Origin of the sequence: Brevibacillus sp. FIR094, from assembly GCF_050477165.1 — a bacterium.
Classification (GTDB): domain Bacteria; phylum Bacillota; class Bacilli; order Brevibacillales; family Brevibacillaceae; genus Brevibacillus.
The window spans coordinates 1-230,686 of sequence record NZ_JBEAES010000003.1 but is presented as its reverse complement, the minus strand read 5'-3'; the positions used below and the strand labels follow the sequence as shown (position 1 = coordinate 230,686).

Here is a 230,686-nt window from a genome sequence, read left to right as displayed (position 1 = left end):
AGAATCTTCTTTCCCAAACAAAACCGTCATGTTGACAGGGAGTTGCTGAGGAAGCTCGTTATTCATTTCGTAAGTTTGCACAGCTTGGAAATCAGCGCGAATCGTAGGCAAAAATAGCTCCAAGAGCTCCTGATTATCCAAAACTTCATTGGGCGTGCCCCCAACTGTACGTAGTGATTCGATGAACTCGTTATGCGGCAAGTTGTATGTTTTCGCCAGCTTGTTATACGCATGTGGCACGCGGGATGCAGACAAAAACAAGTGCTGGGGCAGTGGCTTTCCATCCTGCAACAGCTTTCGTGTCAGTTCAAACGCGATTAATCCGCCCATGCTGTGGCCAAAAAAGGCAAAAGGTTCTTCCCCTAGCTCTGGTGTGATCCGTTTGTATACATCCTCTAAGACCTCATAAAACGAGGTGGGAAGAACCATGCTACCGCTCTGAAATGAAGGTCTCACCTCGAATGGATCAATTTCCAATAACGCTGGCGACAATCCCCGTCTCCAACCGTAATAGATGCTGGGAAGTCCACCTGCGTACGGAAAGCAGAACAATTTCATCTCTTTTCCCGCCCTTTCTTCATTACGTAATTACCTCGATATCTTTCTATGAAAAATGGCCTGATACAAATCTTGTAAATCCTTCATGACGACTTGAGCAGCAAACTGATTGGTAGTCGCGCATACTGACAATTTGTAGCCTGGATCGATCTCATACTGATGAAATGACCAAGCATCGCGCGAATCATTTTGCGATATCGTAATCGATTGGTTTAGGTTTTTTCTAATGGCGAATGATTGTAGCGGGATAGACAGCCCCATGCCTCTCGCTTTTATATAGCTCTCTTTCAAAGTCCAAAGGTCGAAGAAATACGGAAGCTGTTCATCCGGATGTTTTACCAAGAGATCATCTACTTCGGCTGGTGCAAAGTAATGAGTGGCAATATCCAAATCAATCGGAGATATTTGCTCCACATCTATCCCCACTTGCGAATCATGCGTGGCGCAGACCACCCATTCTCCGGAATGCGAGACGTTAAAGCAGAAGTTGGGAAATGATTTCAAAAAAGGTTTTCCGTATGCATTGAAGTCATACTCGATTTCGTCATTGGAAATCTCGTAGGCTTCACAGATGAGAGAGCGTACGAGCACGTCCGCGAGCAACGCCCGATAGGAATCAGCCGGATTTCTGAAACGGTTGACCCGTTCCCGCTTTTCTACAGGTAGTGCTTGCAAAAATCGGTTGAACAACTCTTTCTCCATGACAGCAGGACATTTCAAAGCGTAAATGGCAATCACGTAGCACTCACTCTTCTTTCTGTCAATTCAAGACTACTGACTTGTTCTGCTCGATCCTTTCGCTGCTGCACTTCATACAATTTGGCATACGTTCCATTGCGCTCTATTAACTCTACATGGTGACCTTGCTCGATGACTTTTCCTTGATCCATCACGTAAATCACATCGGCATCCTCTACAGTCGACAAGCGATGAGCGATGACGAGTACCGTTTTATCTTTCATGAGTGCGGTTAATGCTTGCTGCACCCAATATTCCGATTCTGCATCCAAAGCGGAGGTTGCCTCATCCAGTAGAAGAATCGGTGCATTTTTCAGGATGGATCTGGCAATGGCAATTCGCTGACGCTGTCCGCCAGATAGCTTGGCACCGCGTTCTCCTGTTTTTGTCTGGTAGCCATCTGAAAGTTCCATAATAAAATCATGCGCATACGCTGCTTTGCTTGCGTTGATGACATCCGATTCCGAAGCATCCAGGCATCCGTAACGGATATTGTCTTCGATGGTTCCTTCGAACAAAAAGGCATCCTGAGGCACGTACGAGATCAAGCTTCTAATTTCTGCAAGAGAATACGCTCCCATGGGCTTGCCCAGTAAATAAAGAGAGCCGCTCGCAGGTGGGTAATACCCCAACAGAAGTTTCATGACGGTGCTTTTTCCACTTCCACTCGTTCCGACTAGCCCAGCCATTTGGCCTTGCTCGACTCGCAACGAAACACCATCCAGCACGTTTGTAGCTTCGTTATATCCGAAAACGACCTTCTCCAACTTCAGCATGCTTTCGCATGGCTGGTGTTTGGCGGAGCTCTTCTGATACTCTTCTGGTTCGAGAGGTTCATTCAGAAAATCGACGACCCGAGTAGCGCCTGCTAGCGAGCTCTGCAACGCTGTGATGACTTGGCCAAGCTGGAGAAATGCCAGTGTCACAAGCATCTGTTGCTGAACCAAAGCGACCAGCACGCCCAACCCGATCATTTCTTTGGATACCATCATGATTCCAAAAACAAGCATTCCCCCGAAGCTTAAGAATTGGATGAAAAAATTGGTCCCTTCCAATAGTCCGTGTTTATGCCCTTGCTTGATGGCAGACGAAGCTACTTCTTCATTTGCTTCCGTGTAACGTGCGGTCACAACGTTATGTAAATGGAACATTTTAATGATGGGCAACCCAGACAAAAAATCGTTTAATCTTTCTGTCCCTATCCCCATCTGTTGCTGCATTCGGTCTCCAATGCGCCGGACTGACTTGGCAAACAGCGTATTCACATAAAGAGTCAATGTGCTTACGATCAACAGGACGACTGCAATTTTCCAATTCATAGCAAACATCCCTATGATCGAGCCGATCAGTGACAGCAGAATGATGCTTAACGTTTTTAATTGCTCAGCATACGCGTTTTCCATGAGGACAACATCGTTACCCAGTCTCGACATCGTGTCTCCCGAATGGTGCTGCTCATAATAATCGAAAGGCAGCTTACTCAAGCGTTGATAGACTTGAAGCCGAATGTTGGCAATGAGCTCGCGGACGCACCGTCGATAGATATAGCTAAAAAATGGAGACAAGATACTTAGTAAGAGGAACATCACAGCCATGGTGGCAATCGCTCTGGTTAATAAAGCAGGGTCTTTTGTGCTCGCAAAATCCGTCAGATCCTTGAACACGAAAGGTAAAGATACCAATACAGCTGCTTGACCGATTCCGTCACCCACGAGTCCCAAAATATACGCTCGCTTTTTCGCTTTCATAAACGACAGCAGTTGAAGTAGTTCCCGCATCAAATTCTGGATGAACATGCCTATACCCCCCCTGCAGCCAGCGAGCTGTGCATCTCTGTGGCAAACTGTTTTTGATAAAGTCTAGTGTAAACGCCGCCTTTGGCAAGTAAATCGTAGTGTGTACCTCGTTCAACAATTTGTCCTTGCTCCAAAACAAGCACTTCATCCGCATCTTTTATCGTAGACAGTCGATGAGCAATGACGAGAACAGTCCGATTTTTCATCACATTTTCCAACGCTTCCTGGACCAAAGCTTCCGATTCTGTATCTAAGGCAGACGTTGGTTCATCCAGCAGCAGAATCGGGGCGTCCTTCAAAATAGCTCGGGCAATCGCGATACGCTGTTTCTGTCCTCCAGATAAACGAGAGCCTCGTTCCCCCACTTTTGTTTGATATCCTTGCGGCAGCTCCATGATGAAATCATGTGCATTGGCTGCTTTTGCCGCTGCGATGATCTCGTCTTGTGTCGCATGAATGCGTCCATACGAGATATTTTCCGCAATAGACACGGGGAATAGCGTCGTATCCTGAGAAACCATGGAAAGATAGCTTCGCATGTCCGTCATATTCCAATCAGTCATCGAATGCCCGAAAACATTCAGTCTTCCGTTGCCCGGCTCCATCAGATAAAATCCGCACAGCAATTTCATGATGGTACTCTTTCCACTCCCGCTGGCGCCTACTAACGCAACGGTCTTGTTCGGATGTAACGTAAAGTTAACGTTATCAAGAATCCTTGCCTGTTCGTAGGCAAACGTAACGTTCTCAAACTGCACAGGAATCGCCTTTGAATCAACAGGAATCGCAGGCTGATCATTTTGTTCGACTGGCTGTGTGAAAATTTCTTGCAGTCGCTTTGCCGCACCTGATGTCTCTTGTACCTGGGCAAACAACACGGGGGCGAGTGAAAGTGGTTCGATAATAAAGTGAAGCAAATAGCTGAAGATGACCAAGCTGCCCAGATCCAATTCTCCCGCCTGAATCAAGTACCCACCATAAGCGACAAAAAACAGGATGGGGGAAGAAAACAATAATATCCCTGGTGCTGTCATCCACGCGCGTTTCTTCTCTGCTTGGAACGCATTTTTCAATACCTGCTTCATACCCGCATGGTATTTACGATACAGGACGTCTTCCAATTGAAAAGCTTTGACCATGTGAATCCCGGAAAGAGTATCCTGGGCGATGGCGTTCGTTTGACCCAGATGGTCCTGCATTTGCTCCGAATATTTTTGAAGCGGTCTGCTCATCCACCCTGTGATAGCGATGGCGACGGGAAGGATCGCGACGCTGAAGATGATTAGCTTCCAATTGATCGTCAACAACAGTCCAAGAGCTCCGACAAAAACAACTGGCAGATAAAAAAGCTGAAAAAAATGCTTTTGCAAAAAGCTTTGCAAGATTTGGGCATCTGTTGTTAAGCGAGAAACAAGATCGCCGGAATGATATTTATCCATGGTGGACATGGGGACTTTTTCGAGATGAGCAGCCATGCTGTTTTTCAGATCTCTCATGGCTCTTGAACTGAATCTAGCTGCCGAATACGTGATGAAATATTTCGAGAGGAAACCGACGATGGTCAGACAAAAAATGATGAGAGCAATACTGACCAGCTTGTCGAAGTTGTTCGTATGTTCGACCATGGTTTTGATCAGGATTCCCATCCAAATGTCTGCCACAGCCACAAGAAGCGAGGCAATGATACAGATCATGACCCAACCTCGATAAGGCTTTATATATGAGAGTACCCAGCGAAACACGGGCTCTTTCTTTCTGTGCTGAGCTTGCTTGGTAAAAATCATTTGCTGCTCCTCCCCAAGGATGTAATGGATGACCTCCCCTTGGAAAACGTGTTCCCAAGGGGAATCATCACAAAGCTGCGATCTTATTTCAGAATGAACAGTTCTTGCAAAATGTCTCGGAGGATGGAGGCATTCATCGACACGTAATTTCCGCCCAACATTCTGGAGTGGATTCCGTATCCTTCGTACGTCATCAGTCGTTTTGTAGCCTGTGCCCAAGCGGCTTCATTCCATTTGACTGCGACTAGATCATCCTCGCCCGATTCCAGCTCTGATTGAATGAGATGGATCGCTGCGTTTGTTGCACCCGAATTGATCAGTTGATTGTGGTGCATGACGTAGCTGACCGTTTTTCGAATGAAGCTCTGCTTGACGAATTCATTGGCAGCGTACAAATTGAAGTCTTCTTGTGTCATGTTGAACATCTCGATGTTTTCTCCAATTTCGGCAAATAACTGGGCAATGTCACTCTCTGTTTCCGCCAGAGTCCTCTCCATCACCTTGTCTTTCCAGTACGAATCGAACAAGATGAGGTCGGTCACGACATATCCTTGATTCTCCAGTTCTTTTGCAACATCAAACGCCAGATTGCCTCCTGATGAATATCCCATGAGCGTATACGGACCTTTTGGATCAATCGCCACGATGGCTTCGATGTACTGCTCAAGTCGATTTTCTTCTTCGATGAAATCAAAGCTATACAGGGAAACGCCCTTGATTTCATCAGCAAGCTTCTGGTAGTAGACACTTTGGGCACCAATTGGTGTAAAGCTGAATACCTTTCTCGCCGTCTCTTCATTTAAGAGAATGGCACTTCCGTAGTTGCCCTCAAAGTTCTTGTGCGTGATGAAATCCGCTACCTTCTCAATGGTTGGATGCTGGAAGATGAGGTTCAACGGCAGTTCAATCTGCATGTGCTCATACATCTTTGCAACCAGCAGCGTTGCTTTCAAAGAATGTCCGCCTAGTTCAAAGAAATGGTCAGTGATGCCGATCGGTTCGATCCCCAAAACTTCCTGCCAAATGGATGCCAATTGATGCTCGATCACAGTTCTTGGTGCCACGAACTCACGTGTGGTCGCATCTGAGGACTGTGGCTTCGGCAACGCTTTGCGATCCACTTTTCCATTGGCCGAAAGTGGCAGTTGATCCAATTGGACAAAATAGCTTGGGACCATGTAAGCAGGCAGTTCCTTCGCCAAATGCCTTCTCAGCTCAGAAATGGATACCTCTGCTGCTGTGACCAGATAGGCGCAAAGATACTGTCCGGCCGTTACGTCATCCTCTTGCACAACCACCACTGCTTGATCGATGCCATCGTAAGCGAGTATGGTACTCTCGATTTCCCCTATCTCGATGCGATACCCTCTCACCTTCACCTGTTCGTCAGCCCGACCGATGTAATCGATCGTGCCATCTGTCCGCCATTTCACCAAGTCACCCGTTTTATACATGAGCTCTCCTGGTACAAACGGATTCAAAACGAACTTCTCTTGTGTGAGCTCTGGTTTATTCAAATAACCTCTAGCAAGTCCGGGTCCTCCGATGCATAGCTCTCCCACTACGCCGATCGGCTGCAAGTGATGTTGTGTATCTACGATATAAACCTGGACATTGGCAAGCGGTCGTCCAATTGTGATGTCTTGCCCTACTTCGATCGAACGAGAAATGGTGGTGACGACGCTGTTTTCGGTCGGACCGTACTCATTGTTGATCTCGATTGCTGGATGCTTTTCTTTCGTTTTTTGCACAAGCTGCGCAGGTAGCTTCTCGCCTCCCAATGTTACGCAACGCAGAGGAGTGAAATCTGCAGCAGTTGAGCAATCCAGAATCGCTTGGAATAGACTCGGTACACCGTAATAATGTGTGACTCCCGATGAGGCAATCAGCTTTTTCAACGCTACCGGATCTTTGGCTTCTTCCTCTCTCGGCAAGACGCATGTAGCACCACCGAGAAGCGGAGCGAACAAGCTGGCTACAAACCCATCGAAGGCAAAAGAGAATACCTGCAACGCCTTGTCTCCCTGTCCAAATCCATACTCATCTCTTCTCCACTGCAAGCAATTGACGATTCCCCGATGTGGAATCATGACGCCCTTCGGCTTACCAGTCGTCCCCGATGTATAGATCACATACGCGAGATCAGTCGGTTGATTGAGTGATGCGAGATTGGCGCCATCCATCTCGACGTCATGCTCTGCGTTCAGATCAAGCCAGTCAAGCCCGCTCGACACACGAGACAATAGTTCTGACAGATCAGATTGGCAGAGGAGCAGTGCTGCTTTGCTATCCTCCAGCAAGTACTGAATGCGTTCTTGCGGATACGCCGGGTCGATCGGAACATAGGCACCGCCTGCCTTTAAAATACCGAGGATGCCAATGATCATCTCTGGTGAACGCTCCGCCATGACTGCTACAAGACGATCAGGTCCAATTCCTTTGGTGCGTAGAACTCTTGCCAGTCTGTTGGCCCGCTCATTGAGCTCGCTGTACGTCAGTGACTGACCGTTAAAAAGAATAGCTTCCTGATCTGGCGTCTTCGCGACTTGTACTTCGAATAATTGATGCAGCGTTTTGTCTTGTACATAGCTGACAGCTGTATCATTGAACTGCTCGAAAATTTGCTGCTTCTCCTCCGTCCTGAGCATGTCGATCTCACTCAAGCGGATATGCGGATTTTGCACAACGATTTGGGCAATAGCCATGAAGTGGTTGCTTAAACGTTCAATCGTCTCTCGCGTAAACAAGCTTGTGCTGTACTCCACACCAATACTGATCTCTTCACGCTCTTCAGTGGCAATCAACGTCAAATCAAATTTGGAATGGTTGCCAGCCTGATCAGTCATGAAAGGAGCAAGTGTCAACCCGGGCAGGTCGATGGACTCATCCGTGTTGTTCTGTACAGTAAACATCGTGTCGAAGAGTGGGTTTCTGCTTAAGTCTCGTGGAATGTCGAGTTTTTCCACCAGCTCTTCAAACGGATAATCCTGATGAGCGTAAGCGTCCAGTGCATTCTGCTTGACTTCCAGCAACAGCTCGGTGAATGTTTTCCCAGCATGCGGCTTGTTTCTCATCGCCAATGTGTTTACAAACATACCGACGATTGATTCTAATTCAGCATGGGATCTGCCTGTAATCGGTGTGCCGACGATGATGTCCTCCTGCCCAGAGTACTTGGAAAGCAGTACGTTGTACGTCGCGAGGAGAACCATGTACAGCGTCGTTCCCGTTTCTCGAGCCAGCTGGTTCAAGCCTTCCATGAGTTGTTTACCAGTTCCGATTGAATACTGATCCCCTGCGAAATTTTGAATGCTTGGTCGGGTGAAATCCGTTTGCAGGTTTAGCACGGGAATTTCGTCTGCAAACACTTGAGCCCAGTACTCTTCTTGCTTGTTGAAGGCCTCGGATTGGAAAAGCTCCTGTTGCCATACAGAGAAGTCCTTGTACTGGATTCGCAGCTCTGGCAAAACTTCCCCTTGGTACAGCTGCACTAAATCAGTCAGAAGAATACCAGAAGATACACCGTCGGAAATGCTATGATGCATGTCGGTAAAGAGCACATGACGATCTTCTCCGATATGCAGAAGACGGACGCGAAGCAACGGCGCTACCCCCAGATCGAATGGCTGAACGAGGGAAGAAAGGACCTCTTGTGCCTGATCTTCTGTGATCGTTGTATACGAAAGTTCAAAAGAAACTTCCTCGTGAATCTTCTGAACAGGTTCTCCATTTACAACGGCAAAAGATGTACGAAGACTTTCATGTCGCTCAATCAGCTGCTTGAACGCTGTCTCTAATCGTTCCGGTTCCAGCTTCCCTTCAATCAACATGGTCGAAGGCATATTGTAGCTGATGCCGACTCCCTCAAATTGATGGAGGATATACATGCGCTTTTGAGCCGATGAAACAGGATAATACTCTTGCGCAGGTGCTGATTGAATCGAAATGACATACCCTCTAGCTGTCTCTTCGATGTGTGCAGCCAATCGCTGAATCGTCGGTTTTTCGAACAAAACACGAAGCGGAATATCGACTTGATATTCGTTATGCATGCTCGAAATCACACTCATCGCACGCAGGGAGTGGCCGCCAATTTCAAAGAAATCATCCAGAATCCCTACTTGCTCCACATTCAGCACTTGTTCCCAAACGCGGGCCAATTGTGATTCCAATTCCGTACGAGGTGCTACGTACTCCGTCGTTCTAAGCATGGATACATCCGGCACTGGCAAGGAACGTCTGTCGATCTTCCCATTTGCGGTAAGCGGCAGCGCTTCAAGCGTTACGAAATACGATGGAATCATCGCTTGAGGCAATTCCTTTAGCAATTCCTGACGTAATTGTGCTGCGTCGATCTCGTGGTCTGCCACCATGTACGCGCATAAATACTTTTCTTGTCTGTGATCCTCTCTTGCGATGACGACTGCTTCCAAGATTCCGTCCAGCTTGCGTAACTGTGTCTCGATTTCGCCCAGCTCGATACGGACACCCCTGATTTTCACTTGATGATCGTTACGACCCAGGAATTCCATATTTCCATCCGCGCGCCACTTCGCCAAATCACCCGAACGATACAGCAGCTCACCTGGCGCGAATGGATTCGGTACGAACTTCTCCAGTGTCAGCTCAGGTCTGTTCAAATAACCCCGAGCGACCCCTGCTCCACCGATGCACAACTCACCCACGACTCCAACAGGCTGAAGATTCAATTGTTGATCCATTACATACATCTGCATATTCGGCAACGGTTTTCCGATCGGTACCGTTCCCGAGCGAATGGATGAGGCATCCGTTTCTTCGTAATAGCTGGAATCGATGCACGCCTCTGTTACCCCATAACTGTTAACAATGCGTAACGAATGGCTAAATCTCTCGAGTAAGGTCTTGAAGTCTTCTGCTGGACAACTGTCCGCTCCGAGAATCAGGAGCTTCAACTGACTGATGTCGAGCTTGTTTTCGTAAATGTAATGCATCAATGGCATGATCAAAGCTGGTGTCGCTTCGAAAATAGTGATTTCATACCGCTTGATGATTTCGTACAAGGAAGCAGGGTCCATTTTGACCTCATTCGGGCAAATGACCAGCTGCCCTCCTGTGAGCAATGCTCTGGCAAAATCGCCAGTCGATACGTCGAAGGCGAAACTCGCCATTTGCAGCAAGCGAACTGGGAAAGTGTCCAAGTGATACTCATCCTGCCAGGCAAACGCGACATTCGCATAGCTCCGGTGCTCGATCACGACCCCTTTTGGCTTGCCAGTCGTACCGGAAGTATAAATGATGTAAGCGGCGTGTTCCGGCAGTGCCACAGGCTCCAGATTGCTCGCTTCTCCCTGAGACAGCCCCTCTGCATCCAGATAGAGTGTTTCGTGAGGGAATGCAAGCTGCGTATTCAACTTTTTCAAAGTAAGGAACAGCTTCGCATTGCTATCTTCCAAAATGAATGCTTGACGTTCCAATGGATAGTCTGGATCAATCGGAACGTAGGCGCCGCCGGCTTTCAAAATACCGAGTGTCCCTACTACCATGTGCAAGGAGCGGTCTACCATGATACCGACCGTGCTCTCTGGCTTGACTCCCTTTTGGCGCAATACACGTGCGAGTTGGTTTGCTTTTTCATTTAATTCCCGATACGTTAGCTGTTCATCCTCGAAGATGACCGCTACCTGGTTCGGTGTTTTTTCGACCTGCTCTTCGAATAGATCTTGGAACGTTTTATTCGTTGGATAAGTGGCTTTTGTTGCATTGAAATCATGCAGCATCTGCTCCATCTCATCTTTTGACAAGACACTCATCTCTGCTAGCTTGCTATCTGGATTAGTAATGATCGACTTTAGAAGATTGACGTAATGATTTGCCATGCGATCGATCGATTCTTTTGCAAACAACTTCGTGCAATAGCTGAACTGTACGAGAAGCTCATCTTGTTGTTCCATCGCATCCAGAGCGATATCGAATTTCGCGATCTTGCCATCTACCGGGTAAGGGGACATGTTTAGTCCTGCAATTTCTAATGCAGATGAGTCCGCAAGCCCCAGACTGAACATCGTATCGAACAGCGGATTTCGGCTTAGATCGCGCCGCACTTGCAGCTTATCTACGAGATGTTCAAACGGATAATCCTGATATTCAAACGCATGTAGCGCATTTTGTCTCACGTCAGCCAATAACTCGCGGAAGGTCAGGTTGCCTCCTACCACATTTTTCAAAGCAAGCGTGTTGACGAACATACCGACGATTCGTTCCACATCTGCGTGGGATCGACCTGCAATCGGTGTGCCGACTACGATTTCTTCCTGTCCTGCGTATTTGGACAGCAGCACATTGTAGGCTGCCAAAAGCACCATGAACAGTGTTGAGCCCGTATTTGCAGCGAGCTTCCGCAACTCCACAAGCAATTCATTTCCTGTACTGATCGCTACTGTGTCGCCTTCGAAGCTTTGAACAGTAGGTCTAGGGAAGTCATTTGGCAGGTTGAGTAACGGGATCTCTCCTGCAAAGACATTCGTCCAATAATCCTCCTGTTTTTGGAAACGCTCAGACTGGGACAGCTTCGTTTGCCAAGCAGCAAAATCTTTATACTGGATGCGCATGTCAGGGAGCTGCTTTTCTTCGTACAAGCTCGCAAACTCTTTGGCGATGACTGCAAGCGATACGCCATCCGAGATGATGTGGTGCATATCCATGAAGAACAAATGTCGTTCTGCTCCCAGTTTGATCAAGTCAACTCGGAACAGTGGAGCCACTTCCAGATCAAACGGCTGTACTAACTCCTGAATGCGTTGCTCTACTTGGTCTTCTGTCGCCTCGGAAATACCGATGAGCAGCGTGACATCCTCATGGACTCGTTGTACGGGTTCCCCGTTTATCGAATGGAAGGATGTTCGCAAGGATTCATGTCGTTTTACCAGTGTTCGGATCGCATGTTCAAAGCGTTCGTAATCCAGATGGCCATCTATTATCAGCACATTTGGCACGTTGTAGCTGATCCCGCTTCCTTCAAACTCATGCAGGATGTACATTCTTTTTTGAGCGAACGAGACTGGATAAAAGTCTGCTTGCTCTACTGGTTGAATCGTCTCGAACTGTTCCATCTCACTCGCGATGATATAGGCAGCCAGTTCGTGGATCGTAGGAGATTCAAACAGTGCTTTTAACGGAAGCTCTACCTGAAATGCTTTGTGCACCTGCGTGATCACATTCATGGCCTTCAGGGAATGTCCGCCTAGTTCAAAGAAGTTGTCGTGAATGCCTATCGCATGAATACCCAGTACCTCTTGCCAAATTTCAGCCAGCTTCGTCTCAGTCGCGTTTTGTGGAGCGACATATGTGGAGCTTTGAACCCGATCACCAGTTGGTTCAGGCAATGCTCTGCGATCGAGCTTTCCGTTTGCAGTCAAAGGCAGTTTATCCATTTGGACATAGAAGGCTGGCACCATGTAGCTAGGCAATTCTTTGGAAATCGCTTCTCTCAACTCTGCTGCGTCGAGTTCCGTTTCTGGAACAAAATAGGCGCAAAGAGCTTTTTGGCCGTTCGTATCATCCATCACCGTGACGACAGCTTCTTTTACCTTTGCCAGATTGGTGAGAACAGTCTCGATTTCCCCAAGCTCGATCCGATAGCCTCTGATCTTTACCTGTTGGTCGATACGTCCCAAATACTCAATCGTTCCATCCGCCTTCCATCTCGCCAAATCCCCTGTGCGGTACATGGTTTCACCAGAAACAAACGGATTCGGGACAAACTTCTCGGCAGCCAATTCTGGCTTGTTCAAATAGCCTCTGGCTACCCCGTCTCCACCTACGCACAATTCACCAGGCACCCCAATTGGCTGCGGCTGATTGTAGCGATCCACGATATAAGCAGTGGAGTTCGTGATCGGCTTCCCAATCGGAATATTGTCTTCGAATTCCTTCTCAATCAAATAGCATGTAGAGAAAGTTGTGTTCTCTGTCGGGCCATATCCGTTCCAAATTTCCAAAGCCGGATGGGCACTGTTAACTTTGTTGATGTGTCTCGGTGACAGTGCTTCGCCACCGACGATTAACGCACGCAAGCCATCAAACATCGCCGGGTTGTCTTGCGAAAGCTGGTTAAACAGTGGTGAAGTTAACCACATCGTTGTAATCCGATTCTCTCGTAGGAAGCTGCCCAGCTTCTCCGCATCCAACAGGACATCCTTGCTCACGAGGAACAAGCTAGCACCATGCAACAGAGCTCCGAAAATCTCAAACGTCATAGCGTCAAATCCAATAGCGCCCGTTTGAATCATGCGATCTTCTTCGCGTACTTGAACGTAATTCGTATTTATCACCAATCGGGTGACATTACGATGCTCGACCATGACTCCTTTTGGTTTGCCCGTTGAACCCGACGTGTACATCACATAGGCCAAGTCTTTGGCGTCATTGAAATTGGTCAGGTTGCTGGCATCTTCTTGCTCCAGGCTCTCGTCTTCTAAAATGATTGGAATGAGACCTTCTTCAACGAGATGCAACAGATGTCTTTGCACAAGGACAACCTTCACGCCACCATCTTCGAGCATGTAAGAAATGCGCTCGGATGGATGCTCTGGATCAATCCCCAGGTAGGCACCTCCCGCTTTGATGATCCCCATGATACCTGTGATCATCTCGAGAGAACGATCTGCAATCAGTCCGACCACGGAATCTTTCCCGATTTCCTCGCGGCGAAGAGCACTTGCGATCTGATTCGCTTTTTGGTTCAGCTCCCGATACGTCAGCATCTGTTCGTTCATCACAACTGCCGTATGCTCGGGCGTTCTTTCCACTTGCTCCTCGAACAGCTCTTGAATCGTGCTTTCGTGTGGATACGCGGCAACCGTGTTGTTAAATGCAACAGTTACAAGGTGTTTTTCTTCCTCACCGAGCAAGTTAATTTCACGCAACGCCGCTGTTTGGTCTGCAATGACTCCTCGAAGCACCTCGAGGAAATGACCCGCCATTCTTTCCATCGTGTCTCTCTCGAACAATTTCGTGGAGTACACGAGACCAAAATGAATTCCTGTCTCATCTTCATGCGCTTCCAGTGTGAGATCGAATTTGGCGTTGCCTTGCTGCCCATCTCCGGAGTAGGCTTCAAATTTCAGCCCATCCAGCTCATAAGCTTTTTTGTCCAGGTTTTGCAAAATAAACATGGTGTCAAACAGCGGGTTTCTGCTGAGATCCCTCTGGATTTCCAGTTTTTCGACCAGTGCTTCAAACGGATAATCCTGGTGGGCGTATGCTTGCAGCGTATTCTGTTTGACATCTTCCAGAAATGCCTGGAACGATTTCGTGCCGTCAGGGTAGTTACGCAAAGCCATTGTATTGACAAACATCCCCAAGACTTTTTCTACATCCACATGAGATCTGCCAGCGATCGGCGTTCCCACTACGATGTCTTCTTGTCCGCTGTATTTGGAAAGGAGCACATTGTAAGCCGCTAGCAAGACCATAAACAGCGTGGTTTGGTTCTCATGAGCGAGCTTGTATAAATCGTCCATCAACGTTTTGTCTGTTTGGAACGAAATGCAATCTCCTTCAAAGCTTTGAACCAGCGGGCGAGAATAATCGGCGGGCAGATTCAGTACCGGAATGTCACCCGCAAATGACTTCAACCAGTAGTTCTCGTGCTTTGTATAGATGTCTGTTTGGAATAGCTCAGACTGCCAGACAGCAAAATCTTTGTATTGAACAGCCAGCTCTGGCAATTTTTCGTTTCGATACAGCTTCGAGAATTCTTCCATGATGATTCCGACAGAGACTCCATCCGAAATGATGTGATGCATATCCATCAGGAAGAGATGTCGCTTCTCTCCCAAGCTGAAGAGTCCGACCCTCAACAACGGAGCCTGTTGTAGATCAAATGGTTGCACAAATGATTCGATGGTCTGTTCGACTTGGTCTTCCGTCAATTCCTCATAACGCACATCCAGTTCGACTGCCTCATGTACACGCTGAACAGGCTCGCCATTCACTGTGTAGAAGGATGTCCGCAACGATTCATGTCGCTTGATTAGCCCATGTATCGCAGTTTCAAAGCGTGCACGATCTAGATCGCCTTCGATAAACATGACGCTTGGCATGTTATAGACTGTGCCGGTGCCTTCAAACTGGCGTAGGACAAACATCCTTTTTTGTGCAGAGGAAACAGGATAATACGCTTGCCACGGTACAGGCTGAATCGGTACATGTGTGTCTTTTCCACTTGTCTCGATATACTGTGCCAATGCCTGGATGGTAGGTGTCGCAAAGAGTACTCTGAGTGGAAGCTCGACCTGATACTCTCGATGGATCTGTGCGGCGAGCGACATGGCTTTCAAGGAATGCCCGCCTAGCTGGAAGAAGTTGTCGAGAACACCGATGTCGTTTACCCCAAGCACACGTTCCCAAATCTCTACCAGACTGCTTTCCACAGGACTTGCTGGCGCCACATATTCTGCTCCCGTTACAGGTCTGCCTTCTGGTTTTGGCAAGGCTTTCCTGTCGATCTTTCCATTAGGCGTAAGCGGAAGAAGATCGAGCTGGACCAAGTACGTAGGAATCATGTAAGATGGCAAGCTTTGCGACAGATACGACCACAGATTCGAGACTTCAAGCTTTTCTTCCGCCGTGTAATAAGCAGCAAGCGCCGCTTGGCCCTGTTGGTCCTCATGGACAATCACGACAGCCGAAGTCAGCTTTTCAAAGGAGAGCATAACCGACTCAATCTCGCCGATTTCAATCCGATATCCCCTTACTTTTACCTGTTCATCCAAGCGACCGACAAAATCAATCGTTCCGTCAGGGAGCCACTTTCCTAGATCGCCAGTCTTGTACATGCGCTCGCCTTCCAAATAAGGATGGGAAACGAACTTCTCTGCTGTGAGTTCCGGCTTGTTCCAATATCCGCGTGCCAAACCGTGGCCACCAATGCAAATTTCCCCGACGACGCCGATTGGCTGTAGCTGATGGGATTTGTCCACGATATAGATGCTGGTATTGGCAATGGGACGTCCGATCGTTATCGCATAATCCAGTTGCGAAATTCGCTGCCAGGTGGCGACGACACTGCTTTCTGTCGGACCATATTCATTGACGATGACCAATTGCGGATTCTGCTGATTGCTCTTCTCAACGAGCTGAGCAGATACTTTTTCGCCTCCAAGTGTGACAGTTTGCAGGGAGCTGATATCCGCAGCAGAACCGCATTCCAATATAGCTTGGAACAAACTTGGCACGCATGTCATTTGGGTGCATCTCGTAGCTGCAATGAGGTTTCTGAGCGATACAGGGTCTTTGGCTTCTTCATCCTCCGCCAAGACGACGGTTGAACCGGAAAGGATCGGTGTAAAGAAGGAAAGAACAAAGGCATCAAACGCAAAGGATAGGGGTACCAGACTTCTATCATCGACACTAAACTGATACTCCTCTTTCTTCCACAGCACGCTGTTGACGATGCCACGATGCTCGATCATTACTCCTTTTGGCTTGCCTGTTGTCCCTGATGTGTAGATGACATAAGCCAAATCGGAAGCGGTTTGAATCGGCTCGAGATTCGAACGGTTGGGAGAATAGTTCTTCTCCTCCTCCAGATACAGGCATTCCACGCTCACACTAGAAGCCAGCTTAGCTCCAAGATGTTTTTGGGTAAGCACCAGACGGGCTTCGCAATCCTCCAGCATGTAGGCCACACGATCTTCCGGATATTCGGGATCGATAGGCACGTAGGCTCCACCTGCTTTCAAAATGGCCATGATTCCCACAACCATTTCCACCGAACGGTTTGCCATGATTCCTACGAATTGGTTAGCCTTTACTCCCCGTTCACGCAAGGTAACTGCAAGCTGGTTTGCTCGCTCATTCAGTTCGTGATAGGACATCAGCTTATCGCCGATTTCAACCGCAGCAACCTGTGGTGTTTTTTCCACCTGCTCCTCAAATAGCTCATGGAGTGTCTTGTTCTGTGGATATTCCTTCTGTGTATGGTTGAATTCTACTAACAAGCGATGCTTTTCTTCATCGGACAGCATCGTGATTTCGGACAAAGTAATAGCTTGTTGCTCAATAACGGCATGAAGGATTCGAATGAAATGTGCCGCTATTTTTTCAATCGTTTTTCGTGTAAACAATTTGGTGCAGTAATCAAGGCTAAAGATGATTTCCTCTTCTTCTTCGTACGCCTCTAATGACAGATCAAACTTGGCCTGATTCACGTCTGCCATATAGGGTGTAAACGACAGTTGCTCCATTTCGAACGGCTTCTGATCCATATTTTGCAAGATAAATACGGTGTCAAACAAAGGATTGCGGCTCAGATCCCGTTGAATGTTCAGCTTATCGATCAGCTCATCCAGTGGATAATCCTGATTCTCAAAGGCTTTCAGCGTATTGTTCTTCACTTCTGCCAAAAAGCTAAGGAAGGTCTTATCCCCCATAGGCTCATTTCGCAATGCCAGTGTATTGACAAACATACCTATAATCGAATCCGTTTCTGCATGGGACCTGCCAGCAGTAGGTGCACCAACGATAATGTCCTCTTGTCCAGCGTATTTGGAGAGAAGTACATTGTAGGCAGCCAACAGAACCATGTAGAGCGTAGCTCCTGTACCATGGGCAAGTCGATTCAATTCTTTTTTCAAAAGGGCACCGGAGCTGAAAACAAATCGCTCACCCTCGAAGCTTTTCACAGAAGGTCTCGGATAATCCGTTGCAAGATTCAATACAGGAATTTCTCCCGTAAAGCTATCGATCCAATAGGCTTCCTGCGAAGCAAACTCTTCCGTCTCGATCCATTGATTCTGCCAATGGGCAAAGTCCTTGTACTGAATGCTCAGTTCTGGCAGGTCTTCCCCGTGGTAAAGCTGAGCCAGCTCTTGAACCAGAATGCCAATAGATACACCATCCACCACAATATGGTGCAAATCCAGCATGAAAAGATGGCGTTCTGGAGCCAGTTTGACCAGTCCAGCGCGAATCAGTGGCGCTTTTTCCAAATCAAACGGTTGAATAAATTGCTCGACGATTTGTTTGAGCTCTCCCTCTGTTGACTCCATCAGCGAGATTTCCAGTTCGACATCTTCATGTACGCGCTGAACAGTCTCTCCTTTCATGGAGTGGAACGAAGTACGCAGAGATTCATGACGTCTCACCAGACTTTTGAGCGCTTGCTGCAAACGCTCTGTATCCAGATTGCCATCGATGTACAGGATGCCCGGCATGTTGTAGCTGATGCCTGCACCTTCCATTTGTCGGAGAATAAACATTCTCTTTTGTGCAGAAGACACCGAGTAATACTCCTGCTTTTGGATAGGTTCAATCGTCGTATACTTGCCTTTGCTAGCAGTCGCGATGTATGTCGACAAGTCAGCGATCGTAGGCGATTCAAACAATGTTTTCAACGGCACATCTACATGCAGGGTGCGATGGATCAAAGAGATGACGTTCATCGCCTTCAAGGAGTGTCCGCCCAACTCGAAGAAATGATCGTGTACCCCGATTTGGTTCACGCCAAGTACACTTTGCCAAATTTCTGCGAGCGTGGCTTCCACTTCATTGCGCGGCGCTATATACTCTGCTTCGGATGAGGATGCTCCCTCCGGTTGAGGCAATGCTTTGCGATCTACTTTGCCATTTGCCGTGAGCGGCAGCTTCTCCAAATAAACAAAATAAGAAGGAACCATATAAGATGGCAAATGGGAAGCCATGTAAGCTCTCAGATCGGCTGTCTTGATTTCCTGATCAGAAACGATGTAGGCGTACAAGTTGTTTTGCCCATTTTCATCTGGACGGGCGATGACAATGGCCGTTTTTATCCATTCATGTTGCAAAAGCCTTGCTTCGATCTCACCCAGTTCGATCCGGTGGCCTCTGATTTTGACCTGATGGTCGATGCGTCCGAGATACTCCACGTTGCCGTCGGCTAGGTATCTTACCATGTCGCCAGTACGGTACATCCTGCTACCTGGCTCAAACGGATTGTCAATGAAGCTGGCTGTTGTCAGTTCTTCACGCTTCCAGTAGCCACGTGCCAAACCATCGCCAGCAATGCACAATTCTCCTGCAACCCCTACAGGCTGGAGCTGATTGCTCGCATTTACGACGTACAAACGGACGTTATCAATCGGTTTGCCAATAGGAATCACGCCATACTCCGGCAACCGAGGGCAAATCCAGAATGTCGCATCAATTGTGGATTCTGTAGGGCCATAGAGATTAATTAACTGTGCCGTTTGCGTCTGGTAAAAGCGCGAAACAAGTGCAGGTGCCAATGCTTCTCCACCGCAGAAAACGCGTTGCAAGCTCGTGCAAGAGCTCCATCCCGGGTCGGTCATGATCAGGTCCAGCAAGGAAGGAACCATCTGTAAAGTCGTGATCTTCTCCTCGCTGATCATGCGAGTCATATACTCGATGTCACGATGTCCGTCTGGCTTTGCAAGGACCAGGCGTCCCCCCGTGATTAGTGGTAAATAAAATTCCCATACGGAAGCATCGAAGGAAACGGCGTTTTTTGCAAGACTGCATCCTCTGTAGTCAGTGGGAAGGCATTCTTCATCCAAAGCATGTGATTGCAAATGGCTTGATGTTCGATCATAACCCCTTTGGGATTTCCGGTCGAACCAGATGTATAGATGACATAGGCCAAGTCATCCCTGCCAGAGATATGGTCAAGATTGGTGTCGTCACCTGCATAAATCGCTTCATCGTCTACGTCGATGATTTCACCTGCATACTCTACTGTCTCTTTCAGATGACGCTGCGTCAGAAGAATCGGAGCTTTGCTGTCGCTGAGCATGTATTGGATTCTTTCTGGCGGGTAGGTAGGGTCAATTGGCGTATACGCCCCACCTGCTTTTAACACGGCCAACATGCTCACGACCATCTCAATGGAACGGTCTACCATAATTCCGATCAACGTGTCTGGTTGCGTTCCTTTGCTCCGCAGCAAACGAGCTACTTGATTGGCTCGGGCGTTCAACTGTCGATAGGTCAAAGTGTATCCGTCATAGACTACAGCAACTTGATCTGGCGTAAGCAATACTTGCTCTTCAAACAATTGGTGCAAAACCTGATCAGCGGATCGTTCGACAAAAGTATCGTTGACGTTCAGAATGAGAGCACGTTTTTCTGCTTCTGTCATCATGTCGATTTCTGCTAACTTGGCATTCGGTTGTGCACTAAGGGTACGCAGGATTTCCAGATAATGATGGGCCATTCTTTGAATGGTTTCTTTCTTGAACAGCTTCGTTCCAAATGCGAATTGGAATTGAATGTCAGACTGTGATTCACTCGCATTCAAAGCAAGATCGAACTTCGAAATTTTGTTAAATATCTCATACGGAGCTGCTGTCAGCTGCTCGATTTCCAGCGACTGCTGATTCGCATTTTCCAAAGAAAACATGGTGTCAAACAAAGGATTTCGGCTAATGTCACGTTGAATTGCCAGCTTTTCTACCAGCTCTTCAAATGGATAATCCTGATTGTCATAAGCCGCCAGCGCATTTTGTTTCACTTCTTGCAAGAAGTGGGTAAAGGTTTTGTCGCTCGCAGGATGATTTCTCATCGCCAACGTATTCACAAAGATCCCCATGATGTTTTCCACATCGGCATGAGAACGACCAGCGACAGGCGTACCCACAATGATATCCTCTTGCCCGGAATACTTGGACAGCAGTACATGGTAAGCCGCGAGCAAGACCATATACAGAGTTGTCCCCGTATCTGCTGCTACCTTGCGCAAACGCTCAGTCAATTCTTTTCCTGTGTCAAAAAGAACAAGATCCCCTTCAAAGCTTTGGATGGTTGGACGCGAATAATCAGTCGGCAGATTAAGCAAAGGAATTTCATCAGCAAACGTATTAAGCCAGTGGAGCTCCTGCTTCTTGTACACGTCCGTCTGGAACAGCTCATTTTGCCAGGCAGCGAAATCCTTGTATTGGAGAGAAAGAGGCTGCAAGGCTTCCCCTTGATACGATTTAGCAAATTCACTCAGCAAAATTTGGGACGAAACACCGTCCGAGATAATATGGTGCATGTCTAGCAGGAACAAATGACGGTCTTTGCCCAACTTGACCAAGCCTGTTCGAATCAACGGAGCGATTCCGAGGTCAAATGGACGGACAAAATCGCGCATGATCTGCTCCGCCTTGTCTTCCGTAGACTTCAGCATCAGGATTGGTACTTCTACCTCTTCATGCACTTTCTGTACAGGCTCACCATCGATACGGTGGAAGGAGGTGCGCAAGGCTTCATGGCGCTCCGCCAGTCGTTGGACCGTGCTAGCAAAACGATTGTAATCTAGCTTTCCTTCCAGCAACATTGCTCCCGAAATGTTATAGCTGATGCCACTTCCTTCAAATTGCTGAAGGATGTACATTCTTTTTTGAGCAGAAGATACGGGATAAAATTCTTTTACCGCAACCGGTTGAATAGCTGTGTACTTGCTTTTCCCCGATTTCGAGATAAAAGTAGCGAGTTGGGATACGGTCGGATTCTCGAACAGTGCCTTTACTGGCAAATCCACTTCCAACGCTTTAGAGACTTGAAAGATGACTGTCATAGCCTTCAGTGAATGTCCGCCCAAATCAAAGAAATGATCGTGAACACCTACACGGCTAACCCCCAGGGCCTGCTGCCAAATCTCAGCCAATTTTGTTTCCGTTTCATTCTGAGGTGCGACGTACGCTGTTCCCGTTACAACTGCACCGTCAGGCTTCGGCAATTTCTTCCGCTCTACTTTTCCATTGGCTGTCAGCGGAATTTCCTCCAAACGGACAAAGAAGGACGGGATCATGTAGGAAGGAAGCGTACTTCCGAGATGCTCTCTCAATTCCGATACGGTCAACTCCTGCTCGGAAACAATGTAGGCAAAGAGCACATTTTGACTACTGTCATCCTTGTCAGCGATGACGACGGCTTCCTTGATCCATTCATGCTGCGTCAAACGCGTCTCAATTTCGCCCATCTCAATCCGATGCCCACGAATTTTGACTTGATGGTCGATTCTTCCCAAGTATTCCATATTGCCATCCGGCAGCCATTTCGCCAGGTCGCCTGTTCGATACATTTTAGTCCCCGGACGGAACGGATTATCGATGAACTTTTCCTCGGTCAGCTCTGGTCTATTGAAATATCCTTTGGCTACGCCATCTCCAGATATATACATCTCGCCAATGGAACCAACAGGTATCGGCTGCATAGAGGAATCGAGCAAATAAAGCTGGACGTTGTCTGCAGGGACTCCGATTGGTACCGATTCTTGGATGGTTTTTTTAGGGTCATACAAATAAATCATGCAACCTACAACCGTTTCGGTAGGTCCATACTCATTGAAAATCTTGACATTCTGTCCAAAGTTCTCATAGATTCTCTTCGCCAATTGGGTTGGCAAGTTCTCACCACCGACAATAAAGCGTCGGATGCTGCTGTTTGTTCCATCTATTTCTTCAATTAGCTTCAAATGTGTTGGCGTTAGCTTGATGATTCCCACTTGATTATCTTGGATGATGTCTAAAATGACCTGTACTTTATCTGTTCCTCTGTAGACATAGATCGTATTGCCTGACAGAAGCGGCGTGAAGATCGAGGTGACCGTCAAATCAAACGAAATGGAAGAGTATAGTGGAAAGTCTACAGCTTCCCCTTGGACATACTCCTTGTTAGCCCACCAAATGTAATTGACTAGACCTTGGTGAGTAATCATCGCACCTTTTGGATTCCCCGTGGACCCGGAAGTATAGATCATGTACGCCAAATCGTCCGATGTGCATGCTGCTGTGTCAAGATCCGTACTGTCTCCTTCAAACAAGGAAGGATTGTCTAGGTAGAGGATATCACCTTCAAACTCGACTTTTTCCTGAAGATGAGACTGCGTCATGAGAATCGTCGTCTGACTGTCATCCAGTAAATACTGAATTCTCTCTATCGGATACTCGGGATCAATCGGCAAATAGGCGCCACCTGATTTTAGAACTGCCATAATAGCCACGATCAACTCGAGTGAATGCTCCGCCATAATGGAGACGATACTTCCTTGGGTAATTCCTTTCCCACGCAGAGCTCTGGCCAACTGGTTGGAACGCTCCTGAAGCTCTTGGTAAGTAAGGCGATCTTCACCGCAAACAACCGCAACTTTTGAAGGCGTCTGTCTTGCTTGCTCCGCGATCAGCTCGAAAATCATTTTGTCGCGTGGATAATCGGCGGTCGTGTCGTTATAAGCTACCAACAATTGCTGTTTTTCCTCATCCGTGATGATTCCGATATTTTCAAGCAGTACATTCGGATTGTGAATGACCTGCTCTATGATCGTTTTCAAGTGCCCTTCTATTCGGTTCATGAATGACTCTTCATAAACCGCTGCATTATAGCTCAACTTCACATACATCTCATTCGAAGGTGCGACCGCTACTACAACGTTAAAATCATAGGAGGTCTGTTCTTCCCCATTTTCCACGTTGAATTGAAAGCCTAGGGAATCCTCCAGATCATTCAAGCCACTATCCGGGTAGTTTTCATACGTTACCAAATGATCGATTAACTCCTGTTTCAGTACCGTCTTGCTCTGAATTTCGTACAGCGGAGCGAAATCATAAGAAGCAGAAGCCAAGGCTTGCTTCTGAACTGTTTTTAGCAGACCACTGAAGGTTTGTTTTCTGTTCGTTTGCACGCGGGTTGGAATCGTATTAATGAACAATCCAACCATACTCTCAATCCCCTGAATCCCTGGCGGACGACCTGATACAACCGAACCGAATACCACATCGTCTGAATTTTTGTACTTGCTCGCCAAAATACCCCAGAGAGATTGAAACACACTGCTCATCGTAGCCTGATTCTGATTAGCAATCTGCATCAGCTGCTGAGTCTTCTCAGGCGCGACGGTGAAAAGATTCTCCACATGTATATAAATGCCATCCTCTGCTACATTCTTCTTTTTAGGGAAATCAGCCTGATGGTCATAGCCTTCCAGGTAGTTCTGCCAGTAAGTAAGTGCTTCTTCTTTGTTTTGCTTATCCAGCCATTTGATATATTCGCTGTATGGTTTGGTCGCTTCCCGCGGAACAGCCTCACCCTTACGAATTGCGGCATAGTACCCGAGCAACTTATGAAGCAATACGCCCAAAGACCAACCGTCGACGATGATATGGTGGAATGCCCAAACAAACTGATACTGGCTCTCCCCCGATTGGAAAATGGCTGCTTTCATCAAGACATCTTTCGTCAGCTCAAACGTATGATGCTGGCTGGTATACGCTTTTATGTATTCGTTCTGATCATCTATTGGCAAATGCGCAATATTTTCGAAATGAACGGTAACTTTTCTCTCTTTAAAAACAACCTGTCGAGGTCGCTGCAGGTTTTGATAAACAAACACAGTGCGCAAAACTTCATTGTTCTCTACTAGCTTATTCATGCTCTCTTCAAAAATGGGCAGGTGAAAATCACCTTGTAGCTTTGCGGACATCTGGAGGCAGTAGGCGCTGCTGTCTGTATCTTTGACAGCATGAAACAACATACCCTCTTGCAATGGGGTTAACGGATAAATTTTTGCAATATTCTCCTGCTTATTCATTCTGCACCTCAACTCTGTGATTTATCGATATAAAGAGGGTTCCTCCAACAAAAGCGAAATGTCCTAGCTTTTATTGGAGGAATGCATTTCTCATGTCGCCTGATTAAATTAATTCCAGGATGTTCTCCAGTTCTTCCATGGAGAGATCATCATCACCCAGATCACTCGGGGTCAATTCTCCATTTTCTTTTGACATGCAATGCTCAATAATGCTGAGCAAGTGATTCCGATAGCTGTCTGCCAATTTCGCAATGGTTTCTTCCTTATACTGGAGGCTGCTGTAACCAAAACTGATTTGGAGCTTTCCATCCTCAATCATCCCGGAAATATCCAACAAAAATGCTCTCTCCGATTCTGGACTGAAAAGCTGACCCGTACCAATTGGTGAGAAAGTAAATCCACCAGATTTTACATCCGAATCAAATTGCCCGAGGTAGTTAAAGCTAATTTCCGGTTGCAGGCTAAATTCCAGAGATGGACGCAGTGTATCCGCCGTCATCGTGCGTAAAATCTCGTAGCCAATTCCTTTTTTCGGAATATGGCGCAAGCTTTCTTTGATTTGCTTGATTTGGTATGACAAGTCCTTTGATTTTTCCATATCAAGCACGACAGGGAACTGGGATGTGAACCATCCAATCGTTCTGGTCACATTCATTTCATTCTGAATATCTTCGCGACCGTGACCTTCCAGGTTGATGACAGCGTAGTTGGTATTCGCCCACTCTTTCACGGTTAATCCCAATGCAGTCAGCAACAGGTCATTCATTTCTGTGTGGTAGGCATGATGAACGTGACGTAACAGGTTTTCTGTCTCTTGAGCAGTCAACTCGACCTTCGCTGTACGGGTGTGCTTTTGCTTACGATCAGCTGTAACAAAATCGGTTGGCAACTTTTCTGCCGTGGTCGTGCTCTCGAGGTTGTGCCAGTACGCAGCTTCACGTAAAAGCTCGTCACTCTCCGCATAGTTTTGCAATTGAGCCGACCAATCCTTGAATGAATCTGTCTTTTTCGGGAAGACAATCTCTTGATCGTGTAGAGCCTGCGAATAGGCAGATGAAAAATCTTCAAACAAGATGCGCCATGAGACTCCATCCACGACCAGATGATGAATGGCAATCAGTAAATGGTCCCCTTCCTTTGTGGAGAAGAGTGCCAAGTGGACGAGTGGTCCCTGTTCCAAATCGATACTGCTTTGGATATGATCAGACAACTCTAGAACATGAGCTGCGCTATTTGCATGGTCTTTCAAGTCATACGAATGGAAACGGAATCGCTCACCTGTCAGCGCTCGATTGATTTGCGTGATTGTCTCATTCTCCTGTTTGTATATCATTCGCAACGCATCGTGGTGCTCGATGATTTTGTAGAATGCCTGCTGAACAAGTCCCGGATCGAAGCCATCCTCTCGGAACAGCATGACAGCCTGATTCCAGTGGTGACGGTCCGTCAAATTGCATTCGAAGAACCACTTCTGGATGGGCGTCAAGCTAATCTCGCCTTCTACTACTCCCTGATCGCTCTCTCTGTTGTTCGGTATGACATGGGGAGCAACTTGTTCAATGGTCGGATATTGGAACAGTTCCTTCATCGCCAGCGTCCAGCCTGATGCGTGCAAACGCGTGGATACCTGAATGGCTTTGATGGAATCTCCACCCAATTCAAAGAAGTTGTCTTTCATTCCCACTTGCTGAATTCCCAATACCTCTGCCCAAGTCGTTGCAAGTAAGTGTTCCAGTTCGTTTTGCGGTGCTTCGTATTCTCTGCCCGATTTCTCTTCGTGGCTTGGCTTCGGCAATGCTTTGCGGTCAATTTTATCATTCGGTGTCAACGGCATCTTCTCCAACTGAACAAAGAAGGAGGGAACCATATAATTTGGCAATTCTTTTCCCATGAATTCACGCAGTTGAGCCGTACTCGCTTCCCCATCGGCTACATAGTATGCGCACAGGTAAGGTTGCCCCTGGTCATCTAAATGTGTAATGGCTGCTGCCTCAATAATCGTCTCAAATCGCAACAGAACACTCTCGACTTCGCCCAGCTCTACCCGATGACCGCGCACCTTCACTTGATGATCGATTCTGCCGAGATACTCGATATTTCCGTCCGGAAGCCATTTGGCAAGATCTCCGGTGCGATACATCTTCTCTCCTGGCACAAACGGATTGTCGACGAATTTTTCAACCGTCAATTCTGGTCGATTCCAATATCCTCTGGCGAGCGACACCCCGCTGATGCACAATTCACCTATTTGACCGACTGTCTTCAATTGCATTTGTTCATCCACGATGAACAGCTTCGTATTTTGAATAGGTTTGCCAATCGTAATGCTCTGACCAACTGGTTCATGGGACAAAGCTTTCCAGAGTGTCGCGCAAACCGTACTCTCTGTAGGGCCGTAGCCATTGATATAGGTCACTTTCTCTTTCCATTGCTCTACCAACGCGGTAGATGCTGCCGATCCAGCAGTAATCAGGATACGCAATGACGGCATACGTTCAGGCTCAAGATAAATGGCATACGTCGGCGGCAACGTGAGAATGGTAATACCGTTTTTGTGGACGTATTCCTCAAATTTGCGGAAATCGTTGATCGTATCGCGGGAGATGATATACAAGGTCGCTCCTGTCAAAAGAGCTATAAACATATCCCACACCGATGCGTCAAAAGAGATACTCGCAAAATGTCCTGGGCGATCTTGTGGCGTTACGCCAAGTTGATTCCTGAACACCGCTTGCAGATTGGCTGCTCCTTTGTGCTCCAGCATGACGCCCTTTGGATTGCCAGTGGTACCGGACGTGTAAATGATATAGGCAAGATCAGACGGCTTATTGATGCAAAGCAGATTGTCTGTATGCGACGAATAGCTACCTGCGTCGTCCAAATCAATAATTTCTGCCTGACTGGACACCTTGTGGCTCAAGTGATTATGCGTTAGCACGAGCTTCGCTTGACTGTCCTCGATCATGTAACGGACTCTTTCTTCGGGATAATCCGGATCGACTGGCAAAAAGGCACCGCCAGCTTTTAAAATGGCAAGTGTGGCAATCGCCATTTCCAAGGAGCGTTCTACCATCATGACGACGATTTGCGATGGCCCTACTCCTCTTTCTCGCAATACGGTAGCTAGCTGGTTCGCTCTTTCATTGAGCTCTTGGTACGTCATCTGATTCTCTTCAAATACAACGGCCGTTTGATCAGGCGTGTTCGCTGCTAGTTCCTCAAAGAGCTGTTGTATAGTCTGGTCTTCCGCGTACTCTCTGTCTGTATGATTGAACTCCACCAGCAACAACTGTTTTTCTTCTGCCGTCAGCATCTCAATGGCTTGAAGCTGCCTATCAGGTTCTGCCGTAACATTGCGTAGAATTTGCATGAAATGACGCGACATTCTGTCTACGGTATCTCTTCTAAACAGCTTGGTGCTGTACTCCAGTCGCAGCAACAGGTCTGTTTCCCTTTCAGTCAGGTGAAAAGACAGATCGAACTTTGAAATAGCAAGCGCGCTCGTCGATTCATAAGGATGATAGGTCAGTTGACCCAGTGTTTTTTGGTACAGTTCGTCGGTTTGCAGAATGAACATGGTATCAAAAAGTGGATTGCGTCCCGGATCACGTTGAATGCCAAGCTTTTCAACCAGACTTTCCAACGGATAATCCTGATGACCATAGGCATCCAGGGCATTCTGCTTGACTTCCATCAGAAACTCCTTGAAGGTCTTCTCTGCTGTCGGTTTGTTTCTGATTGCTAGCGTGTTGACGAACATACCGACAATTGGTTCGAGCTCAGCGCGCGTCTTGCCGGAGATTGGCGTTCCGACAACGATATCATCCTGCCCCGTATACTTCGAGAGCAGCAAATTGTAGGCGGCTAGCAAGACCATAAACAAGGTCGTTTTCGTTTCTGCAGCCAGCGCGTGTAAAGCTTCCAGCAGAGGTCTATCGGTAGCAAGTACGATTTGATCACCCTCAAAGCTTTTCACAGCTGGGCGTGGAAAATCTGTCGGAATCTCCAAGACCGTGTAATGCCCCTCAAAAGCATGGCGCCAATACTCTTCCTGCTTCTTGAAGTCATCTGACTCGTTAAAGCGTTTTTGCCAGACAGAAAAATCTTTGTATTGGATACGCAGCTCCGGTAATTGTCTGCCTTGGTACAATTCCGCTAGTTCATTGAAGATAATCGTGACGGACGAGGCATCCGAAGCAATATGATGCATGTCATACAAGAGCAGATGACGTTCATCCGAGATTTGCACGAGACCCATGCGCAGCAGTGGCGGAACAGCCAGATCAAATGGACGGACAAACGCATGGAAAATTTCATCGATCTGATGTTCTTCCGCACTCCGATACTCCATTTCCACTTCCACGTGGTCATGAATTTTTTGGACCAGCTGATCTCCTACCATCTCAAAGGAGGTTCTCCAGATTTCGTGACGATCTACCAATGCTTGCAGCGCATGCACCAATTGATCGCGATCCAGTTGACCCTCTAGCATGATCATCCCAGGCGTATTGTAGCTGATACCCGAGCCTTCCAACTGATGGAGCACATACATCCGCTGCTGGGCAGATGATACTGGGTAGTAATCTTGTGCTTCTGCTGGCTGAATCGATGCATCTGGCGTATTCTCACTGTTTGCTATCAGCCTGGACAAGGCTCGAACGGTGGGATGTTCAAACAAATGCTTCAAAGGAAGATCGGTTTGAAACTCCCGATGCACATGCGCCACTATCGTCATCGCCTTCAAGGAATGTCCACCCAGCTCAAAAAAGTTATCCATTACTCCGATACCGGAGATGCCAAGGACGTTTTCCCAAATCTTGGCCAGTGTTGCCTCTACTTCATTAGCAGGCGCGACATACTCCACACCTGTTGTAGGCTTTCCTTCAGGCTTCGGCAGTGCTTTGCGATCGATCTTGCCATTTGGCGTGAGCGGGAAAGCATCCAGTTGAACCAGATAGGTTGGTACCATATACGCTGGCAGTTCTTGAGATAGATGTGTTCGAAGCGCCGCTTCCGAGATGCTGTCTTTCCCGGTGAAATAGGCCGTCAGATACGCGTCCCCGCTTCCATCCTGATAAGCAACAACAATCGCTTCATTTGTCGTTTCATAGCTGAGAAGAACCGATTCTATCTCCCCGATCTCAATCCGGTATCCTCTCACTTTGACTTGTTCATCCAGGCGTCCTGCGAATTCAATCGTACCGTCAGGGAGCCATCTGCCAAGGTCGCCCGTCTTGTACATGCGTTCACCTGGCTCAAATGGATTGGAAACAAACTTCTCCTCGGTAAGCTCTGGTTTGTTCCAATATCCACGTGCCAATCCGAGTCCGCCTATGCATATCTCTCCGACTACACCGATCGGTAGCAGTTGGTGCGAATGGTCCACGATGTATATGCTTGTGTTTGCGATTGGCCGTCCAATCGTGATCGGAGCATCCGGGAGCGTATCGCACAGATAGGTGGCGATAACGCTGCTTTCTGTCGGACCGTACGCATTGACAGCAATCATCTGCGGATTCATCTCTTTGCACATATCAACTAACTTCGGCGAGAGCTTTTCTCCCCCGAGCACGGCCATTTTCATCGGACTGATCTCGTCTGTGGTGCTGCATTCCAAAATCGCCTGGAACAAACTTGGCACGCATAACGTGTAGCTGCAACTCCATGTTGAGATCAGGTTTTTGAGCGCTATCGGATCTTTGGCTTCTTCATCCTTCGTCAAGATAACAGTTGAACCGGATAGAATTAACGCAAAGAAGGTAAGGACAAAACCATCAAAGGCAAAGGATAGAGCCAACAAACCTCTGTCATGGACAGATAAGGCAAACTCTTCTTTGTTCCACGTCACACTGTTGACAATACCGCGGTGCTCCACCATGACCCCTTTTGGCCTGCCTGTCGTACCCGATGTATAAATGATATAAGCCAAATTGGTAGCCGTATGAATCGGGTCAAGGTTTGTGGTGATACGAGAATAGTTACTCTTATCCTCCAGATACAGGCATTCCACTCCTGCAACAACCTTTGTTCCAAGATGCTCTTGGGTAAGCACCAAACGAGCTTCGCAATCTTCGAGCATGTAAGCAATGCGATCATTCGGATATTCTGGATCGATAGGCACGTATGCTCCGCCAGCTTTGAGAATGGCAAGGATTCCAATCACCATCTCCAAGGAACGATTTGTCATTATCCCAACTCGTTCGTCAGCCTTTACTCCTTTTTTCCGTAATGTACGAGCAAGCTGATTGGCTTTCTTATTGAGCTCCAAATATGTCAACTGTTTGTCCCCGCAAACCAACGCGATTTGATCAGGGGTTTTCAGTACTTGTTCTTCAAATAGCTGTGGAAGTGTGCTTTCCAACTCAACAAGCTTGAATGTGTCATTGAAATGGACCAGCAATTCCTGCTTTTCTTGCTCGGTGAGCATCTCCATCTGATAGAGAGCCAAGTCCGTGTTCGTGATGACTTGTTGCAAGATTTGGATGTAATGACGCGACATACGTTCGATGGTCTCCTGCTTGAACAATTTGGTGCAAAATTCGAAGCAGAACATGAGACCTGCATGGTTTTGGGTTGCTTCGAGCGACAAATCGAATTTCGCCATTTTGCCCTCTGGCACGTAAGGCGTCACTGTCATGCCTTCAATCTTGATTGGATCGGCATCCATGTTTTGCAAAATGAACAAGGTGTCAAACAATGGATTGCGGCTTCGATTTCGATTGACCGCCAGCTTTTCAACCAGTTCCTCAAACGGGTACTCCCCATGCTCAAATGCAGCGAGTGTATTATCCTTCACTTCTCGTAAAAATTGCTTGAAGCTTTTGGTTGCCACCGGCTGATTTCTCATTGCCAGCGTGTTGACGAACATACCCGTGATGCTTTCGGTGTCAGGGTGTGTTCTTCCAGCTGTCACGGTTCCGACCACCATGTCTTCTTGCCCGGAGTATTTTGCGAGTAAAACATGATAGGCTGCCATGAGCACCATGTAGAGCGTAGTACCAGTATCGGCCGCCACTCGTTGCAAGTCATCCAGCAGCTGTTTTTCTGTGCGGAATGAATAACGTACGCCCTCAAAGCTTTGAACAGACGGTCGAGAGTAGTCCAAAGGCAGATTCAAAACAGGAATTTCACCAGCGAATCGCTCGGTCCAATACGCTTCCTGTTTTCTGAATTCGTCTGACTGTGCAAGATCTTTTTCCCAAACCGCGAAGTCTTTATATTGAATGCGTTGCTCTGGCAAGGATTTGTCTTGATAGAGCTGTGCAAGATCATTCAGGATGATTTGCGAAGACACTCCATCTGAGATGATATGGTGCATATCGATGATCATGACATGGCGCCGCTCTCCCAGTTTGACCAATCCAACCCGACTTAATGGAGCCTTTTCCAAATCAAACGGACGCATGAAATCCGTGATGACGTGATTCAAACGTTCTTCTGTCGCTTCCATGTAGGTGATTGGCAGTTTGCTTTCCTGATGGATGCGTTGAACCAGCTCACCGTTGATGGTATGGAAGGAGGTTCGCAGCGATTCATGACGACGCACCAGATTGGAAATGGCATTCTCCAGCTGTTGCACATCCAATTCTCCATCGAGTACCGTCACAACCGGCAGATTGTACACCGTACTATCCGGATCGAGCTGGTTTAAAATGAGCATGCGTTTTTGCGCAGAGGATACAGGATAGTGCTCTTGCGTGACAACCTGCGGAATAGCGAGATACGTTCCTTCCTCTTCACCTTCCACATACTTGGCGATTTCTTGAATGGTTGGTCTATCAAACAACACGCGAAGCGGAACATCTGCTTGGCAGTCTTTTTGCATCCGGGAAATAAGATGAATCGCCTTTAGCGAATGACCCCCCAGTGTGAAAAAATTATCCTGAATGCCAATCGGAGACACGCCGAGTACGTTTTCCCATATCGCCGCCATTTTCTGTTCCAGTTCGGTTGTCGGAGCGAGGTAATCCGCTCCCGTAAAAGCATTCCCCTCAGGTATGGGCAAAGCTCTTCTGTCTGTTTTTCCATTAGGTGTGACCGGAATCCGCTCCAAGTTCATAAAGAAGGAAGGGATCATATACTCTGGCAGCGTTCTTGATAAGTACGCACGCAGCTCCTCGTTACTGACCTCGTCTGTCAAAACGACATAGGCGCACAAATACTTACCGCCAGTCTCATCCGTTCTGTCAATGACCACGGCTTCCTTAATCAAGGCGTGATTGAGCAAGTGCGATTCAATCTCTCCCAGCTCGATACGATGACCCCTAATTTTTACCTGATGGTCGATTCGCCCTAAAAACTCGATATTGCCATCTGGCATCCAACGAGCGAGGTCACCCGTTCGATACATTCTTTCGCCTGATTGGTACGGGTTCTCGAGAAACTTCTCCGCAGTCAGCTCTGGATTGTGCAAATACCCTCTTCCTACGTTCGCACCAGAGATATACAGCTCCCCAACAATGCCCTCTGGTTTCATCTGCAGCTTTTCATCCAAAATATAAATGCCTGTGTTGCTGATCGGTTTTCCGATTGGAGGCAGCTCTGGTATATCCATGCTTGGGTCCATCGTGTAGGTGGTTACCACATGTGTCTCCGACGGCCCGTAATGATTGTGTAAAAATACGTGCTGGCTCCGCAGATATTTCTGTAGCTCATGAGTGACGACGAGCTGTTCCCCTGCTGTGATAATGTGCTTGACGCAACGTGGGAAGCTTTGCGCATAATCTTTTTCGTTAAAGATAAATTTCAAGAAGGATACAGGGAGGGACAAAATGCTGATCTGTTTTTCCTGGATAAGGGCAAACAGTTTTTCTACATGGCGTCTCATCTCATTTGTGATGAGATAGAGCTGTCCCCCGGAAAGCAGTGTAGAGAAAATCTCCTGGTAGCAAACATCAAAGCTGCATGTGGTATACTGCAATACTTTTTCATGAAAATCGATGTTGGTCTTCGCAAACGTAAAGTGCATCAGATTGGCCATGTTTTTATGCTCAAGCATGACGCCTTTTGGTTTCCCTGTCGTTCCTGAAGTGTAGATAATATAAAACAAGTCATCTGGATGATTGATCGTTTCGACAGACGCACTGCTCTCTTCCCAGATGGCTGGAGCGCTGATATCTATTTTTTCAGTAGAAGTAGTGACTTTCTCTAGTAGATGATGCTGAGTCACTACCAATCGAATCCCGCTATGCTCGAGCATGTAGGCAATTCGTTCTTCTGGTAGCTCTGGATCAATCGGTACAAACGCACCACCGGCTTTCAAAACCCCAAGAATTCCTACAATCATCTCGATGGAACGATCCATCATCGTACCAACCAGACTATCTGCTGCAATCCCTTTTCCTCTCAAAAATCTGGCGAGCTGATTGGACTTTTCATCTAGCTCCCGATACGTCAACTGCTGTTCTCCGAATACGACAGCAACCTGATCGGGTGTCCTTTCCACCTGTTCCATAAAGAGCTCGTGCATGGTTTTTGTTGGATAGGCAGCGGAAGTATCAAGGTTTCTGGCCATTAGCTGTTGCTTTTCAGTTTCTGTCAGCAAGGTAACCTGTTGAAGGGTGACCTTCGGATTGTTTGTCACGCAAGTCGCAATCTGCTTGAGGTGTCCAGCCATTTTTTGGATAAAGGCTTCGTCATAAACAGCGGCATTATAATCAAACCGCATCGCAATCTCTTCTTTGGGCATTACCATGACGGTCATGTCATAATTGGTAGGCTCAAACATCTCGACATCAGAAATGGCAAAACCTACTTGCTGTGTCGAGGCCTTTTTCTGCAAGGCCTCAACTAATGGATAGTTTTCGATGACCATCAGGTGATCGATCAAATCTTGCTTCAATACGGAATCGTTTTGAATATCGTACAAAGGCACATGCTCATATGACTGGGATTGCAGTGTTCTTTGGTGCACATCCTGTATCAAGTCGGCAAAGGTTTGATCGTTTTTCGCTTGAATGCGGAATGGGATGGTATTGATGAACAACCCAACCATCTTGTCGATTCCGACGATTTCAGTTGGTCGCCCGGATACAACTGAGCCGAATAACACATCATTCGTAGCGTTATAGGATTGGAGGAGAATCCCCCATAAGGTTTGAATCACAGTCGGCAATGTCACTTGATTTTGACTTGCGATCGCAGAAAGCTGCTGCGTCAGCATGCCGTCCAGCACAAAACGATATTGTGCTGGTAGAAAGGCTTTGCTAGAAGACTTCCCAAATTTCGGCAAGGAGGTTTGCTGTTCAAATTGCGCCAGATAGTCTCTCCAATATGTGAGGGCAGCCTCTTTATCTTGCTTTTCCAGCCAACGAATAAATTGGCTGTATGGCTGCACCGGATCAAGGGAAATCGGAGCCCCGTTCTTTAAGGATAAATAGACGGAAAGCAAGTCATCAAAAATAATGCTAAAGCACCAACCGTCCATGAGTATGTGATGAAAACTCCAAATGATTTGGTATTCGCTCTCCGTCATTTGGAAAATAGCCACTCTCATCAACGAATCTTTCGCTAGTTGAAAGGTTTTCTCTTGGTCATTCCTTTTGTACTGTGTGTAGCGCTGCTGCTTTTCTTGCTCGTCGTATGCAGTTAAATCGCAAAATAGGATGGGAATGGGCCGTTCCTTCAAGACAACCTGCAAAGGCTGCTTTAATTTTTCATAGAGAAATAGCGTGCGGAACACATCATATCTCTCTACCAGCACATGCAAGCTATTGGTAAACAAACCAACATCAAGATCGCCCTGAATCGAAATGGACATCTGTACAAGATGAGAGTTATGTTCTTCATCTAGCAAGGCGTGAAATAGCATTCCCTCTTGCATGGGCGTCAATAAATACATATCTTGTACTTGTTCTTTGCTAAAAACACTCATTCCCGGCACCTCGATATCAACATTATTTTTCATATTTGCATAAAAATGTAAGTCGAAAGCATGTTTATCCCCACAAAATATTAGCAAGTGCTTATTTAGTTAAGCGTATTGGCAAGTAATTCAAAGATGTCGTCCATTTCTTCCATTTGAAGTCCTTTCAGACTAAAGTCACTAGGAGTCCGTTCGACTTCTTTTTTCTGCGAGCAATGAGTGATGATCGCCCGGAGATGTTTTTGATAGTTCTCACTGAGTTGATGAATGGACTCTTCTCTAAACTGCTCGTCGCTGTAAGTAAACGTGACGAGAAGCTCTCCACCTTCGATTCTTCCAGTAATATTCAAGGGCGTATAAATCTCGGAGTCGGGACTCAGATTGTTCTTTCCATCCGCACCGAGCGTGTTACCTGAACTATACGGAGAACGGGTAAACAATTCGTTGTTCAGCCCTGAGTCAAATTGACCCAAGTAGTTAAACGTCAATTCAGGACGCAAGGAAAAGGATAAGGAACGTCGTTTTTCCGGTTCTGTCATATATTTTAAAATTTCATAGCCAATGCCTTTATTGGGGATCTTCCTCAGGTTTTCTTTCGTGCATTTGATATGGTCAGGCAAGTGATTCAATTGACTCAAATCTAGTAAAACTGGATATTGGGACGTAAACCATCCGATTGTTCTTGTCACATTAGCGTGTTCGATCACATCCTCGCGCCCGTGCCCTTCCAAATTAATCACGATTTGGTCAAGCCTGCTCCACTCTGCAACGGCCAACCCCAACGCTGCCAGTAACAAATCATTGATTTCTGTTTGATAAGCAGAATTTGCCTGCTTCAACAATTGTTCGGTTTCCTCTGCTAGCAATCCGACCTGGATGTTGCGGATACTCTTCTGTTTACTGCCCACCGTTTCATAGTCTTTTGGGAGGGAAGCATGCCTAGCTCCAGATTCAAGATTCTCCCAATACGGGACTTCTCTCACCAATTCATCACTATTCGCATAATCGTTCAGCCATACTGCCCAATTTTTAAAAGAATCCGTTTTTTCTGGGAGAACGATTTCTTTTCCGGCTAAGGCCTGACTGTAGGCAGTTGCTAGATCCTCAAACAGAATGCGCCAAGAGATTCCATCCACGACTAAATGATGGATGGCCAAAAACAAATGATCGCCTTGGCGTGTATGAAACAGAGCTGCCTTTACCAACTGTCCCTCTTGTAAATTCATACTGCTATGCAATCGTTTCGTCTCTTCTTCGATTGCTAGCTGGACATCCGAATGCGAGGTCAGATCATATTGAAGGAAATCGTATAATTCGCTACCCCATCCACGATTCTGTTGAACGATTCTTCCATTCTCGTTCCGATAGACCATCCGTAGTGCGTCATGATGCGAAAGGATTTTATCCAAGGCCTTTCGGATGGCTGCAGGGTCAAATCCCTGTTCGCGATACAACACATACGATTGATTCCAATGGAACATATTTGTAAAGTTCTTTTCAAAGAACCATTGTTGAATGGGCGTTAAGGTAACAGGGCCTTCGATGATTCCCTGCTCGCTTCTCCTCGTCGTACTTTTAACATAGAGAGCAACCTGTGAAATTGTCGGGTAATTCAGTAAATCTTTCGTGTCTAGCTTTAGTTGATAGGCATGAAGACGAGCAGCGACCTGGATCGCTTGAATGGAATCCCCACCAAGTGAGTAAAAATTATCGCGAATTCCAATTTTCTCGATTCCCAATACCTCTTGCCACACGGTTGCGAGAATCGATTCTGTCTGATTTCTGGGAGGTTCGTAAGCTGGATTTGTCTCAGCAGTTACATCAGGTTCTGGCAATGCTTTGCGATCAATTTTGTCATTCGGCGTGAGCGGCATTTTATCCAGCTTCACGAAATAAGAAGGAAGCATGTACGCAGGAAGCTTTTGAGCGGCATATTCTCTGAGCTGCGAAGGAGTTACTTCCAATTGCGAAATATAGTAAGCGCACAAATAGGGTTGAGCGTGTTGGTCTTCTCTAGCGATTACCACTGCCTCTTTTATTTGTTCATGTTTCAGCAAAACGGACTCGATTTCTCCCAACTCAATCCGATGACCCCTGATTTTTACCTGATGGTCGATTCTACCAAGAAATTCGATATCTCCATTCGGTAACCATTTGGCCAAGTCTCCTGTCCTGTACATCTTCTCTCCTGGTACGAACGGATTATCCACAAATTTTTCGGCGGTCAAATCTGGACGATTCCAGTATCCTCTGGCTAAGCCTACTCCACCTATGCATAATTCGCCTTCACTGCCAATTGGCTGCAATTGTAGCTCTTCATTGACAATATAAGTGTGCGTATTTTGAATCGGTTTGCCGATTGGGATCGTTTGGTTGAGGAGCACATTGGAAGGTGCCTCCCAAATGGTCGCGCAAATGCTTGTTTCCGTAGGTCCGTATGCATTCACGTACCTGACTTTATTTTTCCATCTATTTACTAAAGGGAAGTTGGCAGCCGAACCTGCCGTAATCATGATGCGAAGTGAAGTAAAATGCTCTGGGTTGAGGTGAGTTAAATAAGTGGGTGGCAACGTGATGATGGTCAATTCATTTTCATTCAAATAGTTTTCAAAAATGATGAAATCATGAATCGTCTGTTTGGAAAGGATGTAGAGGCTGGCACCGGTTAGTAAAGCCATGAACATTTCCCATACCGATGCGTCAAAAGACATGCTGGCAAACTGTCCAATCCTGTCTGCAGGTGTTACACCAAACGAATTTTGAAAGAATGATTGCAAATTAGCGATTCCTTTATGCTCCAGCATGGTTCCTTTCGGCTTGCCGGTTGTGCCTGAAGTATAGATGACATACGCCATGTCAGTAGGTTTGCTTGGCAAGTGAAGATTGGAATCCGAGCGAGAATCCAGCTGTTCTTCCTCGAGTACGACTACAGGACCACGGTATCCGACGTCATAAACAAGGTTACTGATGTTTTTCTGGGTGATGACGATTTTGGTTTGACTGTCTTGCAGGATATATTGAATCCGATCTCGCGGATATTCGATATCGATAGGAACATACGCTCCGCCAGCCTTGAGGATGGCCAGAATAGCTATAACATTTTCAATGGATTTCTCCATCATCACACCGACGATGCTGTCTGTTGTAATCCCTTTTTCGATCAGTGCTCTTGCTAATTGGTTAGCCTTCCTGTTGAGCTCCTGGTAAGTTAATCGCTCATTTTCATAAACGATGGCAACTCGGTGTGGCACAGCTTCTGCCTGTTCCTCGAACAACTGATGAATCGACTTATCCTGTGGATATTCAGCCTTTGTGTCATTAAACAAGGCTACCTGTACTTTTTCCCGCTCCAAGTCGATGAGATTGGTATTATTTACCAACATGTGTCCCCTCCGATAATTGGCAAACTTTTGTCTATCATGAAGTGTGACGATACAATGTGATGGCCAAACAAGTGAACGAAATGCAAGGAAATGGTCCGCTAAATCTGAAGATGAAGACTCAGTGACGAATGGATCACATGGGAAACTCCCTCATCAACACCATTTAATATAATGGCCAAATGTAACAAAATATGTGGGATTTTGTATCTTTTTTGTAAGTATTACCCATATTCATATTACTATGGTCATGAACCAATTTTCACCTACAAATTCTCCTCGATTTTACATTTTTTCACAATGGGGATAATTCCCTGTTTGCTCAAACCCGTTTTCAGGACAAAAGTCACTTTCCATTTTTTGGTCGAAACATGTGCGCTGGTACTCTAGCCGAATAGATTAGGACATGAATCCTGACCATTTCGAACGGGAAAAATACATTACCTGAAAACAAATGTGCTGGCCTGCACACCTCCTTACATTCCAGCAGAATAACGTATTCATATGCACCTGTTTGAGAAACTGTTATTCATTATAACAGAGACTGTTTTGGAAATCAGTTAAAAATTAGGTAATTTTTGTTAATTGTGCTACTTTTTACCCAAACCACTCTTTAATCCGTACAAAAAAGGCTCACACTTTCTGGTTTCATTCGAAAGTGTGAGCCTTTAGATTTACAATATCATTGAGGAATCGAAACAGTAGACACCTATTCTTTCAGGATAATTTTCTTGTCCTTCAGTCGCTTGTTCGTCGTGCTTCTGACAAGGGTATATACGACGGCAAAAGCAGGGATTCCAAGCAGCATTCCCATCAACCCGAACAATGCTCCCCCAACCAATAAGGCTACTATCACCCATAAGCCATCCAAGCCAATTGAATTACCTACCACTCTCGGATAAATAAAATTACCTTCGATTTGCTGCAAGACAAGAATAAAGACAATAAACCAAAATGCCTTCACTGGATCGATCATTAAAATAATAAAGGCACTCGGAATCGTCCCGATATAAGCACCAAAAATCGGAATAATGCTCGTTACACCAATGATCACACTCACAAGCAATGCATACGGCATGTGAAACGCCCACATTCCTACAAAACAAAGCCCGCCAAGAATGAGAGCCTCTGTTAGCTGGCCTGAGATAAAGCCACTAAATGCTCGATTGGTGATTTGTCCAATTTCTACAGCCCGGTCCGCCTTTGCTTTTGATGAATAGGCATAAACGAGTTTTTTCGCAATGAGCATCAACTTTTCCTTATAAAGGAGTAAATAGATGGACAACATCAGCCCCATGATGACATCGATAAAGCTAACGGTAAACATTTTCGTGTAAGTCAGTAATACAGGGATGGAAGTCAGAAAAAAATGGCCAAACTTATTTACAATTTCATTCCACTTCTCCATAAGTGTATTCCATAAATCGCCGGACAAGTTAAACCTCTCTGCAAAACCATCGACGAAAGCCTTCAATGATTGCATGTCATTCGGAATGCTTGCCGCAAGCATGGAAATACTCGTGAGAAGCTGAGGGACAATAAACCACATGAGAAATGTAAAAAATACCAAGACAGTCGCCAGGGTTAACAGGATCGAAAAAGGACGTCTCACTCTTAACCAGATTCGATTGTTACCACGGTTAAGGGGTGAGAAAAGTCTTTCTTCATAAAATCTCATTAAAATGTTCAAGATGTAAGCAATGGCAATCCCATAAATCACAGGATCTAATAAGTCAAATATTTCATAGATAAATGACTTTACAGAAGGAAAATTCCAGACCACAGCAAACAGCAATACGGTGTAAGTCGCGATCATTATGTATTTCTTTATTTCTCGCCAGTGTACTTTCTCCATCATTTTCTAGTTGACTCCTAACCTTTGTGAGTTCTAAGTTGATCTGTTTGTTCATAAACTTTTCCATTAATATGTCCACCCAAAAGTATACTATGTTTTTCAACCGTTCGTTATCATTTTTCTACTTTCACTAAAACTTCCCTCGAACTTTCCACAATCATGCGTATTAAAAAAACTACTGGAAAAGATAACAGGCTACCGACTAAGGGCAGCCTGCATATTTTTACTATGAGTCCTAACTCCCCATTTCTATCCTGGATGAGTTAAGCTGCACGCATCAATTCTCGATCTCGTTTGCCGTGTAGCCAGTGATAAAGCGGGATACTGAAAAGAATGAAGGCAACCATCCCGACGAAAATCGTACGATATCCTGTATGCGGTACGATAAATCCGAGCAGATAGGGCCCGATTCCTAATCCTAGATCATACAAAATGTAGTAAGTAGAGGTTGCTAATCCAAAGCGATGCGGATCTGTCACCTTCACAGCTACCGTTTGGGCAATGGAGTTAAAGTTACCGTAGCCTACTCCAATCAATGCAGCAGATAGCAGTAGCATCCAGGAAGTTGAGGCTTGACTGAATAGTAGCATCCCGAGCGCAAATATGACTAGGCTGGGGTATGTCACGATGTTCGCCCCTCTTGCGTCCATTAGCTTTCCTGAGAATGGACGTGAGAGGATAATGACAATGGCATACACCAAGAAGAAATAGCTGGAAGCTGAGGAGAGATTAATTTCTTCCGCATAAAACGATAGAAATGACAAGACACCCGAATAGCTGAAGCCGATCAATAAGGCGATGAATGAAATCGGCAAAGCTTTCGGCTCGATGAATTTCGAAAGCAGAGAACCTTTTGCTTCCTCTTTCACACTTGCGGAAGGAAGCGGAACATTGATTTTTGCCATGGCATAAAACATCAAACAAATCAGGGAAAACACAACATTCATCGTAAAGATCCAAGTGAAACCATTTTCAAGCCGCAATAAGATCATGCCGAGAAAAGGACCAATGGCAGTGGCTAAAATCGCACTTAAACTGTAATAGCCAATCCCCTCACCCTTGCGAGACGCTGGCAAGATTTGAGCAATAATGGTACCTGTTGCTGTACTGGCAATCCCAACAGCAATCCCTTGTAACAATCGATTGACCAGTAAAAAGCTGATATGGACAGCAAAAAAGTAAAGCAACGAGGTGACAGCAAAAAATCCTAACCCAATCCAAAGCGTTTTTTTCGTACCAATATGACTAATGGCTCTACCAGTGAGTAATCGGCCAATCAAAGCACCAATGATAAAGATACTGGAAACCAATCCTGCTGAACTAGTTGAAGCGTGAAATTCTGTCTTGGCATATGAAGCAATCGTAACCATTAGTAAGAAAAACATAAGTGTCAAAAGAAAATTGATGAAAGAAACAATAACGAACTCTTTCGTCCAAAGCCTATCCTTCTTCACTGCTTACCCTCTTCTCTTTAGGTTCATGATTATTTTTTCGAGTACTGTTGCTGCTGCGTCTCTTTCTTCTGGTGAAATGCCCTCCAATATTTCTTCCAAGAACGGATCAGTCGCTTCCATAATCGTCTTATGTAGCGCTTCACCTTTCTCTGACAAATACATAATTTTTTGCCGTTTGTCTAATCCAGATGAAATCGAAATGATTTCACGCGCGGCTAGTTTTTGCGCAATCGGTGTAATGGCTGGCTTCTCTACTTGCCAATAATCGGCAACGTCGCTAAAAGTAGCAGAACCGTTATTTTTCAGATAACGAATCAACGCCCATTGCGTGACAGATATACCAAATGGAAGTAACTCCTCTTGCAATTGATTATTGTACATACGATGTGTGAATGCGACTTTTGAAAAGAACGGGTACATGTTAGCTCCTTTTTATTAGTTAATTAATTTAATTAATTATATATCTTTTCTTGCTGTTTGAGAAGGTCTAAATCATGCTGGGTTACCTTGTGGCTTTTTCGGTGCACATTCGTCTAACCTATATCATCGTACACAAGGAGAAAATCATGCTGGCAAAAAGGTTTTCCGCCATTCCCTTCATATTATTGCTTTTCTTAGTACTTTCTTTTCCAATACCTACCCTTGCGAAGGAATCCTCCTTTCAAAATCCGTATTATGTGTTTAGCTGGGATGAGGCAGGAAATGTCCGCATTACCGATTTGGCGAAAAATGAAATCCTCTCTTCCATTCAGTACCAGGCTGAATATGGCGCGATCTACAATGCAATGACTCCTTCCCTTCCGAAAGGAGCCAATCAAATAACGTTGGATCAACGTCCAGCATTTCAACCAGGAGCAGCCATCGAAATTCGCTCCGAATCGTTTGGCGGCAGAATGAATGCTCCACTTGTCCATCAAGCTAAAGTAACTGCCGTCCGTGGAAATGACGTGTTCTTCTCTCCTGCTACGTCGAAAGTTATCGACCGGAACATTTTTATCAAACGGGGCAACCACTGGGTTCGCAAATGGGATGACGTAAAGGTGGAACAACAGGAGACTGCTACTGGTAACACAGTCATCGTCACAGGTCATACTCCACTTTCAGTGGTTACAACAAAATATGAATTGCAAAAAAATAGCCCTGCCATCGATGTCTCCGTAAAAACCAGCTACAAGCAAGTGGCAAAGGTTTTTCGAGAGGCGTTCGCCCTGCAATTCAAGCCAAATGTAACAGAGGTATACCGCAAGAACCGGAAAGTAGACACACAAAAATTCCAAGCTTCTTACTGGCTGGATCGCCAAGGTGCGAAATTCGGTCAAGGGAAGCAATCAGCTTTTTTGTACCATGCTCCCAACGTGTCGTCACTTGAATTGAATGCAACGCAAAAACAGCTCATCGTCAATCTGGATCACATGAACGATCACAGATACGTACAGCAAGGCTCAACGAATCAAGTTGGAAAAGTCCGCCACGCTTCCGAATATCGTGCAAACGATGAACGAACAAATTCATTCTCATTGGTAGTTGGGTATCAACCGAAGCTCATGCCGCGATTTATGAGTCAGCCTTTTGGTTTTTTGGCGACACACGTATGGACAGAGCATGCTGACGAGCAAACGCTACAAACGAATCGGGCTGTTTATTTCGGCTCCGAGAAGATTACATCATCGGCACAAGCGACAGGCGGTTTTGTCAAGCATCAAATACCGGTTACGAAAAGCGTGTTTTACTCAAATCCGTATTTTCAAGCGAAATCGCCTGTCAATGTCGCCATTGTGCAATGCCCTGAATTTTTGCAGTTTCTAGATGATCTGAATCGGAACGATAATGATATTGGTCTACATACCATCTATCCATACGAAATCAGGCACTATCAAAAGACTACGGAAGATGCGTTGCAAGTAATGAAAGATCACTTCCAAAGCAATACATGGATTGACCATGGATATTTGAAGTCCGGCTTTGCGTTTAACGCGCTCGACAACCAAACTGCGAATTACTTGGCGCATCAGTGGAAAAAATACGGCACATCGTATTTTTGGCACTACAGCTCAGAAGATATCGCCAATCCCAATCATGGTCTTGATCTGTACCAATCCCAAAGAGGCGACGCTCTGCGCACCCCTCTCTATTGGTCGCATCCGACAGTCACTGGCCCGTTTTATTCATGGTCGGCTGCCACCATTCCGGAAGATACACTGCATCTGTATCTGGAACAAAATCTCCAGCAGCTCATTCAAAATCGTGGGATTTTTATCAATCATACCTACTTGGCAAGAATTCCCGCCAAAAAGCAAGGCGGGAAATTTATCATTCGGGATATCAAAGGTAACTGGATCATACATCCCGATTTTGACCGCTTATTGAAACGAATGGACACCCTGCGCGATCAAGGCAAGTTGCATTTGACGACCGTACGTGAAATCATGGATTATTGGCTTGCCCTCTCACAAGTCAGAATGGAATATGCTCCAAACGGCTCTATTGTTCTGCACAATGATGGCATGCGCAAGATTTCTGGTCTTTCGATGGCGACAAAAGCTTCGGAAGTCTATGTGAACGGGATGAAGCCGTCGCAGAAGAAAGCGGATGGCGATCTTATTTTTTGGTTCGATCTGGAGCCGAATGCAGTTGCTGTTATTGCTATGAACAAAGTGGCTAGTATTGCCCTTCGGAAATAAAATAAAGATCGATCAAAACCGGTGGAATCGAAACCCACCGGTTTTTTCATTGCCCATTCCCCTTCCCATGCCGCTTGACTCTCCCCTTAACTGGAAAGTTATACTCGGTACAGAAAAGACGTAAGTATGGAGGTTGTACCATGTTTAAAATCAGTGAATTTGCAAAGATTAGTCAAGTCTCCGTCAAAACACTTCGTTACTATGACCAAGTTCATTTGCTCAAACCAGCTCATACTGATAAATTTTCAGGCTATCGGTATTATTCGGCTGACCAAATGTTTCAGCTTAATCGGATTTTGGCCTATAAAGAATTGGGATTTTCCTTGGATCAAATTCGTCAGATGATGAGCGAGCAAATCCCACTCGAACAAATCAGGGGGATGTTTCGAATCAAGCAAAGCGAAATTCAGTCCATTCTCGATAAGGAGCAAGCAAGACTGAATCTCATCAAGGATCGTTTGTATGCCATTGAAAATGAAGAGAAAAGCTTGCCTTCGCATGATGTCATTCTAAAAAAAGTAGAGCCCCAACTCGTTCTATCCTATCGTCAAAGAACTCCGTTCAATAATATTCCGGAGCTATTTCAAAAGTTGGACGATTATATGGGGCGTTCAGGTCAATCTTCTCTCTCCAGAATGGTTCTTTGGCATGGGTGCGAGGAGTGCGATGACAACATGGATGTGGAAGTGGCGCGTCTGCTTACTCACGATTTGCAGACCGAACCACCGTTTACCGTTAAGCGATTGCCGGAAATTCCGTTGATGGCTACGCTCATCCATCATTGCCGGACGACGTGCCGTTGCAATGCGAGTGTCGAATTGGCGATGTGGATTGAACGAAATGGATATCGGATCAAAGAGAATGAACCTCGTCGTGAAATTTGTATTCGTCGTGAAAATCCCGAAGACCCAGACTCTTATGTTGCCGAGCTCCAGATTGCCTTAGAAAAAGCTTAACAATCGAACATGTGGAGAGGAGATTCAGCTTTTGAACAGACAGCAACAGTTCCTGACTTTTACCTTATTTCTATTAACTTTCGTTCTGGGTACGAGTGAATTTGTCATCATCTCGCTGCTTAGTGATGTGGCATCAGAGTTGGGCATATCGATTTCAACAGTAGGATCTCTCGTGTCAGCCTTTGCCATTTCATTTGCCATCGGTACACCGATCTTAACCGCTATTTTTAGTCGATTTGCCAAGTATCCACTCATGCTCACATTGATCGGCATCTTTATTACAGGGAATATACTTACTGCCCTATCCGAGACGTATATGTTGCTTCTTGTTTCCAGAATCTTGACTGCTGTTGTGACCGGGGTTTTGATTGCACTTGCCATGGCGGTTGCCAGTGAAACGATGCCTGCTGAGAAAAGGGGAACCGCTATTTCTATCATTTTTGCAGGCTTCACGATCGCCAGCGTTATTGGGGTGCCACTTGGTACATTTATTGGGCAATGGGGAGGTTGGCAAATGGCCTTTTGGTTTGCGGCTCTACTAGGCGTCATTTCACTCCTTGCAAGTGCAACGACCATCCCGAAAGGATTGAAGGGATCGAGGAGTTCCTTGCAAAAACAAATCGGGTTACTGACCCATAGACGTATCATCATCGCGTTTTTTATCCCGGCATTAAGTATCGCAGCAACCTACACAGTATATACGTATTTAACTCCTTTGCTGCAAGAAGTGCTCTTCGTACCGAACCAATCTATTAGTCTCGTATTTTTACTCTACGGGGTCATTTCGATCTTTAGCACGTTGATTGGTGGAAAACTGGCCGCTCACAACGGGATTGGAAAGCTCCGGTATGTGTATCTGATGCAAGCCGTTATTCTCGCATCTCTTTATTTTTCGTCCCATACCCTTCTCGGTGGATTCATCAGCTTATCCTTTATGGCCTTGGTCGTTTATATCATGAATTCCACGATGCAATTGTACTTTATTGATTTGGCCGATAAACATTTCCCGGCTGCCAGAGATTTGGCTTCCTCATTAACTCCTGTGTCAGTCAATGTTGGGATCGCTCTCGGATCAGCTTTGGGTGGATTTATTACGACAAACCGTGAACTCATTGATGTTTCCTGGGCTGGTGCGATTGTCGCGATCGTGGCATCGTTGCTGACTTTTATCAGCTACAGTCTAGATCGCAATGCGATGTCCTTCCACAATCATACGGTGGAGGACTGTCAAACACGAAAGTAATGCAAATATAAGAAGAAGCTTCCCTTCATGTTTCTAGGGAAGCTTCTTATTCCTTCATCTATTGAGACAATTTTACCAAGCTGTAGTTTTTCTTGCCTTTGCGGATAATGATGAAGCGTCCGCCGATAGCGAGACTTGGCGTTACTTCCAGTTCGAGATCGGTAACGCGCTCGCCATTCATGGAGATAGCGCCTTTTGTAATATCCTCACGTGCTTGACGCTTGGATGGCTCAATGCCAATCTCAACGAGCCAGTCGACAATGTTCTTCGTTTCGAGGGTAGATTCGTACGTCGGCATTTCTTTGAAGCCTTGCTCGATCTCGTCTGCCGATAGCGATTTAATATCACCAGTAAACAGAGCTGCTGTAATGCGCTTCGCCTGCTCCAGCAATTCCTCGCTATGCACAAATCTCGTCATTTCCTCAGCTAGCGCTTTTTGCGCCTCGCGTTTATGTGGCTCGGTCTGTACTTTTTCAGCCAACTCTTCAATTTCCTCTTTGGAGAGGAATGTGAAGTATTTCAAGTATTTCACAACATCGCGGTCATCGGTATTCGCCCAGAATTGGTAGAATTCGAATGGTGTTGTTTTGTTTGGATCAAGCCAGATGGCTCCTCCCGCTGTCTTCCCGAATTTCGTACCATCTGCCTTCAGCATCAGAGGAATGGTGAGACCGAATGCTTTTGATTCTGATCCTTCTTTTTTGCGGATCAGATCGAGACCGCTAGTGATGTTGCCCCATTGGTCGGAACCGCCGATTTGCAGCTGAACATCTTCATGTTTGTACAGATGCAGGTAATCCAGCGACTGCAGAATTTGGTAGGAAAACTCCGTAAATGAAATTCCGCTATCCAGTCTGCTCGACACAACATCCTTGGCAAGCATCGTATTGATGCTGAAGTTTTTACCGTAATCCCGCAAAAATTCAATGACATTGATTTTATGCGTCCAGTCGTAGTTGTTCACCAAACGGATTTGGTTGTCGCCTTCTGTAATGAACAGCTTTTTCATCTGCGCGGTGAGTTTGTCGACGTTCTCCTGAATTTGCTCCAGTGTTTGCAAAGAGCGCTCGGATTGACGGCCGCTCGGATCGCCAATCGTACCTGTTGCACCACCGATCAAAATGACCGGACGATGACCAGCGAGCTGGAAGCGTTTCAGTACCATGAAAGGAATCAAGTGACCGATATGCATACTGTCACCTGTTGGATCTACACCACAATATAACGAGACTGCTTTTTCATTCGTTAATTCTCGCAGCCCTTCTGCATCTGTTTGCTGATTGATGGCTTCGCGCCATTCGAGTTCGTCGATAATATTCACTGCCATACACTCCTTCAATCTCCTATGGTAAAAATAAAAAATCGTCCCTTGTCTATTGTAGACATAGGGACGATTGAATAACCGTGTTACCACCCAACTTGCACCAATGGACACATGCGTTAACGCAGGCCATTCATGCCACTCGTAGCGATTTATCGTTCGCGATTCCGCTCGGCATTACCCGAGATACTCCAGAGTGTAATTCGCTCGCTTATTGTGTACCGGGTTCCATCAACCCCCGGCTTTCTAGAACAGGGAATAAGCTGCTACTGAGCTCTTTCAACGTAAGTTTCATATGAAATTAAAGTCAGTATATTGAATTCAAATAGCAATGTCAACCATGTAGCAATGATTCCGCCACTATCCCTTATTTTATTTTCGTGAGACCATCGGAAGTTAGTTCATAAACAGTTGTTGCGACCTCATGCAAATACCGTCGATCATGCGAAATACTGATAATCACACCGTCAAAAGCCGTTAAGGCGCGGCACATAACAGGAGTCGTCAAAGGACTGAAGTTTCGGGTTGGTTCATCCAGTATTAATATTTCGCACTGATCCAAAATCATTTTTACCAGGAGCAATTTCGCTTTCTGTCCCCCAGATAAGTTTTTAATGGGTTGATGCATCTCCTCTTTTGTAAATTTCATACTGCCTAAATGAGTATACGCTTTTGTCATCGCATCTTTATTCCCGGTTCTTTCCAAGTATTCAATCGGTGTTTTCGTTGAATCCAGTCGGTCTTCATAGTTTTGGGGCATATAACCGATCTTTAATGACGAGTGCTGGACTAGCTCATCCATGATCTTTTTCAACAATGTCGTTTTTCCGATCCCATTTTCCCCAATAATCGCGACTTTTTCTGGGCCCTTGATCGATAGATGAATCTGTTTCGTTAGCTGTTTGTTCGCTATTTGCAGTACTTCCAAGGAAAATTCGAGGATTTGCTTACTACCGGGCACATGTACAGCAGAATCAAATCGGAATTCGCTAGCTTCTTCTACACTTGGTGCCTCTAGAAACGTTTCCGACGCTTTCTCCATGCGCTCTTTTTGATTTTTCAGAGACTTGATTTTCTTTTGCAGTCGCGGGTCTGACCGGGCTACATTCCGATGTTGATGTTCTGCCTTATTCCAAACGTCATGCCATTTCTCCATTTGCTTTCGATGATCAGAAGCTTGTTTTCTGGCCATCTGCTCTTGTTTGTTCAAGTGACTCTCGCGATTCGCGAAGTAATTTTCATAGGGTTCTCTTGAAAACGTATATTTGGGTACTTGCTTGCGCTTCGTCAGTTCCATATGAAGAATACCGTTTGCTGTATTCGCAATAAATGTTTCGTCATGCGATACATATATGACAGGAATAGCCGTTTGTTGGATAAATTCTTCCAGCCATTCCATCGTTTGAATATCCAAATCATTCGTAGGTTCGTCCAGTAATAGAACATCAGGATTCTTTGCCAACAGACTTAAAAAGCGGTATTTGAAACGCTCACCACCGGACAGAACACCCATCTTTTTATCTGAATCCAATGCATGAATGCCGAGATCATCCATCGCTCTCACCAGTTCTTTGCTCCATTGATTTTCGGAAAAGAAGTCAGCAATGGTCATTTGTTTTTCTTCGTCCGATAGCTCCTGTGAAAGAAAACCCATGGAACATTCGTTTCTCAACACTTTTCCTTCAAATGTGCAATACTCGGCAATCATTTGTTCCGCGTAAATCAATTTTAACAAACTGCTTTTTCCATTTCCCTCTTCCCCGATGATGGCAATCTTGTCTCCGAGTTGCAGGGTCAGTTGCAAATTTTGAATGAGAGGCCTGCCGTCTTTTTTGGTAGTAATCGTGATATTATGCAGTTCAACCATTTGGATTCCCCATTTCGTTTTTACGTTTCTCATCCTTTACTCTTTGTTCATCTGTACCACCCCCTTTTTTTGACAACAAAAAAAGATGCTTCTGTCCAATAAACAGAAGCATCTTGCTCTCATACTAGAAATCGCTATATGGAAAATAGACCATACAGGAATTCAAGATATAAATTTGCGGGTGAATTTGGCTTCTTGTTTATTTATTATAGGATTGGCTTTTCCAATAAATAAACAATTGCGCAAATGATTCACCCTCCGTTCCATGTAGTTGACTTCAATATAGCATGGCCTTCTAAATATTGTCAATGAAGCTATTCGACCAAGGCTAGCAGTTGTGCAAGCTTATCTTTGATGGGGGAAGACTCCTTTTTTACCGCCTGTGCGAGCTTCTTATTCCCGCCGAAAAGGCGATAAATAACAGTTTCCCGCAGGTAATCTTCCATCGCTGCAAGCGCCCCTATGAGTGCGTCCACCAGTTCTGCACGATCGATGTTGATATTTTTCAAAGGCTTCGCCGAGTCGCTACTACCAAGCACCAGAGAGACGAGTACTGGCATATTCTCTACGGTTACACCATGCGCCTCGATAAAAGCAATCGCAAAATCGTCCTGGGCAGACTGATGCTCCGTGTCGACCAGCTCCATATAGCGACGAAAAAGTGGAAAATAATCGTTGCTAGACAAGCCGAGAGCCAATACCGCATAGGTGCCAGGCATGACGGATTTCTCACTAGGCTCTACATCCCCGTACCACGCAAACTCCTCCATCGCAAGCTCGGCATATTCCGCGATTATCGGGTATAAGACAGGATAACGGGACGCATTCGCAAAAAACTGGTGGAGACCTGACTTCGCCAGCTTTTTTACTGGTAGGTAGTGCTTTTCGCTGCTCTTCAGCTTGAGCTTGTACCCTTTTGGAAAGCCTTCACGCAAAAGGCCGTTGATAAAATCTATGGCTTCACCGTAGGCTGCTTCTTCCTCAGATACGATACGAATGTCGATCGCTTGCAAAACGTCATTGGCGCTTGCTTGAATCAGAGTGCTATTATACTCGTTTTCAAAGCGACCGCTGCCCCGTTTTACATAGTCCGCAGCCTGCTTGGAGCCGAGCTGAACAGCGAGGTGCAGGAACTTCTTGCGGGTGTCAGGTTCCTTGTTACCAATTGCGAGAGCGATGTACAAGAAAAAGTCCAGCTCCTCAGTTTTTGGTTCTTGACGTTCCTGCTCAAGTTTCAAAGCCCAATCCATTCCATAATGCCCGGTACGATCAAAAAATTTGACCAAAAAACGCTCATCCGCCCAGCCCTTTAAAGCCATCGTTGAGTAGTATGTCCACGAATCACTGCGTTCTTTATTGGAGCGCAGCTTTTCGCTAAGACGCTGGATGAGCGGTTCGATAACCTCCTGCTTTTGTTCCATCAGATCGGGATTGACGAGACAATGAGCGAAGAAAAAATCGTCTTTTTCATTCGGACGTACGGGAAGCTCCGGCTTAATTTTTGACTCGATAAATTGATCCAATGCTTGTTTTAGACTCTCGCGTTTGCGTTCGTTTACGAAATGGTGAGAATGGCACTGCATCGATTGTTCCCACTCGAATTCGAAGACGAGATCGAAGTGGTAATTAAAAAAGTGAGAATCATAGTCAGTGGAATGGAAAAGGGATTCCATTCGTTCACACAGTGCGGGAAAAAACTCTTGCATGAGAATTTCCTCTGTAAGCTCCTCTATGTAAGGACCCGCCTCGTATTTGTACGAGTCGTCACTCCAACTGTAAGGTTCATGGACATCCACGTGGATTTTGCCATTGGCCCAGTTGCGTTCTCCTTTTCTCCATGCCACTCTCAGGTAGTCTTTGATCCCTACCTGCAGTCGACTCCAGTCTTTGATCTCGTTGATCCGCTGGTTCTCTTTTTTGTAAATTTCTTGGATGGAAGTCCATACTTCGTTTAGAAATGCTTCTGCTGCTTGATTCATTGGCTGACTCTCCTCCTCGCCAAAACAATGCTACCGTCTTAACCGATGACCTTGACGACATTGCCCTCGCTATCGGTAATATTGGTTTTCACAATGTTTATGGCAATTCCTTTCAAGGAAGGGATCTCAAAGCTGCTTTCCTTGGGAAGCAACTGCTTAGTAAGCGCAATCGTTGTCGCATCATCGAGGACAAATCGAATGACGTCCTCTCCAGGAATACATTCAGGCTTTTCTCCTGCCTCAAATACAACTCGGACATCAGGTCCCACTAGGCTCAGACTTTCCCCTTTTCGCATACGTCCGCGGAGAATTTTTCCGATAACTTCTGCTTGCTTCGCTCCCAGCCTCAGGGTCGAGGGCGTTTTTTTCAAAAAGCCTTTTTTACCTGACTCCCATCCTAGCTGGCTGACGAACAAGTAGGCAGTGTTGGAGCCTTCTTGTTCCATTCCTTTTTGAACAGCATCAGAAACTGTCGAGTTGCGAAGAAGAGATTCTCGCTCAAGATCGGTTATGTAGGAAGGCATGTACGGCAAGCCAGATTGGAGTACGCCACGTGTATTCCAAGCCATCATCGCATCGAGTTCATCACCTGTGATCCCGACCATTTGCAAAAATTGCACCCGACCGTTCGGCGTATCGATTTCGGCAAGCTGTGGGTCCGTGACAAAAGCGAGCGCAGTCAGTTGGGTATCGGCGCCCAAGCATATCGGACCGTTTGCATCCAAATGATCACCCGCGTGAAAAACATTACCCGTGTTGAATACGTAACGTCCCATATTTTGAAGCAGATTCAGCGCCCAGGCAGGCGGTTCTTCCTCGTCGTCCTTTCGTGCCAATCGAAACGTCAATTCAAAACCAAAACCGCTTTCCGCTTCATTCTCGGATTCCTTTTCATACAACTCGGTAAATCCATAGGTCACAAAATGCCAATGCGGGTAAGGCTCGTCTGATTTGTAGGCGCTTATTCCATCCAATGGATCGTGACCACCCAGCGCATACGAGATGAGCGTCCCGTAATGCTTAGGCTCCTGCTCTCCATAAATCTTTCTCATCTCCTGATCAATGGCATCCCAGCCCGCCGACATCATTTCCTCATTCATTTCTTCGTTCATTTCTTCGTTCATCTCGCTCGCCTCCTATGTAATGACTGTCTTAACAATAGCCAAAGTGAAATTTGGATACTCTATTAGACGGTCAATACCACTTAGCAAATTACATCGTTCTCATTCCCTTCTCTATCAAAAGTCTTTAATTGGTTTGTGTTATCCCATTTGGAACCACTGGCTTCGATAACCAGTGCTGGTCGGTTTGCACATGATTTTTGCGCACAAACTTGGCGGCAGATTGTTTAAATTCTTCGTACGGAAACCTCTCCGTTACTCGTACCACGTACCCCTCTTGTTCCCCGCCGTAGATAGATTGTTTGGTGTAGCAACTTTTTACGGTCTCTTCCTTCCAAATCCCTCTGTATAGGACAGGCGCTGTTTCTAAGCCAAGCAAACTTGCCCACTCGACTGTCTCGTCCCACGACAAGCATTCATTATTTTCATTCCAAATAGAGAAAACGTAGAAATAGCTCGTTAGGTGTTCGTAATAGATGGAGTGCAGCGCATATACATTTTCTCCGCAAACTCTCCAGCCTTCCGGGATATGAAACGAAATCGTCCCGTGCAGCATCTTGACCCAATGTCTAGATGCGTGGTCTTTGCTATCTAGTGACCTTGCGTGGATATGATTTCGGTAAAGAGTTGTATTTTCGCCATCCAGCTTCTCTGTCACGACTACTTCTTTTCCCTCGAAGTGACAAACCGTTCGCAAGATTTTATCATCGTCGGTTCTACTTCTTGACCAGGGTAAATGAAAGGTTCTTGGGTATTTTTTCAACATCTCTATTCACCTCCTTATTTCGCATAGGCATCACCTTCCTTAAAGAAGTACAGCTTCCATAGGTACTCATCGCCCAATAGATGATAAATCTCGGAAATATCTTGCTGCGTTCCGTAGTTAATCTTCATGTGCATTTGAATCAGGTTGACGACTTCGAAGATAAACTCATCTTCGAATCCTAATTCTTTTAAGAAATGGCAAGCAATTTGCGCAGAAACATGCTCATGTCCGTAGTAGGAGTAATGGCCTTTCATCGGTTTGTAGGTTTTGCAAAATGGTTTTCCTGTATCGTGAAACAAGGCGACCACTTGCATGAGAAATTTGTCTTCTTCCGTGTAAAAGGCGTTTACATAATCGAAAACATGATAGGTATGCTTGCACAAAGGGTACTGATGATAAGGGTTTTCCTGATTAAACTGATACATCTCTTGGAAGATCGGAATGGCATTCAACTTGGCAAACAGCTCTTCATAGGAGGGTTCATTTTGAAGCAATTGAACAAACTCTTCTTTTCCAATGGCATAAGGAGCTGGTTCGTGCAAGAGATGAATGTGGTCCCAGCCCTCATTCTTAATAGGAAAATGGAAGTTCTTCCGCATCTTCGCCAAGATGTATTCATCTACGGTTCTCTTTCGGGATCGATTGCGCTCTAGGCAAACAGAATAGGGAGCATCGACGTAATAGCATTCCTTTTGGACATCTGGAAATTTGGCAAGGACCTTCATTCTTTTCTCTCTGTCAATATTGGTTGCGTCTAAGATGACATTCTTTCCATTCGCCAGCTCTGTTGCGATTTTCGAATAAACCTCAAAAAATACTTGTGCTGACTTTTTTTGCTTTTGCTCATCACCGAATAAGTTTTGGCGAATTTCATCCGTAGACACGATGGTTGCCCGTTCCTTTTTGGCAATTTCTTGTGCCCACTTGCTTTTTCCACTGCCCGCAATGCCTGACAGAACGATTAATTTCTTTTTCACTTATATCTCACCTCCTTTCAATAGAAACTAACTTTTCGACTTACTTTTCCAATATTATACACACTTCGCGAATAGATGGCACCCTTCTTTGTTCCTAGATTTTCCGTTCTTTACAGCCACGGACCAAAGAAGTTCTGGACAGCTTGCTCGGAATAGCTATCTTCCCCCCGCCAATTCACGACAGCGAAAAAGTCGTTCTTCCCACCACGCCCTGGTCTGTCCTTGCTTGGAGCCAAGATTCCAGCGGATGCAAGAATTTCCATGAAGACATCTCGTTCATTCTTGCTGGACGGAAAGACTCCAGTAAGACGCTTCTCCAGTTGACGGGCGGCATCGGTTGGTTCACTGCTCGCGATGATGTCTAGCACCTGACGGAAGATGGCTATATCTTCTACCAGTACCGTAAGATTTTCTTCCTTGCTTAACAGCTCCAGATCAAGCATGAGGTACGGTAGATAGTTCAGACGGATACCTCCCCATTTGATTCTTTCAAAATTCAGGACATTCAAATCTTCATCGGTATATAGCTCTCGTCCAGCGATATAGTAACGGTCGCATTTATGACAGTCTCCGTACATGGCGAAGTAGGTGCCGTTTTCTGGATTCGTATACTTGCCGGCGTTACTTTCGAACGTATGGGCTGTCAAAGCCTCTGTCAAAGCCCAACTAGACAAGGCGCTGCGCAGGTACACCTTTCGCGTCGAGAGACTGTGCAAAAATGCTGTGGCGACTTGCTCTTTCGTCACTTTTTCATGCAGAGCAATGATTCTCTCTAAGCACTCCTCGTGACTGATCGTTAGCGGGTCAAACATGAGGCCTTTGCTTTTGGCGTATTCAAAATCTGCTCCCGAAAAATCATATGGGCGACTCTTCCATCCGTTGCTGCTCCAAAATGTTTTCATCAAGATTTGCTTTGCTTTTTTATCCATAAAACGATTGCTCCTTTTTTCTTTGCTTTCCATATTTTAGCGCGGATCGGACGTATGAAAAAAGAGTCCAACGTGTGAAAGATCGTTGGACTCTAATTAAGTTGCTACTACGTTCCGCAAAACGTTTGGTAAGGACGAGCTGATTCCGCTGGTAACGTCGAGTATTCTACCTGTTCAGGCGTGTACGCATATGGATCAGAAAGGACTGCTAGTAGCCGTTCCATCACAGTGTAGTCGCCCTCTTTCCATGCTGCTTCCAATGCTTCTTCTACACGATGGTTCCGAGGGATGACTGCCGGATTACTCTTTTTCATTAACTGTTGTATCGCTTCGGTGTCTTCTGGCTGTCTTGTTAGTCGTGCTTTCCACTGCTCATGCCATTCCGTGAATTCGCTCGTACCAAACAGCACGGTATCTTCTGGTTGATTCATCGTGAAAGCACAAAATGTATTCGTATAGTCTGCACGGTGCTCCTTCATCATGTTGAGCAGACCTTCGATCAACGCTTCGTCTTGTTCCTCTTCGTTAAACATTCCGAGCTTTGCCCGCATTCCTCTGAGCCAATTGCTGTGATACAGCTTGCTAAATTCGCCAAGGGCATCTTCGGCAATTTTCACAGCCTGCGCTTCGTTGTCATGCAGCAACGGCAATAAGGTTTCCGCAAAACGAGAAAGATTCCACACGGCAATGTACGGCTGATTTCCGTAAGCGTAGCGGCCTTGAACGTCAATGGAGCTAAATACAGTTGCTGGATCATACGAGTCCATGAAAGCGCAAGGACCGTAATCGATGGTTTCGCCGCTGATCGCCATGTTGTCGGTGTTCATGACCCCATGAATGAAGCCCACGAGTTGCCACTTGGCAATCAACCCCGCTTGACGCTTGATAACTCCCTTCAATAGAAGGAGATAACGATTTTCTTCTGCTTCTATCTCTGGAAAATGTCTTTGCAAGGTGTATTCAGCTAACGCGCGAAGATCTTCAATCGAGCACCATCTTGCCGCGAATTGGAACGTGCCCACTCGGATATGACTGGCAGCCACGCGTGTCAAAATGGCACCAGGCAACTCGGATTCACGATAGATAGGCTCTCCCGTTGTCACAACTGCGAGGCTGCGAGTCGTAGGAATACCGAGTCCATGCATGGCCTCGCTTATGATGTATTCGCGCAGCATCGGACCAAGTGCTGCCCTACCATCGCCGCCGCGTGAATAAGGTGTTCTGCCTGAGCCTTTCAGTTGGATATCAAAGCGCTCTCCTAGGGGTGTAATCTGTTCGCCAAGCAGGAGGGCCCGCCCGTCGCCCAGCATGGTAAAGTGACCAAATTGATGTCCAGCATATGCTTGCGCGAGAGGCATAGCGCCTTCTGGTGCCTCGTTTCCCGCGAGCATGGCTACAGCTTCGGCGCTTTGGAGGACTTCGGCGTTCAGCCCGAGCGACTTTGCCAAAGACTCGTTAAGAATGGCGAGCTTCGGTGAATGCACAGGAGGTGGACTCAGCCGAGAATAAAATGATTTCGGCAGCGTTGTATAGCTGTTGTCGAAGTTCCATCCCGGTTCGAGCGTTGTTTTTTTGTCTGTCATTGTATCTCCTTTTATCGATTGGTGTATTTGAATGGAAGTAACTGTGCACTTGATACATTTTGCCAATTTATTATACCCTTTTCACGCAAGATGGGAGCACATTGGTCAGGTGAAAAATCAAAAAACGCCGGATTTCCCTTAGGAGAATCGAATCAAATAATGAATAGGAAGCGCCATTTGGAGGAAAATTACCATTTACATGATACCAAAAGGTGTTATATCATCATGAAGTGAAACCAAAAGGTGTTATAATTACAAAAACACGAAATGGAGAGATTTTTGTGGAGCAAGTGCAAGATATTAAACAAACGATCGTTTTGAGGCGCCTATCGAAAAAGTATGGGAAAAAGTATCGACTGCTGAAGCGATTTCTGCATGGTTTATGCCCAACGATTTCCAGCCAGTGGTAGGTCATGAGTTTCATATCCAATCCCCTTTTGGACCATCTCCATGCAAAGTATTGGAGGTAGAAGCTCCTCATCGCCTTTCTTTTGCTTGGGATACCGATGGTTGGGTAGTCTATTTCCTGTTAAAAGATCTTGGCGATAAAACGGAGTTTACGCTCATTCATGGCGGTTGGGGAGCAGCTGAGGAAATCATCGGAAAAGCAAACGAGAAGAGCTCTGTGATCCGCGACAGAATGAATCAAGGTTGGGTTGGTATTGTTCACGAGCGTCTGAAAAAGGTTGTGGAAGGCTAAATGTCTGCTTCAGCAGAAAAAGTTGATGTATTTCAAGCGATCGCTGACCCTACTCGTCGAGAAGTACTTCGCTTGCTAGCTGAAAAAGAATTGCCGATCTCAGCGATTACCTCTCATTTCCTAATAAGCCGAACCGCTGTTGTCAAGCATCTTCATATTCTAGCTGATGCTGACTTGGTTACAGGACATAAGGTAGGTCGCGAGAAAATCTATCGCTTGCATCCTGGCCCCTTGACCGAAGTAAAACAGTGGCTTTCCTTTTACGAACAGTTCTGGAACAACAAGCTTTCTATGTTGAAGCACTTAGTGGAGACGGATGGTGACATGGGGCTTACTGTTGTTCAAACGGAGCCAGATAAACAAGGGAAATAGCTTGTCCTGTCCCCCCCTCTTGACTGATTGATCCGGGTCAAGGGGGTTTTCTCATAGCAAAAAGGCTGCCGATTGTCTCGACAGCCTGCGGGAAAGAAGCTTACTTATTCAAGAGCTCAGTCAGTTCAGTGGATTCGGTCAGTTGCAACGGTGCAGTACCATATGTTTTGCCATCTACTGAATCAAACATATGATCCTTGTTATCTCCGGACAATACGAGGAACAGTGTCTTAGCTTTTACTTCCGCTTTATTGTTTTCTCCAACAAGTGCAGGCAATGTATTTGTCGTTACTTCCGCGTAGTTGAATTCAACAGCCAACGCTTCTTTTTTGTCCTTCTCTACAGCCTGGGTGCTTTCATCAAAACGCAATAAGGCTGCAGGTGTTTCAAAACGCTTATTCATAAGAGCAAGAATTTCCTTAAACTTGTCATCTTCTGGCTTCAGAGAAGTTTTCTCCCCTTGCTTGTACACCACGATTTCTTGCGGAGCCACGATCACTTGTTGCTCTTCTTTCTTCGCTTCTTCAGGCTTTTGTGCTGTTGCTTCACCAGCTGGCTGTTGCGTGCCCGTTGCCGCTTGATTCTGAGTATTTGGTTGCTCTGCCGTTTGCGTATTGCCACATGCAGTTAGGACTACTAGCAGGAGTGCTGCTGGGATCAATGTAGACTTTTTCATGTTGAGGACCACCTTTTAAGTTTTACTCTCCACCGTTCTACTCGCTAATAGAAATAAGGGCGATCGCGAACCATTTCGCGAATGCGCCCATGCGGTTGAACTGATACACAGAGTGATTTAACCCATGCATTATATTACAAATGGATGAAAATAGCAATTCCTCTCTGTCTGTTATTAGTTAGAAAGCTCACCTAATCGGTGAATCACATGGCATGCTGAACTCGCGGGGATATATTGTGAAAAGCCGTGGGCGCTTTGGTACGAGATTAACCGAGGCTGGATTGAGGGTTTTGAATTAAAGAAGGTCTATCTATCCCATTCAAGGGAAAAATAATCATGGGAGTGTTATTCCCATGACGGACTCGTTTCGTAAGGAGATGTCGAATGAATCATACAAAAATTGTTCATTTCAGTGATAAGGACTTGGATGGAGAGTCGTGTGCGATCCTGAGCCAGATTGCTTTTTCCAATCAAGAAGTCGATTCCCGCGGGGTGACTCCGTACACGGTCAATCAAGAAGTACAAAAGTTTATAGAAGAAGAGCTTACGCGTGATATGTATGTCGTGATTACCGATGTGAGTGTCAGTGATGAGGTGGGTTCGCTGATACAGAAAAAAGTCGATGACGGGCATGCTTTTGTCTTGATCGATCATCACTCTACCGCATTGCCATTGGCTTCCAAGTACGAATGGGCAAACGTTATCACGGAAGAATCGGGAAAAAAGACCTCGGCAACCAGCCTTTATTATGATTACCTGATAAACCAAGGGCATCTGACCCCTACAGGCGTTCTCACTGATTATGTGGAGCTGGTTCGTTCCTTTGATACATGGGACTGGGATGCGACCGGTCTTGTCCAAGCAAACCAGCTCAACATTTTATTCTATATGGTCGAACGGGATACGTTTGTGCAAGACGTGCTCAAACGCTTGCGTGGTGATGGTGTACATACGGATCAGTTCGTTTTTAACGAAATAGAATCGATTCTCATCTATACAGAAGAAAAGAGAATTGATGAATTTGAGCAAAAAAAGCTGAAGCAATTGAAGGTGATCCCCGTAGAAATCGATTTAGAAAAGCCAAAAACGTATCAAGTGGGCGTTGTGTTCCTCGAACAATATCACTCCACGACAGGAAATTTCCTATGTAAGAATGCGGAGATGATCGATTTCGTCGCGATGCTCGATCCCGGAAAAGGCAGAATCAGCTTTCGCACTATTCGAGATGACGTGGATCTGTCCGTAATCGCACAGCATTATGGGGGCGGCGGTCATCCAAAAGCTTCCGGGTGTTCCTTTACGGGCGTTACGTTAAAAGCCTTCGTGTACCCTGCTCTACGAACGAATTAGAGCAAATAACAAAAAGCCCAATTTCTCCATCCACGAAATTGAGAAATTGGACTTTTTTTGTTACTCCAGAAAGCGCCCTATTGTTAAAAACCCTATTCTACTTGTGCCTTTCCAATCTCATATCGTAGTTGTATAGACCCGCTTTTTCCGTAAAGCTTCGTTTCTAGCAACTTCAGATCATGACGTGTTTTGATGTTGTCAAAGTAATATTTGCCGCTGCCCAATAAAACAGGATGAATGATCACTCGGAGTTCATCTAGCAAATCGGCATTTATCAAACTTTGAACAAGACCCGCACTTGCAGGAACAATGATATCACCCTTGATTTGTTTTTTTAGCTCCTTTACTTTCGTCATGACATCAGAATGAAGGAGTGTAATCGTATCCGTGTAGTCCCCCCAATGAACTTCCGAAAGCTCACTATTATTGGTTACAACGAACTTTTGAGTCTTATTCATAGCAGCGGCCCACTCTCCCTCTTGGAACGGCCAATAGCCTGCAAAGCCTTCATAGGTTACTCGTCCCATCAAGATTACGTCAACCTTCTGAAAGAACGCAAGACCATCATCTGTAGCGTCCATGATTCCAGGCAAAGCCCAGCTTACCATATTGTCCTCTTCTCCTGTCGGCCCAGTATAGATACCATTCAATGTGCTGCTTACATTTGCAATTATTTTCCCCATCGGATCTCCGCCATTCTTTCATATGTATTATCTTAAAATTACCACATGTCACTACTCAGCATTTCTTCTCGATTGCTCAAAATTCCCTTCCGATATGATTTCAAAAAAGAAGGTGAGGAAAACGAAACGGTTTCCCCCACCTTCTTACTTTTTCAGGCACATTTCACCCTATGACAGTTCAACAATCTTCGTAGCAATGTTATTGCAAAACTCCCTGTCATGCTCCACAAAAAGGATCGTTGGCGAGTGTTCGAGGAGCAGCTCTTCAATTTGCATGCGCGAAATGACGTCAATAAAGTTTAGCGGCTCATCCCAAATATGGAGATGGGCTTTCTCGCAAAGACTTTTCGCAATCAATACTTTCTTCTTCTGACCGCCACTAAAAGCGGAAATGTCCTTCTCAAATTGCACACGGGAGAAGTCCAGTTTGCGCAAAATTGATTTAAACAGGCTTTCATCAATACCGTTGTCTTGGGCAAAATCCGTTAGATTGCCCTTTAGATGGGAAGTGTCTTGGGATACATACGAGATTTTCAGCTGACTCCCTTTTCGGAAGGTGCCCGTATGGTCGATGTTCTCCCCGCAAATGAGCTTCAAAATGCTGGATTTTCCAGAGCCATTCTTTCCTGCCAGCGCGATACGCTCCCCCTGCTCAATCGTAAAGCTAATATCTGAGCAAACCAACTTCTCTCCATAATGAATCGAAACCTTTTCCAGTTCAGCGAGTTGGTTCTTATGATAAGAAAGCTGTGCAATCTTTAAGCTGTCATGGCTTTCAATGTTTTTCAGGAGCTTCGACTTATCTTCCATCGCAGATTGCTGTCTTTGCTCAATTGATTTGGAGCGTTTCATCATTTTCGCAGCTTTGTGACCAACATACCCTTTGTCGAGCTTAGAGCCTGAATTTAAGGTACCATTTTTCGTTTTTTCCACGGCGTCCGACCAGTTGCTTGTACGTTTGGCTGCGTCCGACAAGCGTTTAATGTCTTTTTTGAGCTTCTCATTTTCAGCGAGTTCATAGTTATCCTGTCGCTGTTTATTTTCCCACCAATCAGAGAAATTCCCTTTTTGTACCTCGATATTCGTCTTGTTGATGGACAGGATGTGATCGACACAGTTGTCTAGAAATGCTCGGTCGTGGGACACCAGAATATAACCGCTTTTGGAATGGAGATAATCACTGACGAGCTCCCTTGCATGCATGTCGAGGTGATTGGTTGGCTCATCAATTAACAAAAAACTGTTTTCCTTTAGAAATAAGGCGGCTAACATCACTTTCGTTTGCTCCCCGTTAGACAATGATTCAAAAGGACGATATAGAACATCCTCTGAAACCTTTAAGAGGGAGAACTCGCGCATTAGTTCCCATAACTGATAGTCCGGGACAATGTCTTGAACGATATCAATGGTAAGATATTCTTTGTTCTCGACTTGAAAAGGAAAATATTCAAAGCTGACATGCGCCGTGATCTTTCCGCTGTAATCATATTTTCCCAGCAACAGATTGAGGAAAGTCGTCTTCCCTCTTCCGTTTCTTCCCGTAAAGCCCAATTTCCAATCTGTATCGAGTTGGAAGCTCACGTTTTCAAAAATGTTATCGAAGCTGCCATCATAGGCAAACGTTAGGTTATTCACATTAATTGATGACATACAATCATCCTCCTGTATAAAAAATCAAAAAGCTACAAGAAAGTTACCTTCTCTTGTAGCTCAAATAAATACAGCAAACCCAACTCAAAAAGGAGTTAGATAAGGATTGATTGAGTGAAAAGATAATGTAACTTTCTTGCGCAGAAAGAATAAAACATGCGATGGGTATCGCTTTTCTGTTTTATTTTTTAGGCAAGAAAAGAATCCATTATACCTTTCAGCTCCTGTCATTAATTTAACTGCAGTGTAACACAACCATTTTTTCATTTCAATACATATCATGGAAAAACGCGTCATGACGACGCGATTTCCTCAGACTCCGACCCCAGGTACAGATTCTCATACTGCTTCACAATGTCTTTCTTATTAAACTTACCCACACTCGTTTTCGGGATCTCGCTTACGATCAGAATCTGATCTGGGAACTTCCATTTCGCAAAATGTTCGTACAAGAGATGCTCTAGCTGTTCCCCTGGAATGGTTTTGTTATCCTTGGTACGAATTAGTGCGAGAGGGCGTTCCAGCCATTTTGGATGCGGAATACCGACGACGACTGCCTCTAGGGAACATCCCGTCTGCTTCCCACTTGCTGTAGGAAGGTTCGATTTCTTTTTTCGCAAAGGCCTCAATCGATTTTTTGAATAGCTTTACTTCTTCTCCGCACTCACATTGGCTTCATCCAGTACACTATGATAGGACAGCCCCTCCATATTCGAATCCCCTACAATCACACTTGTTTGAAACATTTTTTTGTATGGAGACTCTGTTACATTGGAAACGGAACTGCTTTTTCCTCAGGGTATTACTTCCTCTCAAGTGTTTTCAGTTTTTTCCAGATAGTCTTGTATACCCTCTATCACTGAAGTGGCAATACGATATTGAAAATCTTCATCCATCAATTTTTGTTCATCCGACGGATTGGTTAGATAACCAACCTCAAGAAGTACTGCTGGCATGTTTGTATCCTTGACGACAAAAAAATCCTCCTTTTTTACCCCCCTATCCTGAAAGCCGGTCGCATCCCTCACATACTTTTGGATGCTCTTCGCAAGCGGAAGGGATTCCGGATGATAATAATACGTCTCTGTTCCCGAAACAGTAGGATCTGTATAGGTATTTCCGTGGAGCGAGATAAACAAGTCTGCTCCCAACTGATTTGCAAATTGCGGTCTTTCTCGCTCTACTGAAGATAAAAAGCGATCATCACTTCTAGTCAAATACACCTGCATACGCAAATCCTGCTCCGCTAACTCCTTTACCTTTCGTGCAAGCTGCAAAGTAAAATCCTTTTCGACGTGACCACTAACTCCCTCTGCGCCGTGATCTTTGCCGCCGTGTCCTGGATCGATAACAATCTTGTATACGGGCGAATTGACAGAGTCAGCATTGCTGTTGTCAGGAAGGCTGTACAAAACAGGAAGGTTGTACCCAAAAACAAACATAACGATGGCAACGGCTAATGCTATAAAGACAAATGTCTTGTCGCGGATCATTTTATGCTCCCACCTCTCTTTCTTTCATCAGCAAGTGTTTTGTTTTCTTGCTTACTGAGAGGATACTAGGGGGAGATAAAGATAAAGTGCAGAATAAATCGAAATGGATTAAAGAATCACGAAAACAAAAAGAAAACAAAAAAGCACAGAAACGAGTTCTGCACTTGAAAAGGATAATGACTATGCTTCCTTTTTTAGATAAAAGTAAAACATGACACCTTCTTCCGTATTGTAAGAGCCGTATGGTACGTCATGCATCTCCAAAATCTTTTTGGATATCGCAAGACCAAGCCCGGTTCCTCCTGTTGAGCGGTGGCGGGAAGATTCCGCTCGATAGAATCGATCCCATATTTTCTTGAGGTGTTCTTCCTGGATATGGGCCCCTTTGCTGGAGTCACCTCATAGACAAATCCATGCGCTTTCTGCGCCATTTACAAAATGTTGTAAATGATGCTTTACAGGTTGTAAACAGGTATTGCTTTACGCGGCATCCTTACTTGAATGTCTCTTACGTAGAAGGGATCTGAAATTTTTTCCAGCGAAAGAAGGAATTTACAAAAATATTCCGAATTTATCCAATTGTAATTGAATTCATTTTATTTCTTGCATACATATGGAGGAGAAAAGCTATGAAAAAATTGGCAAAAGGTTTGGGTATTCTCGTTTTGGCATCATCATTCTTGATCGTCCCGACTCAAGTAGCAGATGCGGGAGCAAAGGGAAAAGACGCTATCGTCCGTCCACAAAAATATATCTTTGAAGGAAACTGGCGATACGGTGATACGTTAGTAGTGGCATACGATACTTTCTTACCGAATGGATGGATTTCGATTGAAAAAGAACCACATCGTGGAACACAGCTTGGATATGAAGTAGTGAAATATATTAATGGCGCTAATTATGGGCAAGTGGAAAGAAGCCTAAGCTTTAACATCCCTCCTGGTTGGGTAGAAATCGGTCGAGGTTATAACAGCAAGAGACAGGCTTATTATGATATCAGAAATGAAAATAAAAAACGGTACCAACCGCAAGAGCTGGAGAATAAATGGGTCGGGACCAGCCAGCCTATACCATATGGCTGGGTCGTGGTAAATATTAGTCTTTATGAAAAACATATCGTAAATATCACCAGTATCCCTACTGAATCCAGCATTGAAGCGATCAAGCATCCTTCGCCATCCTTTGCTTATGAAATCCCAAGAGGCTGGGAAATCACTGTAGACGGGGAGCATTCTCGAATCCTCACGAGAAAGTACTAATCATAACGATACAATCTGTTACGAAATGAGATATTGAAACGACCTGTAGGTAGCACGATGGAAAACCATTCGTGCAACCCACAGGTCGTTTTCGTTAGTCAAAAGGAAAGCTTTCCTGCATCTTCCAATCAAATGTGCAGTTGAATCCGATTGCCAGAAGGATCCTCTGTTACAAAATGACCGCTCTCCTCCTGAACAGATGCACCGATTTCTCTCAACTGAGTGATTACACGATTTCTCGCTTCCTCATTCGGGAGCACCATGACAAACGATTCGAGTCCTGGACTCTTAGGATGTGGTGGTGGAGCACCGACACCCGCCCATGTATTCAACCCGATATGATGATGATACTTTCCAGTGGAAATGAACAGTGCCTGTGCACCATATCGATTCACTACCTCAAAGCCAAGTCCCTTGGTATAAAAATATTCAGCTTCATTTAACTTCGATACATGCAGATGAATATGTCCCATGATGGTACCAGCAGGCAGCCCCCTCCACGCGGCTTGTTCCCCACTGGACAGCAAATCTGTAAAATTCAATGGTTCTGTTGCCATGTCTACGATCCCTTCATGCCAATTCCAATGAGCAGGATCACGATCGACATAAATCTCAATCCCATTCCCATCCGGGTCCGATAAGTATAACGCTTCACTAACGAGATGATCCGAAGACCCGATACGCAAATTCAACGCAGAGAAGTGTCGCACAACGCTAGCCAAATCAAAGCGTTTTGGCAACAATAGCGCAAAATGATACAAGCCTGTCGTATGATTTTGTTTCGGTAATGCGTCATGGAGTTGTTCGATGGATAGCAGCACTGTTTTTCCGTCAGCAGTCAGTTCCGCCTTTGTGGCAGATTGGTTCAAGATTTTGAATCCGATCACTTCCTGATAATAAGCCAGGGAGCGATCCAGATTTTGCACCTTGAGATTGACTTGTCGGACAAATGTATTGGGACTTTGATGAAAATTCATGGGAGTATTCCTCCTCGTTAATTAATAATCGTGTTCTTCGTACTACTCAAAAGCTTTTAACTTACGATTTGTAATAAAGTTACTATAATACATTGAATGCGGATTGTCACGTAAAATCCTTACCGCACCACGCATAATAGGCCTCCTCCTAGGTACAGGGGAAGCCTTGGTACTCCTTTTTGATCACTTTACAGGCGATAGCTCATCTTCCGTCACCCATTTGTAGTTCTTCACTTCTCCTCCCCCTGTCGTGGGAGTGTAATCAATCATATAGACCGTCGTTGTATTTGCCGTATCAAGCTTGCCTGATGCATCGAGCATCCCTTTCACATGATCCGCCTTCAACACGACTTCCGTTCCCGGATTATACGGTTGCTTCATATGATTCTTGATTTCTTCTTGAATGATCCATTTATAACCCTTCACAGGGGGCTCACCCGTTGTAGGCGTATAGGTCACTGAATAGGCCGTTGTGTCGTAAGCCCCCACAATTTTTGCTTTCGCCCCTTGCATCCCCGGTTGGTGACTTGCTTTCAAGATGACTTCACTCCCTACTGTAAACGTAGGTTTCGGTACAATCTCTACTTGCTCCAGTACATCCGGTGCAGTAGGACCGCCACATGCACTTAACCCCATCGCGGTAATCAGCATGAGCGATAACAGTTTCCATTTTTTCATTCTAAACACCCCGAATTCTTTGTTGTCTGTCAAAGGTATTATGGGTACACAAGACCTTCCTTATCCACTTGCATCCTGTTCGTTGCTTTACTTGAATGCATCCTTGGACGGGACTGACTTTTCCGGCTTCTGAAACGATAGAAAGCAAACGTAGCCTTGGCCCAGAGATATGGTATGGAATATCAAGCGCAGCCAATTTGGTCTCGAATTCTCGCTAAATAGAATAAGTGGCACGAATCAGATCATTATGGGAGTTTGGATGCTGTATCGCCTGCAATTCCATGCCAGCAAAACTCTTGTCCATAAAGACGAACCGTTCAAGTAAAATGTTTCATGTAAAAAGAAACCAGTTCTAAGGACCTGCTCGTGTCCTGAACTGGTTTTCGTTCTATTCCGCTGCAAGTATGTACTTTCTGAATAAAGCAAGCGGCCGCAAAGAATGGTCGTACAGCTCACTGCTAAATACAACAATCATCTTTTTCGAAGGAACGATCAGTATATACTGCCCCCCAAAGCCAAGGGCAAAATAATAGAAGTTGTCCTCTTTCCAATCCTGGCTTGGATCGATCCTGTCACTCCACCAATGCAAGCCGTAAGACCCAATCCTCTCGTATGTCCGAAATTTTGGCTGAATCGATTTTTGAACCCATGCTTCCGGAACGATCTGCTTTTCTTGCCATTGACCGCCTTGGAGATAGAGTAATCCTAGCTTTGCCATATCACGCGAAATAAGGCGTAGTCCGTCTCCCCCGTTATGAATCCCCTGTCCGTCTGCATACCAGTACGAATCTTGAATATTCAAGGGCTGGAAAAGATGCTTTTTGGCAAAATCATAGGTACTCATCCCGCTTGCCTTTTGCAGGATGGCAGACAATAAATGAGAGCAGCCGGAATTGTAGTTCATCTTCTCTCCTGGCTCATCGATTAATGGGCGCTCGAGCACAAAACGCACCCAGTCTGAACTGTATAGCATCCGGGGAAATGATTGCCACTCACCGAACTCTGGCCAATCAAAGCCAGGGGTCATCGACAGCAAGTGAAACAGTGTAATGGTGCGTTTTACGGGATCGACCGTTTTTTGCTCTAAATAGGGAAAATAGGTAGAGATAGGAGTATCTAAATCAGCAATCAGTTCTTGTTCCAATGCAATCCCGATAAGCGCCGAAATAAAGCTTTTGGTGCAAGAATTGATTTTTTGAAGTTTTTGCGCTTGCTTCTTGTTTTTATGATATTCGTATGCGAGATAACCGTCTTTAATGATGAGGCAACTGACGACCTTTTCTTTTCTGATCTTTCTGTCAAATTCTTCGAAAAGCTCTGGCTCTGCAATTGGAAACAAGGGTGAATGCACGTGACTGTTCCTCCTTTCACCGATTGGTAATTAAGACTCTTTCCCTGGTATTTCCCCCCGAAGGTAACGTTCGCCCCATTCACACATGAGATCCATGATTGGTTTGAGCGTTTCACCCAATTCACTCAATTCATATTCGACCTTTGGCGGTACTTGGCTGTACACGGTCCTGATGACAATTCCGTCCTCTTCTAGCTCGCGAAGCTGCTGTGTCAGGATTTTTTGGCTAATGTCCGGCATTTGTTTTTTCAATTCGCTCGTTCTTTTTGGGCCGTAGTATAACTGACATAAAATCAAGGTTTTCCATTTGCCACCTAAAACATCTAGCGTTGCTTCAGAAGGAATCTGGTATGTATGTTTGAGCTTTGGCCTCATGGATTGGCTATCCTCCCTTTTTCCGTACGATTTTAACAGGAACCTTTTTGTTCCTGTGTTACTTTTTGGTATCAAAAGCACAAAAAAGTGCGTACTTTTCACATTCCATTATATGGTGCATGATTCGGATATACCAGCACCTTACTTGTAAAACTGGAGGGAAGGCACATGGCGAATCGCCTACTGATCGCGGAAGGCTTTGGCGTACAAATTACTACCGAAATAGAGGGTGTATGAAAATGAAAGTACTGACAGTTGTTACCCATCCACGAACCAATTCCTTAACTTTTGCCGTTGCAGAACGTTTCGTTCAGGGCCTAAAAGATGCAGGACATGAGGTTGAAGTTTTGGATTTGCATCGCATTGGGTTTAATCCTGTTTTATGGGAGGGAGATGAGCCAGATTGGAACAATGGCGATAAGAAATATTCCGAAGAGGTCGAAATTGAAATGGAGCGCATGAATAAACACGACGCGTTAGCCTTCATTTTTCCGATCTGGTGGTTCAGTATTCCAGCCATGTTAAAAGGATATATCGATCGCGTTTGGAATAATGGGTTTGCCTATGGTTCAAGCAAGCTGCATCATAAACACATATTATGGATCGGCCTTGCAGCAGCAACGAAAGAGCAATTTGCTAAGAGAAATTATGACGAAATGATGCGTCATCACCTTAATGTCGGAATTGCCGATTATGTCGGACTCCACGATTCAAAAGTCGAGTTCTTGTATGATACCTTGGCAATTGATCCTGCGCATATTGATTGGCTATTCAACCACGCTTACGAACTGGGCTTCCATTATGGGAAATCAAAAAGTGAATAAGTTTCTGATAGGAAATAAGAAAGCCTCCTTTCTCTTATAGAAAAGGAAGGCTTTCTACCACTCTACATCTTATTAAGCTAAAACCTCAACGGTAAAGCCACCTGGGGCTTTTACATAAAACGTCCAGCCATGTGACCTTACCGGTGGAGCAACGTTGTAGCCATCTTCTTTCAGGCGTTGATTGATTTCATTTACTTTCTCTTCGCTCTCCTGGATGAAACCGATATGAAATGTCTTCGGATATTGGACTTCGGCACCCTTCATCAAGGTAAAAACCAGGCCGTTATCGTCAAATAAGATCCCAAAATTATCGCCACGGGCATCTGCCGACGTATCTAACTTTTTCAGGCCAAAATATTTCTCCAAGAAATCAGAAGCAGCTGGAACATCCGTAACGGTAAGATTGACGTGATTCAATTTCATAATGATCACACATCCTTTGCACGAGATTAATTCAAGCGTAGCACATTCATGCAAGTGCTAATCTTGACAAACTCCGAGGCTGATCATTGTCATGAGTATCCGTCATTAGTCTTTAAGGTTTCACGATAAACCTATTTGTTCACAGCTTCTTTTGATTTGTTTACGATATGAATGGCATGACCTAACACCGCTTCGGCAGCCTCCAGCCATACCTCGCTTAAAGTGGGATGCGGATGCATGGTTAACGCCACATCTTCTACTCGAGCAGCAAGCTCAAGTGCCAGCACACCCTCCCCGATCAGGTTCGATGCATCAGCACCTACAACGTGCATTCCCAGCAATAAATGACTTTCTTGATCCACGATCACTTCTGCAAAACCTTCTCCTTCATCCATGGCGAGTGCTCTGCCATTCGCTCGATAAGGGAAGGCTGCTACTTTGACTTTGTACCCTTGAAGCTCTGCCTCTTCTCGCGTCATCCCCACACCCGCTATTTGCGGCTCGGTAAAAATCACATAAGGGACATAAGGGGAATCTACGCTGCTAGGCAGCCCTGCGATTACTTCGGCTGCCACAATCCCTTGCTTTGTTGCACGATGGGCTAACGCAGGGCCAGGTGTTACATCGCCGATAGCATAAATATGCGCCTTGTTCGTACTACCAGTCGATTTCACGGGAATATAGCCGCGCTCGTCCATTTCTACTCCCGCCTGCGCAAGGCCAAGTTCACCTGTGTTAGGCACTCGCCCTATAGTGACGAGCGTTTTATGTGCGCTGATACTTTCGGAACCGTTCTTTACCGAAGCGAGTGCGAGCGTGACTCTTCCACCCACTAACTCAGTCTTCTCTACTTTTGTCGCGACCTTTACGGTCATCCCGAGCTGTTTCGCCTGCTTGAGCACTTCTTGAGAGAGATGAGAAGCTGTATGTGGCAAAATGCGCTCGGCTGCCTCAATGACGGTCACCTGCGATCCAAGCTTGGCAAACGCCATCCCGAGCTCCATTCCAATATAGCCCCCGCCGATAATGGCTAGTGTTTCCGGTACTTCATCCAATTCCAACATATCAGTAGAATCCAAAATATATTCTCCATCTGTTTTCAAAAACGGTGGAATGAATGGACGCGATCCTGTCGCGATAATCGCTTGTTTGAATTTGTACGTTTCAAAATCGCCACCCGTCTCTACGCCAATCCGATCACTCGAGAGAAATGTCGCTGTCCCCTTCACGACTGTAACCCCATTGGCCTGACAGAGATAATCGACCCCTTTGTTCAGTTGAGCAACGACAGAGGCCTTCCACGTCTGCCAGCTCGGCATATGGAAGGTCGCTTTTCCTGTCGGCAGTTGGATTCCAAGCTTATTCAGGCTACTTAGCTTGTGGTATTCGCCTGCTGTATGAATCAATGCTTTCGACGGAATGCATCCGCGATTCAAGCAGACCCCACCCAGTACTTCTCTTTCAATCAGAACGACTGATTTCCCCAGCTGCCCGAGACGAATAGCGGCTGCATAACCTCCTGGCCCACCACCGATGACAACCACATCTGTTTCGACTGCTACTTCGCCGACTACCATCTATACCATCTCCGCAAACAATAGATTCGGATCTTCCAGCAGCTCCTTGATCCGGTTGGTAAAACGTACCGCCGTCACACCATCGATCAGGCGGTGATCAAACGAAAGTGACAGGTTCATCATCCAGCGAATGACCCCTTCATCCTCACGTACGACCCAGCGCTTCTCCATTTTGTGCAAACTGATAATGGCTACTTCGGGGTGATTAATGATGGGAGTTGCTTGCAGTCCCCCGATTGGACCTACATTGCTGATCGTGAAGGTGCCGCCTGTTATGTGTTCCATGGTCAATTTGCCTTCGCGTGCCAAGCGTGCCAGTTGTTCGATTTCTTCTGCGAGTTGAAAAATCGATTTGTGGTCTGCATCCTTGATGACTGGTACGATCAAACCCTCAGGCGTATCTGTGGCAATGCCGATATTGTAAAAGCGCTTGAGCAAGATTTCATTCGTATGTTCGTCAATCGATGCGTTAAGCGTGGGGAATTCCTTCAGTGCAATGACCAGCGCCTTGATAAAGAACGGCAAGAAGGTCAATTTGATATTTCGCTTATCGGCATGTGGCTTTAACTTTTCGCGCAAAGCACGCAGCTGATCCATCTCCAGCTCATCGACAGAAGTAACATGCGGAATAATGGTGACTGATTTCACCATATGCTCGGCAATCTTTTTCCGGATGCCTTTTAATGGTAGCCGTTCGATTTCCCCTTGCGACGAAGTGGCTACACGAGGAGCGATCCCTGTTTTCGGCTGAACAACCGCTTCAGTCTCAACCGCCACTGTACTCGCCTCCAACAGACGCTCATTGCCAGTAGCCGTCGTCGGAAACTTAGCTGGTGCTGCTTTTTGCAGGCGATTGGCGAATTGGCGTAAATCTTCTTCCGTCACACGCCCCGCTGCTCCTGTACCCGTGACCAACTCGATGTCTAGTTTCATCTCCCGTGCCAGTTGCCGAACGTATGGCGTGGCCAATGAGCGTCGGTGATCAGCACGAGCTGGTGCAAAATTGACTGTCTTATCCGGGTTTACGACCTTTTCTGGAAGCTTTGTCTCTTCCTTCTTTGCTACCGTTCCTGCATCGATCACGAGAAGGGTAGTTCCGACCTCTACTGTTTCCCCTTCCGATATGAAAATTTCACGAATGATCCCAGTCACTGGCGCAGACAACTCCGCATTCACCTTGTCTGTCTGCACCTCAAGCAGTGGCTGATCCTGTTGAACGGATTCACCTGTTCGTACCAGTACTTTTACGATTTCTCCTTCATGCATACCTTCTCCCACATCAGGAAGCTTGAACTCAACCATATGACTCGCTCCTTCTCTTAAAACGTAGCCGTTTCCATAATTCCGTCCTTCACGCGTTCAGCCGTTGGCAAATAGTCATCCTCGATGCTAAATTGCGGGACGGGAACATCATATCCGGTAATCCGTTTCACGGGAGCCTTCATGTAGATCAATGCTTCATCATTGATTATGGAGATGATCTCTGCACCCAAGCCAGCAGTCTTATGCGCTTCGTGTACGACAACTGCACGTCCAGTCTTTTTGACCGAGGCTATGATCGTATCCCGATCCAATGGATAAAGCGTGCGCAGATCAATGACTTCACAACTCAAGCCGTTTTCGCGCTCGATCTGTTTCGCAGCATCCTCTGCGACACGAAGCATCGCTCCCCAAGCAAAAATGGATGCATCCGAGCCTTCCTGGACGACCTTCGCTTTTCCGATGGGCACGCGGTACATTTCTTCTGGAACCTCTTGTTTAAATGCGCGATACAGCTTGGTCGGCTCCAAAAAAATGACCGGATCGGGATCTTCCATTGCTGCAATCAGCAGGCCTTTCGCATCATAAGGTGTGCTTGGTGCCACAACCTTTAAGCCAGGGACATGGGCAAAAAACGTTTCGACACTCTCCGAATGAAGCTCAGGACCGCGAATCCCTGCCCCGTACGGCGTGCGTATGACCATCGGTACATGGTACTGTCCGCGAGTCCGATAGCGCATGCGTGCAGCATGAGAAACAATTTGTTCAAAGCCCGGATAAATAAAGGCAAGGAATTGAATCTCGACCACAGGAATTTTCCCGTTCATGGCAAGACCGATCGCCGCCCCGATTATTCCCGCCTCAGCTAGTGGCGTGTCCACTACACGATCCGGACCATATTTGTGAACCAAATCTTCGGTCGCACGGAACACGCCACCATTTACGCCAATATCCTCGCCGAGCAGCATGATGCGTGAATCATCTGCCAATTTTTGATCCATGGCTTCCGTGATGGCTTGAATCATCGTCAGTTTGCGTTTCATGCTGGGATTCCCTCCTGCTTCGATGGCTGCTTGACGAGCTCGCTCTCCTGTTCCGTTGCCATCCACGATGGTTCAGCGTAGACGTGCTTGAACATGTCTTCTGGTTTGGACTTTGGATAGCTCTCTGCTTCGACAAGAGCTGCGTCGATCTGTTCATTCACCCGTGCAATCAGCTCTGCTTCCTTCGTCTCATTCCACAGCCCTTGATTCTCCAGATATACACGCAGCCGTTGGAGTGGGTCGCGTTCTTGACGCCATTCCTCGGACAAGCTCTCTTGATCCCGGTATTTCTTCGGATCATCTGCGGTTGTGTGCGCGCCATAGCGGAATGTCACCGCTTCGATCAACGTCGGTCCTTTGCCGTCTAACGCACGTTTCATGGCTTCTTTCATGGTCAGCCAAACAGCAAAGATATCATTGCCGTCTATCCGAACCCCAGGGATGTCATAAGCTGCCGAGCGTTGTGCAATCGTTTTCGATGCAGACTGCTGTGAAAACGGAACACTGATTGCGAAGCCGTTGTTTTGACAGAAGAAGATGGTCGGCGTTTGAAACACACCTGCAAAATTCAATGCCTCATGAAAATCGCCTTCTGAGCTTGCCCCGTCACCAAAGTAGGCGATACTGACATGCTTTTCGTTTTGTAGCTTGCTCGCCCAAGCAGTCCCTACCGCATGAACCATTTGAGTCGCGATCGGTACACATGGCGGCATGATGTGCAAATGTTTCGGGCTAATACTCCCTTCCATGTGGCCCATCCAATAGAGAAACACCCGTGCCATGGATTGACCATGGACGATCGCTGCCGCATGGTCTCGGTAGGTTGGGAAAAGCCAATCTCCAGGTGTCAATGCCATCGCGCTGCCTACTTGTGAAGCTTCCTGCCCTTCAAAAGGAGCATACGTGCCCATTCTGCCTTGTCGTTGCAGATTAATCGACTTGCGGTCAAACTGGCGAACCAGAACCATATTTTCATACATCTTGATCATCGTCGCCTCGTCTAATTGCCCCTTGAGATCGCCTACCAGCTCACCCGCTGGACTCAATACCTGATATAATGAAGACATGGAAACATCCCTCTCTTTTTCGTTGAAAAACACCGCGGTGTCTTTCCATAATGTGATTCTGCTCGTCATGCTTTTGCTTTCCTCCCTATATAAGAGCAAGTAGCATGCCAAACATTTGGAAGCGATTTCACAACAAAACGAATCGATAATGATCATTTTTGCATATGCATAATTGCGCACGGATGATTAATTCTGATTATTCCGTTTACAAGCCCTACTTAGGAGGACTTCGATGTATCAAACCAAGTATTTCCAGGCCAGTGACAATCATGAGCTTGCAAAATTGCTGACGACCATCTTCAGTACGTCCCACGATGGATTGGCGATTTGTGACCGTAACGGCTACGTCCTGCTCTACAATGAGGCGTACTTGAACATCACGGGAGTTCCCGCCGACATCTTGAATAATTTTAGCTTTATGGAGCAAAAAGAAATGCATCTTGTTCCTGACTCTTCAGCTGTACGTACGATTTTGACAAAACAAACCCATAGTGTCGTGATCGATTATGCAAACGGTCGGCAAGCGATTAACACGGCTACCCCGCTACTCGATCTAAATAAGGAATTATTGTTTGTGGTGGGAAATGTGCGTGACGTCACAGAGCTGAATCAGCTTCAGAAGGAGCTGGAGGAAACACGTCAAATCAGTTCCGCGTATCAAAGGGCGCTGGAGCATATCCAAACCGATGGCGACTTTGACGAGCAGATCATTTATCGTAGTGGGCTCATGCATCGAATAGCTTCACTCGCCAAACGTTTTGCGACCAACGACTCCCCCGTCCTTTTGCTAGGCGAGTCTGGTGTCGGTAAGGATGTCATGGCGAACTACATTCACGCCCAAAGCGGACGAACTGGCGAATTCATTAAGATAAACTGTGGGGCCATTCCCGAGCATTTGCTCGAGTCTGAATTGTTTGGCTATGAAAAAGGGGCATTTACGGGGGCAAGTCAATCGAAGGAGGGATTGTTTGAGCTAGCGGATCGAGGAACCATTTTTCTCGATGAGATTGGAGACCTCCCTTTTCCTTTACAAGTGAAGCTCTTGAATGTTTTGCAAGATGGGCGAATACGCAGACTCGGGGGAAAAACATCGCGTCAGGTTAACATGCGAATCATCGCTGCCACTAATAGCGACTTGGAAGCAATGGTCGAACAAAAACGGTTTCGGCAGGATTTGTTCTACCGGCTAAATGTACTTGCCCTCACCATTCCACCCTTGCGTGAGCGCCGCGAGGATATTCCGGCTCTCATTTTCTACTATTTGAAAAAGCTCGAATGGAAGTACCAGCAAGAAATGCGCATTGAAACAGATGCGTTAGAGGCACTGATGGATTATGATTGGCCAGGGAATACACGCGAGCTGAAAAATGTGGTGGAACGTTCCTTCCACATGTGTGAAAATGGGCGAATTACATTTGATCAGTTGCCGGCGTCCATTCGCAATACCCAACAGACAGCCCTACCGCTCCATCTCGCCAAAATGGATGAGCTGTTGCCGCTAAAAGAAGCGGTTGAACGGTTTGAACGTGCGTATATCCAACGCCTTTTAAAAGAGACAGACACCATGCAGCAATGTGCGGATAAGCTCCAAGTGAACATATCCACGCTCGTGCGAAAAAAACGCGGCCTCGGAATTAAATAGCGCAAAAGGAAAAGCCCGATACACATAGGTTCGGGCTTTCTCGTTATTTCAGAGCATGTTCATGCCAAACGTCTGGGCGCTATTTTACAAGCCCTTCTCTTAATGTGTGGATCCCATGCTCCAGATACCCCTTCAAACAGCTTAAGACGTACACCCAGCCTTCTTTATTGTCGACTATTTTTTGAAGGAGCGCAGGATCTTCTTCTTGAAAGCCCTCTTCGTTCACTTCAATGATCGTCGTGGCTTCATCCAATGCGTTTAACGTAATCGTTACGGTATTTTCTTCTCCAGCCCACTGGAAAAAGATGCGTTTATTCACTTCGATCGCGTGAACGGTAATCCCTACTTCTGCGTTGTAAATATCGTAGAATAACGCAATGTTCCTCCCTTCCTCCCACCTTGCCGAGCTGGAAGAGAACCAGAAGTTGCCGATCTTCGCCGGGTCTACGAAAGCTTCGAACACTTCATGGGCAGGCCTGTTAATCTGAAATTTTGTAAGATTATTCATGCGTTCGTCAACTCGCTTTCTGAATGCTGCTTCCACCCTATCATAATCACATTTGCGAGACAAACGATAGAATGACTCCCTTTTATTCTTTTACTGCCCCAGAAGTCAATCCAGATATAATCCGCTTCTGAAAAATCAATACCATCACTACGAGTGGGATCGTCACGATGATAGAGGCAGCAGATATTTCTCCCCACGGAATTGTAAACATTCCCTGAAACATGACGATTCCCACAGGCACTGTCTTCATCGCTTCCTGTGTATTCAACGTCAGGGCGAACAAAAATTCGTTCCACGCTGCTATAAAAACGAGGATGGCCGTCGTAAAAACCCCTGGCATGGCGAGTGGGAAGAACACTTTGGTCATCGTCTGCCAAATGCTCGCTCCGTCTACTTTGGCTGCTTCGCCCAAATCACTCGGTATTTTGCGGAAAAAGATGGTTAAGTTCCAGATCGCAAGCGGCAGCGCGAAAGTTGTATAAGGAATGATCAGACCTATGTAGCTGTTCGTTAAGCCCATGGATTGCATGAACATAAAAATAGGTGAAATGGTAGCAATCTGCGGAAACATGGACACAGCCAGTACGACACCCAATATAATCGCCTTTCCCCGAAAGGACAGCCATGCAATCGCATATGCAGCAAAAGAAGCGATCGTAATGGAGTAGAGTGTGGTTAACGTCGCCACGACAGTCGAATTCCACAAGTAACGAGCAAACGGTCTCTCCGTGAAGACGCGGACAAAGTTGTCAAACGAAGGATTTTGGATGATAAAATGAAAGGCTCGCTCTCCAAACAGCTCCGCTGGTGGCTTCAATGCTGCGAGGAGAATCCATAAAAACGGGAACATTACAAGAAAAACGAATAGCAGTAGACCCACGTAAAACAAAGGACCCGTATGTTTGCGCATCCAATCACCTCCTTATTTGCCACTGCCATCACTCAGCAGATCAGCTCCCAGTATTTTCACATAGCCGATGGAGATCAACGCCACACATAAAAAGACAATGACAGCGAGAGCAGAGCCTTCCCCGAAGCTCATTTGCGCAAACATCGTTTTGTACGCATAAATGGAAATGGTCTCGGTCGAGTTCCCGGGTGCCCCACCTGTCAGCGTATAAATCAAATCAAATACACGGAATGCATCCAATGTACGGAACAATAACGCCACCAGAATGGTTGATTTCAGCATCGGAAGCGTAATACGAAAAAACTGCTGGGTGCGGGTTGCACCGTCCACAGAAGCTGCTTCATACAAGCTTTGCGGAATCGTTTGCAAGCCTGCGAATAAGAGCAAGGCCATGAATGGCGTCGTTTTCCACACATCTGCCAATATAACAGAAAACATGGCCCCAGCCTTGGTCGTCAGGAGCATCCCCATGTCTGAGATCAGCCCTGTCTGCTCAAAAAGATAGGCGACAATGCCATTTTGCCCGTCGTACAAAAACTTCCACATCATCGCGGAGATGACAGTCGGAATCGCCCACGGTATTAACACGGTTGCTCGAACAAGACTCCTTCCACGAAAAGGTCGATTGATCAACAGTGCAATCAAAATGCCGAGCACCAATTCTATGGTAACGGAGATAACAGTAAAAAACGCCGTATTGTACAGAGCCCCCCACATCCGAGCGTCCGTTAAAAACTTCTTGTAGTAGGCGAAACCAACAAAGTTGGGCTCGATAATCGAAGCTTCAATGCCTTGGATCACGCCAAGAGCACCCTCTGGCTTTGCAAGCAGCTTTTGTTCACTCATTTGTAAAAGGTCTTCTCGGACTTCCGCCAAGCTGGTTCTGATTGCGTCTGTTTGTTCGTTCGAGAGGCTCACATATTTGAATTCTGTGGGAACTGGTTTAAAGTCCAGCAATAGCTGGTCAATCATTTGGTATCGGCTCGCGATCTCGCCTGTTTGGTTGAGGGAAGTGTTCATTTGTTCGATTTGCGCTTGGAGCGCGTTCAGTTTTTGCTTTGATGACCCTTCTGCAGAGCCCGCCTCCCTCTTCACATACCGGAGCAGATTGGGTAACGTACTGACGTAGCGCTCCATATCTAGTCCGTATGAAGAGTGAATCTCTGATTTCGTCGGGTCGTTCAACCGGATGTCGTGCAGACTGATCCAAAAGGATCTCATGACAGGCCAAATCGCGATAACAAGTATGATGAGCAGTGCAGGAAAAATCAGTAAATACCCCATCTGTTTTTCTGAGAGAGACATTTTGGTTGATCGATTCATCCGTTCACCACCTTCCTTCCCGCTAGAAGCTTGCTTGTACTTGCCAGATCGTTGTGCAACGTCCAAGGAAGCCGGTTAGACTCCCTTGGAAGCCCCACATGTTGCCGCTTATTTTTTCATCAAGTCGTTCATCTGCGTTTCCATGTTTTGCACCGCTTGCTCGGCTGTTTGCTGCCCTGCGAGCGCTTTGGACACTTCGATCTGGATCACTTCCGAAATTTTTGGATAGTTCGGAGTCGTTGGACGAGATACAGCAGCGCTTACGCCATTGACGAAATCTTTGTTGGCAAACAACGGACTGGCTTTTTGAACATCGGCATCATCGTAGGCTGGCAGGTAGGTTGGTGCGAGCCCACCTTCGACTGCGGATATTTTCTGACCCTCTGGACCTGTCATAAATTTGAGGAATGCCCACGCTTCTTTCGGATGTTTCGAGAACTTGTTGATTCCGCCCACCCAACCGCCGAGTGCTGCTGCGGAGCCTGCATCGCCAGCTGGCAGTGGAGCGATCGCGACTTGATCGACGATTTTGGACTGAGCCTTATCCTGCGCCAACGCGAACTGATACGGCCAGTTGCGGATAAAAGGTGCTTGCCCCTCGAGGAATGCGGTATGTGATTCTGGCTCCATGAATGTGGTGATATTGGTTGGGACGAAATCGGATTTGACTACCTCGATCATTTTCTTCAACCCTTTGATCGTAGCTGGATTGTTGACCGCTACTTTACCTTGTTCATCCAAAATTTTTCCACCGTACGATGCATTGAACTCGACAAAGTTACAAACCAAACCTTCATATTGCTTGGCTTGCATCAGGTAGCCGAACTTCGTGCCGCCCTTGCCCTTCGTTGCTTTTGCTTGGGCAATCAAGTCATCCCATGTCTTTGGAGCTTCGATTACGAGATCTTTGCGGTAGAATAAGAGACCCGCGTCGATAAACTTGGGCATAGTCCATTGCTGGCCGCCAAAGTTCCCGGCATCCATGGCTCCTTTGATATATTTTCCGGTTTCGATTCCATCTTGCTCCATCAGGCGATCGAGTGGCAGGAGATAACCCGCTTGTGCGAATTCAGCCGGCCAAATAACATCGAGGTCAAACACGTCGATCTCGGACGATTGTGCACTGAACATCGTGACGTACTGGTCATGGCTTTGCCCTGTATCCGCAGGCATTTCGCGAATCTCTATCTCGATGTTCGGATTTGCTTTTTGGAACGCCTCCACGAGCTTTACAGTGGAATCCGTTGAGTCTTTGCCCCGTGCGTAGACGAGCTTGATTTTTTCTGCTGGTTGCTGTGCTGGCTCTGTTTTGGGTGCGGTTGGTGTTGCAGGCTGTGATGGGGTTGTATCTTTAGAAGCTTGCTGAGGTGTGGAGGAACATGCTGCCAATGAGAAGGCCATTAATAAGGTAAGTCCAACGGATGTAAGTCTCTTCGCAACTTTCATCTAAGTAACCCCCTATACTATGTTTAAAAGCGCACTGCTTCACCTTTTTGTGCGGATGCGTAGATAGCTTCGATTAATCTGTTAATGTATAAAGCTTGTTCCGGAGTGCAGAGAACCTCTGCCTCCCCTTCGATGGCGTCGATGAAATTACGGAATAAGAGTACGCGTTCTTTTTGAGGCTTTGGTTTTAATTCTGTCGAGGCAGTTACACCGTTCCACTCGTGGTAAAGCGTGAACTGGTTATCCAATAAACGCAGGGATGCCCCGCCCTCTTGTCCATATAGTTGAAGGAAAACGTTTTCCTCTTTGATGTGAGAAGCCCAACTTGCATCGAGCGTAAGCGACAATCCGTTTTCAAAGGTGATCATCGCTACAGCCATATCTTCTACGTCAAACTTCCCATTATCATCGATCCTGCCCCACTCTGACAAACCGCGTTTGTGAGGCCCGAATTGCGAGTACGTTTGCCCGAGGACGGATACAGGCTTTGGATGATCCAAGAGCCATAAGGTCAAATCGAGCATATGTACGCCGATATCAATCAACGGACCGCCGCCTGCCCATTCTTTTTGCGTAAACCAGCTTCCCCATCCTGGAATCCCATTTCGTCTGACCCAACCGGTTTTGGCGTGATAAATGTTCCCCAGCTTTCCTTCCTTCAGCCATGTTTTGACTTGCAGCGAATCGCTTCGGAATCGGTTGTTTTGTGCTACCATGAGGATTTTGTCTGCTTTCTTCGCGGTTTCGATCATTTCTTCTGCTTCCTGGGCATTCATCGCCATCGGCTTTTCGCACAGCAAGTGTTTACCTGCTGCAAGCGCACTTTTGGTTGCTTCCGCATGCAAGTAGTTCGGGACACAAACAATGATCGCGTCTGTATCAGACTCTTGTAGCATCGTCTCGTATTCCGTGAAAACCTGTGGAATTTCATGTCGCTTCGCACGATAGGAAGCCATTTCAGCAGAAATATCTGCAATGGCAACTACCTCTGCACGCGGCTCTTCCTTGATCGCCTCCAAGTGTGCTTCTGTAATCCCCCCTGCACCGATGATTCCGATTTTCCATTTGCGTTGATTCGCCATTTTCTCCCCTCCTACACCCACCATAGATTCTGGACTGGTTCTCGCATGATGACTTGCTGCAGATTTTGAACAGCGCGCTGAAAGCCCTCCTCAATCGACATGATGGCATCCTCGTGCTCGATGCTCACGACATAATCGTATCCATTCATACGCAGAGCACTCATCATATCCGCCCACGTCTGCTGTGAATGCCCATAGCCTACGGTTCGGAAATACCAAGCACGTTCATGTAGATTGGCGTAGGAATTCATATCCGTCAGCCCGTACATGTTCACTTTTTCCTGGTCAATATACGTGTCTTTGGCATGGAAATGATAGATGGCTTTTTCTTTGCCCAAGATTTTGATCGCAGCTACCGGATCAATCCCTTGCCACCACATGTGACTTGGATCGAAGTTTGCCCCAATCCCCTCGCCTACCTGTTCCCGCAGCTTCAACAGTGTCCCTGGAGTGTGGACGAGAAAGCCGCCATGCAGTTCCAACGCAACCTTGACATGATGCTCAGTCGCATAAGCGGTCCATTCACGCCAGTATGGGATGAGCTTCTCGTTCCATTGCCATTGGAGCACGTCTCGATACTCATTGGGCCAAGGAGCAACGGGCCAGCTCGGGTACTTCGCTCCTTCGTGGTCGCCTGCCGTGCCAGAAAAGCAATTGACCACAGGCACCTCCAGCATCTCGGCTAGCTGTACCGTTTTGACAAACGTATCATGGGATTGCTGCGCAAAGCTTTTATCTGGTGTCAACGGGTTGCCGTGACAACTGAGCGCGCTGATTATCAACCCTCGATCCTCTACTGCTTTTTTGTACGCTCGTCTTTTTTCCGGACTTTCCAACAGCTCATCTAGATTGCAGTGTGCATTTCCCGGATAGCAGCCTGTGCCGATTTCCACCGCCTCTAAACCTGCTGCCTTCACATGATCCAGCATTTCTGCGAACGACTTCTCGCTAAAAAGAACGGTAAATACGCCGAGCTTCATATCTCTTCCCCCCTTTTGAATGCGTAAACTCTCTTCACTCATCTATTGGGTAAGTCTTGTTGCCTCACTCCAGTAAAGCGCTTACAGTTTGGCGAATCACGAGTTGGTGTGGGACGGTGCTCATTCTCTCTACGGGTTCATTGCGGATTTGTCTGAGTAACTGCTCTGCTGCGGCTTTTCCATACATGAACGGGTCATTGTGCACGGTGGTGAGCATGGGGCGGGAAAGTGAGGCGAGCTCCAAATTGTCGAAGCCCATGACGGAGATGTCTTCTGGTACACGAATGCCATGATCGTACAAGTAATTGAGGACACCAACCGCCATCAGGTCTGTGGCGACAAAAACGGCTGTTGGACGAATTTTTTCCTCACAAATGCGGCGCATGGCTTCGTAACCGCTCTTGGCTGTGAATTCTCCTTCCACGACGAATCCTTCATGGATGGGCAATTCATGGGCCCGCATGGCTTTTCGGTAACCGCCCATGCGATCCAGACCGCACGGCGGGTCCCACAATGGACCAGATATACACGCGATTTTTGTATGGCCTTGCGAGATGAGATAGGCAGTAGCATCATAGGAGGCTTGCACATTGTTGACGTTGACAGTGGGAATCTGATAGCCGGGCAAATCGTGACCGGTAACGACAAGGGGAACCTGAATCTCTTGCAGCGTCTGGATATTGCCCTCCAGGAAATGAATACTCGCGATAATGACACCATCGATTTGTTTTTCTTTGAACAGTCGCAAGTACTTCAGCTCTTTGTCCACCACTTCATCAGATATCGCCAAAAACATGCTGTAGTCGTACTCGCTAATGACGCTGTCAATTCCGTAAATGAGGTTGGAATAAAAATTGTTGGAGATATCGGGAATCATCACCCCGATGATGCGGGTTTCCTTGCTAACCAAGCTCCTGGCAATTGCATTCGGCTGAAAGCCCGTCTCTTGCACGATTTTCAAGACTCTTTCTCGCAGCTCTGGACGGACTGGCTTGGAATTGTTCAGCACGCGCGAAACAGTCGCAATGGAAACGTTGGCGAGCTGTGCGATGTCTTTAATGGTTACAGTAATGGGTCTTCACTCACTTTCTATGTAACGGGTAAACGTTTTCCTAATCTGAAAATAACACCCAACTTTTGTTTTGTCAACATTCAGTTAATTATAAATACCGTTGACAACGCGAGAACGTTACTAAATAATGTACCATATAATTTAGTTACTAAATTAAATATATATGAAGGAGGTTTTGTCATGAATGTTTTTCTTACAGGAATCACAGGTTATGTTGGATCTGTAGTCGCCGAGCATTTGCAGTCTCTGGGGTATCAGGTTGCTGGACTTGTTCGATCAGAAGAGAAAGCGGAGCTACTGCTCTCACAAGGGTTCACCCCCATTGTTGGCGATCTTGTGGATACCACACTGCTAACAGCAAGTGTTAAAAAATTCGATGGTGTCATTCATATGGCGATCTCGCACACATCTGATATGGAAAAACTCGATGTAGCAGCGGTTCATGCAATGCTGAAAGGTTTGGAAGGCACAGGGAAGCCATTTATTTATACGAGCGGTACGCTGATCTATAACGATACGTACGAGAATGTCGTGAACGAGGACTCTCCTCTTGATCCCTTACCTTTTCTCCAATGGAAAGCGAACCAGGAGCAGGAAGTTTTAGGAGCAGCCGAGCGTACTATTCGTACGATCGTCATACGTCCAACTCTTGTCTATGGTCGTGGCGGTGGACTCGTCCAAGCAACGATTCAAAGGACGAAGCTCTCCCAATCAGCCAACTATATCGATGACGGGCAAACGGCATGGTCTACTATCGATGTTGATGATTTGGCGAGACTTTACGAATGTGCTTATTTACGAGCACAACCAGGATCATTATTCAATGCGACTTCCAAGGAAATGATCACGACGAAAGAGCTCATGACTTCGATTGCGAAAATAGCTGGGATAGACAAAGTGGAATCATGGAGCTATGAGGATGCAGCCAAAGCATTAGGACCAGCCGCTTGGGGGGCAAGCATCAACCAGAGAGTATCTGGATTGCGCGCGGAACAACAGCTGCATTGGAGTCCCTCTGCCAACTCGATCCGCAAAGAGCTGGAGCAAGGTTCTTATCAAAACAAGAAAAAACCATAGTTCATCATCGAACTATGGTCGTGCTTCATCGGTATCCTGATAGGTATGCAGGAATCTGATTGATTTCGTTAATATGCGGATGAGTGCCTGCGCATCATCCGTACCAAGATGCTCATGCAATTGCTGAAAACGATTAAACAGCTCTTGCTCTCTCGCTGCCACAAAATCAAAGCCCTCTTTCGTAGGGGCTACGAGAATGGAGCGTCGATCCTTGGGTCCCACGGTACGGGTGATAAACCCAAGCTGTTCGAGTGATTGAATGACATGCGTCACAGCTGCCGACGTTATTTTCAACTGCTTGCCTAGCTCGGAAACTCTGATGCCGTTCGTGCCTGGGGGACTTACGTAGGTCAAGTGAACAAGCAAATTCAATTCGCTCTGACGGAGGTCTTTCGAAGGACTGAAAACATGTCCGATCCGCTTTAACTGACCAAATACGAGAGCCAGCTCTTTCGTCGTATGGTCAATAGTAACATCCGAGTTTGTATGGTCTGTACTCATCCGTTTAGACTCCCATTCTTTGATGGTATCAATCGATTATTTACGAAATGAAATGACATTGTCAAGGATGAGAGTCCACTTACGACTCGAAAAAGCACCGTATGCCAAGGTCTGAACTCCGGCATACGGTGTTTATCCTACCTACTCTATTCTGGGAAGCAGAACTGCATCTTGCTAAACGATCTACGCAATTCGATTATCTTAGACTGGACAACCTCGGGCTTTTCCCTGCCTGACAACACACTTACAATCAGCTCTGCAATCGTGTCCATCTCTTGTTCCTTCATGCCAAAGCGAGTGACTTCTGTCGTCCCGATACGCAGACCGCTTGGGAAGTCCCAATCCTCTGGTCCGTCGCCTGGAATCAAATTTTTGTTCGTGATGATGTTTGCTTCTGCCAACCGCTTGCCCACCTCGTAACCACCGCCAAACTCTTTTACGTCCAAAATGACTTGGTGTGTACGTGTATAGCCTTTGTGCGCGCAAAGCACCCTAATTCCCCGTTCATCGAATGCTTTTCCCAGTGCTTGTGCGTTCATCACAATTTGCGCCATATATTGCTTGCCAAACGCCAAAAACTCTGCCGCCGCTGCAGCCAATGCCGCTACCCGGTTGACTTGATGTGTCGCGGCAAGAGCTGGGAAGATGGTATCTGTAATCGGTACCGATAGTTCCGGGTCATTCCAGACGATAATGCCGCTTTGTGGGCCGCTAAACGTTTTCCCAGCAGAGCCGGTCATCACACATGCCCCTTCTCGCAACGGGTCCTGAAATTGACCACCACCGATCAACCCCAGCTGGTGTGCGCCATCAAAATAAATGCGACCGCCCCATTCTTTCACGATCTCAGCCATCTCCTTCAGTGGAAATGGAAATAAGGTCATGGACGCGCCTAGGGTGACGAGCTTTGGCCTAACTTGTCGTGCGACTTTGGCGAACTCGTCCAGATCAACGGTAAGCTCAACGGGGTCCATTGGCACATCGACAATTTGCAAACCGCGAATGCCAGCAGGCCCGTCTACCCGATTGCTGGAATGCCCCCCAAACGGTTGCGAGATCGTCATAATCGTATCGCCTGGTTGTGTTAATGCCGCGTAGACCGTCATGTTCCCGATCATGCTCGCTACCAATCGATGGTCAGCAAAATTGGCTTGGAATACTTTTTTCAATAGCTCAACACATAACGCTTCGATTTCATCAATATATTTCGTGCCAGCGAACCATCTCTGCGTGCTACCGATATGTCCTTCCGCAGCGCGAGTACCAACCTCAGATGCGAGCAGTTGACGTACGATGGGCGTGGTGGGTGCTTCTGGTGCGAGCAAATTCAGGCATTCCTCGCCTCGCCAAATCGCATTGCGGTTGACAGCATTCACGATCTCTTGCTGAATCAGACGGTGTGACGGACTCTCTTCGATAATAGAACGTGCCCATTGCAAAACACGCGAATCATGTACTTCCCCCTTCATTTCAACCGTACTCATGCCATTACCCCCTATTCATCATTGGAATGGTGTGTAAGCAATCTGCCAAGGTTGATCCAGTTTTCTTCCATCAAAGAAGAGGCAAGCTGACTGTTGTTGTCTCGAATCGCTTCGATGATTCTGCGGTGCTGTTCTACTGATTCCACCCCTTCTAAGGAACCGAATCGAGCAAATTCTAAACGCCGAATTTTCGGTACAACTCGCTCAAGTGCCAGGTAGATTTCACGATTCCCCGCAGCCTCGAGGATCACGTCGTGAAATCCATCATCTGCCTCGATCGCTTTGATCACTTCTTGCTGTTCAAGTGCGACCTGCAGCTTTTCATTCCATTGCTCTAGACTACGGATGACCTCCGATTCAAATGGCATCGCCAATCGTGCTGCCAACCCGTGCAAGGCCGCAACAACAGGAAAAGCGTTCTTCGCCTCCTTTTCAAGTAAGGGTGTCACCCGTGTTAGAGAGCCCGGAACGGATTCAATAAGCCCTTCGTCCTCCAACCGTTTGAGCGCTTCTCTCACAGGTGTTCGACTCACGCCAAATAAAGCCGCCAGCTCGTTGTCGTTGACGCGTTGTCCTGGCTTTAGCTCCAGCATGACGATCGCTTTCTTCAAGCCTTGGTATACTTGTTCGCGTAATGTGGGGCGTTCGATTTGTTTGATTAGGTTTGTGTCCATAAAACCAATATATTGGTTTTGTTTATTTCTGTCAATTTTAAATATTTAGATAAAAACAAAAGGACAGAAATAGAGGCTGCCCCACCAGTATCATTTACGAATGGGAGAGCCTCTTCATTATTGAACGTCACTCTATGATTCTGCCGATCCGCTACAATACTCCCGAACAATCTGCTCCTTCATCTCTTCAACCGGAAAACCTTCCGGATAAGTCGTCATCATCAGCATTGCGCCTTGGAGCGCAGAAGAAAAATAGAGCGATCTCAATCTGGGCTGCTTTACGCCTAACTGCTTGAATATCTGGCACTGGACTTCAAACTGCCTGCGTGACTCCTCATTTAATTGCTCTCTGTAAGAAGCAAGTACCCGATCATCTTCGGGCTGCGTCTGCAAATTCAAGTAAAAACGATAAACATCCGGTCGTTTATAGACGTTATCAAGTGCACCGTCAACAATATGGCACAGCTGTTCATGAGGCGTTGCGAGCTTCGTAGCAGCCTCCATCACTTCTTTTACTTCTCCGATCCGGATCTGAACCATCGCGGCGAGTAGGTCTTCTTTGCCTTTGTAATAATTGTAAAGCAGTCCCTTCGATATCAGGGCCTGTTTGGCTACATCGTCGATTGAGGTCGCGTGGTAGCCTTTTTTTATGAAGAGCGTCATCGCGGCTGCATGGATTTTGTCTTTTGCGGCTTGGCGAATTCGCTCATTTTCAGCTGGGGTACGAGGCACGGTTTAGTCAATCCTCCAAAAATTCAGTGATAGCGCGAGCGATTTCTTCAGGATGCGTCAACGTCGGTTTATGATCGGCACCCGTAATCTCGATAAACCTTCCCTCTGGTAATACTTCTTTAAAATATTCAGCAATCCGCTGCGCATCTAGGGCATCTTCCTTCCCGATTATGAAGCATGCTTGATTGGCCAATTCTTCAAGCCGCTCAATGGCAGGGGGCTGCGGCCATACGGACTCCCATGTCGCCCACTCGAACATTTTCGCTAGGTTATGCTTCGCCATCTCTACCAGTAGGTCCTTCTGCGGACTTGCCATCACGAAGCGGTACGGGCAGGCGGATAAGGACAGCTCTACCATTCGGTCAACATCCGGTGCTGCTTGGAGTTTCTGCATCCATTCCGTAAACGGCTGACTCGGTGTATACCCTGTCACATCAGGAGCAATCAGCACGAGCTTGCTCACTCGCTGCGGATAAGTCAATGTAAAATCCGTTGCAATTCGACCGCCTATCGAGTGCCCTACGAGTATGGCTTCGTCCAGTTGGAAATGGTCCAAGACGGCAAGCAAATCATCGACGTAGTTCGCTGTCTCTGTTGGAGACGGTGATTTCCCGCATCCGCGTCCGTCGAAAGCAATGACCTGATATTGTTTCGCTAGAATCGGCGCGACGAACGTCCAATCTCGCAAATCAGCACCGCCACTGTGCAATAGAATGAGTGGTTTTCCTTCCCCTGAAACCTCATAGTACAAATCCATCGGTGATCCCTCCGTGAATTGTAGTTTTGGTATATGATCCCAGTTTATTATTGAATGAACGTTTAGTAAATAATAAACAATTGCATTCCCATACAAAACAAAAAGCCCTAATCAACATGATCAGGACTTCCTTCTCCACGTCAGATACGGAACAATCACGCTTCCGACTGAATACGTTTCGCCTCTGCATACAGCACTTGAATGAACTTTTTCATATTAATCCGAATATCTGAACTCGGCGATGCGGCATTGCTCTTTAACTCCGCCATCTTCTTCCACACATACGTAAAGTCAAAAAACTGTGAAGCGTAATTTTCGAACTTCCAATTCGAGAGGTCAGCAAGCCCCAGAGACGCCAAATGATTCAGTGACTGATAGATCGCTCGACGGACTCTCTGCTCAGAAGCTTTGACAACCTTGGCGACTTGTGGATCGTCCACAGCTACTCCGAGCCTGTCCTGTGCTACTGCCACAAAGATCTCTTTCAGGGCTGGAAATCCATTTTTAAACGTATGCGTCTGTTCGTATCCATGCAAGAAGTCCAAAATATCTAGCAAATCGTTGCTTCCATTGTCCCCCGCGATACCCAACTCCGTTAACAGAAACTGACCCGCCTCGCGAAGTGGTTTGCCCTGTGACGGACGGGGTTGTCCGGAAGGCTGCTGGTCCACTTGCATGACGGCATTCAGCGATTTGTGAATGTCCCGTATCGAACGTTCGAGGCGAATTTTCTCGATCACTTTTTGGAGGATGGTCACGACTTCGATCTTGTTTACGGGCTTGATAATGTAGTATTCACTTCCAAGGGCGTAAGCTTGGGCAATCAAATCTTTCGTTTCTGCCTGAGAAATCATGACGATCTTTCCTGTGAATGTCGGCTTCACTTGACGAATCGTCTCAATCCCATCCCGGTTGGGCATGAACAAATCGATCAGCAAAATATCTACGTTGCGTGCAGTTAACGTATGACCGTCTACCATCGAGCCGTCAGATGCTTCCCCCACGACTTCGCCCAGATTCTCGTCTTCTATGATTTCCGTCAACATGAGCCGTACAGCATCATCGTCATCAACTAAATAAAACAGCATCTTCTCACTCTTTCTTCGTTATCGGATCAATTGGTAATCGCATGAGAAATGTTGTCCCCTTCCCATCTACTCCATCCTGTAAGGAGATTTCCCCTTGCCATTGTTCCACCAATTGTTGTACATAAGACAGTCCGATCCCTGTAGAGGGGTTGCCGGTTCGATCGTATTTCGTAGTAAATCCAGGCTTGAACAGCAAAGCCTTTCGCCGTGGAGGTACCCCCGGTCCGTCATCATTGATTCTGATTTCCACAAGATCGCCTACCCGATCAATTTCAATGGAAATAGCTCCTGTATGCTGGATGGCTTCCACTGCATTCGCCACCAGATTATTGATCAGGGAAAGCATCATGAAAACGTGGTAGAGCGGATGTGTCCCCGAAATGGAAGCTGTGATTTGTATGTCCTTCTCCAACAAGGTTGCATACTTCATATTGCTTCGATTGATAATGTCCACGAGCTGATGGATATCCATGTAATCTGAAATGCTTTCATCGGATATCAGCTTGTGAAGCCCAGCAAAAATGCGTTGGTTGTCCTTTTTAATCTCGTGAACCTCTCCTGCGACAATCAATGCTCGCTTGGCAAAGCTCTCTACATTCGCTGATACTACCTGTTCCTTATGAAGCTCATGTAAGCCCTGGTATAACTCGAAAGACTTCATACTAATACTCTCGGCATTTTGTAGTGTTTTCTTCAGATGAATCGATTCCTCATACAGGTTTGAAATCAACATCAGCATATGCTCGTTCTGTTTTCTTGTCTGTTGCTCCCGCGACTGTGCTTCGTACAGCTTCATCATATTGAGAAAACTTATCACGATAAAGCTGTGGGATAGCGCGATGACGAGCATCTCTTGCACGGCTCCCCAAGTGAGGACCGTATCCAGCAGCACATATTGGGATAGAACCTCCACCAGATCAGCCAATACCTCAATGCACATTCCCATCAATCCAACCAGTATCGTCCTGTTGTGAAAACGGCGCATTCCAGTTAGATAAAACAGAACAGAATAAGCGAAATAAAAGAAAAAGCTAGAATAATGCGCTTGGAGGGAAGCCTCCCATGCTGGATGATTCCCGGCGATGAGGTCGATCACAATCCGAAAGCATACGACCGTCATCCCCGTCAAAAAGCCAGCGAGCACAGATGGAATTCTTTGAAACAGTAATAAAAAGAAGAAAAAGGTAGGAGCTCCAAAGCTAATTCGAAATGTCTCATTGACGGGATAAAATTTCAACTCTCCTGCCAATGGGACCGTAATAAGCATGAGCGCCAATATATACCAATCTCGTTTTACTTGTGTCTGAACAGGCATGCCTCTCACTTCCCATGTTGTTTCTTGATGCCCCTATCTATTTTTATCGAGAATGCGTAAAAAGCACAAGTCTAAAAAAAATGTGAAACTTACATGAAACAATCTGTGAGTTTTTGTTTTATTTTGTAGGGTGGTTGTAAAGTGTTCATTATATGTATTTCGCGAAGCATGGAAGCGCTTTCTATATCCTTCGCGTAAGAGCAATGTATTCGATTTTTGGGGGGAAAGGCGTTGATTCAACAGGTTTTACTCGTGGATGAATTACAACAATGGGTGGAACAATATCGTTCCAAGGCATCTGAAGGAAAATGTGCCAGTTATATTCCTGCTTTGTACAGAACAGATCCGAATCAGTTAGGCATTTGTATCATCGAGCCTACAGGAAAAATGCTCACCGCGGGTGACTGGGAAGTTCCTTTCACGATGCAAAGTATTTCCAAAGTAATCAGTTTTATTGCTGTTTGCTGCTACCATGGTATCCCTTACGTGTTGGATCGGGTAGATGTAGAACCGACTGGAGATGCATTCAACTCCATTATCCGTCTGGAAATGAACAAACCAGGTAAGCCTTTTAATCCGATGATCAATGCGGGAGCGATTACGACCGCTTCACTCCTCCCTGGTCAAACACCGGATCATAAGCTGCGCTACTTGTATGCATTTTTCAGTAAAATTACCGGTGTTACGCCAACGGTGAACGAGGAAGTGTTTCTTTCCGAATGGGAAAACTCTCACAGAAACCGGGCACTCGCCCACTATTTAAAGGATACCGGCTATTTGGCATGCGAAGTGGAAGACGCTTTGGAGGTCTATCTCACCCAATGCTCGATTGAAGTAACCACCGAGCAAATTGCCTTGATCGGTCTCCTTTTGGCACTCGATGGCTACCATCCGATGCGCAACGAACAAGTTCTCCCGAAAGATGTCGTCCGTCTAGCCAAAGCACTGATGCTCACCTGTGGCATGTACGATGCATCGGGCAAATTCGCCGCGAATGTTGGCTTGCCAGCAAAAAGTGGCGTCTCAGGCGGTATCATGACACTGGTTCCTCCTAACCGCAAACCACATTCACCGTTTCAAGATGGTTGTGGAATCGGTATTTTTGGACCTTCCATTGACGGTTGCGGAAACAGTGTAGCGGGCGTTTCTTTGTTAAAACATATGGCTCAGGAATGGGATGTAACGATTTTTTAGAGAATACTAAGGAAAAATTCATAACTAAATTCGAGGTGACACGATGCAACAATTCCTACTCGATGTAACAGCTTCCATAAACGATTTTTTGTGGTCCTATATTATCATTGTCATGCTAATCGCGTTAGGCTTGTTCTTTACCTACCGGGGCAATTTTTTGCAAATACGTATGTTGCCGGACATGCTCCGTTCCATTAAAGAAGGAAGAGCAAAAGACGATGGCGGCATCTCCCCTTTTCAAGCTTTCGCTATTAGTATGGCCGCGCGTGTCGGCACAGGGAATATTACAGGAATTGCCATTGCGATCGCATTAGGTGGTCCTGGCGCCGTATTCTGGATGTGGGTCATTGCGATTATTGGTTCTGCATCCAGCTTTGTTGAGAGTACGCTCGCTCAGATTTATAAAATCAAGGATAAAAACGGTTTTCGTGGCGGTCCGGCTTATTACATGGAAAAAGGGTTGAATAAACGTTGGATGGGCGCCCTGTTTGCTGTCCTCATCACCCTTTCGTTTGGTCTCGTATTTAACGCCGTGCAATCCAACACCATCACGATTGCCTTTGAAAATTCTTTTGGGACAGATAGACTGGTACTCGGTATCATCATGACGATTGTATTTGCGGCAATCATCTTCGGCGGTGTCAAACGAATCGCGAAAATGTCGGAGTACATCGTAATTGTATTGGCTGTATTGTACATTGGGATGGCCCTGTTTATTATGATGATGAACATCTCTCAGATGCCTGCACTGATCGCATTGATCGTGAAAAACGCTTTTGGCATCGAACAAATCGCTGGTGGAACCCTGGGTGCAGCACTGATGCACGGAATCAAGCGTGGTTTGTTCTCAAATGAAGCTGGTATGGGTAGCGCGCCGAACGCTGCGGCAACGGCAACGACAAGCCATCCAGTGAAGCAAGGTCTGATTCAAGCATTCGGTGTTCTATTCGATACCCTCGTGATTTGTACAAGCACAGCTTTCATCATTTTGCTGTCGGGCGCGTACACACAACAAGGATTGAGTGGCATTGAGCTGTCCCAAGCAGCACTGAGCATTCATATCGGTTCTTGGGCTTCTGGCTTCCTTGCCATTATGGTGTTCCTGTTCGCCTTTAGTACTTTGATCGGGAACTACTATTACGGCGAGACCAATATCGAGTTTTTAAAGACAAGCAAAGCATGGCTATTGCTGTATCGTCTAAGTGTACTCGCCATGGTGTTGTTCGGCTCTGTGGCAAAGGTACAACTCGTATGGGATTTGGCCGATTTGTTCATGGGCCTCATGGTCATTGTCAACCTGATTGCGATCGCCATGTTATCGAAAATCGCCTATGCTGCGCTGCATGATTACATGAAACAGAAAAAGGCAGGAAAAGATCCTGTGTTCTACAAGGACAGCATTGAAGGCCTTGAAAATATCGAAGCATGGGATGCTGCCCCATCGTCCAACAAATAGCTCTTCAAATCAAAACGAGAAGCTTGCTCAGTCAGCAGCTTCTCGTTTTTCATTTACAATCGCGGATCGATCTCTTTTTCCTTCGCCACTTCAAAGAGCATCGTTGCGACTACTTTTTGATATTCCGTATTTTCTGGTGTAATGTCGTTGAATTTGAACCCAAGCATCCGCTCACCCAGCCTGTGTTCCTTCATCGAAGTCTTGAGCTTTTGCGTACTATTTTTCTGATTGAACAGCTTTCGGTACTTGTGTGGAAAACGGTAGTCGTAGCCATAAATAATCGCCAAGTACTCCGGATTGCGAACCTTCATGGCAGGAACTACCTTCTGATCGATGACCTCTGGCTTGATCACGATGCCTTCCATCTTGTTTTCCAGTGTAATCGTGGAAAAGTAACGTGCCGCTTGTTCATACGCATTCGGCTCAGATAAATCGATGGCGAGAAAATGATCGTCATTTACGAAGCGATACATATCGGATGTTTTCCAATCGGGCAATTGCTCGTCCCCATTCAAATAGACGGTCTTGAGAATAGTAAAAGGCTTGTAGGCAAGCTCCCCTTCTCCTGCGTAAAGCTCCATCTGTTTTTGGTAAATGTGATAGGCCTCCAAATGCTTATCGACAGGAACGTAGCTTTCTTTGATTTCTCGCATATACTTGTAGTTTTGATACAAGCTCGATCCGAATTTTTCCGTGAGCGCACTCTTGGAAAGGTGGAACTGGTCTTTTTCGAATCCGCTCTCGTCATAGGTGTGAATGAGTTGGTGAAGCGCGTCTTCAAAACCGTTTTCCTGCAAAAATGCAAATTCACTGCGCAACGCGGATTCGATTGGTTTGAACTGCTTTTCGATCAAGCCCTTCCCTATTGCACTCCACGGCAACAATTCGCCATCCAAGATAAGCATCGCCATTTCATTTTGCTCCATGTATTCACGGAACCTTGCATGTAGCTGGTCATAAATCGGTGTCAAATCAACCTGATTGATGGCATAACCGTTCCTGCTGATCGCAAAGCATTTGTCGCGATCATAATGGAGATAAAGATTGCATCTCGAACCCATGTATTTCGGCTGCAACACAACTTGATGAATACCTCGATTCGCAAAATAGTCCAGCCCCGCCTTCAACGACTCCAATTCCTGAGTCGACTGATCCTTATCCGCCGGAGGCATCGTTCCGGAAATAAAATTGACCTTATTTTGCGAGCAGTAACGGAGTCGACGGAGTTCTTCCTCTTCCAAATCTCCCATGGATACTTGTCTTTCTGCATGGAACAAGATCGGCAGCTCATCAGTCATCACCTGATGCTCAGACTGAAACGATTTGAAAAACGGCTTGTGTGCGATCACGACGGAGGTCAAAGCATTTCCGTGCACACATCCGGTATCGAGATGGAGCTTGTTCTTCAGGCGAAACGTTTTTTGTGCAGCGATATGTCCAAAAATGTGATACGGATGGTTACTGACCGCTTCAACCGTCAAGAATGCGAGTTGCTCCTCCAATGAAGCTGTTCGGTCTATCCGAAAATTACGTTGGCGACGCATCGAATTCGCATCAAGCTTTCCAATATACTTCTTTTTGCAGGGAGCGTGTGTTACATAATAGGACGGGCCAGTCAGTGCGTTCGATCGATAAAACGGCTGAGCGAGCGTATATAGGTGATTGAACATCTCTGTTAATTCAGCGTCTTTTTCCAGGACGTTTGTGGAATCAAAGTAATTCTCCAATAGCAGTGGGTCTACCCCTTTTAGTTCCTTTCGCAAGTACTTGTAGACAAAATTTTCGTGGTTCCCGAGCACAAACAAGAAATGCTGTTGATTTTCGTATAGAAACTCGATGATCTCCTTGGTTTGCGCTCCTTTGTCGATCCAGTCCCCTGCTACGATGATTTTGGTATGCTGCACCTTGTCCGTCGAGATGAGACGATTGTCCTCAAGCTTGAATCCGTAGTTTTGCAGGAGACCTTTTAATTCGTGGACGCATTCGTGAATGTCTCCGATGATGATGTATGTTTGGTCTTTGGGAAGGATCGTAGCCAGATAAGCATCCTTATTTTCGATTACGACCTCATAACGAGGATTAGCTACCCCAACTGCTAGTGCGTAAAAATCTTTGTGCCGTATCCTGTGAATGTTGTGGTACCCTTCCTTGGATAATGCCCGGAGCACTTCTTGCTTCAACCGGAGAATATGGTTCGTAATCAGTTTTTTTGACCGCTCGGATGCGTAGTAATCTTCCCGATTGCGATAATCAAAGAGGATCACTTCCAAGCGGTAATTGTTCTCTACTGCAATTTCGCGGACTTTCGAGCGGAAGTCTTCTGCTAGCCCTGTTGTATCGACAACCACGAATTCGGCGTTGATTGGGAACGAAGTCACCAAGCGCAGCTTTTCAAACAGGAGCTGAAATGCCTGCTCACTGGCTTCCAGCATCACCTGATCATACTTGTCGTAATCATAGCCCAGCAGTTCCTGGCGAATGCTGTCCGAAGAAATGTATTGGACATTTGCTTTTACGTTTTTTTGTTCATCTTCAAAAGAAAGCTTCGGTATAAGTACTTCCTTAGCAAAAGTCGTTTTCCCACATTCGGTGGGACCGACGAGCATAAAAATCGTGTGAACCTGCGTCTGTAACAGCATCGTTACGCCCCCTTTCTCTGGACAATGACGCCTTGAGTGGTGTGTATGTCATTCACGCCGTCACCAATGGATACAAATTGCCCCTGCACCCCGGCTTCTTCCATGATCTCGGTCATCCAAGTCTGGAACTCTACTTGTCCCATTTCCCATTTATGATCGTCGTGGCGATAGCCTTCCAGCTCATAGAACGGATTAAAATCCGAGTTCGGTGTCGTAATGATCAAATGGTCAAAATCTAAAGTCCTGCAGATTTGCTTGATGAGGGCTCTCGCTTCTTCTTTACTCATATGCTCAATGACCTCAGTCAAAATGACATCTACCTGCTCACCGTTATAATCCTGTAAAAACTGATCAAGCGAACGGAACAAAATCAGGTTCGATATCTCTTTCTCCTCGGCCCTGCGTCTGACTAAATCCAGTGGTTGTTCATCGATATCGATGGCATAGTAATACTGCGGCAGCTTGGTAGCGAACGGAATCGCATAAAATCCTTCTCCGCATCCGATATCTACAATGGATTTGGTAAAAGGAAGCTTACTCGCGATGTAGTTCCTTCTCTGCAAACCGGTGCTGCCGTACTCCAATTGAATGGGGTAGCGGCTCGTCTTCTCGATCTCGGTCTTATACTTTCGATAGCGCTCTCTCGTTGTCAGGAAGTTGCGAGCGAACAGGCTTCGTATGTAAAAAGGTGCGTCGATGACATGGATACTTTTGATGTATTTATCCAGGATGTTATCAGATATATCGATGTACTCTTTTCCAAACATACTCAAGAATAGACAGAGCACGCTCACGACATGGAGAAGCTGATGCAGACTCGTTTTCGTTGTGATGGTCAGAGCGTAGCTTTTATCGGCGTGGTGCTTGAGTTCAAAGGTGAAATCTTTGAGGTGCTTCTCAAAAAATGTCAGATACAGCAATCGTTCGATGTGAATCATGTTAATGAAAAAAACATGCTCATACCCTTCAGTATCTCGCTCGTCGTGTTGCTTCATCGGAGCGGAAAAAAACTCATTGATCGCATTTAACGGAAACAAGGGTGTATTGTACCGGGAGACATTCAAATATTCAAAATGTTCCTGTTCGGATTGTTTATAGGAGACCTCATTTTCTGCATCTTTAAAGTAAACGTTATATGTATCCGCATTGGAAAACCATCCGTATGCGATGCCTTTTCGAATGGATCGTAAACTCAGTCCGGAATTCGGATTTTTCTTGATCATGTACGAGAAGTCCGGGTTCTCTGATCGTAGCTGAACAATGGCCATACGTTGTCTCACCTCTGGAAAAGAAGAATGAATATCTACTGACAATCTTCGCTTTTTCCTCCCATGCTGAACAGGGTAAAAGTATTACGACTTTCCAATTAACAGAAGCAATTGATTCAACATGTTGTTCTTGGTATAGTGAAATCCGCGATAACAAACCAACGGGAGGTGCGTCAGATGCCTTATTACAAGCCGATTGAGATCGCTCGAGAGCTACATATTAGTACGAGTGCTTTGCGTCATTATGAATCATGGGGAGTCGTTCCTGCTCCTGATCGGGCAGACAATGGTTATCGACTTTATACAGAAATCCATCTTGCCTATTTTCGTTGCCTTCGCGCCATGTTTCCCGGCTTTGGGGTTGCTGTCACCTGTGAAGTCCTTCGATCGCTTCAAAAAGCGGATATGGATGCTGCCTTTTGGCTCGTGAATAAAGAACAGGCGAACCTCCAACAAGAAAAGGTCGCAGCCGACCAAACACTCGAACTTTTAGAAAATCTCGATCTCCCCTTGCCTCCAAACAAAAAGTGGCGAAACCGCATGACGATTGGTGAAGTCGCTGCTTACACAGGAGTCACAACGTCTGCGATTCGCCATTGGGAAAAAGAAGGCTTGCTAGTACTGCCACGAGATCCTGAGAATGGCTACCGCCAATTCACTCCCATGGATATACGGAAGATTTTGCTTATCCGCACCTTGCGCAATACAGTGTATTTTTTAACGAACATGAAAGAAATTGTACAAGCAGTAGAAAATCAAAGTATTGAGCAGGCCAAAAAAGTGACGGCGGATGCGATCAGTAGCATTCACGATCGCAATCGCCATCAGATGTACGGAGTTAGGCGGTTGGTTGAATTGTGTGAGGTATTGAAGCTCGTGTGATTATCTCCCTGTAAAACGCGGTGGAGTCTTGTCTAAGAATGCTTTGGTTCCTTCCCGGAAGTCTTCGGTGGATGCCACGAGTCCGAAGTAGTCTGCGCCTAGAAGTGCGGACTCCTCTACTGTCAGGTTACTCCCTCGATGAATCGCGTCCCACGTTAGTTTCACTGCCAGCGGAGACTGAGACAAAATTTCTTGGAGAACCTCCTCTGTTTCTGCTAGGAGCCTCTCACGCGAAACGACCCGATTTACCAGTCCCATTCGGTTTGCTTCATCCGCATCTATCGCTGATCCTGTCAGAAGCAACTCCGCGGCACGGCCTTTTCCGATTAGCCTAGGGAGTCTGGTTGTTCCACCAAAGCCTGCCACGGCTCCAATTCGCACCTCTGGATGTCCCATTTTGGCCTGGTGAACCGCAATACGCAGCGTGCACGATTCAGCGATCTCAAGGCCCCCGCCTAACGCATAGCCATTAATCGCAGCAACGACTACTTTTCCCAACGATTCGATTTGACTGGTCACTGAAACGGCCAACTGAGCAAAATCCCTTACTTCCAACGGTGTCGCCTGATGCAGATACGAGATGTCGGCGCCGGCCGAAAAAGCTTTTCTCCCGCCCCTGTAAGGATGACCGCTTTCACACTGGGATCGGTTTTGATCCTGTCCAAGATGGTCGAAAGCTGATTAAGGACATCTCGGTTCAATGCATTCAATGCCTCTGGTCTGTTTAGCGTAAGGGTCACGATTCCTTTCTCATTCTTGTACAAAACAACCTCTTCAACGCTCATCTTTCCATCCTCCCATCGTTTTAGAAGCTACTGAATAAAAAAGCACTTTTCGACCAGACAAACTTTTGGGCGATACCTGCATACTTTGCTATATGAATGGAAATTCCTTCTTCTTCCATATACAAAACAAAAAAGGATGACCCCGGAGCTTCAACCATAGAAGCACCTTTACGGTCATCCCATTTCTTATTTCTTTTCTACGGCATGTCCACCAAATTCATTGCGCAAGGCTGCGACCACTTTTCCGTGGAACGTATCCTCGTCCAACGAACGGTAACGCATCAGTAAGGACATCGCAATCACGGGTGTGGCTGCCTGTAGATCCAGCGCGGTTTCCAGCGTCCATTTTCCTTCCCCGGAAGAATGCATGACCCCACGGATTTCATCGAGATTAGCGTCTTTCCGAAAAGCTCGCTCTGTTAAGTCCATCAGCCAGCCTCGAATGACGGAACCATTTGCCCACACGCGTGCGACCTCGGCAAAATCGTAGTTATACTGGCTTTTCGCAAGTACCTCAAAGCCTTCCCCAATTGCCTGCATCATGCCGTATTCGATCCCGTTATGAATCATTTTCAAGAAGTGACCGCTGCCCGCTTCCCCAGCGTACAAATATCCGTTTGTAACGTTAATGTCGCGAATCATCGGCTCAATATGAGTGAATGCTTCCCGATCTCCACCAATCATCATACATGCTCCGTGGCGTGCTCCCTCCATGCCTCCGCTCGTACCTGCATCCATGAAGTGAATGCCCTTTTCTTTTAAGCGAGCATAGCGATCTAATGATTGCTTGTAATGAGAGTTGCCACCGTCAATGACGATATCCCCTGCAGCAAGCAAGGTAGAGAGTTGATCAACCAATTGATCCACAATCTCTCCTGCCGGTACCATCAGCCATATTACGCGAGGTGTCGGCAGCTTGGCCACAGAGTCTTCCACCGAAAATGCTGGAATCGCGCCTTCATGACTCAACTCTTCTGCACGCGTAGAATCTACATCATAGGCTACGACCTCATGTTGGTGCGAGAGCAAATTAAGCGTGAGATTGTACCCCATTTTTCCTAATCCGAGGATCGCAAGTTTCATATCGTGTACGTCACTCCTTTTGGAACATATCCGTTACCACGTATTATAAGATAAAAATTTTCATCTTTCATCAAAAATGAAGAAAATTTTTTCGAACCTATGAAAAGGAGTCTGATTTTCCTTATACTATCAGTACAGATCCACAATGGAACGTTAGGAGGTACCTATTGATGAACGCTTCCACCTCGCATGCTCCTCGTGTGCTCACGCAATTACGCGCCATCTATACGCAATTAAGCGGGAAAGAGCAACAGATCGCCGACTATATTTTGGAGCATGCCAGTGAAATTATTCACTTCTCGATCACGGAGCTAGCCGACCAATGCCAGTGTGCAGATGCTACCGTATTTCGTCTGTGTCGCAGGCTTGGCTTTCGCGGCTACCAAGCATTCAAGATCGCCTTGGCAAGTGAAGTCACGAACCCAAAGCAAACCATTCACCAAGAAATCAACCTCGACGACGATGACGTCAGTGCGATTGCTGAAAAAATTTTCACAGCAAATATCGAGACGATTCGGGATACACAGCAGATAATCAATAAAGAGGAGTTAATGAAAATCGTCTCCTGTTTGGAAAACGCAAGCCGGATCGAGTTTTATGGCTCGGGAGGCTCAGCCGTCATCGCGCAGGATGCGTACCACAAATTTATGCGGACAGGCATCCCTTGTCTCTATCATTCTGATGCTCACTACCAAGTGATGTCCGCCTCCCTGCTTCCCGCGGGTGCTGTCGTCGTTGGCATCTCCCATTCTGGCTCCAATAAAGATATTCTAGAAGCGTTGCGGGTTGCCAAGGAAGCCGGCGCAAAGACAATCGGCATTACGAGCTATGGGAAATCTCCCCTCGTACGTCTGGCAGATATGTGCTTGTACACGACTTCACGCGAAACCGTATTTCGTACGGAAGCACTATCGTCCCGGCTTGCTCAGCTAAGTCTGATCGATCTCCTCTATGTAGCCGTATCCTTACGGCGGCAGGATGATACGATCGCCAATATCCAGCACATTCGCGAAGCTATCTCACTCAAACGCCTGTAAATCAGGCGTTTTTTCTTTTGCTTGCCCTCCTCTTGCAATTTGCAGGAGAAAAATGCAAAACATACAAGCATCGTGTAAAGTGTTTAATTATAAAATAATTTTTTTCTTAATGCTTAACAAATGAAAAAAATTTCGATATAATCGCGTTATCTCCATGACAACACGTTGAAAGCGCATTCAATTAGGGGTGACTTCTATGACACAAACCTATTTTATCGGGCTTGATATCGGGACAACCAGTACCAAAGCAATTGTATTCACTCCTTCCGGCGCCATCCGCGGTACGGGTAATATCGATTATCAGCTACTCGTTCCCCAGCCGTCTTGGGCTGAGCAAGAACCGGAGACGATTTTTGCTGCTGTCATCCAGGCATTGAAGCAAGCACTAGAGCATTCAGGCATTGCCAAAAGCGAGATCGGTGGTATTGGCTTCTCTACTGCCATGCACAGTCTGATCGCTGTCGACCCGAGTGGCAATCCCCTGACGAACAGTATCATCTGGGCTGACAATCGGAGCGTGGCACAAGCAGATCGACTAAAAGCAGACGGTGTCGGTCATCAGATTTACTTAGCGACGGGCACGCCCATCCATCCCATGTCCCCACTGCCCAAAATCATGTGGCTACGGGAGAATCTGCCTGATACGTTTCGGCGGGCAGCCAAGTTTATTTCGATCAAGGAGTATGTCATTTATCGGCTTTTTGGTGAGTATATCGTCGATTACTCCATTGCTTCAGCTACGGGGCTGTTCAATCTGAGAAAGCTCGACTGGGATGCGGAGGCGCTCCAAGTTGCAGGCATTTCCAAGCAACATCTCAGTGAGCCTGTACCGACTACTCATATCCTGCGAGGAATGAAGATTCGTTATGCGGAAGAGATCGGGATCGATCCAGATACGCCCTTTGTTGTCGGTGCTAGCGATGGGGTTTTGGCAAACCTCGGCATCGGAGCCATTGATCATGGACAAGTAGCCATCACGATTGGCACGAGTGGCGCTGTAAGAACCGTAGTTCCAGAGCCGATCACCGATCCAAAAGGACGGACTTTCTGCTACGTGCTGACGGAAAACCATTGGGTGATTGGCGGTCCCTCGAACAACGGTGGGATCATGCTTCGCTGGTTCCGTGACGAATTCAGTTGGCCCGAAGTGGAAAAAGCCAAACAGCTCGGCGTTGATCCCTATGAAGTCATGATCCAAGCTGCTGAGCATGTTCGAGCTGGTGCAGACGGGTTGCTCTTTCTCCCCTTCCTATCCGGAGAACGAGCTCCATACTGGAACGCACAAGCAAGAGGCTCCTTCTTCGGTATCGGCCTCCATCACAAGCGCGAGCATTTTATCCGTGCTGTTCTCGAAGGAATCTTGTTTAGCGTCTACAGCATCGGTATCGCCCTGCGGGACCTGGCAGGTGGAGCCAAGGAAATTCGTGCATCGGGTGGATTCGCCCGCTCGCGGGAATGGCGCCAGATTATGTCCGATATGTTCGGCTATGAAGTGCTGATTCCAGAGAGTCATGAAAGCTCGAGCTTTGGTGCCGCTCTCTTGGCGATGCATGCATTGGGGGCAATGGATCATTTGCAAGATGTGAAAAAGATGATTCATATTTCGCATCGCCATGAGCCTGATTTGGAACGATCCAGTGTCTATTTGGAGCTTTTCTATATATACGAGCGTGTTTATTACAACCTGCTGGAAGAGTACAAGCTGATAGCCGAATTCCAAAAGCGGTTGAACAACTAGAGACAACAACTAGGGAGGGTTCGTCATGCCACTCGTCATTACACTGCTGTCCATCATCTTTCTGCTCGTTCTCATTACTCGCTTCAAACTGAACCCATTTATTGCGTTGTTATTGGCCGCTGGATTTGTGGGAATCGCATCCGGCATGCCGCTTGTAAAAGTTGTGGATTCGATCAAGGATGGAATGGGTGGCACTCTCGGCTTTATCGCGATCGTGCTTGCCTTGGGAACTATGCTTGGCAAAATGATGGCAGAATCTGGCGGTGCCGAACGCATTGCCCGTACTCTCATCAATCGCTTCGGTGAGAAGAACGTACACTGGGCTATGATGTTCGTGGCGTTTATCGTAGGGATTCCGGTATTTTTCCAGGTTGGTTTTGTTCTCTTGATTCCACTCGTGTTTACGATTGCCAGACAAACAGGTGTCTCCCTTGTCAAAATCGGAATTCCGCTCGTAGCCGGCCTTTCCATCGTCCACGGGATCGTGCCGCCGCACCCTGCTGCTATGGCCGCTGTCGATCTGTTCCAGGCAGACGTCGGAAAAACGATTTTGCTCTCGATCATTGTGGCTCTGCCTTCCGCGATCATTGCAGGACCGATCTACGGCAGTTGGATTAGTAAACGAGTCAAGACCAGTATCTCTCCAGAGCTTGCTTCCCAGTTGGCGGAACCAATATCCGAGCATGATTTACCTAGCTTTGGGATCACCGTCTTCACCGTCTTACTCCCTGTGCTGTTGATGCTGTCTGCTACGGTTGCAGATGTGACTCTACCAAAAGATAATACCATTCGCCAATGGGCTGATTTTATCGGAAGCCCGATTACGTCTCTGTTGATTGCCGTGATTGTTTCCTTCTGGACGCTCGGGTTCAACCGCGGTTTTACAAAAGACGATATTCTCAAATTCACAAATGATTGCTTGGCCCCAACCGCGACAATCTTGCTCGTTATCGGTGCAGGTGGCGCATTTAACAAAGTACTGCTGAACAGCGGTGTAGGTGACTACATTGCTGAGCTCGCTACTGCATCTGCGATCTCCCCTATTTTCTTAGGCTGGCTGATCGCGGCCTTGATCCGTGTGGCAACTGGCTCTGCAACCGTCTCCATGATGACAGCAGCCGGTATCGTAGGTCCGATCGCGATGCAAGTCCCTGGAACAAGCCCAGAGCTTTTGGTACTGGCAACAGGTTCTGGCTCCCTGATCCTGTCTCACGTAAATGATTCCGGATTCTGGCTGATCAAAGAATACTTCAATATGTCTGTGCAAGATACTCTGAAAACGTGGACAGTGATGGAGACCATTCTTTCTGTTGTGGCAATTATTTTGATCATGGGACTGTCCTATATCGTGTAATAAAAAATGAAAAACAGGTCTTTCCATCCACATCACTGGAGGTAAGACCTGTTTTTTCTGGCTGGGTAACTCGCTACTTCATTCGTTTGGCAATCGGATGATCTTCATTCAGCTGTAGCAAATCCCACAGGTTGCCATATAAATCCTGAAAGACCGCCACCATTCCATACGGCTGTTCGCTTGGCTCTCTCACAAATTGGATTCCTCTCGCGACCATCTCCTGATAATCTCTCCAAAAATCATCTGTGTTTAAAAAGAGAAAAACTCTTCCGCCAGCCTGATTCCCGATAAATAGTTCTTGCTCAGGTTTGGATGCTTTTGCAAGCAAGATCGTAGTACCAACAGAACCAGGTGGAGATACGACAACCCACCGCTTATCCTGCTCTGGCTGATACGTATCTTCCACTAAGGTAAAATGGAGCTTCTTGGTATAAAACTCAATGGCTTCATCATAATCTTTGACCACTAGTGCGATATGGATGATGGATTGAATCATGATCTCGTTGCCTCCAGTTTCACGTTTTTTTGGAATAAAATGATTGGTTTGGGGCACCCTATGCCTTGGGGCTGCACGTTCAATATAGCAGAACTTCCCAACACTAATCGAGGGAGTGACAATCTTGACTACTAACAACGAACGTAATCACAACGATGCTGTTGACAACGTTGACAACAACGAAGCGAACATGTCAGGCAGTGGAGCTTCTGAAGCAGTAGGAACGGTTGGCGGTGCGGCAGTAGGTGCTGCCGTAGGTTCTATTTTAGGGCCGCTTGGTACCATTGCAGGTGCAGTTGCCGGGGGTGCACTTGGCAACGAAATGGGAGAGAATGTAGCGGCTGACGGCAATGACACGTGGGATGTTGCGAATAATGATGCCGATAGAGACCGAGCAGAATAAAGCAAGCTTCTACCATGTTTGACAAAACGAGGTGCAGGGCGAAACCTGCACCTCGTTCCCATTTTCACTAGTGGACACCGACCACGGCAAAGCCAGCAGGAGAAAACTTTCTCACCCAAGCAAACTGCGGTTTAATGACCCATGTTCCTTTTTTGTTGATAAAGCCCCATTTTCCGTTCAACAAGGCCCGTGCCAAGCCATTTGATTGAAAGTCGCCTGCGCTCGTATTCATTCCGTAATCAGGTTCAAAGGTAGGCTTAATCACTAGCTTTCCCTTGGTGTCTATATAACCAACCTTCCCCTCCACCACTACCCATGCGAACCCTTGATGGAAGTCGCCCGCATCGGTATAGCTGGTTTTGAACAGTACCTTGCCTTTTTCGTTGATATAAGCCACCTTACCATTGATCATCACCTTGGCTATCCCGTTGACGAATTTATTAGCTTGCTCAAATTGGGGTTTGATCACCCAACTTCCTTTCCCGTCAATATAGCCTAATTTCCCATTCTGATCCGCCACTGCCAAGCCGTCTGCACCGAACGAACTCGCATAGGTAAACTGCGGTTTGATCGCCCATTGGCCTTTCGTATTGATAAAGCCGACTTTTCCCTCCTTGTATGTCCAGGCTAACCCATTCCCGGAAAAGGAACGGTCCACTACCATTTCTTTCTCTTGCTCAATGGGATGAAACTGCGGCTTGATGACCCATTCTCCCTTTTTATTGATGTAACCGTATTTCAGGTTTTGTGCAGCGGGGGCAAGTCCGTTTGCAGCAAAGGAACCCACATACGAGAATTGAGGCTTAATTACCCACTTTCCTCTTTGATCAATGAAACCCCAGGATTGGTTGGCTGGACTGTCTCCCAGTGTTGCAGCGTAGAGTCCACCCGAGTCCTTCACTTCCTCGAATGTAGGTGCCACGCTCCATTCTCCCTTGCTGTTGATCACGCCTTCCTTAGCGGAGGCGATAACTGGCGAGAATAGCAGAGCAGCGATGGATACAGCCATGATGGTGAATCGTTTCATCCATGATCCCTTCTTTCGCTGGCTTATTAGCAAAATCTTACACCTAAACCTATGACGTCATGGACAATTGATTGGTTACCAAAAGAAAAAGCCGACGACTCACAAAATAAGTCATCGGCGATCCTCTTTATTTGCCCACAGAGACAAAGGTTTGCTCGGGCGCTTTCTTTTTCGGTGCTTTGGCATCGCCTTTCTTTTGGCTCATTTCAAAAGCGGCCAAAATCGCCTCTTGGCGCTTCATACCGGATTTCTCCAACGCCTCCATCGTGGCGACGATTTGCTTGTAATCTTTTGGAATGACTTTGACAAACTGTTGGACAGTACGTCCCCACTCATCGAGCAAAGCTTGTGCATGACGACTGCCTGTGAGGCTGACGTGGTTTTCCAGCAAGCGTTTGACTCGAGCGATTTCCCGTTGATCTTCCAGTGTCTCCAGAAGTACCATCTCCTGGTTGCACATCGCAGCAAACTTCTCTTTATCCTCTGCCAGAACGTAGGCAGTACCGCCTGACATGCCTGCTGCAAAGTTTTTGCCGACGGGGCCGAGAACGACGACGCGTCCTCCTGTCATGTACTCGCAGCCATGATCGCCTACGCCTTCAACGACAGCAGTCACTCCACTGTTGCGAACGCAGAATCTCTCACCAGCCATCCCGTTTATATACGCCTCCCCAGAGGTCGCTCCGTAGAACGCAACGTTTCCGATAATCATGTTGTGCTCAGGAGCGAATTTGCTTTTTTTCGACGGTGCGACCGAAATTTTGCCGCCCGACAATCCTTTCCCTACGTAGTCATTCGCATCTCCTCGAGATGAAGCGTGATCCCTCGTGGAACAAATGCCCCGAAGCTTTGTCCTGCCGAGCCAGTAAAATGCAAGCGGATTGTATCCTCTGGCAGACCGTGCTCGCCAAAACGTTTGGTTACCTCGCTGCCTAAGAGCGTACCGACTACGCGATTCGTATTGGTGATGGCGAGCTTTGCCTCTACCTGCTGCTGTTTATTCAATGCTGGCTTGCACAGCTTGAGCAGTTTTTGACGATCCAGCGTTTCTTCTAGCTTGTGATCCTGGTTGCGTTGATGATAGCGGCCCACTTCCTCGGAAACGTCCGGTAGGAACAAGAGCGCAGACAAATCAACGTGCTTGGCTTTCCAATGTTCTTTTGCCTTGTCGCTCATTTTCAGCACATAGCTCTGACCGACCATCGACTCGATGGAGCGATAGCCCAGCTCCGCCATAATCTCACGAACTTCACGGGCAACGAGACGCATGAAATTCACGGCGTGCTGCGGATCGCCTTTAAACCGTTTGCGCAGCTCGGGATTTTGTGTCGCCACACCCACTGGGCATGTATCGAGGTGGCATACGCGAGCCATGACACACCCTATGGAAACAAGTGGTGCCGTAGCGAAACCGAATTCCTCAGCACCGAGCAAAGCTGCAATGACGACATCGCGGCCTGTCATCAGTTTGCCGTCCGTTTCCAGAACCACACGGTCGCGCAACTGGTTCAGCAAGAGTGTCTGATGTGTTTCAGCAAGTCCGAGTTCCCATGGCAATCCTGCGTGCTTGATGCTTGATTTTGGGGAAGCGCCTGTGCCGCCATCGTGTCCACTGACCACAATGACATCTGCAAGACCTTTCGCTACACCAGCCGCAATCGTTCCGACGCCAGCCTTGGATACGAGCTTCACGCTGATTCGCGCACGTGGATTCGCATTTTTCAAGTCAAAAATCAGCTGTGCCAAATCCTCGATTGAATAAATATCGTGATGAGGCGGCGGCGAAATGAGTCCAACTCCTGGTGTCGATCCGCGTACTTCGGCAATCCATGGGTAGACTTTGCTTCCTGGCAATTGACCGCCTTCGCCCGGCTTTGCTCCTTGTGCCATCTTAATTTGGATCTCAGAGGCATTGACCAAGTAATGACTAGATACTCCAAAGCGTCCCGATGCGACTTGCTTGATGGCACTGCGTCGCAAATCTCCGTTTTCATCCATGATGTAACGTGCCGAATCTTCGCCGCCTTCTCCACTATTGCTTTTCGCACCCAAACGGTTCATGGCGATCGCTAAGGTCTCATGTGCTTCCTTGCTGAGAGAACCGTATGACATTGCCCCCGTTTTAAAACGATGAACAATGGAGTCAACAGATTCTACCTCGTTCAGTGGAATCGGCTGTCGATTGGACTTGAAATCAAGCAAATGCCGCAGGGCTACGAATTGCTGTGCTGTCGCTTGCTCCACATAGATTTTGTACTGCTCATAGCTACCTTCCCGACAAGCTTTTTGCAGAGCATGAACTGTCTTGGGATTGAACAGGTGAAACTCACCGTCACGGCGGAACTGAAAATCGCTGCCTGCCTCCAATGCTTCCTCGGAATGCTCTGGCAAAAATGCTTTTGCATGGCGAAGCAAAGTCTCTTGTGCAATCACATCAAGTCCGATCCCCGATATCTGAGAAGGCGTACGGCTAAAATAGCGATCGATGACGGCAGAATGGATGCCCACCGCTTCAAAAATTTGTGCGCCGCGGTAGCTCTGAATAGTCGAAATGCCCATCTTGGACATGACTTTCACGACACCTTCTACAGCTGTTTGCAGGTATACTTCGACTGCTTCGTCGCTTGTAAGATCCTTCAGCTTAGCCGATTCAATCAGATTATTTACAGTTGAGATGGCGACGTAAGGATTAATCGCGTCGGCACCGTAACCAATCAGCATAGCGAACTGGTGTACATCACGTGGTTCTCCGGATTCGATGATGATGCTCGCTTTGGTACGTGTTCCTGCGCGGACGAGATGATGGTGAAGTCCACTTCCAGCCAGCAAAGCAGGGATCGCAGCCAAGTCTTGATTCATTCCGCGATCAGATAGAATCAGCAAGGTGTAGCCAGCAGCAATCGCTTCATCCACCGCAGCGAACAATTGATCAAGTGCCAGCTCTAGCCCCTGTTCGCCATCTTGCGCCGGGAAGAGTATCGGCAATGTTTTCGCCTTGAACTCTTGGTATGGGTTCGCCTGAAGCTTCGCTAGCTCTTGATTGGAGATCAAAGGATTAGCCAAACGAATTCTGCGGCAATTGCTCGCATCTGGTGCCAATAGGTTTCCTTCCGCTCCAAGCACAGTATGGGTCGATGTTACGCAAGCCTCCCGTAGCGCATCAATTGGCGGATTCGTGACTTGGGCAAATGACTGTTTGAAATAGTGGTACAAAAGCTGTGCGCGATCAGACAGTACCGCGAGTGGTGTATCTACGCCCATCGAACCAATGGGGTCTTTCTGCTCAGCCACCATTGGGGCTAGTACCTTGTCGACTTCCTCCTGTGTATAGCCAAACGCTTTTTGGTGCGCAAGCAGGCTATCTCCTTGCAGCTCCTCCGTGCGACCCTCTGCCGGCAAATCCTCGATCGCATGCAGGTTGTTTTTCACCCACTCCTGATATGGCTGTTCACTTGCGATTTTTTGCTTGATTTCCTCGTCAGATACGATTCTGCCTTCTTCGAGATCGACGAGCAGCATCCGTCCAGGGCTGAGCCGACCTTTTTGTACGATGGTTTCATCTGGTACTTCGAGAACTCCAACCTCCGATGAGAAAATGATGGTATCATCAGACGTTACATAGTACCTCGCTGGTCGCAATCCGTTTCGATCGAGAATCGCGCCGATATGTCTGCCATCCGTGAAAGAAATAGCTGTTGGACCGTCCCACGGCTCCATGAGGCAGCTATGATACTCGTAAAAAGCTTTCTTATTTTCGTCGATTCGCTCATCCTGATCCCACGGTTCTGGAATCATCATCATCGCGACATGCGGCAAGGAGCGACCTGCCAGCGAGAAGAACTCCACGCAGTTATCCAAAATCGCTGAATCACTACCCGCCATATCAATGACTGGCACCACTTTTGCCAAATCAGTACCAAACGCCTCAGACTGGAACATTTTTTCACGAGCCATCATCCAGTTAATGTTTCCTTGCAAGGTGTTGATTTCCCCGTTGTGAATCAAGTAACGATTCGGGTGTGCCCTCTCCCATGTAGGGAATGTATTCGTGCTGAAACGCGAGTGAACGACCGAGAAAACAGAAGTGTAAGAATTGTCTTGCAAATCAAGGTAAAAAGCATCCAGTTGTCCTGGTGTGAGCAAACCTTTATAGACAATCGTACGCGAAGACATGGAAGCGGCGTAAAAATCAGCACCTGCTGCCTGTTCCACTTGCTTGCGAATGACGTACAGCTTCCGTTCAAATGCCAGTTGGTCCTGTATATTCGAGCTGGCTCCGATGAATACTTGGCGGACATAAGGCTGACTCGCTACAGCCGTTTTGCCAATTTTCGTCGCATCGACAGGAACTGTTCTCCAGCCGAGCAGCTTTTGTCCCTCAGCTGCGACGATCGCCTCCAGCTGATCTTCATACTTTTGTCGCTTCGTCTCATCCATCGGTAGAAATAGCATACCTACACCGTATTTGCCTGGCGCTGGCAGCGTGATATTCAGCTCTTTACAGGTCTTTTTGAAAAAGGCGTGTGGAATTTGCGTTAAAATCCCTGCACCGTCTCCCGTTTCCGGATCACTACCTTGACCGCCGCGGTGTTCCAATTGGCACAGAATTTTCAGACCCTTTCGGACCATATCATGCGTCGACTTCGATTTCAAATTTGCAATAAAACCAATTCCGCAAGCGTCATGTTCGAAAATCGGATCGTACAGACCTTGCTTAGCAGGCATTCCTTGTGTCGTCATGTATCTCCACTCTCCTTGCTCTCTCTGGTATGTTAATTTTAGATTGAGTGAAACGATACAAACAATATATAATTTATGCAAAATCTATCTCAAATCGAGATAAATGGGTAAGGTGGGGGTATTCATGGAGCTACGACAGATTCAATACTTCATCGAGGTTGCCAAACGAGAGCACTTCACCGAAGCCTCACATCATTTGCACGTCGCCCAGTCTGCCCTCAGTCGGCAAATCGCCAATCTGGAGGAGGAGCTCGGTGTGTCGCTGTTCCTCCGCGAAGGTCGCAATATCAAGCTGACGGCAGTTGGAAAAATCTTTTTGCAGCATGTCGAAATGGCGATGAACGAAATCGAGAAGGCAAAAGAGAAGATTGAGGAGTTCCTCGACCCGTCACGTGGCACGATTCGTGTTGGTTTTACGAGCAGCCTCGCCGCCAATCCCCTGCCAACAGTCATCTCCGGTTTTCGAGCCCGGTATCCGGACATCGGGTTTCAATTAAAGCAAGGCTCTTATCAGGGATTGATCGATTCGGTCATCAACGGTGAAATCGACTTGGCTTTTCTTGGACCTGTACCCACTCAGGAAAAAAATGTGCGCAGCCACATCTTCTTCGCTGAAAATATCGTGGCACTACTGCCCGCGAAGCACCCGCTATCCAAGCAACCGAGCTTGCGTCTCAGTCAGTTGCAGGAAGATACTTTTGTGTTGTTTCCACCCGGTTTCATCCTCCGCACTATCGCTGTCAATGCGTGCTCGCAAATGGGCTTTTCTCCTCAAGTTGCTTTTGAAGGGGAAGACATCGATGCCATTAAAGGTTTGGTGGCGGCAGGCTTGGGCGTCACTTTGTTGCCAGAGCTTACATTAACGGATAACGTTCCCCGTGAGACAGTGAAAATCCCGATCAGTGAGCCATTGGTGACGCGAACAGTGGGCATTATCATCCCCAACAACCGTGAGCTTCCCCCTTCTGAAAAGCTTTTTTATCATTTTCTGAAAGAGTTTTTTGATGTGCTGAGTAAGTACAGTTAAGGGGAAATAATTTCAAACTACTGACAAACAGTTGTCAGTAGTTGGTCCTTATAATCGGAAGTACTATCCATTTAAAGGAGGAACTTCGATGATGAGTCACAACCAAACCTTGCGGGGCTTTGCTACGATCAGTTATTGGGCGGATGATGTACAGACGGCAAAAAAGTGGTACACCGAACTACTGGGCAATGCGCCGTACTTCGAGCGGTCAGGACCGGATGGACAGCTCGCCTATGTCGAGTTTCGCATTGGAGACTACAAGCACGAACTAGGCCTTATTGATCGCCGTTTCGCACCTGCTGCTGCGGTACCTGGTCCGGGTGGCGCTGTGATGTACTGGCACGTCGACGATATCGAATCCGTTCTGGATAAGTTGTTATCCATGGGAGCAAGAGAGTACGAACCCATAATCCAGCGTGGTGACGGATTCAAAACGGCTTCTGTCCTTGATCCATTTGGGAATGTACTCGGCATCATGTACAATGCACATTACCTGGAGATTTTCGGTTCGTTCCAAACAGAGTAAGCAAAGAAAAAGCCCTGATGAACAGATGCATCAGGACTTTTGTGTATCTTCCTTACAGTTGCAGCCAGTAGCTTTTCACAAGTGTCTCCCGTTTGAAAAGTTTTTCTCTATCGCTCGCGTAAATCCCAAGCGTTCATACAGCTTGTGAGGATATAACGGTTCCAACCTGTTAAAAAATAGTTGGCACCATGCCCCCGTCTATACGGATTGGTGAACCTTTAAATGCGGTTGCATAAGGGCTGGATACGAATGCTACCAGTCTGCCTATTTCAAAAGGCTTGATAAACCGCTGTAATTCGGATTGGGGCAGGTTTGCATCCATAAATTGCTTCTCTTTTTCCGAAAATGCCCTATCATCAGGAAACAAGCTATCGATGATTTGATAGACATTTTCGGAAAGCGTTGGTCCAGGCATGATTGTATTGGAGGTGACTTCAGTTCCTACCGTTAGTTTAGATAGACTTTTTGACAGTGATAATAGCATCGATTTCGTCATGCAATACTGAGGCATTTGCCCTGAAGGCATGATCGCTTCTTCACTTGCTATAAAGATAATTCGTCCAAAATTGTTCTTCAACATGGTAGGCAAGTAAAATTTCGATAATCCATTAGCGGCAAGGACATTTGTTCGGAAGTATTTTTCCCATACTTCATCGTCAACTTCTTCATAGGACATGATTTCATAAATACCCATATTATTAACGAGAATATCCACGTGGGGATATTTCTCAAATACAGCGTCTCTTTGCTGCCTATCCACAATATCGGCTGTAGCATTCTGAGGAGAAGTATCCGGGAATTGCGACTTCAATTCATGTACGATTCGTTCTACCTCATCATTATTTCGTCCATTTACGAGGACATTGACTCCTTCTCTGGCAAGCTCCGTGGCAATTGCTTTCCCAATCCCTTTCGTCGATCCAGTTACGAAAGCTGTTTTGTTCCTTAATCCCATATCCATAACACTTGTCTCCTTTGTAGTCATTCGCAGCAAGCTGACTAGAAGTTAATCTTGGAACATCCTTGTGCTCCGGATAGAGATTATCGTACTTTGTGTGGATCGTTCGGTAACTAGCGTACAACGCCAAATCTCTTGCTTAACCCGCCAAATAGTGAAACTGAAAAAATGGTAGCCCTGCTTGGAATGGATTAGCTTGGGAATTCTTTGACGGCGGGATTAACCCTAAAGTATTCGGAACGCCAATTGGAAGGTGTATCGCCTTCCCAAAGGCGAAAGGCCCGGTAAAAAGAGTTCTGATCTTCATAGCCAATTAAGAAGGCCACTTCTTTTATATCGAGCTTGGGGTCGGCCAAGTATTCTCGAGCCTGTTCATGTCGAGCCTGTGTCAACAGTTGCTTGAACGTTGTGCATTCATCCGTAAGGCGGCGCTGCAAGGTACGATCACTCATGCCCAGCTCGCTGGCAACAGCTCGAATATAAGGGCGGCCTCCGGTTAGACTTCGCTTCAAGATCCACTTGACCATCTCAGCAATCGAATGACTGCCCTGCTCATCCAATGATCGATCCAATACAGGTGTCAATATCTCCAACAATTCTTTGTTATACGAAAGAAAGAGGCGGTCCAGATCGCGTCGATGGATTGTTAATCGGTTAGCGGTGGCACCAATCCGTATCGGGCAGCCAAAGTAAGCTTCAAGAGCAGTGACATCCCCCATCGAGTGAGAAAATTCCACGGACTGTGCAGTTAAACGCTTGCCCGTGCCCCGGCGACCAAGTTCTAGAAGAAAGGCTAGCGTGGTTCCAACTAGGACTGGTGGTCCGGGTTGCTCGCTGTGCATCCACTCCAATTCGATTGTACAGCGCTCGCCCTCCTCTGTTATACGCAACCTTTCAGGAGGGCACAGCTGTTTGTACCGGGCCATTCGATGAAGCGCGTCGCGATAGTCACGAGCATGGTAGGTCGCTAAAACAGTCGGTGGGTATTGTGCCGCTTCAAAGGTGGTGGAAAGCTTGATGATTCCCATAGCTGTGTCACCAACTAGATCGGCGTACGCTTGCCAGATTCTGAAATATTGGGCAGTGGTGACTACAGCTGGTTCTGTAAGAATGGTAAGCGGCAGGCGTGCTCTGCGAACTAGGGCGAGGGGGGCAATCCCTAGTCGTTGTAATCCCGCCCAAAACCCCGCTGGGAAATTTATTCGGTCTGATTTCATGACGTATGGATCTCCTTTAGTTGCTTACCGAGTCGTTCCGATTATGTGATTAAGTATACAGGAAGGTGACCGTACCCGTTATTTTTGCTTACCCATCGCTTTCATGATTTCTTCAATCCCGTCTATTTTCGCTAGTGCCATCGGTCCAGGTAACGAAGGGTCTGCCAATTCATAGACCCGGTGGTTTTTGACAGCGTTCAAGCTATTCCAGACGTTGCTTCCTTTCAAGGCCTCTTTCACTCCACCTTGAATCGGCGCTTGCCAATTATTAATGACGAACAGATGGTCTGGATTTAATTGAGCGAGGCTCTCCAATGAAAGCTGTCCATTTTCATTGGCCCCTTCCGTTTGCTTCAAGCCAAGTCCATCATAAAATGGATCGAACCGTCCATCGTTCCAAGTAATGAACTGCTCTTTCCCTCTGTACATGACGAACATGACTGACTCCTGACTGCGAAAGGCGAGCTGTTCTTTGTATGCCGCGGATTTTCGATCAAACTCGGCTAGCACATTCGTAGCCTTCTCCTCTTTTCCAATAATGGCTGCCATTTGTTGAAGGGTTTCACGCCAATCCCCAGCCTGTCGCAAGATGACAGTTGGTGCAATTTGCGATAATTTTTCGTATTGGTCGCGCATGTCATCAGCGGCAATGATGACATCAGGCTGAACGGCCAGCAGCTTCTCCAGATCAACCTCCATCCCCAGATCGATAATATTTTTATCCGCCACTCGTTTACTGAGACTGGGAAAATTCGCTGTAATGGTCGATACACCTTGGGCAGCAACCGGATACTCATCCAAGACGGCCAAATAGTCAACAAAAGCAATGTACGGTGTCGCGATTTTTATCGGTTTTTCCTGAATGACCGTTTCACCGGATAGATGCGAGATCGTCCTTGGAAAAGCACTCTCGCTCTTTGCAGGCGTTGAGCCTTGGTGTCCCGCTTGTTTGTTCGTAATTGGTGCAGTTGTGTTTGCCGCTCCTCCATCGCATCCTGTTATCATCAGAACGAAAATGATAGCAAGGGCGATAAAAACAGTACCTTGTAGCTGCATACTCCGTCTTCTCTCCTTTTTGAGGGTCTCCTACATAAAACATTATGTAAATGAGATTCGTTATCAACGCCCCCAAATGATACTACTGGTCGGTCATCCATACTACCTGTAGACGGAATAGTTTGCTGGTTATCGGGATACTGAGCCTACCTGTTAGAGGAACGTCTCACGAATTCGCTTGGGTTGACTCCATATTTCTCCCGGAATGCTTCCGCAAAGTAGCTCGAATTCGTATATCCGATGGCACTCGAGGTTTCGGTCACATTCATTTCCCCTTGTTGAAGTAAAAATAAGGCTTTTTCCAACCTCATTTCTCGCAAGTAGCCAAAAACGGTCGTGCCAAACATTGCTTTAAAACCTGTCTTCAGCTTGTAGTCGTTTAAACCAATCATTCGGGACAGCTCAGGTAATGAAGGCGGGTCTGCCATGCATTCCAACATGATCACCCTTGCCTGCGCGATCTTTTCTTTGTCTCTTTTTGATAAGGGAACAGACGCCCTTTCGCTACCAAGCAAGAAGGATTGAAACGCCATCGAAAGCAGTCCCAAAACGCCAGTTTCCATCTCAACCTTTTTCGTTCCCGGTTTGGTGCCGTACTTCATTACACGCTGGAGTGCAACGGAAGCGGCAGGAGACAACTTTTCCTGAAAGATACGAAACGATTGTTTTCCAAGAACTTGTCCGAATTCAATGGAACGCTCTCCATTCGCCTCCTCCATAAAATGATGAAAGGTCGACACAGGAATACCGATGCCAAGCATGTAGAACGGCTCATTTCCAACATATTCAAACCTTGCTTCCACTTCTGCCATGAATTGAAGCGAGCAAAGTCCTGGCAGCAACTGGTGCTCTTTGCCTTCCACGCTTATGCCTCTTTCCCCTTTTAAACAAAAATTAAGCTCTACCATAGGGCTTTTCGTAGATAGAGAGATGCTCTGTGATCGGTAAAATGTATAGTCGGATACAACAACTTCCATATCATACCGAGGAAGAAACCGACGAACATACCCCTCACCCATCTCAGGATGAAGGGTCAGATTTGTTTTCTGATCCACATTTTGTGATTCCAGATTCATTTTGTCGAAAAAAAGATGAATGTTTTCTTGAATATCTGTAGAACTCAACTCTGTCCACCCCATCCGATGCGAAAAATGCATATGATAATCATTCTCAAATTATAGCAGAATGAGGAAAATTTTACTATGATAATGGGAATAGTGGATCATTTCAGCAAGAGAGGGGATGTTCTGATGCTAGATTTAGCAAGTCCAGTATGGGGTAAGCTACAAGGTCCTTATGGTTTGTCTGATCGCGTCCCTGCGCTCATCCAGCATGTTCAGCACGACTATTTTTCCGAGGAAAAAGAAGAGTTGTATTGGGAGCTTCTGTATCATCAAAATACGATTTATCCATGTACATATGCTTCTGTCCCCTATTTAGTAGAGATCGCTTTAAAAACTGAGAGCACTGATATTCTGCTGGACATCTTCATAACCTGCGGCATGTTCGAAGCCAGTAGCGATAATGAGCCTCATATGGATATACCATCGGAGTTTTTACGAGATCACATACCAATATTGGATCAAGAGACTATCAGAGAGATCTATCGTGAATACCGCCATGCCATTCTATCACTGACCGAGCAAACAGAATCAATCCTTCATCTAGCACGGATGGGAGAGCATGATGCAGACAAGCGCTACATACTGGCTGCGGACGCTGCGCTTCGTGGGGACAAAGACATTGCTAACATGCTTCTCACCTTTTCGGCGGGAGACGAATATGTAACGGTTTGTCCGACTTGTGATCAATCTATCTACATATGGCCCGATGAAGAGGAGAAGATCTTGTTTGCTTACGAAGACGATCCCGTTTCTCACGGTACAGCGAAACGATTTTCAATCATCGCCAAAAGACCGGACATGACAAATGACAGCGGACTTCAGGGATTATACCGACGTGCTCTTGAGATTGAGGATAAAGAGCTGCTTGCCCATCTTCCTTATCTTGCTGGTGAAGTAAACTGCTGCTCATGCGACACCCCTATCCAAGTTTGGACGGGACTCTTTCTATAAATAGCAAAAAGGCCACAGCTAATGCCGTGGCCTTTTTACTTTAGATTGCAGATACATCTGCTAAGGAGCCTTTCGTTGCTTGTAACAAGCCCTCTACTGCCATCTCGATCTGGACGCCAATGTTTCCGCCACTGACAATGATCGTCTCTAGCGATTGTGCTCGTTGATCGATCACCGTCGGAAACAACCTCTTCATCCCCACTGGCGAACATCCACCACGAATATAGCCAGATACTTTGGTGATCTCCTTCACGGGAATCATCTCGATCTTTTTCTCTCCGACTGCTTTGGCCGCTTTTTTGAGATCAAGCTCAGCTTCAACGGGAATGACAAACACATAATACGATTTGCTCGTCCCTTGCGAAATCAATGTTTTATAGACAACATTCTCTTCGCGACCGATCTTTTGGGCGACAGCGATTCCGTCGATTTTTCCATCATCCGTCGCATATGTCAGCATGGTGTATGTGATTTTTTCTTTATCCAATATCCGCATTGCATTCGTTTTTCCTTGCTTCACGTCATTCCACCTCCGCTACACGCTGGTCAACAAAATATAATCTATCTTAGGCGATGGCGTTCTACTTTTCAACCAAAATACGCCACTGACATAATCATGTCAGCGGCGCCTCGTATTATTGAATCGTTACTTCGTCAATCTCGATATGGCCTGCAGGGCTAATCCATACACCCTGTACATTCTTTTGAATCGCGGCCAAGTTCTCGGAGAATCGGAACGGGATAAGCGGAGCTTCGTTCATTTCGATTTGTTGTGCTTTTTCATAGATTTGTTTGCGTTTTTCTGCGTCAGGTTCTCTGCGTCCTTCGTCAATCAGCTTGTCCACTTCTGGATTGTTGTAGAAAGAATGATTACCAGGTGCGCCATGTGCTTTCGAGTGATACAGGTTCGCTTGGTTGTAATCGGGATCGCCCGTAGCATTCCCCCAACCACTCATGAACAGGTCTGTCTCCCCTTTGGATGCTGCTTCGATATAAGCCCCGAATTCCATGACATCCAGTTGCAGGTCAATACCGATTGGCTTCAGCTGTTGCTGCAAAACCTCGGCTACGCTAATCCGTGCTTTGTTGTCATTCAACGCGATTTTTGCTTTGAAGCCGTTCGGATATCCAGCCTCTGCGAGCAATTGTGTGGCTTTCTCGACGTCATACGGAATGTCTTTTACATTCGGGCTGTACCCAACCATCGCTGGTGTAATCGAGGAGTGAGCTGGCGTTCCCACACTGTTGTAAACGCCTTCAATTATGGTCTTCTTGTCGATTGCGTGGGCAATGGCTTGACGGACACGCACATCATCAAAAGGTTTTTTCTTTGTATTCAATCCGATGTGATCGACAGAGAACCCAGGGTATCGACCCAACTGCATCGATGGAGAATTTTGCACGCGATCGATGTCTGTCACAGGCAGGTTTTCTGCCACTTGAACTTCTCCTGTCTCAACCATCGCTAGGCGAGTCGTGTCTTCTGGCACAGTTTTGAAAACGACTTTATCCAGGTTTGGTGTACCACCATAATAGCTATCGTTTCTTACGAGAACTACTTCTTGGCCCGGCGTCCATTTTTCGAATTTGTACGGGCCCGTACCGGTTGGATGCTTGCTCAAATCTTTTCCATATTGTTCAATGGCTTTCGGGCTGATGATGCTTCCCTCCGCACTCGCCAAAACTGACAAGAGCGGTGCGTACGGGTAATTAAGAAGAAACTGTACGGTATACTCATCTACTACTTTCACTTCTTTAATTGCTTCAAACATATTAATCCGACTGGAGCCAACGGCAGGGTCCTGAACGCGAGCGATTGTTGCCTTTACCGCTTCCGCATTGAATGGTGCGCCATCATGGAACGTCACGCCTTGGCGCAGCTTGAACTCCCACGTCAAGTCATCGAGCTGCTTCCACTCACTTGCGAGAGATGGGACGTATTTGCTTTCTTTATCCATGCGGACAAGCCCTTCGTATACTTTGTGATGAACGATTGCTGCTGAAGGGATTTGGGACAGGAAATGCGGATCGAGGTTGTTCGCATCGGACAGACGAGCGATGACGAGAGTTCCTCCTGTTTTTCCAGCTTCCGCAGTACCCCCTGCTTGTCCAGCGCTAGTGGACGCATCCTGCCCCGACGAACACCCTGCCAAAGCCGCAGATACTGCGATTGTCATGGCAATTAGCGTGTGATAAAAGCTCTTCTTTTTCATCTGTGTTCCCCCAATTCTAGTTGCAAATATTTTACCATTCAAACATATTTTATTTTAGACAATATTCTGTCATTATATTTTCATTTTGTTTACCTTTATTTTCAGTTTCTTTACAACTTTATTTATAAACAAAAAACTCTCCCCTATGGCAGCGAGAGAGTTGTTCAAAGATTAACTGAAAAATTCACTTTTTAACAGCCCATATTGAAAATTCTCCAGAAAAAGGATAGCACAGGTTGAAGGAGGACGACCATCCATTGATCGAAATGTCTAAGCGAAAGCCCCTTGTGAGCAACTGACAGGAAGCAAAAGAAAAAAGAGAGACTCTTCAAGAATCTCCCTTTCTTCACTAGCTCCTATTATAATGATCGAGTCATAGGCTTTTTCATCATATTGACGTACTGCACCACATACAAATACTGCTGCGTTAACAATTCCGCATCCGCTTTTACTTCCTGCAAATAGCGATTGCCCTCCACTTGTAGGTCTTCGATCAATGAGGCGAGGAAGCTCATATCGTATTCGGCCGCGAGCTCTTGCAGCTTTTTCAGCTCCTGTAAATCTTGCCTGTCAAGCTTATGGATTCCTTTGAGTAACAAGCGTTCCTGCCAATCAGTCAGCTTTTCGGTAAAGGAATATAACTCCTCCATGATTGTATGTCCACTCCCTCACCGTTATAGGTCTAACTTAAAGCTCGTCAGCGATTTGCCCTGCATGATGCTGATCGGATAAAGCCCATCTGCTATTTTTTGCACAAGCAAATACACATCGCGCAACTCTAGCAGCCGTTTGTTTTGTTCGAGATGACGTATATTGCGGGCGAATTCCCCCTGATAGGAGATGCTCAATTGGAGGGAATGACTTTGCTCGTCTTCGATCGTCAAAATCAACTGCTGCGCCTTCTGATCGAATTCGACTTGATTGAACTTGTTCGCTTTCAATATAAAAATCGAGTCCAACGCAGTCTCAAACATATCGCCTGCCGGGTCCTTCCAGTCACTTGACCAGTCGCCAACGAGCACCTTGCCGAGATCCAGCTCTTCGATATTATCCCTGGGAACGATGGTTAGCCGCGTCTCTTCACTGGAAGACAAGCGCTGCTCCCGATTCGTCTTCGCCTGTGTCAGGATGACCTGTGAATGAGAGAGCTCCTCCATGGAAATCAACTCGCCCCAGGGTACCTTGCCTTTATAGCTGTCCTTGAAGGAAAAGGATATGCCTTCATAATACACGGGGCGCGCCTCTGTATACGTGTAGATGCGCTGATCAGAGAGCGAATAAAAGTAATACGTAATCCCCTTGTACCCTGACCGCGTCTCCCATGGATTTGCTCCCAAAGCATACAGACTTAACTGCGGAACCATATGGTACTTACTTTTAAAGCTGCCAAGTAGCTGCTTTTTCGCTTCGGTGTGATCGGTCTTCTCTAGGGCAAGCAAACTCAGATACACCCGGGAAAGTCGATCGAGCAGCGCTTCCGTTGAAAACTTGACATGACGCTGAAAAAATAAGTTCAGCTCCCCATGAATGCCGCGAATATCCTTTTCCACGCGGGGTAGATTGCCGTTATGCGCAGCAATAGCAAGCAGCTCCAGCCGTGAACAAATCGTCTGGGATAGCTTCGCCAAGCCAATGCCAATAATCTCTGCGATCAGCGATTTGGCTTCCGCTACGACATCTGTTTCGTAGCTGACATCAGTTACGGATGCTTGTAACTGCTCACGATCCTGTAGCTGATGCATGGCCCGATAGCGTAAAATGACCTCCAGCTTGTGCAGACAATTGCCTTTCGCCTTGCAGCTACACATGCTCTTCCCGATCTCCGATTCACTGTCAAAAGATACGGATATATCTTGGGTGCGCAATGTCATGGTTAGAAAGGATGTTTCAACGACCTCCATCTCCTCGAAATAGTCGAGGCGAAACAGCACTTCTTCCAGCTGAGCTGGGGTAAAAGCCTTACTAATGTGAGTCGGCTGCAATTGCAAGAGCCAGCTAAAGTCAGGCTTGTAGGTCGCAAGCTCTTCCGCGGTCTCTGCTCCTGCTTGCAAATGGTTTTGAGCATAGTAGACGATGGAGATGATGACATGCTTGCATATCTTGTCAGATGGACATGAGCAGGAAAAGCGATTAATATCTGCATGAAGTCGGCATACGCTGTCATCTGACAGCGCACACTCGACGTAATCGTCCCCAAACTCGTAAGAAATGGTCATTCCTTTTTCCATTTCCTTGATGGAACGATTGTAAATTCCTTTGTTCGCGTATTTGATTAGATACTCTTCGTTGCACAGCGCGATAAACCGATGAAATTCTGATGTGAAATCCGCCATCGTTATTTTCCTGCTGCTCGCATGACATCATAAACGGTTTCGCTGAAAATGCGTGTTGGAATATCGGTGAGCTTCAGCCGATCCACTGGTTTGAAGTAAAAATGCTTGTACTCGGCATCTTTATTTGGATAGAAAGCCAACGCTTCCAGCTTCACATCCTCCATGCCCTCCCAATACGAAATGCTCGCCCCGCTGATTTTCAACTCAGCCACCATTCCATCATACAGCTTGTAAAACTCATAATAATAACCGGCATCGAGCGGCGTTCCTTTGACCCAGCCGAATTTCTCCATCATTTTCGCAAAAGCGGTAGGTGAATACGATTCAACAGGTAGGCGGAGCAATTCATTGGCTTTTATTTCTTCTTCCGTTGGCAGGAACGCTTCACGATTCAACTGCTCGAATGGCTGAGTAATTTCGTAATCTTCTAGCTGAGTACGCCAGCCGTTCAACTCCTCTTCATCCAGCTCCAGTGGGTGAATCAAACCAATGAGCTGCTCATCTGCCAACTCATATTCATCCTCGTCGACGGTGTTAAATGTTCCATCGTCCATATAGCGGAATGTATCTACGAGTTTTCCGTCCTCGTATACACCCCAGATGAGTCCAATTGCGAATTTTTGCATCAACACGTTCTCCACAAATAGACGTTTCCACGCTGCCGTTGACCAATAGCGTGATTTGGACAGGGACTCCTCCAGACGAAGAGATTGTACTTTCACCATATTTTTCAGGTCTTTTTTCAATTGAGCAAAAGTCAATCTCGCTTGTTCTGCCTTCTCCTGATCGTCTTTTGCGGACGGTGCAGGTAGATTTTTGACCGCTTTTCCTGTGCTGTCGTTCGTGACTTCCAGCTCTAGCTCGTTGCTGACTTTGACCGTGAAGGTGCGGTCGCCGTAGTCAAACACTTGCTTGCCAGACGCATCGAAACCAAGCGTGGTAACCAGTCGGTCTTCCAGTTCCATCGCGGAAATGTTCTGATTCGCAGCCGCCATGGACAGCGCCTCTTCTGCTGCTGATTTGACTTGCCTGTTTTTGATCGTACGCTTGATCTGGTCGATTAGACGCAGCGCAGTCAAATCATTCGAGAACGACAGAGAACGCACGCCCTCAGCAGCCAAAGCACCGCGAGAATGATCTGTCCAATCCTTAATCAACTGACCAATCGTATCGACTATACGTCGATCTCCGAAAGCGACGCAGAGCGGCATGATCCATTTTTCTTTGGCCACTGCTCCATTATCGAGCCATGTGCGCAAGACTTCTACGGTAAAGTCAGCAACAGATGCCGCCTGCAGAGATGGTTTCAAGTCAAGTACCAGCTGGTTTGGCGCTGTCGGGAAATCAATCGAAGCGGTTAGCATGTACTCCATTACTTCCTGACCTAGCTCGTTGCCGTCTTGGTCGCGAAGGACTGGCATGCGCTCCAGTGGCATCCATTTAATTCGTGTGAGCTTGCGCTTGTCGGTCAGATTGCCCAAATGGGTCAAGCTCGCATCTGGCCCTTGCTCCTCGGCATCGATAAATGTTTGCAGCAGCGTTTTAAATTTGCTGCTCTTTTCTGTTGTCAACAGCTCTTGGAAAATCTCCTTGTTATTGTCCAGGGAGCGAATCGCATCAAGCGCCATTTCCTTGACCTTTGCTTTTTTCTCGGTTTGATAGACGTGCAAATAAAGCTCCTTGTCTTTGGCTTGAAGAAACGCTGCACCAGCGAGGCCGCTCACTTTCTTCGAGCTGTCACCCAATCCGAGCAATATCGCTTGGTTGCGCAATTCCTCTGACAGCGTCTCCTTTGCTGCTAATAGGGTTTGCATCACAAACACGCGAAGCTCTGTATCCAGCTTGTCAAATTGAGCCAGACTCATTTCCGGATTCGCTACGACCAACGAACGATACACCTCTTCATTGACGTCTGTGTAATAATAGTGCATTTCCTTGATCGACAAAATCTGAAAGAAAAGTGTCTGAATATCTACAGCTTCGTCCTTCTGATATTGATCGATGATGGCGGCCAATCGATCCTGGAACGCATGAGCGAAGCACATATGGCCTACTCTGCGATTGGACTTGTCTTTGTATTGGCACATGAACGGAATCAGACGCGCAATAAACGGATGGTCCACAGGCAAGAAGCTCAGCAGGATCATCTGCTGCCTTACGAGTTGTAAGTCCTCCAGATGCACATGCTCGAGCACATCCTCTAGGACAGCTTTTTCATCCAAATAGCTCGCCAGCTTTATCGAGCCCTTCGCACGTCGCAGTGCGTCTTGAATAATCCCTTCCAAAGAAGGCTGGAAATCGGAGAGATCTACGCCTTCTGCCGCCAGTGTTTTGTGTAAGAATCCTTTTACCATCGGAATCGAAGCAAGCTCAAGCGCACGTCTTGATTTCGCTACGTCTTCCAGCACCAGTAGCTTCACTTGCTCCCAATTTGTCGGCGGGGATAGCAAATGCTCGCGCAGTCCCAGCAGTAGATCGTAAGGCTCCTCCATGTGCACGAGTCCAAACAGTCTCTTATCTTCGGACAAAATATCAAGCGGGAACATGTCAAAAAGGATTTGCAAGGTATTGTGTAGCTCCCGATCCATCTCCTCTTCCTTCTTCAGGAATGCACTGATCCCGCCTTTGACGTGAATGCGGAAGTACAGCAAGCTGATGACTAGCTCCATATAACGCTTCAAATGCTTCTGGTTCAAAAGGGAGCCTTCCTTGACCTGCTCTCCTGGATAATATTTATCTCGCAGCGCAGCCTTTTTCTCTTTGACGTATAAAGGGTACAACGACTCGTTGGTCAGCAAATTATTGCTCGAAAACTGCATGGTCACCACTTCTTTTGAAATGGTATGCAGCTCTTTTATATATTCGCGCGTATCACCTGTAACTAGGTAATAATAGATCGGCATCAGCTTTTCTTTTGCTTCCTCCAAAATACTCGGAGAAATCGTGTACGCATACGAAATGAAGAGCAAAAAATTTGCTCGATCAAATGTTGAGGAGTAATCACGGCTGATACTTGCACGATAATCATCCGCGGCTTTTAACAAAAATTCGCCAAACAAGGCAGGACCAAAATGCTCAGCCGTTTTTCTCACGGCCTCCAATGCTTTCTGATCTCTTGCACGGATATCTGCATCACTAATTTCCTTCATACTCTGCAATTCAATCTGGTCTAGGAAGCACTCATCCATCACGTTTTTCTTATCATAAAAACGGTTGCTAGCCTTGTAGATCAGCACAGCTGCTCGATAGAAGGCCAGCTCCTCGCCGCGTTTTTTCAGCTTGTCAAATTCAGATCGAACCGTATAGCTGTAAAACCGCGGGTCCTCTGCAATTGCCGGGCATTCGTCCGTGTCACCTGCAACGTAATCAGCGATTTCATCGTACAAATGTTTGTTTCGATCACTTGCACTGATAAACTCCTCCACAAATTTCTTGGTAACCGGATTCAGATCTGTCTTTCGTAAAACCATTCCTTACTCCTCCTTCTCTCTATTTGATAACCTTTCCAATCCATTGCGCGAGCTCATCAGGCGTGATCGCGGCGACATTTGCTCCCATATCGCTCAATACCCTTGCTGCATGCTGGTTGTACGTAGCGTTGCCCTCGAAATCTAAAGCCGTCAGCACTAAAAACTTGCAGCCTGCGTCTATAATTTCCTTGCTCTGGCGATACATTTCCTTGATCGGATAGCCCTCCTCCAAATCGCTGACGAGGATAAATATCGTCTTCGATGGATTTTCGAGCAGTGTTCTTCCGTATTTGAGCGCTTGGGCAATATGAGTCCCCCCACCAAGTTGCACACTCATCAGCACATCGACCGGATCATCCAGTCTAGCGCTCAAATCAACGACCTTCGTATCAAAAATAACCAAATGCGTCTTCAAGGCAGCGAGCTTGTAAAAAATACTTGCCATAACGGAGCTGTAAATCACAGAGTCCATCATACTGCCGCTCTCATCCACGACAATGACGATGTTCCATTTGTTGTGATGCTGGATATTACTGTGGAAATACAGCTCATCGATGATAAAACGGCTTTTTTTGCGATCGTAGTTTTTCAAATTTTTGCGAATCGTTTTATGCACATCCAGATTTTTCATCGACTTTGTATAGCCGCGTTTGTGGCGATTGCGTTTGCCGACAATGCTGGTCTGCACCTCATTTTCCAGCTGACGCCGCAGATCGTCTACGACCTTGCGTACAATTTCCTTTGCACTTTTCACGACCTCTCCTTTCATCCTGCCTTTAAATTGAAGGATGTTTTTCAAGAGGGTCATGTTGGGCTCCATGCTTTCCAACACTTTTTTGTCTGTCAACAGCTCTGTCATGTTATAGCGATCAAGAGCTTGCCGCTCGAGGATTTCTACCGTCTTTTTGGGAAACAGCTTGCGGATTTTATTTAGCCAGACGGGAACCGTCAATGCCGAATCTCCCCGGCCACCTTCTTTTCGATAGCCTTGCTCTTCCCCGTATTCACGGTTGTATAAAAACTCAAGAATCGAGTCTAGTTCCTGATAGGAAAACTCGGATGATTGATAGACTCCGCTGCCTTCCAATGATTCCTCGGCATGAGAGCCCAATAACAACCGCCAGCGGTTCAAGGCTTCGCGGCTCAAATCAGGTTCCATTTGGCAAACTCCTCCTTGATCGCTTGATCGAGCATGCGGGCATCACGCAAGGTACGCTCATCGATGACTGGATTCGTGACTTGTTCCACCGTCGTTTGGAAGAGAGCTGCCACTTTTTCCGAGAGCATACTAATTTCCATTGGACTAAAATATGTAAACGCCAATCGCAGTTCAGGCACTACCTGCAAAAAGTCGTCGTAGGCCAAGGTTGTAATCATCTGATGCAAATCGCGCAAGATTTCTTCTTGATGAAAGAGGTAGTCACGAGCCACGATAAAAACGCCATGTAAATACGCGGCGGTATGCAGCATTTGCTCAGGCGAGCCGAACATATAAGCACGCGCACGTCTGGAAATTTCTGCGCGTTCTATCACTTCGAGATTGCACAAGATGGCAACCACTACCCCCTCCAGTTTCGCGGGGAGCTTGTCGTTACGCAGCAATTCCAATAGTTGATCACTGAAAACCTCTCGGGAATCATCCGCCTGTCTCTTCTCACTCAGCATGTACAGGAATTTGAGCTGATCGGCCAACTCATCCAGTTCGTTGGGGTTCGGGTTTCCTTGCTCGACGATTTTGGTCACAGCTTGGTAATATACTTCTTCCACCAAGTTCTCCAGCCGTTCTGTCTCGATAAGACCGAACAACCGTTTTTGCTCCAAAAGAATCGTGAGTGTCTTCAAGGTTTTGCAAAGGGAGAGAAAATGTCCATCCTGCCTAACGGACTCTTCTACAGATTCAAAGAGCCTTTCCGACAACTCTTCCAATCCCATCACAACCGCCATCATAAGCCATTTTGCCAGCTCATGGCTCTGGTGCTGTGGCAATTCTTTTACCATATCGGCTAGCTTTTGAGCAGCTGCCTCCTTCACCGTCCCACCGTAGACCGAGCTCTCGATCAGACGGGCTTCGACGAAGGAGGAATAGCTGTAACGCCATGTTTCTCGGACAAGATTGACATTTCGGTTGTTCATCCAGTCTGGTCCGGTATCTTTCGTGCAAAATTCTGTGCCTAAGAACTGCATGCAGTGAAAAAACTGACTGGCTTCGCGATGTGACTTCTTGGCATACAGCTCTAGCACCTTCTGATTGCGCCCTGTTGTCGTGATCGCGAGCTTTAGCGATTTACATTTGTCTTTGCAATCGCGAACAATGGGCACATCCAGTGAATTTGGAGCAACCTCACCGATTCCGTCTCCTGTCAACAGCTCTCGTAATGTCTCGATCGGCTGTGAGGTTGCAATCGAACGCTCGCCTTTCGTAAAAGCAGAGAGAACAGAATCGATCAACTCATAGGCACCGCCCTCGGCCTTTTCCCGCATGACCGCCAAGCCGTTCATGAGGCTGTACGCTTCGATCGCATCCGCAGTCGATGTCGTTTCTCCTTTGTCACGCAGCCTTTTAAGCAGTTGCGGGAGGTACACCAAGGCGCTTTTCGAGAAGGGAGCACGCTCCTTTTTCTCTAGTGCCTTCCACACACTCTCGTAGTAATGAACGTACGGCATCCCGCTTGCGTATCCATTCAACTGATCTGCTTCCTGGTACGTGTAAACCATCGGGTATATCTTTTCTTCCTGCACCTTTTGTATCTTGTAGGAAGTCTTGCGTTCTTCGATGAGTCCGTATGTATGAAATCCCCCGGTAACCACGAGAATTCTCGCATGTTTTTGCTTTGCTTCTGCAATTTTTTGACGCATGTGCGCCTCGCGAATCAAATCGCCTTCTGCTTCCAAAGTGGCGTCATCATAGCATTTTCGAGACAGGTAGCAGTAGGCAAAGACATCCTTGACGAAATCCTGCGTCTGTTTGCGGATACCATCAATCTCAAAAACCTTTTCCCACAGCTCATCGAAGTTCCGGCATTTCATCGTCTGGCATAATCGCAGAATAAACTGCGAGCCTGCCAGCAGGCGCTCATCATGATAGGACAGCTTTTCATTCTTCTTTTTCAAATCATGGCCGTCTTCCAAGCTTTCCAGGCGACTTCCGTAGCTTAGATCAATGAAAGCAGCAGGTATCTGCCGGCGTTTTGCTTCGACTAAGGCCACATATTCCGGCGAATACAGAAGAAACGGAAAGTAACAGACGTATTTCTGCTCCCCTGAGGCGTACGCGTAATAAATGCTCACAGGAGGCTTCGTCCGTTCATCCGTCAAGATCGGAATGATATGATTGCTATGGTCCGGTCCTTCGATCAGAATGATTTCTGGTTGATACGCTTCAATCGTTTTTTTCAAATGAAACGCGCAGGCAGGACTATGATGACGAACTGGGAAATAGACGACCTGTTTGCTGAGGTTGTATACCTCTTCTTCGACGAATGATTTGATGAAGCGGTCTTGACCGTTTATTTGATCCATTTCTTCTCGTTGTAATATGTTCCCCATAGACCCTCTTCCTTTGCCCGTTCTTTGACCACTTTGGTAAAGTAGGTTTTCAGGATATTTGCGTCCTTTTGGTTTTCCTTGACGACCGCTCCCAGCATGTTCTGTACCAGTCGATCCATGGAAATTGGCCTGCCATCATAGTAATGGGACGTCATTGCACTTTGGACATAGACGGATACCGCTTCGGCTGTACTCATCACGGATTGAGGGGAATCGATTTTGAATCCTTCCTTAGTCTCACCCATACGCAGTTCCATGAAGGTCGTCGCCAATATCTCAACCACATCACGATCGATTTCGATGTTTACGCCACTTTGCTCCAGAATCACTTTTGCTTGGGATTCGATAATTTGTGCTTCCATTTTCACATGGTTAATCGGCGCGATTGTCTCGAAGTTAAAACGTCGTTTGAGCGCGCTGCTCATTTCATTGACGCCTTTGTCCCGCAAGTTCGCTGTTGCAATGATATTAAAACCGGGCTTGGCAAACAGGATGCCGTCTGACAGCTCGGGAATGTTCATCACCTTGTCGCTCAAAATACTAATCAACACGTCTTGAACCTCAAAAGGACAACGGGTAATTTCTTCGAATCGCGTAATAATCCCCTTGCTCATACCGGTGTATAGCGGCGAAGGAACCAGCGCTTGCAGCGAAGGACCTTTGTCCAGCAGCATCGCGTAGTTCCAAGAGTATTTGATCATATCCTCAGTCGTGCCAGCGGTGCCTTGGATCGTATTCGTGCTCGTACCGGAGATGGCCGCAGACAGCAGCTCAGACAACATCGTCTTAGCCGTTCCTGGTTCACCGACGAGCATCAAGCCGCGATTGCCTGCCAACGTGACGATCGCGCGCTCAATAAGCACATCGTCTCCATAGAACTTCTTCGTAATCGGTATACTTTCGCCCTCATAAGAGAGGGGTTCATCCGTTCCTAAAATAAAATCGCGCACAGCTCTCGGCGACATCAGCCAATTGGGAGGTTTTGTCCCTGTATCATGGGATCGCAGCGCATTCAGCTGTTTAGCATATAACACTTCCATAGGTGGCTTCATTGTTTCCATCCAAATGCCCACTCCATTTCTGGTTGTTCTTGAAAAATATGTATACCACTAAAAATGAAAACATATGTTTGTCAGGAAAAGAAGGGTATTTGTACCCAATATTAGGTAAGATATGTGAAAAGATGTGAAAAGAGTACTACATGCGAAAAAGCGCCCTGGGTCCCCAAGACGCTTTTCTTGCTTTTTTTGAAGAGTTTTTTTACAACAGCGTCCGCAAGCTCCAAAGCTCCGGGAAGAAACGGTGATCGAGCGCTCTGCGTAAGTACATGACGCCTGATGAGCCTCCTGTTCCCGGCTTTTGGCCTATGATGCGTTCGACTGTCGTCATATGATTAAAACGCCATTGTTGTTGTTGGCTAGCGATATCCACCAGCTTTTCTGCCAACTCGTACAGATCCCAATACTGGTGCACATTTCGATACACGGTCAGCCAGGCTTGCTCTACACTCTGATTTGGTTGATACGGCTGTGACCAGTCGCGATTCAAACATTCCGGGTCAATCGGCAAGCCACGAGCAGCCATCTCCCTGATCGCCGCATCGTAAATGCTGGGCTGCTGCAAGGCAGCACTCATTTGGGCGTGAAGCTCTGGTTGATGCGCATAAACCGCTAGGACATGCTGGTTCTTATACCCTAGCGTAAATTCGATGAATCGGTTTTGATAGGATTGAAATCCGGACGAATGACCCAGCTTGTCACGGAACTGGAGGTAATCCGCTGGCGTCAATGTAGAAAGGACATCCCACGATTTAATCAATTGCTGCTGGATACGCGAGACACGCGCGAACATTTTGAAAGCAGGCTCCAGATCGTGATTGCAGATGCATTCATTTGCTGCTGACAGTTCGTGCAAAATTTGTTTCATCCATAGCTCACTCACCTGATGAATGATAATAAACAGCATTTCATCATGATGCGTGGATTGACATTGTTGACTCGACAAGATTTGGTCGAGCTGCAAATAATCTCCGTACGTCATTTCTTTTTGGAAATCAGTGTGAATCTGTGTCTCCAATGAGGTGTCGTTCGGTTGATTACTTCCTTGTTCATGTGGTCTCATCGCGGCATGACCTCCTTTCCCATCTAATTCCTTTCCACCCCTCGTTCCTCCTGCTGAATCTCGCTCTTTCTCACCCAATATTATTTCGCCACTTCCAAATATTTCAAATCGATCAAGCCGTCGATTTTATTACTGGAAATATAGCCGGCTTCCTGGCTGATATCTGCCATTTCCTGAATCACTTTTTCATTAACCTCCGTTGTTACTTCCAAACGAGAAAAGGCTGCCTGCACCTCTTTTTGGCTCAGCTCTTTGCCAGTCAGATTTTTCAAATGCTGGATGATCAGGTCTTGGCTTTCTTCGGGATTTTCCTGAATGAATTTGACTGCCTTTTTATGTGCTTGTAGGTAGGCAGTTGCCAATCCTTCTCTTTTCAAAAACTCATCGCTGGCTGCTACCACGGTATTGGTTGATTCTTTCCCCCAAGCGAATTGATCCCAGTCCAGAAGCAATTTTCCTTCTGCCTGATTTTCCAGTACATATCCCCACGGCTCCTGAGTTGCTGCACCATCAATGGATTTTTGCACGAATAATGCTGCCGTATCTGCTGGAGCCGCAGCATACAGTTCCACATCTCCACCATTCGTCGTCGGTTTCAGACCAACCTCATTCAGTGCTTTTCTGAGCATGACATCCTGTGTGCTGCCGATTACCGGAATCGCTATTTTTTTGCCTTTTAAATCTTTTAGTTCCGAAATATTGGTTGAACCATTCATGACGAGCACAGCTCCGCCATTAACGGCACCTGAAATCAAACGATACCCGGGATGCTTGACATAAAAGTTCAATAGCGGCCCTGGCCCGACTGTCCCTACATCAATTGCTTTGGTAGCCATTGCTTCCATAAACAATCCGCCATTGGCGACCGTTTTTGTTTGAATCTTCATATCAGCACCGAAGGCTTCCTTAAAATAACCTTTCTCCAGCGCGATGATCGTTGCACTATGGGTCAGATTTGGGAAATATCCGATCCTTACTTCCTTCTCAGAGGATGCTGCTCCGCCAGTAGAGCACCCGCTCGCAATCCCCATCAATAATAGGGATGCGACAACGGTACTGAACACTTTTTTAAGCATGTGACGACACACTCCTTAGCCATTTTTCTTTTATGAATGGACTCCCCACTTCATCTGAACGTTGCGTTCGATGCGTGAAAAGACAACATTATCGACAATGGTACCGATGATCGCAATAATGATCATGACTGATATCACCAAATCCATTTGTCCAAGTGAACGTCCCATCTCGAGCAGTTGCCCAAGACCACCTCCACCCCCGAGCAATTCACCTGCCATGAGCGCCCGCCAGGAAAATGCCCAAGCGATTCGAAGTCCAGAGATGATCTGCGGTACAGATGCAGGAAGAATGACTGTTCGTACAAAGTGAAAGCCAGACGAACCGTAAGTCTTGGCTACCCGCTGATATAACGGTGGGACATTTTTGAAACCGCTGGTCGCGTTGACCGTCATCGTCCAAGTCGCACCGATCGTCACGATGAACAGAATAGAGAAGTCATTTAAGCCAAACCAGATAATCGCAAGCGGGAACCAGACAATGCTCGGGATAGATTGAAGCGCAGTCACCACAAAGCCAAGCGTATCTTCTACGAGTTTGTACCTCCAAATGAAGTAACCCAATATCAGTCCGACGATAATGGCAATGAGAAAGCCCACCAGGATTCGTCCCATGCTTTTTCCAATCGCAGCGGTAATTTGCCCGCTTAGCAATCCATTTACGAGTGTTTCGAAAACCTGGGTCAAGCTGGGAAACATGAACGATGGCAGCCCAGATAATTTAGATGTGACTTCCCATATCGCCGCTATCATAGCGATGAAGATGACCCGTCTTAAAGCTGTAGTCATTGCCCATTTCCTCCTTCAGCACCTTTTCTATCTCTTCTTGCAGGATCGACAGCACTTTTTGCTCCGTGTTTAATGTCACACTGTCCGGCATGACTCCATCGCGCATGGCAGGAACCGCAATAATCTCCTTAATTTTTCCGGGGCGGGTGGCAAAAACGACGATCCTCTCCGCAAGCTGAACGGCCTCCCGGATATTATGGGTAACGAAAAAAATCGTGACCTTGGTCGTCCGCCAAATCTCAAGCAACTCCTTATGAAGGACCATCCGCGTCTGTTCATCCAGCGCCGAGAACGGTTCATCCATTAGCAAAATGTCGGGTTCCATGACAAGTGCACGAGCGATGGCTACGCGTTGCTTCATCCCGCCTGAGAGCTGATGGGGATAGGAATGAACATACTTGCTTAAATGGACCATTTTGAGCACTTCCAGTGCCTTTTCGTTGGCTTTCGCTGCAGACAATTTCTTCAACTTGAGCCCGTATGTAACATTTTCCAAAACCGTCAACCATGGAAATAATCCCGCTTCTTGAAAAACAACGACTCTGTCGGGACCGGGCTTATTCACTTTGTTGCCAGCAACGTGTATGTCACCACTGTCGGGTTGATCCAATCCAGCTATTAAGTAGAGCAGCGTCGATTTTCCACAGCCAGAGGGACCGACAATGGAAACGAAGCTGCCCTTTTCCACTTCCAGATTGATATCATCCAGCACCTTTACTTTTTGTTTTTGCTCATTCACGAAATGTTTCGTAACATTATCAATAGTCAGATACATGGCTGCACCTCTTTTTATTCCTACTTTGTCGATAGGGATTATTAATAAATAATGATTAATCCTATCGTTTTTGTCAACTATAATCCAATAAAAAAGGGAAGGCGGCGGGCACCTTCTCCTATTCAATGCGATATCCAAGTTTTATGTGCAGCATTAATGTCGTCTTCTTTCACTACTCTTTTTCCCCTACAACTTCGTCGGATCAAATCTTCTCTCATCCAAATAAGCTCGCGCATGCCCCCAGAAATACTTGCTTGGCTGCATGTAGATTTCCAGACCTGCCCGCTCGATCGTCCGATTCGCCTCTTCATTCGCTTCTTTGAGGATCTGCTTTTCATCCACAGTCAAAACACGGCGCTCGTCCATAATCAGCTCACCATCGACAATGACATGGTTGACATCTCCACCGACGGCCTGATAGACGACACGATGAACGTGCATGTTCTCTGGATTCAAGTGGGCCTTATTCATATTTACAGTAATGACGTCAGCTTTTTTACCAGCCGCAAGCGAACCCAGCTCGTCATCCCAGCCGACACAACGAGCCGCATCAATCGTTACCATTTCCAGCAGCTTGCCCGGCGGGAGGTAATAATAATCACGTAGCGCTGCTTGTTGCAGCAGCTGCATTCTGCGCATAGCCTGGAACATGTCAAATGGAGTCATCGGCGAGGTGCCGTCAGTCGTAATCGCAACAGTCGCTCCCATCTCCAGCAATTCCGTAATAGGGGTGCGAGCATTGATTTGACCAAAACCAGGAGAAGCACTCACATTCGTTCCTGTTTCGGCCAAAATTTTCGCCTCGTCAAAAGAAATTCCCCGACAATGCTGCAAGTGTACGTCTGGACCGAGTAGCGCGTACTCTTTGTCTTGAATCGCGAGGTGAATCATCCCTCCAAAAGCATCGGAATGGATGCGCGTGTCGTACTTTTTCGCAATCTCCCTGATTTTCCGTGCTTGGTAACGGTCGAAATCAGTTAACCCAAACAATTGGTCCGCTGGTGTCGGATAGGATGGATTGACAGAGGTCACAATGACAAATGGAGTTATGTATGCTCTGGTTTTATCATTATTCGCGTGATTCAGCGCTTCGATCACAGCTTCTGCTCCAGCAAGAACCTGCTCATAGGTGACTTCCTTTGTTACTTTTTGTCCATCGACCCAGCGGCTGAAGGGATGCGGCCACGGTGGATTACATGGACCTGTCGCCACGATTTCGCGAACGCCGACCTCGTTGTACGCTTTTGCGTGATTCAAGGCAAAGATCGGATCATCTGAGCGCGGCATCGAGCCCAGGACGCTAACACCTGTCGTAATCCCTGCTTTAAGCCGCTCCAGTGCTGACAGCTTGCCCTCGTAGTACCAGAAATCGTCTGTCACGTAGTGCTTGTATGTGTTAGTCATGATTGGCATCCAGTCGTTGATATTGTCCGTAGCAATCGTTTTGAACAACGAATGTCCGCCATGACCATGTGCGTCAATGAAGCCTGGCAGTATACAATGATGCGCGCAGTCGACTACCCTTTGCGCGGGATACTTGTCTTTTAGAAGTGGAGTGTCCCCCACTTCCAAAATTCTTCCTTTATCGATGGCGACTGCCCCGTCCTGTAATACTCGACGGTCTTTGTCCATCGTAATGACTACGCCGTTTACGAGTAACAAATCGATCAAGATGCATCTCCCCCAGCCTCAAGAATAAGGGCGGTACCCATCACCTACTCCCCCTCCCTACACCTTACCGCAATTTCAACACCTTGTATTTGCAAGAAAATTACAACTTTTTATAATATGTTTACCTGTTCGTTCTGAATGGAAAAACCACCTTTCCTTAAAGGAAAGATGGTCTGAAGGTTTTAGGCATCCGCTTTTCGTTTGCGGAGGAAAAGAATGAGAAAGGCTATCCCCGCAAATGCGAGTACAACATAAACGACATTGGAATATAGATCGAAATAGTACAGAATGTCTTCCCACGATTCCCCCAATAAATGACCAGCCATCACCAGGACGATGTTCCAAATAAGCGTACCGAGTGTTGTAAACAACAAAAACAGCGGGAAATTCATTTTGGTCATACCAGCAGGAACGGAAATCAGACTTCTGATTAATGGGATCATGCGGCAAAAAAAGATCGTCCAGTACCCGTATCGGTCGAACCATTCATTCGCTTTATGGATATCTTCCGTTTTAATGCGCAGAATATGCCCCCATCTCTCTACGATCTTCTCTATTTTTTTGACGTCTAGGTAATAACCGATTCCATAAAGCATGATTGCCCCGATCACCGAACCGATTGTAGCTGACAAAATTACGCCAAAAACCGTTAACGATGATTGCGTCGTCATAAATCCACCGAAGGTCAATATCACCTCAGAAGGTATGGGTGGAAAGATGTTTTCCAGTGCCATCATGAGTAAGATACCGAAGTAACTATATTGTTCAATAATTTGGGTCATCCAGTTCTGCATGCTATCCCTCACAATTATTTACCAATGCTTATCTCTCCAGTATAGAGACACGCGTTGCATAGTTCAATGAAAAGCAATAATCTTTTCTTTTATTTCAATACGAAACAAGGAGGTCTTGGGTTACCCTTCCGTTGAAAATTTTCATGCAGACTATTTTTTAAATAATATTGCAATTCAAGGGAATATGTGGAATATTGAGAGGATACCAACCACATCACATAACTCAAAGTTGAACTCTTTAGGAGGTGAAAACGGCATGTTTCGCAAGTTTGTCTATTCCTTTGTATGTGTATTACTGTTTATGACTGCTGGTGCCGTTGATGTAAACGCAGCCCCACCAAAAGTGACTGGCACACTATTCATTGAGAAACCATTCAAGAAAGAAGGACTTCGGTTTCAAGCGACCGTTACTGAAATCGACAATCCAAAATACGACTCACCAGTGTACCATGTAAATACGATTGTCACGAATATTTCGCGGAAACCGATCACATACACGACTGGTCATTGTTACGGTGTGACAACACGACTAGAAGCGTATGCCTCTGGAGACTCTTGGGAACTTCCGTACCCTGAAGACGAACCTGCCTGTACCCCGGACATCAAGGAAAAAACCTTAAAACCTGGGAGAACGGTGGAGCAAGATGAATATTTTCGAACAGACGAACTCCCGGGTGATCTCACGCCAGACCATTTTCAGTTAAACTCCTCCGTAAATATCCTCGTTGGACCTGAAGATAAGGAACGCAAAGAGGAAATCGTAAAGATGCAGACGAAATTTCTTCCAGGGCTAGCCCTCAATCCAGACGAGATTGAGATCCAGTCTGAATCGAGCGAGCTTCCTAAATCGTATTACGAAATCAATGCGACAGGAAAAGTCTCTAATAAGGAAATCAAGCGCGTAACGCTTCAGGTCTTTAATACGCTCCTTACGTTGCGAATTGACTCGAAGTCAGGAGAGTTTTCCACGAAGAAAAAAGTAAAAGCAAAAGGCCCGTCCCTTCAAGCAGGTGTACTCGAAGTGACGTATAAAGACGGAACGAAACACATATACAACATTCCTATAAAGAATACCAGCAACTAATGTTTTCCACGAAAAAAAGGACTGCCATGTGTGCGCCCTTTTTTCGTGTTCATCTCTGTTTCTGTTCTAGCTCGCTATTCCTTCTGCTTAGACCAGTAAATCATGGTATCGTCTCTCTTTATTTCTGTAAAGCCCATTTTGACTAATATTTTTGCGGAATCTATGTTATCTAGCAAGCACTTCGCCATAATCTTTTTCACATCTGGCTGCAACAACGCCCAATTCGCGAGACCTTCAGCCGACTCGTACGCGTAGCCTTTTTTTCGCTCCGCTTCAATAATTCCATAGCCGATGTCCACTTCTCCCTCTGTATTCGGTCCACCCTTGAATCCTACATCACCGATGATCTTCATGCCATCTTTTGTAATGATCATCCACGATTCAAAGCCTGTCGGTTCCCCTGTGAGTTCGAGTGCTTTGATGATTTTGGGTATCGTTTCCAACGCATCCTCGTCAGGCCAGCCTTTGCCTAATGTAAGATCCATATCCAATAACTCTTCGTAATTTTCTTGCAAAATATTCGTCGCAATTCTATGTGTAAATGGAATCAATATGAGCCGTTGTGTATGAATGCTTTTTTCATTCATGGATAGGTCCCCCTTCCTTTTTCCTTCATTGTCAGTGACATATTCGTTGGACATATGGTTTTTCAGAAAGGGTCTATTCCTACACCTCAGCTACTCTATCAATACTCCGATAGGAAGAATCACTCGGGCACCATCATTATAGCATGGCTTTCCATCCCTTTTCTCAGAACGAATTGAAGATTGATTAATTCGAATTTTTTCCGAATAATGAGAGATAACGAATGATGATGGACACCACGGAAAACTAGTTGGTAAGGAGTGAGAAAATGTCCACAACGCTAAACACTGAGCTTGTCCGCATTCAGCCCTGGAGCGATCACGATCTTCCCTTGCTGCGTCTTTTGAATGCACCAGCCATGATGGAGCATCTTGGAGGCCCGGAGACGGAAGAGCAGCTCCATGCTCGACATGAACGATATGTCAATAAGGACGGACAACTAACGAGCAAGATGTTCAGCATCGTACTGCTGCCAGATCACACCCCTGTAGGAAGCATTGGCTATTGGGACCGCATCTGGCAAGGAGAACACGTATACGAAGTAGGCTGGAGTGTCCTGCCCTCCTTTCAAGGAAAAGGAATCGCCTCTGCGGCTTTAGCTTCACTCATCACACGCATCAACCAAGAACGAAGACACAAGTTTATTCATGCCTATCCCTCTGTCGACAACCCTGCCTCCAATGCCATTTGCCGTAAGCTCGGGTTCACTCTCCAGTCAGAATGCGTCTTTGAATACCCTCCTGGAAGTTTTATGCGCGCCAATGATTGGCGATTAGAAGTTGCATCGGAACATTTCCCCATTGAAAAAGTTCGGGAGCAATTCCCCGCACTTCAACGAACTTACAAAGGCAAACCTGTTGTTTATCTGGATGGCCCAGGCGGCTCGCAAGTCGTAAAATCCTCCATGGACGCGATCTATCGCTATATGGAGAACGGTGGAGCGAATTTACACGGCTCCTTTCCAACGAGTAAGGAGACAGAAGCTATCCTTGCAGATGCCAAGCAATCCATAGCAGACCTTTTCCACGTGAAGCCGCTGGAGGTAGCCTTCGGTGCGAATATGACCACCTTGACCTTTGCGATTGCGCGTGCATTAGGTCGACATTGGAAAGAAGAGGATGAGATCATCGTCTCCGAGATGGATCACCGCGCCAATGTAGACCCGTGGCTGACTGTTGCCGCTGATTGCGGAATGACCGTTCGGTGGTTAAAGGTGAATAAAGAGACATTTACATTACAACTGGATGAGCTCGATACCCTACTTACTTCCAGGACCAGACTTGTGGCAATCGGGCTTGCTTCCAATGCTGTCGGAACGATCCATGATCTCGCTGCCATTTCCCAAAAAGCACGTGCAAAAGGAGCCATTGTCGCTGTCGACGCCGTACATGCGGTCCCTCACTTCTCTATCCATCGGGACGAGATAGGAGCCGATATCCTGCTTTGTTCTGCTTACAAGTTTTTTGGCCCTCACGTGGGAATCGCTATCATCCGCAAAGAAATTTTTGAAGCACTCGATGTTTACAAATTGGTTCCTGCCTCCTCTTCTTATCCAGATAAACTGGAGACCGGAACACAAAATCATGAAGGAATCGCTGGAATCAGACCCGCTATCGAATTTGTTGCGTCGCTTGGTTTCGGTGATAGCTTCGCTGAAAAAATCCACTCTGGTTACGAGTGGATCGAATCCTATGAAAATCAGCTGGCAAAAAAGCTGCGAAAGGAACTAGGCGCTATGAATGGTGTCACCATCTATCAGGCGTGTGAAGACGTACCGAAAACACCAACGATCGCGTTTCGAATCGAAGGGTTTTCTCCCCAAAAAATATGTGAGCGATTGTGTGAGGAGCATAGCATATTCGTTGCGGACGGGGACTTCTATGCGACAACACTCGCCAATTGTTTGGGAATCAATGAAAGTGGTGGCTGGATACGAGCAGGGCTGGCACCGTACAATACTCACGAGGAAATTGACCGTTTCATTCAAGGTATCAAAGCCATCATAAGGGCATAATTCAAGACCCGGGTCAACGCGACTCGGGTCTTCCACGTTTTTATCCATGAAGCCCGCCCTGAAATCTGGCGCGGGGGCGATAGTGTCCGACCGGAATTTGAATCAAGCAGGTTTTCTCTTCGATCTCTAGGTTGTAAAGGTCATCGCAATTCTCCACGTCAAATCCGAGTAGCGGATGACCGCCCATACCACAAGTGAACGCTGCCAAAAGCAAGTGATGCACGACGATTCCCGCCTCCATCTGCTGTATGCGATACCCTCGATAACCTAGTTGATTGATCAGATGATCGCGTGTACCCACCACATGAAAGCAGAGCGGCACTTGATACAAATTCACGTTGTCCAGCGTCATTCCGTCTTGAAGACGTGCTCGGAAATCTCCATAGACAATCGGATAAAGAGCGTGCTCCAGCGGTTCGTACGCGTATGCGCCATCTTGTATCCCTTCTACCTGATGAATGCTGACAAAGAGAGAAAGCCTACTCTGCGCAACCTCCTGATTTTTCCCCAAATCATTGCCATACGATAGAGCACTCATCGTCATTTCCATGATACGCGCTACCTGATTCTGATCTGTTTTCCTCCTGATAAAGTCCACTTCCGGCGAAAAACGCTCCCGGCAATATTGCGCCAGATCAATGCTTGGTTTCTGCGTACGTGGGAGAAGGATGCGCTCATCGGAACGACGGGGCCACTTGCTTTCCAACTGATCCGAATAACGTGTAAACGAATGGGTAGTTTCCTGCATGGCAGCCTCATTCATTTGTAGGAGCGTAGGATATTGTCTCATTCTTTTTGAGCGCATCACTTGCACATGCTTTGGCTCAGACAGCTCTTTGATTAGCTGGCTTGCCGTCTCCTCTCCTCGCTCTGTCCATTGTGCCAATGAGTGCGAATGCCTCTCCCCTTCTGTTTGAATCGATAAGGGAACTACCGCGTATACACTCTCCTGATCGGCAGACAAACCTAGCAGTGCATTCATCGCTCTGTCTAGGAACTGGTAATGTACCGCTGTCGTTACACCGAGCTGATTTCCTATTTCTTGCAATTGTCCTAGCAGTACACCAGCATCGAGGCCCTGCAATCGATAGGAAAACTCATCATACTTAAAAAAGTTCTTCCAAAAATAGATGGATACGAACGCAACTCCAAAGCATGCATGTACCGGACAACTGCCACCAAGCGCTCGGCTAAGGACGTGATCAAAATTCCCTTCGCGCAATTGTACGAGTCTGTGATGAGCCACATCATAGTGGTATAGACCTGAAGGAATACTCGACAGCTTCAAATACACGTACAGCTCACTCGGATAGAGCCCTCCCCCAGACGGGACCGCTCTTCGATTCGTTACAAGCGGCAAAAACGACTCAGATCCTGCATCTGCCGAAGTCGTGGTTAAGAACGATTGGCTGATTTGGATGAGTCCGTAGCTATACCATAACCAAGCGCCCAATTGAGGAAGAAACATCTCTTGTGAAACCGTTTGATCAATGAGCGATAGAGGCACGTCTTCTGGCAGTGGAATGACAGGTAGCCCCCTGTACAGCTTGTATGTCAGTGGCGCATCCCCCCAATCCACTTCGAGATCACTTGGTCGGGAGTTTTCTGTATCAAAATGAAGGCGGTACAAGAAATTTTCGAGACTCATCCGGCTCACTCCCAGATGCATGTTATGGAAACGGATGCGGAAAAGGATTCAACTCGTCTACACGTAGTGGTTGTTTCGTGTAACCCAGCTTCACTGGGACCTCCAATACTCTTTTCAATCCTGTTACTCGCGTGTGATGATGGCCAAAAGTCATCGGGAGCATGCCAGGAATCAATACGCGTACGCAAGATAAGCCGTGGCGCCCTACTTCTGGTGTCGTTTGATCCACCACAATGACATCAAGATCTAACTGTTGGAACACGCCGAGCAACTCCCGCAAATCGTCTGTTAAGTCACGATGTTGGCTTCTTCTAGGAAATTGTTCAGCGAAAGAGACCATCGGACGTGAATCATCCATTAGAAAAGATAAGCGCTCCGCTGCTTCCGGCAAGCTGTAAAGCATCGCATGATCGTCCATCTTTTTCACCATGGACGATTCACGGAGCATGCGCAAATATTTGTCTCGGTTCGCTTCGTACTTGTCTGTCAAAGGCAGGAGCATGGCAGCTGTCTCGTAAATAGAGCTTTTTACAGCACGGATGGGATCTGGGTGCGCACCTGCTGCACAAACAAGGTGTATTCCTTCCTTGCTGCGGTTTTTCGCAATCGTCCATACACTCGGGATGCCATTTTCCATCGTCGCATCGAACAAGTACAAATCGTAATTCGCGACCGTCTGCATTCGATCAATCAACAAAAGCAATTCGCGATCATGAATAGTAGCCGGATCGAGGCGTGGCAATGGCAATCTAGCATACCAGGTCAACAAGAATGCATCGCGCTCCACTACTTCCAGGATGCCGTAAAAGATCGCCTCCTCCAAACTGCCACCTAATGCACAGCCATTGGAGGTCTCAAATACAACCCCCTCCCCGAATCCCATACTGTAGTAGGCCATGAGCTCAGGTACAAGAATGGGTCGCTCTTCTTTAAAAGAATAACCCCATACCCAGTTCATCTCTCGCTTAGGATCAAATGGCTGAAACGGAAAATCTGGAAGGGCATACTGCTCTTCTGAATGGGTTCCCGCCGTAGTCGGATCAAGGGCATGCGGCGCAAGATTTGCATAACAATCGCGAACCGTCGTCCTCTTACCACGCGGCATTACACCACAATATCTTTCCATTCCCTCCAGAATCGCCGTTAACTCGCTATCCGCGTACGAAACGGATCTGCCTGCTGTGCCCTCATTATGCGAAAATAAAGGCAAATTGACACTTACATCTGCAAAAACAGAGACGAGATCACGGACTTTCCCGTTCAAAAATCCGGTTCGGGAATCCAAATACTCGGAGGTAAGTGCTTGCTGCATCTCAGCTATGGATTTTGTGCGGTAACTATCAGGACTTCGCTTTATGTTGGGCTTCAAGCGTATTCTTGCCCGATCCTCTGAATCCTCAGGCAACCGATTACATACCGAACATAATGGATTTGGCAGAAAGAAATGGCGGGTACTTGTCAATGTTTGTAAATCAATGAATTGGATATGCTCCGATAAGTGGGCTTGCCTGCCCTCTACGAAACGTAACACCTCCGCAATTACGTGGTGTGCCACCTGTAGTAAGCCAGAGCGGGATGACCACGGATCCCGATGTATTTCGCTTTTTTCGCTTAGCATTTTTTGTACCTTCCACATCTCTTGCCGATCGCGTCCCGCCATCAAACGACGCATATCTGCGCACTGGGAGCACCCTGTTTGACCTGGTCGTACCAACGGTCCTACAATAGCTTCTCCGAACGAAACAAAACTGCGCAGCCATGGAATATTAGCTTGTTGGAAATGTTTTTCTGCATGCAGATACAAGGAAGGATGATAGGTATCGTGTAACAGAAGTGCCAAGTCTGCTCCCCTTGTCGCCGATTCCATTTTTTCACTCCGCCACACGCGGTAATCCGTCATGAGACGTTCTGAAATCAGCTCTGCTAAGACACCATCTCCGATAACAAGAATGTCAGCACTCATTGACGCACCTCCTGAGAGAGCAGCAAAGCGAATACCCCGCCAAGATCTTCCTCCAAGAAAGGCTCTATCGCCGCATTTATGATCAGAGGTTTTTTGTGATGAAGCGCTAAAACTTCGACAGCGTGCTGCCAGACTTCATTTTCAGATTCTTCTTTGTTAGGGATGAATGCCAAATCCATTGTTTCACCCGTCAATGCTACAGATTGCGCTGTAAGTACAAACTTAGACAATGGTGTTGATTGATTCTGGATACGATGCAAGGCATGCATCAACGCTTTTTGCAACGCGTCTAGCTCCTGTAAGCCGACACTCCCAAACCAACCAGAGCGCGTTCCCACCCAAATAACCGGAAAACCGCACACATCATGGCCCTTGGCAATCTTCGGTTCTTCGCCCAATGTAGCGAATGACCGCAAATAATACTGAGACTGCTCATCCGCAATCTTTCCTCCGTACGCAGGTCTAGCTGTTGGTTGTCGTCCTTTCATTTCTGACACATACGTGAGTGTTAAACAATGTAGTAACGCCCGCCTTAACCCTTCTGCTGCCGTTTCTCCTGCTCCAATTCCGATACTTCCATCTATCCCCATTTGAAAAGCCGTGTTTTGGGTAGCGAGATGGTTCACTATTCTTCCGACATACATTTCTGCCCCAAGTAATCCTGCTTCTCTTCTCGCCTCATCATGGTTGTAACCCGCGCATACGACGGATGGCAACAGCTCTGCGGGACCATCTGCGACTGGATCGACTGCCGTAACGATACACTGAGTGAGCGGCAATTGCGTTAGCTCACCCTCATCCCAACTGTCAAAAATTCCGGTCCCAGATGAGGTCCATGATGGAAACTGAGACAATAGACTTTCCTTTTGTTCTGCCTCTTTTGATAGCTGCGATTGGAGACCTCGTTCATCCAATACCGCCATGCTCATCTCTTCACTCAGCATCGGATGCCGCATGAATGACTGCCAGCTTCCTTCTAATGTCTCTAGATTTAGCAAATAAACCTTGTTGGGGACCTCTGTTTCTATGGCCCCTGTAACGTATTTGAACCATTCAAATACAGCTATGTTCGCCAACATGGCTGCTGCGGTCATAGAAAATGCATGATGATCGGGGTCCGCACTCAAAGCCTGTCGATGCAACCGACGCCAAGCCGATTCAAAGCAAGCCTCTGATTGCGGATGAACCAGCGGCCCTACCATTCCTTTTTGGAGTACAAAAAGCGCCGGAATAAACACCTTCTCTCGCTCTCTGCACACAGAATGAATGACACTTATTTCATCCTTGTTTGTATGTGCCGATGTGTACAAAACAGCAGTGAATGGCTCGATTGCCTCCGACCACTCTACCTTCCCCCACGACGCTGGTTCTAGCTCTTCCAGCTTTACCTGAGGGTCTTTCCTACGTGAATTCTCGATGATCGTCTCTAGCCGCTCACGATCAGTCGGCGTCTCGCCCGTCAATGCATAATGGAATTGAACGCATCCCGATTCTAACAATGCATGGATAACCGAAAGGAGAAATGGGCCCGCACCGATTACCAAAACGTTTTCTGCTCGATATTTTTGAAACCGATACCCTCCCGAACCGCCAAATTGGTCCAAAAATTCAATCTGCGCTGCATACGTTGTCATCATTTCTCGGGATAAATCATGTGGTTTATCCTGACTCACGTCTTGGAGAAATCCATTTTGTAAAAGAGCATCCGCTACCTGGTATATTTGCTGTTGGTATTCATCCGGCAAATCGTCGGTCAATTGTTCAAGTGTATGCTCACCATTAAACATGGGCATTAATTGGTCTACCCATCGTTCGATCATGTCACCCTTCATGCGGAAGGTCCCTATGTTATTGCGAAAATATACACTTCCATCTGCATCGGGTATATAAACGGTATCCCGCTTCACTTTTATACGCATCGCAGGATTCAACCTATCCATTCTCCTCCCCCTCCCATTGCGAAATCAGACTATTTGTGACGAGACATGTCACTCTCATTTTATGTAGGACTATTTGTCTCACATTCCTGTTCGAAAAAAACAAAGCTCCTGCCAAAACAATCCTGTTGGCAGGAGCATATTGCGGGGTGTGATCATTAATCGTTATCAAATACGACAAAGCATGGGAAGAAGCAAGAGCAACTGCAAGAGCAAGAGCAACTGCATGAACAGCTACAGACGCAAGAACAGGAGCAAGAGCAACTGCAACGACTACAGCGACCACAACTGCATCTACTGCAGCCACCACCGCATCTTCCACATCCGCCACACCGTCCGCGAACGAGCGTAGCTTCATTCATTTTTTCTTTGTCCCAACGGTGTACTTTATCCGATTTTATTTCAGATGCCTTAAGTTTTTTTAGCTCTTTTTTGAAATCATCCATTCATTTTCACCTCCGTCACATCATGGGAGCTACTCTAGATTTATGAAGTGACATTGGGTATTTGTTCCATGATTATGCGCCCATTTTTAGTTGAACATGAGAAGAATCCGCTATACTGCAAGGTTCCCAAACAAAAAAAGAAGCCGCCCTCAAAGTGAAGGCAGCTTGTATGATCACTGATTTACAGTTTGAAAATAATCCCCATCAGCGAGTAAATAATCACCGTCGAGAACAGTACCGTCATATGAATCAGTGAATAAATAAACATCGTTTTTGACCATTTCTGCGAATCCATTTTCCGGTATCCAAAAACACTCAGAACCAACCACAAAACATTCAGGAGCAGGGCCATCAACGTAAGACCAGCGCTTAAAGACCAGAATAGAAAACTGCTAGCAATTAATACAACCAAATAAACATTTGTTTGAATGTAGGTACGTCTCGCACCTTTAACCACGGGCAACATAGGAACCCCAGCCGCTTTGTACTCATCATGCTTGCGAATCGCGATCGCATAGAAGTGAGGCATTTGCCAAATGACCATGATGATAAACAGGCCAAGGATAGCAGGATGCGTGATATCTGGATGAATGGCAGCCCATCCGATGAGCGGCGGCATTGCGCCAGAAATACTCCCTACCTCCGTATTGTAAACCGTTCTTCTTTTGGTCCACATCGTATAAGGCACGACATAAAAAAACAGTCCGAGAAATCCCATAATGGCAGCCAACGGTGATGCCAAGACGAGCGCCACCAAGCCAAAAATCGTCATCAGGGATGCTAGCCATAAAACGGTCTTCGTTGATATATCTCCTGTCACCGTAGGTCTGTTCTTCGTCCTCTCCATGACAGAATCGATATCGCGATCATACACGTTATTAAATGCACCCGCTGCGCCCATGATTAATATAGAGCCGATCGTAGCAAATAAGATTTCTGGCAGCTTATCAATTAGACTGAAGTGATACGTATATAAAGCCAATGTTAATCCGGCAAACATCGGAATCAGATTCGATTTGATAATCCCCGTCTTAACCGTTTGCGCCAAAATATTGGACATAGGCCGATTCCGCGTTGCTACGCTTTCTTCCCTCTGCATTCGTACACTGTCCCCTCTTACTAGATGATCTATATCTATCGTACTCCAAAATAGCATGACATAGTAGACGGTTAAATCCTACAAAACTGCCATTTGTATCTTACATACCAACAAGGATTTAAATACTAAATGGAATGTTAATTCTATATGGTATGATTGTCAAGAGAAGGAGGCGGACGAATGAACAGACGCAGATTAACCCAAGCAGAGCGTAAAAAGGAAACACGGCAATTGCTCATTAACTCAGCCATCGAAACCTTTGCTCAGTTAGGCTTCCACGGGGCTTCCGTTGATAAAATCGCAGACCATGCTGGATTTACCAAAGGAGCTGTCTATGCTCATTTTCAGTCCAAAGAAGATCTCTTTCTCGCTATTTTGGAAGGTCAGATGCAATTACATGTGTCCAATATCCATCACGTAATTGATCACCAGCCATCATTATCGCATTTTATAGAAGCCATGGACGCCTATTTTATGTCCGTTCAGCAACAAAATCGCACGTGGAGCATGCTGAACCTGGAATTTTTACTTTATGCCATGCGCGAAGAGTCTGTTCGAAAGCGATGGTCGAACATGATCATAGAGTCGGTACAGCATCTTTCCAAGGCCATACAAACATTGATGCCAACAGAAAGTGACTCTACTCTATCTGCCGATGAAATGGCATGGACGATTCTTGCTTTAGAGAATGGCATGACCATCTTTTATTACATTAGCGGCGACCAGGCACCCCTGTCTTTATACGGAAAAGCTTTGCAAAACATGCTATCGTCAAAATAGCGAGTGCTTTATACTAGATCGATTCTGACTGGGTGGCCCGTCGCTTCATGATTCGATTGACTCTCTCAGAACCGTAAAGCATGAACGCAATGTAGAAAGCGATAAAAAACGGTAAAATTGAAACTGTCGTCAGTGCAGCAAGCCATCCTAGCAACGGAGGCAAAAGTGTGGCACCCGTGTACGCAACCGCCATCTGATAGCCCATCAGCTTTTGTGTTTGTTCTTTCCCAAAGCGTTCAGGGGTATCATGCAGCATACAGGGATAAATCGGAGCGAAGCCTAACCCGAGTAATAGAAAACCGATTAACGAACAGTAGGTTGGTACTGGCAAAATCAACAGCAATGCCCCAGCCAATGATACGAGAATTCCACTGCGGATCAGAACGCGGTTGCTCACTTTGAAGGTTACAAAGCCAGTGATTAATCGCCCCACGGTAATGCCACCGTAATACATGGCTACCCACTCCGCCGCTACAGCCGCAGGTAGCTCTTTCACATTTACCAAAAAGCTGCTCCCCCATAATCCCACCGACGCTTCAGCCCCACAATAGAAGAGAAAGGTCAGCAAAGTCAGCTTGACGCCTTTTGTCCGTAACGGTTGTTCGCTTTGCCCACGAAACGGCTCACCCTGTGACTCTTTGACAGCATGGCTCTGCATGTTCTCCATTCGTTTCCACAAAGGAAGTGTAAACGCTAGAAGTACGACTAACGCAAATTGAATGAGCGAAATGGTCAAGTATCCATTCCGCCATAAATCATGATCACGTATAAAGCCAGACATAATAATGGGGCCAAGCGTAGCACCCACACCCCAGAAGCAATGCAGCCAGCTCATATGATGGGCTTGATAATGCGTGGCGACATAATGATTCAGGGCAGCATCCACAGAGCCAGCTCCTAGTCCCAGCGGCAATGCCAAAACCATCAACCATAAAATCGAAGGAGCAAAAGAAAACCCGAGCAAGGCTGCCGCCGTCATCAAGCAGCTGATCAGCGTGATCCGTCCTGTTCCCAATCGTTTTAATAATGCACCGCTCATCAAGCTAGATACGATCGTTCCAGACGCAATTACGATGTTGATCACGCCTGCCATACCGAATGCCGCTCCATATTCTGCCTGCATGACCGGCCAAGCTACCCCCAGTAACGAATCAGGAAGGCCCAAGCTGATAAACGACAAATAAATCATGATCAAAAAGAATGTTGCCACTATCCCCCGCCCCCTGTTCGTTTTTACATTCTTACCGTGAGTCTATTCAGCAATTTCTCTCCCTCTGTTTTGAACCGCTTGTTCTTTTCGAGAAATTCGTTCACTTCATTTAATTGGGCTGGTCGGTATCCTGGTCCATCACAGCCACAGGAATGATAGGCAAACCCATGCTGATAGAGGATTTCAACCTTTTTCCACTGCTTTACATCCGCTTGTTTCGGAGCCTTGAAATCATGCCCCATCTTCTTCATTCCCTCACCACATTGCGGACAGCTATGCTTGATCTTGTTCCATTCTTCCTCCGTCAACTCATTCTTGGAGGTTTGCTTGAACACTTTCCGGCAAGGGAAACAGGCGTATATTTGTTTATACGGACCATACATCCCGTATCGACACATGATGATCAACCCCTATCCGATTCTTCTAACTAGACAACTCCCGTTTCGGTATTGCTATGTATCCCCTTTTTTGACGAGCGTACTACCTATGAAGTCAAAGCTTAAAGGCCCCCCCTTTTTGTCAGGCTGCCATCCCAGCTTAATCGCCTCTTCAATGATGGCCGCGACGTCAGCTGGCTTTATTGCTCTCATGTCCAAATGCTGCACATGTGGAAACTCCGCCCAAAAATCATTCACATCTGATTTTACATACACGCGAATCAATTGACCTATACCTTCATTGTGCTGGATCGTCAACGCAAGCAGACCCTTCGCTGCTGGGCTAATAACCCAACGATATCGCTGCTCTCCTACCGTTATACCTCGCGTTCCTTTTTTGGGTAATGCCATAGCTACCTCCTCATTTTCGCGTAAATGTTTATCAGTTCTGCCAAATACATTTTTATCCCGTCCACGATTTCCGGTGAATGCTGCACAGTCATTTCCTTCCAACCAATCACTTCCACCCTGCCGCACATGCAGCATGGATGCAAGCCAAAATTCAGCCTTACAAGCCTGCACACCTTCAGTTGCTCAGTCTATTTTCCAAGTGAATGTCACGGAGAGCTGCTCATTTACATGGCTCCTTTTCGTGGTTCCCTCATTTTATTATAAAGAAAAACAAGCCACGATGATCCCGCAGCTTGTTCCCTCTTATCTTTCTTTTACAATTCCAGCGTATGTTTCTCCAAGAAGTTCGTAGCAAAATTCCCTGAGACAAAGTCAGGGTGCTCCAGCAGCTTCTCATGGAAAGGAACCGTCGTATGCACGCCCTCGATGACAAACTCACCCAGCGCACGCTTCATACGAGCCAATGCTTCGTTGCGATCTGTTCCCCAAACGATCAGCTTGGCGACCATTGAGTCATAGAAGGGAGAGATTTCGTAGCCGGGATAAACCGCACTGTCCACGCGCACACCGTAACCGCCGGGCGGCAAGTAATTGATGACCTTACCTGGTGATGGCATAAAGTTTTTCGCTGGATTCTCCGCATTGATTCGGCACTCGATCGCCCATCCGTTAATTTTCACGTCTTCTTGTGAAAAGGATAACGGGTTACCTGCCGCAACAGCTATTTGTTCTTTGATCAAGTCGATCCCTGTGATCATCTCTGTCACGGGATGCTCTACCTGAATCCGTGTGTTCATTTCCATGAAGTAAAATTGACCGTGCTTGTCGAGCAAAAATTCAACTGTACCCGCTCCGTGGTACGAAACCGCTTTGGCAGCCGCCACCGCAGCTTGGCCCATTTGCTCGCGCAGCGTTTGGTCTAGAGCTGGAGATGGCGCTTCTTCTACCAGCTTTTGATGACGACGCTGAATGGAGCAATCCCGCTCTCCCAAGAACACAGCGTTGCCGTGCTTGTCGCCCATGATTTGAATCTCCACATGACGTGGCTCTTCCACGTATTTTTCCAAGTACACCCCAGCGTTACCGAATGCCGTCTCCGCTTCTTTCTGGGCTTGCCGAATCGCTTTGGACAACTCATCGGCATCAAACGCGACACGCATGCCTCTGCCGCCACCACCAGCCGTTGCTTTTACGATGACAGGATAGCCGATTTTCTCCGCCACCAACAATGCCTCATCGATGTCATCAATCAAGCCGTCTGTGCCCGGGACTAATGGAACATTCGCTTGACTCATCGTTGCTTTTGCTACGGCTTTGTCACCCATTTTTGTGATCGCTTCAGGATCGGGACCGATAAAGGTAATCGAGCAATCTTGGCACAGCTGGGCAAACGAAGCGTTTTCCGCCAAGAAGCCATAGCCCGGATGGATAGCGTCTGCCTTCGTGTAAAGAGCGACCGTCATAATCCGTGCCATGTTCAAATAGCTGTCCTTGGACGCCGTGGGTCCGATGCAATACGCTTCATCCGCTAATTCTACGTGCAATGCTTCCCGGTCCGCCTCAGAAAAGACAGCGACTGTACGTATCCCTAGTTCCTGACATGCGCGAATAATGCGGACAGCGATTTCGCCGCGATTGGCAATCAATACTTTCGTAAACATAGGCGCACTCCTTCCTACTGAATTTTGACAACGAGCAATGCTTTTCCGTAATCGACAAATTGACCATCCACGACGAGAATTTCCGTGATGATTCCGCTAACGGGGGTTGTAATGTCGGCAGAAAGCTGAAGAGCATCGGCCGTGCAGCGTCCAACCTTTTCGCCTACTTGAACAGTCTGCCCTACAGTCACTTCCGCATAGAACAATCCTACTCCCGGAGACATGACGTGCTGTGTCACTTCCTTGGGTGCCTCAGCAACGATATCGACGGACTCAGCAGTGGCGGCTGCCTCCTGATAGCCATGCTCCACTTCGCCCACCTGTACAGGCGCATGGACAGCCACGACTTCGACTGGTGTGCTTTTCTTGATCACGATGCGGGTCTTGCCCTTCTCCCATTCCAGCTCCTCAATGGAAGACTGATTCACCAGTTTGATGAATTCACGCAGCTCATGCAGCTTCATAGCACGATCAGAGCTCCTTTCTAAAGTGGGATATTCCCGTGCTTTTTGTATGGACGATCTTCCTGCTTGTTTCTGAGCATCTCCAAGGCTTGCGCCACCTTTTGGCGGGTTTCTCGCGGATCGATGACATCATCCACCATCCCTAGACTTGCCGCGACATATGGATTGGCAAACTTTTCTCGGTAGAGGGCAATTTTCTCAGCACGAGTCGCAGCCGGATCCTCACTTTGTTCGATTTCCTTTGCAAAAATGACGTTAGCTGCCCCCTCGGGACCCATGACCGCAATTTCTGCATTCGGCCAAGCATACACGATATCTGCACCAATGGATTTGGAGTTGAGCGCCACATAAGCGCCTCCGTAAGCTTTGCGCAGAATCACGGTGATTTTGGGAACCGTTGCTTCTGAATAGGCATATAAGATTTTCGCCCCATGACGGATAATCCCTCCGTGCTCCTGATTGATCCCCGGGAAAAAGCCAGAGACATCTTCAAAGGTCAACAGCGGAATGTTGAAGCAGTCGCAGAAACGGATGAACCGTGCCAGCTTATCCGATGAATGAATGTCCAGTCCGCCTGCCATGACTTTTGGCTGGTTGGCGATAATGCCGACACTGTGTCCATCGATATGCGCCAGACCGATAACGATATTGCGAGCAAAGTTCGGCTGTACTTCCATGAAATCACCGTGATCCACGATTTTTTCGATAACCTTGCGCACATCGTATACTTTGGTGCTCTCAGCAGGTACTAGCTCCAGGAGATCTTCTTGCCAACCATTATTCTCCTCTGCTTTTATCACAGGTGCGCGATCGCGATTGTTTTGTGGCAGGAAGCTGAGCAGCCTGCGTACTCCTTCCAATACTTCTTGTTCGGTCTCTGCCGTAAAATGTGCATTGCCGCTCACCGTCGAATGGACTTTGGCTCCGCCTAGATCCTCCGCGGATATTTTTTCACCGGTAACGGTTTCGATGACTTTTGGACCTGTGATGAACATTTGACTCGTCTTCTCAACCATGAACACGAAATCCGTAATCGCTGGAGAGTAAACCGCTCCTCCCGCACACGGTCCGAGAATGACAGAGATTTGCGGAATCACACCGGAGTAAATGGCATTGCGGTAAAAAATCGTGCCATAGCCATCCAGCGAGCTTACCCCTTCTTGAATGCGTGCGCCGCCAGAGTCGTTCAGACCAATAAAGGGAGCGCCGTTTTTCGCTGCCAAGTCCATCACCTTGGCAATTTTCATCGCGTGCATCTCACCCAGAGCACCACCAAACATCGTGAAATCCTGCGCGAACAAATAGACAGGACGTCCGTTGATTTTACCGTAGCCCGTCACAACACCTTCGCCTGGTGCCTCCATCTGGTCGAGACCAAAATGTGTAGCACGATGCTCAACAAACGGGTTCAGCTCCATAAAGGTGTCTGGGTCAAGCAGTAGCTCGATCCGCTCGCGTGCAGTCAACTTGCCACGGTTATGCTGGGCATCGATACGAGCATCTCCGCCGCCAAGCTGGATTTTATATTTTCGTTCCATCAATTCGTCAATTTTTTCGTACATATTGCTGCTCATAAGGGCCACCATCTCTCTATTCCTTTTTCATGATCGCATTCTCATAGATCGCCACTAATTGCTGTACGGCGCTCGTCGGTGAAATCTCGCCACTTGCAACGGCTCCTTCAATGGAAGGAAGCAGCTCGGCTACTTGCTGGTTGCCGAAAAAGGTCGCGCGCAAGTAGTCCTGAGCCATACTGTGCATCCAATCGAGTAGCTGCGCCTTGCGTCTTGCCTCGAAGCTGCCTGATTGGATGGTGGTTTCACGAAATTGACCGATGACCTCCCAAATATCTTCAATGCCTTCCCCTGTCAGCGAAGAACACATATATGCCTTCGTCTCCCAGCCAGTGGTTGCCGGCTGCAAGTAATGAAGAACACGATTGTATTCACCTTTGGCGATCAAGGCACGCGTGCGGTTTTCCCCATCGGCTTTATTGATCAGAAGTGCATCCGCGATTTCCATGATGCCTTTTTTGATTCCTTGCAGTTCATCGCCCGCCCCTGTCAGCATCAGCAGTAAAAAGAAATCGACCATGGACCTGACTGTCGTTTCACTCTGTCCAACCCCGACCGTCTCGACCAAAATCACATCATAGCCTGCTGCCTCACAGATCAGCATCGTTTCCCGCGTCTTCCGATTGACACCGCCTAGCGTGCCACCCGTGGCAGAAGGTCGGATGAACGCCTTTGGATTGCGTGACAAGAGCTCCATCCGCGTCTTGTCGCCCAGAATGCTCCCGCGTGTAACCGTACTGCTCGGATCAACGGCCAATACTGCGACACGATGACCTTTTTCACAAAGCATACTGCCAAATGCTTCAATGAACGTGCTCTTGCCTGCACCTGGCACACCGGATATACCTATGCGTATGGATTGACCTGTATGAGGAAGCAGCCGTTTAATCACCTCTTGAGCCATATCCATATGAGCGGGAGCGTTGCTCTCGACCAGCGTGATTGCCTGCGCCAAAACCGTTCGGTTACTATCTCGTACGCCTGTGACGTATTGATCCACAGATAAGCGTGGGAGACGTGCCTTGGAGGAAACGTTCAAGAAATTCTTGTCAGCCTTGCCCCCGGTCATTGTCCAGCAGCCTCCAGGCGATACACGATCTCTTGCAGAACGTGCTGGGCTGCAACAGGAATGACTGTTCCTGGCCCAAAGATAGCTGCGGCACCATTCTCTCGCAAAAAGGCGTAATCCTGCGCCGGTATAACACCACCTATGACGACAACAATATCCTCGCGTCCCAGCTTCTTGAGCTCTTCCACCAGTTGTGGCAGCAATGTTTTATGTCCTGCCGCAAGCGAGCTGAAGCCGATCACGTGCACGTCATTTTCTATTGCCTGCTTCGCTGTTTCATCAGGTGTCTGGAACAACGGGCCGATATCGACGTCAAAGCCTAAATCCGCAAAAGCAGTAGCAATTACTTTCGCGCCCCTGTCATGTCCGTCTTGACCCATTTTCGCGATCATAATACGGGGACGTCTGCCTTCCCACTGCTCGAATTCGTCTGCCATCTTGCGTACAGCCGCTACCTCATCGGTATCTGCGTATTCGGAACTGTAGACGCCGCTAATGGAGCGAATGACCGCCTTGTGTCTACCCACGACCTTTTCATAGGCATCCGATATTTCGCCCAAAGAAGCTCTTGCTCGTGCCGCTTCAATGGCCAGCTCCAACAGATTGCCTGCGCCCGTTTTCGCACATTCTGTAATGGCCTGAAGAGTAGCTTGCACTCTCGCCTCATCCCGGTTACTGCGCAGCTCCTGCAAACGTTTGATTTGCGCTTCGCGGACAGCTGTGTTGTCGACTTCGAGAATTTCCAGCGGATCTTCCTTGTCCAGACGGTATTTGTTCACGCCAATAATAGCTTCCTTCGCCGAATCAATATGTGCCTGACGGCGTGCAGCCGCTTCCTCGATCTTCATTTTCGGCAATCCTGTCTCAATTGCTTTTGCCATACCGCCAAGTGCTTCGACCTCTTCGATGTGCGCCCACGCTTTTTCCACAAGCTGCGCAGTCAAGGACTCGACGTAATAAGAGCCTGCCCACGGATCGACGACCTTGGTTATCTCGGTTTCGTCCTGCAAAAATAACTGCGTATTTCGCGCGATCCGAGCGGAGAAGTCTGTCGGCAACGCAATCGCTTCATCCAGTGCGTTTGTATGCAGAGATTGGGTATGCCCCAGAGCCGCTGCCATGGCCTCGATACACGTCCGCACCACGTTGTTATACGGGTCCTGCTCCGTCAAACTCCATCCGGACGTTTGCGAATGCGTCCGCAGTGCCATCGACTTTTCGTTTTTCGGGTGGAATTGTTTGATCAGGTTGGCCCAAATCAAGCGGCCTGCACGCATTTTCGCCACTTCCATGAAGTAGTTCATGCCAATCGCCCAGAAAAATGACAGTCGTGGCGCAAACGCATCGATGTCGATGCCTGCTGCCAGGCCAGTACGAACGTATTCCAAACCATCTGCCAACGTGTAGGCCAATTCAATATCCGCGGTCGCACCCGCTTCCTGCAGGTGGTAGCCTGAAATACTGATGCTGTTGAATTTGGGCATGTGCTTGGAGGTGTAGGCAAAAATATCGGAAATGATCTTCATCGACGCTTCTGGCGGATAAATGTAAGTATTCCGAACCATGTATTCCTTCAAAATATCATTTTGAATCGTTCCGGTAAGCTCCGCCTGCGATACCCCTTGCTCTTCTGCTGCCACGATATAGAACGCCATAATAGGCAAAACGGCTCCGTTCATCGTCATGGAAACGGACATTTTATCGAGTGGGATACCGTCGAACAAAATTTTCATATCAAGAATGGAGTCAACTGCCACGCCTGCTTTCCCGACATCACCGACTACCCGGGGATGATCGGAGTCATAGCCGCGATGTGTCGCGAGGTCGAAGGCAATCGACAGCCCTTTTTGTCCCGCAGCCAAATTCCGTCGGTAAAAAGCGTTACTCTCTTCCGCCGTAGAAAATCCGGCATATTGGCGAACCGTCCATGGCTGAGTCACGTACATCGTCGGATACGGTCCGCGCGTATATGGGGGCAAACCAGGCATGTAGCCGAGGTGATCCATGCCCTCCACATCTTCCATGGTGTAAAGAGGTTTTACAGGGATCTGCTCCAGCGTCTGCCACATTTGCTCCTTGCCTTGTGGGTTTGCACCCAGTTGGGGAAACAAGTCAGACACATCTCGTTTGGACTGATAAGCCATTTTTGAAAAATCAGGTCGCTTCATTATGAGCTCACTCCTATCCGCTCCTGAAGTTCTCGCAGCATCTCGTAGCAATTGGAACGCATGTGGATGCAATCATCTACACCGGCCGTCCTATAAGTAGCCAACTGCTCTGCGTCAGGCAAGCCAGCCAACAGAACCGTCATCTGAGGTACACGTTGCTTGATTGCTTGAGCTAAAGGTGGAACCTGCTCCGGATAACTCGCATCGTCCGAACAAATGACCGTGATCAACGCACCCGATGCCACCGCAGCTTCAGCCGCCTCTACAGTGGTAGAGAAAGCTTGCTGAAGCAAGACGTCAAAGCCGCCTACAGCAAAAAACTCTGATGCGAAATCTGCTCGGGCCTTATGCTTTGCCACTGGCCCCATCGTCGCCAAGAACACGGTCGGTCTCTTGCCTGTTGTTTTCAAGAAATCATCTGCCTGCATCCGCAAGGCTTCAAAACGTTCAGATGCCCGGTGAATACGGAGTGGCTGGATGATTGTCTCCACTGAATCTGCACCTTTCATGGCTTTGGCGATATCTCCCACAGTCGCTCCATGAAGCACTGCTTTTACTGCACGTCCTACGAACTCATCCGTATGTTTCGCCAACTCATCGAGCGCTTCTGAGACGAGAGTCGCGTTTTGTTTCAGCCGAAGGGATCGTGCTTCCGCTGCTCGCTCTTCGTGAATGCTCGGAAGACTCTCAGCCTGTAGTGGCTGCTCAGCCGTATTGGCATACATGTTGGTTCCAACCAAACGCTTTTTACGCGTATCGATGCTCGCTGCTTTTTGATCCGCGATTTGAGCGATCAAGCCTTGTGGGAAACCTGCTTCTAATGCGCCCATCATGCCACCGTGCGCTTCGACCTGCTGGAACAGCTCCCATGCTTTTTTCGCTAATGCATCTGTGAGCCATTCTACGTACCAAGAACCTCCCGTAGGGTCGATCACTTTTGCCAAATGCGCTTCTTCTTGCAAAATGATTTGCGTATTTCTGGCGATTCTTCTTGAAAACTCATGGGAAGGGCGTATCGCTTCGTCAAAAGCGGATACATGAAGACTGTCTGCTCCACCAATGACGGCTGAGAACGCTTCTGTCGTGGAACGCAGCATATTGACATACGGATCGTAAATCGTCTTCGTCCAGGCCGAAGTTCTGGCGTGAATCGTCATCTTTTGAGCTTCCGTTGAACCACCGTAGGTTGCCACGATGTTTGACCAGAGCATTCTTACTGCACGCAGCTTCGCGATTTCCATGAAGACGTCTGAACCGATCGAGTATGAGAACTGCATCCGTGGAGCTACTTCCTCTATGGACAGCCCCCGCTCAAGCATCGCTTGCAAATAATCGACACCTGTGGCCAGTGAAAAAGCCAGTTCGGTTACTGCGTTTCCGCCGCCGTCCTGATAAGGATTGCTTTGAACCAGGATCGTTTTCAGTGCAGACGAATGATCTTTTGCCCATTTCATCATGGTTGCCATGGCGTGATAAGCTGTCTGCAAGGAACAAGGGAGCTTGCCCTCTGTGAGCAGAACCGCTACAGGGTCTTGCCCGATGCAACCGCGAATCTCGGAGACTTGCTGACCTGTCGCTTCAACATGTGCCAGGATGAGTGAGAGAATGGGTAAGCCAAGCGCTCCCGTGTTCACGTACAGAGGGACTTCTGAAAGCTTCACCCCTTGAAGTGCCTGCTCTACATCCTCTCGGCAAAAAACAGATACGCCTCTGTGACCAATCGTATCTGGTAATGCTTCGTCCGGATCAAGTCCAGCCATTGTCGCTTGATCCACCAGCAGATGCAGCATCGTTTGCCCGCGTTCTAAATCGTCTACGGCTGCCTGATTGAACGCCTGCGCACTCGTTGCCATGATTTCCTGACAGACATGCCATTTGTGTTCCTTTTGCTCGCTAGGCTGCTGATTCCCTCTATGAAAAGGCGCCTCTCCTGGTAGCGCTTCCAGATGAGGCAATGTTTTGACATCTTCGTACCGATAGATGGGCTGGCGTACAATCCCCTCGTACGAATGTGTCAGTAGCTTGGCTTCAAAAGATGCACCCTTTAGCGATTTTTCTGCCACTTCCCGCCATTGCTCGTACGTGGGAACGGAGAATTCCTTGAACCATGTATGTTTGCTCACTCTTCCTGTCCTCCCCTTAAAAGCTGCTCCATTACGCTTGCTTCACCAGGAATAACGGCTGCCCATGCTCGACCAACTGACCGTTTTCCACTAAGACTTGGACAATCTCTCCTTTTACTTCTGCTTCTATCTCGTTAAACAGCTTCATGGCCTCGACAATACAGACAATGGTCGTTGGCTCTACCCGATCATTTACGGATACGTATGGTGCTGCGTCAACGGCAGGTGCTGCATAGAAGGTTCCAACCATGGGTGAAGCGATTTTGTACAAGTTTTCTGTCACTTCCGCCGATTTCTTAGGCGCTTCCACAGGGACTTTTTCGACCGGACGCTCAATCATTTCTTTTTTAGGCAAAGGGACAACGGGGGCCGCCGTCACAATTGGCGCGCTTTTGGTTTGTACAGGGATCTGATGTATGGCTGTGACTTGATTCCCATTTCTTCGCTTGATTCGTAAAGAAGAATCTTCATCATTTACCTCAAAAGATTCTATGTCCGTCTGCTCCAATAGCTTCACAAGTTCTCGTAATTCGTAAATGGTTAGCACGACTAATCCTCCCCTATTCCCGAATCTGACTGGCACAACCTCACGAACCGACTAGTTGGTCTCTTGTGATTGTGCAAGACCGACCAGTTGGTCTTTTCGATATTATAACAAATGTCAGAATACTAGTACAGACCAACTAGTTGGTCTGATCGAGGTATTTTATCAGGGACCATCAAGCGACTATGCCCCTGTCTCCTATCGAAAAGCTTGAGTGTAGCCGCATGATCCTTGTTTGCACCCCTACAATGACTTGAAGGGATTTTCTTCTGATTGCAGGAAAAAACGTTGAAATGCCGGGTTTTCCATCGATTCTGATTTCAAAACGGAATGAAGAACCATATCTGCATAAATATCCGCGATTTGCTCGATCGAGTACGTCCCTGACTTTTGATACCATTTGTAAATCCAGTTCACCATGCCAAAGATAGCCATGGACACAATCGGCACAGGCAGCTCCGGGCGGAACTCACCCGATTCGATCCCGTCCGAAATGACGGTGAACATGATTTTTTTATAACGATCCCGTTTTGTTTCAATATCCGTGTAGTACTCCGGAGCTAAAAACAAGCTTTCCTGATAAAAGATCGTAACCTGCGAGCGGTACAGATCTATCATCATGACGAAGGATTTTACGATTGCTTGGAGTCGCTCCGTCGGGGTATCCCACTTCTCATAAGCTTCCTCTGCTTTCTCCAACACATACGTAATAAATTGATCATGAATGATATAGAGGAGTTCATCTTTTGATTTGAAGTTGTGATAAAATCCTCCCTTCGACGTTCCGCTTTCTTTCACAATTTGATCCACAGTCACTTTGTGGTAGCCATTCGCTTCAAACAAGCGCATGGATGTTTCAATAATACGTTCTCTGATTGATTTTTCGGCCATTATCTTCACCCGTGAACATTATAGCATATCTACATAGCAAAAACGCCGATTCTCTTCGGTGAGAGATCGGCGTTTCTTTCTTAATTCGTTGGTGTGGAAACAGGTACAGCACCTGAATATTCTTCGAGCGTAATCCCTTTTTCTCCGATTTCTTGGGCAATCTCGACACCTACATAACGCAAATGCCACGGCTCATAAATATAGCCAGTAATCGCGTCTTTTCCCTCTGGGTATCGAATGATAAATCCAAACTTCTCGACGTTTTCATCCAGCCACTTCGCTTCTTTGGTTCCGGCAAAGCAACTCGTTGCAGCGCATTTGCCATCCTTACCGGAGACATCAATCGCGAGTCCCGTCTCATGCTCACTCGTCCCTGGAACGGCACTGTAAGTCCTCGCCTTCTCTACGCCGTCTTTTTTTACATAGCGATTAAACAGCGCTTTCTGGTAGGCGTGGGAGCGATAGGCAGATACGCCAGCCAACTGGACACCGTCAGCCTGGGCTGCCGCAAATAACTGTTCAAGCGCACCACCTGCTTCTTTACGCATTTTGCGTTTCTCGCTCTTTTCCGGGAGCAGGTACGGAACGTTTGGAAACACTAAATCATTTGGCTGATAGTTCTCTGGAAGCTTACGTTGTTTGTTCACCAGTACAGCAACACTCTCAGGCTCACCCACGACTTCGATGTCCGGGAACGACAGCTCAGGTGGCTGACCCGCTGGTGGCTTTTCTGCTGGCTTCGCTTCCGTTGGCTTCGCTTTCTGGGGTTGCTCCGGTTGTTCTTGCTTTGGTGTTTCAGCCGGTGGAGGCGTGGTCTCCTCCTTTGGCTTCTCTTCTTCTTTCTTTGGAGGAGCTGGTGTCTCCACGGATGGTGGTGTCTGCGGTTCTTGTGGAGCAGCCGCACTGTTACATCCAGTCAACACAAATGTCATTGCCGTTACGAGTACGAGCGGATGCAAAAGTCGGTGTCGAAAACTTCTCATTGTAACGTTCCTTTCGTTTTGGAGCTGATCCAATTATATAGGTATAAAAGTACGTACCTATTATGACATAATTGACCGACGTTTCGTTACATCATTTATCGAGAAATCACGACCTGATCGATATTCAGGTAACCCGCTGGACTGATGGAGAAGCCCTGAATATGATTGCTAATCACAGCCAAATTCTCCAGATTGCGAATCGGCACGACCAAAGCATCTTGCAGCTCCACTTCTTGTGCTTTTTCGTAGATGGCAAGTCTTTTGGCAGGATCTGTTTCGATACGACCAGCCTCGATGAGTCGATCTAGCTCGGGATTGCTGTATTGAAAACTGTTGCCAGCCCCGCCGCCCGATGTATGGAATAAATTGTACTGATTGTAGTCGGCATCCCCGGTTGCATTTGCCCAGCCACTGACAAAAATCTCATGATCCTTCGTTTTCTCAATGGTTCGGACAAACTCATCGTAGCTGACGACTTTTAGCTCCGCGTCGATGCCGATCCCTTTTAATTGCGACCGTATCACTTGGGCAACCAAGATTCGATCCCGTCTGTTGTAGGTAATCATTTGAATAGGAAAACCATCTGGATAGCCCGCCTCTGTGAGCAAACGGCGTGCTTGGTTGATGTCGTACGGGTAGCTTTTCACAGTCGGACTGTAGCCGAACACATGCGGTCCAATCGGTGAGCTCGCCTTTGTTCCCACATTGTTATACACCCCTTTAATGATCGCTCCCGTCTCGATCGCCATACTGATGGCTTTTCTCACACGGATATCATTCAGTGGTGGACGTGCTACATTGAACCCGATAAACTCCGTCCCAAGCGCATCACTGCGGTACACAAGCATCTGGTTGGACGCTTGAATCCGATCCAGCTCCATGACAGGGATGGACTCTGCAATATGTGCTTCTCTATTCTCAACCATCGCAATTCGAGCAGCATCATCGGGAACAACCTTGAAGATGACTTGATCAAGCGTAGCAGCCTCGCCCCAATAGAACTGGTTTTTGCTCAACGTAATTTGACTGCCAGGCTCCCATGATTGGAACTGATAAGGGCCAGTACCAACCGGGTGATGCGATAACTCCCGTCCGTATTTATCGATCGCAGTATGGCTGATGATGCTCCCCTCGTGACTGGCCAAAATAGAAAGTAACGGAGCAAATGGCTTATGTAGGATGAATTGAACTCTGTACGGATCGATGACCCTTACCTGCTTTACTTTTTCGAACATGGCTGCCCGAGGAGAAGCCACCGCTGGATCTAATACACGATCAAATGTTTTCTTGACCGCCTGGGCATGAAAGGGAGTCCCATCGTGAAAAACAACACCTTGTCGGAGAGTAAACTCCCAAGTAAGATCGTCGATTTGTTCCCATGCTGTTGCCAACTGTGGCTGAATGTTCATGTTCCGATCTCGTTTGACGAGTCCTTCATACACTTTTCCTTGGACGACACTCGCCTCATTAATCGTCAAAATAAAATGGGGATCGAGATTTGCCGCATCCGACATACGTGCAATGATTAGCGTCCCACCCTCAGCAACGTTATGAGGTGTCGGTACGATTTGATTGTTGTGAGGTGGCTCCTGACCGAAAGAACAGCCTGCTATAGCCATGATTGCTGCGAGTAACAGTCCAATTAGTCTGTGAAAGGCTGTCTGCGTGTACATTGGACCCTCCATGCATGCTCTGATGTTCACCTAGTTGTATGTTTAGCAAAAAGACCGCCCTTCTCCCATGTTCCCAGAGAGTAGCGGTCCACACTCTATTCTTTTTCAAATAATCGTTGAAACTCCCCGAAGCCTTCTTCCTCCAAACGATCCTTCGGAATGAAGCGCAATGCGGCTGAATTGATGCAGTAGCGCAATCCATTTTCTCCAGGACCGTCCTCGAAAACGTGGCCGAGATGAGAATCTGCATCTTTGCTGCGAACCTCTGTACGAATCATATTATGTGTCAAATCCACGTGCTCGGTTACGTTTTCCTCTTGCAATGGCTTGGTAAAGGATGGCCACCCGCAACCGGAATCGAACTTGTCCAAGGAGCTGAACAAAGGCTCGTTGGAGACGATGTCTACGAAGATGCCCTCTTCCTTGTGATCCCAGAATTCGTTCGTAAATGGGCGTTCTGTCCCGTTATTTTGCGTTACCTCGTACTGGAGCGGGGTCAAGATTTTTTTCAAGTCTTCTTGCTTCGCACGGTCGCGCCATGCTTCCTTGGTGAATTTCGCTCTTCCTGATGCCGCACGGTAGTATTGGTAGCGAACCGAATTTTTCTTATAGTAGTCCTGATGATATTCCTCCGCCAGATAAAACGGCTTGGCTGGCAAAATCAGCGTTGCGATGGGCTTTTGGAAACGACCGCTCGCATCCAGCTCTTGCTTGGATTTCAACGCAAGTCTTTCTTGTTCTTCATTATGATAGAAGATCGCTGGCGCATACGATTGACCGCGATCACCGAATTGACCACCAGCGTCAGTCGGATCGATTTGTCTCCAAAACATTTGCAGCAATTCCTCGTATGAGATGAGCGACGGATCATATGTGATTTGGACCGCTTCATAGTGTCCTGTCGTATCAGAGCATACCTGTTCATAGGTTGGGTTTTCGACATGACCGCCTGTATAGCCGGAGACGACTTTTTCAATGCCTGGCATCTTGTCAAATGGACTGACCATGCACCAGAAGCACCCGCCTGCAAAGGTTGCGATTTCGAATGGATGTGTATCGCTGTTCACGCATTTCGCCTCCTGTAAATGTATGTACATTATCATTTACGATTGTACATGGTTAGCGAAAGCAAAGTCCACTCCGGAAGTGCTGCGAGAGGGTTCCAAATAGGAAAGGAGACCTTTTTACATGAAAGGTCCCCTTTTCGCTATAGAATTACATGATTCTTCACTCGTATGTCGCTACTCTGACAGCGCTTTGGCAAAACCAGAGAGCATGACAACCATATGGGCAATCCCTTCCTCGAAGTCTTTCAAACGGATGGATTCGTTCGGCGCATGTACTTTGCAACCAACCCAGCCTACCCCTGTACTGACAACAGGAAGCTTCAGCTGTTCACCAAAAATATACATCGGACCCGTGCCTGCCGCGTTTGGAGAAAGCACTGGTTCATGTTCGTAAATGACGCGAGCCGAATCCAGTACGTGAGCAACAAACGGATGATGGAAATCGGAACGGTACGCTTTTTGTCCGTTGATCATGGTGACGGTAATATCCGTAAAACCATGCTTCTCCAAATGGTTCTCGATGCAATTCATGATGTGCTGTGGATCTTGTCCTGGGACAAGGCGGCAATCCAACTTGGCCTTCGCGCTTTTCGGCAGTACCGTCTTCGCGCCCTCTCCTGTATAGCCGCTGTCCAGACCACAAATGGTCATGGTCGGGTGGAAAACCATGGCTTCTCGTGGGTCCACGTTGCTTGCTGCGGTAATCAATGGGCGTTTCAAACCATATAGCGCTGCTGTCGCCTCTTCACTGAACGGCAATTCGGAAACGACTTTCTTTTCATCCGCTGTTGGTTCCTCGATCCCATCGAAGAAGCCTTCGACCAAAATCTCGTTTTGTTGATTTTTCATCGTCGCCAATGCCTGTACCAAGCGCCATGCTGCATTGTCTACATACGCACCGACAGAGGAGTGCATGTCGATCTCTGCCCCAACGCATGTCAGCTCAAGGTACGCCATTCCTTTAATTCCGGCAACCATGCTGATTCGCTCATTTTCGTCCTTTCCACCGAATTCCCAAATGCAGGCATCCGCCTGGAAAAGATCCTTGTACTCTCGAAGATATGGCTCCAGATTCGGGCTGCCGATCTCTTCTTCTCCTTCGATCAGGAACTTGATGTTGCAAGGCAAACCGCCCGCTTGCTGCTGCAAAATGTGAATCGCCGTCAGACGCGCAACGAGATCACCTTTATTGTCGGCAGCACCACGCGCATACAGCTTTCCATCGATGATCGTAGGGTCAAACGGCTCCGTGTTCCACTCATGAAACGGCTCTGGTGGTTGAACATCATAGTGATCGTAAAACAGGATCGTTTTACTGGCGTCTCCCTCGGTGCCAGCTGCAAAAAACGCATACACAACTGGATTGCCGCTAAGGTTGTCGAGCACCTTTGTCTCTCCGCCCACCTCATGAATCATCTTGACCATGTATTCAACCGTCTCTGGGATGGCCTTATGCTGTGCAGATACGGTAGGAAAACGCAAATATTGCTTCAGCTTCTCGATTGCATGCGGCAAGTTTTCTTGCACGATACCAATAACTTGTTCTTTGTTCAAGACCGGGCACCTCCTATTGGCATTTACATGGCTTATTCGACTTTCTCTTTTTGGTGTGCAACCAAATAGCTGTCAAACCAATCCGTCGTATATTGCAGTCTCAACACGCGTTGCTCAGGATCACCACTGCGGGATAGTTCATGACTGGCGCCCGGAAAACGGACAAATGACACCGGGGCCTTACCTTGATGCTTCAATGTTACAAAAAGCTGCTCGGCCTGTTCGATTGGGCAACGGTAGTCATGTTCCCCATGCATGATCAGGAGTGGCGTCTCGATGTTCTCTACCAAGCGAATCGGTGAATGCTGCCACATTTTTTCCGGATTCGAGAATGGATTTGCCTGAATCTCTTCGGCAGTGAAGAAGTAACCGATATCGCTGACACCGTAAAAGCTCACCCAGTTGCAAATACTCCGATCGGTTACACCTGCTTTAAAACGATTAGTTTTACCGACGATCCAGTTCGTCATGAAGCCACCGTAGCTGCCGCCTGCGACACCCAAGCGATCCTCATCGACAAAATCGAAATGATCGCATGCATATTGCACGGCCGTCATCAAATCGCGGTAATCGTTCCCTCCATAGTCTCCGCAGCACGCCTGAACAAAACGCTCTCCGTAGCCAAAGCTCCCTCTCGGATTCGTATAGAGTACGGCGTAGCCTTTTGCAGCGAGCAGCTGGAACTCGTGGAAAAACGTATTTCCGTACATGGAGTGAGGCCCGCCATGAATTTGCAGAACCATCGGATATTTTTTTCCTTCTTCAAAACCGACAGGCTTGAGCATCCAACCGTGCAGCTTCCAGCCATCCTTCGCAACAAACTCCATTTCTTCAGGAACAGGTAGCTCAATGCCCGCAAATAACTCTTCGTTCACAGCTGTTACACGTTTTTCTTCGCCGTCTTTCAGACCTATTTGATACAAGTCGCCCGGCGTAAACGGATCACTGATGGCAGCAACCACCGTTTGTTCGTTTTCATGCAGCGAAAAGCCGTAAATATTCCGGTTGCCCGCTACAACACTCGTGACTTGTCCGTCCAGCGTTACGTGATAAATGCCAGAATTTCCTCGTTCGCTGGCGATGAAATACATGCCTCTTCCATCCGCTGTCCATACAGCCCCTGGATTCGGGTGACCTGGCGAGCGCATATCTCCGATGGTGGAATCGCCAACCTGTACGTCCCAATCCGCTGTGATGCAAGTATAGTCGCCCTTTTCCAAATCATATACCCAGATGCGCTTCTGTGCTGCATACAAATGTGTGTCCAATTCACTCCCGATATACGCTAGCTTCTTCCCATCATGTGACCAGGTTGGATAGGAAAAAATCCCCTTGCTGTTAGTCAACTTTTTCCATCCTCCCCCTTCAGAAGGGATGAGAAAAACGTCAACGCTATGCTGAAAATCAGGGTCTTCTGCTCGGTTCGCCGTAACGGCGAGCCATTTTCCATCTGGCGACCATGCCCCAATCGTATGATTGTACGGGCCATCGCTGAGTGGAGTAACCTCGCCTGTTTCTACATGAACAATGGCCAGCTGCTTGTTTTTCTCGTAAATGAACCCGAGATCATCGGATTTGTACTTCATTCTTCCGACATGAATGGCTTTGGTATTTTCTTTTCCCTCGGTTCCCTCGAGATCTGCGAATGTTTCACCCTCATCCAGGATCGACGAGAAGACAATGTATGTGCCGTCAGGTGACCAAGTCGGATTGCTGACGCCATTTTTGCAACGCGTGAGCTGCCTTGCTTCTCCTCCGTTTGCATCGATCAGCCAAATCTGTGGCTTTCCAGATCGATTCGAGACAAAGCTAATCTTTGATCCATCCGGCGACCAGCGCGGAAAAGTGTCGCGGGAGCCAGACATCAATGGCTGTGGATCATCTGCATCTAATTTGCGTAAAATCAAGTGATTTTGGTAAGCGTGGGACTCATCGATGAGATTTTCCACATAGGCAAGCGTTTTTCCGTCTGGTGATAGCTGCGGATCGCTCGCGTACCGCATTTGATACAAATCTTCAGCCGTTATGCCTCTTTTTACTTGCGTCATGCTAATCACTCCTCGATTTTATTGGTGAATGCAAGTTGCTCCAAAAAGAACTGGGAAATTTTTTGATTCATCGTGATGTGATTGTCCAGCTTTTCGGTAAAGTGGCCTTCATCTTCAAAAATGTGCAAATCGACTTCTTGTTCCCTGCCTCTCATGTCTGCTACGAGCTGTTCTGCTTCGCTGACAGGAACACGGGTATCATTGCGCCCGTGGAATACGAGAAGCGGAGCCGTGATCTTATGGGAATGATTCAAAGGAGCAATTTCTTCAAAAAAGTCATCGTCTTCGCCAAGGAAGCCGTACTCCACCTCACGCAATCTCCGTCTCCATGCCCCAGTGTTCTCCAGAAAGGTTTTGAAGTGGGAAATCCCCACAATATCAACACCTGCGGCCCACAGATCAGGGTAATGCGTGAGTGCCGCCAGTGTCATGAAGCCTCCGTAACTGCGACCCATGATGCCGATCGCATTCGGGTCTACACTTGAGCGGTTGCCTAAATCTTTGACCAGCCAAGCTAAATCTGCTACAGAATCCATCCGCTTGCGGCGATCATCGAGCTGGACATATTCCCGACCGTAGCCCATACTGCCGCGAACATTCGGTGCTACCACCGTAAAGCCTTCGTTCGCCAAAAACTGAAAAACAGGATGATATTCCGGTCGAATTTGGCTCTCTGGCCCACCATGGACGTAGACGACGACTGGTTTTTTCGCTCCATGTTCAGATGTATCTTTGGCATAGAGGAAATACGGTACTTCCAAGCCATCAAATGAGTGAAAGGTGCACAATTCCGGCTCGATGAGTTTGTCTTCCAGAGCATCGGATTGACCAATGTTCGTCACACGTCTGCTGATTTGCTCCGAAATGGTATACGTCCAAATGTCGCCTGGAAGTGTAGGACTTTTCAGTGTATAGGCAAGTTGATCATCACTCACCCACGCCAAGGAAGAGATCACTCCATGTGGTGCTTCCTCGACCCGCTCCCAGCGTTGCTCTGTCAAAGAATAAAGAGCCAGAACGGAGTAGCCTCCTTCATTGATTGTGAAGGCAAGTCGCTTCTCATCCGGAGATAATTTGGCCTCCTCGATGTCCCATTTCGCATCGTGCACCAGTTTGTTCAGCTCTCCTGTATGCAGTGAAAAGCGGCACAAGGCTTTCGTGTTTTCATCGCGGTCGGTTACGAGATATCCCGTCTGGCCGTCATTAGACAGTACCAAGGAATGGTAGCGCGCATGTTTGCTGCAAATGGCGAGCTTTTGTGCTTCCTTCGTTTGCAGATTCAACACATACAGGCAATTGTCAATGTTGGTCTCCTGTACGCTGAAAATGAGTCCTGTCCCGTCTGGCAGCCAGCCGATTGGATCTGTGCGCCCATCATAGCGGAAGACTTCCTCATACGCACCGCTCTCGATATCCTGTACAAAAATATCAAAGCTGCGCGGATTGCGACGATTGCTGGACCACGCGATCTTTTGCCCACACAAAGACCAGCCTCCCAAATAGTGAAAGTAATCGGGAGCATCTGTCAGCGGCTTCACAACCGCACCATTTTCCGTTAGCAAAAAGAACTGTTGCCGCTCGTCTCCCTTGTTGTCCATCCCCACAATCGTTTTCGTTCCGCACGGGGAGTGGTCAACTGCTACCACACGATCAGGCAAAAAGGTCACTTGCTCCGAGCGATTGGAATCTTCATTCCAGCGCCACAACTGCGCAATACCTGTCTGTTTCGTTAAAAAGGTAATCTCTCTACGCTGCGGTACCACCTTCAATTGATACGCGGATTTCACTTGCAGATAGTCCAAAATCACGAGAAATCATCCTTTCCTCTTTTGCTAGATGTACCTTGGAGTATGTAAAGAGAAAAAAGAGGAGAATCTCCTCTTTTTTTCTATTTCTTTGTTGCCCAGCGAGCACTTGGGAACGCGTTGACTGGGAAAGTGAGACCTTCTAAATTCGGTTTCACCAAATAGTTTTGCTGGTAGTGGTAGACTGGCATGAACGGCATTTCATCCATCAAAACGGCTTCTGCCTGATGAAGCAATTCCATACGCTTGTTCGGATCTTGCTCAACTTTTGCCGCCATATTCAACTGATCATACTCTTTGTTTACCCAACCAGTACGGTTGTTCGGGCTTTCACCCAAATAGTAGTCCAGATTAAACGCAGGGTCGTTGATTTGACCTACCCAGCCCATACGGCCCATTTGATAGTTCTTTTGTTTCGTTGTATCCAAATACACTTTCCACTCTTGGTTTGTCATTTTCACTTCTACGCCCAAGTTTTTCTTGAGCATTTCTTGGATCGCTTGCGCTATTTTTTTGTGGCTTTCATCGGTGTTGTACATCAGAGTAACTTCTGGAAGTGTGGACCAGCCTTCTTCTTGCATACCTTCAGCCAGCAACTTCTTCGCTGCTTCGTAATCTTCTTTGAAGTAGTCGCCGCCCTCTTCGCGGAAGTCTTTTCCGTTTGGTTGCATCGCTCCACGCGGAACCATGGAGTAAGCTGGTGTCTCTCCACCTTGGCTTACCATTTCGGACAGGGCTTTACGGTCGAGCGACATGGCGAAAGCTTTGCGGACCTTTTTATTCGTAAACGGTTCTTTCGTTACGTTAAACATGTACATGTACGTACCGTAGTAAGGAACGGATTTGAAATCTGGGCTCGATTTTTCTTGCGCGAGGATGTCAGACGGCATCTCTTTGTTGAAGTCGAGCTCACCGCTCTTGTACATCTGATAAGCAGTCGTGGCGTCATTCACCATTTTCCAGGTGATCTTCTCCATTTTTACGTCCGCTTTGTTCCAATAATGCTCGTTCTTTTCTACCACGAGCTCGGAGTCATGCTTCCACGAGACAAGCTTGTAAGCACCGTTGGAGATGTAGGTATCCGCATTTGCTGCCCATTTTGGATTGGCTTCCGCCTGCTTTTTGTTGATCGGGTGCCAGTAACGGGTAGCCAGCATTTTGTCAAAGTATGATGTAGGTGCAACCAGCTCGATTTCGAGCGTTTTTGCATCCACAGCCTTGATCCCTACATCTTCTGCTTTTCCTGTGCCCTTGTTGTATGCCTCTGCTCCTTTAATGTAATAGAGCAGGTAAGCCGTAGTCGAAGCAGTTGCCGGATCAATGTGTTTCATGTACGTAAAGGCATAATCCTCGGCTGTCACTGGCTCGCCGTTGGTCCATTTCACATCATCGCGCAAAATGAATGTATACTTCAGCTTGTCATCCGACAGCTTCACTTCCTTGGCTTGTCCCAGGATCGGATTGCCGTCCTTATCCTTGGTGTACAAGCCTTCGCCCAAATGATCCATGATCCAGAAGGACGTGGTATCAGTCGAGGTGAGCGGGTTCAAGTCTGGTGGCTCAGACTTGGCATTGAACACAACTTCTTGTTTGGCAGCAGCTCCTGGGGTAGTGGTACCTCCATTCGATGTTGACTCGCCACTACCGCCGCAACCAGCCAGAGCCGGAATAACGAGCGAGAGCGACAGGACAAAGGCAGCTAATTTCTTCACGTTGTTTCCCCCTATATTTTAAGATAGAAAATCGAACTACTGATAGAGATGACAAGCGACCCAATGGTTCGGTGCGGCTTCCTGCCATTCAGGAATTTGTGCCGCGCATTGCTCCATGGCCTTTGGGCATCTTGTTCGGAAAACACAACCGCTTGGAGCGTTGGCAGGACTCGGCAAATCGCCCTGCAAAATGATGCGCTCCCGCTTAATCGTCGGATCAGGAATCGGAATCGAGGACAGCAATGCTTGTGTATATGGATGAAGTGGCTTTGCATACAGCTCGAAGCTGTTTGCCATTTCTACCATTTTGCCGAGGTACATTACTCCGATTCGAGTGGAAATGTGCTTCACCATGGACAGATCGTGGGCGATAAACAAGTAAGTCAGCCCCCTGTCCTGCTGCAAGTCTTCTAATAGATTCACGACCTGTGCTTGAATCGACACATCAAGCGCCGAAATCGGTTCATCCGCGATGATAAATTCTGGTTCAACCGCAAGTGCTCGGGCAATCCCGATCCGTTGTCTTTGACCTCCGCTGAATTCATGAGGAAATCGGTTCGCATGCTCCTTAGACAAACCAACCAGCTCCAGCAATTCTTTGACCCGATCCGCTCTTGCACCACGGGACAAGCCGTGAATATCCAAACCCTCCGCAATAATGTCCATGACGGTCATACGCGGATTCAGACTTGCTTGCGGGTCTTGAAAAATCATTTGGACGTCGCGGTGGAACTGCTCTGCATCTTTCCCTTTTAGACGATGTGCATTTTTACCTTTGAACAAAACTTCTCCATCTGTATTTTCATAGAGGCGAATCATCGTTCTGCCCAAGGTCGACTTACCACAGCCACTCTCTCCGACAAGCCCGAGCGTCTCGCCGCGATTAATGGTGAAGGTCACGCCGTCGACTGCCTTTAGCGTAATCCCATTGCCGATCTCAAAATGCTTTTTTAAATTTTTGACTTCAACCAACGCTTGGCTCATCTACGTCTGCCTCCCTGCTGCCACCAATTCTTCCAGCTTCGGTGCCCGTGGATCATGTAGCCAACATGCTGCTTCGTGAGCCTCGGTGAATGTGGAAGCGTCTGGCATTTGCTGCTCGCATATTTCCATCGCAAACTGACAACGCGGAGCGAACGGACAACCTTTTGGCGGGTGGAATAAATCTGGCGGCGTTCCCTCAATCGGTACCAGTCGTTCCTTTTCCACACCATCGATCCGCGGCAGAGAGCGCATCAAGCCCCATGTGTACGGATGCTTCGGATTTGCGAAAATATCCTCTACCTTGCCTGATTCCACAACAATTCCTGCATACATAACCACAGCCCGGTGCGCGATTTCGGCTACGACACCCAAGTCATGTGTAATCATCACGATGGAGAGCTGCTGACGCTCCTGCAATTCTCGGAGCAAGTCCAAGATTTGTGCTTGAATCGTTACATCCAGTGCTGTCGTCGGTTCATCTGCAATGACGAGCTTTGGATTATTGGCGAGTGCAATCGCGATGACGACACGTTGCCGCATTCCCCCGGAAAATTCATGCGGGTATTGATCCACCCGTTTTTCCGGATCGGGGATACCGACCAGTCGAAGCATCTCCATCGCTTTTTTACGCGCCTCTTCTTTGCTGACCTGATGGGTACGAACAAATCCCTCGACGATCTGGGCGCCGACCTTCATCGTCGGGTTCAGTGCTGTCATCGGGTCCTGGAAGACCATCCCAATCTCAGCTCCACGAACCGAAAGCAATTCCTTCTTGCTCATCCCCGTGATGACTTTACCGTCAAAACGAATCTGACCATCCACGATTCTTCCCGGCGGGTTCGGGATCAAGCCCATGATCGCTTGGGCGGTTACACTCTTCCCACAGCCGCTCTCTCCTACTACCGCAAGCGTCTCGCCACGATCAACATGAAAGGTAACTCCCCGTACAGCCTGTACCTCTCCACCGTACGTTTTAAAATGTACGCGGAGGTTTTCTACTTGTAGCAAATGATCCGCCATGTCTGATCCTCCTATCTTCGTGGCGAGGTTACTCGCGAATTCTTGGGTCTAATGCGTCCTGCAAGCCATCACCGAAGACGTTGAAGGCAAACATCGTCAAGGAAATCATCAGGGCCGGGAAGAAGAGTCTCCACCAATCCCCTGTCAAAATAACGCCGAGTGCATCGTTAGTCATCGTGCCCCAGCTAGCGATTGGCGCTTGCACACCCAATCCCAAAAAGCTGAGGAAAGATTCTGCAAATATCGCCGAAGGAATGGTAAACGTCAAGTTCACAATGATGACTCCGATCGTGTTCGGAATCAGGTGGCGCAACAGAATGCGAGGAAATTTGGCACCCAGCACTTGCGCAGCCATAATGAACTCCTGGTTCTTCAATTGCAGGATTTGTCCCCGAACGAGACGAGCCATCCCTACCCAACCGGTTGCGGACAACGCGATGATGATCGTAACAATTCCAGGCTCCATGACAACCATCAGCATGATCACCACGAGCAGGTACGGCAGTCCGTACAATACCTCGATCAATCGCATGATAATTGTATCGATTCGGTCTCCCTTTTTGCCTCGACCGGCCATGTATCCAGCAATACCGCCGACAGTCACTCCGATGACCAAGTCAATTAACGCTGCGGATATTCCGATAATCAGTGAAATCCGCGCTCCGTACCATGTTCGTGAAAACATGTCGCGACCCAGCTCATCTGTTCCGAACCAATGCTCACCCGAAATTTCCTGATTCGCATTCAAGAGACTCTGGTCGGAATAGCTGTACGGAACGAGATGGGGGCCAATTATTGCCATGGCAATCAGCAAAACAATCAGGGTCAAACCCACCATTGCCAGCTTGTTTCTGACAATCTTTCTCGTTACTTGTTGAAAATGAGTCAGGCTCGGTCGCATCTGGGCGATCTGTCCATCTGCTTTTTGAGCTCTAGGTCGAAATAACTCATTTACTGATTGATCTACCGCCATTGGCTACCTCCCCCTACTCGATAGTTTGATTCGTGGATCGATGAACATATAGGCCAGATCAATCAAGAAGATAATGAGCACCAAGATGGCACTGTAGAATACTGTCGTTCCTAGAATAACGGGATAATCCCGATTGAAAATGCCATCGACGAAGTACTTGCCGATCCCCGGTACCGCAAAAATCTTTTCGACGACGAACGTTCCCGTTAACAAACTCGCGATAAGCGGTCCCATAAACGTGACGATCGGCAAAATCGCGTTACGGATTCCATGCTTGATCACTATCAGAAAAGTCGGAATTCCTTTTGCCTCAGCGGTCCGTATGTAATTCTGGTTCATCACGTCAATCATGCTCGTCCGCATATAGCGTGTAATGATAGCTAATGGTCCAAAAGCAAGTGCGAGTGAAGGCAGAACCGAGTGTTTCCAGCTGGTGAGCGTCGCTACTGGGAATAACGGCCATTTGATTGCCAAGTAATTAATGAGCAATGGCGCCATGATAAAGCTCGGTACAGCAATGCCTAATACGGCCATGACCATTGCCGTATAATCAATCCATGTATTTCGGTTTAATGCCGCAATTGTTCCGAATATAAGTCCGAAAAAAAGGGCAACCGCTATCGCTTGCAAACCGATCAGTGCAGATGCTCCGAAGCCATCTTTGATCATATCATTGACACCGCGTGTCTCCGACTTAATAGAAGGTCCTAAATCGAGCATGACCAAGCTTTTTAGATAAAGTAAATACTGCATCGGCAGCGGTTCATCCAAATTGTATTTCGCACGCAGATTCAACAAAATTTGCTCGGGCAACTGATCTGACTCCGACGCGAATGGATCACCAGGGATCATGTGCATCAGGCTAAAAGTCAGCGTTACAATAATCCACAAGGTGAGTACCATCATCAGAATTCTTTTAAGTAAATAACGCGACATCTATACGAGCCCCCCTAGTCCAGACTTGCAAAAAGATTAAGAAAATTCAACGCACCCTCCTTTTGAGATACCTTTAACGGAAATTGACCTAAAACATTCCTTAATTCAACAATATAGTGCCGTATTTATTTAATGTCAATTCTGATTTTTTTATTTTTTGCATCGATTCGAAAAGGAATTTGCCGAAAGTTGTCAAATATACAAACATTAATACGGAATTTTTCCCTAAAACATCCCTATTTAAAACTTCGTGGTCGCTACAGCTCGCTTGCCCATCCGATGGGTTATATTCTATATATATAAGAAAGACTGGCATACTAAAATGCCGAAAAAAGGATGGCTTTGGAGGACATTTTGATGATAAAAGTTGGCATAGTCGGTCCAAAAGATTCAGTAGATGCAATGGTAGCTGTAGGACGTGAGTTTTCCGATCACATCCTGCTCACCTCCTTTATTTATCAAGGAGTGGAACAAGTACCTACCTATGTAGCCGAAAATGATATGGAAACAGACCTCTGGTTCTTCTCTGGAGTCGCCCCCTACTCGATGGCAAAAGCGCATATTGGCAAGAAAAAAGCCTTTTATCCGCAAGTCAATTCAAGTGTCCTGACCAAAGTATTGCTCGAATTGGTATACCGCGATGGTTTTTCTTTAGATCGCGTGAGCTTCGATACCATTTCGGAAGCGCATTTTCTTGAGACTTTAGAGGAATTGGGCCTGCACTGTGAGAATCCATACCTAAAGCCGTATAAAGAATTTAGAATGAGATCTGAATTGGTAGCTTATCACACCCGCCTTATCCAGGAAGGCAAGGTAGACGCTTGTGTCACGGGAACGCTATTCGTCACCGAAGAATTAAAACGACAAGGAATCAGAGTATACCGAATGGGCTTCACGCGCTTCATATTTCGAGAGATTTTCAAGCAGATTTTGCAAGAGGGAGAGACCCTCCACTTCAAGCGGTCCCAAATTGCTGTTCAATTGATTGAAGTAACCGACGTAGAAAGGCTTGTGAACGAACCTGCAAACGCCTACGAACTACGCCGCCTCGACCTGAAGCTACAAGAGCTAGTGCTGGATTACACGGAGTCGATATCAGGCAGCTTCGTCGCCGTTGGCAATTCCAAGTTCATCATTTTTTCCACCCGGGGGTCATTCGAAGAAAATCCAGAATTTCACCCCACGATCCTTTTGGAAAAAATCAGGCTACTCACCAATTCACATGCCAATATGGGAATCGGCTTTGGTGTAACAGCATTGTCTGCTGAGCGCAATGCACAGCTCGCTCTCGGCCATGCCAAAAACCATAGAGATGCCGCCATTCTTGTCGACCATGACGGTTCGATTGAAGGACCACTGCGTCAAACGAACAGCATCAGCTACGAATATTGGACACAGGACAAAGAAATCAGCGAAAATCTGAAAAAAGCCGGTGTCAGCATTACGACGTTTAACAAAATCATTTCCGTCCAAAAAGCGCTGGGGCAAAAATATATCAGCGCTTCGATGATCGCAGAATGGATGGGCATGACCCCTCGCAATGCGCGAAGAATACTAAGTGATTTAGCAGAGCACAACATCATCGAGCTCATTGGGGAAGAAACGCCGACGAACCGAGGGCGCCCACGGAAGATTTATCGTATACTCCCCTCCCCACAAACCACTTAATTGTTTCTCCATGAAAAAGGCGTAAGCTAGTAATTTCCAGAAAATTTCTTTTGTGGAATCTTGCTTGCGCTTTTTTCTTGAGCTGTTTCTGTAAGCGATCCAAATATCATTCGAATTGGGGGTCATACACATGCCAGTTCATCCACAGATTCAACAGATATTAGACGTTTTAAACCGCTCACGCAATGATGTTGATTTCAACCAATTGACACCACAGATGATGCGAATGGCGACTGATCAAAATCGAGATTCAGGCGTGGAACGTGAACAGGTAAAAAAGGTAGAGAATCTTTCGCTTCCCTTAGAAGAACGTTCTATTCCGATTCGCATATACACACCAGAAGGTCATGCCCCCTTCCCTGCACTCGTGTACTATCATGGAGGCGGATTCGTGATCGGCAATCTTGAAACGGTAGACTCGGTATGTCGCAACATCGCAAATAACGCAAAATGTGTGGTCATTTCTATCGATTATCGGCTCGCCCCTGAACATCCTTTTCCTGAAGGATTGGAAGATGCCTATGGCTCTCTCCTCTATATTTCAAACCATGCTGATCAGTTTGGCATTGACCCATCGCGGATAGCAGTAGGCGGAGATAGCGCCGGGGCTAATTTTGCAGCAGTAGTGAGTCTCATGGCGAAAGAACGACAGGCCCCGTCTATCGTTTTTCAATTATTAATAAATCCAGCCGTAGGAATTGTGGACACCGATCTCTATCCATCCATGCAGGAGAATGCGAGTGGCTATTTGCTGGATGTGAAATTGTTGGATTGGTTCCTCGGTCACTATATACCTCCGACTACCGATCGACAAAATCCATATCTTGATCCGATCAACGGAGCCGACCTCTCTGGTTTGCCCCCTGCCATGGTGATTACAGCCGAATACGACCCTTTGCGGGATGGCGGAAAAGCGTATGCAGACAAGCTACGTGAGAGCGGTGTAGATGTCATCTATCGCAATGAACAAGGCATGATCCATTCCTACACTGGATTCCATACGTTTATCAAGCAAGCTCAGGAATCGCTGGATGAAATGTCGGCACAATTACGAAAAGCTTTCGAAATGTAGGCTGTATTGGATAAAAAAGCGTAAGCATTGATTCGGGCAATTCTTACTCCCGAATCGAAGCCTACGCTTTCCTTTTGACCTTTTACAAGCAGCATGCCTTATACCGTCTTCGATGGCTGAACAGATTGTTTCTTTTGAACACTGGCAACAATCACACCCACGACAATCAACAAGGAGCCTCCCACTTGAATCGATGTCACCTGGGAACCAAGCAGTAAGAACCCGACCAGCATCGCTACAAAGGGCTGCAAGTTAAGAAAAATAGCTGCTTTGCCCGTCCCTACCACTTTTAATTGTTGATTCCAGACGATTCCACATATTCCTTGCATGAGGATCGCAGTCAAAATGAGCATCGCCCATGCCCACACTTCATGGCTGATCTGCGCCCCAGGCTCGATCGTCAACAGCGCCGCTGGAGTCAAAAACAAAGTGCCAACCGTTGTCGAGTAAACGGTGGCAATAAACGGCTGCATGGTTTGCGTCAGTTTGCGAATGATGATCATGGAAGACGAGAATGTGACCATGGCAATCACAATGAGAAAGACGCCCTTGGAAATGGAGAGTCCTGCTCCAATACCGACTACGAAGAATGTTCCCAAGAGAGCCAAGCCAGATCCAATCTTCATACGTAAGGTAAACTGTTCCTTCAAAAACAAAGAGGCCAGCACTGCGGTAACAATCGGCGACATGGAAAGAATCAACGCTGCCGTTGTAGCGTCTGTCGTCAAGAGCCCGTTGAAATACGCCGTTTGATTCGCAAGCGTCCCGATCAATCCGAGTAAGACAAGAAGTCCTAGCTCACGAGCAGTGATTTTTACGAATTTTTTGGTCAGCCACGCGTAAATGATCAGAAACATAGATGTGAAAAGCAAGCGTACATCTGCTAAAAACAGCGGCGGAAACTCTTTAACTAGCATACTTCCGAATACAAAATTACTGCCCCACAGCGTTACACAAAAAAGCAACAGCAAGTACGACCGAATCATGATTGTTCCTTCTTTCACCCGATGCATTATTCTTCCGTTAGCTATCGTACAGGAGAGTGCGAAAAAAGTCCATGAGCTGATCTGCTATAGTTTGATGGAAATTATGTTTGGTTGTACACACTGTCACATAAAAAGACCAGCGAACGACTTGGTTCACTGGTCTTTCCTTGCTTTGTTTCAGTCAACGATTGTTCTGGTATTATTGTACCATTTCTTCCATAGGGGTTTCCTCAGTTGCCTCTAATGCCCCTTCCATCTGCCCTACCTCTTCTGCTGCTGACTCTGCCGCTTTCTCTTCCTCTTTCACTTCCGGCTTCTTCTCTGGCTCCGTTGGCGCGATTGCACTCGCCACGAGTGCCGCGTATTTTTGCGAGCCTTCCTTATTCGGGTGAACACCGTCTTCGTAAAAGTAAGAGCTTTGCCCTTCACTTGCCGCATACCAATCCACAAGAACGACATGCGGATGGGCTGTAGCAGTTTCCGCCAGCATCTTATTCACGACACTTTCCCACGGTTTAGGTACGCGAGAGTTGACGAGAATGATTTGTTCTACGCCATCCAGCGATTGCAGTAGCTTATCGAGCTGGCCTTTACTAAATGCGCCGTTCGAGCCTAGTTCAATCACGACGCGATTTCCCAATTGGCCTTTTGCCTTGAGCTGTGCAATTACTTCAGGAGCCTTCGACATTTGCCTTCCGATTTTGGCATCCACCACGATTCCTGGCAATAGCTTCTCCAGATAAGGAGCCACATCGAGCATGACAGAGTCACCAATCACAGTGATCCCTTTACCGGAGCCTATCGCTTTGATCGGTTCCTGTTTTGGGTCAGGCTGTTTGGAAGCATTCGAATCTTTCTGCTTCTCCACTGGCTTCTGCTTTTGTGCGTTGTTATTTGGTTTCTGCTCGTTTTTCGGCTTTGTTGGTGGAGTAGCTGGTTTTTGAGCCGTTTCCGGTTTCTTCTCTACGATTGGCACCTCAGGACCATGTGGCTTGTCGGGGACCTTTGTCTCGGTGATCGTTTGTGTTGGCTGCGTCACATTTCCAGCGGTCGCATCTGAAGTGAGCGAAGCGACCCCATAATACGTGACACATAGAGCGATCGCGCACCCAGTTGCCAATACACGGTTTAACCGTTTTGTTTTCTGCCCAGCCTTATTGGAACGATGCCAGATTCTGCCTAATGCACCGTAGCGAATAGGCTCTTCGAGGTATTTAAATGACAAGGATGCCAGCAAAATGCTTGCGAGGAGCTGTAAAACCGCTCCAGGTACCGCCATCCACTCCCTTTCTGCTAAAAACGGATTCGTCCAAACGATAACAGGGTAGTGCCACAAATAAATACCGTAGGATCGAACCCCGATCCAACGCAATGGCTTGCAGCCCATCCATTTCGCCAAGCTGCTTGCCGGATGTGCGAGAACTGCGACCAGCACGGCACTGACAACAGACAAGAGGACTAGCCCGCCCTCGTACAAATAATCATCATACTGATTCGTGTTCCAAATGCTGTACAAAAGAATTCCTAAGCTCAAGAGACCGCTTAGATCAAGTGTCATTCGTGCTTTTTGTGAAATGTTCGTCGTAAGCAAGCGACTCGGCCACATCATGGCGAGTGCGGCACCGATCAGCAACCCGAATACCCGTGTGTCCGTTCCGTAATAAACACGACTCGGATCAAGACCTGGCTCATACATAACGGCCATGGAGATGGCGGATAGTCCAGCCAGCACCAAAGTAATGATCATGATTGGCCCCCTCCGCTTCAGGAAACGAAGTCCCAGAGCGAGTACCAGCGGCCAAATGACATAAAACTGTTCTTCTACTGCCAATGACCACAGATGGCCTAGTGGTGAAGGCGGACCGAATTTTTCAAAATAAGATACGTCATGAAAGACCAGCCACCAGTTGCTCACGTACAGAACTGCTGCTCCAACATCTCCGCGGATGGTTTCCAATTGGGCTGGCGAAAAGAAAGCCACCCCTGCCATCACCACAAACAGCATGAGGAAAAGCGCTGGGAGCAGTCTTCTGGCACGGCGCAACCAAAAGTCTTTCATGTCAAGTCTGCCATTTCGATTCCATTCTGCAATTAATAAATCTGTAATTAAATATCCCGATAAAACGAAGAAAATACCGACACCCAACAATCCCCCGGGTGCCCAGTCGTAATTCAAGTGATAAATAATGACTGCGAGTACCGCCAGCGCACGAAGCCCGTCGATCCCAGCCATGTATCGGCTGCTTACAGCTTTGATCGGTTCAGGCATGCTGGTGGCCTCCTATCGTTGCATGTTGGCGAGTGATTAATTCGTTCTGATTATTAATTCTTTTCGTACCCATCGTCCTTTTCGTTTTTTTATGGTGATTCTTCGTGCTCGCCATGCAAAACATCTGCATTCTCCCCTTTTACTTCCGTTCTGTTTTCATCATTTGTTGTTGGGGGCAGTCATTACACATCGGGAATTGCGTGCTCTATGAATGCAAAACCCCTGTTTCTGGAATCGTGAGAAAACGGGGTTTGGTCTCGTTCATTATCTTTATGGAAAATGAATTCTTCCCATCATCGTTGCCCGTATTCAGGATGTGATGAACTACTCACTATCTCGTTGTTTTTTGTTCACTTACTCCCTTATATATGCATCACACCTTCCTTATAGTGGATGGTCTCACAAGGAAATTACCCGGTCCTTGTCTTACGTTAGACTCTTGCTGAATAGTTGTTTGTAACCTGATTATATGACGATTTCGGGGGATAACTCGTTACAAACTGTTTACATTCTGACCATGTTTTTTCCCGGTAGAAACGCGGAACAAAAAAAGAAGCTGCTGGTATACTTTCCCCCCATCAGCTTCACGATTGTAGATCATCGCAGACCACCACTGTCAGATGCAAAATGCAACGTGTTTACTTGTCACAAAAGATTTACTGATCAACAGCCTGCATCAGTTCGTAATTTTTTGCGAGTTGTATTGACATTCCTGATTGTCATTTGTTGATTAACCTTTGAGCCAATAAGTTTCTGCTTGATGTAATGCCAAATCCAAAAGCTTGTATGTATACTGTCTTCCAATTTGTGAGGAATCGTTGCTTTGGAATCGGTATCCCCCGAAGGAAAGCGACATCAATCCGATTATTCCCCTATCACTACCATTTTCGCCAATCGAAACGGGAAACACAAGACAAAAATAAAATCCCCATCGATTACCAGCACCGACGAGGATTTCCGCTTGATTATCCAAATTTAAATGTGATGAGTAAACAAATAATTCAAGAAGAAACCACCGCTGACTACCGCAATCACCATGCATACGATGCCACTTTTCACCCGTTCGGAAAGCAATCGCATAAATCCAAGACAGAAAAAGACTCCTGTGACCAAAAAATAAGCGACTCCAACCCAAAAAACATTCCAAGGCAAGCTCGCAAAATCTACGTTACCCAAACGTGAACACCATCCCTGTCCGATTCTACTGATTACTTATATGTACGATACTCCATTATAGCATTTGTCCACACTGACTTCCCATTTTTGCACAATGCGTAACAGAAGTGTCATACATCCCGTCTTCATGTTTTCTACACAATCGTTTGGTACGCTTTCTCCAACAGCTCAAAGGAGGAAAAAGTGCACATGAACAAACGGAAAATACGCCCATGGGCTTATCCCTTGATTCTAGGTGGCGTTTTGCTGTTATCCGCCTGCTCCACTGGCAATACCACAATGGATCATAATGGACACAACATGAATTCTTCCCCCCAAACACCAGCAGAAACGCAATCGCAGCAGATTTCTGCTTACAGCGACTCGTCGATGGAGGTGCTTACAGGCAATACATTTACCCTCACGGCAAAAGAAAATAGGCTCCACCTCGATGACAAGACCATGAAAAACGCATGGACGTACAATGGAACCGTTCCAGGTCCACAGCTTCGTGTCAAACAAGGGGAAACCATCAGTGTGACGTTGAAAAACGAATTGCCCGAGCCAGTCACCATTCACTGGCATGGCTTACCCGTCCCGAATAACATGGACGGAATTCCTGGTGTGACCCAAAATGCCGTAAGACCAAACGAAAGCTTCACCTACAAATTCAAGGTGGATGTTGCCGGGACATACTGGTACCACTCGCATCAAAACAGCGCCAAGCAGGTAGACAAAGGCTTGTATGGTTCACTTGTGGTAGAACCGGCTACACCAGAGCCAGCTGATAAGGACTTTACCCTCGTTCTGGATGAATGGATGCAGGACGATAGCATGGCGGAAATGCACGGAAGTGGCATGAACCATGGCATGAGTGCCCCTTCTTCCAATAGCTCGTCCTCTGGCGGTCACAACATGGCCAGTATGGAGATGCCCATGAGTGACGCTGAGATGATGCCGTTGATGTATACGATTTTTTCGGTGAACGGAAAAACAGGCCCGGCAATCCAGCCGCTATCTGTTAAACAAGGTGAGAAAGTCAGAATCCGCCTGATCAATGCCGGATACTTGAACCACAAGCTGAACCTGCAAGGTCATGAATTTAAAATCGTAGCAACAGACGGGCAGCCTATCAATAATCCGCCCCTTGTAGGAGGCCAGCTCCTCAATATCGGGCCAGGAGAACGATATGATCTCGAATTTGTCGCAAATAATCCTGGCAAATGGTTATTAGAGGAGCGCAGCACAAATCCAGGCGCCAAGTCCCTTGTCGTGCCTATCATCTACGAAGGCTCAGAAACAAAAGCAGCCAAATCCGAAGCTGGCGATATGCCAACGATAGACATCACGAAATACGGCGAAGCTGCAAAAAGCAACTTTACGCTGGAGCAGAAGTATGACATCACGTATCAAATGGATTTGAACACGGAAACGGCAGATGGAAAAATGGCCTTTACCATCAATGGCAAAACGTTCCCGGATGTCCCTCCGCTCAACGTCAAAAAAGGCAATCTCGTCAAAGTCACGATGGTGAACAAATCACCAAAAGATATCCACCCGATGCATTTGCACGGACATTTCTTCCAAGTATTAAGCAAAAACGGACAGCCTATCTCAGGCTCCCCTCTGGTCAAAGATACGCTGAACATTTTGCCGGGTGAATCTTATGAAGTCGCCTTCGAGGCTGACAATCCTGGTGATTGGATGTTCCACTGCCACGATTTGGGCCATGCCGCGCAAGGGATGGTATCCGAAGTAAAATATGAAGGCTTCAAGCCGGATTTCGTCGTCGACCCTACTGTCGGCAACATGCCGGAATAACCATAGAAAAAGCAGGAAGCCACGTAGGCTCCTGCTTTTTCATTACGCCAATACACCGTCCAAAGACGTTTTCCACTCTACCCCATCTGGGAAAACATCCTGTACTTGTTGTCTCAGCTGGTTACTTTGGCTCAATTGCGGACTCAAGATCGATACCAAACCACTATCCTCTCTCGAACGGATCAAACGCCCGATGCCTTGACGCAGTCTCAGCAGCATGTAAGGCATATCTACCTCGTCGAAAGGATTCGCTGCACTTTTTCGTTTTGCTGTAAACACCGGATCATTCGGCGGGAATGGCAGTGACCAAATGATCACATTGGACAACGAAGGCCCCGGAACATCTAACCCTTCCCACAAACTCACCGCACAGAGGCTGCTTTTCTCGTCGTTTTGGAACTGAGAGATCAGATGGCTGATTTCCGCATCTCCTTCAAACAAGAAGCGCAGAGCCGTACAGGCAGGCTCGTTTTTGATGGCGGCCTTGAATTGCTGTAATTCCTCCATGGAGGAAAATAACAGAAGCGCACTACCCGCTGATTTTTGCAGCAATTGGGTAGCCTGTCTCATTTTTTCCGCAAATGAGTCAGTCACAGAAAGTGTCGGTACGTAAACCTCCATTTGCTTGTCGTACTCGTACGGGGAAACCACCGAGAAAGACAGATATTGCTCAATGCCCAAGCTGTCCGCCACATACCTAAACGTTCCATCAACAGATAGAGTCGCTGACGAAAAGACAATCGGCATCTTTTGTGAGAATACGCGCTCTTCCAGTACTTCCTGCACCTTTTTTGGCATGACGACCAAGGTTGGCCCTGTAATCTCTTCACTCATCCAGGAAATGACGTGATCCGGATCTTGGAAAAGTCCCAGTGCTAGCTGCATCATTTCCAAATGCTCTTCGACAATTCGCAGCTGGAACTCGTCCAACGTATAAAGACCACCCTCTAACGCCAGCTCTTCTTCAATCCAACTGACGAGACTCGTAAAACGGTGGATGACTGCAATGAGTTCCGGATGGAAGTGAATTTCCTTGCGGTTGGAGCCCATCACAGCCTTGCTCTCTTCGTTCAATCGGGAGAACATCTCCTCGCTCTGAGCAATCGCTTCTTCAATGGCAATGGCGAGTTCTTCCCTGATCTCACCCTTCAAGACACGCGTAATCGTTTCTTCGAACACGGAGTGATTCAGCTTGTACGTCAATGCTTTTTGGGCAGCAGGCTCCAACAGATGACCCTCGTCAAAAATGACCGAGCTATGCGGTGGCAGCAACGGCAGCTGACCTCCGCGCTTGCGGATCTCATAGGTCCACACATGCTCCATATAAAAGTCATGGGAGCAAATGATCAAATCGGCTGACTGACGGTAATGATTTCTCGATAGGGTCTGCCCACAGCGGTGCTGTCTGTCACACACAAAGCAATCCTGAAAAGTATCCCAATTCATCTGCGCCCATTCTTGATCATCCAGGTCAGGATATGTGCTGCGATCGCCATACTGATAAAACGACTGCAAGGCCTCATGTGTATGAACAAAGGAAGGCAGCTCTTGATAAATATGCTGGAAGGCTTCCCCTGTCTCAGGCTGGAATCTCGCCTCATCCAGCTTGCGTAAACAGAGATATTGGTCCGGAGATTTTCCGAGTCTCGCGTCAATCGTCAGGTTGAGATGACGAGCGAGTTTGGCAATATCGCCTTCGGGTTTTACGAGCTGCTCAATTAACGACTCATTCGCACAGGCAATGATGGCGGGCTTTCTGGTATATCGTGCATAGCAGATGGCGTACAGCAAGTAAGCCAATGTTTTTCCCGTGCCTACTCCCGCCTCTGCAAAAATCGTTTGCTTTTCTATAAAAGCCCGTTCAAGCTGAAAGGCCATGTAGATTTGCTCATCACGCACCTCGAATCCAGCCTCAGGCAATACTTCATAAAAAACGTCCGCTACCCAATCACTCACCTGAGAGATGAACGGCTGGGACGGATCGTAGGCAAAAGGATAACGTTCCAATTGTGACCTGCCTCCAATAATGAAAAGAATCGTCAAGCATAGATACCAACATGTTATGATGACATGTCTTGACGATAAACACAATACAGATGAGAGAAAAAACCATTCCTTTTCGTGGTAAGATAAGATGGTAGAAAAGTAGAATGAAACAGGAGTGAACAAGCCAATGGAAAAAGTAATGTTTATTGAAATAGGAATGGGAATCGACATGCATGGACAAAACGTCACCAAAGCCTCAGTCCGCGCTGTTCAAAATGCCATCCATCATAATTCGATGCCTGGACTGCGTTCTGTCCTGCCAGGAAACGATATCCATAACATGAAAGTAAATGTGAGACTTGCCGTTCCTGCTGACAAGGACAAGCTCGACTTGGAAACGGTTCGTAAAGCATTGCCTTACGGGGAAGTCTCCTTCGAAATCGTCGATGGCGGCATGCTGACGAGCAGTGGAGTCGTGATCGCTGAAAAAGAGGACAAGAACGACCTTGCCTATATCGTCATTGCTTCGGTAGAGGTCGGATACTAGAATACCGGCTCATCCACTACATGTGGGTGAATCTGATATCGCTCCAACTCTATTTCTCCTGCTGCTGACACGACTATCCCTTCGCTTTCCAACGCCATTTTTTGCAGCGTGAACGAATCCAAATCTTGCAATCCGATCTTTCCTTGGGCGTTGATGACCCGATGCCAAGGAAGCTTGTGCTTTTTAGACATGGAATGAAGGATGCGAACGATTTGTCTGGCAGCCCTTGGACTCCCGGCCAACGCAGCAATTTGCCCGTACGTCATGACATGGCCCGATGGAATCCCGGCAATAATGTTTAGTGCGCGCTGCGTAAATTCGGTCATGATGACTACTCCTTCTTCCTTGATCAAATCAAAAGGCTTGTGACTCCTTGCGATCACAAGCCTTTTCTTCTTTTATCAGGTTAGAACAGTCTTTCCAGCTCGTCAACCAGACTGCCCACGTATGCGACAGCCTCGCGGATTGGCTGCGGATCTGACATATCCACGCCAGCTTTTTTCATCAGTTCCAGCGGCGTTAGTGTTCCCCCAGCCTTGAGCACCTCGATCCAACGATCAACAGCAGGCTGTCCCTCTTGCTTGATGCTCGCTGCCATTGCTGTAGAAGCGGTCAAACCAGCTGCGTATGTGTACGGATACAGCCCCATGTAATAGTGTGGTTGGCGCATCCATGTAAGACTCGCTGCCGCATCCAGATCAACGTCATCACCCCAGAAGTCTGCGAGCACTTGCCCTTTCCATTCGGAGAGCTGTTTGGCAGTCAAAGGTACGTCTTTTTGCGCTGCCTCGTACACTTTTCGTTGCATTCTCGCTTCTAACAGATGCGTGACAAAGTTGTGGTAATACGTATTCATCAATTGCAAAATGATCCAACGCTTCAGACGAGGATCGTCGGATTGCTCCACGATGTGCTGCGCGAGCAAAAGCTCATTGAGTGTGGAAGGCGCTTCGATAAAGTATAGCGATGGACGAGAGTTCGTAAAGCTTTGCTCTCTTGTCGCCAGCATAAAGTGTCCGCAATGCCCCAGCTCATGCGCCAGCGTGAAAGCACTGCGCATATTTCCCGACCACGTAATGAGAATGTAAGAGTGCTTGCTGTATGTCGTTGAGCAGAACGCACCTGTCGATTTGCCCACGTTGTCTACGTAGTCGATCCAGCGTTCATTCAGCGCTTTTTCCATAATGGCTGTATATTCAGGACCCATCACTTGCAAGGAAGCCAGAATCTTTTGCCCAGCTTCTTCAATCGTAATCGGCGGACTGAATTCTGGATCAAGCGGCGCCTTCAAATCACAAAAAGCCAACTTCTTAAGGCCAAGCTCTCTCGCTTTGAGCTTCGCATAGCGACGCATGTGCGGAGCGAGTTCATTCCCGATAATATCCAGGATGTTGTGGTACATTTCCAGTGTAACTTGCTGTGGTTTAAGCAGCATGTCCGTTACGGTTTCATAGCCACGTAGACGCGACATGACTGTTTGTCTTTTCACCTCTGTCGCGTATACTGCAGCGAAAGAGTTTTGGTAAGAAGCGAGTGTCTTCGAAAAGGATTCGTACGAAGCACGGCGCAGCGTCGTATCGGAAGACATCTCATAATCGGTCTCAAACAGCGCGAAAGATACTGGACGCTCATTTCCTTCGCTATCATGGACGGGTCCAAATGACATGTCCGACAGTTTTCCGCGCGCGTATATGTTGTATGGCGCAGAGAAAACCTCGCCCATCGCCGCAAATGCTTCTTCGGTCTCAGCCGACAGTCGGTACGGCTTTGTTTCCAGCAAATCATTCAGGCTTTTGCGGAATACTTCGAGTCCTGGTTCTTCCGCCAAGAAGCTCTCGATTTTTCCTTCAGGCAAAGCCAAAATCTCGGAAGGTATAAAAGAAAGCGCAGCGTTCAGCTGGGACACGACATCCCCTACCCGTGCAGAGTTCGCTTGGTTTTGTGGATTCGTCCCGTCTTCAGACGACCGCAGTCTAGCATACGTCGCTGCAATACTCGCCCGAACATTGATCGCCTCGTTTGCCTCCAAGCATGCCAATAACGTCTCTCCACTCGTCTGCAACTGACCTTTGAATGCAGTGACGACAGGCAGATGCTGTACAATTTCTGCTAATTCTTGCTCCCACGCTTCCTGGCTCTCAAACAGATCGTTCAGGTTCCACGTATACTCGACAGCGACTTGATCACGTGTCTGTCTTGTCTTCACTCTGACTCGCCTTCCTTTAGTTCATGCAATAAAAATTTTTATGTAATAAATTTGCCTTTTCATTTGAATTTTCCTACAATTAACCAAATAAACAAGTGGATAACTTGCTCGAATTAGGCCGTAATCTGTCTTTTTCTGCGCTTTCCTAGGAAATTCTTTCAAATCATAAGCAGGTGATTTCGGAGGGGAAGGTAAAATAGATAGAAAGCAAGTAAGCCTTTTGTTCTTAAAAGGAGGAAATGAACCATGTCTTTTGAAACCTTGTTTGACCGTTATGCTGATCTCGCTGTAAAAGTCGGCGTGAATGTACAGCCTATGCAAACGTTAGTCGTAACAGCTCCGCTATCTACTGCTCCTTTTGTGAGAAAGGTAGCCCAAAAAGCGTACGAAGCGGGTGCCAAGCACGTACATATTGATTGGACCGACGATGAACTCACACGGATGAAATATGATTTGGCTCCTGAGGAAGCGTTTCGTGAATACCCGCAATGGAAGGTACAAGGATTAGAGGAAATGGCGGAAAATGGCGCGGCTTTTCTCTACATTTCTGCAGCGAATCCCGATTTGCTGAAAGGGGTTAAGCTTGACCGCATCTCTACTGCCAACAAAACAGCTGGTCAAGCTCTCCATAAATTCCGCAGCTATACCATGTCCGATAAAGTGAGCTGGTGCGTGCTTGCTGTTCCATCACCTGCATGGGCAGCCATGGTCTTCCCGCATTTGCCACAAGAGGAACAGGAACCTGCCCTGTGGAATGCAATTTTCCGCGCGACTCGCGCAGATATGGATGACCCTGTCCAAGCTTGGCATGACCATCATGCGACACTGAACAGCAAGGTGGATCAGCTGAATGCAAAACAATACCGCTACCTTCATTACGAAGCTCCCGGTACTAGCCTGACGATTGAGCTGCCTTCCAACCACATTTGGATTGGCGGCGGTAGCGTAAATAAAGACGGTGCCTCCTTCATGGCCAATATGCCAACAGAAGAAGTATTCACCGCACCATTAAAAGAAGGCGTCAATGGAACCGTTCGCAGCACCAAGCCTTTGAGCTATCACGGGAATTTGATCGAGAATTTTACGCTTACTTTTGAAAAAGGAAGAATAGTCTCGACAACTGCTGAAAAGGGAGAAGAATCCCTAAAGCAATTAATTGAAACAGATGAAGGCTCGCATTATTTGGGGGAAGTGGCTTTGGTTCCTCATTTGTCCCCCATTTCGCAATCAGATATCATTTTCTATAACACGCTCTTTGATGAGAATGCGTCCAACCACTTGGCAATCGGGAACGCTTATAGTGTGAATATTGAAGGTGGCGCTGACATGAGCAATGAGGAACTGGCTAGCCGCGGTATCAATATCAGCCTCACTCACGTTGATTTCATGATCGGCTCCGCCGAAATGAACATTGATGGAGAAACAGCTGACGGCAAGCGTGAACCACTATTCCGCAACGGAAATTGGGCTTGAATCTAACCTGAGAATAACATAGCGAGAGGCTGGATTTGTGTCATCACCATGACAAATCCAGCCTCGTTCTTTTCTCGGATACACTCGCTTTTCGCGGAGCGCTTTCATGAAGGGGAAATAATCGGATACAAGTGTCCCTGCATGGCAAAGGACGCTTTCCCCGTTTCCTCGGAAACAACAACGATCAGTGCATCGCTTTTTTCACTCAACCCCAAAGCAGCACGATGTCTCGTTCCCAACTTTTTTTCCCCTACGACAACTTGTGATAATGGCAGCACATTGGCTGCGGAAATGATATGATTTTCCCGAATCAGAACTGCCCCATCATGCAAAGGGCTGCCAGGATAAAAGATCGACTCCAGCAAGGAATGGCTCATCGTTGCTCCAATCGGTATGCCAGCTTGCAGCAGTAAATCAAGTGGGTCTTCGCGCTCAACAACGATCAATGCTCCTTGACGCCTTTTGGCCAAGTGCTGCACAGCCATGGACAAATCCAAGTATCTTTCCGTATAGGGAGAGAGATAGCATTGCAAATAAAACGAGGCTGCTACGGTTTCGAGTCGGCTAAACTTGGTGCGTATATGATCAAATGTCTCGAGCAGGCAGTCGTTTTCATTTCTCAAAGCATGTATGCTCTCATCTAACGTAACGGATATTCCCCTCAGCTCTTGCAGCAATTCAGCCTTTAGCGATGATGTATCACAGTTAACTTCCAGCATATGAACCCCTCAATTTCCATTTCTCTTCACGCCTCGTTCTTTGTTTGATTGTTCCCCTCCCCATAGGAAATCATTCTATTTCCTAGATGATAATTCCACTACAAACCGGACATAGTAAAACTCAAATGATGAACAGCTTATGGAGCGGAAGCGACATGATCACGAAATGGAATGAGTTTCTTTCCATCGCACAAGACTCGAATGATTTTAAGCATTACCCCCTGCTGAACGAGGAAAGTCCTTTTGTTATTTCGTACTATCAAACCTTAATAAAAACAGAGCTGTTGCAAAAAAATCTCTTGCGCCCCCTTCAAAAGCGTATGGAAGCAAATGAATCGACCACGGACCTACACCACTTTTCCCGCTTTATCCATGTGGAGGATATCATTTATACAGACGACATACAGACCGTCGTCTCCAAAATCATGACGGGCTATGCTGCCATCCAATCGAAAGACCAGCTACAGTCCTTCGCCCTCATCAATCTGTCCAATCCGACTGAAGGACTGCGAACTGACAACGACACGGAAAACGAGTTTAGTGTCGTTGGACCAAAGGTAGGCTTTGTTGAAAACATCGATATTAACCTACATCTCATCCGTCAACAAATCAGCACACCCAAATTAATCATTCGAGAGTTAACCTTAGGTACGCTCTCTCATACGCGCATAGCCGTTGTCTATTTGGCTGGTATTACGAATCCTCAGCACATTGAAACCGTTGAGCAAAGACTACAGTCGATCGACTTCGATATTATTTTTGATTCATCACAGCTCGATCAAATCATGAGTGACAATTCGAATACCCCTTTCCCCTTGTTTCTGTCTACAGAAAGGATTGACCGGGTCATCTATGCGTTAACTCTCGGGCAAATCGTGATTATTTCCGATGCATCTCCGTATGTCATTACCGGTCCAACCACTATTTTTGATTTCTTCATTTCTCCCGAGGATTATTATTTACCGTGGATCTTATCGTCCTTGTTTCGGTTGATTCGCATTTTTGGTGTGCTCTTTTCTATATTAATGACACCTGCCTATACGGCGGTTCTCACTTTCCATTTGGAAATGATTCCGCAAGACATGCTGGCTCCGATTATTTTATCGAGGAAATACGTCCCGTTTCCCCCCGTTTTAGAGGTGCTTTTCTTGGAGCTGACGATCGAGTTCTTGCGAGAAGCAGGTGCCCGTCTCCCGACAAAGGTCGGACAGACTCTTGGAATCGTAGGTGGAATCGTCATTGGTCAAGCATCTGTAGAAGCTGCGTTGACCAGTAATATATTGCTGATCATCGTTGCTCTGTCTGCGCTTGCCTCTTTCACTACCCCCATCTACAAAATGTCCAATACGATTCGTTTCCTGCGCTTCCCGCTCATTATTTTATCTGGAATTTGGGGTGGGCTTGGGATTGCTATCGGTCTCATGTTCATGCTGACTCATCTTCTGCAGCTGAAATCATTAGGAACACCTTACCTGGCTCCGCTTTACCCTTTTCGCAGGCGTAACTTCGCGGACAGCTTCATTCGCTCTTCCTACAGCAATACGGCCAGAAGGTCTGCTGTTATGCGCGTCATCTCACAATGGAGATACGATCCTGACAAGGCCACTCAGAAAAGAGACATTGATGAATAGATGAAGGAGCCATCGAGGAAACCATGGTTGCAAAGAGGAAATGGATACTGGTGTTATTTATATGGATCGTAGCTGGCTGCTCTTCGACTCGAATCGTCAGCGAAGTACAGCTGATTCATTCACTGGGGCTCGATATCGAAGATCAAAAGATGAAAGGCGCGGCTATCACCCACGTGTATGGAAAGGAAAAGACCTCGATAGAGCTGTTGGAAACAAAAAGTACGAATTTATAAACGATCCTCCCTGATTTTAACGCCATCACCCCTTCACAAGTGGGCAGTTGCGCTCCGTCATTGTCGGGAGGAAATATGCTGAAAACGGAATGGAATCCCTGGTGCATACGCTTTGCCGCGATCCCTCTATCGGTTTTCGCCTTCAACTCGCTGTGGCGGAGCCAAAGGCATTGACGATTTTGAAAGGCGTCCGTCATATGCAAATTCCTTTTTTTATCTCCGATAGCGTCGCTCAAAATATCAAAACGTTGAATGTGCCCAAGACCAACCTGCATATTTTCTTGTTTCATTTATATGGCGAGGGACGCGATCCTTACCTCCCCTATTTCGTGATGCATAATGACAGAGTAAAGCTGGATGGTCTCGCGCTTTTTCGAGATGACAAATTCGTGCATCGCATCAATTCGAAAGAGAGCTTTTTGTTAAAAATCATGGTCGAAAAAGCCAAGAGTGGTCAAATTCCATTTGAAGTGACGATAAACAATCGAAAAGAATCCGGACTGTTGAAAAATCTTCATTCCCATGCCGCATTCGATGTCAATACGACAGAGCCTGTTCCCCGTATCATGGTTAAGCTCACGGTAAATGGGCAAATCAGAGATTATTCGAAGTGGCTGCAATTATCTAATCCACAAGTCCTACAACAAATGGAAAAAGAGCTTTCCTCGTACCTACAAAAGGAGGCGACGAGCTTTGTGAAGCATTTACAGAAGCTTGAAGTTGATCCGGTTGGATTCGGTGACTTGGTTCGCAGTCGAAGCACGTCATGGAACTACTCGCACTACAAAAAGATTTATCCACAGATAAAAATCACAGTGACGGCCTCGATTAAGCTGGAGCAAACGGGTGAGTAATGAATAACCAGGAGGGATCAGGTGAGTACTTCCATTCGGGAAAGCGCTATGGTTTCACCTTTTTTTGTATTCTTTCTTGTGCATGCCAATATTGTGGGGGTCGGGATACTAGGATTTCAACGGACAATCGTAGCCCATGCCGGATACGATGCCTGGATTTCCCTACTATTTGCTGGTGCAAGCATCCATCTCATTATTTGGATGCTCTATTTCATGTTGAATGCGGGTAGCCAAGATCTGTTCTCCCTTCACGATCTTTGCTTTGGAAAATGGCTAGGCAAGTTGATGAGCTTTGCCGTATTAATCTACGTATGGATGGCTGCTTTTCTCATCTTGCGTTCTTACGTCAGTATTGTGAAGCAGTTTATTTTCCCGCTAATGCATACCTGGAGTACGACGCTGATTATCTTGCTCCTCATTCTGTATATTGTCGCTGGTGGCTTTCGTACAGTTACGGGCGTCTGCTTTTTCGGTGTGGTGATTCCGGCGATTTTGATGCTTCCTTTGTTTCTATTCCCTTTCGAGTACGCTCATCCGAATAACTTGTTCCCAATGTTTTCCCATAACTTCACCGCCGTATTCGCGTCTGCCAAAGACGCTGTCATCAATTATATGGGCTTTGAATTACTGTTCTTCTACTACCCGTTTATCAAGCGAGCAGCTGACTCGCAAAAATGGGCACACGCTGGCGTCCTTTTCAGCACGCTCCTGTATGTAGCCGTCGCTCTCGTAACATTCCTCATGTTTAGCCAAGGTGAACTGGATAAGATTATTTGGCCGACCTTGACCATGCTCAAAATCGTTGAAATTCCGATTTTGCAGCGATTGGAGTTCATTGTGATATCACTATGGCTCTTTGTGATTTTGCCAAATATCTGCCTCAATTTATGGGGGGTTACCCGCGGAATGAAACAGATATTTGGCATCAGTCAGATCCGTGCCCTTCTGCTTCTCCTAGCGTCTCTGGCAATGGGTTCCTATCTGCTAGAAGGTACGACTCCTTTGCTCATGGCACTCGATTTTTATGGGAAAGTGAGCATCGTTTTCATTTATGGCTATATCCCGCTGTTGTTCTTGCTCTTCCTCCTCTGGGGGAAAAAGCGAAGTACCGCACGATACCTGACTCCCCCCGGAGCGGAAACAGAAAAAGCCCGATAGATGTCTATCGAGCAAATCGTGCTGCGATTGTAATGCCAGCTCCCGCCAAAGCTTCTCGGATGCTTTTCGCGAATTCCAACGCATGGGCACCGTCGCCATGAATACAAATGGAATCCGCCTGAATCGGGATATCCGCGCCTTGCTGGGTCAGGACAAGCCCCTCGTTTACCATACGAATGACTTGCTGGAGGGATTGCTGTTGGTCCGTAATCATCGCATTCGGCTGACTGCGCGGTGTCAGTGTGCCATCCTGCTGATACGTTCGGTCGGCAAACACTTCGTGCGCCGTAGCAAGACCGATTTTTTCCCCAGCATGCGTCAACTCACTTCCCGCCAAGCCATACAACATCAGTTCCGGATTTACTTTGTAAATGGCCAACGCGATTGACTCAGCCAGAGCGGGTCTTGTGGCTGCCATGTTGTACAAGGCCCCGTGCGGCTTCACATGATGCATGGCGCCTCCTTCTGCCCTTACAAACGCTTGCAGAGCGCCGATTTGGTACACGACTAGATCGTACGCCTCTTCGGGGGAAATCTCCATGTTGCGGCGACCGAAGCCGACCAGATCGGCAAAGCCCGGATGCGCACCGATTGCGACGCCTGCCTCTACTGCCATTCTTACTGTTTTTCTCATTGTCGCAGGATCGCCAGCATGGAAACCACATGCCACATTTGCAGAGGTGATATAGGGCAAAATTTCTTGATCGTTGCCCAACTGATAGGCGCCAAAGCTCTCTCCCATATCACAGTTTAGATCTACTGTTTTCATCTATTCACCTCCATCCCACGGTTACTTCTATACCAAGCTTGATCGCCTTCATCAATGAATCCCTCTCGATAAGCGCCTTTTGAGCATCACGCAGAGAAATCTCTTGAAAGTGAATCTTCTCGCCTGGCCGCAACTGGGCGACGATCGGCAAATCTATAGTGGGCACATAGCCTATCTTCGGATAACCGCCAATGGTTTGTCTGTCTGCCATCAGGATAATAGGTTGACCGTTTGGCGGAACCTGTATCGTACCCATGGTAACCGCAGCCGAGATCAGTTCCATTGACTGCGTAAGTTCGAGCGCCGGTCCTGTTAAACGATACCCCATCCTGTCTGATTGAGTAGACACTTGAAAGGCTTGTTCGAAAAAGCTTTGACGACTCTCTTCTGAAAAATCTGCGAATTGCTCGCCTTGTATCACCCGTACAACCGCTTCTCCATTTTTTACAAGCGTACTAGAAGGGATAAACCAATTCGCTTGGTAGAAAGGAGCTGCTCCTGCCTTTTTTTCCAATTGGTTAGCGAGAAATTGGCTGAATGAACCTGGAGAGCATTGAACTAGCTTATCTCCTGCCGCAAGCATTCTACCCGCAAAGCCTCCGAAGTTTGCACGAAGATTCGTACTACGACTTCCCATCACAAGTGGCACATCCCATCCGCCTGCGACTGCGAGATAGGCGCGACAGCCTTCCTTGGCCAGGCCAACCTTCAAGATGCTTCCACTCCTGATCCAGACTGCTCGATTGGGCAAGACGGATCTATCATTGATCGTGACTTTGAAGTCACCACCACAAATGGCTATTAGCATGTCCTTATGAAACAATAAGCTTGGACCTCTCATCGTCAGCTCCAGAACAGCATCCGTTTGTTGATTACCAACTAACATGTTCGCAATCTGTACAGCTTGCTTGTCCATCACCCCACTGACGCTGACCCCAACCTGCTGAAAGCCAAATCTACCTGTATCTTGAACGGTCGTGCAAAGTCCTGGCGTAATCACCTCTATACTCACTTAGTACACCTTCTCCCCGTTATATTCCCGCTCGGAGATAGGACGGAAGCGAACTTTATCACCAGCGCACAAGAGACTCGGAGAACTTTCACCTGCCTGAAATAAGCGCAGTGGTGTTCTTCCGATAATTTGCCACCCACCTGGGCTCTCTATCGAATAAATCCCCGTTTGCAATCCTCCAATCCCTACACTACCCATCGGAATAGATAGTCGTGGCGAGGAACGTCGCGGCGTGGCCAATCGCTCATCCATTCCACCGAGATACGGAAAACCGGGAGCAAATCCGATCATGTACACCAGGTACTCTGTTGTCGAATGGATCGAAATCACATCCTCTATACTAAGGCCATTTTGTTTGGCGACTACCTCCAGATCTGGACCAAAGCTCCCGCCATAACAAACCGGGATTTCTACCAATCTGTACTCAGTAGAGTGAGTATTGGAGATTTGCTGTGACATTTGCTCAAGAATAGCAACGGCACGATCGTATGGCAAAATACCATCAAGTGGATCGAAAAGAGTTATCGGATCGTAATAGACGGTAACAGTCGTAAAGCCAGGTACAGATTCGATCATCCCGGGGAAAGGATGCTCCTGTAGGTATTCAGAGAATAGGATGACCTTCTCATGGGTCTGTTGATCGATAACCTCTCCTATTTTGACCATGACACCCGAGTCCCCAAGAGGAGAGAATTCATATCTAGGCAACGTTTTTCCCTCCATTTTCGATTATCGGCACTACCGCATGAATTGAAGTGAGGAAGGTTTCTCCTCCTGCTCAGCTAATTTGTCCGCCTTCCATGACAATATCCCGATCATTAGATATGGTCGTCTCGATTGCCAATCGCAAGCCTTTTACAATTGTTTCTAACGCCATACTTGGCTGCCCTGCTTGCCTTGCTGCCTGTTCAGGCAAATATGGGATATGGATGAACCCTCCGCGTGCGGAAGCTTTTTTCTCAGCAAGGTAATGCATCAATCCATAAAAAAGATGATTGCACACATATGTACCCGCCGTCTGCGATATGGAAGCCGGAATTCCTTGTTGCTTTAACTCATGTACAATCGCTTTGATTGGCAATGTAGACCAGTAGCCAGTAGGACCGTTTTCCCTGATCGGTGTATCAATCGGCTGATTTCCTTCATTATCCGGGATTCGAGCATCATTGACGTTAATCGCTACACGCTCAACCGCAATATCTCCTCGTCCACCTGCTTGACCGATACATAACACGATGTCCGGATTCGTTTCTTCTATCGCTGCGTACAGATGTTCGATAGATTTTTCAAAAACCGTAGGAATTTGGCGCAGCTCTACTTTATACAAATCGGACTCGATTTTTCCCAGCTCTTTTACCGATTCCCAAGCAGGGTTAACCGTTTCTCCACCAAAAGGATCAAACCCTGTTACTAAAATGGTCTTCATGATTGTCTCCTCCTATCCGCATCGGTCTCATTCGTGAGAGTCGAATACGGTCTTGTCCATACTGTCGCGAAACACGCCGTGGGCTGGATGCCACACACTCCATGACGGCACGATTGAAAACCTTATGTGTTTCTATGCAATCTCGCAATGCTCCTCCCGCGACCGTCTCATCAGCCGCTTCCGTTATTAAATCAAGCGTCACCCATTCAGGAAAACGAGAGAGTAAGGAAGGAGAGGTTTTGTTCGGCTTTGTCGACCAGCGATAAAACAAGAAATCTTGATCAGTAGGCAATGGGAAATCAGCGGGCTCCCAGTTATGTCCATACCGAATATAGCGGTCGATAAAGTGTTTATTTTTGTTCCACAGGCGCGGATGATGTCTCAGCCCATCCTCGACTGCCTTTTGAATCGTATCAAGAGCGACAGCATGATGAGGATAGTCAGATCGCTCCATCTCGCGGCCAATTCCGTAAAAGAGCGAGATCGGTATCCAATAAGATACAGGGAATCTCGGCGGACTATTGTACCCTGCGAATGGTTGTGTCCATTCGTGCGAAGGGATTCCGTGATCATCGATGATCACATCCGGCAACCAACGATAAAACAGTTGGGGAACTACCCGCGATTCGCCAAAAACACTCGGCTGAAAACGGTGATTGGTATATTCTAATCCAACGGCATTATAACGGGCAGCATGATGCTTCCAAAATGGATTATCTTTGACGAGCTCTTGATGAAGTGCGACCCCATCCGGATTGGCAAATGGAATCACGACCAGATTGAAACGAGTAAGCCAATCCATTTTTTCGGTTATGAGCTCTGCCACCAGCTCACGTGCAGCAGGCATACTGGAAACCTCGTTTGGATGATGTCCGGTTTCGAGCAAAATGGTTGGTTTATACAGAGAGAGCTTATGTGTTGATACGTATTTGGAAATCTGGGGTGCTGTTACCTCCACTGCAAAAATCGGCCGTCCTTCAAACGATTTCTCTACTTCCCACATATGTACAGACGGATGTGTAGCCAGCTCTGCCCACTCGCCCAGATCTGGATGATGGTTTCGATGTAGATAAGAAAGCTTCCGTTCTTCGATGCTGGTACTCTTTTCATTCGTTCTCAGGATGCGTGCTTTTACAGGAGCAGATTGCTCTGCCTCGAAGTATAAATGAGTCGTTTTGATAGAGAAAGCTTGTTCTTCTTTATATTCCTTTACGCGAATGGTTGCCACTGGAGAGCTTGCTGGTTTGACCTTTACAAATGGACGCACCGCCCCAGGAGAATTCCACGCCACTCCCGTTTTTCTTTCACCCAAATACGCATAGTAGTCCAGCGTATAAAAATAAATATCTTCATGCAACGCTTCTAAAGACGAAATGGTTTCTTCGTCTATGTCTAGCCGTTCTTCCTGTTCACTCATAGTGACGGTTACCTCTATCGAATGAAAGAGCGGAATGTTTCCTTGATACGGCTCATTTTGTTTACATAACAATTCTTCCGTCAACTCGGGTAAAAATTGCTGCGTATAGAATTGCCAAAACCTTTCTCTGTCTGTAGGAACCAAGAATTGTTCTTTTGTTGTTCCATAAGAGAAGAAGAGTCCTGACGTAGTTGGATAAGCTCGACTTTGCTCGTCGGCATACGGCACTGTGGATACAGGTACATCCAAATTCCATGTACCTAAGTGCTCCAGCCCGACTCCCCATACCTCGACTTGGTAAGTAGTCGGCAGGTTCTCATCCATCACGAATGATACTTGCGACAAGGACAAGCCCAATTCTATTTCCAACAACTGATCAACCGGGTATAATTCTTGAAGCCATCGATGAGACAGCTCCATTCCGCCTTCCCTGTCTTCTCGTTGGAAAGAAATCAAAATTCGTTCTACTTGTTCCCCTGTACGTACGAGAGAAGGTAAAATCGTTTCTTTTATCCAGCACAAACCTGGTTTAAAAGCAGAGTGAATCTGTACCGTACTATCGTTATCTGGAAGCAGCTCCGCGATTGCGCTCCTCCAGCATCGCTCCAACGCACGTCGAATCTCTTTTGGTTCTGACATAAACGCTGTGACCGCCAGCGGAGAAGATAAGCACCCGGCCGTCTCCATTCGACTAGCAATCGCGATCAACTGCTCATGAAACAACTGTTCTATCTCATTTCGTTCGCCCTGGTCTTTCCATGCTTTCTCTAAAAATAGCGGGAATTCCTGCTCTTTTGGCTCGTCCGATTCTTCCCATGCACCAAAAGTCCCCCCGAGTCGGTGCGAAGTAGCAGTCCCGAAATAATCAAGCGTCGCAACAATCGCTTGTCCTCCGCCTGAAAGCTGGATGACTCTTGTTGTCTTTTCTCTAGGGTCTGGGATTACTTCGACTACTCCACTTGCTAGAGGTGCTTCACCATTCATGTGTAAGGAAAAGGTGAGCTCCGCAATCCGATTTGCTTCTCCTGTGAGCGGGAAATGTATCCCGGTCGAGGCTAGACCAATCCGAGCTGCAAAGCGGGCGGCAGACATAACCGCCTCTGCAGTATGGATCCCGGTAAAGAATACATCTGTCTGACTCGTTAAATCCGCACGCCCCGCTTGATAGAACCCTGCCGTTGACCAAAGTTCTGTCAGACTATCAAGTGGAGTTGGTCTCTCTACGATAGGACTTCCCTCATGGGAGCTCATCCGTGCATACTGGGGTATCGCAATCTGACAAACAGGTGAGGCATCCGCACAAACATATAGTTGAACTTCATGTAAAGAACAGCTAATCCTTTCTATGTCGCCGAGTGAAGTCGTTGCAGGTGCTGCATCTGTCCAATATGCCGCCATCCAGCGCAGTAATCGGCTAAGACTCTCCTCGCTTCCACCAACGAAAGCAATTCGATTGTTCCCTCGATCGAGCGTGCATGACGCATCATCCAGCTCGCAGGATGACTCGATACATACTGTGCAAAGCCACTCACCGCTGTTCGTGCTGCTAGCATCCATCGGTGAATCTTCCGTACGAATGGAAGGCAGATCCAGCTCACTTGTTTCAAGGCCTACTCGGGCACAAAAATCAATGAATCCTTCTACGACGATTCCCGTTTGAAAACAGAAGGAAACAGACAATGAATCAGCTACACCGTCATTGTTTCGGTCCGCAACTAACCCTTTCGTTGTAAAAATATCACCTAGCCCTCTCATCGGTTAGCCCCCTTACACGCGCAGATTTGGATCTAGCTCATCACGCAGCCAATCGCCCAGCAGGTTAATTCCAAACACCGTAATCATAATGGCGATGCCCGGGAAAGTAGCAACCCACCATGCCGTCTCCAGATAGTTGCGACCGTCTGCCAGCATGCCGCCCCATGTAGGAATCGAAGGGTCTACACCCAATCCAATAAACGTCAACGATGCTTCCAACAAAATGTTTGTGGCTACATTTAACGTTGCCAAAACGATGATCGAAGAAGAAACGTTTGGCAGGACATGTTTTCTGATGATCCGCAAATTCGTAGCCCCGATTGCTTTGGCAGCCTGTACGTATTCCATTTCTTTTACACTCATGACCTGTCCTCGAACCAGTCGCGCAAAGCCTACCCAGTTACTGATCCCCAGAACAAGTATGAGCTTCCATAGACCTGCCCCAAAGACCGTCATGACGATAATCGCAAACAAAATGAAAGGGAATGCCAGCTGTACATCTGCCAAGCGCATTAACAGATCATCTACCCAGCGCCCGTAAAAGCCTGCGATGAGGCCCAGAATCACCCCGATAACCAAGGAAATCAGTACGGATACGACACCAACCAATAACGATATTCGCGCTCCGTAAATGATTCGGCTCAGTAAGTCACGTCCTACCTGATCCGTACCTAGCAAATACTCGGATTTCCCCGTATCGTCCATCCACGAGGGAGCAACCAATCGTGCACGCAAATCAGCTTTATCAGGAGTGGATGGCGCAATTACCGGTGCAAAAAGTGCGGATACGACGGCAAGCATAAGCAAGAACATCCCCGCCATCGCCCACCGATTTCGAACGAATCTTCTGCCCATCTTGCTCCATTTTCCACGTTTTTTGATGGGTGGATTGGGCTGATTGTTTGTAACTGTCGCTGTCGTCATTCGCTTTTTCCTCCTTCCTGCCTAATACGTGGATCAATAAAGCCATAGCTGATATCAACCAACAGGTTCACGAAGATCATCAAAAAAGACAAAATAATCACAGAGCCTTGAATCACTGGAAAGTCACGTTGCGATATCGCATCAATCAGCATACGCCCGATACCTGGCCATGAAAAAACTTGCTCAATAATCACGGTACCGCCCAACAACGTTCCAAATTGCAATCCAATAAAGGTTACCGTTGGGATTAATGCGTTTCGTAAGCCATGCTTGATGATGACAAGCCATTCCTTGATCCCTTTGGAGCGAGCCGTATTGATATATTGCTGATTCATTACCTCCAGCATGGAAGAGCGAACTAATCGAGCCAAAATCCCTGACAAGATGAGTCCGAGAGCAACGGAAGGCAGAACCAAATATTCCAGACCTTCATAGCCAGAAGCAGGAAACCAGCCCAGCTTAACGGCAAATATGATGATTAACATAATTCCTAACCAAAAGTTAGGAAAAGAGATTCCTAGCAATGAAAAAATGCGTCCGAAAAAGTCAGCTACGCTGCCTCTGTAAACAGCGGAAATGATACCTACTGGAATCGCAATCAACAGGGCGACAAACATTCCCCCGAAGGCAAGCAGCAAAGTTGCTCCCATCTTCTCCTTCATCATGTCGATCACGCTCTCACCCGTTCGGAAAGAGGTGCCAAAGTTACCGGTAAACATATCTTTTAAATAAAGCCCGAACTGTACATAAACAGGCTCGTCCAGACCGAGATTTTTCCGAAGCTCAGTGATCGCCTCTTTGGTAGGCTCACCTGCTTGAAACATGATCGATACTGGGTCACCAGTCATTCGCACCAGGACAAAAATGACAAGAGTAATAGCAAGAACGACAAAAACACTATGTAGTAGACGTCTAATTAAAAAGGCTGCCATCCCGCTCCTCCTTTATCAAAAGTGAAGGGAATAGAAGAGACATCTTCTACTCCCCTGTTCAAAACATTCCTTATTCAACCGATACTTCGCGCAAATCGATGCGTTCATCTGCCGGAGGTTGGAAGCCTTTTACTCGTTTGTTCGCAGCCCACAGGTTGATCGTTTGATAGAGCGGTACATCTGGGACTAGCTCATATAGACGTTGATTCAGCTCTTTAAATGCTGCCAGACGCTTTTCTTGGTCAAACGTGGAGCGTTCAGCTTTCAAGAGCTCCTCTACTTTCTCGTCATGGAAATCAGGGTTCCAGAACTCGCCTTTGTGATACATCAAATAGGCAGTATTATCAAAGTCGAGCGTCCATCCACCCCAGCCATTCCGGTACATATGTCCTGCTTTTCCCTTCGGAATGAGGTCAGAAGTAAATGTGGAGCTGTCCACCAGATTCAGCTTCACCTTGAGACCGACTTGGCCTAATTGCATTTCGATCGCTTGTGCTACCTCTTTAAACGTAGCATCTGTACCAGGAAGGAAGAGATCAAGCTCAGTTCCTTCCTTCACACCTGCTTCTGCGAGCAATTGTTTTGCTTTTTCTGGATCATAATTGCGTAATGGCAGATTAGGATCATAGCCGAAAGACATATCGCTTTGGAATGAATTGACGCGCTTACCATATCCGCCGAGCAGCGTTTCGATGATCAAGTCTGCATCAATCGCGTAAGCAATCGCTTCACGGACTTTTACATTGTCGACTGGCTTCATAGATGTATTGAACCGAATCGAATAAACGGTTGGCGACCCGACTTGCATCAGTTCAAGATCAGACATGCCCTTGATGGATTCTGTTTGGCTGATCTCGACTTTTTTCATAATGTCGATGGCACCTGTTTGCATTTCAGCTAGACGTGTAGTCGCTTCTGGAATAAAACGGAACGTTACTTTCTCCAGCTTCGGTTGACCTTGCTTCCAATAGGTTTCATTTTTCACCAATACAACCTTGTTATCTTTTTCATAGCTATCCATTTTGAAAGGACCCGTACCTACTGGATGCGTGTTAAAGTACTCGTCCCCTTTTTCCTTGTAATACTTAGGCGGAACGATCACAGCGCCATAACCTGCCAGCTTTGTAATGAGTACAGGATCTTTTTCCTTGAGAATCATGTTGACTGTAAACTCGTCTACCACTTCTACACGGTCAATCGAAGCATAGTTCGCTTGCTGTGGTCCTTTTTTCCCTTCTTCACCAAGCAGGCGATCAAATGTAAATTTCACTGCTTCCGCGTTGAATGGCTCGCCGTTGTGGAAGGTAACTCCCTGACGAAGTTTAAATTGAAGTGTCTTGTCATCCTTGAACTCCCACGATTCAGCGAGTCCTGGCTGGATTTTCAAGTCAGTGGTACGCTCGACTAAGCCTTCAAATACAGATGTTGCTACAGTACTCCAATCAAGCAAAAACGTATCAATCGGATCCCAAGAATGCGGATCTCCATTCACACCAAGTGTGAGTTCATTTTTTGCCTGTGCTTGCGCTTCTGTCTTCGGTTGCGGATTTGCCTGTGTGCTAGTGTCAGCCGGCTTACTCGAACATCCGCCCAAAGCAGCAGCTAGCACGAGTAATGCGGAGCAAGCGGTGATACCTACCTTCTTTTTCAAAACAAGTCCCCCTTTTCTTTTCTTTCTGGAATTCATGTTGAAAAAAATATGAAAGCCGTCATTTGTTCCTATTGGTTATACAAATGACAGGCAACATATCGACCATCGCCCATCGATTGAAATTCGGGCTTGTCCGTTTTGCAAATTTCCATACAATCCGGACACCGCGTATGAAACGTACAGCCACTTGGAGGATTCGCAGGACTCGGTACATCTCCAGTCAAGATGATGCGCTCACGCTTCATTTTTGGCTTGGCAATCGGAACTGCGGACAGTAATGAGCGCGTATAAGGATGCAGCGGCTCTTCATATAGCGCATTTTTGGGTGCCAGCTCAACCATCCGTCCCAAATACATCACGCCGATCCTGTCGCAAAAATGCTTCACGACGCTCAAGTTGTGAGAGATGAATATGTAAGTGAGTCCGTATTGCTTTTGCAAATCTCTCATCAGATTCAATACCTGGGATTGAATCGATACATCGAGCGCAGATACTGGCTCATCTGCCACAATCAGCTTGGGGTTAAGCGCTAGCGCACGGGCAATGCCGATCCGCTGTCGCTGACCACCACTAAACTCATGAGGGAAACGTTCCGAATTTTCCGGTTTCAGACCGACAACTTGCATCAATTCCGCTACTTTTTCCTTGCGTTCTTTTGACGTTTCATACAGTTCGAATATGATCATCGGCTCTTCAATGATCTCCCCGACTGTCATTCGCGGATTGAGGGATGCGAACGGGTCTTGGAAAATGATTTGCAAATCCTTTCGCTTCATCCTCATCTCATTTGGAGAAAGTGCCGCTAAATTCTCTCCTTGAAAAATCACTTCGCCACCCGTAGGCTCGAGCAATCGCAGAATGGCTCTGCCTGTGGTTGACTTCCCGCAACCAGATTCACCTACAATTCCGAGCGTCTCCCCCGTTGCAACGGTAAAAGAGAGATCGTCAACCGCTTTGACGTGATTCGTTACCTTCTTCAATAATCCACTGCGAATCGGAAAGTATTTTTTTAACCCTCTCACCTCAAGTAAGGGTTTACATTCTGATTTTTCCAAAAAACCCACGTCCCCTCCGCTTACTCATACAGCCAGCATCTGCTTTTTGTACCATCATTCAGATCGAATAACGGTGGAGCTTGCTCGTAGCATTTGTCAAAAGCCTTCTGGCATCGTTCAGCAAAACGGCATCCTGCGGGCATCTGACCTGGACTCGGAACGGTCCCGCCAATCGTAAACAAGTACTCCTGCTCAGTGTCCATATCCGGGATCGAGCCCAACAAACCAACCGTGTACGGATGCTTTGGAGTAGCAAATAGCTTTTCTACCTCGGCTTCCTCAACGACTTGCCCTGCATACATGACGACCACCCGATCACACATCTCTGCTACCACACCAAGATCATGTGTGATCAGCATGATGGTCATCTCGCTCTTCTGCTGTAGCTCTCTCATCAGGTCAAGAATCTGCGCCTGAATGGTCACGTCTAGTGCGGTCGTAGGCTCATCTGCAACCAATAGAGATGGACTACAGGACATCGCCATCGCGATCATCACACGCTGCCTCATCCCACCAGATAGCTGATGCGGATACTCATCAACGATTTCTTCCGCTCTCGGAATCCCGACCAGCTTCAGCATTTGGATCGCATGATCTTTGGCTTGCTTTTTGTTCATACTTGTATGATTCAAGACGAGCTCCATGATCTGCGCCCCGATTGTATAAACCGGATTGAGTGAGGTCATCGGTTCTTGAAAAATCATCGCGATCTCCTTACCTCGCACCTTCCTCATCTGATCCTTGGAAAAGGCAACCAGATTTTCACCGTTGTACAGGATCTCTCCTCCGGTGATTCGCGCGGTTCTCGGCAGAAGCCCCATGATGGATAGAGAGGTGACACTTTTACCGCAACCCGACTCCCCTACTACGCCAATCGTCTCACCTTTGTTGATTTGAAAACTAACGCCATCCAAAACGGTAATTTCTCCATTATCGGTTCGGAATCTCGTCTGAAGATTTTTGATTTCCAGCATCAAAGTCCCGCCTTTGCATCTGAATATCCCAGCTTGCTCATGATTTGATTCGCTACTGCTTTTGTCTCCTGTACCAAATACTCCAATCGATCTTGCTGGAAACGTGATGTCGCTCCAGCCAAGCTCAATCCAGCTATGACTTGTCCCGTAAAATCTCGAATAGGTACAGCAATCGCTGCTGAATCCGGCTCCAATTCACCGTAGCTGACTGTATAGCCCTTTTCACGTGCATCGTGAATCCATTGCCATAGCAGATCTTTGTCTGTATTGGTGTCTGGTGAGATTTTCTTCATGTCTACCCGGTTCAACAATTCTTCGATCTCATGATCCGGCAGAAAAGATAGTAAAATGCGCGGGCATGCACCTGCGTACAACGGTGATTTTCTACCTACCTGCGTATAGACACGAACATACTGGCGGGTATCGACTTTTTCGATGTAAACCCCTTCGTCTTGATCACGAATAATCAAGTTGACTGCCTCATCCACCGTATCTCGCAACTGCTGCATATACGGGAGCGCGATTTTCCTGATCTCCAGCCGTTGCGCAACAATGTTCCCAAACTCCAGCAGCTTCAATCCCAATTGGTATTTAGGCGGATTATGAGTGGTCGTTTTGGAGACAAAGCCGCGCATTTCGAGGGTCTGAAGAATTCGAAACACCGTACTCTTCGGCATATCTGACAACTCGACAAGCTCAGCCAGGCTTAATTCACTGTTTTGGATAAAATATTCTAGAAACTCTAGCGTTTTTAACACACTTCGGTTTGCCGTTTTTTCTGTTTTGTCCATTTTCATCACCATTCAATTGTCCCAAAATACGGAACGTTATTTTGTATTTTGGCATGCCACAATATTAAATGAATTCAGTTATTTCCGTCAATATATTTTTACCCCTTAGCAATCAGGTCGTTCAACCTACTGGCTCAGGGGTAATTTGTACGTAAAGCTTTAGTGAATATTCTTTTTCTTAAACCGTCCACCAGAAACATCATGAATATGCCCGATTGCCAAAAATGCAGCGGAATCAATTTCCTCTACGATGGATTTCAACTTCGCTTCTTCCAAACGGGTGATGACACAGAAGATGACTTTTTTGACATCTCCGGAGTAGCCACCTTCTCCATTCAAATAGGTAATTCCCCGCCCCAGTCTCGCCGTTAGTGCATCGCCAATTTCGTCTGGATAATCACTGATGATCCAGACTGATCTTGATTGTTCGAGCCCGACCATGGTGATATCGATCATTTTATAAGCAATGTAGTAAGCAATTAACGAGTACATGGCCCGGTCCCACCCAAAAATGAAGCCGGCACTACCTAAAATAAAAATGTTAAAAAACATGACCATTTCGCCGACCGAAAACGGACTTTTCCTCGTCATCAGGATCGCAACAATTTCGGTTCCATCCAAGGAGCCTCCCGCGCGGATGACAAGTCCCACACCAATACCGATGATGATTCCACCAAAAACGGCAGAGAGAAGTAAATCGTCCGTCAAGCTAGGAACATGATGGAGGTAGCTCGTCCCCAATGACATCACGACGACACCGAACAGTGTAGAGATGGCAAATGTCTTGCCAATTTGCTTGTAGCCGATAAGTAAAAAGGGAAGGTTCAGCAGGAATAAAAATAATCCGAGTGGGCCACCTGTCAGCTTTGAGACCATAATGGATACACCAGTTACACCACCGTCAATGATGTTGTTTGGAACAAGGAATATTTCCAGTCCGACTGCCACCAACAAAGCTCCAATGATGATTCCGAGAGCTCTCAGTACGATCCTTCTTTTTTTCGTCCGCTTATGAGTGATCGGAGCAACTGCTTTTGCATCCATTTTGATCATCCTTAGCCGTTTTTTTCTTACCACTTCATCTTTCCCTGGTAACAAAAAAAATAGCCAGCCAGGATTTCTCCCAGCCGACTCTTTATCATCCTTTAGCCCCAAACGGCAATGGAAATAATACCAATCGTGATCATCAAAGACATGGACAGACGCCATACGCGTTGTCGCTCCTTTAGCAAGAAGACCCCGAGCAGCGTACCAAAAACCGTACTTACCTCACGGATGGGCGCAATAGCTGCCAGTGGCGCCAAGGTCATGGCAAACAAAAACAACAAATACGAGCCTGGTGACAAGACGGCACCGAGTATAATGGTTCGCCAATTTTTTTGCCACTCACGGCGGATGAGTCCCTTTTTCCAAACGAAGCCCCCGGCGACAATCAGACAGGCAAAGTTCGTTATTTCCAATAAAGCGAATGGAGATAATTGTTGTACGATTTGTTTGTCGGTTAACGTGTACCCTGTAATGCATAGTCCAACAGCAAATGCGTATCGCAGAGCGAGCGGATTCACTGGTTGAGCCTGACGATCTATGCCAATCATTCCACTAATGGCGAAGACTCCGATTACGATGCAAATGACACCCAGCCATCCCGGTACAGATAAATACTCTTGAAAGAGAATTGCGCTAAAAAACGGAATGAGAAGCGTCCCTGTCCCCCTCATGATGGGGTACACCTGTGAGATATCTCCGTATGTATACGCCTTTGAAATCAGTAAGGTATAGCATCCTTGAAAGAAAAAGGACATAAACAGAAAAAGAACCAAAGACCATGTCAATTGTACGCGCATCAATTCCCAAATGAGAACAGGTAAGAGGATCACGGTTGTTGGCAATGTAATCAACCAAAGAAACGCCATTTTATTCTCACTTTTTTTCGTGAACAGGTTCCAGACTGCGTGCGCAAGGCCAGACGATAGTACGAGCAGAATCGAAATCGATAGCATGTGTGCCCCTTCTCTCTCATGTTGTACAAATACAACTAAAGACAACAAAACACATTGCGATTAGTTGCTTTTCATTCGACGTGTACAGTATACACCCAGTCCCCGCAAAAATTAAGTATTGTTTCTGCTTATCGCCCAAACCATTTTATTGATGCTCTCGAACACACGCATCTTTTTCCATTCTCCGCATTTTGGGTTATAATGGAGGGATGACACTTCGTTCGGAGGATCTGACTACATGTTACAAAGAGAGTTGACTCGGGAACAAGCGATACAGCTAGGCGAGCAAATCCTAATTGCCGTCGAAGGACACATCGTAGAACGGGGCTATACGTACTTTTCAGATGGCGTCGTCTTCAATACACGCGTAGACCAAGGCCAATATTTGACGAGTGATGTTCAAGGTTCCGCGGTGTATCATGTGCGCCTCGATATGGAAACGGTTCAAAACAGTACCTGTACCTGCCCTTATTCACGTATTTGCAAGCATATTGCTGCTACTTTTTTTCAGATGTACAGTGTGTTCGAGAATCCTCGTACATTTTTGAACCGCTCCCAACAACCAAGACGAGCTACTTTTTCTCCTCACCTGCTGATTCCTACTTATAAATACAGTCATACGGCTCCTGCTCAGCAGGATATAGCGTCTGTTTCCTCTCCGCTTACCGCGAACAGCTCCGTCAAAGAATGGTGGGCATTTTTTGAGAGCTGGACACGCAACTTGTTTGCGGCCATGGAATCGTATCGAGCTTCCTCTGAGTTATTATCGAGCTATCAAAATGTGCTGAGTGTTGCTGCCGCGTGGCCGAAGGATCGGGCACAACTCTTTGTCATTCATGCCAATCTGTTTCATCTCATCAAGCTTACACAATATGTAAAAACGTACCGCCAATCCTACTGGTTTCTGGATTTGGTTCAGACAGCCGAGCGGCTATTGGATCAATTAGAAGGGACATTGTACTTCGCAGACATCCCTACTCTTTTGACGGACCATCAAGATGCCATCGTAGATACTCTTCAACTGACAAAGCAGTTGAAAGAAACCGAAGCCACTTCCCTCTACTGGATATTCGCCTATCAAATGTTATGGTGGATGCTATTGAAGAAGCCAGAGTGGATGCAAGAAGAGATCCATGTACTGGATCAGCTTATCAACGATGAAGACAGTTCTGCCGCCGAAAAGGAGAAAGGGCTGCTGCTCCGTGCCCACTTTCATGTGATGGAAAAGGAGGACGAAGCTGCTCTACAAATCTGGAAAAGAATGAGCCGTTTGAACCTCTCCTTCTACTTGTCCTATATGAAATCATTCGCTCGCAATGGGGAATGGCAGCGATTTCTCGATTGGACTGCTTCTTTGACATCCTTAATCGGTCAAGCCGAGACACAGCAATACCGACTCGTTATCGCCATTTGGCAGGAAGCGATGGAGCAAGTGGGACGATCAGCCGAGTGCGGCACCAAGCTGAAGCAGTTCTTACCGAGCAGTTATCACGAATATGCCGCCTATTTATATGAAGAACGACAGTTTCAGCAATGGATTGATTTGCAAATGTCGTTTCAAGTGCCCATGGCAGATATTTCGGTCGTGCAGGTGAAAGAAATCGAGGAAGCCGAGCCGACTCTGCTCTTCCCTTTTTATTTGCGTGAGGTGAACCGACTTATCGCCGAACGGAATCGAACGGCCTACAAAGAAGCGATCAAGCTCATGAAAAAGGTAAGGACGATTTACAACAGAGCAAACCAAGATCCGCGCTGGGAACGATACGTTGAACAATTATCTGCCAAACATAATCGGTTACGTGCTTTTCAAGAAGAGCTAAGGAGAGGAAATTTCAACTTATGAATACCGTCACTACATTGGTTCTAGACGGAGAGCTTTTGGCAGACGGACAATTCTTGATTACTGGCAAAGACACCCAAGGAGCAGTGATCGATCCAGAAGAATTGGCAGGAACACTGTTTGCGTGGGATGAGTCATCCTATTACGGAACCTTTCTGGACAAAAACGAGCATGGCGTATTGCTCAGCCCTGCCAAGGCCCTCTCCTTTTTCGTCTCTCCCCAGTGGCTTTTGCATCGGACCTATTCATCCAGCACGCCATTTGAGCAATTTACGCATGTAGCGGGAATGATCCGTGAGACGCTCGCACAAGGCTCCATTGCCCCTGATTTTTCATTTTGGAAAAAAGGACAAATAGGCTGGAGAGCTCTGCAAACTCCCGGCGATTTTCCGGAGTACGGGCACAGGTGGCTTTCGCTCGTCGTGGAGGAATCCTTGCAAGGCACTGGTGACATTGGACGAAAGTGGGAGGAGCTATTGACGCAATACCCGGCTCTGTACGTCATGGGCGCCGAGCTTTCTCCACACCTTCAGGAACAGGAATGGTTGCAATCGATAGGCTGGCTGCCAGATACGACACCGTTTCGCACATGCTTGCAAATCGTCGAAGCCGAGGAGCACCCCAATGACTGGCAACTCCAAGTGTATTTGCAGAATCGTGAAGAGCCAGATCAGTTATTTCTCATTGAGCCACACCAGTTGACGGCTGAGGGAGTAGCCACCGCTCGCATCCCTACTGACTGGCGTGAACATTGGAATCGTTTTCTCACGGACCTATCCAAATGCAAAGAGATTCTCCCGTGGCAAAAAGACACCCAGGAGAATCAAGGCCGTTTTCTCACCCGACTGACGAACGAGCAAGCATGGATCTTTTTGACGTCTAGCAGTTTGCAGCTGGTGCAAGCCGGTATTCACGTCTTTCTGCCAGCTTGGTGGGAGCAAGTACGCCGGGTAAAACCAAAGCTAAAAGCCAAGATTACCTCCTCTGTCGGGGCTAGCAGACAGTCCTTTCTGGGTGTCTCCCAGCTCATGGATTTTGAATGGAAGCTCGCCTTGGGATCTGTGGAGCTCAGCGAAGAGGAATTTGAGGAACTTATTAAACAAAAGCAGCGCCTACTGAAAATTCGAGGGCATTGGGTACAATTGACTCCCGATCTATTCTTGCAGCTACAGGAAGCGCTCAAGAAAAACCAAGCGAAAAACGGCATGACCCTGCGTGATGTCATGAGAATGCACCTCGCCCCTACAGCGGAAGTTGAGGAGCTACCCGATGATGAGTTCGATTTCGACACTTCCCTAACGGTTGAAGTTCAGTTAAACCAGCATTTACGGGAGCTGTTGAATCAATTGCAAGAAACAAAGCGCGTCCCGATCATGGAGCAGCCCTCTACTTTTCACGGGACGTTGCGAAATTATCAGCTAGAGGGTAGTTCGTGGTTGTTCTTTTTACGCCGTTTTGGATTGGGAGCTTGTTTGGCCGATGACATGGGATTGGGAAAAACGGTCCAATTTATTACGTATTTGCTACATGTCAAACAACATGGCCCGGCCAGTACTCCTTCTCTCTTAATCTGCCCGACCTCCGTCATAGGCAACTGGCAAAAAGAGCTGAAGCGCTTCGCCCCCTCTCTTCAAGTAATGATTCACTATGGCAATGATCGCCAAAAGAAGGAGGCGTTTTTGCCAGCGATCAAAAGAGCAGATCTGGTGATTACCTCCTACGCCCTGTCCCATTTGGATGAGCAGGAGCTGGGAATGGTTACATGGGATACGATTTGTCTCGACGAGGCGCAAAATATTAAAAACGCCTATACAAAGCAAGCGTCCGCTGTGCGCGATTTGAAAGCATGGTACCGGATCGCTCTCACAGGTACTCCGATCGAAAATCGTCTGAGTGAGCTCTGGTCCATTTTTGATTTCTTGAATCCTGGCTACTTGGGAAGTCTCGGGGAATTTACCCAGCGCTTTGTTCACCCCATCGAACGCGACCAAGACCAGCAGCTTATCAATCAAGTGCAACGACTCATTCAGCCTTTCCTGCTCCGTCGTGTGAAAACCGATCCAAACATTCAGCTCGATTTGCCGGACAAGAATGAGAGCAAGGAATATGTACCGCTGACTACCGAGCAAGGCGCACTTTATGAGACAGCGATTCAAGATATGTTTGATCGAATGGAAAAAGCCTCTCCTATGGAGCGGCGTGGTCTGATTCTGACGACACTGACACGTCTCAAACAATTGTGTGACCATCCCGCTCTCATTTTGAAGGAAATCTCAACCACAAATGAAGCCAGTCGCTCGCACAAATTGGAAAGACTGCTGGAATTGGTGGAGGATATTCGCCAAAAGAAAGAGCGTTGCCTGATTTTTACCCAATACATCGAAATGGGCAATTTGCTCCAACGAGTGCTGACACGAGAAGGCTATGGACCTGTCTACTTCCTAAATGGGGCCACGAAGAAAGAAAAACGCGATGAGATGATCGCTCGTTTTCAAGACTCGACACTGCCAGACCATGAACGCGGAGCCATCTTCATTCTTTCCTTGCGCGCGGGTGGAACCGGCTTGAACTTGACGGAAGCCAACCACGTCATTCACGTAGATCGCTGGTGGAATCCTGCGGTAGAAAATCAGGCCACTGACCGTGCTCATCGCATAGGACAGCTGCGCAATGTTCACGTCTACAAATTCATCTCGCTCGGGACGATTGAGGAACGCATTGATGAGATGATGGAGAGAAAGCTATCGTTGAGCCAGCAAATTGTCGGGACCGGCGAAAGCTGGATCACCGAGCTATCAACGGAGGAGCTGCGGGACTTGTTCACGCTGCGTCATGATTGGCTAGACACGAAAGGATAGGTGGAGAATGGAGCGAGTGCAACAAAACGACAGTAATACCACTATGAGCCGCCCTACAGAAGAGCCCAAGCTGCCCGAAGTATGGCTGCGTTTTTTAGAAGCTGTTCAAGAACAATTTTCCGATAACCAATCAAAGAAAGAATAAATGCGAAAAACCCAAGGCCTGATCACGTTATGGATCGAGCCTTGGGTTTGATTTTCTTAGCGGAAAGGAAACCTCCACTGTCGTCCCTTTATTCGGGGTACTCGAAAAATGGATATACCCGTCGTGTGCTTGCATGATTTTATAACAAATCATAAGTCCTAGCCCAGTCCCTTTTTCCTTTGTGCTATAAAAAGGCTCCCCTAATCGTTTCAGCCGTTCTTCCGCCATACCGCAGCCTTGATCAATGATTCTAATCATCAGTTGCTCGCTTTCCTTACGCCTTGCCACGATGCGAATCGTCCCACCATCTTGCATGGACTCAACGGAGTTTGACAGAAGATTCATGAAAAGCTGCTGAATTTGATTCTGATCGCACCAAATCATGCTCCCTTCTACTTCCTGGACATCCAGCACCAGATGATGACACTCTAGCTTCGTTTGCACCAATCGTGTAACCTGTCGCAGCAAATTCGCTAGATTTTTTGGTTCGTACGATTCTGTGCACTCTCTTGATAAAAAGACGTATTCTCGCAGGACACTCTCTAATTGGTGAAATTCAGCTTGCATAATATCAAAATATTCCCGTTTCCATTGATCTCGACGGAGCAATTGTACGAAGCCTTTGATGGAAGTTACCGGATTTCGGATTTCGTGTGCAACCCCGGCAGCCATTTGCCCAATGACGGATAGCTTATCTATCTTTTGTAAAAACTCTTCCGTTTGCACGTGCTTCGTGTGATTTCGAATGATAAATATGACTTGGTTCGTCTCATGTTCTTCCTGAATCACCGGGGTGCCTTTTGCCTCCAGTGTGATCTTTTTGCCATTCCTGTCCGGACATGTAAATGTAATGAGACGAGGCTCCTTCTCCACCATGATCTGACGAATCGTTTGCATAACAAGCCTGCCCGTTTCCAGTGGCAGTACAGCTAACAGGTGTCGATTCACTACTTCATCTGGAGCCATCTCCAGAACGGATTGCACGGATGGTGAAATATACGTAATGATCCCCTGACTATTGATGATCACGATAATGTCAGACAAGTTTTCTGCAATCAATCGATAGGGCGATTCGCTCATTCGTTCTGCTTCTTGTGCTTTTTTCAGCTCAGTAATGTCGACACACGAAGCAATTACTTCCTTCACTCGACCATCGAAAAAGATCGGACGAAAAGCAGCCAGATAGCGAATTCCGTTGACACTGCCTTCGTAAAACACGTTTTGCTCGCCGCTCCACGCTCGCTCATACGATTCCATTTTGCGTGGAATCTCTTCAGTCGGGATCATATTTAGTAAATCTTGTCCAATCACTTGTTCCGGTGTCATTCCCATGCGAAAAAGCATCTCTCCTTCGCACAGCGTATGAATGAACGCATCTCCCTGTTTCCGAAAAGCAAATGTCATGCCTTGTTGCTTGCGAAGAACGTCTCTTCGCTCGCTCTGATCCACTTCGTATGTATCAAAAGCTCGGTGTTGTCCACCATTGAGTAGTAGAAATGCACTGTTCCTAAACCTTTCCTCACGCTTCAACACTCGAGCCAAGTCTTCGGCAGGCATGGGCTCACTAAACCAAAATCCTTGAGCAGAATCACAGCCAAGCTGCCAAAGAAAATCCAGTTGCTCTTGTGTCTCTACACCTTCTGCCGTTACTTGCACGTCCAGACTTCGTGCCATCGCCATGACGGTTTTGATAACAGTCGCCTGCGTGACATCGCTCATGCATTCCTTTACACAGGATTGATCAATTTTTAGCTTGTTCATGGGAAAGCGGGATAGATGTTGAATGCTACTATAGCCCTTCCCAAAATCATCCAGGCTGATTTTTACTCCGATCTTTTTTAATTCTCCTAAAATCTCGATGGTACGCTCCCCATCTCTGGTAGAGTCCTCGGTAAATTCTAGCTCCAAATAGTGCGGCTGTAAGCTTGTTTCGTCTAAGATCGTTTGAATTGTGCTACCTAACTGCTCCGATTCCAAGGCATAGGATGACAGATTCACGCATGTCACAAGAGGTGGTAGTCCAGCGTCCTGCCAAGCTTTGTTCTGCTTGCAAGCCGTTCTGATCACCCATTCCTCTACCAAAAGAATCAACCCGCTCTTTTCTGCAAACAAAAATACCCAATCCGGGGGCAGTAACCCTTTTTGATGATGGTTCCATCTTACGAGAGCTTCTGCTCCGATTATTTTGCCTGTTCTCAGGTCGTAGAGTGGTTGATAATACAGGCTAAGCTGTTGATTGACAACCGCTTGATGAAAATCTCGAACGTAGCGATCCAGTTCCTTTTGGTTCATTGTCTGTATACGAACCACGCCTTCCTGGAAATCATTCTGATTTTTCCAACTTTACCCCTGACTCTACTTTATAGGAAGAGGCTAGCACATGTCCATACGTCAACGGTGTATAGAAAAAACCCTCCACAAAGGAGGGTCAGCTACGCGCGAATTCTCATCAAAGCACGCTCGTCTTCTTTTATCCGCGGACAGGTATAGCAATACTTTTGCTCCCCCGTCTTATAGTACAGACAGCATTGATTCTTGATGCGCACTTTCGCTTGGGGATCACGTATATCTTCAATCCAGCGCACACGCACGCGAAATGGATTTTTTTGTAATCCAAAGCTCTCGCCTTCCAGCTGATGACAGAGGACATCGTAATCAGCCATCACTTGTTGCTTGATGCTATCTTGTTCTACCAACGCCACGAAAGCATCCGTATGGTAATTGAACTTGGTCGGGAACTGTCCCCAGAGCATCGCTTCGGGGTTTCCCGTTACCTTTGCAAGAGTCGTGAGCAACGGGTGCAGGAAGTCTTGGAAATACGCACGATAGCATTCCTTCAGCCAGATTGCGCGCTCTGCAACGCTGGTAGGCGCTTCTACGATCTCATACGCTGGGATCACAAAGGCGAATTGCGGATAATCATCCTCGTAAAACAATTCAATCGTCATATTATCCAGGGTCATGGTAAGTGCACGATTCCAGACAGAGATCATGTACGAAAGACCGAGAGAAGGGCTCGTGAGCCAACTGCTGATGTAAGTACCAGCAGCAGTCAGCTCATGGGCCTTGATTAGCGGAGCATAGATTTGTACGAGCTCATTCATATGCGTCGGGTCTACCAAATCTCTTGCCTTCATCGAAAATAAGGCATTGGGTCTCGGTTTAGAAGTAAGATCAAACCGTTGTGCTATAAAATCGTCATCCCATTCTTGCATCACGATCTCCCTCTCTATTCATTATCAAGAAAAGACGCTGCTCGACTGGTCGAGGTACGTGCCGAACTGTGCTTGATACAGTCTGCTATAGAGGCCTTCACGAGCCAAGAGCTGATCATGACTTCCTTGCTCCGTAATGCCTTGTTCCGTTACAACGATGATTCGATCTGCATTTTTAATGGTAGCCAATCTGTGAGCGATAACCAAAGTCGTACGGCCTTTGGACAATTCCTGTAAGGACTGCTGGATCGCCGCCTCCGTTTCGGTATCGAGTGCAGAAGTAGCTTCATCCAAAATCAGAATCGGCGGGTTTTTCAAGAACATACGCGCAATCGCCAGCCTTTGTTTTTGACCACCGGACAATTTGACTCCACGTTCACCAATGATCGTCTCCAGACCAGCAGGCTGAGAACGGATAAACTCTTCTAGTTTAGCCAGACGTGCTGCCTCCCAGATATCTTCCTCTGAGGCGTTTAATTTTCCATACGCGATATTTTCCCGAATCGTCCCTGAAAAGAGGAACACATCTTGTTGAACGATCCCGATTTGGCTACGCAATGACGCTAACGTGATTTGGCGAATATCCATTCCATCAATGCTGATGCTGCCCCCGTTGATCTCATAAAATCTCGGCAAGAGACTACACAATGTGGTTTTTCCTGCTCCAGAAGGGCCTACAAACGCAATTGTCTCGCCCGCCCGGATGTTCAAATCAATGTTTTGCAATACAGAAGACTCTTGGTCGTAGCTAAACGAAACATTCTTGTACGAGATATCGCCCTTCAACGACTCTACCTGGATCGCATCTGGAGCATCCGCAATATCCGGTTCTGTGTCCATAATTTCGATGTAGCGCTTAAAGCCGGCAATCCCTTTTGGATAGCTCTCGATAATTGCATTAATTTTCTCCAACGGACGGAAAAATACATTCGTTAACAGCAAGAAAGCGACAAATTCACCGTAGGTCAATTCACCTTGAATAACAAACCAGCTGCCGCAAATCAGGACAAACAAATTGACTAAACGCATCAGCACATAACTGACAGAAATATTTTGGGCCATGATTTTGTAGGACAACAGCTTGGTGATCCGGAAACGCTGGTTGTTCTCTGCGAATCTTTTGTTTTCAAATTGCTCGTTGGCAAAAGCTTGTACGACACGCATTCCGCCTACATTGTCCTCAACACGTGCATTGAAATCCGCCATGTCGCCGTACAGACGATGGAAAGCCCCCGTCATTTTACGGTTGAAGTAAACAACGAAGAATATCAAGAGCGGAATCACACAAAACGTAAGCAGCGCCATTTCTTCATTAATATTGAACATCAGGAGGAAAGCACCGATCAGCGTCATCACGGCGATAAACAAATCTTCCGGACCGTGGTGAGCGACCTCCCCGATCTCCATTAAGTCATTTGTTAGGCGAGATAGCAGATGACCCGTCTTGGTATTATCGAAAAAGCGGAAAGAGAGCTTTTGAATATGGTCGTACAGCTTCTTCCGCATATCCGTTTCGATATTAATTCCAAGCATATGTCCCCAGTACGTGACGACATAGTTCATCCCGGAGTTAAGGCCATACAAAGCCAAAAGTCCAATGCACGCCCACACGATCATGTTCCAATCCTTACTTGGAAGTAATTGATCGACAACCATGTTCACTGCAAGCGGAAATCCCAACTCCAACAAGGCAACGAATACTGCACACGTGAAGTCGAGGATGAATAATCCACGATAAGGCCGATAGTAAGAAAAAAATCTGCGAAGCATTGAAGCAGCAACTCCTCTCTCTCAAGAACAACATCAATCATGTATTTGATTTTGAAAATCATTTTCATTATATATGGATTTGCTTTTTATATCGATGCTTTATTGGAATTTTTTTCATCGCGTAGCACATTCGCATAAAAAACGGTTCGAAACTCTTTATCCATCAAGGAATAAGAGGCTCGAACCGGATATCACTCAGCGTAAATCTTGATAAGCAGGTACCCCACCCGCTCCTTTGGCAGAAAGGATCGCATTGATAACCGCTTCCGCCAGCACTTCTACACTCAGCGTCCCGACAAGATTGACCGATGCATCCACGCCCCCTGTCGCGATGGCAAAAATCGTATCTCCATCACTCATCGTGTGAACCGGATGAATCGTTTTTGCGAGTCCATTATGCGCCATTTGCGCGATTTTATTCGCTTGTACTTTATTCAAATTCGCGTTGCTCGCAACCACTGCGATGGTAGTGTTCGTCCCTGCCGGAACCGGAGGAGTTGCAGCATCAATCATCCAGGACAGGCTATCGCGGATATTGCCATCCTCTCCCCTCGCTCCAGCCAAAATTTCTCCTGTGGAGGGTAACCGCACTTCTCCGACGGCGTTCACCGCGACGATTGCACCTACGACGAGACCATTTGGCAGACGGCGAGAAGCTGTTCCAAGCCCACCCTTCATCGCTCGCTTCATCCCAGCCATTTTTCCAACTGTCGCACCGGTTCCTGCCCCAACATTTCCTTGCTGGACTGGCTGTTTGCTGGCAAGACGAGCTGCCTCGTAGCCCATCTGTTGATCCGGACGGATTTTGGCACTGCCGATCGATAAATCAAAAATAACCGCAGCTGGAATGATAGGGACGACGCCCACCCCGACATTGTAGCCTTGTCCCTGTTCTTCCATATAGCGCATAACACCGCTTGCCGCATCCAAGCCATAGGCACTGCCTCCTGTTAAAACAACAGGATTGACCTCCTGGACAGAATTGATCGGATTCAACAAATCCGTTTCGCGCGTCCCAGGTGCAGAACCTCGTACATCTACCCCGCATGCTGATCCTTTTTCCAGTAGGATCACCGTACAGCCCGTCAAGGCCTCCTCATTTTGGACTTGTCCGACTTTTACGCCAGGAACATCGACGATCGTACCATTTGCAAGCTTTGGCTTCTTTCCTTCGCTCGTTTCTTGTCCCGTGGCAGAGCCTGCTGCCAATAACGAACCCGGTACAGCTGCAGCGAGACCAAGCATCGCTGTTCGTTGTAAAAATTTCCGCCTTGATACAGCAGGGGCTACTTGTCCCTCATCATTCCAACCTTTTGCCATGTTCACAACCACCTTTCCTAACGTAAATGGACAACCCTTCTTAGTTGTTTGAAAATTCAGTCTGTTATTTCATGATAGCGCTATCGACCGGAATGCTCAATCCTGCAAAAACGTCAAGATTTCCTCTTATTTCATTTTTGCAATAGTCCGATCATATTTCCGAATTGGTCAGCAGTAAATTGCAGTGCTAGAATGATCAATAACAATATTCCTGCTTTTTAACTGCAAAGGTTGTGACAGAAAGATGGAATTTTCATGGAAACGTAATTTGATTGTGTTATGGATTGGGGTATTTTTCTGTAGCACCGCCTACTCCATCTCCATCCCTTTCCTGCCCATCTTCCTCCATACTTCACTGGGGGTCAATGAGCATCTGGAAGCATGGTCTGGCATTTCGTTTGGCATCACGTTTTTAGCAAGTGCACTCATCTCACCATTTTGGGGCTCTCTTGCGGACAAATATGGACGAAAGCCTATGTTGATTCGCTCTGGATTTAGCCTCGCTTTGTTGTACTTCTTGACGTACTTGATTACGGACCCCTATTTGTTTCTTGTGTTACGGATCTTCCAGGGCTTGCTTGCCGGCTACGTACCTGCCGCCATTGCATTGGTAGCGACGAATACACCAGAAAAAAACGTCGGGTACGCACTGGGGATTATGGCGACTTCGGGTGCAACAGGAGGAATCATCGGTCCGTTGGTTGGCGGTGTCGTCAGTCACGTATGGGGAAACGCGGAGGCTTTCATTTTTTCAGGATTTGTCGTGCTTGTAGCAGCGCTGATCGCTACTTTCTTCGTGAAGGAAACGAACTTGAACCGCTCTGGCAGCCGCTCGAGTGTACGCGAAGATTTGCGCGCTGCGATGGCAAACCGCCCGTTGATGTCCATACTGGGTATGAGCCTGATGGTCACGATTTCCGTTATGCTTCTTGAACCTTTAATAACCGTGTATGTCATGCAATTGGGCGCTTCGCAGCAAGACGCATCCCTCAGCTCCGGCATCATTTTTGCGGCAGTAGGAATCGCGACAGTCATTGCTGCTCCACAATGGGGAAAGCTCGGGACAACGGTTGGCTATTCTAAAATCTTGTTCATCGGCTTAATGGGTGGAGCCATCGGAAATTTACTACAATTCTTCTTCACCAATCTGTATGGATTTGGCATTTTGCGATTCGCGTACGGCCTGTTTTTTGCCGCTGTTTATCCGTCGATCAACGCCATGATTGTAAAAGTCACGGAACCAGAATTTCGCGGTAGAGCGTTTAGCTTGAACCAATCTTCTACGCAGTTCGCGACGATGATGGGGCCAATCATTGGCGGCTTTCTCGGGGGACTCATCCCGATTCGCTTCGTATTTATCATCAATGGTATTGCGCTGTTGATTACTGCCATCCTGATTCGATCGAAACGATCACAATTGGCCGGACAGCCGTTGAAGCAGCAAACAACAGAGCATCAGCTAGCGACGAAGTAACGAGTGTAGCATGATCACAAGCAAAAACTCCCTCTCAAGCGTACAGGTGAGCACCTGACGATGACAGAAGGGAGTTTTTTCACGTGATCCCGCCTTTTCTTCCACGATTGTATTCGCTACAATAGAAGGTATTCAGAGGATGAACAGAAGATTCTGACAACCATAAAGTCAAATTACATACGCCATGAGACTACCCGCATATTCCGATTTGACGAGACCACTCATTTTGTCTGAGGAAAGGGGAACACGTATATGTCGGGGAAAACTGTGCTTTTGCTTATTCTGATCATAATTGGGTTGATCTGTGTCAATCTGTTTGTCTCCAACGGTTTTATTCGCCTGCTTGCCATCGTAGGAATCTTAGGGATTACCTTTGTTCTACAAGGAGCCGTGATTCGAAAGAGGTGAAGCGGACGGTTACCAGCGAAGGTGATCTACACCGTCACGTTGGCTTTTCATGATAACAGCAACGGGCTCGGTTGAAAAATCAAATCCTAGCCCGCCGCTGTTACATTTGTGCAACTAACTCGTGCTCTGTCTCCCCCTCCTCATATGAAGCTGTATTCAAACCCGCTCTGGTGCATCGATATGGACCGGAAAATAACCTCGTCAAGCGGACACGCATGCTTTCATCGCATCCGCCGTCTTTGTACAATTAACGACGAGTTTTTTCCAGCTTGCTGCTGATCATCGAGAGTAATGCTGCACCTAACACCATCACTCCCCCGACCCATGGTGTATGAATCAGTCCAATGTTATCGACGATGATTCCTCCCACGAACGCTCCAATCGCAATGCCGAGATTGAATGCTGCAATGTTAATGGCAGAAGCTACATCAACAGCACTTGGAACGTATTTTTCAGCCAACTGCACGACATATACTTGTAAGCCCGGTACGTTCATAAAAGCAAAGAGGCCCATCAGCATAATCGTGAGCGTTCCCACCCATTTGAAAGGAGCGGTAAATGTTAAGATGATCAGAATGATCGCCTGAATGATGAACATCCAGCGCAGCGCTTTTATTGGATTCTTGTCAGCTGCTTTTCCTCCAACCGTATTTCCAATCGCTACTGCAATCCCATAGACGAGAAGAATCAGACTGACGGCACTCGCTTGATAACCTGTGATTTCTTCCAGAATCGGACCTAAAAATGTAAAGGTTACGAAGGTACCGCCGTAACCAAGTGCCGTAATCGTAAAGACAAGCAACAATGGTAGGTTTGTGATTATTTTCACTTGGTCTTTAATAGAAGCAGGCTTGGCTTTCTTCAGATTACTTGGTACCAGAATCGCTGTCGAGATAAGTGCTATCACGCCAAGAATGGCTACTCCCCAAAAAGTCGCTCTCCATCCGAACATTTGTCCAATAAACGTTCCCAAGGGTACACCTGTAACGGTTGCAACAGTCAGACCCGTAAACATCGTCGCAATGGCGCTGGCACGCTTGTTTTCTGGCACCAGATCGGCTGCAATCGTCGAACCGATGGAGAAAAATACTCCATGAGAAAACGCGGTAAAGAAACGGGCAATGATTAATATCGCAAAACTACTCGACAAGGCTGCCGCACTGTTTCCGACAACAAAGACAATCATCAACAGCATGAGCAGCACTTTACGTGGAATTCGACTTGTGAGTGCTGTAATAATTGGTGCTCCAATAGCTACCCCTAATGCATATCCAGAAATAAGAAGTCCTGCCAAGGTGATGGTTACTTTCAAATCCTGTGCGACTGTAGACAACAAACCGACGATAACAAATTCGGTAGTCCCGATACCAAATGCGCTGATTGCGAGAGCAAGTAAAGCAAGCGTGGCGTTTTTCGCACCAGTTGCTTGCTGCTTCACGTTGGATGTAATCGTGCTCATCTGAGTTGTATCCTCCCTTAATTTTTCTTGCCTTTCACAAAGCATGACCCTTACTTATCGTGATTGGCGAATATGTTGGATCTGAATGCTATTATGTCTCATGCCTCACTTGGCAGGAAGTACGTACTTTCAAGTACCATAGGCACCAAAAAGTACCTTCCACTTATAATCAAGCATTAAAAAAAGCCGGGAAGACTGTCTCCCCGACTCTTACCTTATCTCTCTTGAAGCGCTACTTTTAATCCTAGTAAGATGTAAACAGAACCTACGATCTTACCACTCCAGCGTCCCAACCAGGAAATTCGTTTCACCAGATGCCCCAATGGTCTGATCCTGATCGCAATCAACGCGGTGTAAAAGAACCCCAAGATGGCGAAAATCAGTCCCAGGACAAGGAATTGGAGAATGGCTGTTCCACGCTCCGGATGTACGAATTGCGGCAGAAACGCTAGAAAGAACAACGCTGTCTTCGGATTCAAAACTTCTGCGAGGATGGCTTGCCCATACGATTGCAGCGGCGGCAACGGTGCTACTTTTGGCAGCTCTGGGTCAACCGGTTTTTCAAGCATGGCCCGAACTCCTAAATAGACTAAGTAAGCCGCTCCCGCAAATTTTACGAGATTGAATGCCCATGCAGATGTCATCAAAATCGCGGATAAACCAACCGCAGCAAAAATCGTATGAATGAAGTCGCCGGTGGCAATGCCCAGCCCTGCCATAATCCCTGCTTTACGCCCTCCCTGAACGGTACGCGTCGCAGTTAACAGGACAGCGGGTCCCGGAATTAAAAAGAGGCCGATCACAACAGCCAAAAATGCTCCCATGGTAGTCCAATCAAACATGTGCTCTCCCTCTTTTGTATCGAATATTCAAATTCTCTTCTTATCATAAACGATGTGGAGGGAGAACGATACGGTTTAAGCTTACTTTTCGCCTTCATGAGCCTGTGGCGGAAACAAAATCGTGATGGTCGTTCCCTCACCCACTCTGCTATCCAACGAGATGCTTCCCTTGTGTGCCTCCACGATCCCTTTCACAATCGTCAACCCCAATCCTGCTCCACCGCGTTCCCTTGCTCGCGAGCGATCTCCCCGATAAAAACGCTCAAATACGTACGGAAGGTCCTTTTGATCGATGCCTGTGCCGCTGTCCTTCACTTGCAACCGAACCATCGTACTCGGTTTGTCTACCGTGACTACGACTTCTCCTCCCGCTAGCGTATGCTTGCAGGCATTTGTCAACAAATTGGCCACGATTTGCGCCAATCTCTGCCTGTCCCCTATGATCCAGACAGCGTGCTCTCCTTTGAAGTGAAAATTCACTTGCGCACGGGCAAACGTAGCACTCATCGACTCAGTGACTTCCTTGACAACCTCACGCAGCTCCACTTCTTCACTGCGCATTTGCAAGGAACCCGACTCCACCTGAATCACCTGATCTAAATCGCGGACGAGACGGCTCAAACGCAATACCTCAGACCTTGTGCTTTCGAGATTTTTGGGAGTTGCTTCCCATATGCCGTCGATCATCCCCTCGACTTGCGCCAGCAAGGTGTTCAGTGGTGTTCGCAATTCATGGGCAATATCGGAGGTCAGTCGCTTGCGCAGCTCCTCCTGATGCTCAAGACTTTGGACCAGGTTGTTAAAAGCAGCGACCAATGACGTAACTTCATCCTTGCCTCGAGGCTCCGGGACGCGTATCGACAGATTGCCTCGCGCGACTCGTTGCGCTGCGGTGCTCACTTGGACGACGGGACGCACCATGGTCCTGGCGAGCGGTATGCTGATGATCATGACCAGGATGAGCAGAACAGCCATCGTCCACAACGTCGTGTTTTTATGCGCCCATTGGAAATGACTTTCCAAGGTCATATACGCACTCCGATCATCGTGGCTAATCACCAGTTGCCCGATCATGACCCCCTTACTGACAAGGGGAATCTTGTCTACACTATAATTGCTCGTATGGTCTGGCCGCTTACCCCACTCGTTTTGAACTTGTTGCTGTTTGTCGAGGAGAGTGATATGCAATCCCAAGACCTCAGAAACCGCTTCAAGCTTATGATAGGCTTCCGCTCCCCATCCTTGATTGTCTTGATACGCCTGGAGTGCGACTCGCGAGATTTCTTGGTTATGCTGATTTCTCACTTCATTGGCATACATAGAAAAATGAACATCCATTTCCTTTACGGATAACAACGAGGAAAAAAGAACAGCGCATGCACCCACTGTCATGATCACAAAGGCGAGCTTTACCCAAATATGCTTCATCGTGGCCTCACTTCTTCATGGGATCGTCAAAGCGATAGCCCAATCCATACACCGTCTTGATAAATTCCGGTTGCTTCGGGTCTGCCTCTATCTTTTGGCGAAGATTTTTGATATGCGTATCAATGGTTCGGTCGTATCCTTCAAAATCAAACCCCATGACCTCACGCACGAGCTCCTCCCTGCCCCATGTCCTCCCCGGATAACGGACAAGTGTTGTGAGCAAGCGGTATTCATTTGGCGTAACCTCCAAAGCGACTCCATTTTTCGTGACTCTCTTCTCATTCATTGATATGGTTAAATCGCCTACTTCGATGATATCGGAGAGTGTTGAATAATCACCCGCACGACGCATGACGGCTCGAACACGCGCTACGAGCTCTCTCGGACTAAAGGGCTTGATTAAATAGTCATCAGCGCCAATCGTAAGCCCGCGAATCCGATCCGCCTCTCCACTTTTCGCCGTTAGCATCAAGATCGGGACACGAGACTCTTTGCGAATTTGGACGCAGACTTCTTCCCCGCTCAGATCAGGTAGCATCAGGTCCAAAATGATACAGGTCAATGAAATCGTCGTGGCCATTTCCACTGCTTCCTTGCCTGTTTGGGCGGTCAGAACATGATAGCCTTCCTTTTGCAGATAGGAGGACAATATTTCTAAGATTTGCGGCTCATCATCGACTAGCAAAATGGTAGACATGTGAATCCTCCCTACTCCCCTTGTATTTGGTCCTTTCCTTTTTTCCAGAAAAGCAAAAAGACGAGAGCACCTGCTAGCAAGGCAAAGAGCAAGCGAAACTTGTTTTCACTAAAAGTAATCAGATCATGACCGACGAATGTTTCAAAAACCATCGACGGCACTTTTCCAAGCAAGGTCGCTACTAAAAATTGCGCGAAGGTGATATTCGTCAAAGCCGCACCTAAATTGATCACACCGGAAGGCATCATCGGATTCAACCGGAGCAAAACGATGGCAAGACATTTACGAAAACTCGTCGTTCCATTGATGGCATGTACCCATTTGAACGATTTCAGCTTTTCGCGCCGATCTGCTTTTTTAATCGTGTAGCGGTAAAGGAAAAAGGCTATGCAAGCACCTGCCACCTCTCCCGTTAAGGAAATCAAGAACCCTCCGTACAAGCCAAACACGACCGCATTCGCACCCGATAAAAAAATGGACGGCAGTACACCTGCCACACTGATCACGATGTTCAATACGATACTACCGATAATCCCCAGCATCCCCAAAGAGCGAATCCACTCTGCCAGAGCTTCTATATTCATTATCCAATCCATTCTTCTGTATGACTCCCCTCTACCACTCTCTCTCTAGAGTAATCGAAACTTGTGAAGAAATCATGAAAAAAAGCAAAACAGTCGTAGCCTGATCGACTACGACTGCTTATATTATTTGCTGCACCATTATTCTTCTGAGATCACGATGTACAAATCCACTTGCGTGTTGTTGGGATCAGCGCAGCGTACTCCGTCATATCGTTCGAAATCTCCAGTAAATGTCCGCTTGTTCCCCGGTTGATGGGACCACTCCCACACCTTCGCCCACGCTTCCATCACAACCTCTACCATCGGGCCTACACGAGTCGTAAATACAGCATAGGTAGAAGCCGGCAGAGTCTTGACCGTGAGCTCAGCAGGAAGCTCACCGTTCTTTTCTACAACGGTTCCTACTAATAAGGAGTACTCGCCTGTTTCGTCACTGTCGTAATCGGAATACACACCCAGAACAACACCCGGCTCTTTTTGATGGGGAGTTTTGAAGGGATGCTCTTCTTGATAATAGCGTTGCCACAGTTCCCCAATTTTCGCATTTGGTCCGCATTCCGCCTCATTGGTTGTCCGAATTTGCAAGCCTGCTACACGCATTTCATCCAGTTTCACAATCGTTGGGTTCATCATTAACCACGCTCCTGTAAGAGATTGCTTACATGACTTAGTATAACGACCTGAACCTGACAACTATCTGTCAACGTTTCAACGCTCATTCATAAAGTTTTGTCATTCTTTTTACTGTATCCCGAATTCGTTCCCTCACATGCACTGGCTCATGTACACACAAGGCATCGCCAAAGCTAAGCAGCATGCCGTTTAGCCACTCATCGTCTGTCATCATCGTCCTTACCAAAAGCGAGCCGTCTGGCATGGTCTCAATCCCCTTGGGCTCAAACATATCCCGCACCCTTACATGTACCCTCGAAGAAAATTGGAGGACAAGTGAAATTCGCTCTGCCGTATCCCATTCTTCGAGCCATTCCAGCTTATCTGCTTGTTGATACGGGCGAGGCGAAAACTCCTCTGACAGCACAGTCATGTCTGCAATCCGTGACAAGCGAAACAGACGATCCTCCTGACGCTGTAAACAATAGCCATACACGTACCACACATACCCTTTGATAATCAGTGTTAAAGGCTCAATGGTGCGCTCTGACGCATCGCCTTGCATTTTCGTATAGGTGATCCGCACACGAAGTCTCTTCTCGATGGCTTCCCGCAGCTTGTTTACTTTTTCGGCGATCGCCGGTGTACTGCCCCACGGATTAAAGTCATAAACAACGGGATGTGCACTTCCTTGCAGAGAGGATGGCGCAGTGATGAGCAACGCTTTTATTTTTTCCAGAAGCTGTCCGATTTGCTTATCGGCTGTGGAGGAATGAACCCCTTTAAGCGCAGCAATAACCGCAACCAGCTCGTCCAAGGATAAGTATTGCCGATCGATCGTAAAATTCTCCATGATCTCGTATCCGCCGCTTGCCCCAGGGTACGCTACGATCGGAATTCCAGCTGCGTTAATCGTTTCCAAATCCCGATAGACCGTACGCAAGGATACTTCAAAGTGATCGGATAGTTCACGAGCGCTCACACGGCGCTTATTCAACAGCATGATAACAATAGCGAGTAGCCGTTCTACTTTCATGATTGCCCTCACTTTTCTGATGGAAGTTTGAGTCAACATAGTGGTTGAGAAAAAAAAGCACAGTTCTCTCCGACTCTGACACGCCCGCAAGGGGGATTGACTGTCCTTCTCCACTTAAAAAAGGGGACCGTCGAGCCAAAGCCAACCTACGGGCGGAAGATTCTCAAGGAAGAAGTGTTCGACAAGCGTGGTCCCCTTTTTTAAGTTCCGACTGG

Annotated in this window: 164 protein-coding genes, 5 pseudogenes and 1 other annotated feature (1 of these 170 cut by a window edge); of the genes and pseudogenes, 37 read left to right on the top strand and 132 right to left on the bottom strand. The window is 47.0% G+C overall.

Annotated features, from left to right (window positions below; all coding sequences use genetic code 11):
- The 11 genes and pseudogenes from ACQ5DJ_RS03860 to ACQ5DJ_RS03810 form a co-directional block, all read right to left on the bottom strand.
- Positions 1 to 558 carry the 5' portion of a thioesterase II family protein gene (locus ACQ5DJ_RS03860; protein WP_429841260.1) on the bottom strand. The gene continues 171 nt to the left of window position 1, outside the view, so only the first 558 of its 729 coding nucleotides appear in the window; the start codon lies at positions 556 to 558; its stop codon lies off the left edge, out of view.
- Positions 559 to 588: 30 nt separating this feature from the next.
- The gene (locus tag ACQ5DJ_RS03855; RefSeq protein ID WP_429841259.1) at positions 589 to 1,296 is read right to left on the bottom strand and encodes a 4'-phosphopantetheinyl transferase family protein; all 708 of its coding nucleotides are present in this window, start codon (positions 1,294 to 1,296) and stop codon (positions 589 to 591) included.
- The gene (locus ACQ5DJ_RS03850; RefSeq protein ID WP_429841258.1) at positions 1,293 to 3,092 is read right to left on the bottom strand and encodes an ABC transporter ATP-binding protein; all 1,800 of its coding nucleotides are present in this window, start codon (positions 3,090 to 3,092) and stop codon (positions 1,293 to 1,295) included. Before ACQ5DJ_RS03850 ends, ACQ5DJ_RS03855 begins: the two co-directional genes overlap by 4 nt.
- 2 nt (positions 3,093 to 3,094) lie before the next feature.
- Positions 3,095 to 4,876 carry an ABC transporter ATP-binding protein gene (locus ACQ5DJ_RS03845; RefSeq protein WP_429841257.1) on the bottom strand — a complete coding sequence of 594 codons (1,782 nt, stop codon included), beginning with the start codon at positions 4,874 to 4,876 and terminating at the stop codon, positions 3,095 to 3,097.
- Between the two features lie 83 nt (positions 4,877 to 4,959).
- Entirely contained in the window at positions 4,960 to 18,537 is a 13,578-nt protein-coding gene (locus ACQ5DJ_RS03840; RefSeq protein ID WP_429841308.1) for an amino acid adenylation domain-containing protein, read from the bottom strand.
- Positions 18,520 to 24,368 (bottom strand): annotated as a pseudogene (gene tycC, locus ACQ5DJ_RS03835) (tyrocidine non-ribosomal peptide synthetase TycC); the annotation flags it as partial. The pseudogene tycC and the gene ACQ5DJ_RS03840, both read right to left, overlap by 18 nt.
- 160 nt (positions 24,369 to 24,528) lie before the next feature.
- Positions 24,529 to 35,298, bottom strand: a complete 10,770-nt coding sequence (gene tycB, locus ACQ5DJ_RS03830) for a tyrocidine non-ribosomal peptide synthetase TycB (protein WP_429841256.1) — start codon at positions 35,296 to 35,298, stop codon at positions 24,529 to 24,531.
- Between the two features lie 95 nt (positions 35,299 to 35,393).
- The gene (gene tycA / locus ACQ5DJ_RS03825; protein WP_429841255.1) at positions 35,394 to 38,672 is read right to left on the bottom strand and encodes a tyrocidine non-ribosomal peptide synthetase TycA; all 3,279 of its coding nucleotides are present in this window, start codon (positions 38,670 to 38,672) and stop codon (positions 35,394 to 35,396) included.
- A gap of 706 nt (positions 38,673 to 39,378) precedes the next feature.
- A complete protein-coding gene (locus tag ACQ5DJ_RS03820; RefSeq protein WP_429841254.1) occupies positions 39,379 to 40,527 on the bottom strand; it encodes an AI-2E family transporter in 1,149 nt (382 codons plus the stop codon).
- Positions 40,528 to 40,787: 260 nt separating this feature from the next.
- Entirely contained in the window at positions 40,788 to 41,978 is a 1,191-nt protein-coding gene (locus ACQ5DJ_RS03815; protein WP_429841253.1) for an MFS transporter, read from the bottom strand.
- 3 nt (positions 41,979 to 41,981) lie between these two features.
- On the bottom strand, positions 41,982 to 42,398 hold the full coding sequence (locus ACQ5DJ_RS03810; RefSeq protein ID WP_429841252.1) for a MarR family winged helix-turn-helix transcriptional regulator: 417 nt from the start codon (positions 42,396 to 42,398) through the stop codon (positions 41,982 to 41,984).
- A gap of 74 nt (positions 42,399 to 42,472) precedes the next feature.
- Between ACQ5DJ_RS03810 and ACQ5DJ_RS03805 the strand changes: the two genes are divergently transcribed.
- The 3 genes from ACQ5DJ_RS03805 to ACQ5DJ_RS03795 all read left to right on the top strand — a co-directional run bounded on the left by ACQ5DJ_RS03805 (position 42,473) and on the right by ACQ5DJ_RS03795 (position 46,858).
- Positions 42,473 to 44,659 (top strand): hypothetical protein, encoded by a 2,187-nt coding sequence (locus ACQ5DJ_RS03805; protein ID WP_429841251.1) that lies wholly within the window; start codon positions 42,473 to 42,475, stop codon positions 44,657 to 44,659.
- A 140-nt stretch (positions 44,660 to 44,799) separates the two neighbouring features.
- Positions 44,800 to 45,615 carry a MerR family transcriptional regulator gene (locus ACQ5DJ_RS03800; RefSeq protein WP_429841250.1) on the top strand — a complete coding sequence of 272 codons (816 nt, stop codon included), beginning with the start codon at positions 44,800 to 44,802 and terminating at the stop codon, positions 45,613 to 45,615.
- A 31-nt stretch (positions 45,616 to 45,646) separates the two neighbouring features.
- Positions 45,647 to 46,858, top strand: a complete 1,212-nt coding sequence (locus ACQ5DJ_RS03795) for an MFS transporter (RefSeq protein ID WP_429841249.1) — start codon at positions 45,647 to 45,649, stop codon at positions 46,856 to 46,858.
- A gap of 58 nt (positions 46,859 to 46,916) precedes the next feature.
- Here ACQ5DJ_RS03795 and tyrS read toward each other — a convergent pair whose 3' ends face one another.
- From tyrS to ACQ5DJ_RS03755, 8 genes are all read right to left on the bottom strand, one after another.
- Entirely contained in the window at positions 46,917 to 48,185 is a 1,269-nt protein-coding gene (gene tyrS, locus ACQ5DJ_RS03790; RefSeq protein ID WP_429841248.1) for a tyrosine--tRNA ligase, read from the bottom strand.
- Between the two features lie 56 nt (positions 48,186 to 48,241).
- Positions 48,242 to 48,471 (bottom strand) — a binding site (T-box leader).
- Positions 48,472 to 48,546: 75 nt separating this feature from the next.
- Positions 48,547 to 50,079, bottom strand: coding sequence for an ATP-binding cassette domain-containing protein (locus ACQ5DJ_RS03785; RefSeq protein WP_429841247.1), 1,533 nt, complete (start codon positions 50,077 to 50,079; stop codon positions 48,547 to 48,549).
- A 281-nt stretch (positions 50,080 to 50,360) separates the two neighbouring features.
- On the bottom strand, positions 50,361 to 52,025 hold the full coding sequence (locus tag ACQ5DJ_RS03780; protein WP_429841246.1) for a DUF6138 family protein: 1,665 nt from the start codon (positions 52,023 to 52,025) through the stop codon (positions 50,361 to 50,363).
- Positions 52,026 to 52,063: 38 nt separating this feature from the next.
- Positions 52,064 to 53,125, bottom strand: a complete 1,062-nt coding sequence (locus ACQ5DJ_RS03775; protein WP_429841307.1) for a suppressor of fused domain protein — start codon at positions 53,123 to 53,125, stop codon at positions 52,064 to 52,066.
- Between the two features lie 148 nt (positions 53,126 to 53,273).
- On the bottom strand, positions 53,274 to 53,912 hold the full coding sequence (locus tag ACQ5DJ_RS03770) for an RNA ligase family protein (protein WP_429841245.1): 639 nt from the start codon (positions 53,910 to 53,912) through the stop codon (positions 53,274 to 53,276).
- 14 nt (positions 53,913 to 53,926) lie between these two features.
- Positions 53,927 to 54,889, bottom strand: coding sequence for an AAA family ATPase (locus tag ACQ5DJ_RS03765; protein WP_429841244.1), 963 nt, complete (start codon positions 54,887 to 54,889; stop codon positions 53,927 to 53,929).
- A gap of 110 nt (positions 54,890 to 54,999) precedes the next feature.
- Complete coding sequence (locus ACQ5DJ_RS03760; RefSeq protein WP_429841243.1) at positions 55,000 to 55,818, bottom strand: hypothetical protein; 819 nt, start codon at positions 55,816 to 55,818, stop codon at positions 55,000 to 55,002.
- A gap of 107 nt (positions 55,819 to 55,925) precedes the next feature.
- A complete protein-coding gene (locus ACQ5DJ_RS03755) occupies positions 55,926 to 57,401 on the bottom strand; it encodes a protein adenylyltransferase SelO (RefSeq protein WP_429841242.1) in 1,476 nt (491 codons plus the stop codon).
- A gap of 281 nt (positions 57,402 to 57,682) precedes the next feature.
- Between ACQ5DJ_RS03755 and ACQ5DJ_RS03750 the strand changes: the two are divergent.
- Together ACQ5DJ_RS03750 and ACQ5DJ_RS03745 are read left to right on the top strand one after the other, a co-directional pair.
- A pseudogene (locus ACQ5DJ_RS03750) lies at positions 57,683 to 58,101 on the top strand (SRPBCC family protein).
- Positions 58,102 to 58,473 (top strand): ArsR/SmtB family transcription factor, encoded by a 372-nt coding sequence (locus tag ACQ5DJ_RS03745; RefSeq protein ID WP_429841241.1) that lies wholly within the window; start codon positions 58,102 to 58,104, stop codon positions 58,471 to 58,473.
- Between the two features lie 100 nt (positions 58,474 to 58,573).
- On the opposite strand, the gene ACQ5DJ_RS03740 is transcribed toward ACQ5DJ_RS03745, so the two are convergent.
- On the bottom strand, positions 58,574 to 59,149 hold the full coding sequence (locus ACQ5DJ_RS03740; protein ID WP_429841240.1) for a hypothetical protein: 576 nt from the start codon (positions 59,147 to 59,149) through the stop codon (positions 58,574 to 58,576).
- A gap of 384 nt (positions 59,150 to 59,533) precedes the next feature.
- On the opposite strand from ACQ5DJ_RS03740, the gene ACQ5DJ_RS03735 reads away from it, so the two are divergent.
- A complete protein-coding gene (locus ACQ5DJ_RS03735) occupies positions 59,534 to 60,499 on the top strand; it encodes a DHH family phosphoesterase (protein ID WP_429841239.1) in 966 nt (321 codons plus the stop codon).
- A gap of 92 nt (positions 60,500 to 60,591) precedes the next feature.
- Here the strand turns inward: ACQ5DJ_RS03735 and ACQ5DJ_RS03730 are convergent, their stop codons facing one another.
- The 5 genes and pseudogenes from ACQ5DJ_RS03730 to ACQ5DJ_RS03710 all read right to left on the bottom strand — a co-directional run.
- On the bottom strand, positions 60,592 to 61,182 hold the full coding sequence (locus ACQ5DJ_RS03730) for a dihydrofolate reductase family protein (RefSeq protein ID WP_429841238.1): 591 nt from the start codon (positions 61,180 to 61,182) through the stop codon (positions 60,592 to 60,594).
- A 168-nt stretch (positions 61,183 to 61,350) separates the two neighbouring features.
- Positions 61,351 to 62,832: an Lsa family ABC-F type ribosomal protection protein gene (locus ACQ5DJ_RS03725; RefSeq protein WP_429841237.1), complete on the bottom strand. Its 1,482-nt coding sequence runs from the start codon at positions 62,830 to 62,832 to the stop codon at positions 61,351 to 61,353.
- A gap of 293 nt (positions 62,833 to 63,125) precedes the next feature.
- Positions 63,126 to 63,452, bottom strand: coding sequence for an AMP-binding enzyme (locus ACQ5DJ_RS03720; protein WP_429841236.1), 327 nt, complete (start codon positions 63,450 to 63,452; stop codon positions 63,126 to 63,128).
- A gap of 192 nt (positions 63,453 to 63,644) precedes the next feature.
- Positions 63,645 to 64,325, bottom strand: coding sequence for an N-acetylmuramoyl-L-alanine amidase family protein (locus ACQ5DJ_RS03715; protein WP_429841235.1), 681 nt, complete (start codon positions 64,323 to 64,325; stop codon positions 63,645 to 63,647).
- A 180-nt stretch (positions 64,326 to 64,505) separates the two neighbouring features.
- Positions 64,506 to 64,715 (bottom strand): annotated as a pseudogene (locus tag ACQ5DJ_RS03710) (ATP-binding protein); the annotation flags it as partial.
- Positions 64,716 to 64,954: 239 nt separating this feature from the next.
- Between ACQ5DJ_RS03710 and ACQ5DJ_RS03705 the strand changes: the two are divergent.
- Complete coding sequence (locus tag ACQ5DJ_RS03705; protein WP_429841234.1) at positions 64,955 to 65,584, top strand: hypothetical protein; 630 nt, start codon at positions 64,955 to 64,957, stop codon at positions 65,582 to 65,584.
- 128 nt (positions 65,585 to 65,712) lie between these two features.
- Here the strand turns inward: ACQ5DJ_RS03705 and ACQ5DJ_RS03700 are convergent, their stop codons facing one another.
- The 4 genes from ACQ5DJ_RS03700 to ACQ5DJ_RS03685 all read right to left on the bottom strand — a co-directional run bounded on the left by ACQ5DJ_RS03700 (position 65,713) and on the right by ACQ5DJ_RS03685 (position 68,965).
- Entirely contained in the window at positions 65,713 to 66,561 is an 849-nt protein-coding gene (locus ACQ5DJ_RS03700) for a VOC family protein (protein ID WP_429841233.1), read from the bottom strand.
- A gap of 183 nt (positions 66,562 to 66,744) precedes the next feature.
- Positions 66,745 to 67,239 (bottom strand): YdhK family protein, encoded by a 495-nt coding sequence (locus tag ACQ5DJ_RS03695; RefSeq protein WP_429841232.1) that lies wholly within the window; start codon positions 67,237 to 67,239, stop codon positions 66,745 to 66,747.
- 388 nt (positions 67,240 to 67,627) lie between these two features.
- On the bottom strand, positions 67,628 to 68,590 hold the full coding sequence (locus ACQ5DJ_RS03690; RefSeq protein WP_429841231.1) for a serine hydrolase domain-containing protein: 963 nt from the start codon (positions 68,588 to 68,590) through the stop codon (positions 67,628 to 67,630).
- A 30-nt stretch (positions 68,591 to 68,620) separates the two neighbouring features.
- Positions 68,621 to 68,965 (bottom strand): winged helix-turn-helix transcriptional regulator, encoded by a 345-nt coding sequence (locus tag ACQ5DJ_RS03685; RefSeq protein ID WP_007721669.1) that lies wholly within the window; start codon positions 68,963 to 68,965, stop codon positions 68,621 to 68,623.
- 239 nt (positions 68,966 to 69,204) lie between these two features.
- Between ACQ5DJ_RS03685 and ACQ5DJ_RS03680 the strand changes: the two genes are divergently transcribed.
- On the top strand, positions 69,205 to 69,789 hold the full coding sequence (locus ACQ5DJ_RS03680) for an NAD(P)H oxidoreductase (RefSeq protein ID WP_429841230.1): 585 nt from the start codon (positions 69,205 to 69,207) through the stop codon (positions 69,787 to 69,789).
- A 72-nt stretch (positions 69,790 to 69,861) separates the two neighbouring features.
- Here the strand turns inward: ACQ5DJ_RS03680 and ACQ5DJ_RS03675 are convergent, their stop codons facing one another.
- From ACQ5DJ_RS03675 to pdhA, 5 genes are all read right to left on the bottom strand, one after another.
- Positions 69,862 to 70,212 (bottom strand): VOC family protein, encoded by a 351-nt coding sequence (locus tag ACQ5DJ_RS03675; protein WP_429841229.1) that lies wholly within the window; start codon positions 70,210 to 70,212, stop codon positions 69,862 to 69,864.
- A 131-nt stretch (positions 70,213 to 70,343) separates the two neighbouring features.
- Positions 70,344 to 71,789, bottom strand: coding sequence for a dihydrolipoyl dehydrogenase (gene lpdA, locus ACQ5DJ_RS03670; protein WP_429841228.1), 1,446 nt, complete (start codon positions 71,787 to 71,789; stop codon positions 70,344 to 70,346).
- Positions 71,790 to 73,091, bottom strand: a complete 1,302-nt coding sequence (locus tag ACQ5DJ_RS03665) for a dihydrolipoamide acetyltransferase family protein (protein WP_429841227.1) — start codon at positions 73,089 to 73,091, stop codon at positions 71,790 to 71,792.
- 17 nt (positions 73,092 to 73,108) lie between these two features.
- On the bottom strand, positions 73,109 to 74,092 hold the full coding sequence (locus tag ACQ5DJ_RS03660) for an alpha-ketoacid dehydrogenase subunit beta (RefSeq protein WP_429841226.1): 984 nt from the start codon (positions 74,090 to 74,092) through the stop codon (positions 73,109 to 73,111).
- Positions 74,089 to 75,159, bottom strand: a complete 1,071-nt coding sequence (gene pdhA, locus ACQ5DJ_RS03655) for a pyruvate dehydrogenase (acetyl-transferring) E1 component subunit alpha (protein WP_429841306.1) — start codon at positions 75,157 to 75,159, stop codon at positions 74,089 to 74,091. The genes ACQ5DJ_RS03660 and pdhA overlap by 4 nt, the downstream gene beginning before the upstream one ends.
- Before the next feature lie 232 nt (positions 75,160 to 75,391).
- On the opposite strand from pdhA, the gene ACQ5DJ_RS03650 reads away from it, so the two are divergent.
- Positions 75,392 to 76,801 carry a sigma-54 interaction domain-containing protein gene (locus tag ACQ5DJ_RS03650; protein ID WP_429841225.1) on the top strand — a complete coding sequence of 470 codons (1,410 nt, stop codon included), beginning with the start codon at positions 75,392 to 75,394 and terminating at the stop codon, positions 76,799 to 76,801.
- 79 nt (positions 76,802 to 76,880) lie between these two features.
- Here ACQ5DJ_RS03650 and ACQ5DJ_RS03645 read toward each other — a convergent pair whose 3' ends face one another.
- The 7 genes from ACQ5DJ_RS03645 to ACQ5DJ_RS03615 form a co-directional block, all read right to left on the bottom strand.
- The gene (locus ACQ5DJ_RS03645; RefSeq protein WP_429841224.1) at positions 76,881 to 77,372 is read right to left on the bottom strand and encodes an SRPBCC family protein; all 492 of its coding nucleotides are present in this window, start codon (positions 77,370 to 77,372) and stop codon (positions 76,881 to 76,883) included.
- 19 nt (positions 77,373 to 77,391) lie between these two features.
- On the bottom strand, positions 77,392 to 78,219 hold the full coding sequence (locus ACQ5DJ_RS03640) for a carbohydrate ABC transporter permease (RefSeq protein WP_106837281.1): 828 nt from the start codon (positions 78,217 to 78,219) through the stop codon (positions 77,392 to 77,394).
- A 12-nt stretch (positions 78,220 to 78,231) separates the two neighbouring features.
- Positions 78,232 to 79,542, bottom strand: coding sequence for a carbohydrate ABC transporter permease (locus tag ACQ5DJ_RS03635; RefSeq protein WP_429841305.1), 1,311 nt, complete (start codon positions 79,540 to 79,542; stop codon positions 78,232 to 78,234).
- A 108-nt stretch (positions 79,543 to 79,650) separates the two neighbouring features.
- The gene (locus tag ACQ5DJ_RS03630; protein WP_429841223.1) at positions 79,651 to 80,988 is read right to left on the bottom strand and encodes an extracellular solute-binding protein; all 1,338 of its coding nucleotides are present in this window, start codon (positions 80,986 to 80,988) and stop codon (positions 79,651 to 79,653) included.
- A 23-nt stretch (positions 80,989 to 81,011) separates the two neighbouring features.
- On the bottom strand, positions 81,012 to 82,070 hold the full coding sequence (locus ACQ5DJ_RS03625; RefSeq protein WP_429841222.1) for a Gfo/Idh/MocA family protein: 1,059 nt from the start codon (positions 82,068 to 82,070) through the stop codon (positions 81,012 to 81,014).
- Positions 82,071 to 82,081: 11 nt separating this feature from the next.
- Positions 82,082 to 83,050 (bottom strand): sugar phosphate isomerase/epimerase family protein, encoded by a 969-nt coding sequence (locus ACQ5DJ_RS03620; RefSeq protein ID WP_429841221.1) that lies wholly within the window; start codon positions 83,048 to 83,050, stop codon positions 82,082 to 82,084.
- Positions 83,051 to 83,114: 64 nt separating this feature from the next.
- Complete coding sequence (locus tag ACQ5DJ_RS03615) at positions 83,115 to 84,101, bottom strand: substrate-binding domain-containing protein (RefSeq protein ID WP_429841304.1); 987 nt, start codon at positions 84,099 to 84,101, stop codon at positions 83,115 to 83,117.
- A 201-nt stretch (positions 84,102 to 84,302) separates the two neighbouring features.
- On the opposite strand from ACQ5DJ_RS03615, the gene ACQ5DJ_RS03610 reads away from it, so the two are divergent.
- Positions 84,303 to 85,199 carry an NAD-dependent epimerase/dehydratase family protein gene (locus tag ACQ5DJ_RS03610; protein WP_429841220.1) on the top strand — a complete coding sequence of 299 codons (897 nt, stop codon included), beginning with the start codon at positions 84,303 to 84,305 and terminating at the stop codon, positions 85,197 to 85,199.
- Positions 85,200 to 85,211: 12 nt separating this feature from the next.
- Here the strand turns inward: ACQ5DJ_RS03610 and ACQ5DJ_RS03605 are convergent, their stop codons facing one another.
- The 7 genes from ACQ5DJ_RS03605 to ACQ5DJ_RS03575 all read right to left on the bottom strand — a co-directional run bounded on the left by ACQ5DJ_RS03605 (position 85,212) and on the right by ACQ5DJ_RS03575 (position 91,750).
- Complete coding sequence (locus ACQ5DJ_RS03605) at positions 85,212 to 85,700, bottom strand: MarR family winged helix-turn-helix transcriptional regulator (RefSeq protein ID WP_429841219.1); 489 nt, start codon at positions 85,698 to 85,700, stop codon at positions 85,212 to 85,214.
- A 146-nt stretch (positions 85,701 to 85,846) separates the two neighbouring features.
- Positions 85,847 to 87,184, bottom strand: a complete 1,338-nt coding sequence (gene glyA, locus ACQ5DJ_RS03600) for a serine hydroxymethyltransferase (RefSeq protein ID WP_429841218.1) — start codon at positions 87,182 to 87,184, stop codon at positions 85,847 to 85,849.
- Positions 87,185 to 87,195: 11 nt separating this feature from the next.
- Positions 87,196 to 87,858 (bottom strand): GntR family transcriptional regulator, encoded by a 663-nt coding sequence (locus ACQ5DJ_RS03595; protein ID WP_429841217.1) that lies wholly within the window; start codon positions 87,856 to 87,858, stop codon positions 87,196 to 87,198.
- A 132-nt stretch (positions 87,859 to 87,990) separates the two neighbouring features.
- Complete coding sequence (locus ACQ5DJ_RS03590; protein WP_429841216.1) at positions 87,991 to 88,590, bottom strand: TetR/AcrR family transcriptional regulator; 600 nt, start codon at positions 88,588 to 88,590, stop codon at positions 87,991 to 87,993.
- A 7-nt stretch (positions 88,591 to 88,597) separates the two neighbouring features.
- Positions 88,598 to 89,347: an alpha/beta fold hydrolase gene (locus ACQ5DJ_RS03585; protein ID WP_429841215.1), complete on the bottom strand. Its 750-nt coding sequence runs from the start codon at positions 89,345 to 89,347 to the stop codon at positions 88,598 to 88,600.
- A 155-nt stretch (positions 89,348 to 89,502) separates the two neighbouring features.
- Positions 89,503 to 90,435: a response regulator gene (locus tag ACQ5DJ_RS03580; RefSeq protein WP_429841214.1), complete on the bottom strand. Its 933-nt coding sequence runs from the start codon at positions 90,433 to 90,435 to the stop codon at positions 89,503 to 89,505.
- Between the two features lie 4 nt (positions 90,436 to 90,439).
- Positions 90,440 to 91,750, bottom strand: a complete 1,311-nt coding sequence (locus tag ACQ5DJ_RS03575; protein WP_429841213.1) for an ATP-binding protein — start codon at positions 91,748 to 91,750, stop codon at positions 90,440 to 90,442.
- Between the two features lie 216 nt (positions 91,751 to 91,966).
- On the opposite strand from ACQ5DJ_RS03575, the gene ACQ5DJ_RS03570 reads away from it, so the two are divergent.
- Both ACQ5DJ_RS03570 and ACQ5DJ_RS03565 read left to right on the top strand, forming a co-directional pair.
- Positions 91,967 to 92,944: a glutaminase gene (locus ACQ5DJ_RS03570; protein WP_429841212.1), complete on the top strand. Its 978-nt coding sequence runs from the start codon at positions 91,967 to 91,969 to the stop codon at positions 92,942 to 92,944.
- Between the two features lie 43 nt (positions 92,945 to 92,987).
- Positions 92,988 to 94,400 (top strand): alanine/glycine:cation symporter family protein, encoded by a 1,413-nt coding sequence (locus tag ACQ5DJ_RS03565; protein WP_429841211.1) that lies wholly within the window; start codon positions 92,988 to 92,990, stop codon positions 94,398 to 94,400.
- A gap of 53 nt (positions 94,401 to 94,453) precedes the next feature.
- Here the strand turns inward: ACQ5DJ_RS03565 and ACQ5DJ_RS03560 are convergent, their stop codons facing one another.
- Both ACQ5DJ_RS03560 and ACQ5DJ_RS03555 read right to left on the bottom strand, forming a co-directional pair.
- The gene (locus ACQ5DJ_RS03560; RefSeq protein WP_429841210.1) at positions 94,454 to 97,039 is read right to left on the bottom strand and encodes a metallophosphoesterase; all 2,586 of its coding nucleotides are present in this window, start codon (positions 97,037 to 97,039) and stop codon (positions 94,454 to 94,456) included.
- Positions 97,040 to 97,041: 2 nt separating this feature from the next.
- On the bottom strand, positions 97,042 to 98,307 hold the full coding sequence (locus tag ACQ5DJ_RS03555; RefSeq protein ID WP_429841209.1) for a class I SAM-dependent methyltransferase: 1,266 nt from the start codon (positions 98,305 to 98,307) through the stop codon (positions 97,042 to 97,044).
- Between the two features lie 177 nt (positions 98,308 to 98,484).
- On the opposite strand from ACQ5DJ_RS03555, the gene ACQ5DJ_RS03550 reads away from it, so the two are divergent.
- Positions 98,485 to 99,189 carry a MerR family transcriptional regulator gene (locus ACQ5DJ_RS03550; protein ID WP_429841208.1) on the top strand — a complete coding sequence of 235 codons (705 nt, stop codon included), beginning with the start codon at positions 98,485 to 98,487 and terminating at the stop codon, positions 99,187 to 99,189.
- On the opposite strand, the pseudogene ACQ5DJ_RS03545 reads toward ACQ5DJ_RS03550, so the two are convergent.
- Both ACQ5DJ_RS03545 and gnd read right to left on the bottom strand, forming a co-directional pair.
- Positions 99,190 to 99,974, bottom strand: a pseudogene (locus tag ACQ5DJ_RS03545) (enoyl-CoA hydratase/isomerase family protein).
- 186 nt (positions 99,975 to 100,160) lie between these two features.
- On the bottom strand, positions 100,161 to 101,057 hold the full coding sequence (gene gnd / locus ACQ5DJ_RS03540) for a phosphogluconate dehydrogenase (NAD(+)-dependent, decarboxylating) (RefSeq protein ID WP_429841207.1): 897 nt from the start codon (positions 101,055 to 101,057) through the stop codon (positions 100,161 to 100,163).
- 170 nt (positions 101,058 to 101,227) lie between these two features.
- Here gnd and ACQ5DJ_RS03535 point away from each other — a divergent pair, with 170 nt between their 5' ends.
- The 3 genes from ACQ5DJ_RS03535 (at position 101,228) to ACQ5DJ_RS03525 (ending at position 105,186) form a co-directional block, all read left to right on the top strand.
- Entirely contained in the window at positions 101,228 to 102,094 is an 867-nt protein-coding gene (locus ACQ5DJ_RS03535) for a MurR/RpiR family transcriptional regulator (protein WP_429841206.1), read from the top strand.
- Between the two features lie 196 nt (positions 102,095 to 102,290).
- A complete protein-coding gene (gntK, locus tag ACQ5DJ_RS03530) occupies positions 102,291 to 103,832 on the top strand; it encodes a gluconokinase (RefSeq protein ID WP_429841205.1) in 1,542 nt (513 codons plus the stop codon).
- A gap of 25 nt (positions 103,833 to 103,857) precedes the next feature.
- Positions 103,858 to 105,186: a GntP family permease gene (locus ACQ5DJ_RS03525; RefSeq protein WP_429841204.1), complete on the top strand. Its 1,329-nt coding sequence runs from the start codon at positions 103,858 to 103,860 to the stop codon at positions 105,184 to 105,186.
- A gap of 73 nt (positions 105,187 to 105,259) precedes the next feature.
- Here the strand turns inward: ACQ5DJ_RS03525 and ACQ5DJ_RS03520 are convergent, their stop codons facing one another.
- Positions 105,260 to 105,682, bottom strand: coding sequence for a VOC family protein (locus ACQ5DJ_RS03520; protein WP_429841203.1), 423 nt, complete (start codon positions 105,680 to 105,682; stop codon positions 105,260 to 105,262).
- Positions 105,683 to 105,872: 190 nt separating this feature from the next.
- On the opposite strand from ACQ5DJ_RS03520, the gene ACQ5DJ_RS03515 reads away from it, so the two are divergent.
- Positions 105,873 to 106,085 carry a glycine zipper domain-containing protein gene (locus ACQ5DJ_RS03515; RefSeq protein ID WP_429841303.1) on the top strand — a complete coding sequence of 71 codons (213 nt, stop codon included), beginning with the start codon at positions 105,873 to 105,875 and terminating at the stop codon, positions 106,083 to 106,085.
- Positions 106,086 to 106,152: 67 nt separating this feature from the next.
- On the opposite strand, the gene ACQ5DJ_RS03510 is transcribed toward ACQ5DJ_RS03515, so the two are convergent.
- Together ACQ5DJ_RS03510 and gltB are read right to left on the bottom strand one after the other, a co-directional pair.
- A complete protein-coding gene (locus ACQ5DJ_RS03510; protein ID WP_429841202.1) occupies positions 106,153 to 107,112 on the bottom strand; it encodes a WG repeat-containing protein in 960 nt (319 codons plus the stop codon).
- A gap of 127 nt (positions 107,113 to 107,239) precedes the next feature.
- Positions 107,240 to 111,852 (bottom strand): annotated as a pseudogene (gene gltB / locus ACQ5DJ_RS03505) (glutamate synthase large subunit).
- Between the two features lie 124 nt (positions 111,853 to 111,976).
- Here gltB and ACQ5DJ_RS03500 point away from each other — a divergent pair.
- Positions 111,977 to 112,879 (top strand): LysR family transcriptional regulator, encoded by a 903-nt coding sequence (locus ACQ5DJ_RS03500; RefSeq protein ID WP_392427870.1) that lies wholly within the window; start codon positions 111,977 to 111,979, stop codon positions 112,877 to 112,879.
- A 91-nt stretch (positions 112,880 to 112,970) separates the two neighbouring features.
- Positions 112,971 to 113,405, top strand: a complete 435-nt coding sequence (locus ACQ5DJ_RS03495) for a VOC family protein (RefSeq protein WP_429841302.1) — start codon at positions 112,971 to 112,973, stop codon at positions 113,403 to 113,405.
- A gap of 169 nt (positions 113,406 to 113,574) precedes the next feature.
- On the opposite strand, the gene ACQ5DJ_RS03490 is transcribed toward ACQ5DJ_RS03495, so the two are convergent.
- From ACQ5DJ_RS03490 to ACQ5DJ_RS03475, 4 genes are all read right to left on the bottom strand, one after another.
- Positions 113,575 to 114,366 (bottom strand): SDR family NAD(P)-dependent oxidoreductase, encoded by a 792-nt coding sequence (locus ACQ5DJ_RS03490; protein ID WP_429841201.1) that lies wholly within the window; start codon positions 114,364 to 114,366, stop codon positions 113,575 to 113,577.
- Between the two features lie 188 nt (positions 114,367 to 114,554).
- A complete protein-coding gene (locus tag ACQ5DJ_RS03485) occupies positions 114,555 to 115,580 on the bottom strand; it encodes an AraC family transcriptional regulator ligand-binding domain-containing protein (protein WP_429841200.1) in 1,026 nt (341 codons plus the stop codon).
- Positions 115,581 to 115,658: 78 nt separating this feature from the next.
- Positions 115,659 to 116,636: an ABC transporter substrate-binding protein gene (locus ACQ5DJ_RS03480; RefSeq protein WP_429841199.1), complete on the bottom strand. Its 978-nt coding sequence runs from the start codon at positions 116,634 to 116,636 to the stop codon at positions 115,659 to 115,661.
- A gap of 146 nt (positions 116,637 to 116,782) precedes the next feature.
- Entirely contained in the window at positions 116,783 to 117,499 is a 717-nt protein-coding gene (locus ACQ5DJ_RS03475) for a helix-turn-helix transcriptional regulator (protein ID WP_429841198.1), read from the bottom strand.
- 387 nt (positions 117,500 to 117,886) lie between these two features.
- On the opposite strand from ACQ5DJ_RS03475, the gene ACQ5DJ_RS03470 reads away from it, so the two are divergent.
- Positions 117,887 to 118,711, top strand: coding sequence for a hypothetical protein (locus ACQ5DJ_RS03470; RefSeq protein WP_429841197.1), 825 nt, complete (start codon positions 117,887 to 117,889; stop codon positions 118,709 to 118,711).
- 40 nt (positions 118,712 to 118,751) lie between these two features.
- On the opposite strand, the gene ybaK is transcribed toward ACQ5DJ_RS03470, so the two are convergent.
- The 14 genes from ybaK to ACQ5DJ_RS03400 form a co-directional block, all read right to left on the bottom strand.
- On the bottom strand, positions 118,752 to 119,231 hold the full coding sequence (gene ybaK / locus ACQ5DJ_RS03465) for a Cys-tRNA(Pro) deacylase (RefSeq protein ID WP_429841196.1): 480 nt from the start codon (positions 119,229 to 119,231) through the stop codon (positions 118,752 to 118,754).
- Between the two features lie 115 nt (positions 119,232 to 119,346).
- Positions 119,347 to 120,924 (bottom strand): ABC transporter substrate-binding protein, encoded by a 1,578-nt coding sequence (locus ACQ5DJ_RS03460; protein ID WP_429841195.1) that lies wholly within the window; start codon positions 120,922 to 120,924, stop codon positions 119,347 to 119,349.
- A 359-nt stretch (positions 120,925 to 121,283) separates the two neighbouring features.
- The gene (locus ACQ5DJ_RS03455; protein ID WP_429841194.1) at positions 121,284 to 121,574 is read right to left on the bottom strand and encodes a hypothetical protein; all 291 of its coding nucleotides are present in this window, start codon (positions 121,572 to 121,574) and stop codon (positions 121,284 to 121,286) included.
- Between the two features lie 24 nt (positions 121,575 to 121,598).
- A complete protein-coding gene (locus tag ACQ5DJ_RS03450; protein WP_429841193.1) occupies positions 121,599 to 123,257 on the bottom strand; it encodes a hypothetical protein in 1,659 nt (552 codons plus the stop codon).
- Between the two features lie 2 nt (positions 123,258 to 123,259).
- The gene (locus ACQ5DJ_RS03445; RefSeq protein WP_429841192.1) at positions 123,260 to 126,727 is read right to left on the bottom strand and encodes a DUF4132 domain-containing protein; all 3,468 of its coding nucleotides are present in this window, start codon (positions 126,725 to 126,727) and stop codon (positions 123,260 to 123,262) included.
- 19 nt (positions 126,728 to 126,746) lie between these two features.
- Positions 126,747 to 127,886, bottom strand: a complete 1,140-nt coding sequence (locus tag ACQ5DJ_RS03440; protein WP_429841191.1) for a VWA domain-containing protein — start codon at positions 127,884 to 127,886, stop codon at positions 126,747 to 126,749.
- Positions 127,871 to 130,273: a DUF5682 family protein gene (locus tag ACQ5DJ_RS03435; protein WP_429841190.1), complete on the bottom strand. Its 2,403-nt coding sequence runs from the start codon at positions 130,271 to 130,273 to the stop codon at positions 127,871 to 127,873. The genes ACQ5DJ_RS03440 and ACQ5DJ_RS03435 overlap by 16 nt, the downstream gene beginning before the upstream one ends.
- On the bottom strand, positions 130,234 to 131,334 hold the full coding sequence (locus ACQ5DJ_RS03430) for an ATP-binding protein (RefSeq protein ID WP_173628577.1): 1,101 nt from the start codon (positions 131,332 to 131,334) through the stop codon (positions 130,234 to 130,236). The genes ACQ5DJ_RS03435 and ACQ5DJ_RS03430 overlap by 40 nt, the downstream gene beginning before the upstream one ends.
- A gap of 199 nt (positions 131,335 to 131,533) precedes the next feature.
- Entirely contained in the window at positions 131,534 to 132,394 is an 861-nt protein-coding gene (gene kynA / locus ACQ5DJ_RS03425) for a tryptophan 2,3-dioxygenase (RefSeq protein ID WP_429841189.1), read from the bottom strand.
- 80 nt (positions 132,395 to 132,474) lie between these two features.
- Positions 132,475 to 133,470 (bottom strand): aliphatic sulfonate ABC transporter substrate-binding protein, encoded by a 996-nt coding sequence (locus tag ACQ5DJ_RS03420; protein ID WP_429841188.1) that lies wholly within the window; start codon positions 133,468 to 133,470, stop codon positions 132,475 to 132,477.
- A gap of 30 nt (positions 133,471 to 133,500) precedes the next feature.
- Positions 133,501 to 134,256, bottom strand: a complete 756-nt coding sequence (locus ACQ5DJ_RS03415) for an ABC transporter permease (RefSeq protein WP_429841187.1) — start codon at positions 134,254 to 134,256, stop codon at positions 133,501 to 133,503.
- Positions 134,189 to 135,031: an ABC transporter ATP-binding protein gene (locus ACQ5DJ_RS03410; protein WP_429841186.1), complete on the bottom strand. Its 843-nt coding sequence runs from the start codon at positions 135,029 to 135,031 to the stop codon at positions 134,189 to 134,191. The genes ACQ5DJ_RS03415 and ACQ5DJ_RS03410 overlap by 68 nt, the downstream gene beginning before the upstream one ends.
- Positions 135,032 to 135,217: 186 nt before the next feature.
- On the bottom strand, positions 135,218 to 136,702 hold the full coding sequence (locus ACQ5DJ_RS03405) for an amidohydrolase family protein (RefSeq protein ID WP_429841185.1): 1,485 nt from the start codon (positions 136,700 to 136,702) through the stop codon (positions 135,218 to 135,220).
- A gap of 182 nt (positions 136,703 to 136,884) precedes the next feature.
- The gene (locus ACQ5DJ_RS03400) at positions 136,885 to 137,496 is read right to left on the bottom strand and encodes a DedA family protein (RefSeq protein WP_429841184.1); all 612 of its coding nucleotides are present in this window, start codon (positions 137,494 to 137,496) and stop codon (positions 136,885 to 136,887) included.
- Between the two features lie 256 nt (positions 137,497 to 137,752).
- Between ACQ5DJ_RS03400 and ACQ5DJ_RS03395 the strand changes: the two genes are divergently transcribed.
- Entirely contained in the window at positions 137,753 to 138,580 is an 828-nt protein-coding gene (locus ACQ5DJ_RS03395) for a hypothetical protein (protein ID WP_429841183.1), read from the top strand.
- A gap of 74 nt (positions 138,581 to 138,654) precedes the next feature.
- On the opposite strand, the gene ACQ5DJ_RS03390 is transcribed toward ACQ5DJ_RS03395, so the two are convergent.
- On the bottom strand, positions 138,655 to 139,167 hold the full coding sequence (locus ACQ5DJ_RS03390; protein ID WP_429841182.1) for a GNAT family N-acetyltransferase: 513 nt from the start codon (positions 139,165 to 139,167) through the stop codon (positions 138,655 to 138,657).
- Between the two features lie 266 nt (positions 139,168 to 139,433).
- Here ACQ5DJ_RS03390 and ACQ5DJ_RS03385 point away from each other — a divergent pair, with 266 nt between their 5' ends.
- Complete coding sequence (locus ACQ5DJ_RS03385; protein WP_429841181.1) at positions 139,434 to 141,179, top strand: cysteine desulfurase-like protein; 1,746 nt, start codon at positions 139,434 to 139,436, stop codon at positions 141,177 to 141,179.
- Positions 141,180 to 141,219: 40 nt separating this feature from the next.
- On the opposite strand, the gene ACQ5DJ_RS03380 is transcribed toward ACQ5DJ_RS03385, so the two are convergent.
- From ACQ5DJ_RS03380 to cyoE, 5 genes are all read right to left on the bottom strand, one after another.
- Positions 141,220 to 142,827, bottom strand: coding sequence for a SagB family peptide dehydrogenase (locus ACQ5DJ_RS03380; protein WP_429841180.1), 1,608 nt, complete (start codon positions 142,825 to 142,827; stop codon positions 141,220 to 141,222).
- Between the two features lie 22 nt (positions 142,828 to 142,849).
- Positions 142,850 to 144,790, bottom strand: a complete 1,941-nt coding sequence (locus ACQ5DJ_RS03375) for a TOMM precursor leader peptide-binding protein (RefSeq protein WP_429841179.1) — start codon at positions 144,788 to 144,790, stop codon at positions 142,850 to 142,852.
- Positions 144,787 to 146,730, bottom strand: a complete 1,944-nt coding sequence (locus ACQ5DJ_RS03370; protein ID WP_429841178.1) for a putative thiazole-containing bacteriocin maturation protein — start codon at positions 146,728 to 146,730, stop codon at positions 144,787 to 144,789. The genes ACQ5DJ_RS03375 and ACQ5DJ_RS03370 overlap by 4 nt, the downstream gene beginning before the upstream one ends.
- 155 nt (positions 146,731 to 146,885) lie before the next feature.
- Complete coding sequence (locus ACQ5DJ_RS03365) at positions 146,886 to 147,173, bottom strand: heterocycloanthracin/sonorensin family bacteriocin (RefSeq protein WP_429841177.1); 288 nt, start codon at positions 147,171 to 147,173, stop codon at positions 146,886 to 146,888.
- Positions 147,174 to 147,354: 181 nt separating this feature from the next.
- Positions 147,355 to 148,272: a heme o synthase gene (gene cyoE / locus ACQ5DJ_RS03360; protein WP_429841176.1), complete on the bottom strand. Its 918-nt coding sequence runs from the start codon at positions 148,270 to 148,272 to the stop codon at positions 147,355 to 147,357.
- Between the two features lie 180 nt (positions 148,273 to 148,452).
- Between cyoE and ACQ5DJ_RS03355 the strand changes: the two genes are divergently transcribed.
- Positions 148,453 to 149,052 carry a TetR/AcrR family transcriptional regulator gene (locus tag ACQ5DJ_RS03355; protein WP_429841175.1) on the top strand — a complete coding sequence of 200 codons (600 nt, stop codon included), beginning with the start codon at positions 148,453 to 148,455 and terminating at the stop codon, positions 149,050 to 149,052.
- A gap of 13 nt (positions 149,053 to 149,065) precedes the next feature.
- Here the strand turns inward: ACQ5DJ_RS03355 and ACQ5DJ_RS03350 are convergent, their stop codons facing one another.
- The 22 genes from ACQ5DJ_RS03350 to ACQ5DJ_RS03245 all read right to left on the bottom strand — a co-directional run bounded on the left by ACQ5DJ_RS03350 (position 149,066) and on the right by ACQ5DJ_RS03245 (position 176,299).
- Complete coding sequence (locus ACQ5DJ_RS03350; protein WP_429841174.1) at positions 149,066 to 150,262, bottom strand: MFS transporter; 1,197 nt, start codon at positions 150,260 to 150,262, stop codon at positions 149,066 to 149,068.
- A 23-nt stretch (positions 150,263 to 150,285) separates the two neighbouring features.
- Positions 150,286 to 150,660 (bottom strand): hypothetical protein, encoded by a 375-nt coding sequence (locus ACQ5DJ_RS03345; protein WP_429841173.1) that lies wholly within the window; start codon positions 150,658 to 150,660, stop codon positions 150,286 to 150,288.
- 54 nt (positions 150,661 to 150,714) lie between these two features.
- The gene (locus tag ACQ5DJ_RS03340; RefSeq protein ID WP_429841172.1) at positions 150,715 to 151,050 is read right to left on the bottom strand and encodes a hypothetical protein; all 336 of its coding nucleotides are present in this window, start codon (positions 151,048 to 151,050) and stop codon (positions 150,715 to 150,717) included.
- Between the two features lie 314 nt (positions 151,051 to 151,364).
- A complete protein-coding gene (accC, locus tag ACQ5DJ_RS03335; RefSeq protein WP_429841171.1) occupies positions 151,365 to 152,711 on the bottom strand; it encodes an acetyl-CoA carboxylase biotin carboxylase subunit in 1,347 nt (448 codons plus the stop codon).
- 14 nt (positions 152,712 to 152,725) lie between these two features.
- Positions 152,726 to 153,175 carry an acetyl-CoA carboxylase biotin carboxyl carrier protein gene (locus tag ACQ5DJ_RS03330; RefSeq protein WP_429841170.1) on the bottom strand — a complete coding sequence of 150 codons (450 nt, stop codon included), beginning with the start codon at positions 153,173 to 153,175 and terminating at the stop codon, positions 152,726 to 152,728.
- 20 nt (positions 153,176 to 153,195) lie between these two features.
- Entirely contained in the window at positions 153,196 to 154,761 is a 1,566-nt protein-coding gene (locus tag ACQ5DJ_RS03325) for an acyl-CoA carboxylase subunit beta (RefSeq protein WP_429841169.1), read from the bottom strand.
- A 4-nt stretch (positions 154,762 to 154,765) separates the two neighbouring features.
- Positions 154,766 to 155,818: a methylmalonyl Co-A mutase-associated GTPase MeaB gene (meaB, locus tag ACQ5DJ_RS03320; RefSeq protein WP_429841168.1), complete on the bottom strand. Its 1,053-nt coding sequence runs from the start codon at positions 155,816 to 155,818 to the stop codon at positions 154,766 to 154,768.
- Entirely contained in the window at positions 155,815 to 157,986 is a 2,172-nt protein-coding gene (gene scpA / locus ACQ5DJ_RS03315; RefSeq protein WP_429841167.1) for a methylmalonyl-CoA mutase, read from the bottom strand. The genes meaB and scpA overlap by 4 nt, the downstream gene beginning before the upstream one ends.
- The gene (locus ACQ5DJ_RS03310; RefSeq protein ID WP_429841166.1) at positions 157,986 to 160,109 is read right to left on the bottom strand and encodes a methylmalonyl-CoA mutase family protein; all 2,124 of its coding nucleotides are present in this window, start codon (positions 160,107 to 160,109) and stop codon (positions 157,986 to 157,988) included. Before ACQ5DJ_RS03310 ends, scpA begins: the two co-directional genes overlap by 1 nt.
- A gap of 31 nt (positions 160,110 to 160,140) precedes the next feature.
- Entirely contained in the window at positions 160,141 to 160,656 is a 516-nt protein-coding gene (gene accB, locus ACQ5DJ_RS03305; protein WP_429841165.1) for an acetyl-CoA carboxylase biotin carboxyl carrier protein, read from the bottom strand.
- Positions 160,657 to 160,896: 240 nt separating this feature from the next.
- Positions 160,897 to 161,544, bottom strand: coding sequence for a TetR/AcrR family transcriptional regulator (locus ACQ5DJ_RS03300; RefSeq protein ID WP_186380587.1), 648 nt, complete (start codon positions 161,542 to 161,544; stop codon positions 160,897 to 160,899).
- Between the two features lie 80 nt (positions 161,545 to 161,624).
- The gene (locus ACQ5DJ_RS03295) at positions 161,625 to 162,527 is read right to left on the bottom strand and encodes a D-alanyl-D-alanine carboxypeptidase family protein (RefSeq protein ID WP_429841164.1); all 903 of its coding nucleotides are present in this window, start codon (positions 162,525 to 162,527) and stop codon (positions 161,625 to 161,627) included.
- A gap of 95 nt (positions 162,528 to 162,622) precedes the next feature.
- On the bottom strand, positions 162,623 to 164,200 hold the full coding sequence (locus ACQ5DJ_RS03290) for a glutathione ABC transporter substrate-binding protein (protein ID WP_429841163.1): 1,578 nt from the start codon (positions 164,198 to 164,200) through the stop codon (positions 162,623 to 162,625).
- A gap of 95 nt (positions 164,201 to 164,295) precedes the next feature.
- Entirely contained in the window at positions 164,296 to 165,267 is a 972-nt protein-coding gene (gene msrA, locus ACQ5DJ_RS03285; RefSeq protein ID WP_429841162.1) for a peptide-methionine (S)-S-oxide reductase MsrA, read from the bottom strand.
- A 174-nt stretch (positions 165,268 to 165,441) separates the two neighbouring features.
- Positions 165,442 to 166,821, bottom strand: coding sequence for a M20/M25/M40 family metallo-hydrolase (locus ACQ5DJ_RS03280; protein ID WP_429841161.1), 1,380 nt, complete (start codon positions 166,819 to 166,821; stop codon positions 165,442 to 165,444).
- Between the two features lie 32 nt (positions 166,822 to 166,853).
- Positions 166,854 to 168,869, bottom strand: coding sequence for a S9 family peptidase (locus ACQ5DJ_RS03275; RefSeq protein ID WP_429841160.1), 2,016 nt, complete (start codon positions 168,867 to 168,869; stop codon positions 166,854 to 166,856).
- Positions 168,870 to 168,874: 5 nt separating this feature from the next.
- Positions 168,875 to 170,677 carry a S9 family peptidase gene (locus ACQ5DJ_RS03270; protein ID WP_429841159.1) on the bottom strand — a complete coding sequence of 601 codons (1,803 nt, stop codon included), beginning with the start codon at positions 170,675 to 170,677 and terminating at the stop codon, positions 168,875 to 168,877.
- Positions 170,678 to 170,757: 80 nt separating this feature from the next.
- On the bottom strand, positions 170,758 to 172,386 hold the full coding sequence (locus ACQ5DJ_RS03265; RefSeq protein ID WP_429841158.1) for a peptide ABC transporter substrate-binding protein: 1,629 nt from the start codon (positions 172,384 to 172,386) through the stop codon (positions 170,758 to 170,760).
- Between the two features lie 36 nt (positions 172,387 to 172,422).
- Positions 172,423 to 173,370 carry an ABC transporter ATP-binding protein gene (locus ACQ5DJ_RS03260; RefSeq protein ID WP_144615848.1) on the bottom strand — a complete coding sequence of 316 codons (948 nt, stop codon included), beginning with the start codon at positions 173,368 to 173,370 and terminating at the stop codon, positions 172,423 to 172,425.
- Positions 173,371 to 174,390: an ABC transporter ATP-binding protein gene (locus ACQ5DJ_RS03255; protein WP_429841157.1), complete on the bottom strand. Its 1,020-nt coding sequence runs from the start codon at positions 174,388 to 174,390 to the stop codon at positions 173,371 to 173,373.
- Between the two features lie 28 nt (positions 174,391 to 174,418).
- Positions 174,419 to 175,363 (bottom strand): ABC transporter permease, encoded by a 945-nt coding sequence (locus ACQ5DJ_RS03250; RefSeq protein WP_429841156.1) that lies wholly within the window; start codon positions 175,361 to 175,363, stop codon positions 174,419 to 174,421.
- Positions 175,364 to 175,366: 3 nt separating this feature from the next.
- Positions 175,367 to 176,299 carry an ABC transporter permease gene (locus ACQ5DJ_RS03245; protein WP_429841155.1) on the bottom strand — a complete coding sequence of 311 codons (933 nt, stop codon included), beginning with the start codon at positions 176,297 to 176,299 and terminating at the stop codon, positions 175,367 to 175,369.
- A 357-nt stretch (positions 176,300 to 176,656) separates the two neighbouring features.
- Between ACQ5DJ_RS03245 and ACQ5DJ_RS03240 the strand changes: the two genes are divergently transcribed.
- Both ACQ5DJ_RS03240 and ACQ5DJ_RS03235 read left to right on the top strand, forming a co-directional pair.
- The gene (locus ACQ5DJ_RS03240; protein WP_429841154.1) at positions 176,657 to 177,967 is read left to right on the top strand and encodes a hypothetical protein; all 1,311 of its coding nucleotides are present in this window, start codon (positions 176,657 to 176,659) and stop codon (positions 177,965 to 177,967) included.
- A 130-nt stretch (positions 177,968 to 178,097) separates the two neighbouring features.
- Entirely contained in the window at positions 178,098 to 179,039 is a 942-nt protein-coding gene (locus ACQ5DJ_RS03235) for an alpha/beta hydrolase (RefSeq protein WP_429841153.1), read from the top strand.
- A 98-nt stretch (positions 179,040 to 179,137) separates the two neighbouring features.
- Here the strand turns inward: ACQ5DJ_RS03235 and ACQ5DJ_RS03230 are convergent, their stop codons facing one another.
- From ACQ5DJ_RS03230 to ACQ5DJ_RS03220, 3 genes are all read right to left on the bottom strand, one after another.
- Positions 179,138 to 180,025, bottom strand: a complete 888-nt coding sequence (locus ACQ5DJ_RS03230) for a DMT family transporter (protein ID WP_429841152.1) — start codon at positions 180,023 to 180,025, stop codon at positions 179,138 to 179,140.
- Between the two features lie 199 nt (positions 180,026 to 180,224).
- A complete protein-coding gene (locus ACQ5DJ_RS03225) occupies positions 180,225 to 182,294 on the bottom strand; it encodes an acyltransferase family protein (protein WP_429841151.1) in 2,070 nt (689 codons plus the stop codon).
- 975 nt (positions 182,295 to 183,269) lie between these two features.
- The gene (locus tag ACQ5DJ_RS03220; protein WP_017248292.1) at positions 183,270 to 183,470 is read right to left on the bottom strand and encodes a hypothetical protein; all 201 of its coding nucleotides are present in this window, start codon (positions 183,468 to 183,470) and stop codon (positions 183,270 to 183,272) included.
- 189 nt (positions 183,471 to 183,659) lie between these two features.
- Here ACQ5DJ_RS03220 and ACQ5DJ_RS03215 point away from each other — a divergent pair, with 189 nt between their 5' ends.
- Positions 183,660 to 185,270, top strand: a complete 1,611-nt coding sequence (locus ACQ5DJ_RS03215) for a multicopper oxidase family protein (RefSeq protein ID WP_429841150.1) — start codon at positions 183,660 to 183,662, stop codon at positions 185,268 to 185,270.
- Positions 185,271 to 185,312: 42 nt separating this feature from the next.
- Here ACQ5DJ_RS03215 and ACQ5DJ_RS03210 read toward each other — a convergent pair whose 3' ends face one another.
- The gene (locus ACQ5DJ_RS03210) at positions 185,313 to 187,277 is read right to left on the bottom strand and encodes an ATP-dependent DNA helicase (RefSeq protein WP_429841149.1); all 1,965 of its coding nucleotides are present in this window, start codon (positions 187,275 to 187,277) and stop codon (positions 185,313 to 185,315) included.
- A 166-nt stretch (positions 187,278 to 187,443) separates the two neighbouring features.
- On the opposite strand from ACQ5DJ_RS03210, the gene ACQ5DJ_RS03205 reads away from it, so the two are divergent.
- Positions 187,444 to 187,803 carry a Lin0512 family protein gene (locus ACQ5DJ_RS03205; RefSeq protein ID WP_429841148.1) on the top strand — a complete coding sequence of 120 codons (360 nt, stop codon included), beginning with the start codon at positions 187,444 to 187,446 and terminating at the stop codon, positions 187,801 to 187,803.
- Here ACQ5DJ_RS03205 and ACQ5DJ_RS03200 read toward each other — a convergent pair.
- Complete coding sequence (locus ACQ5DJ_RS03200; protein ID WP_429841301.1) at positions 187,800 to 188,129, bottom strand: MGMT family protein; 330 nt, start codon at positions 188,127 to 188,129, stop codon at positions 187,800 to 187,802. The genes ACQ5DJ_RS03205 and ACQ5DJ_RS03200 overlap by 4 nt on opposite strands.
- Before the next feature lie 80 nt (positions 188,130 to 188,209).
- The gene (pepF, locus tag ACQ5DJ_RS03195) at positions 188,210 to 190,009 is read right to left on the bottom strand and encodes an oligoendopeptidase F (RefSeq protein WP_429841147.1); all 1,800 of its coding nucleotides are present in this window, start codon (positions 190,007 to 190,009) and stop codon (positions 188,210 to 188,212) included.
- Positions 190,010 to 190,255: 246 nt separating this feature from the next.
- Between pepF and ACQ5DJ_RS03190 the strand changes: the two genes are divergently transcribed.
- The gene (locus ACQ5DJ_RS03190) at positions 190,256 to 191,482 is read left to right on the top strand and encodes an aminopeptidase (protein WP_429841146.1); all 1,227 of its coding nucleotides are present in this window, start codon (positions 190,256 to 190,258) and stop codon (positions 191,480 to 191,482) included.
- A gap of 104 nt (positions 191,483 to 191,586) precedes the next feature.
- On the opposite strand, the gene cdaS is transcribed toward ACQ5DJ_RS03190, so the two are convergent.
- Positions 191,587 to 192,201 carry a sporulation-specific diadenylate cyclase CdaS gene (gene cdaS / locus ACQ5DJ_RS03185; RefSeq protein WP_429841145.1) on the bottom strand — a complete coding sequence of 205 codons (615 nt, stop codon included), beginning with the start codon at positions 192,199 to 192,201 and terminating at the stop codon, positions 191,587 to 191,589.
- Between the two features lie 155 nt (positions 192,202 to 192,356).
- On the opposite strand from cdaS, the gene ACQ5DJ_RS03180 reads away from it, so the two are divergent.
- The 4 genes from ACQ5DJ_RS03180 (at position 192,357) to ACQ5DJ_RS03165 (ending at position 196,077) form a co-directional block, all read left to right on the top strand.
- Positions 192,357 to 193,832, top strand: coding sequence for a spore germination protein (locus tag ACQ5DJ_RS03180; protein ID WP_429841144.1), 1,476 nt, complete (start codon positions 192,357 to 192,359; stop codon positions 193,830 to 193,832).
- A 50-nt stretch (positions 193,833 to 193,882) separates the two neighbouring features.
- The gene (locus ACQ5DJ_RS03175) at positions 193,883 to 194,065 is read left to right on the top strand and encodes a hypothetical protein (RefSeq protein ID WP_429841143.1); all 183 of its coding nucleotides are present in this window, start codon (positions 193,883 to 193,885) and stop codon (positions 194,063 to 194,065) included.
- Positions 194,066 to 194,154: 89 nt separating this feature from the next.
- Positions 194,155 to 194,919 carry a Ger(x)C family spore germination C-terminal domain-containing protein gene (locus ACQ5DJ_RS03170; protein ID WP_429841142.1) on the top strand — a complete coding sequence of 255 codons (765 nt, stop codon included), beginning with the start codon at positions 194,155 to 194,157 and terminating at the stop codon, positions 194,917 to 194,919.
- Positions 194,920 to 194,940: 21 nt separating this feature from the next.
- Entirely contained in the window at positions 194,941 to 196,077 is a 1,137-nt protein-coding gene (locus ACQ5DJ_RS03165; RefSeq protein WP_429841141.1) for a GerAB/ArcD/ProY family transporter, read from the top strand.
- Positions 196,078 to 196,081: 4 nt separating this feature from the next.
- Here ACQ5DJ_RS03165 and ACQ5DJ_RS03160 read toward each other — a convergent pair whose 3' ends face one another.
- The 13 genes from ACQ5DJ_RS03160 to ACQ5DJ_RS03100 all read right to left on the bottom strand — a co-directional run bounded on the left by ACQ5DJ_RS03160 (position 196,082) and on the right by ACQ5DJ_RS03100 (position 210,783).
- Positions 196,082 to 196,846 carry a LamB/YcsF family protein gene (locus tag ACQ5DJ_RS03160; RefSeq protein ID WP_429841140.1) on the bottom strand — a complete coding sequence of 255 codons (765 nt, stop codon included), beginning with the start codon at positions 196,844 to 196,846 and terminating at the stop codon, positions 196,082 to 196,084.
- Positions 196,847 to 196,850: 4 nt separating this feature from the next.
- Entirely contained in the window at positions 196,851 to 197,858 is a 1,008-nt protein-coding gene (locus tag ACQ5DJ_RS03155) for a biotin-dependent carboxyltransferase family protein (protein WP_429841139.1), read from the bottom strand.
- Entirely contained in the window at positions 197,859 to 198,581 is a 723-nt protein-coding gene (gene pxpB, locus ACQ5DJ_RS03150) for a 5-oxoprolinase subunit PxpB (RefSeq protein ID WP_429841138.1), read from the bottom strand. It lies immediately after the preceding gene.
- A gap of 55 nt (positions 198,582 to 198,636) precedes the next feature.
- Positions 198,637 to 199,284, bottom strand: a complete 648-nt coding sequence (gene pcp / locus ACQ5DJ_RS03145) for a pyroglutamyl-peptidase I (protein WP_429841137.1) — start codon at positions 199,282 to 199,284, stop codon at positions 198,637 to 198,639.
- A complete protein-coding gene (locus ACQ5DJ_RS03140) occupies positions 199,256 to 202,456 on the bottom strand; it encodes a M14 family metallopeptidase (protein WP_429841136.1) in 3,201 nt (1,066 codons plus the stop codon). Before ACQ5DJ_RS03140 ends, pcp begins: the two co-directional genes overlap by 29 nt.
- 12 nt (positions 202,457 to 202,468) lie before the next feature.
- Entirely contained in the window at positions 202,469 to 203,380 is a 912-nt protein-coding gene (locus tag ACQ5DJ_RS03135) for an ABC transporter permease (protein ID WP_429841135.1), read from the bottom strand.
- On the bottom strand, positions 203,377 to 204,312 hold the full coding sequence (gene nikB, locus ACQ5DJ_RS03130) for a nickel ABC transporter permease (RefSeq protein WP_069845208.1): 936 nt from the start codon (positions 204,310 to 204,312) through the stop codon (positions 203,377 to 203,379). Before nikB ends, ACQ5DJ_RS03135 begins: the two co-directional genes overlap by 4 nt.
- Before the next feature lie 70 nt (positions 204,313 to 204,382).
- On the bottom strand, positions 204,383 to 205,963 hold the full coding sequence (locus ACQ5DJ_RS03125; RefSeq protein ID WP_429841134.1) for an ABC transporter substrate-binding protein: 1,581 nt from the start codon (positions 205,961 to 205,963) through the stop codon (positions 204,383 to 204,385).
- A 68-nt stretch (positions 205,964 to 206,031) separates the two neighbouring features.
- Positions 206,032 to 207,018 (bottom strand): ABC transporter ATP-binding protein, encoded by a 987-nt coding sequence (locus tag ACQ5DJ_RS03120; RefSeq protein WP_429841133.1) that lies wholly within the window; start codon positions 207,016 to 207,018, stop codon positions 206,032 to 206,034.
- A 20-nt stretch (positions 207,019 to 207,038) separates the two neighbouring features.
- Positions 207,039 to 207,992 (bottom strand): ABC transporter ATP-binding protein, encoded by a 954-nt coding sequence (locus ACQ5DJ_RS03115; RefSeq protein WP_429841132.1) that lies wholly within the window; start codon positions 207,990 to 207,992, stop codon positions 207,039 to 207,041.
- Positions 207,992 to 208,783, bottom strand: a complete 792-nt coding sequence (locus ACQ5DJ_RS03110; protein ID WP_429841131.1) for an IclR family transcriptional regulator — start codon at positions 208,781 to 208,783, stop codon at positions 207,992 to 207,994. The genes ACQ5DJ_RS03115 and ACQ5DJ_RS03110 overlap by 1 nt, the downstream gene beginning before the upstream one ends.
- A 159-nt stretch (positions 208,784 to 208,942) precedes the next feature.
- Positions 208,943 to 209,827 (bottom strand): YitT family protein, encoded by an 885-nt coding sequence (locus ACQ5DJ_RS03105; protein ID WP_429841300.1) that lies wholly within the window; start codon positions 209,825 to 209,827, stop codon positions 208,943 to 208,945.
- Between the two features lie 101 nt (positions 209,828 to 209,928).
- Positions 209,929 to 210,783: a DMT family transporter gene (locus ACQ5DJ_RS03100; protein WP_429841130.1), complete on the bottom strand. Its 855-nt coding sequence runs from the start codon at positions 210,781 to 210,783 to the stop codon at positions 209,929 to 209,931.
- Positions 210,784 to 211,021: 238 nt separating this feature from the next.
- On the opposite strand from ACQ5DJ_RS03100, the gene ACQ5DJ_RS03095 reads away from it, so the two are divergent.
- The 3 genes from ACQ5DJ_RS03095 to ACQ5DJ_RS03085 are packed head-to-tail and all read left to right on the top strand — an operon-like array spanning position 211,022 to position 215,626.
- Positions 211,022 to 212,626 carry an SWIM zinc finger family protein gene (locus ACQ5DJ_RS03095; RefSeq protein WP_429841129.1) on the top strand — a complete coding sequence of 535 codons (1,605 nt, stop codon included), beginning with the start codon at positions 211,022 to 211,024 and terminating at the stop codon, positions 212,624 to 212,626.
- Positions 212,623 to 215,481 carry a DEAD/DEAH box helicase gene (locus tag ACQ5DJ_RS03090; protein WP_429841128.1) on the top strand — a complete coding sequence of 953 codons (2,859 nt, stop codon included), beginning with the start codon at positions 212,623 to 212,625 and terminating at the stop codon, positions 215,479 to 215,481. Before ACQ5DJ_RS03095 ends, ACQ5DJ_RS03090 begins: the two co-directional genes overlap by 4 nt.
- 7 nt (positions 215,482 to 215,488) lie before the next feature.
- Positions 215,489 to 215,626 (top strand): hypothetical protein, encoded by a 138-nt coding sequence (locus ACQ5DJ_RS03085; RefSeq protein WP_429841127.1) that lies wholly within the window; start codon positions 215,489 to 215,491, stop codon positions 215,624 to 215,626.
- Positions 215,627 to 215,653: 27 nt separating this feature from the next.
- Here the strand turns inward: ACQ5DJ_RS03085 and ACQ5DJ_RS03080 are convergent, their stop codons facing one another.
- The 4 genes from ACQ5DJ_RS03080 to ACQ5DJ_RS03065 form a co-directional block, all read right to left on the bottom strand.
- Positions 215,654 to 217,936 (bottom strand): EAL domain-containing protein, encoded by a 2,283-nt coding sequence (locus tag ACQ5DJ_RS03080; protein WP_429841126.1) that lies wholly within the window; start codon positions 217,934 to 217,936, stop codon positions 215,654 to 215,656.
- Between the two features lie 122 nt (positions 217,937 to 218,058).
- Complete coding sequence (locus tag ACQ5DJ_RS03075; protein ID WP_429841299.1) at positions 218,059 to 218,841, bottom strand: Fe-S oxidoreductase; 783 nt, start codon at positions 218,839 to 218,841, stop codon at positions 218,059 to 218,061.
- Between the two features lie 24 nt (positions 218,842 to 218,865).
- Positions 218,866 to 220,611 (bottom strand): ABC transporter ATP-binding protein, encoded by a 1,746-nt coding sequence (locus tag ACQ5DJ_RS03070; protein WP_429841125.1) that lies wholly within the window; start codon positions 220,609 to 220,611, stop codon positions 218,866 to 218,868.
- A 195-nt stretch (positions 220,612 to 220,806) separates the two neighbouring features.
- Positions 220,807 to 221,931: a P1 family peptidase gene (locus ACQ5DJ_RS03065; protein WP_429841124.1), complete on the bottom strand. Its 1,125-nt coding sequence runs from the start codon at positions 221,929 to 221,931 to the stop codon at positions 220,807 to 220,809.
- A 244-nt stretch (positions 221,932 to 222,175) separates the two neighbouring features.
- On the opposite strand from ACQ5DJ_RS03065, the gene ACQ5DJ_RS03060 reads away from it, so the two are divergent.
- Both ACQ5DJ_RS03060 and ACQ5DJ_RS03055 read left to right on the top strand, forming a co-directional pair.
- Positions 222,176 to 223,405: an MFS transporter gene (locus ACQ5DJ_RS03060; protein WP_429841123.1), complete on the top strand. Its 1,230-nt coding sequence runs from the start codon at positions 222,176 to 222,178 to the stop codon at positions 223,403 to 223,405.
- 252 nt (positions 223,406 to 223,657) lie between these two features.
- Entirely contained in the window at positions 223,658 to 223,813 is a 156-nt protein-coding gene (locus ACQ5DJ_RS03055) for a hypothetical protein (RefSeq protein ID WP_429841122.1), read from the top strand.
- Between the two features lie 247 nt (positions 223,814 to 224,060).
- On the opposite strand, the gene ACQ5DJ_RS03050 is transcribed toward ACQ5DJ_RS03055, so the two are convergent.
- The 7 genes from ACQ5DJ_RS03050 to ACQ5DJ_RS03020 all read right to left on the bottom strand — a co-directional run bounded on the left by ACQ5DJ_RS03050 (position 224,061) and on the right by ACQ5DJ_RS03020 (position 230,471).
- Positions 224,061 to 225,272, bottom strand: coding sequence for an MFS transporter (locus ACQ5DJ_RS03050; RefSeq protein WP_429841121.1), 1,212 nt, complete (start codon positions 225,270 to 225,272; stop codon positions 224,061 to 224,063).
- Positions 225,273 to 225,487: 215 nt separating this feature from the next.
- Positions 225,488 to 226,114, bottom strand: coding sequence for a LysE family translocator (locus ACQ5DJ_RS03045; protein WP_429841120.1), 627 nt, complete (start codon positions 226,112 to 226,114; stop codon positions 225,488 to 225,490).
- A gap of 81 nt (positions 226,115 to 226,195) precedes the next feature.
- The gene (locus tag ACQ5DJ_RS03040) at positions 226,196 to 227,542 is read right to left on the bottom strand and encodes a sensor histidine kinase (protein WP_429841119.1); all 1,347 of its coding nucleotides are present in this window, start codon (positions 227,540 to 227,542) and stop codon (positions 226,196 to 226,198) included.
- 7 nt (positions 227,543 to 227,549) lie between these two features.
- Positions 227,550 to 228,239 carry a response regulator transcription factor gene (locus ACQ5DJ_RS03035; RefSeq protein WP_429841118.1) on the bottom strand — a complete coding sequence of 230 codons (690 nt, stop codon included), beginning with the start codon at positions 228,237 to 228,239 and terminating at the stop codon, positions 227,550 to 227,552.
- An 11-nt stretch (positions 228,240 to 228,250) separates the two neighbouring features.
- A complete protein-coding gene (locus ACQ5DJ_RS03030) occupies positions 228,251 to 228,835 on the bottom strand; it encodes a TVP38/TMEM64 family protein (protein WP_429841117.1) in 585 nt (194 codons plus the stop codon).
- Between the two features lie 126 nt (positions 228,836 to 228,961).
- Positions 228,962 to 229,456 carry a GyrI-like domain-containing protein gene (locus tag ACQ5DJ_RS03025; RefSeq protein WP_429841116.1) on the bottom strand — a complete coding sequence of 165 codons (495 nt, stop codon included), beginning with the start codon at positions 229,454 to 229,456 and terminating at the stop codon, positions 228,962 to 228,964.
- 82 nt (positions 229,457 to 229,538) lie between these two features.
- Positions 229,539 to 230,471, bottom strand: a complete 933-nt coding sequence (locus ACQ5DJ_RS03020; RefSeq protein ID WP_429841115.1) for a helix-turn-helix transcriptional regulator — start codon at positions 230,469 to 230,471, stop codon at positions 229,539 to 229,541.
- Positions 230,472 to 230,686: the final 215 nt, after the last annotated feature.

Excerpts from the sequence above, each read along its gene's own strand:
- ACQ5DJ_RS03380 (WP_429841180.1), bottom strand. The coding sequence starts at position 142,827 with ATGAGTCTCGAAAATTTCTTGTACCGCCTTCATTTTGATACAGAAAAC.
- ACQ5DJ_RS03635 (WP_429841305.1), bottom strand. The coding sequence starts at position 79,542 with ATGAATCGATCAACCAAAATGTCTCTCTCAGAAAAACAGATGGGGTAT.
- ACQ5DJ_RS03800 (WP_429841250.1), top strand. The coding sequence starts at position 44,800 with ATGTTTAAAATCAGTGAATTTGCAAAGATTAGTCAAGTCTCCGTCAAA.
- ACQ5DJ_RS03500 (WP_392427870.1), top strand. The coding sequence starts at position 111,977 with ATGGAGCTACGACAGATTCAATACTTCATCGAGGTTGCCAAACGAGAG.
- ACQ5DJ_RS03290 (WP_429841163.1), bottom strand. The coding sequence starts at position 164,200 with ATGTACACGCAGACAGCCTTTCACAGACTAATTGGACTGTTACTCGCA.
- ACQ5DJ_RS03235 (WP_429841153.1), top strand. The coding sequence starts at position 178,098 with ATGCCAGTTCATCCACAGATTCAACAGATATTAGACGTTTTAAACCGC.
- ACQ5DJ_RS03560 (WP_429841210.1), bottom strand. The coding sequence starts at position 97,039 with ATGCTGTTACAGACGCAGGTTCACACGATTTTTATGCTCGTCGGTCCC.
- ACQ5DJ_RS03770 (WP_429841245.1), bottom strand. The coding sequence starts at position 53,912 with ATGTTGAAAAAATACCCAAGAACCTTTCATTTACCCTGGTCAAGAAGT.
- ACQ5DJ_RS03365 (WP_429841177.1), bottom strand. The coding sequence starts at position 147,173 with ATGGATGATTTCAAAAAAGAGCTAAAAAAACTTAAGGCATCTGAAATA.
- ACQ5DJ_RS03105 (WP_429841300.1), bottom strand. The coding sequence starts at position 209,827 with ATGGATGCAAAAGCAGTTGCTCCGATCACTCATAAGCGGACGAAAAAA.
- ACQ5DJ_RS03745 (WP_429841241.1), top strand. The coding sequence starts at position 58,102 with ATGTCTGCTTCAGCAGAAAAAGTTGATGTATTTCAAGCGATCGCTGAC.
- ACQ5DJ_RS03160 (WP_429841140.1), bottom strand. The coding sequence starts at position 196,846 with ATGAAAACAGTAGATCTAAACTGTGATATGGGAGAGAGCTTTGGCGCC.
- ACQ5DJ_RS03665 (WP_429841227.1), bottom strand. The coding sequence starts at position 73,091 with ATGGTTGAGTTCAAGCTTCCTGATGTGGGAGAAGGTATGCATGAAGGA.
- accC (WP_429841171.1), bottom strand. The coding sequence starts at position 152,711 with ATGTTTACGAAAGTATTGATTGCCAATCGCGGCGAAATCGCTGTCCGC.
- lpdA (WP_429841228.1), bottom strand. The coding sequence starts at position 71,789 with ATGGTAGTCGGCGAAGTAGCAGTCGAAACAGATGTGGTTGTCATCGGT.
- ACQ5DJ_RS03330 (WP_429841170.1), bottom strand. The coding sequence starts at position 153,175 with ATGAAGCTGCATGAGCTGCGTGAATTCATCAAACTGGTGAATCAGTCT.
- ACQ5DJ_RS03485 (WP_429841200.1), bottom strand. The coding sequence starts at position 115,580 with ATGAAATCAGACCGAATAAATTTCCCAGCGGGGTTTTGGGCGGGATTA.
- ACQ5DJ_RS03610 (WP_429841220.1), top strand. The coding sequence starts at position 84,303 with ATGAATGTTTTTCTTACAGGAATCACAGGTTATGTTGGATCTGTAGTC.
- ACQ5DJ_RS03200 (WP_429841301.1), bottom strand. The coding sequence starts at position 188,129 with ATGACCGAATTTACGCAGCGCGCACTAAACATTATTGCCGGGATTCCA.
- ACQ5DJ_RS03460 (WP_429841195.1), bottom strand. The coding sequence starts at position 120,924 with ATGAAAAAGAAGAGCTTTTATCACACGCTAATTGCCATGACAATCGCA.
- ACQ5DJ_RS03240 (WP_429841154.1), top strand. The coding sequence starts at position 176,657 with ATGATAAAAGTTGGCATAGTCGGTCCAAAAGATTCAGTAGATGCAATG.
- ACQ5DJ_RS03735 (WP_429841239.1), top strand. The coding sequence starts at position 59,534 with ATGAATCATACAAAAATTGTTCATTTCAGTGATAAGGACTTGGATGGA.
- ACQ5DJ_RS03070 (WP_429841125.1), bottom strand. The coding sequence starts at position 220,611 with ATGCTTCGCAGATTTTTTTCTTACTATCGGCCTTATCGTGGATTATTC.
- ACQ5DJ_RS03625 (WP_429841222.1), bottom strand. The coding sequence starts at position 82,070 with ATGGCGAATCAACGCAAATGGAAAATCGGAATCATCGGTGCAGGGGGG.
- pcp (WP_429841137.1), bottom strand. The coding sequence starts at position 199,284 with ATGAAGACCATTTTAGTAACAGGGTTTGATCCTTTTGGTGGAGAAACG.
- ACQ5DJ_RS03660 (WP_429841226.1), bottom strand. The coding sequence starts at position 74,092 with ATGAAACGCAAACTGACGATGATTCAAGCCATCACGGAAGCCATGGAT.
- ACQ5DJ_RS03045 (WP_429841120.1), bottom strand. The coding sequence starts at position 226,114 with ATGTTTGATTGGACTACCATGGGAGCATTTTTGGCTGTTGTGATCGGC.
- ACQ5DJ_RS03760 (WP_429841243.1), bottom strand. The coding sequence starts at position 55,818 with ATGGATAAAAAAGCAAAGCAAATCTTGATGAAAACATTTTGGAGCAGC.
- nikB (WP_069845208.1), bottom strand. The coding sequence starts at position 204,312 with ATGGCAGCCTTTTTAATTAGACGTCTACTACATAGTGTTTTTGTCGTT.
- ACQ5DJ_RS03535 (WP_429841206.1), top strand. The coding sequence starts at position 101,228 with ATGAACGCTTCCACCTCGCATGCTCCTCGTGTGCTCACGCAATTACGC.
- gntK (WP_429841205.1), top strand. The coding sequence starts at position 102,291 with ATGACACAAACCTATTTTATCGGGCTTGATATCGGGACAACCAGTACC.
- ACQ5DJ_RS03385 (WP_429841181.1), top strand. The coding sequence starts at position 139,434 with ATGTCCACAACGCTAAACACTGAGCTTGTCCGCATTCAGCCCTGGAGC.
- ACQ5DJ_RS03395 (WP_429841183.1), top strand. The coding sequence starts at position 137,753 with ATGTTTCGCAAGTTTGTCTATTCCTTTGTATGTGTATTACTGTTTATG.
- ACQ5DJ_RS03295 (WP_429841164.1), bottom strand. The coding sequence starts at position 162,527 with ATGAGAAGTTTTCGACACCGACTTTTGCATCCGCTCGTACTCGTAACG.
- ACQ5DJ_RS03470 (WP_429841197.1), top strand. The coding sequence starts at position 117,887 with ATGCTAGATTTAGCAAGTCCAGTATGGGGTAAGCTACAAGGTCCTTAT.
- kynA (WP_429841189.1), bottom strand. The coding sequence starts at position 132,394 with ATGAGACCACATGAACAAGGAAGTAATCAACCGAACGACACCTCATTG.
- ACQ5DJ_RS03455 (WP_429841194.1), bottom strand. The coding sequence starts at position 121,574 with ATGGAGGAGTTATATTCCTTTACCGAAAAGCTGACTGATTGGCAGGAA.
- ACQ5DJ_RS03820 (WP_429841254.1), bottom strand. The coding sequence starts at position 40,527 with ATGATGGAGAAAGTACACTGGCGAGAAATAAAGAAATACATAATGATC.
- ACQ5DJ_RS03605 (WP_429841219.1), bottom strand. The coding sequence starts at position 85,700 with ATGAGTACAGACCATACAAACTCGGATGTTACTATTGACCATACGACG.
- ACQ5DJ_RS03400 (WP_429841184.1), bottom strand. The coding sequence starts at position 137,496 with ATGCAGAACTGGATGACCCAAATTATTGAACAATATAGTTACTTCGGT.
- meaB (WP_429841168.1), bottom strand. The coding sequence starts at position 155,818 with ATGACCGGGGGCAAGGCTGACAAGAATTTCTTGAACGTTTCCTCCAAG.
- ACQ5DJ_RS03025 (WP_429841116.1), bottom strand. The coding sequence starts at position 229,456 with ATGATGAACCCAACGATTGTGAAACTGGATGAAATGCGTGTAGCAGGC.
- ACQ5DJ_RS03585 (WP_429841215.1), bottom strand. The coding sequence starts at position 89,347 with ATGGATTTGTACTATGAGGTTTCAGGGGAAGGAAAACCACTCATTCTA.
- ACQ5DJ_RS03450 (WP_429841193.1), bottom strand. The coding sequence starts at position 123,257 with ATGGCGGATTTCACATCAGAATTTCATCGGTTTATCGCGCTGTGCAAC.
- ACQ5DJ_RS03550 (WP_429841208.1), top strand. The coding sequence starts at position 98,485 with ATGCCTTATTACAAGCCGATTGAGATCGCTCGAGAGCTACATATTAGT.
- ACQ5DJ_RS03225 (WP_429841151.1), bottom strand. The coding sequence starts at position 182,294 with ATGCCTGAACCGATCAAAGCTGTAAGCAGCCGATACATGGCTGGGATC.
- ACQ5DJ_RS03230 (WP_429841152.1), bottom strand. The coding sequence starts at position 180,025 with ATGATTCGGTCGTACTTGCTGTTGCTTTTTTGTGTAACGCTGTGGGGC.
- tycA (WP_429841255.1), bottom strand. The coding sequence starts at position 38,672 with ATGTTGGTAAATAATACCAATCTCATCGACTTGGAGCGGGAAAAAGTA.
- ACQ5DJ_RS03785 (WP_429841247.1), bottom strand. The coding sequence starts at position 50,079 with ATGAGAAACGTAAAAACGAAATGGGGAATCCAAATGGTTGAACTGCAT.
- ACQ5DJ_RS03250 (WP_429841156.1), bottom strand. The coding sequence starts at position 175,363 with ATGGCGGTAGATCAATCAGTAAATGAGTTATTTCGACCTAGAGCTCAA.
- ACQ5DJ_RS03035 (WP_429841118.1), bottom strand. The coding sequence starts at position 228,239 with ATGTCTACCATTTTGCTAGTCGATGATGAGCCGCAAATCTTAGAAATA.
- ACQ5DJ_RS03730 (WP_429841238.1), bottom strand. The coding sequence starts at position 61,182 with ATGGGGAAAATAATTGCAAATGTAAGCAGCACATTGAATGGTATCTAT.
- ACQ5DJ_RS03510 (WP_429841202.1), bottom strand. The coding sequence starts at position 107,112 with ATGAAACGATTCACCATCATGGCTGTATCCATCGCTGCTCTGCTATTC.
- ACQ5DJ_RS03495 (WP_429841302.1), top strand. The coding sequence starts at position 112,971 with ATGAGTCACAACCAAACCTTGCGGGGCTTTGCTACGATCAGTTATTGG.
- ACQ5DJ_RS03640 (WP_106837281.1), bottom strand. The coding sequence starts at position 78,219 with ATGCGCAAACATACGGGTCCTTTGTTTTACGTGGGTCTACTGCTATTC.
- ACQ5DJ_RS03245 (WP_429841155.1), bottom strand. The coding sequence starts at position 176,299 with ATGTCGCGTTATTTACTTAAAAGAATTCTGATGATGGTACTCACCTTG.
- cyoE (WP_429841176.1), bottom strand. The coding sequence starts at position 148,272 with ATGCAGAGGGAAGAAAGCGTAGCAACGCGGAATCGGCCTATGTCCAAT.
- ACQ5DJ_RS03110 (WP_429841131.1), bottom strand. The coding sequence starts at position 208,783 with ATGGACAAAACAGAAAAAACGGCAAACCGAAGTGTGTTAAAAACGCTA.
- ACQ5DJ_RS03205 (WP_429841148.1), top strand. The coding sequence starts at position 187,444 with ATGGAAAAAGTAATGTTTATTGAAATAGGAATGGGAATCGACATGCAT.
- ACQ5DJ_RS03725 (WP_429841237.1), bottom strand. The coding sequence starts at position 62,832 with ATGTCATCAATTAATGTGAATAACCTAACGTTTGCCTATGATGGCAGC.
- ACQ5DJ_RS03840 (WP_429841308.1), bottom strand. The coding sequence starts at position 18,537 with ATGGTTCCTTCTTATTTTGTTTATTTGGAGAAGCTGCCGCTCACGGCA.
- ACQ5DJ_RS03255 (WP_429841157.1), bottom strand. The coding sequence starts at position 174,390 with ATGGCGGATCATTTGCTACAAGTAGAAAACCTCCGCGTACATTTTAAA.
- ACQ5DJ_RS03075 (WP_429841299.1), bottom strand. The coding sequence starts at position 218,841 with ATGCAAGAATGGGATGACGATTTTATAGCACAACGGTTTGATCTTACT.
- ACQ5DJ_RS03390 (WP_429841182.1), bottom strand. The coding sequence starts at position 139,167 with ATGAATGAAAAAAGCATTCATACACAACGGCTCATATTGATTCCATTT.
- ACQ5DJ_RS03680 (WP_429841230.1), top strand. The coding sequence starts at position 69,205 with ATGAAAGTACTGACAGTTGTTACCCATCCACGAACCAATTCCTTAACT.
- ACQ5DJ_RS03410 (WP_429841186.1), bottom strand. The coding sequence starts at position 135,031 with ATGTATCTGACTATTGATAATGTTACGAAACATTTCGTGAATGAGCAA.
- ACQ5DJ_RS03020 (WP_429841115.1), bottom strand. The coding sequence starts at position 230,471 with ATGAAAGTAGAACGGCTACTCGCTATTGTTATCATGCTGTTGAATAAG.
- ACQ5DJ_RS03700 (WP_429841233.1), bottom strand. The coding sequence starts at position 66,561 with ATGAATTTTCATCAAAGTCCCAATACATTTGTCCGACAAGTCAATCTC.
- ACQ5DJ_RS03705 (WP_429841234.1), top strand. The coding sequence starts at position 64,955 with ATGAAAAAATTGGCAAAAGGTTTGGGTATTCTCGTTTTGGCATCATCA.
- ACQ5DJ_RS03030 (WP_429841117.1), bottom strand. The coding sequence starts at position 228,835 with ATGGATTGGATAATGAATATAGAAGCTCTGGCAGAGTGGATTCGCTCT.
- ACQ5DJ_RS03850 (WP_429841258.1), bottom strand. The coding sequence starts at position 3,092 with ATGTTCATCCAGAATTTGATGCGGGAACTACTTCAACTGCTGTCGTTT.
- ACQ5DJ_RS03140 (WP_429841136.1), bottom strand. The coding sequence starts at position 202,456 with ATGAGAGGGCTAGGTGATATTTTTACAACGAAAGGGTTAGTTGCGGAC.
- ACQ5DJ_RS03555 (WP_429841209.1), bottom strand. The coding sequence starts at position 98,307 with ATGGCCATTGTTCAGCTACGATCAGAGAACCCGGACTTCTCGTACATG.
- ACQ5DJ_RS03340 (WP_429841172.1), bottom strand. The coding sequence starts at position 151,050 with ATGGCATTACCCAAAAAAGGAACGCGAGGTATAACGGTAGGAGAGCAG.
- ACQ5DJ_RS03100 (WP_429841130.1), bottom strand. The coding sequence starts at position 210,783 with ATGCTATCGATTTCGATTCTGCTCGTACTATCGTCTGGCCTTGCGCAC.
- ACQ5DJ_RS03775 (WP_429841307.1), bottom strand. The coding sequence starts at position 53,125 with ATGAATGAGGAAATGATGTCGGCGGGCTGGGATGCCATTGATCAGGAG.
- ACQ5DJ_RS03040 (WP_429841119.1), bottom strand. The coding sequence starts at position 227,542 with ATGAAGCATATTTGGGTAAAGCTCGCCTTTGTGATCATGACAGTGGGT.
- ACQ5DJ_RS03215 (WP_429841150.1), top strand. The coding sequence starts at position 183,660 with ATGAACAAACGGAAAATACGCCCATGGGCTTATCCCTTGATTCTAGGT.
- ACQ5DJ_RS03375 (WP_429841179.1), bottom strand. The coding sequence starts at position 144,790 with ATGAGTGCTGACATTCTTGTTATCGGAGATGGTGTCTTAGCAGAGCTG.
- ACQ5DJ_RS03420 (WP_429841188.1), bottom strand. The coding sequence starts at position 133,470 with ATGCTTAAAAAAGTGTTCAGTACCGTTGTCGCATCCCTATTATTGATG.
- ACQ5DJ_RS03115 (WP_429841132.1), bottom strand. The coding sequence starts at position 207,992 with ATGCTGGAAATCAAAAATCTTCAGACGAGATTCCGAACCGATAATGGA.
- ACQ5DJ_RS03580 (WP_429841214.1), bottom strand. The coding sequence starts at position 90,435 with ATGCTGTTTTATTTAGTTGATGACGATGATGCTGTACGGCTCATGTTG.
- ACQ5DJ_RS03085 (WP_429841127.1), top strand. The coding sequence starts at position 215,489 with ATGGAGCGAGTGCAACAAAACGACAGTAATACCACTATGAGCCGCCCT.
- ACQ5DJ_RS03780 (WP_429841246.1), bottom strand. The coding sequence starts at position 52,025 with ATGAATCAAGCAGCAGAAGCATTTCTAAACGAAGTATGGACTTCCATC.
- ACQ5DJ_RS03345 (WP_429841173.1), bottom strand. The coding sequence starts at position 150,660 with ATGTGTCGATACGGGATGTATGGTCCGTATAAACAAATATACGCCTGT.
- ACQ5DJ_RS03370 (WP_429841178.1), bottom strand. The coding sequence starts at position 146,730 with ATGGATAGGTTGAATCCTGCGATGCGTATAAAAGTGAAGCGGGATACC.
- ACQ5DJ_RS03355 (WP_429841175.1), top strand. The coding sequence starts at position 148,453 with ATGAACAGACGCAGATTAACCCAAGCAGAGCGTAAAAAGGAAACACGG.
- ACQ5DJ_RS03480 (WP_429841199.1), bottom strand. The coding sequence starts at position 116,636 with ATGCAGCTACAAGGTACTGTTTTTATCGCCCTTGCTATCATTTTCGTT.
- ACQ5DJ_RS03525 (WP_429841204.1), top strand. The coding sequence starts at position 103,858 with ATGCCACTCGTCATTACACTGCTGTCCATCATCTTTCTGCTCGTTCTC.
- pdhA (WP_429841306.1), bottom strand. The coding sequence starts at position 75,159 with ATGTCTTCATTATATCAGGTATTGAGTCCAGCGGGTGAGCTGGTAGGC.
- ACQ5DJ_RS03435 (WP_429841190.1), bottom strand. The coding sequence starts at position 130,273 with ATGGGGAACATATTACAACGAGAAGAAATGGATCAAATAAACGGTCAA.
- ACQ5DJ_RS03685 (WP_007721669.1), bottom strand. The coding sequence starts at position 68,965 with ATGAGGCCAAAGCTCAAACATACATACCAGATTCCTTCTGAAGCAACG.
- ACQ5DJ_RS03095 (WP_429841129.1), top strand. The coding sequence starts at position 211,022 with ATGTTACAAAGAGAGTTGACTCGGGAACAAGCGATACAGCTAGGCGAG.
- tycB (WP_429841256.1), bottom strand. The coding sequence starts at position 35,298 with ATGAGTGTTTTTAGCAAAGAACAAGTACAAGATATGTATTTATTGACG.
- ACQ5DJ_RS03565 (WP_429841211.1), top strand. The coding sequence starts at position 92,988 with ATGCAACAATTCCTACTCGATGTAACAGCTTCCATAAACGATTTTTTG.
- ACQ5DJ_RS03575 (WP_429841213.1), bottom strand. The coding sequence starts at position 91,750 with ATGCCTGTTCAGACACAAGTAAAACGAGATTGGTATATATTGGCGCTC.
- ACQ5DJ_RS03055 (WP_429841122.1), top strand. The coding sequence starts at position 223,658 with ATGTCGGGGAAAACTGTGCTTTTGCTTATTCTGATCATAATTGGGTTG.
- scpA (WP_429841167.1), bottom strand. The coding sequence starts at position 157,986 with ATGAAGCGACCTGATTTTTCAAAAATGGCTTATCAGTCCAAACGAGAT.
- ACQ5DJ_RS03445 (WP_429841192.1), bottom strand. The coding sequence starts at position 126,727 with ATGGTTTTACGAAAGACAGATCTGAATCCGGTTACCAAGAAATTTGTG.
- ACQ5DJ_RS03300 (WP_186380587.1), bottom strand. The coding sequence starts at position 161,544 with ATGGCCGAAAAATCAATCAGAGAACGTATTATTGAAACATCCATGCGC.
- ACQ5DJ_RS03190 (WP_429841146.1), top strand. The coding sequence starts at position 190,256 with ATGTCTTTTGAAACCTTGTTTGACCGTTATGCTGATCTCGCTGTAAAA.
- ACQ5DJ_RS03440 (WP_429841191.1), bottom strand. The coding sequence starts at position 127,886 with ATGGAACCTGATTTGAGCCGCGAAGCCTTGAACCGCTGGCGGTTGTTA.
- ACQ5DJ_RS03675 (WP_429841229.1), bottom strand. The coding sequence starts at position 70,212 with ATGAAATTGAATCACGTCAATCTTACCGTTACGGATGTTCCAGCTGCT.
- ACQ5DJ_RS03135 (WP_429841135.1), bottom strand. The coding sequence starts at position 203,380 with ATGACGACAGCGACAGTTACAAACAATCAGCCCAATCCACCCATCAAA.
- ACQ5DJ_RS03520 (WP_429841203.1), bottom strand. The coding sequence starts at position 105,682 with ATGATTCAATCCATCATCCATATCGCACTAGTGGTCAAAGATTATGAT.
- ACQ5DJ_RS03515 (WP_429841303.1), top strand. The coding sequence starts at position 105,873 with ATGTCAGGCAGTGGAGCTTCTGAAGCAGTAGGAACGGTTGGCGGTGCG.
- ACQ5DJ_RS03060 (WP_429841123.1), top strand. The coding sequence starts at position 222,176 with ATGGAATTTTCATGGAAACGTAATTTGATTGTGTTATGGATTGGGGTA.
- ACQ5DJ_RS03630 (WP_429841223.1), bottom strand. The coding sequence starts at position 80,988 with ATGAAAGTTGCGAAGAGACTTACATCCGTTGGACTTACCTTATTAATG.
- ACQ5DJ_RS03695 (WP_429841232.1), bottom strand. The coding sequence starts at position 67,239 with ATGAAAAAATGGAAACTGTTATCGCTCATGCTGATTACCGCGATGGGG.
- ACQ5DJ_RS03180 (WP_429841144.1), top strand. The coding sequence starts at position 192,357 with ATGATCACGAAATGGAATGAGTTTCTTTCCATCGCACAAGACTCGAAT.
- ACQ5DJ_RS03650 (WP_429841225.1), top strand. The coding sequence starts at position 75,392 with ATGTATCAAACCAAGTATTTCCAGGCCAGTGACAATCATGAGCTTGCA.
- ACQ5DJ_RS03050 (WP_429841121.1), bottom strand. The coding sequence starts at position 225,272 with ATGAGCACGATTACATCCAACGTGAAGCAGCAAGCAACTGGTGCGAAA.
- ACQ5DJ_RS03595 (WP_429841217.1), bottom strand. The coding sequence starts at position 87,858 with ATGGACACAAACCTAATCAAACAAATCGAACGCCCCACATTACGCGAA.
- pxpB (WP_429841138.1), bottom strand. The coding sequence starts at position 198,581 with ATGGAGGGAAAAACGTTGCCTAGATATGAATTCTCTCCTCTTGGGGAC.
- ACQ5DJ_RS03170 (WP_429841142.1), top strand. The coding sequence starts at position 194,155 with ATGGAATCCCTGGTGCATACGCTTTGCCGCGATCCCTCTATCGGTTTT.
- glyA (WP_429841218.1), bottom strand. The coding sequence starts at position 87,184 with ATGAGTACGGTTGAAATGAAGGGGGAAGTACATGATTCGCGTGTTTTG.
- ACQ5DJ_RS03415 (WP_429841187.1), bottom strand. The coding sequence starts at position 134,256 with ATGACTACAGCTTTAAGACGGGTCATCTTCATCGCTATGATAGCGGCG.
- cdaS (WP_429841145.1), bottom strand. The coding sequence starts at position 192,201 with ATGCTGGAAGTTAACTGTGATACATCATCGCTAAAGGCTGAATTGCTG.
- ACQ5DJ_RS03740 (WP_429841240.1), bottom strand. The coding sequence starts at position 59,149 with ATGAAAAAGTCTACATTGATCCCAGCAGCACTCCTGCTAGTAGTCCTA.
- ACQ5DJ_RS03755 (WP_429841242.1), bottom strand. The coding sequence starts at position 57,401 with ATGACAGACAAAAAAACAACGCTCGAACCGGGATGGAACTTCGACAAC.
- ACQ5DJ_RS03090 (WP_429841128.1), top strand. The coding sequence starts at position 212,623 with ATGAATACCGTCACTACATTGGTTCTAGACGGAGAGCTTTTGGCAGAC.
- ACQ5DJ_RS03490 (WP_429841201.1), bottom strand. The coding sequence starts at position 114,366 with ATGGATATGGGATTAAGGAACAAAACAGCTTTCGTAACTGGATCGACG.
- ACQ5DJ_RS03805 (WP_429841251.1), top strand. The coding sequence starts at position 42,473 with ATGCTGGGTTACCTTGTGGCTTTTTCGGTGCACATTCGTCTAACCTAT.
- gnd (WP_429841207.1), bottom strand. The coding sequence starts at position 101,057 with ATGAAACTTGCGATCCTCGGATTAGGAAAAATGGGGTACAATCTCACG.
- ACQ5DJ_RS03845 (WP_429841257.1), bottom strand. The coding sequence starts at position 4,876 with ATGATTTTTACCAAGCAAGCTCAGCACAGAAAGAAAGAGCCCGTGTTT.
- ACQ5DJ_RS03620 (WP_429841221.1), bottom strand. The coding sequence starts at position 83,050 with ATGAAGCTCGGCGTATTTACCGTTCTTTTTAGCGAGAAGTCGTTCGCA.
- ACQ5DJ_RS03810 (WP_429841252.1), bottom strand. The coding sequence starts at position 42,398 with ATGTACCCGTTCTTTTCAAAAGTCGCATTCACACATCGTATGTACAAT.
- ACQ5DJ_RS03065 (WP_429841124.1), bottom strand. The coding sequence starts at position 221,931 with ATGGCAAAAGGTTGGAATGATGAGGGACAAGTAGCCCCTGCTGTATCA.
- ACQ5DJ_RS03715 (WP_429841235.1), bottom strand. The coding sequence starts at position 64,325 with ATGATCCGCGACAAGACATTTGTCTTTATAGCATTAGCCGTTGCCATC.
- ACQ5DJ_RS03430 (WP_173628577.1), bottom strand. The coding sequence starts at position 131,334 with ATGGAAACAATGAAGCCACCTATGGAAGTGTTATATGCTAAACAGCTG.
- ACQ5DJ_RS03325 (WP_429841169.1), bottom strand. The coding sequence starts at position 154,761 with ATGGTGGCCCTTATGAGCAGCAATATGTACGAAAAAATTGACGAATTG.
- ACQ5DJ_RS03260 (WP_144615848.1), bottom strand. The coding sequence starts at position 173,370 with ATGAGCCAAGCGTTGGTTGAAGTCAAAAATTTAAAAAAGCATTTTGAG.
- ACQ5DJ_RS03275 (WP_429841160.1), bottom strand. The coding sequence starts at position 168,869 with ATGACGCAAGTAAAAAGAGGCATAACGGCTGAAGATTTGTATCAAATG.
- tyrS (WP_429841248.1), bottom strand. The coding sequence starts at position 48,185 with ATGGCAGTGAATATTATCGACGAACTCGAATGGCGCGAAGCCATCAAT.